The 226,970-nt window shown below is 66.9% G+C and carries 195 protein-coding genes, 1 tRNA gene, 3 pseudogenes and 1 riboswitch (2 of these 200 cut by a window edge); of the genes and pseudogenes, 108 read left to right on the top strand and 91 right to left on the bottom strand.

Annotation, left to right across the window (positions count from 1 at the left end; all coding sequences use genetic code 11):
- Positions 1-1,206 carry the end of a hybrid sensor histidine kinase/response regulator gene (locus ACZK3J_RS17120; protein ID WP_478476096.1) on the top strand. It extends 2,322 nt beyond the left edge of the window, so 1,206 of the gene's 3,528 nt are visible here — the last part of the coding sequence; its start codon lies off the left edge, out of view; the stop codon is at positions 1,204-1,206.
- A gap of 618 nt (positions 1,207-1,824) precedes the next feature.
- Here ACZK3J_RS17120 and mdtD read toward each other — a convergent pair.
- From mdtD to ACZK3J_RS17095, 5 genes are all read right to left on the bottom strand, one after another.
- The gene (mdtD, locus tag ACZK3J_RS17115; protein WP_010482759.1) at positions 1,825-3,234 is read right to left on the bottom strand and encodes a multidrug transporter subunit MdtD; all 1,410 of its coding nucleotides are present in this window, start codon (positions 3,232-3,234) and stop codon (positions 1,825-1,827) included.
- 92 nt (positions 3,235-3,326) lie between these two features.
- Positions 3,327-4,409 (bottom strand): uroporphyrinogen decarboxylase, encoded by a 1,083-nt coding sequence (hemE, locus tag ACZK3J_RS17110; RefSeq protein WP_478476095.1) that lies wholly within the window; start codon positions 4,407-4,409, stop codon positions 3,327-3,329.
- Positions 4,410-4,438: 29 nt separating this feature from the next.
- The gene (locus tag ACZK3J_RS17105; protein ID WP_478476094.1) at positions 4,439-4,678 is read right to left on the bottom strand and encodes a WGR domain-containing protein; all 240 of its coding nucleotides are present in this window, start codon (positions 4,676-4,678) and stop codon (positions 4,439-4,441) included.
- Positions 4,679-4,821: 143 nt separating this feature from the next.
- A complete protein-coding gene (gene aroB / locus ACZK3J_RS17100) occupies positions 4,822-5,934 on the bottom strand; it encodes a 3-dehydroquinate synthase (RefSeq protein WP_149909227.1) in 1,113 nt (370 codons plus the stop codon).
- Positions 5,931-6,473: a shikimate kinase gene (locus tag ACZK3J_RS17095; RefSeq protein ID WP_134951195.1), complete on the bottom strand. Its 543-nt coding sequence runs from the start codon at positions 6,471-6,473 to the stop codon at positions 5,931-5,933. The genes aroB and ACZK3J_RS17095 overlap by 4 nt, the downstream gene beginning before the upstream one ends.
- A gap of 99 nt (positions 6,474-6,572) precedes the next feature.
- On the opposite strand from ACZK3J_RS17095, the gene ACZK3J_RS17090 reads away from it, so the two are divergent.
- Positions 6,573-6,776, top strand: a complete 204-nt coding sequence (locus ACZK3J_RS17090) for a dodecin family protein (RefSeq protein WP_012511846.1) — start codon at positions 6,573-6,575, stop codon at positions 6,774-6,776.
- A 6-nt stretch (positions 6,777-6,782) separates the two neighbouring features.
- Here ACZK3J_RS17090 and ACZK3J_RS17085 read toward each other — a convergent pair whose 3' ends face one another.
- Positions 6,783-7,610 carry a kinase gene (locus tag ACZK3J_RS17085; protein WP_478476093.1) on the bottom strand — a complete coding sequence of 276 codons (828 nt, stop codon included), beginning with the start codon at positions 7,608-7,610 and terminating at the stop codon, positions 6,783-6,785.
- A gap of 40 nt (positions 7,611-7,650) precedes the next feature.
- On the opposite strand from ACZK3J_RS17085, the gene pdxH reads away from it, so the two are divergent.
- Both pdxH and ACZK3J_RS17075 read left to right on the top strand, forming a co-directional pair.
- A complete protein-coding gene (pdxH, locus tag ACZK3J_RS17080) occupies positions 7,651-8,250 on the top strand; it encodes a pyridoxamine 5'-phosphate oxidase (protein WP_478476092.1) in 600 nt (199 codons plus the stop codon).
- Between the two features lie 9 nt (positions 8,251-8,259).
- Positions 8,260-8,607, top strand: coding sequence for a YqfO family protein (locus tag ACZK3J_RS17075; RefSeq protein ID WP_478476091.1), 348 nt, complete (start codon positions 8,260-8,262; stop codon positions 8,605-8,607).
- 78 nt (positions 8,608-8,685) lie between these two features.
- Here the strand turns inward: ACZK3J_RS17075 and prpR are convergent, their stop codons facing one another.
- Positions 8,686-10,269 (bottom strand): propionate catabolism operon regulatory protein PrpR, encoded by a 1,584-nt coding sequence (prpR, locus tag ACZK3J_RS17070; protein WP_277778662.1) that lies wholly within the window; start codon positions 10,267-10,269, stop codon positions 8,686-8,688.
- Between the two features lie 153 nt (positions 10,270-10,422).
- Between prpR and prpB the strand changes: the two genes are divergently transcribed.
- The 7 genes from prpB to ACZK3J_RS17035 all read left to right on the top strand — a co-directional run bounded on the left by prpB (position 10,423) and on the right by ACZK3J_RS17035 (position 18,714).
- Positions 10,423-11,316 (top strand): methylisocitrate lyase, encoded by an 894-nt coding sequence (prpB, locus tag ACZK3J_RS17065; protein ID WP_049401429.1) that lies wholly within the window; start codon positions 10,423-10,425, stop codon positions 11,314-11,316.
- A gap of 36 nt (positions 11,317-11,352) precedes the next feature.
- Positions 11,353-12,510, top strand: coding sequence for a bifunctional 2-methylcitrate synthase/citrate synthase (gene prpC, locus ACZK3J_RS17060; RefSeq protein WP_014038133.1), 1,158 nt, complete (start codon positions 11,353-11,355; stop codon positions 12,508-12,510).
- 97 nt (positions 12,511-12,607) lie between these two features.
- Entirely contained in the window at positions 12,608-15,226 is a 2,619-nt protein-coding gene (acnD, locus tag ACZK3J_RS17055) for a Fe/S-dependent 2-methylisocitrate dehydratase AcnD (protein WP_478476090.1), read from the top strand.
- Between the two features lie 101 nt (positions 15,227-15,327).
- Positions 15,328-15,585 (top strand): type II toxin-antitoxin system ParD family antitoxin, encoded by a 258-nt coding sequence (locus ACZK3J_RS17050; RefSeq protein ID WP_019338677.1) that lies wholly within the window; start codon positions 15,328-15,330, stop codon positions 15,583-15,585.
- A 32-nt stretch (positions 15,586-15,617) separates the two neighbouring features.
- Positions 15,618-15,899, top strand: coding sequence for a type II toxin-antitoxin system RelE/ParE family toxin (locus ACZK3J_RS17045; RefSeq protein ID WP_414577081.1), 282 nt, complete (start codon positions 15,618-15,620; stop codon positions 15,897-15,899).
- 23 nt (positions 15,900-15,922) lie between these two features.
- On the top strand, positions 15,923-17,101 hold the full coding sequence (gene prpF / locus ACZK3J_RS17040) for a 2-methylaconitate cis-trans isomerase PrpF (RefSeq protein ID WP_478476089.1): 1,179 nt from the start codon (positions 15,923-15,925) through the stop codon (positions 17,099-17,101).
- 152 nt (positions 17,102-17,253) lie between these two features.
- Entirely contained in the window at positions 17,254-18,714 is a 1,461-nt protein-coding gene (locus ACZK3J_RS17035; RefSeq protein ID WP_414577085.1) for a bifunctional 2-methylcitrate dehydratase/aconitate hydratase, read from the top strand.
- Positions 18,715-18,910: 196 nt separating this feature from the next.
- On the opposite strand, the gene ACZK3J_RS17030 is transcribed toward ACZK3J_RS17035, so the two are convergent.
- On the bottom strand, positions 18,911-19,933 hold the full coding sequence (locus ACZK3J_RS17030; protein ID WP_049463112.1) for a WD40 repeat domain-containing protein: 1,023 nt from the start codon (positions 19,931-19,933) through the stop codon (positions 18,911-18,913).
- Positions 19,934-20,435: 502 nt separating this feature from the next.
- On the opposite strand from ACZK3J_RS17030, the gene ACZK3J_RS17025 reads away from it, so the two are divergent.
- On the top strand, positions 20,436-25,343 hold the full coding sequence (locus tag ACZK3J_RS17025; protein ID WP_478476088.1) for an alpha-2-macroglobulin family protein: 4,908 nt from the start codon (positions 20,436-20,438) through the stop codon (positions 25,341-25,343).
- A 64-nt stretch (positions 25,344-25,407) separates the two neighbouring features.
- On the top strand, positions 25,408-27,789 hold the full coding sequence (gene pbpC, locus ACZK3J_RS17020; RefSeq protein ID WP_414577089.1) for a penicillin-binding protein 1C: 2,382 nt from the start codon (positions 25,408-25,410) through the stop codon (positions 27,787-27,789).
- Positions 27,790-27,918: 129 nt separating this feature from the next.
- Here pbpC and ACZK3J_RS17015 read toward each other — a convergent pair whose 3' ends face one another.
- Both ACZK3J_RS17015 and ACZK3J_RS17010 read right to left on the bottom strand, forming a co-directional pair.
- Positions 27,919-28,494, bottom strand: a complete 576-nt coding sequence (locus ACZK3J_RS17015; RefSeq protein ID WP_414577091.1) for a ferritin-like domain-containing protein — start codon at positions 28,492-28,494, stop codon at positions 27,919-27,921.
- Positions 28,495-28,523: 29 nt separating this feature from the next.
- Entirely contained in the window at positions 28,524-29,006 is a 483-nt protein-coding gene (locus ACZK3J_RS17010; protein ID WP_414577093.1) for a peroxiredoxin, read from the bottom strand.
- A gap of 260 nt (positions 29,007-29,266) precedes the next feature.
- Between ACZK3J_RS17010 and ACZK3J_RS17005 the strand changes: the two genes are divergently transcribed.
- The gene (locus ACZK3J_RS17005; protein ID WP_032127817.1) at positions 29,267-30,160 is read left to right on the top strand and encodes a DnaJ C-terminal domain-containing protein; all 894 of its coding nucleotides are present in this window, start codon (positions 29,267-29,269) and stop codon (positions 30,158-30,160) included.
- 88 nt (positions 30,161-30,248) lie between these two features.
- On the opposite strand, the gene pilH is transcribed toward ACZK3J_RS17005, so the two are convergent.
- Both pilH and ACZK3J_RS16995 read right to left on the bottom strand, forming a co-directional pair.
- Complete coding sequence (gene pilH / locus ACZK3J_RS17000) at positions 30,249-30,620, bottom strand: twitching motility response regulator PilH (RefSeq protein WP_005410644.1); 372 nt, start codon at positions 30,618-30,620, stop codon at positions 30,249-30,251.
- An 88-nt stretch (positions 30,621-30,708) separates the two neighbouring features.
- Positions 30,709-31,704, bottom strand: a complete 996-nt coding sequence (locus ACZK3J_RS16995) for a YhdH/YhfP family quinone oxidoreductase (RefSeq protein ID WP_414577095.1) — start codon at positions 31,702-31,704, stop codon at positions 30,709-30,711.
- A 153-nt stretch (positions 31,705-31,857) separates the two neighbouring features.
- Between ACZK3J_RS16995 and hflK the strand changes: the two genes are divergently transcribed.
- The 5 genes from hflK to ACZK3J_RS16970 all read left to right on the top strand — a co-directional run bounded on the left by hflK (position 31,858) and on the right by ACZK3J_RS16970 (position 36,687).
- Positions 31,858-32,991 (top strand): FtsH protease activity modulator HflK, encoded by a 1,134-nt coding sequence (hflK, locus tag ACZK3J_RS16990; RefSeq protein WP_049401370.1) that lies wholly within the window; start codon positions 31,858-31,860, stop codon positions 32,989-32,991.
- On the top strand, positions 32,988-33,851 hold the full coding sequence (hflC, locus tag ACZK3J_RS16985) for a protease modulator HflC (protein WP_010482785.1): 864 nt from the start codon (positions 32,988-32,990) through the stop codon (positions 33,849-33,851). Before hflK ends, hflC begins: the two co-directional genes overlap by 4 nt.
- 67 nt (positions 33,852-33,918) lie before the next feature.
- Positions 33,919-34,104, top strand: coding sequence for a DUF2065 domain-containing protein (locus ACZK3J_RS16980; protein ID WP_005410640.1), 186 nt, complete (start codon positions 33,919-33,921; stop codon positions 34,102-34,104).
- Between the two features lie 504 nt (positions 34,105-34,608).
- A complete protein-coding gene (locus ACZK3J_RS16975; RefSeq protein WP_049421231.1) occupies positions 34,609-35,901 on the top strand; it encodes an adenylosuccinate synthase in 1,293 nt (430 codons plus the stop codon).
- A gap of 117 nt (positions 35,902-36,018) precedes the next feature.
- The gene (locus ACZK3J_RS16970; protein WP_180844196.1) at positions 36,019-36,687 is read left to right on the top strand and encodes a hypothetical protein; all 669 of its coding nucleotides are present in this window, start codon (positions 36,019-36,021) and stop codon (positions 36,685-36,687) included.
- On the opposite strand, the gene ACZK3J_RS16965 is transcribed toward ACZK3J_RS16970, so the two are convergent.
- Positions 36,623-37,300 carry a M23 family metallopeptidase gene (locus ACZK3J_RS16965; protein WP_071228117.1) on the bottom strand — a complete coding sequence of 226 codons (678 nt, stop codon included), beginning with the start codon at positions 37,298-37,300 and terminating at the stop codon, positions 36,623-36,625. The genes ACZK3J_RS16970 and ACZK3J_RS16965 overlap by 65 nt on opposite strands.
- Positions 37,301-37,304: 4 nt before the next feature.
- Positions 37,305-38,267 carry a L,D-transpeptidase family protein gene (locus ACZK3J_RS16960; RefSeq protein ID WP_032127822.1) on the bottom strand — a complete coding sequence of 321 codons (963 nt, stop codon included), beginning with the start codon at positions 38,265-38,267 and terminating at the stop codon, positions 37,305-37,307.
- 234 nt (positions 38,268-38,501) lie between these two features.
- Between ACZK3J_RS16960 and ACZK3J_RS16955 the strand changes: the two genes are divergently transcribed.
- Positions 38,502-40,628 (top strand): methyl-accepting chemotaxis protein, encoded by a 2,127-nt coding sequence (locus ACZK3J_RS16955; RefSeq protein WP_478476087.1) that lies wholly within the window; start codon positions 38,502-38,504, stop codon positions 40,626-40,628.
- Between the two features lie 90 nt (positions 40,629-40,718).
- Here the strand turns inward: ACZK3J_RS16955 and ACZK3J_RS16950 are convergent, their stop codons facing one another.
- A complete protein-coding gene (locus ACZK3J_RS16950) occupies positions 40,719-41,009 on the bottom strand; it encodes a hypothetical protein (protein WP_414577493.1) in 291 nt (96 codons plus the stop codon).
- 14 nt (positions 41,010-41,023) lie between these two features.
- The gene (locus ACZK3J_RS16945) at positions 41,024-41,572 is read right to left on the bottom strand and encodes a hypothetical protein (protein WP_049463122.1); all 549 of its coding nucleotides are present in this window, start codon (positions 41,570-41,572) and stop codon (positions 41,024-41,026) included.
- A 140-nt stretch (positions 41,573-41,712) separates the two neighbouring features.
- On the opposite strand from ACZK3J_RS16945, the gene ACZK3J_RS16940 reads away from it, so the two are divergent.
- Positions 41,713-42,453 (top strand): alpha/beta fold hydrolase, encoded by a 741-nt coding sequence (locus ACZK3J_RS16940; protein ID WP_134951364.1) that lies wholly within the window; start codon positions 41,713-41,715, stop codon positions 42,451-42,453.
- A 9-nt stretch (positions 42,454-42,462) separates the two neighbouring features.
- On the opposite strand, the gene ACZK3J_RS16935 is transcribed toward ACZK3J_RS16940, so the two are convergent.
- Positions 42,463-42,936: a hypothetical protein gene (locus ACZK3J_RS16935; RefSeq protein ID WP_049463124.1), complete on the bottom strand. Its 474-nt coding sequence runs from the start codon at positions 42,934-42,936 to the stop codon at positions 42,463-42,465.
- A gap of 22 nt (positions 42,937-42,958) precedes the next feature.
- Positions 42,959-45,049 (bottom strand): catalase, encoded by a 2,091-nt coding sequence (locus ACZK3J_RS16930; RefSeq protein WP_134951365.1) that lies wholly within the window; start codon positions 45,047-45,049, stop codon positions 42,959-42,961.
- A 116-nt stretch (positions 45,050-45,165) separates the two neighbouring features.
- On the opposite strand from ACZK3J_RS16930, the gene ACZK3J_RS16925 reads away from it, so the two are divergent.
- The 3 genes from ACZK3J_RS16925 (at position 45,166) to ACZK3J_RS16915 (ending at position 47,851) form a co-directional block, all read left to right on the top strand.
- A complete protein-coding gene (locus tag ACZK3J_RS16925; RefSeq protein WP_032127825.1) occupies positions 45,166-45,888 on the top strand; it encodes an AraC family transcriptional regulator in 723 nt (240 codons plus the stop codon).
- Between the two features lie 81 nt (positions 45,889-45,969).
- A complete protein-coding gene (locus tag ACZK3J_RS16920; protein ID WP_134951366.1) occupies positions 45,970-47,337 on the top strand; it encodes an amino acid permease in 1,368 nt (455 codons plus the stop codon).
- Positions 47,338-47,440: 103 nt separating this feature from the next.
- Positions 47,441-47,851 (top strand): VOC family protein, encoded by a 411-nt coding sequence (locus tag ACZK3J_RS16915; RefSeq protein ID WP_005410627.1) that lies wholly within the window; start codon positions 47,441-47,443, stop codon positions 47,849-47,851.
- 92 nt (positions 47,852-47,943) lie between these two features.
- On the opposite strand, the gene gcvP is transcribed toward ACZK3J_RS16915, so the two are convergent.
- On the bottom strand, positions 47,944-50,811 hold the full coding sequence (gene gcvP, locus ACZK3J_RS16910) for an aminomethyl-transferring glycine dehydrogenase (RefSeq protein WP_478476086.1): 2,868 nt from the start codon (positions 50,809-50,811) through the stop codon (positions 47,944-47,946).
- Positions 50,812-50,873: 62 nt separating this feature from the next.
- A riboswitch (glycine riboswitch) is annotated at positions 50,874-50,976 on the bottom strand.
- Positions 50,977-51,275: 299 nt separating this feature from the next.
- On the opposite strand from gcvP, the gene ACZK3J_RS16905 reads away from it, so the two are divergent.
- From ACZK3J_RS16905 to ACZK3J_RS16895, 3 genes are all read left to right on the top strand, one after another.
- Entirely contained in the window at positions 51,276-52,502 is a 1,227-nt protein-coding gene (locus ACZK3J_RS16905; protein ID WP_478476085.1) for a multidrug effflux MFS transporter, read from the top strand.
- Between the two features lie 140 nt (positions 52,503-52,642).
- On the top strand, positions 52,643-53,539 hold the full coding sequence (locus ACZK3J_RS16900) for a siderophore-interacting protein (RefSeq protein ID WP_134951369.1): 897 nt from the start codon (positions 52,643-52,645) through the stop codon (positions 53,537-53,539).
- A 67-nt stretch (positions 53,540-53,606) separates the two neighbouring features.
- Positions 53,607-53,999, top strand: a complete 393-nt coding sequence (locus ACZK3J_RS16895; protein ID WP_049463130.1) for a hypothetical protein — start codon at positions 53,607-53,609, stop codon at positions 53,997-53,999.
- Positions 54,000-54,461: 462 nt separating this feature from the next.
- Here ACZK3J_RS16895 and ACZK3J_RS16890 read toward each other — a convergent pair whose 3' ends face one another.
- The 4 genes from ACZK3J_RS16890 to ACZK3J_RS16875 form a co-directional block, all read right to left on the bottom strand.
- Complete coding sequence (locus tag ACZK3J_RS16890; protein WP_134951370.1) at positions 54,462-56,426, bottom strand: M2 family metallopeptidase; 1,965 nt, start codon at positions 56,424-56,426, stop codon at positions 54,462-54,464.
- A gap of 623 nt (positions 56,427-57,049) precedes the next feature.
- Complete coding sequence (locus ACZK3J_RS16885; protein WP_134950779.1) at positions 57,050-58,699, bottom strand: phosphoethanolamine transferase; 1,650 nt, start codon at positions 58,697-58,699, stop codon at positions 57,050-57,052.
- Positions 58,696-59,463 (bottom strand): phosphatase PAP2 family protein, encoded by a 768-nt coding sequence (locus tag ACZK3J_RS16880; RefSeq protein WP_149909212.1) that lies wholly within the window; start codon positions 59,461-59,463, stop codon positions 58,696-58,698. The genes ACZK3J_RS16885 and ACZK3J_RS16880 overlap by 4 nt, the downstream gene beginning before the upstream one ends.
- 111 nt (positions 59,464-59,574) lie before the next feature.
- On the bottom strand, positions 59,575-61,278 hold the full coding sequence (locus tag ACZK3J_RS16875; RefSeq protein ID WP_049461541.1) for an ArnT family glycosyltransferase: 1,704 nt from the start codon (positions 61,276-61,278) through the stop codon (positions 59,575-59,577).
- Positions 61,279-61,408: 130 nt separating this feature from the next.
- Between ACZK3J_RS16875 and ACZK3J_RS16870 the strand changes: the two genes are divergently transcribed.
- Complete coding sequence (locus ACZK3J_RS16870) at positions 61,409-62,122, top strand: response regulator transcription factor (RefSeq protein WP_032129861.1); 714 nt, start codon at positions 61,409-61,411, stop codon at positions 62,120-62,122.
- Positions 62,109-63,395 carry a sensor histidine kinase gene (locus ACZK3J_RS16865; protein ID WP_149909210.1) on the top strand — a complete coding sequence of 429 codons (1,287 nt, stop codon included), beginning with the start codon at positions 62,109-62,111 and terminating at the stop codon, positions 63,393-63,395. Before ACZK3J_RS16870 ends, ACZK3J_RS16865 begins: the two co-directional genes overlap by 14 nt.
- 266 nt (positions 63,396-63,661) lie before the next feature.
- Here the strand turns inward: ACZK3J_RS16865 and ACZK3J_RS16860 are convergent, their stop codons facing one another.
- Positions 63,662-64,051 carry a VOC family protein gene (locus ACZK3J_RS16860; RefSeq protein WP_049401346.1) on the bottom strand — a complete coding sequence of 130 codons (390 nt, stop codon included), beginning with the start codon at positions 64,049-64,051 and terminating at the stop codon, positions 63,662-63,664.
- 133 nt (positions 64,052-64,184) lie between these two features.
- Here ACZK3J_RS16860 and ACZK3J_RS16855 point away from each other — a divergent pair, with 133 nt between their 5' ends.
- On the top strand, positions 64,185-65,435 hold the full coding sequence (locus ACZK3J_RS16855; protein WP_049421249.1) for a DUF819 family protein: 1,251 nt from the start codon (positions 64,185-64,187) through the stop codon (positions 65,433-65,435).
- Between the two features lie 204 nt (positions 65,436-65,639).
- Here the strand turns inward: ACZK3J_RS16855 and ACZK3J_RS16850 are convergent, their stop codons facing one another.
- A complete protein-coding gene (locus tag ACZK3J_RS16850; RefSeq protein ID WP_005410613.1) occupies positions 65,640-65,864 on the bottom strand; it encodes a YbdD/YjiX family protein in 225 nt (74 codons plus the stop codon).
- Positions 65,864-67,945 (bottom strand): carbon starvation CstA family protein, encoded by a 2,082-nt coding sequence (locus ACZK3J_RS16845; protein ID WP_049401342.1) that lies wholly within the window; start codon positions 67,943-67,945, stop codon positions 65,864-65,866. Before ACZK3J_RS16845 ends, ACZK3J_RS16850 begins: the two co-directional genes overlap by 1 nt.
- A gap of 215 nt (positions 67,946-68,160) precedes the next feature.
- On the opposite strand from ACZK3J_RS16845, the gene ACZK3J_RS16840 reads away from it, so the two are divergent.
- Positions 68,161-69,012 (top strand): pirin family protein, encoded by an 852-nt coding sequence (locus ACZK3J_RS16840; RefSeq protein WP_032129856.1) that lies wholly within the window; start codon positions 68,161-68,163, stop codon positions 69,010-69,012.
- Positions 69,013-69,140: 128 nt separating this feature from the next.
- Here the strand turns inward: ACZK3J_RS16840 and ACZK3J_RS16835 are convergent, their stop codons facing one another.
- The 4 genes from ACZK3J_RS16835 to ACZK3J_RS16820 form a co-directional block, all read right to left on the bottom strand.
- On the bottom strand, positions 69,141-69,599 hold the full coding sequence (locus ACZK3J_RS16835) for a hypothetical protein (protein ID WP_032129855.1): 459 nt from the start codon (positions 69,597-69,599) through the stop codon (positions 69,141-69,143).
- 196 nt (positions 69,600-69,795) lie between these two features.
- A complete protein-coding gene (gene aqpZ, locus ACZK3J_RS16830; protein ID WP_032129854.1) occupies positions 69,796-70,515 on the bottom strand; it encodes an aquaporin Z in 720 nt (239 codons plus the stop codon).
- Positions 70,516-70,636: 121 nt separating this feature from the next.
- Positions 70,637-71,500, bottom strand: a complete 864-nt coding sequence (locus tag ACZK3J_RS16825) for a pirin family protein (protein ID WP_414577587.1) — start codon at positions 71,498-71,500, stop codon at positions 70,637-70,639.
- Between the two features lie 623 nt (positions 71,501-72,123).
- Positions 72,124-74,187: a 3-hydroxyacyl-CoA dehydrogenase NAD-binding domain-containing protein gene (locus ACZK3J_RS16820; protein WP_049463328.1), complete on the bottom strand. Its 2,064-nt coding sequence runs from the start codon at positions 74,185-74,187 to the stop codon at positions 72,124-72,126.
- A 235-nt stretch (positions 74,188-74,422) separates the two neighbouring features.
- On the opposite strand from ACZK3J_RS16820, the gene rpoE reads away from it, so the two are divergent.
- From rpoE to recO, 9 genes are all read left to right on the top strand, one after another.
- Positions 74,423-75,043 carry an RNA polymerase sigma factor RpoE gene (gene rpoE, locus ACZK3J_RS16815; protein WP_010482816.1) on the top strand — a complete coding sequence of 207 codons (621 nt, stop codon included), beginning with the start codon at positions 74,423-74,425 and terminating at the stop codon, positions 75,041-75,043.
- On the top strand, positions 75,040-75,921 hold the full coding sequence (locus ACZK3J_RS16810; protein ID WP_032129851.1) for a sigma-E factor negative regulatory protein: 882 nt from the start codon (positions 75,040-75,042) through the stop codon (positions 75,919-75,921). The genes rpoE and ACZK3J_RS16810 overlap by 4 nt, the downstream gene beginning before the upstream one ends.
- A gap of 74 nt (positions 75,922-75,995) precedes the next feature.
- Positions 75,996-77,531 carry a DegQ family serine endoprotease gene (locus tag ACZK3J_RS16805; RefSeq protein WP_032129850.1) on the top strand — a complete coding sequence of 512 codons (1,536 nt, stop codon included), beginning with the start codon at positions 75,996-75,998 and terminating at the stop codon, positions 77,529-77,531.
- Positions 77,532-77,710: 179 nt separating this feature from the next.
- Positions 77,711-79,504 (top strand): translation elongation factor 4, encoded by a 1,794-nt coding sequence (gene lepA, locus ACZK3J_RS16800; RefSeq protein ID WP_032129849.1) that lies wholly within the window; start codon positions 77,711-77,713, stop codon positions 79,502-79,504.
- A gap of 54 nt (positions 79,505-79,558) precedes the next feature.
- Entirely contained in the window at positions 79,559-80,353 is a 795-nt protein-coding gene (lepB, locus tag ACZK3J_RS16795) for a signal peptidase I (RefSeq protein ID WP_032129848.1), read from the top strand.
- Between the two features lie 52 nt (positions 80,354-80,405).
- Positions 80,406-80,789, top strand: a complete 384-nt coding sequence (locus ACZK3J_RS16790) for a DUF4845 domain-containing protein (RefSeq protein WP_010482821.1) — start codon at positions 80,406-80,408, stop codon at positions 80,787-80,789.
- Positions 80,779-81,459, top strand: a complete 681-nt coding sequence (rnc, locus tag ACZK3J_RS16785) for a ribonuclease III (protein WP_134951986.1) — start codon at positions 80,779-80,781, stop codon at positions 81,457-81,459. Before ACZK3J_RS16790 ends, rnc begins: the two co-directional genes overlap by 11 nt.
- Complete coding sequence (gene era / locus ACZK3J_RS16780; protein WP_010482823.1) at positions 81,456-82,352, top strand: GTPase Era; 897 nt, start codon at positions 81,456-81,458, stop codon at positions 82,350-82,352. Before rnc ends, era begins: the two co-directional genes overlap by 4 nt.
- Positions 82,353-82,370: 18 nt before the next feature.
- Complete coding sequence (recO, locus tag ACZK3J_RS16775) at positions 82,371-83,090, top strand: DNA repair protein RecO (RefSeq protein ID WP_032129846.1); 720 nt, start codon at positions 82,371-82,373, stop codon at positions 83,088-83,090.
- Between the two features lie 553 nt (positions 83,091-83,643).
- On the opposite strand, the gene ACZK3J_RS16770 is transcribed toward recO, so the two are convergent.
- On the bottom strand, positions 83,644-84,372 hold the full coding sequence (locus tag ACZK3J_RS16770; RefSeq protein WP_032129364.1) for a response regulator: 729 nt from the start codon (positions 84,370-84,372) through the stop codon (positions 83,644-83,646).
- A gap of 127 nt (positions 84,373-84,499) precedes the next feature.
- On the opposite strand from ACZK3J_RS16770, the gene rlmD reads away from it, so the two are divergent.
- From rlmD to ACZK3J_RS16725, 9 genes are all read left to right on the top strand, one after another.
- Positions 84,500-85,834, top strand: a complete 1,335-nt coding sequence (gene rlmD, locus ACZK3J_RS16765; RefSeq protein WP_414578205.1) for a 23S rRNA (uracil(1939)-C(5))-methyltransferase RlmD — start codon at positions 84,500-84,502, stop codon at positions 85,832-85,834.
- Positions 85,835-85,868: 34 nt separating this feature from the next.
- The gene (locus ACZK3J_RS16760) at positions 85,869-86,354 is read left to right on the top strand and encodes a CYTH domain-containing protein (RefSeq protein ID WP_049461630.1); all 486 of its coding nucleotides are present in this window, start codon (positions 85,869-85,871) and stop codon (positions 86,352-86,354) included.
- A gap of 113 nt (positions 86,355-86,467) precedes the next feature.
- Positions 86,468-87,163 (top strand): DsbA family oxidoreductase, encoded by a 696-nt coding sequence (locus ACZK3J_RS16755; protein WP_049398295.1) that lies wholly within the window; start codon positions 86,468-86,470, stop codon positions 87,161-87,163.
- Positions 87,164-87,326: 163 nt separating this feature from the next.
- A complete protein-coding gene (gene nagZ / locus ACZK3J_RS16750) occupies positions 87,327-88,334 on the top strand; it encodes a beta-N-acetylhexosaminidase (protein WP_032129343.1) in 1,008 nt (335 codons plus the stop codon).
- The gene (locus ACZK3J_RS16745; RefSeq protein WP_005410592.1) at positions 88,334-88,888 is read left to right on the top strand and encodes a hypoxanthine-guanine phosphoribosyltransferase; all 555 of its coding nucleotides are present in this window, start codon (positions 88,334-88,336) and stop codon (positions 88,886-88,888) included. The genes nagZ and ACZK3J_RS16745 overlap by 1 nt, the downstream gene beginning before the upstream one ends.
- Before the next feature lie 82 nt (positions 88,889-88,970).
- Positions 88,971-89,717 carry an S-methyl-5'-thioinosine phosphorylase gene (locus ACZK3J_RS16740; RefSeq protein ID WP_010482830.1) on the top strand — a complete coding sequence of 249 codons (747 nt, stop codon included), beginning with the start codon at positions 88,971-88,973 and terminating at the stop codon, positions 89,715-89,717.
- Positions 89,718-89,805: 88 nt separating this feature from the next.
- Positions 89,806-90,012, top strand: a complete 207-nt coding sequence (locus tag ACZK3J_RS16735) for a cold-shock protein (RefSeq protein ID WP_005410590.1) — start codon at positions 89,806-89,808, stop codon at positions 90,010-90,012.
- 102 nt (positions 90,013-90,114) lie between these two features.
- Positions 90,115-91,383, top strand: a complete 1,269-nt coding sequence (locus ACZK3J_RS16730; protein ID WP_032129344.1) for an FAD-dependent oxidoreductase — start codon at positions 90,115-90,117, stop codon at positions 91,381-91,383.
- 180 nt (positions 91,384-91,563) lie between these two features.
- Entirely contained in the window at positions 91,564-91,833 is a 270-nt protein-coding gene (locus tag ACZK3J_RS16725) for a hypothetical protein (RefSeq protein ID WP_478476084.1), read from the top strand.
- Position 91,834: 1 nt separating this feature from the next.
- On the opposite strand, the gene pdeM is transcribed toward ACZK3J_RS16725, so the two are convergent.
- From pdeM to ACZK3J_RS16705, 4 genes and pseudogenes are all read right to left on the bottom strand, one after another.
- Complete coding sequence (gene pdeM, locus ACZK3J_RS16720; RefSeq protein ID WP_032129346.1) at positions 91,835-92,476, bottom strand: ligase-associated DNA damage response endonuclease PdeM; 642 nt, start codon at positions 92,474-92,476, stop codon at positions 91,835-91,837.
- Positions 92,466-94,925, bottom strand: coding sequence for a ligase-associated DNA damage response DEXH box helicase (locus tag ACZK3J_RS16715; protein WP_478476083.1), 2,460 nt, complete (start codon positions 94,923-94,925; stop codon positions 92,466-92,468). The genes pdeM and ACZK3J_RS16715 overlap by 11 nt, the downstream gene beginning before the upstream one ends.
- Positions 94,922-96,528, bottom strand: a pseudogene (locus ACZK3J_RS16710) (ATP-dependent DNA ligase). The gene ACZK3J_RS16715 and the pseudogene ACZK3J_RS16710 overlap by 4 nt, the downstream one beginning before the upstream one ends.
- Complete coding sequence (locus ACZK3J_RS16705; protein WP_049461635.1) at positions 96,525-97,523, bottom strand: ligase-associated DNA damage response exonuclease; 999 nt, start codon at positions 97,521-97,523, stop codon at positions 96,525-96,527. Before ACZK3J_RS16705 ends, ACZK3J_RS16710 begins: the two are co-directional and overlap by 4 nt.
- Before the next feature lie 113 nt (positions 97,524-97,636).
- Between ACZK3J_RS16705 and ACZK3J_RS16700 the strand changes: the two genes are divergently transcribed.
- Positions 97,637-99,274, top strand: coding sequence for an acyl-CoA dehydrogenase family protein (locus tag ACZK3J_RS16700; RefSeq protein WP_478476082.1), 1,638 nt, complete (start codon positions 97,637-97,639; stop codon positions 99,272-99,274).
- Positions 99,275-99,556: 282 nt separating this feature from the next.
- On the opposite strand, the gene ACZK3J_RS16695 is transcribed toward ACZK3J_RS16700, so the two are convergent.
- From ACZK3J_RS16695 to ACZK3J_RS16685, 3 genes are all read right to left on the bottom strand, one after another.
- Entirely contained in the window at positions 99,557-99,967 is a 411-nt protein-coding gene (locus ACZK3J_RS16695) for a hypothetical protein (protein ID WP_014647982.1), read from the bottom strand.
- Positions 99,968-100,123: 156 nt separating this feature from the next.
- The gene (locus ACZK3J_RS16690) at positions 100,124-100,465 is read right to left on the bottom strand and encodes a hypothetical protein (RefSeq protein ID WP_004153024.1); all 342 of its coding nucleotides are present in this window, start codon (positions 100,463-100,465) and stop codon (positions 100,124-100,126) included.
- Positions 100,466-100,589: 124 nt separating this feature from the next.
- Positions 100,590-101,765 (bottom strand): thiolase family protein, encoded by a 1,176-nt coding sequence (locus ACZK3J_RS16685; RefSeq protein ID WP_010482849.1) that lies wholly within the window; start codon positions 101,763-101,765, stop codon positions 100,590-100,592.
- Positions 101,766-101,948: 183 nt separating this feature from the next.
- On the opposite strand from ACZK3J_RS16685, the gene ACZK3J_RS16680 reads away from it, so the two are divergent.
- Positions 101,949-104,789 (top strand): S8 family serine peptidase, encoded by a 2,841-nt coding sequence (locus ACZK3J_RS16680; protein ID WP_478476081.1) that lies wholly within the window; start codon positions 101,949-101,951, stop codon positions 104,787-104,789.
- Positions 104,790-104,833: 44 nt separating this feature from the next.
- On the opposite strand, the gene ACZK3J_RS16675 is transcribed toward ACZK3J_RS16680, so the two are convergent.
- Positions 104,834-105,931, bottom strand: a complete 1,098-nt coding sequence (locus tag ACZK3J_RS16675; protein ID WP_010482852.1) for a Glu/Leu/Phe/Val dehydrogenase dimerization domain-containing protein — start codon at positions 105,929-105,931, stop codon at positions 104,834-104,836.
- Positions 105,932-106,209: 278 nt separating this feature from the next.
- On the opposite strand from ACZK3J_RS16675, the gene ACZK3J_RS16670 reads away from it, so the two are divergent.
- Positions 106,210-107,286, top strand: a complete 1,077-nt coding sequence (locus ACZK3J_RS16670) for an HDOD domain-containing protein (RefSeq protein WP_032129353.1) — start codon at positions 106,210-106,212, stop codon at positions 107,284-107,286.
- A 3-nt stretch (positions 107,287-107,289) separates the two neighbouring features.
- Here ACZK3J_RS16670 and ACZK3J_RS16665 read toward each other — a convergent pair whose 3' ends face one another.
- From ACZK3J_RS16665 to ACZK3J_RS16655, 3 genes are all read right to left on the bottom strand, one after another.
- Positions 107,290-108,855: a phospholipase D family protein gene (locus ACZK3J_RS16665; protein ID WP_049461637.1), complete on the bottom strand. Its 1,566-nt coding sequence runs from the start codon at positions 108,853-108,855 to the stop codon at positions 107,290-107,292.
- 93 nt (positions 108,856-108,948) lie between these two features.
- Positions 108,949-109,647, bottom strand: a complete 699-nt coding sequence (locus tag ACZK3J_RS16660; RefSeq protein ID WP_032129355.1) for an RNA pseudouridine synthase — start codon at positions 109,645-109,647, stop codon at positions 108,949-108,951.
- Positions 109,648-109,694: 47 nt separating this feature from the next.
- Complete coding sequence (locus tag ACZK3J_RS16655) at positions 109,695-110,195, bottom strand: M48 metallopeptidase family protein (RefSeq protein WP_005414217.1); 501 nt, start codon at positions 110,193-110,195, stop codon at positions 109,695-109,697.
- 62 nt (positions 110,196-110,257) lie between these two features.
- Between ACZK3J_RS16655 and ACZK3J_RS16650 the strand changes: the two genes are divergently transcribed.
- Together ACZK3J_RS16650 and ACZK3J_RS16645 are read left to right on the top strand one after the other, a co-directional pair.
- Complete coding sequence (locus ACZK3J_RS16650) at positions 110,258-110,815, top strand: DUF2058 domain-containing protein (protein ID WP_478476080.1); 558 nt, start codon at positions 110,258-110,260, stop codon at positions 110,813-110,815.
- A gap of 160 nt (positions 110,816-110,975) precedes the next feature.
- Positions 110,976-111,242, top strand: a complete 267-nt coding sequence (locus ACZK3J_RS16645; RefSeq protein ID WP_032129365.1) for a DksA/TraR family C4-type zinc finger protein — start codon at positions 110,976-110,978, stop codon at positions 111,240-111,242.
- Positions 111,243-111,540: 298 nt separating this feature from the next.
- Here the strand turns inward: ACZK3J_RS16645 and ACZK3J_RS16640 are convergent, their stop codons facing one another.
- Together ACZK3J_RS16640 and ACZK3J_RS16635 are read right to left on the bottom strand one after the other, a co-directional pair.
- Positions 111,541-112,134 (bottom strand): mechanosensitive ion channel family protein, encoded by a 594-nt coding sequence (locus ACZK3J_RS16640; RefSeq protein WP_080291803.1) that lies wholly within the window; start codon positions 112,132-112,134, stop codon positions 111,541-111,543.
- 35 nt (positions 112,135-112,169) lie between these two features.
- Positions 112,170-112,349 (bottom strand): hypothetical protein, encoded by a 180-nt coding sequence (locus ACZK3J_RS16635; protein WP_049463330.1) that lies wholly within the window; start codon positions 112,347-112,349, stop codon positions 112,170-112,172.
- Between the two features lie 126 nt (positions 112,350-112,475).
- Between ACZK3J_RS16635 and ACZK3J_RS16630 the strand changes: the two genes are divergently transcribed.
- From ACZK3J_RS16630 to ACZK3J_RS16620, 3 genes are read left to right on the top strand one after another with little or no spacing between them, the layout of a single operon-like run.
- The gene (locus tag ACZK3J_RS16630) at positions 112,476-113,054 is read left to right on the top strand and encodes an RNA polymerase sigma factor (RefSeq protein ID WP_032129359.1); all 579 of its coding nucleotides are present in this window, start codon (positions 112,476-112,478) and stop codon (positions 113,052-113,054) included.
- A complete protein-coding gene (locus ACZK3J_RS16625; RefSeq protein ID WP_277779257.1) occupies positions 113,051-113,584 on the top strand; it encodes a hypothetical protein in 534 nt (177 codons plus the stop codon). Before ACZK3J_RS16630 ends, ACZK3J_RS16625 begins: the two co-directional genes overlap by 4 nt.
- A gap of 10 nt (positions 113,585-113,594) precedes the next feature.
- Positions 113,595-114,476, top strand: coding sequence for a DUF4097 family beta strand repeat-containing protein (locus tag ACZK3J_RS16620; RefSeq protein WP_032129361.1), 882 nt, complete (start codon positions 113,595-113,597; stop codon positions 114,474-114,476).
- A gap of 49 nt (positions 114,477-114,525) precedes the next feature.
- Here ACZK3J_RS16620 and ACZK3J_RS16615 read toward each other — a convergent pair whose 3' ends face one another.
- The 3 genes from ACZK3J_RS16615 to ACZK3J_RS16605 all read right to left on the bottom strand — a co-directional run bounded on the left by ACZK3J_RS16615 (position 114,526) and on the right by ACZK3J_RS16605 (position 116,604).
- Positions 114,526-114,708 carry a hypothetical protein gene (locus ACZK3J_RS16615; RefSeq protein ID WP_005410566.1) on the bottom strand — a complete coding sequence of 61 codons (183 nt, stop codon included), beginning with the start codon at positions 114,706-114,708 and terminating at the stop codon, positions 114,526-114,528.
- 11 nt (positions 114,709-114,719) lie between these two features.
- Positions 114,720-114,971 (bottom strand): YkgJ family cysteine cluster protein, encoded by a 252-nt coding sequence (locus ACZK3J_RS16610; RefSeq protein WP_005410565.1) that lies wholly within the window; start codon positions 114,969-114,971, stop codon positions 114,720-114,722.
- A gap of 271 nt (positions 114,972-115,242) precedes the next feature.
- On the bottom strand, positions 115,243-116,604 hold the full coding sequence (locus ACZK3J_RS16605; protein WP_478476079.1) for an Hsp70 family protein: 1,362 nt from the start codon (positions 116,602-116,604) through the stop codon (positions 115,243-115,245).
- A 191-nt stretch (positions 116,605-116,795) separates the two neighbouring features.
- On the opposite strand from ACZK3J_RS16605, the gene ACZK3J_RS16600 reads away from it, so the two are divergent.
- Positions 116,796-117,131, top strand: coding sequence for a zinc ribbon domain-containing protein YjdM (locus tag ACZK3J_RS16600; protein ID WP_010482882.1), 336 nt, complete (start codon positions 116,796-116,798; stop codon positions 117,129-117,131).
- Between the two features lie 6 nt (positions 117,132-117,137).
- On the opposite strand, the gene ACZK3J_RS16595 is transcribed toward ACZK3J_RS16600, so the two are convergent.
- Positions 117,138-118,292 (bottom strand): tetratricopeptide repeat protein, encoded by a 1,155-nt coding sequence (locus tag ACZK3J_RS16595; RefSeq protein WP_478476078.1) that lies wholly within the window; start codon positions 118,290-118,292, stop codon positions 117,138-117,140.
- A gap of 228 nt (positions 118,293-118,520) precedes the next feature.
- Between ACZK3J_RS16595 and ACZK3J_RS16590 the strand changes: the two genes are divergently transcribed.
- From ACZK3J_RS16590 to ACZK3J_RS16575, 4 genes are all read left to right on the top strand, one after another.
- Entirely contained in the window at positions 118,521-119,123 is a 603-nt protein-coding gene (locus ACZK3J_RS16590) for an HD domain-containing protein (protein WP_277779254.1), read from the top strand.
- 50 nt (positions 119,124-119,173) lie between these two features.
- Positions 119,174-119,347, top strand: a complete 174-nt coding sequence (locus ACZK3J_RS16585; protein WP_049398321.1) for an oxidoreductase-like domain-containing protein — start codon at positions 119,174-119,176, stop codon at positions 119,345-119,347.
- Complete coding sequence (locus ACZK3J_RS16580) at positions 119,344-119,961, top strand: DUF998 domain-containing protein (RefSeq protein WP_478476077.1); 618 nt, start codon at positions 119,344-119,346, stop codon at positions 119,959-119,961. Before ACZK3J_RS16585 ends, ACZK3J_RS16580 begins: the two co-directional genes overlap by 4 nt.
- A gap of 78 nt (positions 119,962-120,039) precedes the next feature.
- Positions 120,040-121,386, top strand: coding sequence for a virulence factor family protein (locus tag ACZK3J_RS16575; RefSeq protein WP_414578567.1), 1,347 nt, complete (start codon positions 120,040-120,042; stop codon positions 121,384-121,386).
- 238 nt (positions 121,387-121,624) lie between these two features.
- Here the strand turns inward: ACZK3J_RS16575 and mprF are convergent, their stop codons facing one another.
- A complete protein-coding gene (gene mprF, locus ACZK3J_RS16570) occupies positions 121,625-124,189 on the bottom strand; it encodes a bifunctional lysylphosphatidylglycerol flippase/synthetase MprF (RefSeq protein WP_478476076.1) in 2,565 nt (854 codons plus the stop codon).
- A 192-nt stretch (positions 124,190-124,381) separates the two neighbouring features.
- Here mprF and ACZK3J_RS16565 point away from each other — a divergent pair, with 192 nt between their 5' ends.
- Positions 124,382-124,729, top strand: a complete 348-nt coding sequence (locus tag ACZK3J_RS16565; protein WP_478476075.1) for a RidA family protein — start codon at positions 124,382-124,384, stop codon at positions 124,727-124,729.
- 151 nt (positions 124,730-124,880) lie between these two features.
- Here ACZK3J_RS16565 and rnfB read toward each other — a convergent pair whose 3' ends face one another.
- The 9 genes from rnfB to ACZK3J_RS16520 form a co-directional block, all read right to left on the bottom strand.
- Complete coding sequence (gene rnfB, locus ACZK3J_RS16560) at positions 124,881-125,294, bottom strand: Rnf electron transport complex subunit RnfB (RefSeq protein ID WP_080291848.1); 414 nt, start codon at positions 125,292-125,294, stop codon at positions 124,881-124,883.
- Between the two features lie 25 nt (positions 125,295-125,319).
- Complete coding sequence (locus ACZK3J_RS16555) at positions 125,320-125,910, bottom strand: HAD family hydrolase (protein ID WP_049463206.1); 591 nt, start codon at positions 125,908-125,910, stop codon at positions 125,320-125,322.
- Positions 125,911-125,986: 76 nt separating this feature from the next.
- On the bottom strand, positions 125,987-128,068 hold the full coding sequence (gene metG / locus ACZK3J_RS16550; RefSeq protein ID WP_049463207.1) for a methionine--tRNA ligase: 2,082 nt from the start codon (positions 128,066-128,068) through the stop codon (positions 125,987-125,989).
- Between the two features lie 101 nt (positions 128,069-128,169).
- Entirely contained in the window at positions 128,170-128,613 is a 444-nt protein-coding gene (locus ACZK3J_RS16545) for a DUF2147 domain-containing protein (RefSeq protein ID WP_032130402.1), read from the bottom strand.
- Positions 128,614-128,808: 195 nt separating this feature from the next.
- Positions 128,809-129,213 (bottom strand): SMU1112c/YaeR family gloxylase I-like metalloprotein, encoded by a 405-nt coding sequence (gene gloA2, locus ACZK3J_RS16540; RefSeq protein ID WP_049463208.1) that lies wholly within the window; start codon positions 129,211-129,213, stop codon positions 128,809-128,811.
- The gene (locus tag ACZK3J_RS16535; RefSeq protein WP_049463209.1) at positions 129,210-130,280 is read right to left on the bottom strand and encodes a serine hydrolase domain-containing protein; all 1,071 of its coding nucleotides are present in this window, start codon (positions 130,278-130,280) and stop codon (positions 129,210-129,212) included. Before ACZK3J_RS16535 ends, gloA2 begins: the two co-directional genes overlap by 4 nt.
- 16 nt (positions 130,281-130,296) lie before the next feature.
- Positions 130,297-132,237 carry a DUF885 domain-containing protein gene (locus tag ACZK3J_RS16530; RefSeq protein WP_032128975.1) on the bottom strand — a complete coding sequence of 647 codons (1,941 nt, stop codon included), beginning with the start codon at positions 132,235-132,237 and terminating at the stop codon, positions 130,297-130,299.
- 94 nt (positions 132,238-132,331) lie between these two features.
- A complete protein-coding gene (locus ACZK3J_RS16525; protein ID WP_049398695.1) occupies positions 132,332-133,117 on the bottom strand; it encodes a queuosine precursor transporter in 786 nt (261 codons plus the stop codon).
- Complete coding sequence (locus ACZK3J_RS16520; protein WP_049463210.1) at positions 133,114-133,809, bottom strand: DUF502 domain-containing protein; 696 nt, start codon at positions 133,807-133,809, stop codon at positions 133,114-133,116. The genes ACZK3J_RS16525 and ACZK3J_RS16520 overlap by 4 nt, the downstream gene beginning before the upstream one ends.
- Before the next feature lie 76 nt (positions 133,810-133,885).
- On the opposite strand from ACZK3J_RS16520, the gene ACZK3J_RS16515 reads away from it, so the two are divergent.
- Positions 133,886-135,202: a hypothetical protein gene (locus ACZK3J_RS16515; RefSeq protein ID WP_049463211.1), complete on the top strand. Its 1,317-nt coding sequence runs from the start codon at positions 133,886-133,888 to the stop codon at positions 135,200-135,202.
- A 7-nt stretch (positions 135,203-135,209) separates the two neighbouring features.
- On the opposite strand, the gene ACZK3J_RS16510 is transcribed toward ACZK3J_RS16515, so the two are convergent.
- Positions 135,210-135,662 (bottom strand): DUF4442 domain-containing protein, encoded by a 453-nt coding sequence (locus ACZK3J_RS16510; RefSeq protein WP_032128978.1) that lies wholly within the window; start codon positions 135,660-135,662, stop codon positions 135,210-135,212.
- Positions 135,663-135,849: 187 nt separating this feature from the next.
- On the opposite strand from ACZK3J_RS16510, the gene ACZK3J_RS16505 reads away from it, so the two are divergent.
- Positions 135,850-136,338 carry an REP-associated tyrosine transposase gene (locus tag ACZK3J_RS16505; protein ID WP_343124719.1) on the top strand — a complete coding sequence of 163 codons (489 nt, stop codon included), beginning with the start codon at positions 135,850-135,852 and terminating at the stop codon, positions 136,336-136,338.
- A 52-nt stretch (positions 136,339-136,390) separates the two neighbouring features.
- Here ACZK3J_RS16505 and ACZK3J_RS16500 read toward each other — a convergent pair whose 3' ends face one another.
- The 3 genes from ACZK3J_RS16500 to trxA form a co-directional block, all read right to left on the bottom strand.
- Positions 136,391-138,013 carry a CHASE2 domain-containing protein gene (locus tag ACZK3J_RS16500; RefSeq protein ID WP_100437647.1) on the bottom strand — a complete coding sequence of 541 codons (1,623 nt, stop codon included), beginning with the start codon at positions 138,011-138,013 and terminating at the stop codon, positions 136,391-136,393.
- The gene (locus ACZK3J_RS16495; RefSeq protein WP_049463214.1) at positions 138,010-139,710 is read right to left on the bottom strand and encodes a FecR family protein; all 1,701 of its coding nucleotides are present in this window, start codon (positions 139,708-139,710) and stop codon (positions 138,010-138,012) included. Before ACZK3J_RS16495 ends, ACZK3J_RS16500 begins: the two co-directional genes overlap by 4 nt.
- A 107-nt stretch (positions 139,711-139,817) precedes the next feature.
- Positions 139,818-140,675, bottom strand: a complete 858-nt coding sequence (gene trxA, locus ACZK3J_RS16490) for a thioredoxin (protein ID WP_049463215.1) — start codon at positions 140,673-140,675, stop codon at positions 139,818-139,820.
- 125 nt (positions 140,676-140,800) lie between these two features.
- Between trxA and ACZK3J_RS16485 the strand changes: the two genes are divergently transcribed.
- The 8 genes from ACZK3J_RS16485 (at position 140,801) to ACZK3J_RS16450 (ending at position 147,691) form a co-directional block, all read left to right on the top strand.
- Entirely contained in the window at positions 140,801-141,403 is a 603-nt protein-coding gene (locus ACZK3J_RS16485; RefSeq protein WP_049463216.1) for a DUF998 domain-containing protein, read from the top strand.
- 105 nt (positions 141,404-141,508) lie between these two features.
- Positions 141,509-144,151, top strand: a complete 2,643-nt coding sequence (gene leuS, locus ACZK3J_RS16480) for a leucine--tRNA ligase (protein ID WP_032128983.1) — start codon at positions 141,509-141,511, stop codon at positions 144,149-144,151.
- Between the two features lie 136 nt (positions 144,152-144,287).
- Complete coding sequence (locus ACZK3J_RS16475; protein ID WP_032128984.1) at positions 144,288-144,872, top strand: LPS-assembly lipoprotein LptE; 585 nt, start codon at positions 144,288-144,290, stop codon at positions 144,870-144,872.
- 9 nt (positions 144,873-144,881) lie between these two features.
- Positions 144,882-145,919 (top strand): DNA polymerase III subunit delta, encoded by a 1,038-nt coding sequence (gene holA, locus ACZK3J_RS16470; RefSeq protein ID WP_032128985.1) that lies wholly within the window; start codon positions 144,882-144,884, stop codon positions 145,917-145,919.
- A gap of 3 nt (positions 145,920-145,922) precedes the next feature.
- Positions 145,923-146,588 (top strand): nicotinate-nucleotide adenylyltransferase, encoded by a 666-nt coding sequence (nadD, locus tag ACZK3J_RS16465; protein ID WP_049463217.1) that lies wholly within the window; start codon positions 145,923-145,925, stop codon positions 146,586-146,588.
- Positions 146,589-146,646: 58 nt separating this feature from the next.
- Complete coding sequence (rsfS, locus tag ACZK3J_RS16460; RefSeq protein ID WP_005418109.1) at positions 146,647-147,057, top strand: ribosome silencing factor; 411 nt, start codon at positions 146,647-146,649, stop codon at positions 147,055-147,057.
- Positions 147,058-147,121: 64 nt separating this feature from the next.
- Entirely contained in the window at positions 147,122-147,592 is a 471-nt protein-coding gene (gene rlmH / locus ACZK3J_RS16455; protein ID WP_005418108.1) for a 23S rRNA (pseudouridine(1915)-N(3))-methyltransferase RlmH, read from the top strand.
- Between the two features lie 22 nt (positions 147,593-147,614).
- Positions 147,615-147,691 (top strand) — tRNA-Asn (locus ACZK3J_RS16450).
- A 133-nt stretch (positions 147,692-147,824) separates the two neighbouring features.
- Here ACZK3J_RS16450 and ACZK3J_RS16445 read toward each other — a convergent pair.
- The 4 genes from ACZK3J_RS16445 to ACZK3J_RS16430 all read right to left on the bottom strand — a co-directional run bounded on the left by ACZK3J_RS16445 (position 147,825) and on the right by ACZK3J_RS16430 (position 154,015).
- Entirely contained in the window at positions 147,825-149,246 is a 1,422-nt protein-coding gene (locus ACZK3J_RS16445; RefSeq protein WP_149909443.1) for a basic amino acid/polyamine antiporter, read from the bottom strand.
- A 138-nt stretch (positions 149,247-149,384) separates the two neighbouring features.
- Positions 149,385-152,219, bottom strand: coding sequence for a TonB-dependent receptor (locus ACZK3J_RS16440; protein WP_032128988.1), 2,835 nt, complete (start codon positions 152,217-152,219; stop codon positions 149,385-149,387).
- Between the two features lie 191 nt (positions 152,220-152,410).
- Entirely contained in the window at positions 152,411-153,061 is a 651-nt protein-coding gene (locus ACZK3J_RS16435; RefSeq protein ID WP_164080899.1) for an energy transducer TonB, read from the bottom strand.
- 216 nt (positions 153,062-153,277) lie between these two features.
- A complete protein-coding gene (locus tag ACZK3J_RS16430) occupies positions 153,278-154,015 on the bottom strand; it encodes an SIMPL domain-containing protein (RefSeq protein ID WP_006382138.1) in 738 nt (245 codons plus the stop codon).
- 131 nt (positions 154,016-154,146) lie between these two features.
- Between ACZK3J_RS16430 and ACZK3J_RS16425 the strand changes: the two genes are divergently transcribed.
- From ACZK3J_RS16425 to tldD, 4 genes and pseudogenes are all read left to right on the top strand, one after another.
- On the top strand, positions 154,147-154,755 hold the full coding sequence (locus tag ACZK3J_RS16425; protein ID WP_032128990.1) for a Maf family nucleotide pyrophosphatase: 609 nt from the start codon (positions 154,147-154,149) through the stop codon (positions 154,753-154,755).
- Positions 154,748-156,235 (top strand): ribonuclease G, encoded by a 1,488-nt coding sequence (gene rng, locus ACZK3J_RS16420; RefSeq protein ID WP_010482960.1) that lies wholly within the window; start codon positions 154,748-154,750, stop codon positions 156,233-156,235. The genes ACZK3J_RS16425 and rng overlap by 8 nt, the downstream gene beginning before the upstream one ends.
- Before the next feature lie 30 nt (positions 156,236-156,265).
- A pseudogene (locus ACZK3J_RS16415) lies at positions 156,266-160,121 on the top strand (YhdP family protein).
- A 60-nt stretch (positions 160,122-160,181) separates the two neighbouring features.
- Positions 160,182-161,627 (top strand): metalloprotease TldD, encoded by a 1,446-nt coding sequence (gene tldD, locus ACZK3J_RS16410; RefSeq protein WP_121504582.1) that lies wholly within the window; start codon positions 160,182-160,184, stop codon positions 161,625-161,627.
- Between the two features lie 41 nt (positions 161,628-161,668).
- On the opposite strand, the gene yjgA is transcribed toward tldD, so the two are convergent.
- The gene (yjgA, locus tag ACZK3J_RS16405) at positions 161,669-162,256 is read right to left on the bottom strand and encodes a ribosome biogenesis factor YjgA (RefSeq protein WP_049462721.1); all 588 of its coding nucleotides are present in this window, start codon (positions 162,254-162,256) and stop codon (positions 161,669-161,671) included.
- Between the two features lie 68 nt (positions 162,257-162,324).
- Between yjgA and pmbA the strand changes: the two genes are divergently transcribed.
- Together pmbA and ACZK3J_RS16395 are read left to right on the top strand one after the other, a co-directional pair.
- Positions 162,325-163,692, top strand: coding sequence for a metalloprotease PmbA (gene pmbA, locus ACZK3J_RS16400; RefSeq protein WP_277779227.1), 1,368 nt, complete (start codon positions 162,325-162,327; stop codon positions 163,690-163,692).
- An 87-nt stretch (positions 163,693-163,779) separates the two neighbouring features.
- Positions 163,780-164,151 carry a DUF4870 domain-containing protein gene (locus ACZK3J_RS16395; protein WP_345782078.1) on the top strand — a complete coding sequence of 124 codons (372 nt, stop codon included), beginning with the start codon at positions 163,780-163,782 and terminating at the stop codon, positions 164,149-164,151.
- 85 nt (positions 164,152-164,236) lie between these two features.
- On the opposite strand, the gene ACZK3J_RS16390 is transcribed toward ACZK3J_RS16395, so the two are convergent.
- The 5 genes from ACZK3J_RS16390 to ACZK3J_RS16370 form a co-directional block, all read right to left on the bottom strand.
- On the bottom strand, positions 164,237-165,115 hold the full coding sequence (locus ACZK3J_RS16390; RefSeq protein ID WP_121504580.1) for a polyprenyl synthetase family protein: 879 nt from the start codon (positions 165,113-165,115) through the stop codon (positions 164,237-164,239).
- Positions 165,105-165,365, bottom strand: a complete 261-nt coding sequence (locus ACZK3J_RS16385) for an exodeoxyribonuclease VII small subunit (RefSeq protein WP_005410522.1) — start codon at positions 165,363-165,365, stop codon at positions 165,105-165,107. Before ACZK3J_RS16385 ends, ACZK3J_RS16390 begins: the two co-directional genes overlap by 11 nt.
- Before the next feature lie 36 nt (positions 165,366-165,401).
- Positions 165,402-166,688: a tRNA lysidine(34) synthetase TilS gene (gene tilS, locus ACZK3J_RS16380; RefSeq protein WP_478476074.1), complete on the bottom strand. Its 1,287-nt coding sequence runs from the start codon at positions 166,686-166,688 to the stop codon at positions 165,402-165,404.
- A gap of 711 nt (positions 166,689-167,399) precedes the next feature.
- Complete coding sequence (locus tag ACZK3J_RS16375; protein WP_049460724.1) at positions 167,400-167,945, bottom strand: WG repeat-containing protein; 546 nt, start codon at positions 167,943-167,945, stop codon at positions 167,400-167,402.
- A complete protein-coding gene (locus ACZK3J_RS16370; RefSeq protein ID WP_032128997.1) occupies positions 167,942-169,648 on the bottom strand; it encodes an alkaline phosphatase in 1,707 nt (568 codons plus the stop codon). Before ACZK3J_RS16370 ends, ACZK3J_RS16375 begins: the two co-directional genes overlap by 4 nt.
- 154 nt (positions 169,649-169,802) lie before the next feature.
- Here ACZK3J_RS16370 and ACZK3J_RS16365 point away from each other — a divergent pair, with 154 nt between their 5' ends.
- On the top strand, positions 169,803-171,137 hold the full coding sequence (locus tag ACZK3J_RS16365; RefSeq protein WP_006381938.1) for a dicarboxylate/amino acid:cation symporter: 1,335 nt from the start codon (positions 169,803-169,805) through the stop codon (positions 171,135-171,137).
- Between the two features lie 290 nt (positions 171,138-171,427).
- On the opposite strand, the gene ACZK3J_RS16360 is transcribed toward ACZK3J_RS16365, so the two are convergent.
- Positions 171,428-172,201, bottom strand: coding sequence for a C40 family peptidase (locus ACZK3J_RS16360; RefSeq protein ID WP_005414115.1), 774 nt, complete (start codon positions 172,199-172,201; stop codon positions 171,428-171,430).
- Between the two features lie 131 nt (positions 172,202-172,332).
- On the bottom strand, positions 172,333-172,911 hold the full coding sequence (locus ACZK3J_RS16355; protein ID WP_180862759.1) for a C40 family peptidase: 579 nt from the start codon (positions 172,909-172,911) through the stop codon (positions 172,333-172,335).
- Between the two features lie 73 nt (positions 172,912-172,984).
- Here ACZK3J_RS16355 and ACZK3J_RS16350 point away from each other — a divergent pair, with 73 nt between their 5' ends.
- The 4 genes from ACZK3J_RS16350 to gorA all read left to right on the top strand — a co-directional run bounded on the left by ACZK3J_RS16350 (position 172,985) and on the right by gorA (position 177,420).
- The gene (locus ACZK3J_RS16350; RefSeq protein WP_049398704.1) at positions 172,985-173,467 is read left to right on the top strand and encodes an FKBP-type peptidyl-prolyl cis-trans isomerase; all 483 of its coding nucleotides are present in this window, start codon (positions 172,985-172,987) and stop codon (positions 173,465-173,467) included.
- Positions 173,468-173,566: 99 nt separating this feature from the next.
- Positions 173,567-174,811, top strand: coding sequence for a DUF418 domain-containing protein (locus tag ACZK3J_RS16345; protein ID WP_049398730.1), 1,245 nt, complete (start codon positions 173,567-173,569; stop codon positions 174,809-174,811).
- A 3-nt stretch (positions 174,812-174,814) separates the two neighbouring features.
- On the top strand, positions 174,815-176,065 hold the full coding sequence (locus tag ACZK3J_RS16340) for an NAD(P)/FAD-dependent oxidoreductase (RefSeq protein WP_414578561.1): 1,251 nt from the start codon (positions 174,815-174,817) through the stop codon (positions 176,063-176,065).
- Positions 176,062-177,420, top strand: coding sequence for a glutathione-disulfide reductase (gene gorA / locus ACZK3J_RS16335; RefSeq protein ID WP_478476073.1), 1,359 nt, complete (start codon positions 176,062-176,064; stop codon positions 177,418-177,420). The genes ACZK3J_RS16340 and gorA overlap by 4 nt, the downstream gene beginning before the upstream one ends.
- A 72-nt stretch (positions 177,421-177,492) precedes the next feature.
- Here the strand turns inward: gorA and ACZK3J_RS16330 are convergent, their stop codons facing one another.
- Positions 177,493-178,398, bottom strand: coding sequence for an IS110 family transposase (locus ACZK3J_RS16330; protein ID WP_478476072.1), 906 nt, complete (start codon positions 178,396-178,398; stop codon positions 177,493-177,495).
- Positions 178,399-178,812: 414 nt separating this feature from the next.
- Here ACZK3J_RS16330 and ACZK3J_RS16325 point away from each other — a divergent pair, with 414 nt between their 5' ends.
- The 3 genes from ACZK3J_RS16325 to ACZK3J_RS16315 all read left to right on the top strand — a co-directional run bounded on the left by ACZK3J_RS16325 (position 178,813) and on the right by ACZK3J_RS16315 (position 180,836).
- On the top strand, positions 178,813-179,733 hold the full coding sequence (locus ACZK3J_RS16325) for a DMT family transporter (protein WP_164080550.1): 921 nt from the start codon (positions 178,813-178,815) through the stop codon (positions 179,731-179,733).
- Positions 179,640-180,068, top strand: coding sequence for an MGMT family protein (locus tag ACZK3J_RS16320; protein ID WP_414578300.1), 429 nt, complete (start codon positions 179,640-179,642; stop codon positions 180,066-180,068). The genes ACZK3J_RS16325 and ACZK3J_RS16320 overlap by 94 nt, the downstream gene beginning before the upstream one ends.
- Before the next feature lie 93 nt (positions 180,069-180,161).
- Positions 180,162-180,836 (top strand): rhomboid family intramembrane serine protease, encoded by a 675-nt coding sequence (locus ACZK3J_RS16315; RefSeq protein WP_005410509.1) that lies wholly within the window; start codon positions 180,162-180,164, stop codon positions 180,834-180,836.
- Positions 180,837-181,027: 191 nt separating this feature from the next.
- On the opposite strand, the gene ACZK3J_RS16310 is transcribed toward ACZK3J_RS16315, so the two are convergent.
- The 8 genes and pseudogenes from ACZK3J_RS16310 to ACZK3J_RS16275 form a co-directional block, all read right to left on the bottom strand.
- The gene (locus ACZK3J_RS16310) at positions 181,028-182,611 is read right to left on the bottom strand and encodes a phytoene desaturase family protein (RefSeq protein ID WP_049460726.1); all 1,584 of its coding nucleotides are present in this window, start codon (positions 182,609-182,611) and stop codon (positions 181,028-181,030) included.
- Between the two features lie 77 nt (positions 182,612-182,688).
- Positions 182,689-183,183 (bottom strand): VOC family protein, encoded by a 495-nt coding sequence (locus ACZK3J_RS16305; RefSeq protein ID WP_478476071.1) that lies wholly within the window; start codon positions 183,181-183,183, stop codon positions 182,689-182,691.
- Positions 183,184-183,310: 127 nt separating this feature from the next.
- Positions 183,311-185,317 (bottom strand): M13 family metallopeptidase, encoded by a 2,007-nt coding sequence (locus ACZK3J_RS16300; RefSeq protein ID WP_478476070.1) that lies wholly within the window; start codon positions 185,315-185,317, stop codon positions 183,311-183,313.
- Positions 185,318-185,558: 241 nt separating this feature from the next.
- A complete protein-coding gene (locus tag ACZK3J_RS16295; RefSeq protein ID WP_478476069.1) occupies positions 185,559-187,661 on the bottom strand; it encodes a M13 family metallopeptidase in 2,103 nt (700 codons plus the stop codon).
- Positions 187,662-187,851: 190 nt separating this feature from the next.
- Positions 187,852-190,704 carry a TonB-dependent receptor plug domain-containing protein gene (locus tag ACZK3J_RS16290; RefSeq protein WP_149909470.1) on the bottom strand — a complete coding sequence of 951 codons (2,853 nt, stop codon included), beginning with the start codon at positions 190,702-190,704 and terminating at the stop codon, positions 187,852-187,854.
- A 186-nt stretch (positions 190,705-190,890) separates the two neighbouring features.
- On the bottom strand, positions 190,891-192,918 hold the full coding sequence (locus tag ACZK3J_RS16285) for an alpha/beta hydrolase family protein (protein ID WP_049398711.1): 2,028 nt from the start codon (positions 192,916-192,918) through the stop codon (positions 190,891-190,893).
- A 169-nt stretch (positions 192,919-193,087) separates the two neighbouring features.
- A complete protein-coding gene (locus ACZK3J_RS16280; protein ID WP_049460709.1) occupies positions 193,088-195,895 on the bottom strand; it encodes a TonB-dependent receptor domain-containing protein in 2,808 nt (935 codons plus the stop codon).
- A 342-nt stretch (positions 195,896-196,237) separates the two neighbouring features.
- Positions 196,238-199,028, bottom strand: a pseudogene (locus tag ACZK3J_RS16275) (TonB-dependent receptor plug domain-containing protein).
- A 214-nt stretch (positions 199,029-199,242) separates the two neighbouring features.
- Here ACZK3J_RS16275 and apbC point away from each other — a divergent pair.
- Together apbC and dcd are read left to right on the top strand one after the other, a co-directional pair.
- Positions 199,243-200,097, top strand: a complete 855-nt coding sequence (gene apbC / locus ACZK3J_RS16270) for an iron-sulfur cluster carrier protein ApbC (RefSeq protein WP_026347084.1) — start codon at positions 199,243-199,245, stop codon at positions 200,095-200,097.
- A gap of 77 nt (positions 200,098-200,174) precedes the next feature.
- Positions 200,175-200,747, top strand: coding sequence for a dCTP deaminase (dcd, locus tag ACZK3J_RS16265; RefSeq protein WP_010483020.1), 573 nt, complete (start codon positions 200,175-200,177; stop codon positions 200,745-200,747).
- A gap of 96 nt (positions 200,748-200,843) precedes the next feature.
- Here the strand turns inward: dcd and ACZK3J_RS16260 are convergent, their stop codons facing one another.
- The 3 genes from ACZK3J_RS16260 to ACZK3J_RS16250 are packed head-to-tail and all read right to left on the bottom strand — an operon-like array spanning position 200,844 to position 202,117.
- Positions 200,844-201,011, bottom strand: coding sequence for a LiaI-LiaF-like domain-containing protein (locus ACZK3J_RS16260; RefSeq protein ID WP_005418011.1), 168 nt, complete (start codon positions 201,009-201,011; stop codon positions 200,844-200,846).
- 15 nt (positions 201,012-201,026) lie between these two features.
- The gene (locus ACZK3J_RS16255; protein WP_414578294.1) at positions 201,027-201,449 is read right to left on the bottom strand and encodes an HIT domain-containing protein; all 423 of its coding nucleotides are present in this window, start codon (positions 201,447-201,449) and stop codon (positions 201,027-201,029) included.
- Positions 201,446-202,117, bottom strand: a complete 672-nt coding sequence (locus tag ACZK3J_RS16250) for a dienelactone hydrolase family protein (RefSeq protein ID WP_414578292.1) — start codon at positions 202,115-202,117, stop codon at positions 201,446-201,448. Before ACZK3J_RS16250 ends, ACZK3J_RS16255 begins: the two co-directional genes overlap by 4 nt.
- A 205-nt stretch (positions 202,118-202,322) precedes the next feature.
- On the opposite strand from ACZK3J_RS16250, the gene rimO reads away from it, so the two are divergent.
- A complete protein-coding gene (rimO, locus tag ACZK3J_RS16245; RefSeq protein WP_049398716.1) occupies positions 202,323-203,684 on the top strand; it encodes a 30S ribosomal protein S12 methylthiotransferase RimO in 1,362 nt (453 codons plus the stop codon).
- A complete protein-coding gene (locus ACZK3J_RS16240; protein WP_478476068.1) occupies positions 203,681-204,517 on the top strand; it encodes a DUF3025 domain-containing protein in 837 nt (278 codons plus the stop codon). Before rimO ends, ACZK3J_RS16240 begins: the two co-directional genes overlap by 4 nt.
- Before the next feature lie 158 nt (positions 204,518-204,675).
- On the opposite strand, the gene greB is transcribed toward ACZK3J_RS16240, so the two are convergent.
- A complete protein-coding gene (gene greB / locus ACZK3J_RS16235; RefSeq protein ID WP_032128239.1) occupies positions 204,676-205,182 on the bottom strand; it encodes a transcription elongation factor GreB in 507 nt (168 codons plus the stop codon).
- Between the two features lie 78 nt (positions 205,183-205,260).
- Entirely contained in the window at positions 205,261-206,766 is a 1,506-nt protein-coding gene (locus ACZK3J_RS16230) for a helicase HerA-like domain-containing protein (protein WP_478476067.1), read from the bottom strand.
- Between the two features lie 122 nt (positions 206,767-206,888).
- Here ACZK3J_RS16230 and ACZK3J_RS16225 point away from each other — a divergent pair, with 122 nt between their 5' ends.
- Together ACZK3J_RS16225 and ACZK3J_RS16220 are read left to right on the top strand one after the other, a co-directional pair.
- Positions 206,889-208,493, top strand: a complete 1,605-nt coding sequence (locus ACZK3J_RS16225; RefSeq protein ID WP_414578595.1) for a transglycosylase SLT domain-containing protein — start codon at positions 206,889-206,891, stop codon at positions 208,491-208,493.
- A 22-nt stretch (positions 208,494-208,515) separates the two neighbouring features.
- On the top strand, positions 208,516-208,863 hold the full coding sequence (locus ACZK3J_RS16220) for a ribonuclease E inhibitor RraB (protein ID WP_107433337.1): 348 nt from the start codon (positions 208,516-208,518) through the stop codon (positions 208,861-208,863).
- 112 nt (positions 208,864-208,975) lie between these two features.
- On the opposite strand, the gene asd is transcribed toward ACZK3J_RS16220, so the two are convergent.
- On the bottom strand, positions 208,976-209,818 hold the full coding sequence (asd, locus tag ACZK3J_RS16215) for an archaetidylserine decarboxylase (RefSeq protein ID WP_189720818.1): 843 nt from the start codon (positions 209,816-209,818) through the stop codon (positions 208,976-208,978).
- On the bottom strand, positions 209,815-210,465 hold the full coding sequence (locus ACZK3J_RS16210; RefSeq protein WP_423163316.1) for an SCO family protein: 651 nt from the start codon (positions 210,463-210,465) through the stop codon (positions 209,815-209,817). The genes asd and ACZK3J_RS16210 overlap by 4 nt, the downstream gene beginning before the upstream one ends.
- A gap of 122 nt (positions 210,466-210,587) precedes the next feature.
- On the opposite strand from ACZK3J_RS16210, the gene prmB reads away from it, so the two are divergent.
- From prmB to ACZK3J_RS16160, 10 genes are all read left to right on the top strand, one after another.
- Positions 210,588-211,517 (top strand): 50S ribosomal protein L3 N(5)-glutamine methyltransferase, encoded by a 930-nt coding sequence (gene prmB / locus ACZK3J_RS16205; RefSeq protein ID WP_032128243.1) that lies wholly within the window; start codon positions 210,588-210,590, stop codon positions 211,515-211,517.
- Positions 211,514-212,617, top strand: coding sequence for a chorismate synthase (gene aroC, locus ACZK3J_RS16200; RefSeq protein WP_134951826.1), 1,104 nt, complete (start codon positions 211,514-211,516; stop codon positions 212,615-212,617). Before prmB ends, aroC begins: the two co-directional genes overlap by 4 nt.
- Complete coding sequence (locus ACZK3J_RS16195; protein ID WP_478476066.1) at positions 212,610-213,647, top strand: 2-hydroxyacid dehydrogenase; 1,038 nt, start codon at positions 212,610-212,612, stop codon at positions 213,645-213,647. The genes aroC and ACZK3J_RS16195 overlap by 8 nt, the downstream gene beginning before the upstream one ends.
- A gap of 93 nt (positions 213,648-213,740) precedes the next feature.
- The gene (locus ACZK3J_RS16190; RefSeq protein ID WP_012511725.1) at positions 213,741-214,769 is read left to right on the top strand and encodes an aspartate-semialdehyde dehydrogenase; all 1,029 of its coding nucleotides are present in this window, start codon (positions 213,741-213,743) and stop codon (positions 214,767-214,769) included.
- A gap of 148 nt (positions 214,770-214,917) precedes the next feature.
- On the top strand, positions 214,918-216,972 hold the full coding sequence (locus tag ACZK3J_RS16185) for a FimV/HubP family polar landmark protein (protein ID WP_414578080.1): 2,055 nt from the start codon (positions 214,918-214,920) through the stop codon (positions 216,970-216,972).
- Positions 216,973-216,998: 26 nt separating this feature from the next.
- Positions 216,999-217,361, top strand: coding sequence for a VOC family protein (locus tag ACZK3J_RS16180; protein WP_032128247.1), 363 nt, complete (start codon positions 216,999-217,001; stop codon positions 217,359-217,361).
- Positions 217,362-217,393: 32 nt separating this feature from the next.
- Positions 217,394-218,164 carry a tRNA pseudouridine(38-40) synthase TruA gene (truA, locus tag ACZK3J_RS16175; protein WP_049398724.1) on the top strand — a complete coding sequence of 257 codons (771 nt, stop codon included), beginning with the start codon at positions 217,394-217,396 and terminating at the stop codon, positions 218,162-218,164.
- Positions 218,161-218,817 carry a phosphoribosylanthranilate isomerase gene (locus ACZK3J_RS16170; RefSeq protein WP_019660598.1) on the top strand — a complete coding sequence of 219 codons (657 nt, stop codon included), beginning with the start codon at positions 218,161-218,163 and terminating at the stop codon, positions 218,815-218,817. Before truA ends, ACZK3J_RS16170 begins: the two co-directional genes overlap by 4 nt.
- A 253-nt stretch (positions 218,818-219,070) precedes the next feature.
- On the top strand, positions 219,071-219,736 hold the full coding sequence (locus ACZK3J_RS16165) for a hypothetical protein (RefSeq protein ID WP_478476065.1): 666 nt from the start codon (positions 219,071-219,073) through the stop codon (positions 219,734-219,736).
- Positions 219,737-219,784: 48 nt separating this feature from the next.
- Positions 219,785-221,641 carry a C40 family peptidase gene (locus ACZK3J_RS16160; protein ID WP_080356591.1) on the top strand — a complete coding sequence of 619 codons (1,857 nt, stop codon included), beginning with the start codon at positions 219,785-219,787 and terminating at the stop codon, positions 221,639-221,641.
- Between the two features lie 48 nt (positions 221,642-221,689).
- On the opposite strand, the gene ACZK3J_RS16155 is transcribed toward ACZK3J_RS16160, so the two are convergent.
- Positions 221,690-222,577, bottom strand: coding sequence for a LysR family transcriptional regulator (locus ACZK3J_RS16155; RefSeq protein WP_032128249.1), 888 nt, complete (start codon positions 222,575-222,577; stop codon positions 221,690-221,692).
- A gap of 97 nt (positions 222,578-222,674) precedes the next feature.
- On the opposite strand from ACZK3J_RS16155, the gene trpB reads away from it, so the two are divergent.
- The 5 genes from trpB to glmM all read left to right on the top strand — a co-directional run.
- Positions 222,675-223,892, top strand: a complete 1,218-nt coding sequence (gene trpB, locus ACZK3J_RS16150) for a tryptophan synthase subunit beta (protein WP_032128250.1) — start codon at positions 222,675-222,677, stop codon at positions 223,890-223,892.
- Complete coding sequence (locus ACZK3J_RS16145) at positions 223,889-224,566, top strand: hypothetical protein (RefSeq protein WP_049463482.1); 678 nt, start codon at positions 223,889-223,891, stop codon at positions 224,564-224,566. The genes trpB and ACZK3J_RS16145 overlap by 4 nt, the downstream gene beginning before the upstream one ends.
- 1 nt (position 224,567) lies before the next feature.
- On the top strand, positions 224,568-225,377 hold the full coding sequence (trpA, locus tag ACZK3J_RS16140; RefSeq protein ID WP_478476064.1) for a tryptophan synthase subunit alpha: 810 nt from the start codon (positions 224,568-224,570) through the stop codon (positions 225,375-225,377).
- Between the two features lie 218 nt (positions 225,378-225,595).
- Complete coding sequence (gene accD / locus ACZK3J_RS16135) at positions 225,596-226,471, top strand: acetyl-CoA carboxylase, carboxyltransferase subunit beta (RefSeq protein ID WP_005410473.1); 876 nt, start codon at positions 225,596-225,598, stop codon at positions 226,469-226,471.
- Positions 226,471-226,970, top strand: partial view of a phosphoglucosamine mutase gene (gene glmM, locus ACZK3J_RS16130; protein ID WP_414578582.1) — the start only. 862 nt of this gene lie beyond the right edge of the window; 500 of the gene's 1,362 nt are visible here — the first part of the coding sequence; the start codon lies at positions 226,471-226,473; the stop codon falls past the right edge of the window. Before accD ends, glmM begins: the two co-directional genes overlap by 1 nt.

Below are 226,970 nucleotides of genomic sequence, written 5' to 3'. Positions count from 1 at the left end.
CTGACCAGCTGGTTCGCCTGGCTGTACCGTCGCCGCCTGCAGCGTCGCCACGCCTATCAGCTGGCGCTGCACAAGCAGGAGCTGGCCGAGCAGGCGTCGGCGGCCAAGACCCGCTTCCTGGCCAACCTTGGTCATGAGATCCGCACGCCGATGACCGGTGTGCTCGGCATGAGCGAGCTGCTGCTGTCCTCACCGCTGGATCCGCAGCAGCGCGGCTATACACAATCAATCCGCCACGCCGGCGAGCACCTGCTGCATCTGGTCAACGATGCGCTGGACCTGGCGCGGATCGAATCGGGCCGTCTGGAGTTGCAGTCCAAGCCGTTCGCGCTGAGCTGCCTGCTGCAGGACCTGGCGGCGCTGATGGGCCCGTTGGCTGCACAGAAGGGCCTGCGCTTCACCCTCGACAACCAGTTGCCGCCCGGCCTGCAGGCCACCGGCGACGCGATGCGGGTACGGCAGATCCTGCTGAACCTGCTTTCGAATGCGGTCAAGTTCACCAGCCGCGGCACCATCACCCTGCACGCGCGCAGCGACGCCGAGCTGCGATCGCTGCATTTCGAAGTGCGCGACACCGGCCCCGGCATCAGCCAGGAGCAACAGCAACGCCTGTTCCGCCGCTTCGAGCAGGCCGATGGTGCACGTACCGCGGCGCAGTACGGCGGCAGTGGCCTGGGCCTGGCGATCTGCCGCGAACTGGCGCATGCGATGCAGGGGCGGATCCAGGTGGAGAGCCAGCTCGGTCGCGGCACCTGCTTCGGCGTGACGTTGCCGTTGCCGATGGTGGTCGATGCCGATGCCGAAGCAGATGGTGAAACGCACCGCGAGGACGCGGCCAACATGCCGCCATTGCGGGTACTGCTGGTGGAGGACGACGCGACTGTGGCCGATGTGGTACGCGGGCTGCTGAGTGCGCGCGGGCACGAGGTGGTACATGCGGGCCATGCGCTGGCGGCACTGCGTGAGATCAGTGCCGGTGATTTCGACGTCGGCCTGCTGGATCTCGACCTGCCGGGCCTGAGCGGCTTCGAGCTGGCCCAGCATCTGCGCAACCAGGGCTACATGCTGCCACTGCTGGCGGTGACCGCACGTACCGACCCGGACCTGCAGCAGCAGGTGGAGGCGGCCGGCATCGGTGGCTTCCTGCGCAAGCCGGTGACCGGGGAACTGCTGGTGGAAGCGATTGCCAGGGTGATGGGAAGGTAGGGATTACTGCAGGGCTTGCAGCCCTGCACCTGCAGAAGCAACGTCAACGTCAAAAGCGTGCAATCCGTGGGATGGCGGGGTGGGTCCGGTTGCGGGGGACGCTGCAAGTACGTCCATGTAAGCTCGGTCGCCGCTTGCTCGTGTGCGCTGTCCTGCGCACACGGCAAGACCGGGGTTGGGCCTCCTGCCCAACTCGCCCGAGGCATGCCTCGGGCCCATGCGGCTCACGCCCCCACAACCGAACCCACCCCGCCTTCGACAGTTTTCCGCGATCTGTCGGAGCACGGGGTCGGATCCCGTTGGCGCGCAACGGGCTCTGACCCCAATCTGGAATTCGATATCTGACAGATGTGTCGACCAAGGTCGACACCTACCAACAACCGCGCGTTCCAACAGTCGCCGTTACCCACAGCCGCGTGAACCTGTCAGAGGTGGGGCGGTGTGGGCTTGCAGGACCGTTGGCGCCATGGATGGCGCCATCGAGCCCCCATGGACGGGTTTACGGCGTGTCCTGCAAGCCCACACTGCCCCGCCATCCCACGGAATGCTCGCTGTTGCTGTTGCTGTTGCTTCGGGTTGGGCCTCTGCGGGTGCAGGGTGCAACCCTGCCGAACCCCCTCACTCCGCGACGTGCTCGACCTGCCGTGGCTCCGGCTTGGTGTCCGGCAGCTGCCAGAAGATCATCGTCGAGGTCAGGGTGATCGCGCCCACGCACAGGAACGTCGCATGCAGTGCCGCGGTGGCGCTGTTGCTGTCCAGGTGATTGCCGAACGCGGCCAGCAGGCTGCCGGCCGCCGCGGCACCGAAACCGGCGGCGAGCATCATCACCATTGACAGCAGGCTGTTGCCGGAACTGGCGAACTCGCGATCCAGATCACGCAGCGTCACGGTGTTCATCACGGTGAACTGCAGGGAATTGACCGCGCCGAAGAACGCCAGCTGCAGCAGGCGCCAGGCCAGGTGCTGGCCGGGTGTCATCAGGATGAAGCTGGCCATCGCCAGGCCCACCAGCACGGTGTTGACCATCAGCACGCGGCGGTAGCCGTAGCGCTCGACCAGCTTCACCGCCAGCTTCTTCGACACCATGCCGGCCGCCGCCACCGGCACCATCATCAGGCCGGCGTTCATCGGGCCCAGGCCCAGGCCGACCTGCAGCAGCAACGGGATCAGCATCGGCATGGCGCTGCTGCCGATGCGCGAGAACAGGTTGCCAAGGATGCCGATGCGGTAGCTGGGCACGCGGAACAGGGCCAGCGAGAACAAGGGCGCGGTGGAGTTGGCGGCATGCAGCCAGTAACCGACCAGTGCGGCCAGGCCGGCCACGGTCATCAGCATCACCAGCGCATGTGGCGTACCGAGCCCGGAGATGCCGTCCAGCGCCAGCGACAGCACCACCATCGCAAAGGCCAGCATGATGTAGCCGCGCAGGTCGAAACGGGTGCGATGGCTGGCGTAGTGGTCGGGCATGATCTTCATCGCGGCGATGAAGCCGATCACGCCGATTGGCAGGTTGATCAGGAACACCCAGTGCCACGATGCGATCTCGACCAGCCAGCCACCCAACGTGGGGCCGATCAACGGGCCGACCAGTGCCGGAATGGCGATGAAGCTCATCGCGCGCAGGAAATCCTCACGCGGCACCGAACGCATCACTGCCAGGCGTCCGACCGGCAGCAGCATCGCACCGCCGATACCCTGCAGCACACGTGCCCCAACCAGCTGGTGCAGGTGCTGGGCCAGCGCGCAGGCCAGCGAGCCGAGGGTGAACAGGATGATCGCTACCAGGAAGGTACGACGCGTGCCGTAGCGGTCGGCAATCCAGCCGGAGGCAGGGATGAAAGTGGCCACCGCCAGCGCGTAGCTGAACACCACCGACTGCATCTGCAGCGGGCTTTCGCCCAGGCTGGCCGCCATCGCCGGCAAGGCCGTGTTGACGATGGTCGAGTCCAGCATCTGCATGAAGATCGCCAACGAAACCAGCCACAGCAGGGGGCGCTGGCGGTTGTAGGTCGATGGCGATGTGGACATGGGGTGCGGCCGGTGCAGCGTGGGGGACGCCATGATCGCGCACTGCGGGTCACGGCGCGATCAACATCGCGCCGCAACCGCATGGGCATTGTTCAGCGCTGGCTGTGCGCGTGCACCGCGTCGACCAGCACCTGCACGTGCGCCGGGTCCATGTCCGGCGACATGCCGTGGCCGAGGTTGAACACATGGCCCTCGCGCGAACCACCGTTGCCGGCGGCATAGGTGTCGAGCACGCGTGCTGCAGCGGCGGCGATCGCATCCGGCGAGGCGTACAGGGTGGTCGGGTCGAGGTTGCCCTGCAGGGCGACGCGGCCGCCGGTGCGGCGCATCGCCTCGTCCAGATCCAGCGTCCAGTCCAGGCCCAGCGCATCGGCACCGGTCTGCGACAGCGCTTCCAGATGCAGGCCGGTGCCCTTGCCGAACAGGATCAGCGGGGTGCGCTCGTTGCCTTCGCCGCGCTCCAGGCCCTCGGCAATCCGCTGCAGGTAGCGCAGCGAGAACTCGCGGTACATCGACGGCGACAGCACGCCACCCCAGGTATCGAATACCTGCAGCGCCTGTGCACCGGCCGCGCGCTGCGCGCCGAGATAGGCGATCACCGCCTCGGTGGTGACCTCCAGCAGGCGGTGCAGGGCCTGCGGATGGTTCAGTGCCATCGCCTTGATCCGCGCGAAGTCCTTGCTGCCGCCGCCTTCCACCATGTAGCAGGCCAGCGTCCACGGGCTGCCGGAGAAACCGATCAGCGGCACCTGGCCGTCCAGCTCATGGCGGATCAGGCGCACCGCGTCCATCACGTAGCCCAGGTCCTGTTCCATGTCCGGCACCGCCAGCCTGGCGATGGCCGCTTCATCACGCACCGGGTGGCGGAACTTCGGGCCTTCGCCTTCGACGAAGTACAGCTCCAGGCCCATCGCATCGGGAATGGTGAGGATGTCCGAGAACAGGATGGCCGCATCCAGCGGGAAGCGGCGCAGCGGCTGCAGGGTAACCTCGCAGGCAATCTCCGGATTCTTGGCCATGGCCAGGAAGCTGCCGGCCTTGGCCCGGGTCGCGCGGTATTCCGGCAGGTAGCGTCCGGCCTGGCGCATCAGCCAGACGGGGGTGCAGTCCACCGGTTCGCGGCGCAGGGCGCGCAGCAGGCGATCGTTGCGGAGAGGGCTGGTCACGATGAGCATTCCTTGGACGAAAGTGGGCAGCGGCGCAGTCAGTCGCCGTGCGGAAGAATCTGGAAGCCGCGATGCAGTTCGGCATCACGGGCCTTCTCGAAGGCATGGCGGGCTTCGTCGGCCTGCAGGAACAGCTCGCGCCGCAGCTGCGAGCGGCTGCCGACGCGGCCGCTCTCGCGCAGCAGTTCCCAGCCGCCGAACAGATCCGGCTGCAGGCTCAGGCGCAGGAAGCGCGGTGCCTGCGCACCGGCGTCGGGATGTTGCAGGTAGACGTGCATGGCGCCGATTGTAGCGGGGCCAGGGTGACCCCGGCCGCAACGCGGTCGTACCGGCCGTTGGCCGGCAACGTCATGAGCGGGGAAGCCGGCCAGCGGCCGGCACTACCAGGCTGCGCGGCAGGATTGCCGGCCAGCGGCCGGCACTACCGGACCGACAGCACCTTCAGCACCGCCGCCTCATCCACGTCCGGCACCACTTCGGCGCGGCCCATGCCACGCCACAGCACCAGGCGCAGGCGGCCGGCCACGTTCTTCTTGTCCAGCCGCATGCGGCCGAGCAGGGCCTGCGGGTCCAGCCCCGCCGGGATCGCCACCGGCAGGCCGAGGCGTTCCAGCAGTGCCTGCAGGCGCACGCGGTCGGCATCGTCGGCCAGGCCCAGGTCGGTGGACAGCGTTGCCGCCAGCACCATGCCCACCGCCACCGCTTCGCCGTGGTTCAGCGCATCGCGGCCCGGGGCCGAGTAGCCCTGTTCGGTCTCGATGGCATGGCCGAAGGTATGGCCGAGGTTGAGCAGGGCACGCTCGCCCTTCTCGAACGGATCACGCTCGACGATGGCGGCCTTGTGCCGGCAGCTGCGCGCGATGGCTTCGGACAGTACCGCATCCTCGCCGGCCAGCAGTGCATCGGCATGCTGCTGCAGCCATTCGAAGAACACTGCATCGCCCAGCGCGCCGTACTTCACCACTTCGGCCAGGCCGGCGCGCAGCTCGCGCGGCGGCAGGGTGGTCAGTACGCGGGTATCGGCGATCACCGCGCGCGGCGGATGGAACGCGCCGACCAGGTTCTTGCCGGCCGGAATGTCGACCGCGGTCTTGCCGCCCACCGATGAATCAACCATCGCCAACAGGGTGGTCGGCAGCTGCACGCAGTCCACGCCGCGCATCCAGCAGGCGGCGGCGAAACCGGCGAGGTCACCGACCACGCCGCCGCCGAGGGCGAACACGCAGGCGTCGCGGGTGGCGCCGAGCGCGGCCAGCGCTTCGATCGCACGACCGAATTCGGCCAGGGTCTTGGAGGCTTCGCCGGCGGCCAGCACGTGCTCGCCGACGATCAGGTCGGGGCGTGCGGCCAGCAGCGTCTGCTTCACGGCTGCCAGGTAGCGCGGAGCCACTTCGCTGTCGCTGAGCAGCAGCACGTGGCGGCCGCGCACATGCGAGGCCAGCGCGGTGCCGTCGGCCTGGGCACCAGCGCCGATGGTGATGGAGTAGGGGCGGTCGCCGCCAACGGCGACCTGCAGCAGGGCGGGGGAAGTCATGCGGTCAGGTCCTGGCGCTGCCATTGCGTGGCCAGCTTGACCACCAGGTGGGCGGTCGCGTCGGCAGCGGTATACGGGTCGGTATCAAGGGTGAGGTCGGCCAGTTCGCGGTACAGCGGGTCGCGGTGAGCAGCCAGATCGTGCAGCACCTGCTCGCGGTCCGGGCGCTGCAGCAGTGGCCTGCCTTTGTCGCGGGCCAGGCGTTCCAGCTGCGCGGCCACGCTGACCCGCAGGTAGACCACGAAGCCGCGCCGGGCGATCAGCGCACGGTTGTCCGGATCCAGTACGGCGCCGCCACCGGTGGAGACCAGCTGGCCGCGGCCTTCCAGCACACGGGCCAAGGCTTCGCGCTCATGGCTGCGGAAGCCGGTTTCACCCGAGTGCTCGAAGATGGTCGGGATGCTGGCGCCGGCGGCATCGACGATGGCCTGGTCGACATCGACGAAGTCCAGCGTGAAGCGCTCGGCCAGGCGGCGGCCGATGCAAGTTTTACCGGCGCCCATCGGGCCGATCAGGATCAGGTTCGGAGCAGGATTCATGCCCCTCTGATCCTAACACCTCCGTGCCTTGGCCTTTACGTTCTTCACGTCACGGTGTGGGTTCCTGCGGGGTTTCCCGCGCCTGACGGAGCAGCAGCCATGACGGTCGCCAAGGTCATCGAAATCAATGCGTCCTCGCCCAAGAGCGTGGAGGATGCCGTGCGCAGTGGCTTGAAGAAGGTGTCCGGGACGGTCAAGGGCATCCAGGGCGCCTGGATCAACGAAACCAAGGTGGTGACCGATGGCAACGGCGAAATCACCGAATGGCGGGTCAATCTGCGGGTGACCTTCCTGGTGGAATAGGCGTGCTCAGCGTACGTCCTGCACCTGGCGCTGGCCGTCCAGCACCACCACGTGGTCGGCCAGGGCGGGCAGGGCGCGCAGTGCCTGCCGGCTGACCCGCTCGTAGTACTGCACAAAGCGCTCCAGCTGTGGCCGGCTCATGCCGTGCCGGCCCGGCTGCGCGGCCTGCAGGTTCTGCTCCTGCTGCCAGCGCCAGCGTGGTACCACCGAGAAATCCGGCGGCTGCAGGAACCACAGGCGGTCGCAGCGCTGCCACAACGCCGGGTAGTCGCGGGCCAGCGCCTGGTTGCACCAGCGGCGCCAACGGCCATCGGCGTCGGCCTCGCGCTCCAGTGCGTTCAGCGGGCTGTCCAGTGCGTTGTCATCCTGCGCCGGTGTGCCGAGGAACCAGCCTTCGAACACCAGCAGGTCCAATGGCTGCTGCAGCTGCGGCCACTGAGCCTCGGGCAGGCGTTCATCGGCCAGCTTGTCGAATCGTGGCATCGCGAAGGGCTGGAGTGCGGCCACCGCGTCCAGCACGGCGTGGGCCAGCGGCAGGTCGTGGGTGCCGGGCGGCCCGCGGGTGATCAGCAGCGGATGCACCTGGCGGGCCAGTCGCTGGCGCTGCGCACGGGTGAGGTAGACGTCATCGATCGACAGCGTGGCCGCGTTCAGGCCGCGTGCCTGGGCGCGCGCCACCACCTGCGCGGCCAGCGTCGATTTGCCGCTCCCCTGCAGGCCGCTGATCGCCAATACTGGAATCGCTGCACCGCTGCCCAGCGCATCATCCAGCGCCTGTTCGGCCAATGTTTCGGGGAATCCTTTCACCTGGAGCATATACGCAGCAGCGGCCATGAAGCCACAATAGCCCAATCCGTGTGAGAAGAACGCAATCATGAGCGACCTGTACACCGAAGCCCTGTCCACGTTTGCCGGCCTGTTCGACGAGGCCAAGCAGAGCCGCGAGGTCGAGCCGAATGCGATGACCGTGGCCACCGCCGATACGCAGGGCCGTCCCTCGGCGCGTACCGTGCTGCTGAAGGCCTTCGACGAGCGTGGCTTCGTCTTCTATACCCACCTGGACAGCCACAAGGGCCAGGAGCTGCAGGCCAATCCGCAGGCCGCGCTGCTGTTCCTGTGGCGCAGCCTGCGCGAGGCCGGCATCCAGGTGCGCATCGAAGGCCGTGTCGAGCAGGTTGCCGATGCCGAGGCCGACGCCTATTTCGCCAGCCGCCCGCGCATGAGCCAGATCGGCGCCTGGGCCTCGCAGCAGTCGAAGACGCTGGCGACGCGCGAGGAATTCGACGCGCGCGTGGCCGAGATCGAAGCCCGCTTCGAGGGCAAGGACGTGCCGCGCCCGGACGGCTGGAGTGGCCTGCGGGTGGTGCCCGATCGCATCGAGTTCTGGTACGGCGCGCAGTTCCGCCTGCACGAACGCTGGTGCTATGAAGCCGGTGCCGAAGGGCGCTGGAGCAAGCGCCTGCTGTACCCGTAAGGCAACCTGATGCAACGCCTGCCGCTGTACCGTGTGGTGGTGTTCGTGCCGTCGGCAGCACTGGATGCAGTGAAGCAGGGCATCCTCGCGGTGGACGCGCTGGCGGCCGGCGACTACGAGCACGGGATGTGGTGGTCGGCGCCGGGGTTCGAGCAGTTCCGCCCGCGCGTGGGTGCGTCGCCCGTGCAGGGTGAGGCGGGTCGCACCGAAGTGGTCGACAGCGTGCGCCTGGAATTCTGCCTGCCACGCGACGCGCAGCGGCTGCAGCGCGTCTTCGAACAGGGCATCGTGTCGCATCACCCGTGGCAGGTGCCGGTGGTGCAGGTGGAGGAAATCGAGCTGCTGCTGGCCAGGTAGATCCACGCCATGCGTGGATGAGATGCTTGACGGAAGAGCGGTGCGAACCAAGGTTCGCACCCACCAGGCAACGAGTGGTTACAACCCCTCCGCGCGCAGCCAGCGCCATAGCGTGGTGCGTGAGACGCCCAGCGCCTGCGCCATCCCCTCGCGATCATTGCGGTGTTCCTGCAACAGCGTTTCCAACTGCGCACGCGGTGGGCGCTTGCCGTTGCTTTCCACCGGCAATGCTGCAATGCCCTCATTCACAAGTTCGGGCGCCAGCTGCAGCAGGCGCGCCGCATCGATCAGCCCTTCGCCCGGCTGCCAGTGGATGCGCAGACGATCCACCAGATTGCGCAGTTCGCGCACGTTGCCTGGCCACCTGGCGGCGGTCAGTATCGCCAGCGCATCCTCATCCAGGGGGGCATCGATGCCGCGCAGCTGGCGGAAGAAGTGCTGTGCCAGCAAGGGGATATCCGCGCGCCGCGCACGCAGCGGCGGAAGGGCGATGCGCAGCGCGGCCAGGCGGTAATACAGGTCGCGCCGGAAGCTGCCGGCTGCCGCGCGCTGTTCCAGCGACTGCAGGGTGGCGGCCACCACGCGCAGGTCCACCGGGGTCGGTTCGGTGGCGCCGACACGCAGTACCTCGCGTTCTTCCAGCACGCGCAGCAGGCGGGTCTGCAGCGGTAGCGGCAGTTCGCCGATCTCATCCAGGAACAGCGTACCGCCGTCTGCGGCTTCGACCAGGCCGACACGGCCGCCACGGCGTGCGCCGGTGAAGGCGCCGTCGCTGTAACCGAACAGTTCCGCCTCCAGCAGCGATTCGCTGATCGCGCCGCAGTTCAGTGCCACGAAGCGTCCACGGCGGCCGCTGGCGGCGTGCAGCTGCCGCGCGACCAGTTCCTTGCCGGTGCCGGTTTCGCCGCTGACCAGCACGGTGCTGTCATGTGGGGCGTAGAGCGCGATCTGCGCGCGCACCCGCGCCATCGCGTCGCTGTCGCCGAGCAGTTCATGCGCATCGGCACGCGCTGCCGGGCGCCGGCGTGGGCTAGGCCGATTGCCACTGGAACGTGCCAGGGTCTGGGTCAGTTCCAGCGCATGTTCGAACGCCTGCCGCACCGAGTCGGCCGAATACAGCAGCACGCCGGGCAGGCCGGCCTGTTCGGCGTGGTCGATGGCCATCCCGGTGCCGACGATCACTTCGATGCCGTTGGCGCGCAGATCGGCGATGCAGTCGCGCGCATCCTCGCGGGTTACGAAACGGCGATGCTCGATATCCAGGCCGAAACTCTGCTGGAAGTTGCTGAACACCGGCACGTCGCTGGCGTGGGTGACCAGGCCGATGCGGCTGGCGATGCGGCGGGCACGGGCCAGTGCTTCCATCAGGTCGAAGCCGTTGGCCTGGATCGGCACCAGTGGCAGCTCCAACCGGCCGCGCAGCCAGGCGGCGTTGGAGCCGCCGGCAATCACCACATCGCAATGCTCGCGGCGCAGGCGCTGGCCGATCACCTCCACCGCTTCCTCGAAGCCGAGGTTGATCTGTTCGATGCGCGCGCGGCGGTCGAACTCGGGAATGACGTCGCCGAGCAGGCCGGTCAGCCGCGAGACGCTGACCGTCCAGATCACCGGGCGGCCGGGGTCGGCATCGGCATGGCGCAGGGGCGAGCGGGGCAGGTACATGGCGGCGGGTTCAGACGGGGTATTTCATGATACATCTGTTTCAATGTTTCATTTGTTTCGCGGTTGCGTGTCGGTCATCCCCGTGAAATCAATCGCTTGCAGCTTGGCATGGTGCTTGCGCCTACCCATCCGTTCTTCAACCTGGATTGCCGCATGACCGCTTCCGCCCCTTTCTCCGCCGGTGCCCGCTTCCGTGAGGCGCTGGCTGCCGAATCGCCGCTGCAGGTGATCGGCGCGATCAACGCCAACCACGCCCTGCTGGCCAAGCGCGCCGGCTTCCGTGCCATCTACCTGTCGGGCGGCGGCGTTGCCGCAGGCTCGCTGGGCCTGCCGGACCTGGGCATCAATACCCTGGAAGACGTGCTGGTGGACGTGCGCCGCATCACCGATGTCTGCGATCTGCCGCTGATGGTCGACATCGACACCGGCTTTGGCCCGAGCGCGTTCAACATCGCGCGCACCGTGAAATCGCTGATCAAGGCCGGCGCGGCCGCCTGCCACATCGAGGACCAGGTCGGCGCCAAGCGTTGCGGTCACCGCCCGGGCAAGGAGATCGTCTCGCAGGGTGAAATGGTCGACCGGGTGAAGGCGGCCGCCGATGCCAAGACCGATCCGGACTTCTTCCTGATCGCGCGCACCGACGCCATCCAGGTGGACGGCGTGGACAAGGCTATCGAGCGCGCCATCGCCTGTGTCGAGGCCGGTGCCGATGGCATCTTCGCCGAGGCTGCCTACGACCTGGACACCTACCGCCGCTTCGTCGACGCGGTGAAGGTGCCGGTGCTGGCCAACATCACCGAATTCGGCGCCACCCCGCTGTTCAGCCGCGATGAACTGGCCTCGGCAGGCGTCGCGATCCAGCTGTTCCCGCTGTCGGCGTTCCGTGCCGCCAACAAGGCCGCCGAGAACGTCTACCAGGCGGTGCGCCGCGATGGCCACCAGCGCAACGTGGTGGACACCATGCAGACCCGCGAAGAACTCTACGACCGCATCGGCTACCACGCGTTCGAGCAACAGCTCGATGCACTGTTCGCCGCCAAGAAATAAGCAGTACCCTGCACCATCAAGTTTTCGGAGGGAAACATGAACGATACGACCGCAACCCCGACCTTCAAGCCGAAGAAGTCCGTCGCCCTGTCCGGCACCGCCGCCGGCAACACCGCGCTGTGCAGCGTGGGCCGTAGTGGCAACGATCTGCACTACCGTGGCTACGACATCCTGGACCTGGCCAACACCAGCGAGTTCGAGGAAATCGCCTACCTGCTGGTGCACGGCAAGCTGCCGACCCGCGCCGAGCTGGTTTCGTACAAGGCCAAGCTGAAGTCGCTGCGCGGCATTCCGGCAGCAGTGAAGGCGGCGCTGGAAGAACTGCCGCCGTCGGCACACCCGATGGACGTGATGCGCACCGGCGTGTCCGTGCTCGGCTGCGTGGCGCCGGAGAAGGACGACCACAACCATCCGGGCGCGCGCGACATCGCCGACAAGCTGATGGCCTGCCTCGGTTCGATGCTGCTGTACTGGTACCACTGGAGCCACAACGGCCGCGCCATCGACGTGGAAACCGACGATGACTCGATCGGTGGCCACTTCCTGCACCTGCTGCACGGCGAGAAGCCGCAGGAATCGTGGGTGAAGGCGATGCACACCTCGCTGATCCTGTACGCCGAGCACGAGTTCAACGCCTCGACCTTCACCTGCCGCGTCATCGCCGGTACCGGCAGCGACATGTACAGCGCGATCTGCGGTGGCATCGGCGCGCTGCGCGGCCCGAAGCACGGCGGCGCCAACGAAGTGGCGTTCGAAGTGCAGAAGCGCTACGACAACCCGGATGAAGCTGAGGAAGACATCAAGGCTCGCGTCGAGCGCAAGGAAGTGGTGATCGGTTTCGGCCACCCGGTCTACACCGTCTCCGATCCGCGCAACAAGGTGATCAAGGACGTGGCCCGCGAGCTGTCCGAAGAACAGTCCAGCATGAAGATGTACGACATCGCCGAGCGCCTGGAATCGGTGATGTGGGACATCAAGAAGATGTTCCCGAACCTGGACTGGTTCAGTGCCGTCAGCTACCACATGATGGGCGTGCCGACCGCGATGTTCACCCCGCTGTTCGTGATCGCCCGCACCGCCGGCTGGAGCGCGCACATCGTCGAGCAGCGCATCGACGGCAAGATCATCCGCCCGAGCGCCAACTACATCGGTCCGGAAGACCGCGACTTCGTCGCCATCGACAAGCGCGTCTGATCCCCCTGCTGTACCCATCCGGCCGGCCCCGTGCCGGCCGGATGCTTTCGCCGCCGCACCGCCGGCACCCGGCCCGCCTCAAGCACTCCGCCAGCCCATGAATACCGATTACCGCAAGAACCTCCCCGGCAGCACGCTGGACTATTTCGACGCGCGCGCCGCTGTCGATGCGATCCAGCCTGGCGCCTATGCCACCCTGCCGTACACCTCGCGCGTGCTGGCCGAGAACCTGGTGCGTCGCTGCGATCCGGCTACGCTTGGCGATTCGCTGAAGCAGCTGATCGAGCGCCGCCGCGACCTCGACTTCCCGTGGTTCCCGGCACGCGTGGTCTGCCACGACATCCTCGGCCAGACCGCACTGGTCGACCTGGCTGGCCTGCGTGATGCGATCGCCGACAAGGGCGGTGACCCGGCCAAGGTCAATCCGGTGGTGCCGGTGCAGCTGATCGTCGATCACTCGCTGGCGGTGGAGTGCGGTGGTTTCGATCCGCAGGCGTTCGAGAAGAACCGCGCCATCGAAGATCGCCGCAACGAAGACCGTTTCCACTTCATCGATTGGACCAAGCTGGCGTTCGAGAACGTGGACGTGATTCCGCCGGGCAACGGCATCATGCACCAGATCAACCTGGAGAAGATGTCGCCGGTGGTCTACGTGCAGGACGGCGTGGCCTTCCCGGATACCTGCGTGGGTACCGACAGCCATACCCCGCACGTGGATGCACTGGGCGTGATCGCGATTGGTGTTGGCGGCCTGGAAGCAGAGAACGTGATGCTGGGCCGCGCCTCGTGGATGCGCCTGCCGGACATCATCGGCGTCGAGCTGACCGGCAAGCCGCAGCCCGGCATCACTGCGACCGACGTGGTGCTGGCATTGACCGAGTTCCTGCGCAAGGAACGCGTGGTGGGCGCCTGGCTTGAATTCTTCGGCGAGGGTGCCGCGGCACTGACCATCGGTGACCGCGCCACCATTTCCAACATGTGCCCGGAGTACGGCGCGACCGCCGCGATGTTCTACATCGACGGGCAGACCATCGATTACCTGCGCCTGACCGGCCGCGAGGAATCGCAGGTGGCGCTGGTGGAGAACTACGCCCGTACCACCGGCCTCTGGGCCGATGACCTGGCCACCGCACAATACGAGCGCGTGCTGCGCTTCGATCTGTCGACCGTGGTGCGCAACATGGCCGGGCCGAGCAATCCGCATCGCCGCCTGCCGGTGGCCGAACTGGCCGAGCGCGGCATCGCCGACGAAGCCAAGCTGGAAGCGGGCAAGGCCGAGCAGGCGCAGGGGCTGATGCCCGACGGCGCGGTGATCATCGCCGCCATCACCAGCTGCACCAATACGTCCAATCCGCGCAACGTGATCGCCGCCGCACTGCTGGCGCGCAAGGCCAACGAGCGTGGCCTGCTGCGCAAGCCGTGGGTGAAGTCGTCGCTGGCGCCGGGTTCGAAGGCGGTGCAGCTGTACCTGGAAGAGGCCGGCCTGCTGCCGGACTTGGAAAAGCTCGGCTTCGGCATCGTCGCCTTCGCCTGCACCACCTGCAACGGCATGAGTGGCGCGCTGGACCCGAAGATCCAGCAGGAAATCATCGACCGCGACCTGTATTCCACCGCCGTGTTGTCGGGCAACCGCAACTTCGATGGCCGCATCCACCCGTATGCGAAGCAGGCCTTCCTGGCTTCGCCGCCGCTGGTGATCGCCTATGCCATCGCCGGCACCGTGCGCTTCGATATCGAGAAGGACGTGCTGGGCGTGGACACCGACGGCAACGAGGTGCGCCTGAAGGACATCTGGCCGAGCGACGCCGAGATCGACGCGGTGGTGAAGGCCTCGGTGAAGCCGGAGCAGTTCCGCCGCGTCTACAACCCGATGTTCAACGTGCGCGTGGAGCACGGTGCGGCGGGCAGCCCGCTGTACGACTGGCGCCCGCAGAGCACCTACATCCGTCGTCCGCCGTACTGGGAAGGCGCGCTGGCCGGTGAGCGTACGCTGTCTGGCATGCGCGCATTGGCGGTGCTGCCGGACAACATCACCACCGACCACCTGTCGCCGTCCAACGCGATCCTGGCGTCCAGTGCCGCCGGTGAGTACCTGGCGAAGATGGGCCTGCCGGAAGAGGACTTCAATTCCTACGCGACCCACCGCGGTGACCACCTGACCGCGCAGCGCGCTACGTTCGCCAATCCGAAGCTGTTCAACGAGATGGTGCGCAACGACGATGGCAGCGTGAAGCAGGGCTCGCTGGCGCGCGTGGAGCCGGAAGGCAAGGTGATGCGCATGTGGGAAGCGATCGAGACCTACATGGACCGCAAGCAGCCGCTGATCATCATCGCCGGTGCCGACTACGGCCAGGGCAGCTCGCGTGACTGGGCCGCCAAGGGCGTGCGCCTGGCCGGCGTGGAAGCGATCGCGGCCGAAGGCTTCGAACGGATTCACCGTACCAACCTGATCGGCATGGGCGTGCTGCCGCTGGAGTTCAAGCCGGGCACCACCCGCCTGACCCTGGGTATCGATGGCACCGAGACCTTCGACGTGATCGGTGAGCGCACCCCGCGTGCCGAGCTGACCCTGGTCATCCATCGCCGCGACGGCCAGGACGTCACGGTGCCGGTTACCTGCCGCTTGGACAGCGATGAGGAAGTGGCGATCTACGAAGCCGGCGGCGTGCTGCAGCGCTTCGCCCAGGACTTCCTGGAAGGCGCCAGGGTGGCGTGATAGCCGACTGAATGCCTGCCCCCGGAGGCCCGGGGGCGGGCTTGTCCGACTCGAGGGTGGGGCGCACACTGACTTGGCAAAAACTGCCAATGGAGAGTCTCATGGCCACCATGAACATTTCGCTGACCGACCCGCTCAAGCAGTTCGTGGACGAGGAAGTGCGCGAAGGCGGCTACTCCAGCACGTCGGATTATGTGCGTGATCTGATCCGCCAGCGCCAGCGCAGCAAGGCCGAAGAACTGCTCAAGCAGCTGATTGCCGAAGGGCTGGCTTCCGGGCCTGGCGTCCCGGTGACAGCCGACACATTTGAGCGTATGCGTCGCGAACTGACCGAAAGGATGGAGCGTGAAGGCGATTGAATGGAGGCCCAGGGCCGAAGCCGACGCAGCCGATGCCGCGCTATGGTTCGCACGGCAGGGGGGGGCTGGTGCTGGGTCGGCGCTTTCTCGCCGAGTTGGAGGCCACGCTTCAACGTATTGCGATGTTCCCTGCGTCAGGTTCCGTCCGCCATGCCGACCTCGCCGCACAGTTGCCGGCACTCTTGCGCTTCATGCAGGTTCCGGGCGTTGAACGCTATCTCGTCTACTACCTCGATCTGCCGGACCGCGTGGACGTCATGCGGGTGTGGTGCGTTGATCGTGGCCTTGACGCACTGATGCAAGACATTTCCTGAAATCCAAACGCTTGGATCCGACGATGAATTTTCTTCCGCAACTCCGAATTCCCGCCACCTACATGCGCGGCGGCACCAGCAAGGGCGTGTTCTTCCGCCTGCAGGACCTGCCCGAGGCCGCGCAGGTGCCGGGCGCCGCGCGTGACGCGCTGCTGATGCGCGTGATCGGTTCGCCCGATCCGTATGGCAAGCAGACCGATGGCATGGGGGGCGCCACCTCCAGCACCAGCAAGTGCGTGATCATCTCCACTGCCTCTGTGCCGGATCACGATGTCAACTATCTGTACGGTCAGGTGGCGATCGACACCGCCTTCGTCGATTGGAGCGGCAACTGCGGCAATCTCAGCACTGCGGTGGGTCCGTTCGCAATCGCCAACGGACTGATCGATCCGGCCCGGGTACCGCGTGACGGCCTGTGCACCGTACGCATCTGGCAGGCCAACATCGGCAAGACCATCATCGCCCACGTGCCGATGCGCGATGGCGAAGTGCAGGAGATCGGCGATTTCGAGCTGGACGGCGTGACCTTCCCGGCGGCCGAGATCCAGCTGGAATTCATCGATCCGTCCGATGACGGCGATGCGGGCGCGATGTTCCCGACCGGCAATCTGGTCGATACCCTGGAAGTGCCCGGCGTGGGTAGCTTCGAGGTGACGATGATCACCGCCGGCATCCCGACCATCTTTCTCAACGCCGTCGACCTGGGCTACAGCGGCACCGAGCTGCAGCCGGCGATCAACGAAGACAAGGCCGCGCTGCAGAAGTTCGAGGCCATCCGCGCCTACGGCGCCTTGCGCATGGGGCTGATCAAGAGCCTGGAAGACGCGGCGACCCGCCAGCACACGCCGAAGGTGGCCTTCGTGGCGCCGGCACAGGACTACGTTTCGTCCAGCGGCAAGGCCATTCCGGCGTCGGCGATCGACCTGCATGCGCGTGCGCTGTCGATGGGCAAGCTGCACCACGCGATGATGGGAACTGCCGCCGTGGCGATCGGCACCGCAGCAGCGATTCCAGGCACCCTGGTCAATCGTGCGGCGGGTGGTGGCGAGCGGGAGGCGGTGACCTTCGGTCATCCCTCCGGCACGCTGCGCGTGGGCGCGCAGGCCGGCCTCGTTGACGGCCAGTGGACGGTGACCAAGGCCATCATGAGCCGCAGCGCCCGTGTGCTGATGGAAGGCAAGGTGCGGGTGCCGGCCGAGTAACCAGCCGGTCGGCGCTGGCATCACATGCTTCGGTAGATGCCAACCTTGGTTGGCATGGCATTGGCACCGCCCGGGCAATGTCCAGCGCCAACCAAGGTTGGCGACTACCGGGATGCGCGGCCTGACCTGCTTTTCTGAAGAGGAGATCGACGATGTCCGACAGCCACACCCCATCCAACGAGCGTGCAGCGTGGGATGCGCTGCTGGTGGACATCGTCGATTACGTGCGCGACGCACGCATCGACTCACCGCTGGCGTTCCAGACCGCGCACCACTGCCTGCTCGATACGCTTGGGTGCGGACTGGAGGCACTTTCTTTCCCGGCCTGCAGCAAGCTGCTCGGTCCACTGGTGCCGGGCATCAGCGTGGTCAACGGCGCGCGCGTGCCGGGCACGCACTACGTGCTGGACCCGGTGCAGGCCGCCTTCAACCTCGGCGCAATGGTGCGTTGGCTGGATTTCAACGACACCTGGCTGGCGGCCGAATGGGGCCATCCGTCGGACAACCTGGGCGGCATCCTTGCCGTCTGCGATTGGCTGGGGCGCAACGCGCAGGCCCTGCGTCGTCCGCCGCCGACCGTGCACGATGTGCTGCTGGCGATGATCAAGGCGCACGAGATCCAGGGCGTGCTGGCGCTGCAGAACTCCTTCAACCGGGTGGGGCTCGACCACGTGGTGCTGGTCAAGGTGGCCACCACTGCCGTGGTCGCCCAACTTCTCGGGCTGGACCGCGAGCGCATGCTCAATGCGCTGTCGCTGGTCTGGGTCGATGGCCAAGCGCTGCGCACCTACCGGCACGCTCCCAACACCGGCACGCGCAAGAGCTGGGCGGCCGGCGATGCGACCAGTCGTGGCGTGCGCCTGGCCTTGATGGCGGCCAGTGGTGAGATGGGCTATCCCAGCGTGCTCAGCGCGCCAACCTGGGGCTTCGAGGCCGTGTCCATGCGCGGTCAGGCACTGACGCTGGGGCGACCGTTGGGCAGCTATGTGATGGAGAACGTGCTGTTCAAGATCAGCTACCCGGCCGAGTTCCACGGCCAGACCGCAGTGGAGGCCGCGGTCATGCTGCACCAGCAGTTGCGTGCGATGGGGCGGCGGGTCGAGGACATCGCGCACATTGCGATCCGGACCCAGGAAGCCTGCATCCGCATCATCGACAAGCAGGGCCCACTGCATAACCCGGCCGACCGCGACCACTGCGTGCAGTACATGGTCGCCATCGCGCTGCTGCACGGGCGGTTGACGGCCGAGGATTACGAGGACGACGTTGCCGCCGACCCGCGAATCGACGCACTGCGCGCGAAGATGACCTGCCATGAAGACCCGCAGCTCAGCGCCGATTACCTGGACCCGGAAAAGCGCAGCATCGCCAACGGCCTGAGCGTGCGCTTCACCGATGGCACCGAGCTGCCCGAGGTACTGGTGGAATACCCGCTGGGCCACGCGCGCCGACGTGAGGAGGGCATTCCACTGCTGATGGACAAATTCCGCCGGCACCTGGCCCACCGCTTCCCGACCAGCCAGCAGCAGCGCATCCTGGCCGCATCGCTGGACCCGGTGGCCCTGGCGGCAATGCCGGTGACCGACTACGTGGACCTGTACCTGCCGGTGTAGCAACGCTTTGGTGGATCTGACACCACGCCTGCTCGCCGGGCACGTGGCTGCACCTGCTTTGGTAGGTGCCAACCTTGGTTGGCACGGCCGACGCCAACCAGGGTTGGCATCTACCGGGATGCTTTGGTCCACGCTGCAGTCTGCAGAGGTTCCTCAGAGATAGTGTAATCCCGCGATAGCGATAGACTAAGCCGGATCAGATCGCATATGTGGAAAGGCATCCATAGTCGGTGCGTACCGAAATGGCATTGTCTCCCGTCCATGCAATATGCGCGGTACGCACCACATGATCGACGGGAAAGCGTCGAATTTCCCTCATATCCGTGAAGTCATGAAGGGCAATATGTCCACGGTGCAGGATGGCGAGTCGCTTGCTATCGCTATCCAGTGCAAAGTCAGTTCGTGTCATGTCAGCGAACTCCGGCCACCCGGGGCGGGATTCGCCTGTTGCCGCGTCCAGGCACAGCAGGCGCCACCGTCCATACTCTTCCAACGCCAACAACCAGCGCCCATCCGCGCTCCACTCCATCTTGACGATCATTTCAAAATCAGCCTGATGTCGGCGCACGGTCTTGGCCTGGGCGACATCGATGTACTCGATCTCACCCGGATTGGCACAGCAGGCAAGCATCGTGGCATCCGCTGAGAGCGTGCCCATCATCTGCTCGGAATGCCCGCCAACCATCGCAGGGGAGCGCGCCAGCTGCATGATGTGCCTTCCATCGTCGAGTCTCATTACCGTTACCTGCTCACCGTCATGCCATGCGGCATGCCCGTTGGACCTTGTCAGGAAGGGCGATGACAGTACGGATGCATCGCTGATCCGCTGGGGAGGACTGCCATCTGAAGTCCAAAGGTAGATTCCAGAGTCGAATCGAATCAGGAATCCTGTCCGGTCATCCGTAGGTAGTGCCGACCAGGCAAGGTCCGTCTTGCTTGATCGCCAACCATGGATGATCTCAGCGTCTTCACCAATGAGCAGCAACATGTCGGTTGCCGCACCATGCGTGTCTTCGTCCTGGTGCTGATTGGTCGCCAGCTTCCCATTGCAACCCGCAATCATCAGGGCTCCCGTGTACCCCCCGCCAATGTAACGATGCATGCAGGGTTCGCCTGCGGCAGCAGCAGGGTTCACGAGTACGAAGCCCTTTTTCAGCCGCGACCACTCCTGTTTGATGGCCCATTTCAGTGCCTCGTCGGGACTCGGGAAGTCTTTCAACTGTGACTTCAGCTTCCCGGGGCTTCCGGAGGTGACTTCGACAGTACCTCGGTCACATCGCGTACCCCAGACCTTACCGGTCGCTGGATCCTGAATCATGCGTACTCGTGTCATTGCAATGTTCACTGCTGTTCAGAAGGCCTGATGCCGATGCTACAGCGGCGACTGAAGGCCGATTGGGAAGTCGCTCAATCGAGGGTTGAACCCGTCACTTTGGGGCGACTTCGGCCTTCTCTCCGCCGGGACATTGCGCGCCACGATTGGGGGAGCGCCCGATCCCAAGCCAGACAGGTTGCCGGCATCGGCCTGTGCCTGGCGCGGCGGGGGAGGGGCACTTGGGTAGGTGCCAACCTTGGTTGCCACGGCTATCGCCAACCGAGGTTGGCGGCTACCGGTTCCGCCGGCCAGCGGCCGGCACTACCCGCCCGGGCAATTGCCGAATTCGCGTCAACACCTTGACGCGGCCTGCCTATAATGGCCGCCTCGATCAAGGAGTGACGACATGAGCGGTCCGGCACGGCGGAAGCGGTGGGGATGGGCGGCGGCGGTACTGGCAGGAGGCCTGTTGCTGGGCCTGGCCGGCTGCCGCAACGACGGCGGGCAGCTGCCCAAGGCCAGTGGTGAGGCGATCACCACCAAAGCCGAGCAGGTGAAGGAATTCACCCTGCTGCGCGCCTACCCGGACCAGAAGAATGACGGCCTGTCGCTGGCGCTGGAGTTCTCGCGCCCACTGGTCGGCACCCAGGATTTCGACAAGCTGGTGCGCTTCGAAGAGAAGGTCGGCACCGACGACAGCAGCTGGACGCTGTCCGATGACGGCCTGACCCTGCGTTACCCGTTCGTCGAGGCCGGCAAGGAGTTCAGCCTGGTGGTCTCGCCGGACCTGCTGGCCGCCGATGGCAGCCGGCTGGGCAAGGAACTGAAGCAGAAGGTGTTCAGCGGCGAGCTGAGGCCGGTGGTTGGCTTCGCCTCGCAGGGCAGCGTGCTGCCGGCCAAGGACAGCCGTGGCCTGCCGGTGGTCTCGGTGAACGTGCCGGAGGTCGACGTCGAGTTCCTGCGCGTGCGCGAGAAGGACCTGCCGACCTTCTTCAGCCAGTACCAGCGCGGCGGCCGCCGTGGCAGCTGGGAGCTGAGCAGCGACTACGAGCGCAGCCCGATCAACAAGCTGGCCGAGCCGGTCTACGTCAACCGTTTCATCCTGGGGGGCAAGAAGAACGAGCGGGTGCTGACCTACCTGCCGACCCAGGACATCAAGGAACTGCAGGAGCCGGGCCTGTACTTTGCCCTGCTCAAGCGCACCGGTGACTACGAAGGCGAGTTCGATACCGCGTTCTTCTCGGTCAGCGACATCGGCCTGCATACCCGTGCCTACAAGGACAAGCTGTTCGTGCACACCGCCGGCCTCAAGGACGGCGCGCCGCTGAAGGGCACCGACCTGCGCGTGCTGGATGCCAAGGGCGAAGTGGTGCTGAAGGGCAGCACCGACGGCAACGGCAATGCGCTGCTGAACTACACGCTGGATGCCACTCACGTGCTGGTCGCCAGCACGGGCAAGGACACCAGCTTCCTGCCGTTCAACCAGCCGGCGCTGGACCTGAGCGAATTCGCCGTGGCCGGCCGTGACAATGCCTGGTTCGACGTCTATGCCTGGTCCGGGCGCGACCTGTATCGCCCGGGCGAAACCGTGCGCCTGTCCGCACTGCTGCGCGACAACGATGGCAAGCCGGTCAAGGCTCAGCCGGTGTTCCTGCGCCTGAAGCAGCCCGACGGCAAGACCTTCCGCGAGACCCGCCTGCAGCCGGGCGAGCAGGGCTACATCAACTTCGAGCAGGTGATCCCCGCCGAGGCGCCGACCGGGCGCTGGCAGGTCGAATTCCGCACCGACCCGGCCAGCAAGGAAGCGATCCAGGGCATGACCCTGCGCATCGAGGAGTTCCTGCCGGAACGCATGAAGCTGGACCTGGACAGCGCGCAGAAGACGCTGAAGCCGGGTGAGGACCTGCGTCTGCAGGCCAATGGTGCCTATCTGTATGGCGCGCCGGCCGATGGCAACCGCTTCACGGCACGTATGGCGGTGGCCGCCGAACAGAAGCCGGTGGAGGGCCTGCCGGGCTATTTCTTCGGTGACCCGACCCTGCAGCTGCCGCGCGAGGCCAAGGACGTGATCGATACCACGCTGCCGGGCAACGGCCAGCTGCGTGAGGACGTCGCGTTGCCGGAAGAGGCAGCCAAGGCCAAGGCGCCGATTGCCGTAGTGCTGTCCGGCAGCCTGTATGAAACCGGTGGCCGCACGGTCACCCGTACCCTGAAGCGGGTGATGTGGCCGGCCAACGCCCTGGTCGGTGTACGCCCGCTGTTCAACCCGGAGGACGGTGCCGATTCCAACGGCAACGCGCGCTTCGAATTGATGCGCGTGGATGCTGCTGGTACGCCGCAGCCGGCCAAGGGCCTGAAGATCACCCTGGTGCGCGAGCTGCGCGACTACCACTGGACCTTCAACGACAACCGCTGGGACTACGATTTCACCCGCCGTTTCGAGAACAAGGAAACCCGCACCGTCGATGCCGGCAGCAGTGCGGTCGCCTTCGATTTCCCGGTGGAGTGGGGCGAGTACCGGGTGGACGTGTTCGACCCGTCCACCGGCCTGACCAGCCGTTACCCGTTCCGCGCCGGCTGGAGCTGGGGTGATGACAACCGCGGCCTGGACGCGCGCCCTGACAAGATCAAGCTGGGCCTGGACAAGACCGGCTACAAGGCAGGCGACACGCTAGAGGTGACGGTGACCCCGCCGCACGCCGGCAAGGGCATCCTGATGGTCGAGACCGACCGCATGCTGTACGTGCAGGACATCGACGCCAAGCCGGGTTCGACCTTCAAGATTCCGGTCACCGCTGACTGGGAGCGCCACGACGTCTACATCACCGCGCTGGTGTTCCGCGGCGGCAGTGCGCCGAGCAAGATCACCCCGGCCCGTGCGGTGGGCGTGGTGCACGTACCGATGGACCGCAAGGGGCGCACCGTGGCCGTCGGCCTGGCAGCGCCCAAGCAGATGCGACCGGAACAGGACCTGCCGGTGACGGTCAGCGCACCGCAGCTGGCCGGCAAAATGGCGCACGTCACGGTCTCGGCGGTGGACGTGGGCATCCTCAACATCACCCGCTTCCCGGTGCCCGATGCCGGTGCGCACTTCTTCGCCCAGCGTCGTCTCGGCATTGATGCCTATGACATCTACAGCCGGGTGATCGAGAGCTTTGACGGCGGTGCCGGCAAGCTGAAGTTCGGTGGCGACATGGCGCTGCAGGCATTGCCGCAGGCCAAGCGCCCGACTGCGCGCGTGCAGACCGTGGACCTGTTCTCCGGCCCGGTGCAGCTCGATGCCAAGGGCATCGCCCGCATCCGCCTGAAGGTGCCGGACTTCAACGGCACCCTGCGGGTGTCGGCACTGGTCTACAGCGATGACCAGTACGGCAAGCGCGATGTGGAAACCGTGGTGCGCGCGCCGATCCTGGCCGAAGCCAGCATGCCGCGCGTGCTCGCCCCGGGCGACCGCAGCACCGTGACCCTGGACGTGCAGAACTTCACCGGCAAGCCGGGCCAGTTCAACGTGAAGGTGGAAAGCGAAGGCCCGCTGAACCTGGGCGAGGGCAGCCGCAGCGTGCAGTTGAATGCCGATGCCAAGACAACGCTGAGTTTCCCGCTGTCCGCGCGTGAGGGCCACAGCGTGGCCAAGGTGCGCGTACGTGTGGACGGCAATGGCTTCAAGGCCGATCGCCGCTACGAGCTGCCGGTGCGTGCGGCGTGGCCGCAGGTGCTGCGTTCGCAGGTACGTACGCTTGATCCGCTGGCGGCGGTCAGCCTCGACAACAGCCTGACCGATGGCCTGATGTCCGAGTCGGTGAATGCCCGCCTGCTGGTCAGCCCGCTGCCGCCGATCCCGTTCGCCAGTGCGCTGCAGGGGGCGTTGAACTACCCGTATGGCTGTGCCGAGCAGACCACCAGCAAGGGCTACGCCGCGCTGATCCTGGACCAGGCGACGTCGTCGATGCTCGGCGCCGACGGCCTGGATGCCAAGACCCGCCGCGAGCGCATGGAAGGTGCGTTCGGTCGCCTGGCGTCGATGCAGGTGGCCAATGGCAACTTCTCGATGTGGGGTGACGACGGCTACGTGAACCCGTGGCTGACGCCTTACATCACCGAGTTCCTGCTCGATGCCAAGGACGCCGGTTTCGCGGTGCCGGACAACGTGCTGCAGAAGGCACTGAACCGGCTCAGCGAGGATCTGCTGTCCGGTGGCAATCAGTTCTACGGCCAGGACGACCGCGAGAAGCTGAAGTTCGCCAATCAGGCGTATTCGGGCTACGTGCTGGCCAGGGTCAACCGTGCGCCGCTGGGTACCCTGCGCACGCTGTATGACAACGAGCGCAGCAAGGCGGTCGGCGGCCTGTCGCTGGTCCATCTGGGCGTGGCGCTGTCGCTGCAGGGCGATGCCAAGCGTGGCCAGGCGGCATTGTCCGCCGCCTTCGCCAAGTCCAGCAGCGAACGCCCGTCGTACTTCGGCGACTACGGCAGCGCGATCCGTGATGACGCGCTGATGATCGCGCTGACCCACGAAAACAAGCTGGCCAAGCCGGCCTGGGATGCCCGTGCGGTGGATCTGGGCCGTGGCCTGGATGCGCGCCGCAATGCCGGCTGGATGTGGCTGAGCACGCAGGAACAGGTAGCGATCGCCCGCCTTGGCAAGGCACTGGCCGCCAATCAGAAGGCGCTGGTGGCCGGTGAGCTGGTGATCGGTGGCAACACCGAAGCCATCGGCGAGCGCAAGCTGTTCGGCCGCAATTTCAGCGCCAGCGAGCTGGCCAGCGGCGTGCGCTTCACTCCGCAGGGGCAGCCGCCGATGTTCGCCAGCATCGACGTTGCCGGTATCCCGCGCAGTGCGCCGGCACCGGACAACAGCGTGCTGGGCATTGAGCGCAGCTACTTCGGCACCGATGGCAAGCCGTGGTCGCCGCGCCCGCTGAAGGAAGGCGAAGCACTGATCGTGCGCGTCACCGTTACCGCCGACACCACGATGCCCGATGCACTGCTGACCGACCTGCTGCCGGCCGGCCTGGAGATCGAGAACTTCAACCTGGGCGATGCCAAGCAGTGGGCCGACGTGGTGGTCGATGGCATCACCATCAGCGACCGGGGTGAAGCCGCCGATACCAAGCACGAGGAATTCCGCGACGACCGCTACGTGGCCGCGCTGAAGCTCTCGCGTGGCAGCAAGGCCAACGTGTTCTACCTGGTGCGTGCGGTGACCCCGGGTACCTACTCGGTGCCGCCGCCGCTGGTGGAGGACATGTACCGGCCGCAGCTGCGTGGCGTTGGCCGCAGCAACCCGACCACGATCACGGTGGTACAGCCTTGATCCCACGGATGGGCCGCGACGGCGCGGCCCGTCCAGCTGGCAAGCTCCAATGCGGCACGCTGCAATGACGAACACGATGACGACCCGGCGGGCGGCCCTGCGCCGCCGGCTGCAGCCACTGTGGCCGTGGCTGCGCTGGGGTACGGCGGCCACGCTGGCACTGCTGCTGGTGCTGGATTTCGCCTTCCCGCCGCCGCTGCCGAAGCAACGCGATACCAGCACCCTGGTGGTGGCTGCCGACGGCACGCCATTGCGCGCGTTTGCCGATGCCGAGGGCGTGTGGCGCTATCCGGCCTCGATCGACAGCGTCTCACCGCTGTACTTGCAGGCGTTGCTGACCTATGAAGACCGCTGGTTCTGGCGCCATCCGGGCATCAACCCGCTGGCGATCCTGCGGGCCAGCGGCCAGCTGCTGCGCGGTGGTCGCATCGTGTCCGGTGGCTCGACCCTGACCATGCAGGTCGCACGCATCCTCGATCCGCATACGCGCACGCCCTGGGGAAAGCTCAAGCAGATGCTGCGCGCGGTGCAGCTGGAAGTTCACCTGAGCAAGCGGCAGATCCTGGCCCTGTATCTGGAGCGCGCGCCCTACGGTGGCACCATCGAGGGCGTGGAAGCGGCCAGCTGGGCCTATCTGGGCAAGCCGGCGGCGCAGCTGTCACATGCCGAGGCCGCCTTGCTGGCGGTACTGCCACAGGCACCGAGCCGGCTGCGCCCGGACCGCCACCCGGAAGCCGCGCAGAAAGCGCGTGACAAGGTGCTGTCACGCATGGCCGAACTGGGCGCGTGGACGCCGGAGGAAGTGCAGGATGCGCGCATCGAGAACGTGGTGGCACGCTCGCTGCGACCTCCGTTGCACGCCGCGCTGCTGGCGCAGCGCCTGCATTCGGCGCATCCGGGCCAGGCGCGCATCCAGAGCAGCATCGACATCGGCCTGCAGCGCACGCTGGAAGAACGCGTGGCGAGCTATTTCTCGACACTGCCCGAGCGTACTTCGGCGGCCTTGCTGGTGGTCGACAACCAGACTCTGCAGGCGCGTGCCTACGTCGGTACGTTGTCCTTTGGTGACCGCCAGCGGCTCGGCCACGTCGACATGGTGCAGGCCTGGCGCTCGCCGGGCTCCACGCTCAAGCCGTTCCTGTATGCGATGGCGCTGGACGATGGCCTGATCCATTCGGAAAGCCTGCTGGTCGATGCGCCGCAGAGTTTCGGTAGCTACCGGCCCGGCAACTTCGACATGGCCTTCAATGGGCCGATTGGTGCCTCCAGTGCATTGCGGCTGTCACTCAATGTGCCCTCGGTGGACCTGCTGCAGCGGGTCGGGGCCGCGCGCTTCGCCGCGCGCCTGTCGCACTCCGGCATCCAGCTGCGTTTCCCGCCGGGCAGCACGCCCAACCTGTCTTTGATTCTGGGCGGCACCGGTGCGCGGCTGGAAGATCTGGTCGGTGCGTTCGCCGCGCTCAACCGCAACGGCATTGCCGGACGCGTGCGCTACACCGATGACGAACCGATGATCGAGCGGCGCCTGGCCTCGCCGGGCGCAAGCTGGATCGTGCGCGAGATGCTGGAATCGAACCCTCGCCCGGGCTACAGCGTCGGCACCTTCGATGTCGGTGGCCGCCCGCGCGTGGCGTGGAAGACCGGCACCAGTTACGGGTACCGCGATGCGTGGGCGATCGGCAGCACGCGCCACTACACCGTGGGCGTGTGGGTGGGCCGGCCGGACGGCACACCGCTACCGGGCCAGTACGGCGCGGTGACCGCGCTGCCGCTGATGTTCGAAGTGGTGGACAGCCTGCCGCGCCAGCGCGGGGATTCGGCTGCTGCACCGATGCCGGCAAGTGTCAGCCAGGAAGATATCTGCTGGCCCACCGGCGAACGCGCCGAAGGCCTGCCGACGGCACTGTGCCAGCGGCGGATGTCGGCCTATCTGCTGGACGGCGCGGCACCACCGACCTTCCCCGAGCGCGAGGCGCGGCGCTGGCAGCCGGGGCGGCAGCGTTACTTGGCAGACGCGCGGACCGGACTGCGTGTGTCGGCCGATTGCCGTGCGTCACACGAGGAGGTGACACGCGAGATCGCGCGCTGGCCGGCGTTGTTGTCACCGTGGTTGCCCAAGGCCACGCGCGCTGCCTCGCAGTTGCCGGCGTTGTCGCCGGATTGCCGCGACGACGGGCGTGAGGCCAGCGTGGCCCTGCACATCGATGGCCTCAATGATGGCGCTGCACTGGCGCGTGCACCCAATGCCGAACATGGCGTGCGCCTGCAGCTGCGCGCGCTGGGCAGCGAGCAGGCGGTGGACTGGCTGCTGGATGGCCGTTGGATCGCGCAGACCCGTGGCGCGCAGTTGATGCAGCGCGAGTTCGCCGAGCCGGGCGCACACACCCTGACCGCGCTGGCGGCCGATGGCGCGTGGACGCAGGTGCGGTTCAACGTTCTCCGCTAGATGCCGACCTTGGTCGGCGCGCGGTCCAACGCCAACGACACCGCAGTGCTCTGGTAGGTGCCAACCTTGGTTGGCACGCGATAAATGCGCCCACCAAGGTGGGCATCTACCAAGGCGTATGCGGGGCCGCTATTCCCCGATCCACCCATCCAGCAGGTCGGCGAATTCGTCGGCGTGTTCCTCTTCCTGCGCCAGTATCTCTTCAAGGATGCGCTTGGTGGTGGTATCGCGGTCGCCGATGAAGTTGATCATCTCGCGGTAGCTGTCGATGGCGATGCGTTCGGCCACCAGGTTCTCGCGCACCATGTCGCGCAGGTCGCTGCCTTCCTTGTACTCGGCATGCGAGCGCGCGGTCAGCGTGTCGGGGTTGAAGTCCGGCTCGCCGCCGAGCTGGACGATGCGCTCGGCCAGCTTGCCGGCGTGCGCCTGTTCCTGCTGTGCATGTTCGAGGAATTCGCCTTTCACCGCGTCGGCCAGCATGCCCTTGGCCATGAAGTAGTGCCGGTAGTAGCGCAGCACGCATACGTACTCGGTGGCCAGTGCATCGTTGAGCAGCTTGATCACGACCTTGCGGTCGGCGCTGTAGCTGTCGGTGATCGCACCGTCTTCGATGTTGCGCCGGGCGCGTTCGCGCAGGGTCTTGCGGTCGCTGATGCCGGGAACCCTGGCGGCGGGCTTTGCGGCTTTGGCTGGCTTGGTGGACATGGCTGGCCGTTTCCTCTTGCGGTGGGGAATCAGGTAGGCAGGTGCTCCAGCACGTATTCGGCCGAAGACACCTCGAACTGGCCCGGCTGCTCGATCCAGGCCGCACGCACCACGCCATCGACCACGTACAGCGCGAAGCGCCGCGAGCGGATGCCCATGCCCGAGGCGCTGGCGTCGAGCTCCAGGCCGAGCGCGCGGGTCAGTTCGGCATTGCCGTCGGACAGCATCAGCAGGCCCTCGGGCACGCTCTGGTCGGCGGCCCATGCCTTCATCACGAACGGGTCGTTGACGGCCATGCAGTAGACGTCGATGCCGCGCTGGCGGAACGCCTGGAACTTCTCGACGTAGCCGGGCAGGTGGCGCGCCGAGCAGGTCGGGGTGAACGCGCCGGGCACGGCGAACAGCACCACCTTGCGTGCGTCGAACAGCGAATGCGTATCGAGCGTTTCGATGCCCTCGCGGATGCGCTTGAGGGTCACTTCCGGAATGCGGTCGCCGACATGGATGGTCATGGGGAACTCCTTGCTGGGGCAGGCTAGTGGGCCGGATGGGACAGGGGCGTCAAGACATTGGAAAACCCGTGTGCAGGCCCCATCTTCAGGCTTTGCGGCGGGGGCTTCCAGCCACAGCGTGGCGCATGGGGATGGCAGTCGCATTGCGCAGGATCAGTCGGCCTCACCGTGGCCGCACGAGGGGCGGCGTAGCATGCCGGCGCGTAGAATGAACCCGGGGCGGCGCCACCGGCGCGGCCGAAGCAGATCGAGGTAGCTGGATGGAATTCAAGGATTACTACGCCACCCTGGGGGTGGAACCGAGCGCGGGCGAGGCGGAGATCAAGACCGCCTACCGCCGGCTGGCACGCAAGTACCACCCGGACGTCAGCAAGGAGGCCGGGGCCGAAGACAAGTTCAAAGCGGTCAACGAGGCCTACGAGGCGCTGCGCGATCCGGAAAAGCGCGCGGCCTACGACCAGCTGCGCGCGCAGGGCTATCGCCCGGGCGAGGAGTTCAACGTGCCGCCGAACTATGGTGGTGCTGGCGGTTTCAATTTCGAGGAAGTATTCGGCGGTGGCGGCCCCAATGGCGGCTTCAGCGACTTCTTCGAGAGCCTGTTCGCGCGCCAGCGTGGCGGTGGTGGCGCTGGTCCGGGGCCGGGCTTCAGCAGCCAGGGCCACGCGCCCAACCGCGACACCCGCGCCAAGCTGTCGGTTCCGCTGGAAGCGGCCTACAGCGGCGACAGCCTGCGCATCACCGTCAACGGCAAGCAGCTGGACGTGCGCGTGCCCAAGGGCATCCGCCCAGGCCAGGTGATCCGGCTGGCCGGGCAGGGCAACCATGGCGGCAACCTCCTGCTGGAAGTGGAATACGCCGCCCACCCGCAGTTCGAGGTCGATGGCCGCAACATCCTCTACACGCTGCCGGTCACGCCGTGGCAGGCCGCGCTGGGTACGAGCATCAGCGTGCCGACCCTGGGTGGAGCGGTGGAATTGAAGATTCCGGCCGATTCCGATGCTGGCCGCAAGCTGCGCCTGCGTGGCCGTGGGCTGCCAGGCAATCCGGAGGGCGACCAGATCGTCGAGATCGAGATCGTGGCCCCGGCCGCGACTGACGAGGCGCAGAAGAAGGCGTACCGGAACCTGGCCAAGGCCTTCGGCGAGACCATTTGAAGGTAGTGCCGGCCGCTGGCCGGCAACTTCATTGCCCGGGACGGTGATGCGTGGTTGCCGGCCAGCGGCCGGCACTACCGCGCGTGTCTCAGCCCTGCCCGGCGAACACCCGTTCCAGCACCTCGGACAGCTCGTCTTCCGAGAACGGCTTGGTGATGTAGGCCTTGGCGCCCTGGCGCATGCCCCACATGCGGTCGGTGTCCTGGTCCTTGGTGGTCACCAGGATCACCGGAATATGCCGGGTCGCCTCGTCGCGGGCGAGGGTGCGCGTGGCCTGGAAACCGTTGAGGTTCGGCATCACCACGTCCATCAGGACCAGGTCGGGCAGCTCGGCCTTGGCGGTTTCGACCCCGGCGGCGCCATCGGTGGCGGTCAGGATCTGGTGCCCGAGCTTCTCGACGATGCGCTGTATCCCCAACAGCTGCGACGGTGAGTCGTCGACGATCAGAATGCGTGCCATGTTGTTCCCCATGTAATGCCCGCAGTGTAGTGCGGGCCCATTACTGGCGGGAGGGGCGCATCTGCCGTCCGTCGCCTGCCTGCGACGTTCAGTCGATCCGCACCACGGTGCGGCCCAGCGAATCGCCGGCCAGCATCCGTTCGAACACGGCAGGAAGGCCATCGAGGCCGACTTCGGCGGTGCAGATGCGGTCCAGCTGCTGCGGCTTCCAGTCACTGCCCAGCCGCGACCACACTTCTTCGCGCAGCCCGCGCGGTGCATTGGCCGAGGACACGCCCAGCAGTGACACGCCGCGCAGGATGAACGGCATCACCGTCATGTCCAGCGTCGGACTGGCGGCCAGGCCGGCACTGACCACGCTGCCGTAGGGCACGGTCTGCGCCAGCAGGCTGGCAAGCATGTCGCCTCCGGCATTGTCGAGGCCCCCGCCGAAGCGGGCCGACTGCAGTGGGCCGGTATCGGCCAACGCCGAGCGTGGCAGCACCTCGGCGGCACCGATGCCGTGCAGGAAGTCGGACTGCTCCGGCTTGCCACTGACCGCGTGCACGGTATAGCCGGCACGGCTGAAGATGGACAGCGCCAGCGCGCCCACACCGCCGCTGGCGCCGGTGACCGCCAGCGGGCCGAGCTCCGGGGTCTGCCGGTTGTCCTGCAGGCGCAGCAGCGCCAGCGCCGCCGTGAAGCCGGCGGTGCCCAGCACCATTGCCTCGCGGGCACTCAGCCCGGCCGGCAGCGCGATCACCGCGCTCGACTCCAGCCGCACATACTGGCTGTAGCCGCCATCGCGGGTCTCGCTGAGGCCGCAGCCGGTGGCCAGTACCGCATCGCCTTCACGCCAGGCCGGGTCGGTGCTGGCGACCACGGTACCGGCTACGTCGATGCCGCCGACCAGCGGGAAGCGGCGCAGGATCCTGCCCTTGCCGGTGCCCGCCAGCGCGTCCTTGTAGTTGACTGAAGACCACTGGGCGCGGATCAGCACCTGGCCGGGGTTGAGGTCGTCGACAGTGAGCTGGGCCAGGCCGCTGCGGTAGCCGGCGTCGTCGTTTTCGATGCGGAAGGCGGTGAACGGGGTGGTGGGGGCCATCGGCGTTGCCTGACTTCGAGGAAAACGCCACCTTACCCCGTTGCCCCCCTTTCGATCCTGCCGATCCGCCCCATCTTGTATGATCGGTGATGGTTTCACGGCTGGTGGTGCGGGAAGGGCCCGCGCCGCAGCCCAAATCTTGATGGAGCGTGCATGGCCTGGAATACACCCGGCGGCAACAAGGGCGGACAAGGCCCCGAGGACAATCGACGCGGGCCCTTCGGGTCGCGCGGCGGTGGCAATGGTGGTGGCTGGGGCGGACTGCCCGGGCCGCTGAAGGACCTGTTCGACGGTGGCATCATGCGTTGGGTGGTTGCAGCCGTGGTGTTGCTGGTGCTGTTCTCCAGCTTCCAGCTGATCGGCGAACAGCAGCGTGGCGTGGTGCTGCGCTTCGGCCAGTTCTCGCGCATCCTGCAGCCCGGCCCGAACTTCAAGCTGCCGTGGCCGATCGAATCGGTCACCAAGGTCAATGCCACCGAGATCAAGACCTTCTCGATCCAGGTGCCGGTACTGACCCGTGACGAGAACATTGTCAACGTCTCGCTGAACGTCCAGTACCGCATCGACGACCCGCAGCAGTACCTGTTCGGCACGGTCGATGCCAACCAGGTGCTGGAGCAGTCGGCGCAGAGCGCGGTGCGCGAGGAAGTCGGCCGTGCCGACCTCAACGCGGTACTGAACAACCGTGGCCCGCTGGCCGTGGCCGCCGAGGAGCGCCTGCAGGCGCTGCTGAAGGCGTTCAAGACCGGCCTGACCGTGACCGGCCTGACCCTGCAGGACGCCCGTCCGCCGGAAGAAGTGAAGCCGGCCTTCGACGAGGTCAACGGTGCGCAGCAGGTCAAGGAACGCCTGATCAACGAAGCCCAGGCTTATGCCGCCAAGGTCGTGCCGGAAGCCCGAGGCCAGGCCTCGCGCGCCCGTACCACCGCCGAAGGCTACAAGCAGGCCGTGGTCTCCAAGGCCGAGGGTGACGCGCAGCGCTTCAGCCTGTTGCAGGCCCAGTACAAGGACGCCCCGGAAGTGACCCGCAAGCGCCTGTGGCTGGAGACCGTGCAGCAGGTGCTGAGCGAGAACCGCAAGGTGATCGGTGGCGATGGCCGCCAGCTGATCTACGTGCCGATGACCGGCGATACCCGTCCCACCACCTCGGCCCCGCCGGGAGTGACCAATCCGGAGGTGGTGATGCCGTCGCTGCCGGGTGCAGCGGCGGAAGCTTCCCGTGATCCGGGCCGGCCGGTGGGCCGCCCGACCGGGCGACCGAGCGGCCGTGAGGAGGGCAGCCGATGAAGAGTCCTATCTGGATCGCCGTGATCGTGGCGGTGGTGCTGGGCCTGCTTGGCTCGGTGTACGTGGTCCGTGAGGACCAGACCGCCATGGTGCTGAACCTGGGCAAGGTGGTGCGTTCGGACATCAAGCCGGGCCTGCACTTCAAGGTGCCGGTGGTGGAAACGGTGAAGGTCTTCGACCGCCGCTTCCAGGTGCTCGACACCGCCCCGGCGCGTTACTTCACCGCCGAGCAGAAGGACGTCAGCGTCGACTTCTTCGCCATCGGCTACATCTCCAACGTGGGTGACTACTTCCGTGCCACCGGTGGCGATCCGCGCATCGCCAATGCCCGCCTGGCACCGATCATCACCGACTCGCTGCGCAACCAGATCAACTCGCGCACCCTGCAGCAGCTGGTCTCCGGCGACCGCAGCGAGCTGATCGCCGAGCAGCTGAAGGGGATCAACGAAGCGGTGGCCGGCCTCGGCATGCAGATGATCGACCTGCGCATCAAGCAGGTGGACCTGCCCACCGACAGCCAGGTGATCAATGACGTGTACGAGCGCATGCGCGCCCAGCGCAAGCAGGAAGCGGCCAAGCTGCGTGCGGAGGGCGAGGAGCAGTCGTTGACCATCCGCGCCCAGGCCGACCGTGACAGCACCGTGCTGATCGCTGAGGCAGAGCGTGATGCACAGCGCCTGCGCGGTGAAGGCGACGCCGATGCGGCGCGCATCTATGGCAAGGCCGGCTCGGCCGACCCGTCGTTCTATGCGTTCTACCGCAGCCTGGAGGCCTACCGTGGCTCCATGACCGACGGCAACGGCGTGATCGTGCTCGACAAGAACGACCCGTTCCTGCAGTACCTGAAGAACGACCGCTGAGGTCGCAGGGCAGTACCCCACGGGGCCCGGCCAGATGCCGGGCCCCGTGCTTTTTCCGGAGTCCCCCATGAAAGATCTGTTCGCCGCCGTCTGCCTGGTGGCGGTGCTGGAAGGCCTGTTCCTGTTCGTCGCCCCGTTCGCCTGGAAGCGCATGGCCGAGCGCCTGCTGGACCTGCCCAGCCCGGCCCTGCGCAGCTTCGGCGGGCTGGTGCTGCTGGCCGGCCTGAGCCTGCTGTGGTGGGCGCGGCATTGAAAGGGTAGTGCCTGACCGGCCGGTACATGCGTGGCCCGGCTCTGGTAGCTGCCAACCTTGGTTGGCATTGCCGGCCAGCGGCCGGCACTACCGGGAGGCACCTGACCGGCCGGTACATGCGTGACCCGGCTCTGGTAGATGCCAACCTTGGTTGGCATTGCCGGCCAGCGGCCGGCACGACCGGGAAGCGCCTGACCGGCCGGTGCATGCGTGGCCCGGCTCTGGTAGATGCCAACCTTGGTTGGCATTGCCGGCCAACGGCCGACACGACCGGGCGGGGCGGCTGACCGGCCGGTGAAGCCGTCCGTCGGAAAGGTGGCACCCGACCCCGGAAACCCGGATAATGCACAAAAGCCGGACGGGCCTCCCCGTTCGGCTTTTTCCGTGTCTGGGCCTTCCATCGCCGGCTGCTCCCCGTTTGGAGCCGCCCTCCAGGTGCTGGCCAGCCCCGCCACGGTTCAACCGTCCGCGGCCCCGATGGCCGCAACATATGAGGAGCCCGTCATGGGTCAGTCTGTCGTAGTGTTGGGTGCCCAGTGGGGCGATGAAGGCAAGGGCAAGATCGTCGATCTGCTCACTGAGGAAATCGGCGCCGTCGTGCGCTTCCAGGGCGGCCACAATGCCGGCCACACCCTGGTCATCAACGGTAAGAAGACCGTCCTGCACCTGATCCCGTCGGGCATCCTGCGTGACGATGCGCTGTGCCTGATCGGCAACGGCGTGGTGATCTCGCCGGCCGCGCTGCAGAAGGAAATCGCCGAGCTGGAAGCCTCCGGCGTGGAAGTGCGTTCGCGCCTGAAGATCTCCCCGGCCGCGCCGCTGATCATGCCGTACCACATCGCCCTGGACCAGGCGCGCGAGCGCGCTGCCGGCGGCAAGGCGATCGGCACCACCGGCCGTGGCATCGGCCCGGCCTACGAAGACAAGGTGGCGCGTCGCGGCATCCGCATCGCCGACCTGCATTACCCGAAGCAGCTGGAAGAACTGCTGCGCACCGCGCTGGATTACCACAACTTCGTGCTGACCAAGTATCTGAACACCGATGCGGTCGATTTCCAGAAGACCTTCGACGAAGCGCTGGCCTTCGGCGAATACGTGCAGCCGATGAAGTCCGACGTGGCCGGCATCCTGCACGACCTGCGCAAGCAGGGTAAGCGCGTGCTGTTCGAAGGCGCGCAGGGTGCGCTGCTGGACATCGACCACGGCACCTACCCGTACGTCACCAGCTCCAACACCACCGTCGGTGGTGCACTGGCCGGTTCCGGCGTCGGCGCCGATTCGATCGACTACGTGCTGGGCATCGCCAAGGCCTACGCCACCCGCGTTGGCGGCGGCCCGTTCCCGACCGAACTGGACGACGAAGTCGGCCAGGGCATCCGTGACCGCGGCGCCGAGTACGGTGCCTCGACCGGCCGTCCGCGTCGCTGCGGCTGGATGGACATCGTCGCGCTGAAGCGCGCCGTGGCCATCAACGGCATCAGCGGCCTGTGCATCACCAAGCTGGACGTGCTGGATGGCATGGAAAAGCTGAAGGTCTGCATCGCCTACGAATACAACGGCAAGCGCACCGAGTACGCGCCGCTGGACGCGCAGGGCTGGGAAGACTGCACCCCGGTGTACCTGGAGTTCCCGGGCTGGAGCGAGAACACCCACGGCATCACCCAGTGGGACGAGCTGCCGCCGGCGGCACGCGCCTACCTGCGTTCGCTGGAAGAGCTGGCCGGCTGCCCGATCAGCATCGTCTCCACCGGCCCGGACCGCGACCACACCATGGTCCTGCAGGATCCGTTCGCCTGAGGTAGCGCCGGGCGCTGCCCGGCGTAGGTGACAGTAAGAGCCCCGCGAAAGCGGGGCTTTTTCGTTACTGTGTCGGCACGGCCAGCAGGGAAATGACGTGATGACCCGGATGTCAGCGTGAAGGGCGTAACGGTGGTGCGGATCACCCTGTGGGTGATGTGGAGCCTGTGGGCGCTTGCCTGCGCGGTGCTGGTGCTGGGCGCGATCGCCAACCACATGGCCTCACGCACGCAGGTGCTGCCTCTGGTGCTGAGCCCGGGCGCGACGGCCGAGGTCACGGTCTACCGCTTCATCGATGACCAATTGCGGCTGCGCCTGCGTTACGCGGATGACGGTACTTCCACGGCGATCGATCCTGAGGTGCGCCTGCGCGTGGAAACCCCGACAGATCAGACCGACTTCCGCGCCGAAACGCGTTCGGGCGTGCCGGGTTCCGGCATCACCCGCGCGCTGGAATCGGTTGAGCCTGCTGGATTTGCCGCCTCGTACTTCGGTTATGGCCGGGGGGATGCGCTGCCGCGCGGGCGCTCGTGGCTGCGGCTGACTGTGCTGGAGGTCGACCCGGCGCTGGCCGGTCGCACGGCCTCGGTGGAACTGCTGCCACCGATGGACGTACTGAAGCTGACCGACCTGGACTACGCGTGGCTGTGGCCGTTCTTCTTCTGGAAGGTGGCGGCGTTGTTCCTGCTGATTCCGGGCGCTGCGCTGGTGGCATTCACCATCACCTTGCGGCACTGGCAGCGTCAGGCGTCGAAGCCGCCTGTTTCAACAGCGGATACGGATTGATCGACTCTCCCTTCCACCACTGTCTTTCCGGGCCCAGCATGTGCACTTCAAAGTGCAGGTGCGGGGCCTCGGCGCTGGCGTTACCGGTGCTGCCCACGTAACCGATCACCTCTCCGCGCTTGATCACCTGCTTCTCCGCCAGGCCATCGGCGTAGCGCTGCAGATGCGCGTAGTAGTAGCACCAGCGCCCGCTGGGCTCGAACTGGTAAATCGTCAAGCCGCCGCGCTCGCTGTCGAACAGTTTTTCAACCGTTCCATCGGCCACCGCCAGCACCGGCGTACCGGTATCGGCCATGATGTCGATGGCATCGTGCACGCGACCCTCGCTGCGCGCATCGGTGAACGTGTCGCGCAGCTGGGAGGCCAGGACGCCCTGTACCGGCAGCAGCAGACCCGACGGCGCATCCGCAGTCCGCGCGGCTGACGGTGCGGTGGCGGCGGGGGCAGGGGCCGTGTCGAGCGGCGCTACGGATCCCTTGGCCGGCGCCACAGCTGCTGCCGGTTGTGCTTCCGGCAGCGAGGCGGCTACCGGCTCGCCTGCATCGCGGCGCAGCCACCAGCCTGCACCCAGCCCCAGCAGAACGCCCAGCACGATCAGTTGCGAAAGGCGCATCGGCTCACTCCTGCATCACCACGGGTACCGAGGTATCCACGGCATCGGCCACGCGCAGCGCATCCCAGTTGGTCATGCGCACGCAGCCATGCGATTCGGTCTTGCCCACATGGCCGGGTTCGGGCGTGCCATGCAGGCCGTAATGCGGCTTGGACAGATCGATCCAGACCCGCCCGACCGGATTGTTCGGGCCCGGTGGCAGGGTGGCCTTCTTTTCGCCCTTGCGGGCATCCCAGAACAGTTTCGGGTTGTAGTGGAACGGCGGGTCGCGGTAAACGCCCAGGATCTTCCATTCGCCGATCGGTAACGGGTCGTGCTGGCTGCCCGACGACACCGGCACCTGTGCGATCACCTTGCCCTGCGCATCCAGCAGCTGCAGCGTGGAGTCGGATTTGTCGACCACGATCTTCGCCGCCTTTGGCAATGCGGCCAGTGCGATGTTGGGTACCTGGATGCGGCTGCCAGCCTTGGTCAGGTCCACGCCGGGATTGAGCGCCTTCATCAGCTCAGGGGAGGCATGGAAGCGCTCGCCGAGGGCTTCTTCCACACTGCCGTAGCCCAGCGATGTGAGCTTGGCCTGGGCGGCGGGCCCTTTCGGAGTGGCCTGGAACGGACCGGCGACATCCTCAGCAGTCAGCGTGTAGCTGGCCAGCGGCCCAACGGTATCGGCCTGCAGGGCCTTCCAGGTGGTGTCGTCCAGTTCGCCCGTTACGTCCAGCCCATGCGCTGCCTGGAAACCCGACACCGCGCGTCGCTGGTTGCTGCCCACTTCGCCGTCGATCTGGCCAGGGGAGAAGTTCGCGCGATCCAGCAGCACCTGGGCGTGCAGCGCGGAGTGGGGTGCGGTGTCCGGTCCGGCCGTTTCGGCAATGGGCGCGGGCAGGTGGGGCGGCGGCGCCTGCGCGAAGGCTGGCGACGCCAGCAGCGAGAGAGCGAGCAGGGTGGATCGGGACACGGGCAAGGGCATTGGGATCTCCAGCAGGTCACGCCACCACCTTGCCCGCAGCAGCCGCCGAGCCACCGTGAAAGGGATCTGACGTCCGCATGAGCAGTCGCGCCCACCGCAGTCAATTCCCGTGTCCAGAAGCGGCCGGGCCGGGGCTCACCAAGGTGAACGGTGGCCGACGCTATCGACGGACGGCGATCAAGATTGCCTGCCGGGCCGCCGATAAGGGCGCATCCCCCCGTTTTGGATACCCCCATGAACTACTTGAGGAACGTCAGGGTTGCCTGGCGTCTTGGGCTGGGCTTTGGCCTGTTGCTGCTGTTGGTTGCGGCCGTGGTGGCCACCGGCGCCACCGCCAGTGTCGTGCAGAAGCGCGCGATGCAGCAGGTGGTCGATGTCAGCGTGGCCAAGGTGCGCCTGCTCTCGCAGATGCTCGATGCCAACAACCAGATGATGGTCGTTCGCCGCGAGATGCTGATCCGCCAGGGCGATGACCGTGGCCATGATGAGCAGCGCATCGCCGATCTGGTCAAGCGCTATGAGGCCAGTTGGACGGCCTACCAGGCGCTGCCCAGCGACGCCGAGGGCAAGGCCATTGCCGAAACCATCGCCGCCAAGCGTGCCATCGCGCGTCCGCTCAACAAGCAGACCAGCGAACTGATGGAGCAGGGCGACTACCCGGGCGCCGTGGCGCTGACCCTGGGCCCCGTGCAGGAAGCGGCAAACGGCTGGAACAAGGCGCTGTCCGATGGCGTGGACTTCGAAGAGAAGGAAAGCCGTGATGCCGCCGCCGAGGCGATCCGCCTGGGTGAGCGCAGCCTGCTGCAGCTGCTGGTGCTGGGCGGCGTCGCGCTGCTGGTGGGCATTGGTGCCTCGGTGATGATCGGCCGCAGCCTGACCGGTCCGCTGGCCCGCGCGGTGAACCTGGCCGAACGCCTGTCCAAGGGCCAGCTGGACCAGGAGTTCCGCCTCGGCGGCCGTGACGAACTGACCCAGTTGGGCGAGGCGATGGCCAGCGTGCGGCAGAGCGTGCAGGCGGCGATCGGCGCACAGCTGCAGATGGCTGAGCAGCATGAGGCGGGCGCGATCCGCTATCGCATGGACGCCACGGCGTTCCCCGGTGACTTCGGCCGCATGGTGCAGGCCACCAACAGCCTGGTCGAATCGCACGTGCAGGTGGAGCTGCTGATGGCCGAAGTGATGCAGCGCTACGCCATCGGCGACCTCAGCCGCGACCTGCCCGACTACCCGGGCGAGAAGGGCACGCTGACCCGTACGTTGGCCGCGGTGAAGCAGAGCCTGATGGCGATCAACGCGCAGATCGATGAACTGGCCCGCGCCGCACGCGCTGGTGATTTCAGCATGCGTGGTGATGCCGCTGCGTTCCAGTACCAGTTCAAGGCGATGGTCGAACATCTCAACGGCATGATGGCCAGTTCGCAGGCCAGCATTGCCGATGTCTCCGACGTGCTGCGCGCGATCTCGCACGGCGACCTGACCGCACGCATGGACGGCGAGTACGACGGCGTGTTCGCACGCATGCGCGACGATGCCAACACCACCACCGCACAGCTGACCGGCATCGTGCGTGGTATCCAGGTGGCTGCCGACAGCATCAACAACGCGGCGCAGGAACTGGCCGCCGGCAACAACGACCTGTCGCGCCGCACCGAGCAGCAGGCAGCCAATCTGGAAGAGGCTGCTGCATCGATGGAGGAACTGACCTCCACCGTGCGCCAGAACGCCGAGCTGGCGCGTCAGGCCGACAGTGAAGCGCATGCCGCGGGTGCCGCCGTACGCGAGACCGAGCAGGCGATGGCACAGATGGCATCGGTGATGGGCGAGATCGATCAGTCATCAGCACGCATCTCGGAGATCTCCACGGTGATCGACGGCATCGCGTTCCAGACCAACATCCTGGCGCTGAATGCTGCGGTTGAAGCGGCCCGTGCAGGTGAGCAGGGGCGTGGTTTCGCCGTGGTCGCCAGCGAAGTACGCACGCTCGCACAGCGTGCCGGTGTCGCCGCCAAGGAGATCAAGGAACTGATCGAAGATGCCGCTGCGAAGGTGAAGAGCGGCCTGGCAGTGACGGTCGAATCGGAAGCCGCGATCGCGCGCGTAGCCCAGGCAAGTTCGCGCACCACCCAGCTGATGAGCGACATCGCAGCGGCCAGCAAGGAACAGGCCGCCGGTATCGAGCAGGTCAACCAGGTGGTGGTGCAGATGGACCAGGTGACCCAGCAGAACGCTGCGCTGGTGGAAGAAGCCACTGCCGCCAGCCGCGCGCTGGAAGAACAGGCGCATGCGCTGACCACGTCGGTGGCGGTGTTCAAGGTGGAGCAGGGCGCGCGCATGCCCATCGTGCCTGCGCAGGCGGCGTAAGCAACCTGCGACTGGATGTTGGATGACGCCCTGCATCGCGATGCCCCGCATGCAGGGCACCGCATGCACGCAACCGGTCGGTGCCGCTGGCTAGCGGCCGCCCGCGGCGCGTTCGATCAACCAGCCAGCTGCGTACAGCAACAGCAGTGTTGGCGGAACCAGTACTGCATACGCGGTCGACCAGGGTTTGCCGTACAGCAGGCTGCCTGCGCCGATGGCATCGAATGCAGCAGACTGCAGGGTGATGGGGAGCGACATCAGGATATAGGCCCCCTTCGGGTCCGCATCCGACTGCGCGCCGTGAACCAGCCATGCGGTCAACAGCAGGTAGACCACGCAAAGCGCAAGACCGGTCCAGCTCAGTAATCGCCGCATCTTCATCCGCATGCCTCCGTTCAACGGACGTCGAAGTGAGCCTGCAGAGGCAGGCTCACATTCCGCAGCAGATCCCTGACCACCACCTGCGCAGTCCACGTGCCTTTCGGATCACTGGCCTCGGCCACGAACTTCAGGTGCAGGTTGGTCATGTACAACAGGGTTGGCGGGCCGGGCAGGGCAGCGGTGAAACAGGGAACATCGCGTTCGTCGATGCTGGTACTGCCGTCCGGGCGCAGCATGCGCAGATCGCAGTGCACCTTGGGTACGCGGTTCTCATCCAGTTGTGGGTTGGACAGGAATGTCAGCAGGAACAATTCACCGCCCGGGTGGACTTCGTCGGCCTGGGTAAAACCGGGAGTGGTCTCCGGTGGGGTTTCCCACTTGGCCCGCCAGTCGGCATCGGAGGTGACCAGCAGCGATGCCGCAAAGCCACCGCTGGATTTCATGGCATCGGTCTCCGGCATCGCCTTGCCTGCCCCGTTTATCCAGCCATCGTTGGCGGAACTGTTCAGTGGCAGCATCATGACCATCATGACCATCATGGCCAGCGCGTAGGTCCATCGCATCAGAGGCTCTCCTTGGCAGCCGCGTTCCGCGGCAGAGCGGGCAGTATTGCTCAACCTTGCCCGGCAAAGCAGCCGGAGAGCCGGAGCAGAGTTTCCGTTGCCTGCCGATGTGGGCGATGCTTGCCAGCAAAGGAGGTGACATGGGAATCGGGAGCGAGGAAAAGCCGGGCGGTGATTCAGCATCACCCACGCCGCAGCACGTGCTGATGCTGCCCGGCCTGGATGGCTCCGGCAGGCTGTCGTTCCCGTTTCTGTCAACACTCCAGGCTCATGGGCTGACGACGCAGGCGATTACGCTGCCTGCGCAGGGAGGGCAGGATCACGCCACGCTGGCCCAACGGCTGTGGTCGCAGCTGCCCGGCCATCCCTTCATCCTGCTTGCCGAGTCCTTCTCGGGCCCGTTGGCGGTTGAACTGGCCACGCGACAGCCCGCCGGGCTGCGCGGACTGGTGCTTGCCGCGACCTTTGCGCGTCGGCCGGTGCCATTGCCGGCAGCCAGCGCAGTCCTGCTGACGCCGGCCTGGCCTCTGCCTCCCGTGGCGTTGCTTGCGCGCCTGTTGCTGGGGCGGTGGCGCACCCGCGAGCACCTGTCGATGCTGCGCGATGCGCTGGCCCGGATTCCGGCGGCCACATTGCGGCAACGCGCCGCAGCGACCCTGCGCGTCGACGTACGCGCATTGCTGCCGGCAATCGACGTGCCGACGCTGTGCCTGCACGCGTGCCATGACCGCCTGCTGTGGCCGCCCAGCGTGGCAGAACTGCAGGCCCTTTTGCCGGATGCCCGGCATGTTTCGCTGGAAGGACCGCATCTGCTGCTGCAGGCACGCGCTGACGCAGCCGCAGCCGAAGTTGCCGCGTGGATGAGGACGCTGCCGTCCTGATGGAGGGGCTCAGCCCCGCGCGCGGGTACGTGCTGCCTTCTTCGCCGCCACCTTGCGCACGGTCTTCTTTGCCGCACGGGTCTTCGCTGCCTTCTTCGCCGCAGCGCTACGCGAGGCGGGAGTGCTGGACTTCTTGGCCACCGTCTTCTTTGTCGCCTTCTTTGTGGCTGTCTTGCGAGCCGGTGCCTTCTTTGCCGCCGCCTTCTTCGCAGGTGCCTTCTTCGCTGCCGTCTTGGGTGTGGCCTTCTTTGTAGCGGACTTCCTGGCAGGCGCCTTCTTCGCAGCCGTCTTGCGGGTCGCCTTTTTCGTACCCTTGCGTGCGCTGCCGCTACGCTTGCCGCCGCCATCCTGCTTGTTCACGGTAGCCCAGGCAATACGCTCGGCCGTGCCTTCGCTGGCACCGCGCTCGCGCTCGCTTTCCTCGATGTGCTCGGCCTGACGCTTCTGTTTATCGGAATATGCGGATTTGTCACCACGGGGCATGACAGTTCTCCTGTTGTTGTAGTCAGGCCAGCAGGCGCAGCTTGGGTTCGCGCGCCCACTGGCGGGTGGCGGTCGCTGCCAGGAATGCCTTGGCGTCTTCCGCTTCGACGATGCCGGCGTCGTTGCCGACCCTTGCCGCCTTCAGCAGCGCCTGGCCGCCCGCGTCGCTGGCGATGGCCTTCAGGTGCGCCCACGCCTGGCTGACGAACTCAAGGGCAGCGCTCTCTTTCGACAACGCCTTTGATGCCTCTACGCTCAGCACCACGGCCACCGCATCGAACACGGCCGATGGCGTGCCGGCCAGTTGCCCATCGGCGGCCTGTACGCTGCCGTCACTGAGCGTGGCGCCTCCCACTTTTGGTGCGACCAGCTTCACGTTTGCACCTGCCTTCCGGGCCGCTTTGCTCAGGCTGGCAATCAAGCGCGCGTCGGAGCCTTCGTCGAACAGGATGCCGATGCAGCGCCCTTGCAGGGTGGGTTTGTTGCGACCAATCACCCGCACTTCGGGGGCGGGGGGCATGTCCCGCACTGGAGTAGCGGTCGGCGCCGGGTCGGGCAGTGCAGGCAACGCCAACCCGTCGGCCACTCGCTGTGCCAGTGAGTCGTCGATATTGCGCAGGTGGCTGACGGTACGCACCCGCACCTTCAACGTTTCCACCTTGGACAACTCGAACACCAGCGCCGATGCCAGATGGGCCTGTTCCGGCTTTTCAAGGCTGCGGAAGAACATGCGCGCCTGGCTGTAGTGGTCGGCGAAGCTCTCCGCGCGGGTCCGCCCCTTGCGACCGTCGTCCGCAGTGGCGTGGCTACGGAAGCCGCTCGGGGTCTCGCGTGGTGTGTCGTCCTGCAGCGAGCTGGGATCGTAGGCCACCCGGCCCTTGGGCACCTGCATCTGCATGTGCCCGTCGCGCTGATGATTGGAAAACGGGCACTTCGGAGCATTCACCGGGATCTGGTGGAAGTTGGGGCCGCCCAGGCGCAGCAGCTGGGTGTCCAGATAGGAGAACAGGCGCCCCTGCAGCAGCGGATCGTTGCTGAAGTCAATGCCGGGCGGCACGTTGGCCGGGCAGAACGCCACCTGCTCGGTCTCGGCGAAGAAGTTGTCCGGCCAGCGGTCCAGCACCATGCGGCCGATGACCTGCAACGGCACCAGTGATTCGGGAATGATCTTGGTCGGGTCCAGATGATCGAACGGGAATGCGTCGGCCTCTTCTTCCGTAAACAGCTGCACTGCCAGCTCCCATTCCGGGAAGTCACCGCGCTGGATGGCCTCGAACAGGTCACGGCGATGGAAGTCATTGTCGGCCGACTGCAGCTTCAGCGCTTCGTCCCAGACCGTTGACTGGATGCCCAGCTTCGGCCGCCAGTGGAACTTGACGAAGGTCGACTCACCTGCCTCGTTCAGCAGGCGGAAGCTGTGCACGCCGAAGCCTTCGATCATGCGGAGCGAACGCGGAATGGCACGGTCGCTCATTGCCCACATGATCATGTGCATCGACTCGGGCATGAGCGAGATGAAATCCCAGAAGGTGTCGTGGGCCGTGGCCGCCTGCGGGAAGGCACGGTCCGGTTCCATCTTCACCGCGTGCACCAGGTCCGGGAATTTCATGGCGTCCTGGATGAAGAACACCGGGATGTTGTTGCCGACCAGGTCCCAGTTGCCCTCCTTGGTATAGAACTTGACCGCGAAGCCGCGCACGTCGCGCGGGGTGTCCACCGAGCCTGCGCCACCGGCTACCGTCGAGAAGCGGGTGAACACGGGTGTCTTCACGCCTACTTCGGTCAGGACGCGCGCGCGGGTATGCGCTTTCAGCGATCGGGTCAATTCGAAGTAGCCATGTGCTGCGCTGCCACGTGCGTGCACGATGCGCTCGGGAATGCGTTCGTGATCGAAGTGGGTGATCTTCTCGCGCAGGATGAAGTCCTCCAGCAGCGTGGGCCCCCGGGTTCCCTGCCGCAGGGAGTTCTGGTTGTCCGCCACCGGGATGCCCTGATCGGTGGTCATCACCGGATGGCTGCCCCCGGCCTGCTGGTGCAGTTCATCACCGTTGCCCCGGTGTTGGTTTTCAGCGTGGGTGGTTGCGCGCTTGCCGGTCGGCTTGCTGGCGGCCATTGACGTTGGCTCCGGATGATCTGAAAGAGAACCACGACACTGGAACCGAGCCCGTTAAACCGAGGTCCGGCAAAGGTGAACGTACAGGCAAAAGCAGGCTCGGGTATGCTTGCCCCATGCGAGTCGAGCCCGCCGACATCGAAGCCCTGTTCGACGCCATCCCGGATGTGCTGTTCTTCATCAAGGACCTTCAGGGGCGTTACACCCACGTCAACCAGACCATGCTGCGGCGGCTGGGCCTGCGCGCGCGCAAGGACGTGATCGGGCGTACCGCGGCTGAAATCTACCCGACCGGCCTCAGCGCGGACTACGTCGACCAGGACGCCCGCGTGCTGTCCGGTGAGGTGATCGAGAACCTGATGGAGCTGCACCTGTTCGCCAACCGCGAACCGGGCTGGTGCCTGACCTGCAAGCGCCCGCTGGTGGTCGATGGGGCCATCGAGGGCCTGATCGGCATATCCCGCGACCTCGGCCAGAAGGACAGCCTGGGCACCCAATACGAGCAGCTGCGGCTGGCCCTGGCCCACCTCAATGCGCACTACGCCGAGAACGTGCGCATGCAGACCCTGCTGGACATCACCGGCTTCTCGCTGTCGAAGCTGGAGCGCAGCTTCCGCAAGGTGTTCCAGATGACCCCGCAGCAGGTGCTGACCCGACTGCGGATCCAGATGGCCATGCACCTGCTGCACGGTGACGACAGCATCGCCTGCATCGGCCAGGCCTGCGGTTTCAGCGACCAGAGCGCCTTTACCCGCAAGTTCAAGGCTGAAACCGGTTTCTCGCCGCGCGCCTACCGGGCCCGTATTGGTGGCAACGTCGGCGAGCCGGCGCTGGCCTGAGCCGCCTGCTGCGCTGTGCCTATCCCCGTGGGCACGGGACAGGGTAAGGTGTCGCCCCTGTAGCCGCCGCCAGCCCTGCCGATGCCCAACTCGATTCCGACCGCTTCGCCGTCCCGCCTCGGGCACTCGCTCAAGCCCCGCCAGCTGATCATGATGGGCCTGGGCAGCGCCATCGGCGCCGGCCTCTTCCTCGGCTCGGGCGTGGGTGTGCAGGCGGCCGGTCCGGCGGTCCTGGTGTCGTATCTGGTCGCTGGTGCGCTGGTGATCATCGTGATGAACGCACTGGGCGAGATGGCGGCGGCCAAGCCGACCAGTGGCGCGTTCTCGGTCTATGCCGCTGATGCCATGGGAGCCACCGCCGGCGCCACCGTGGGCTGGCTGTGGTGGGTGCAGCTGGTGATCGTGATCGCCGCCGAGGCGGTAGGCGCGGCCGGGCTTCTTGCCACGGTCTGGCCGGCGATACCGGTACCAATGGCGGCGCTGGCCTTCATGCTGTTCTTCACCGCGATCAACCTGCTGGGAGTGAAGAACTTCGGCGAGTTCGAATTCTGGTTCGCCATCCTCAAGGTGGTGGCGATCCTGGCCTTCATCGCCATCGGCGTGGCGCTGCTGATGGGCTGGCTGCCGCAGGTGACCTCGCCGGGCCTGAGCAACTTCACCGAGCATGGCGGCTTCGCGCCGAAGGGGCTGGCCGGTATTGGCGCGGCACTGCTGGTTGTCGTTTTTGCCTTTGGCGGGACCGAGATCGTAGCCGTCGCTGCGGCCGAAACCGAAGATCCCGAGCGCAGCATTGCCCGTGCCATCCGCACCGTGGCCTGGCGCATCCTGGTGTTCTACATCGGCTCGCTGAGCGTGATCATCGCCGTGGTGCCGTGGACCAGCGAGGCGCTGAAGTCGCCGTTCGCTGCGGTGCTGGATATCGCCCGCATCCCGGGCGCGGGTACGGCCATCACCCTGATCGCCGTGATCGCACTGCTGTCGGCACTCAATGCCAACCTCTATGGCGCCTCGCGCATGATGTACTCGCTGGCGCAGCGCCGCGAAGCCCCGGCCGTGTTGGGCTGGACCGACCCGCGCCAGGTACCGGTGATCGCCGTGCTGGCCAGCGTGCTGTTCGGCTTTGCCGCCACGGTGATGGAACTGCTGTTCCCGGACCGGGTACTGCCGGTGCTGCTGAACATCGTCGGTTCCACCTGCCTGCTGGTGTGGACGCTGTCGCTGGTGTCGCAGCTGGTGCTGCGCCGCCGGGCCGACCGCCTCGGCACCCGCCTGCCGTTCCGCATGGCCGGATTCCCGTGGCTGACCGTCTGTGCGCTGGCGATCCTGGCACTGATCTTCGGCCTGCTGCTGAGCGAGTCGCACACCCGCCTGCAGTTCCTGTCGATGGTGGCACTGACTGCCACGATCGCCGCCAGCAGCGCCATCGCCCGGCGCATGCGCGAGGCGTGACTGAAGCTGCCGGCCAGCGGCCGGCACTACCACGGGGGCTGTACATCTGCCGTGCCATCCTGATCGTGTGGGCCGTCCGCGGCCCGTCGACCAGGAGTACCGCATGCTGCGCAGCCGCCCCTTCCTGATGTTCACCGGCCAGGCCGAAGCGGCCCTGGCTCTGTATGCCGAGGCCTTCGCCGATTTCCGCCTGCTGGCAATGCAGCGCCATCCGGACGGCGCCGGTGCCGGCGTGCCCGGGCAGGTCCGCCAGGCCATCTTCCTGCTCGGTGGAACCCACTACCTGTGCTTCGACAGCCTGGACGTGCACGATTTCACCTTCTCACCGTCGATCTCGCTGTTCGTGGAGTGCTCCGGCGCCGAGCAGTTCGAGCGTGCCGCACGCGTGCTGGGCGAAGGCGGTCATTGGTTGATGCCGGTGGGTGACTACGATTTCAGCAACCGCTACGGCTGGGTGCAGGACCGCTTCGGTGTCTCGTGGCAGTTGAGCCTGGGGCAGATGCCGGATCCGTGATCGGATGTTTGTGGGTGTGGACCTTGGTCCACACGCGCTTATGAAAACGGCCCGCTTGCGCGGGCCGTTCTGTTTACCGATGCAGCGAGGAATCAAGCCTCGACTTCATCATCCTTGTAGGCATCGACCGGGATGCAGGCGCACATCACGTTCTTGTCGCCGTACACATTGTCGACACGGGCCACCGGCGGCCAGTACTTGCTCTGCTTCAGGCTGGCCAGCGGGAAGGCGGCCAGTTCGCGCGGGTAGGCGTGGGTCCACTCGCTCGCGGTCACCGCGGTGGCGGTGTGCGGCGCGTTCTTCAGCGGGTTGTCCTCGCGGTCCAGGCGGCCGTCTTCGATCGCGGTGATCTCCTCGCGGATCTGGATCATCGCGTCGATGAAGCGATCCAGCTCGTGCAGCGACTCGCTCTCGGTCGGCTCGACCATCAGCGTGCCGGCCACCGGGAAGCTCAGGGTCGGGGCGTGGAAGCCGAAGTCGATCAGGCGCTTGGCCACGTCCTCGGCGCCGATGCCGCTGGTCTTCTCCAGCGGGCGCACGTCCAGGATGCACTCGTGTGCCACCAGGCCGTTGCGGCCGGTGTAGAGGGTCTTGAAGTGCGGGGCCAGGCGCTTGGCGATGTAGTTGGCGTTGAGCTGCGCGACCTGGGTGGCCTTGCGCAGGCCGTCGCGGCCCATCATCGCGATGTACATCCAGCTGATCGGCAGAATCGAGGCGCTGCCGAAGCTGGCAGCGCTGACCATGCCGACCGGGCCGTTGTCACCCAGCTTGCCCGGCAGGAACGGGGCCAGGTGCTCCTTGACCGCGCACGGGCCGACGCCCGGGCCGCCACCACCGTGCGGGATGCAGAAGGTCTTGTGCAGGTTCAGGTGCGAAACATCCGAACCCCACTTGCCCGGCTTGGCCACGCCGACCAGGGCGTTCATGTTGGCACCGTCGGTGTACACCTGGCCGCCGTGCTTGTGGATGATCTCGCAGATCTCCACCACCTCTTCCTCGAACACGCCGTGCGTGGACGGGTAGGTCATCATGATCGCGGCCAGGCGGTCGCTGTACTTCTCGGCGTTGAGGCGGATGTCCTCGACGTCGACGTTGCCGTTGGCATCGGTCTTGGTCACCACCACCTTCATGCCGCACATCTGTGCCGAGGCCGGGTTGGTGCCGTGCGCCGAGTCCGGAATCAGGCAGATATCGCGATGTTCCTCACCGCGCGAGCGGTGGTAGGCGCGGATCGCCAGCAGGCCGGCGTACTCGCCCTGCGCGCCGGAGTTCGGCTGCAGGCTGACCGCGTCGTAGCCGGTGCATTCCACCAGCATCGCTTCCAGCGTGTCGATCAGTTCCTTGTAGCCCAGCGCCTGGTCGGCCGGCACCAGCGGGTGGATCTGCGAGAACTCCGGCCAAGTCATCGGGATCATCTCGGCGGTGGCGTTGAGCTTCATGGTGCACGAGCCCAGCGGGATCATCGTGCGGTCCATTGCCAGGTCCTTGTCGGCCAGCGAACGCAGGTAGCGCAGCAGCTCGTGCTCGCTATGGTGGGTGTTGAACACCGGGTGGGTCAGGAACGCGGACTGGCGCAGCAGGCCGGCCGGCAGCGCATCGGCGGTGCTGGCATCCAGCGCATCGACGTCGGCCTGCGCACCGAACACGGCGGCCAGCGCGACCACGTCGGCGCGGGTAGCGGTCTCGTCCAGGCTGATGCCGACCGAGTCGCTGTCGATCGCGCGCAGGTTGTAACCGGCGGCGCGTGCCTTGGCGTGGATCTCATCGGCATGCACGCCGGTGACATGCAGGGTGTCGAAGAAGTCACCACCGACCTGCACGCCGGCGTTGCGCAGCGCGGCGGCCAGGATCGAGGCCAGGCGATGGGTGCGGCGGGCGATGCGGGTCAGGCCGTCCGGGCCGTGGTAAACGGCGTACATCGAGGCCATCACCGCCAGCAGCACCTGTGCGGTGCAGATGTTGGAGGTGGCCTTCTCGCGGCGGATGTGCTGCTCGCGGGTCTGCAGGGTCAGGCGGTAGGCCGGGTTGCCCTGCGCGTCGATCGAGACGCCGATCAGGCGGCCCGGCATCGAGCGCTTGTAGGCGTCACGGCAGGCCATGAAGGCGGCGTGCGGGCCACCGAAGCCGAACGGCACGCCGAAACGCTGGCTGTTGCCGACCACGATGTCCGCGCCCCATTCGCCCGGAGCGGCCAGCAGGGTCAGGGCCAGCAGGTCGGTGGCCACGGCCACCAGGCCGCCGCGCGCGTGCACGGCATCGACCAGTGCCTTGTAGTCGCCGACCTGGCCGAAGGTATCCGGATACTGCAGCAGCAGGCCGAAGGCTTCCGCTTCCAGCGCTTCGGCCGGAGTGCCCACGCGCAGCACGATGCCCATGGGCTCGGCGCGGGTGCGCAGCAGTTCGAGGGTCTGCGGGTGCACGGCGTCGTGCACGAAGAAGGTGTCCGACTTCGACTTGGCCGAACGCTTGGCCAGGGTCATCGCTTCGGCGGCGGCTGTGGCTTCGTCCAGCAGCGAGGCGTTGGCGATTTCCATGCCGGTGAGGTCGGCGCACAGGGTCTGGAAGTTGATCAGCGCTTCCATGCGGCCCTGCGAGATTTCCGCCTGGTACGGGGTGTAGGCGGTGTACCACGCCGGGTTTTCCAGGATGTTGCGCAGGATCACGTTCGGCGTGTGGGTACCGTAGTAACCCTGGCCGATGAAGCTGCGCAGCACGGTGTTCTTGTCGGCGATCGCACGGATCTTCGCCAGTGCCTGCACTTCGGTCATCGACTCCGGCAGTGCCAGCGGTGCCGGCGACTTGATCTTGGCCGGCACGATGGCGTCGGTCATCGCATCCAGCGACGCGTGGCCGACGACGTCGAGCATCTGCGCGATCTCGGCGTCGTTGGGGCCGATGTGGCGCTCGACGAACGCGTTGTGGTGCTCGAGCTCACGCAGGGAAGGGGTGTTCTGGGACATGGCGAAGGATCCGTCAGGAAAGGGCACACGCACGGGCACAAGCCGCCGGTCGGCGGTCTGCGGGGCGCCCCTCTGTCCTTTTGCCTGAGAGTTTAAAAGCGCGGCGGACCGCAGCTTCGTGCCCCTTCGGCGCCGGATCGAACCGGTCTCTCCAGAGTTGTGTTACAGGTGGTATCGGGCCTGAGCGATTACGGGCGTTGCGCCTTCGGCAGCGGTGTTCCGCTTCTCCCACCGTGTTGCCCGCTGATTATAGCCCGTTGCGGGCCCGCCGGCCGCCTCCAGGCATGGCCGCCGCGCCTGAATGGCCGATGGCCCGGCCGTGCGATTTGTGCACCGCTGCATGGCATCGGGCGCAATCCCCACCTATGATGGGTGGATACCCGAATTCATCTGGCGCCGTCCCTGCAGAAGGGGACCGGCGCCCGCCGTGCGTGCCGCGCATGGCCCTGCCGGACGCCTTCCCCATGACCGCCGCTGTTGCTCCCTCCACCCGCCGCATGGCCCTGCTGCTCGCCGGCCTGGCCATGTTCGGTCCGTTTTCAATCGACACCATCTTCCCCGCGTTCCCGCAGCTGGCCCAGCGCCTGGCGGTGGACGAAGTGGCGGTGCAGCAGACCATCAGCGTGTACCTGCTGTTCTACGGCCTGATGAGCCTGGCGCACGGCCCGCTGTCCGATGCCTGGGGCCGCAAGCGGGTGATCCTCGGTGGCCTGGTGGTGTTCGTCGGCGCTTCGGTCGGCTGCGCGCTGTCCACCGACCTGACCACGCTGCTGGCGTTCCGTGCGCTGCAGGGCCTGTCAGCAGGCGTCGGCATGATCGTCGGCCGCGCGGTGATCCGCGACCTGTACCACGGCCACGACGCGCAGCGCCTGATGAGCCAGGTATCGATGCTGTTCGGCATCGCTCCGGCCATCGCACCGATCATTGGCGGCTGGATCCTGCTCAGTGGCGCCGGCTGGCCACTGATTTTCTGGTTCCTGGTGGTGTTTGCGCTGCTCCTGCTGGCGGCCACTGCACGCTACCTGCCGGAAACCCATCCGGTGGAGGCACGGGTGCCATTGTCGCCGCGCGTGCTGCTGCGTGATTACGTGCGCATTGGTTTCAACCCGCGGTTCCTGCGCCTGGCGCTGGCCGGCAGCATCGGTTTCGGCGGCATTTTCCTGTACATCTCCTCGGCGCCGGTGTTCGTGATGCAGCACCTGCATCTGGGCGAGGGTGGTTTTGCCTGGCTGTTCATCCCCACCATCGGCGGCATGACCACCGGCTCGTTCCTGTCCGGGCGCATGGCCGGGCACACCACGCCCACCCGCCAGGTCGCCATCGGTTTCGGCCTGTGCGCGCTGTCGGTGCTGTTGAACGTCGGCTACGTGGCGCTGGCCCCGCAGTTCGTGCTGCCGTGGGCGGTGCTGCCGATCTTCCTGGGCGGCATGGGCATGGCATTGATCTTCCCGATCCTGGCGCTGGCGGTGCTGGACATGTACCCGCACCAGCGCGGCCTGGCTTCGTCTCTGCAGGCCTTCGTGCAGCTGATGATCAGCACGGTGGTGGCCGGCGTGGTGTCGCCGCTGCTCAGCGCCAGCCCGCTGTACCTGGCGCTGGGGCAGGCCGCGTTCTTCGCCGCCGGCTTCGTGTTCTGGTACTGGGAACACCAGCGTGAACGCGCGGCACAGGCGGCCTGCACGGGCCATTGAGCAGCGCGCAGGGGTAGGGCCGGCCGCTTTGCCCGCAACGCTTGCGAAGAGGAACGACCGGACTAGGCTGGGCACTCCAGCCAGCCGGTGCGTGGATGCACGACAGCCAGCCAATCCGATGTCGTTGCATGAGGTTCCCCATGGCTGCGCAGCAGACCTACCGCCTGTTCGAGGTGGCGCTGAAGGAGCGCCGCGTTCTTTCCCCTTCCCTGGACCGCATGGTGTTCACCGGTGCCGACGTGGCGCGGATGAAGACCGAAGGCCCTGACCAGCGCATCAAGGTGTTCTTCCCCTTGCCCGGCCAGGAGGTGCCGCAGGTCCCCAGCGGTGAAGACTGGTACCCACGCTACCGGGCCCTGCCGGATGACAAGCGCCCGCCGATGCGTACCTACACCATCCGCCAGTTGCGCGCCGAGCAGGGCGAGGTCGACGTCGATTTCGTCATCCATGGCGAAACCGGCCCCGCCTCGCGCTGGGCCATGCACGCCCGCCCAGGCGACCGCGTGGTGCTGCTGGCCCCGGACGCCGACTGTGCCGGGAGCAGCGAGGGCTGGGAGTGGAAGCCACCGGCCGGTGTCGGCCAGGTGCTGCTGGTGGCCGATGAAACCGCGTTGCCTGCGGTGGCCGGCATCCTCGAGGAGCTGGCGGCCATGGTCGACCCACCGCGCACGCTGGCGCTGCTGGAGGTGGCGCAGGCCGGTGATGCGGTGCACCTGAAGGCGCCCTCCAGCGCCGAGCTGGTCTGGCTGCCGCGCGGGCAGGCCGCCTACGGACAGCGGTTGCTGCAGGCGGTCCAGGCGCGGTTGGCAGCGACCTCGGGCGTGACCGCCGGCGATGCGCTGGAGGAGATCGACGTCGATACGCAGATCCTCTGGGAGCAGGCCGAAACCGGTGTGGCCGGGCCGCTGTATGCCTGGGTGGCGGGCGAGGCGGGGGCCGTGATGGCGATCCGTCGCCATCTGGTGCGCGACTGCGGGCTGGACCGCCGCGCGATCACCTTCATGGGCTACTGGCGGCACGGCAAAGTGCTGGACTGAGGGGTGTGAAGCGGTGCTGCGGGCGGGGTGCGCTATCCTTGCGCCCCCTTCGCAGCGGTACCGCACCATGTCCACCAGCTCCAAGACCCGCCGCGACCAGCGCCGTCGCCAGGAAAAGCAGGCCGCCAACAAGGCCGCCGCGCAGGCCTCGCCGGTGGAGCCGCATGCGGAACTGCGCGATGCACAGCGCACCCTGCTGGCCGGTGTCGTGCGCCGCGACGGCGAATGGGTGCTGGGCATGGACGGCCGCATCGCGGGCCACAGCGAGAGCGCTGCGCAGGTGCTGGCGCTGATCATGCAGGCCGGTGAACTGCACGAGCGCAACGGCACGCCGGTGCGCCTGATGTACTCCGATGCGCTGCGCGATGCCGCACAGGCCGAAGCCAGGGACAAGGGCCAGACCTTCGAGGAATTCAAGGCCGAGCTGGCCGCAGCGATGGCCGCGAAGAAGAACAGCTGACCGCTGTTGCGGTAGAGCCGGCCGCTGGCCGGCTGCCAGACGGATTTCCACCGTGCAGTTGCCGGCCAGCGGCCGGCACTACCGGAAAGGGGCGGATCCTTTCGGATCCGCCCCTTTTTCATTTCGCCGCCGGGGCCGCGTTGGCCTGCCAGCCGCACATCTGGCCTTTGACTGCTGTTTCGGTAGAGCCGGCCGCCGGCCGGCTGCCCGTTGGGTCTTCATCGCGTAGTTGCCGGCCGGCAGCCGGCACTACCGGAAAGGGACGGATCCTCGCGGACCCGCCCCTTTCTTCATTTTGCCGCCGGGGCCGCGTTGGCCTGCCAGCCGCACATCTGGCCTTTGACTGCTGTTTCGGTAGAGCCGGCCGCTGGCCGGCTGCCCGTTGGGTCTTCATCGCGTAGTTGCCGGCCAGCGGCCGGCATTACCGGAAAGGGGCGGATCCTTTCGGATCCGCCCCTTTTTTCATTTCGCCGCCGGGGCCGCGTTGGCCTGCCAGCCGCACATCTGGCCTTCGTTCTGCTGCTTCAGCCACTCGTTGACCGGGGTGAAGTACTCGATCATCGGGCCGGCATCGAGCTTGTCGGTGCCGGTCAGCTCCTTCAGCGTGGCCTGCCACGGCTGGCTGGCACCCTTGCTCAGCATCGCCCAGTACTTCTGGCCGGCTTCCTTGTTGCCGTAGAAGGTGCACTCATGCAGCGGGCCCTTGTAGCCGGACGCGTCGCACAGGCCCTTGTAGAACTGGAACTGCAGGATGCGCGCCAGGAAGTAGCGGGTGTACGGGGTGTTGCCCGGCACGTGGTACTTCGCGCCCGGATCGAAGAACTCCTCGCCACGGGTGCTGGCCGGAGCCACGCCCTGGTACTTGGCCTTCAGGTCCCACCACGCCTTGTTGTAGTTGTCGGCGGTGATCGATCCATCGAACACGCCCCAGCGCCAGCGGTCGATCATCAGCCCGAACGGCAGGAACGACACGCCCGACAGCGCCATGCGCATCTGGTTGTTGATGACCGCTTCGCGGCTTTCGGTCGGCGCATCAACCAGGCCGATCGAGCTGAGGTACTTGGGCGTCATCGCCAGCACGATGGTGTCGCCGATCGCTTCATGGAAGCCATCGTTGGCACCGCCCTGGAACAGCGGCGGCAGCGGGTTGTAGGCCAGGTCGTAATAGATGTGGCCCAGCTCGTGGTAGATGGTGGTGAAGTTTTCTTCGTTCGGCTTGATGCACATCTTGGTGCGCACATCGCCTTCCATGTTCATGTCCCAGGCACTGGCGTGGCAGACCACGTCGCGGTCATCGGGCTTGATGAACTGGGTCTTTTCCCAATACGACTGCGGCAGCGACGGCATGCCCAGCGACACGTAGAAGTCCTGGGCGCGCTCGGTCATCTGCTTGGCGGTACGCAGTTCGGCCTCGCGCTGTGCCTTATACTGCGCCGCTACGTTGGCATCCTTGCCGGCCTTGGCCAGCGCCGCGCTCAGGTTGGTCTGGTACTGCTTTTCAAGCGCTGCAGTGATGTCCAGGCTGCCGGCACCCGGATACGGCTCCAGCTGGTCCCACAGATTCGACCAGTCCTGCTGCCACATGTTGCCCAGCAGGTGTGCGGCGATCAGGCCATTGCCCACTTCCGCCTTGTCCTTGCCGTAGGTCTTGTCCAGCTTGCCGCGTGCGTAGCAGTGCAGCTGCTCGTACATCGGCTTGACCTGTTCCCACAGGCGATCGGTTTCCGGGCCGATCTGCTCCGGCGGCATGTCGTAGCCGCTGCGCCACATCTGGCCGGCATCGGTGAAGCCCATGCCCTTGGCACCTTCGTTCACCAGACCGACAAATTTCTGGTAGTCGCCGCGCATGCTCTTGGTGGTGCTGTGCCAGCCCTGCCAGGCGTCGAGCTGCTTGTCGTAGTCGCGGCTGCGTGCCAGCACCTGCTCCAGCTCGCCCAGCTGGCGGCAGGAGTTGGGATCGTTGGCATCGGTGCAGTACTTGCCGGCGCCGTAACTGCCTTCCATGCGGGTGGCGATCTGGGTCAGCTCGGCCAGCTTGGCCGGGTCACGCGGTGCCGGCATCGAGGACATCAGCTTCAGCAGGTGGATCGCGCGCTTGCTGTCCTCGCTCATCGGCTTGCCATCGAACTTGGCGGCCTGTTCGATCCAGCTGTTGAGCTGGGTCAGCGAGCGCTCGTTGGCCTTGGCCGCGATACGTTCCGAATCACTGTTGATGTAGGTGGAGGACAGCCACTGCGCCGAGGTCATCTCCGGGTAGGCGGCCTTGAATTCGGCATTGATGCGGGCCACGAACTGGTCGGCGGTTTCGCCGGCCGGGGCGCTGCTGCTGGCGGTATCGGTGCCTGGCGCAGCTTCCTTCTTGCAGGCGGCCAGGGCCAGCGTGGCGACGGCGATTGCCGAGGCCAGCAGGAGATGACGGTGTTTCACGGGCGGTCCTTGGGTGGTGAACGACGGCCGAAGGCTAGTGGGCCGTCGCCGCCACCGCAAGTGGCGGAAGTCGGTTGGGTTCGGCAGGGCTGCGCCCTTCACCTGCCGAAGCCTTCAAGCAACGTCAACGTCAGAAGCGGGTATTCCGTGGTTTGGCGGGGCGGTGTCGGAGTGCGGGGACGCCGCAAGTACGTCCCTGTAGGCTTGGCAGCCGCATCCATGCGGCTGACACCCCGCACTCCGACACCGCCCCACCTCCGACAGATTCCGTGTGCTGTGGGTAGGTGTCGACCTTGGTCGACACATCTGTCAGATATCGAAATGAATCTGGGGTCAGATCCGGTTTCCTCCGGAAAACGGATCTGACCCCAAGGCCGTTCCATCAGATCGCGGAAAACTGTCGAAGGCGGGGTGGGTCCGGTTGCGGGGGCGTGAGCGCCATGGATGGCGCGACCGAGCCTACAGGCATGTATTTACGGCGTCCCCCGCAACCGGACCCACCCCGCCAACCCACGGATAGCCAGCTTCTGCTGTTGCTGTTGCTGTTGCTGTCGCTGTCGAGGCTGCCGGCCAGCGGCCGGCACTACCGCGGGTGCAGGGCTGCAAGCCCTGCCGAACAACCCTCAACCCTCGCAGTTGGCGAACACGTCGCGGTCACGCTCGTACAGCGAGGTCTTTACCTGCATCAGGCCCAGTACCGACGGGAACAGGTTGTCGTGGTCGGTGTAGGCCGCCGAACGCTTGCGCACGCACTGCAGGTCCAGCCCGCGGCTGCTGGCGAAGCCCTGCGAGAACCACATCGTCATCGGTACCCGGGTCTGCTCGGCCGGGGCGATGGCGTAGGGCACGCCATGCAGGAACAGGCCCTTCTCGCCCAGCGACTCGCCGTGGTCGGACAGGTAGATCATCGCCGTGTCGTAGTCCTGCATGCCCTGCAGCGTACCGATGGTCTTGGTCAGGAAGTGATCGGTGTACAGCACGGCATTGTCGTAACTGTTGGTGATCTCTTCGCGCGAGCAGCGGCCGATGTCGCGGGTATCGCAGGTGGGGGTGAAGCGGCGGAACGCGGGCGGGTAGCGCTCGAAGTAGGCCGGGCCGTGGTTGCCCAGCTGATGCAGCACCACCACCCGGTCGCCCGGCTTTGCACGTACCTGGGTGGCCAGGTCCTGCAGCAGGATTTCGTCCATGCAGCGGCCGTCAGCGCACAGGCCCGGGGTGGTCGCATCGGACAATGACTGGAAGTCCAGGCCTTCGCACACGCCCTTGCAGCCGGACTGGTTGTCACGCCACAGCGGCGCGATACCGGCACGGTTCAATACGTGCAGCAGCGACTGGTGCGCGCGGATCTTCTTCTCGTCGTAGTCGTGCCGGCCCCATGGCGAGAACAGGCACGGCAGTGAAACCTCGGTGCTGGTGCCGCACGAGTGCATGTCCGGGAAATTGATCACGCTGGCCTGCGCCAGTTCCGGGGTGGTGTTGCGGCCACCGTTGAGCCCCCAGTTCTGCGCGCGCACGGTCTCGCCCATGACGATCACCAGCAGGCGCGGTTTGCTGGCAGGGGCACGCGGGGTGGCCTTGGCATCGGTACCGATCGGCAACTTCGGTGCGCGCTGTACCGGGTTGTCGCCACGCAGTGCACGCGGCATGCCCAGCAGCACATTGGCCGGGGTGGCGAGGTAACGCACTTCGCGCTGGTTGCGCATCAGTGCCGAGACGTCCTGGAACGAGATCAACGCGCCGCCGACCGCAGTCACCGCCGCCACCACCAGGAAGCCGAGGCGCCACAGCAGGCTGCGGCCCCAGCTGCGGCGGCGCAGCTGCACGCGCCACAGCACCGCCATCGGCAGCACTGCCAGCAACAACACCGGCCACAGCAGCGACACGGTCATCAGCTCACGGCTTTCCTTGGGATCGGTCGCCAGCACGTTGCGCAGCATGTCCGCATCCAGGTAGATGTGGTAACGGCTCATGTAATGCGCAGCGAATGCGGTCACCAGCAGCAACAGGCTGATCACCACCTTGGCGTTCCAGCGCCAGACCAGGATACCCAGCAGCACGCCGTGCGCACCCAGCAGCAACAGCAGCAGCGACAGCGCGTAGCGCAGGCTGCCCGGATGGCTGGCCATCGCGCTGTGCCAGAACAGGCCGTTGCCGGCCACTGCGAAGAACAGGCTGGTCAGTGCGATCAGTGCTTCGGTGGACAGCTGCGGCCGCCAGCGGCGAAGGTTCGCCAACGCGGGAAGGCGGGCGGGGCGTTGGACCGATGCACTCATGCGTTTGCCTCCTGGCGGTGGGGACGGTCCAGCTGACGGCGGGCCAGGACGCGTTTGACGATCAGATACAGGCCCAGCGAAAGCAGCCAGCAGATCAACGCAGTAGCAACGTCATGCGAAAGGAAATGCGCGCCCCGCAGTTGCTGGCTCACGCCGAATACCAGGCCGGTGCCAAGGCCGATCCACAACCCGGCCCAGCGCCATGAAGGGCGCCACAGCAAGGCGAAAAAGTACAGGGACAACCATGCATAGCCCGCGCTGGCGTGGCCGGCCGGGAAGCAGGCCTGTGCGGCCATGCCTGCGGGGCGTGCCGTGAAAAGCCCGATGAACGGCTGGTGGCCACCGTAGCGCAGCAGGTCCCAGGGGCATTCCATCGGCACCAGCGACTTCAGCAGGGAGATCACACCTGTGCCCAAGGCCATGGCAATCACGACATAAAGCAGCGCCCACCGCAGGGTGCGATCGCGACCCTTTCGCCAGTGGTGGAAGCACAGCAGGATCGCCACGAGCGCAGCAGCTGTGCTCAGCCACTTGCCGGCCTTGTGCACCACCGTGCGGGTGACCCAGGCGTCCTGTAGCGCCCAATGGCCACCCTCAAGGTGGAACAGGTGATCGGCCACCCATTGGTCGCCGCCGAAACCCATCAGCAGCGTAAACACGGGCAGACCGAGTGCGACAGGCAGCCAGAGGTGAGTTACGGCGAATTTTGACGCCAGTGGCGATGTCGCAAGCGGCGCTACCGAATCAAGGGGACGGACGGGCATGCTGGGAACGGGCGGGTCGGGAATCCGCGGCCATGCTCGTCACCTGGATGTCGGAGAAGGGTCGGACGCTCGTTCGTGCCGGGTTAATGCTTGCCCGGCACGTGTCAGCGTTCAGTCTTCTTCAGCGGTCGCGCCGGCCCGTTCGGCGTGGCATTCCGCGTCCCACGCGGTACCGGGAAGCAGTTGCCAGCGATTCCTGTTGGCAATACCGATATCGATCACCTTGCTCGGGTCCACGCACGGGCTCATCGCATCGTCCAGCACCAGCAGCCAGCGCTTGCCCGGTGCCTCGGCCAGCCACGGGCCGGCGTCGTGCCACTGCTCGGCCCAGGGCCGCTTGAAGCCGAACTCGCGCACCGGCCGGTCGGCCTGCAACAGGTTCTGCTCGCGCCAGGCCACCAGCGCCAGTTCGGCGTCGGGTCCGATCCGCGCGCCCACCCGGCGCATGAGTGCCGACGCCGAAGCGAAGGGGTCCAGTGCAGGCATCAGCACCAGGCCGTAGAGCATCCACAGCATGCCGTGGGTCAGCAGTACCAGCGTCGCGGCACGGCGTACCCGCAGCCACACGATCAGCGTGGCCAGGGCAATGGCGAAGGTCAGCAGGCCATCGCCCAGCACCGGCAGCAACGTCTCGGGCATGGCGCGGCGTTGCAGTTGCGCCAACGCCCATGGGTGCTCGGTCATCAGCATCACGCCGAGTACGCCGGTGGCCAGCATCAGCACCACGCTGTAGCCGAACAGGTAGCGGCGCACGCACACGCGGCGCAGCAGGCCGGGCAGCAGCGGCGCCACGGCCAGTGCCATCGCCGGCAGCATCGGCAGCAGGTACACCTCGCGCTTGCCCGGGCTGGCACTGAAGAACACCAGTACCAGTACGGCCCAGCCCAGCAGCAGCCACTGGCGGCGATCGCCACGACGGATGCGGCGCCACCAGGGCTTGAACAGCATCGGCAGCAGCAGGCTGCCCGGCAGCCACAGGGTCAGGATCACCTGCAGGTAGTACCAGGCCGGCTGCCGGTGGTGCCAGGCATTGGCGTAGCGGGTGCCGGTCTGCTTGAACAACAGCTCGTGCGCGTAGGCCTGCAGTTCGGCGCTGGGCGTATGCAGCAGGGCCCAGCCCAGCGGCGCCAGCCACACGCCCACGCCCAGCAGGAACGCCGGGATCAACCACAGCAGCGTTGCCGGGTGCGGACCCTCCACACGGTGCCCGCGACGGCGTTGGTACAGCCACCAGCCGAACCAGGGCAGCACCAGCAGCAGCGGCAGGAAACCCACGCCCTTGGTCACCGTGCCGACACCGGCGGCGAAACCGGCCAGCCACAACGCGGGCAGGTTGCGACGTTCGCACAGGTGCCGCATCAAGCCCCACAGGGCGACGGTGGTCATCCCCACCAGCACCATGTCGATCTGCGCACGCTTGGCCATCAGCCCGAACTGCAGGGTGCAGAACAGCGCCGCGAGGGCATAGATGGAATGCCGCGGCGACCACAGCCGCCGTGCCAGATCCGACACCAGCCACAGACTCAGCAGGGCGCCCAGCAATGACGGCAGCAGGAACGACCATTGCCAGCTGCCGACCACCTCGTAGGCGGCCGCCTGCAGCCACATGAACACCGGTGGTTTCTCGGCATACAGCTCGCTGCCACGATGCGGCAGCAGCCATTGCCCGCTCTCGACCATGGTCCGTGCGGCCAGCACGAAGCGCGGCTCGTCCGGTGGCTGCGGCTGCCGAAGGCCGATGCCCGCTGCCAATGCAGCAATGATCAGCAGCCATAACAGGGGCAGGCGCCAACGGCGGGGCAGGGCTACGGGCACGGCAGGCTCCGGGAGCAAAACGGCCATTCTGAGGTGGCAGGGGTGGGAAAAGCGTCAGAAGGGGGCGGGACGACCGCATTCCGACATGGGCGGCGCTACCATGGTACGAACTTCCGTGGATGTTTCGTGCATGCGTCTGTTGGTGATCGAGGACAACCGCCAGCTGGTGGCCAACCTGTTCGACTATTTCGAGTCGCGCGGGCATGTGCTGGACGTGGCCCCGGATGGCATCACCGGCCTGCACCTGGCCGGCAGCCACCCCTACGATGCGGTGATCCTGGACTGGATGCTGCCGCGCATGGAGGGACCGGAAGTGCTGCGCCGGCTGCGTGCCGAACACGCGTCGGAGGTGCCGGTGATCATGCTGACCGCGCGCGATGAACTGCCGGACAAGATCGCCGGTTTCCGCGCCGGTGCCGACGACTACCTGACCAAGCCGTTCGCCCTGCCCGAGCTGGAGGTGCGGCTGGAAGCGCTGCTGCTGCGTGCGCAGGGCCGCAACCCGCGCAAGCGCCTGCAGGTGGGCGACCTGGTGCTGGACCTGGCGACGCTGGAGGCCCAGCGTGAGGGCCAGGTGCTGCACCTGTACCCGGCCTGCCGCAAACTGCTGGAAGTGCTGATGCGGGCCAGCCCGGGTGCGGTGACGCGACAGCAGCTGGAGTTCGCCCTGTGGGGCGACGAGCCGCCGGATGGCGACCTGCTGCGTTCGCATGTCTACGAGTTGCGTCGCAGCGTTGACGGTCCGTTTGCCGAGAAGCTGATCCACACCCTGCCGCGTGTGGGTTACCGGTTGGCGGTAGTGGAGGGTGCCGACGCCGGCAGGAATGCTGATGAGGGCGCGTAAGCCGGGGCCGTTGTACCGGCGCGTGGTGTGGTGGTTGCTGGGCTATCTGGCGCTGCTGTCGATCGCGGTGTTCAGCGTCGGCAACTACGTGCACGAGCACGCCGAGCATGCTGCCTGGCGCGCGCTGCTCAACTCCGAGCTCGACAGCATCGTCGAGCATGTCGAGCACGAACCGCACTATCGCTGGCAGGATTCGGACACGCTGAGCCTGTACCGCTTCGACGCGGTCAACCTTCCCGATAGCCTGCGTACCCTGCATCCAGGGCTGCACGACGGCGTAATGGTCAAGGGCCGCGAGACGGCGGTGATGGTGCGTGAAACCCAGTCGATGGGACGGGTCGCGCTGGTACTGGACATCTCCGACTTCCATGACCTGGAACAGTTCGCCACGCGCTGGGTGATGCTGGCCGGGGTGATCATGATCTTCGTTACCGTGCTGATGGCTTCGTTCGGCATGGAGCGGATGGTGCGTCCGCTGAGCCTGCTGGCACAACACATCGCCGCGCTCAGGCCGGGCGTGCAGGGGCAGCGCATCGAGGTCGACCCGCGCGGCAGCTCAGAGCTGCACACCATTGCCAATGCGCTGAACGATTACCTGGACCGCAACGAGCAGTTCGTCGAACGCGAGCGGGTCTTCATCAGCACCGCCAGCCACGAATTGCGCACGCCGATCGCGGTGATGACCGGTGCCGCCGAACTGGCGCTGGAGCAACCGGGCCTGCCCGAGCGCGCGCGCCAGCAGATGCAGCGGGTACTGCGCACCGCGCAGAGCGTGGAGCAGCTGATCGAACTGCTGCTGGTGCTGGCGCGTGATCCGGCGCGACTGGCGGCGCGTGCCGAGCGCATCGCGCTGGACCAGCTGCTGCCGGAGATCGTCGACGACCATCGCCACCTGCTGGGCGACAAGGACCTGAGCATCGGCATCCAGGCCGCACCGGTGGACATCGTCGCGCCGCTGGCGGTGGTGCAGGCAGCGATCGGCAACCTGCTGCGCAACGCCATCGAGAACAGTGGCCGTGGCCACATCGAATTGGGCCTGAGTTCATCGGCGGTGCTGACCCTGCAGGACCCGGGACATGGCATGAGCCCGGAGGAGATCGCGGCGATCCATGCGCGGATGGCCCGTGGCGAACGCGCCGATCGTGGCGGCGGCATCGGACTGGATCTGATCGCGCGGCTGTGCGAGCACCTCGGATGGACCCTGCAGTTGCAGCCCTGCGAGCCGCGTGGCACGCGTGTCACGCTCGATTTCAGTGCCTCGCGACCGCGCTGATCCGGCCGTTCGTGTAAATGCCAACCTTGGTTGGCATGCCGTTCGTCGACCAAGGTCGACGCCTACCCAGGCGGTGGCTGTCCGTGTTCTGGTAGGTGCCAGCCCTGGTTGGCATGCCTCGGCGGTGGCTGGGCGTGCTCTGGTAGATGCCAACCTTGGTTGGCATGCCCCGGCGGTGGCTGGGCGTGCTCTGGTAGATGCCAACCTTGGTTGGCATGCCGTTCGTCGACCAAGGTCGACGCCCACCCAGGCAATGGCTGTCCGCTTCAACGCCCGTTCGGTCGCGCCACGTGCTGGTCGATCAGGATCACGTTGCCGTCGGGATCGGCCAACTGCAGATAGCCCGTACCCTGGCCATCAGGATCGGTGCGGACCGCCAGTTCGATGCCCCTGGTATCCAGCTCTGCCTGCAGCTCACGCACATCCTGGAAGTGGGGGAGTTCCTGCTTGTGCTGGTCCCAGCCGGGGTTGAAGGTCAGCAGGTTGCCCTCGAACATGCCCTGGAACAGCCCGATCACCGTGCCGTTGCTGCGCATCACCAGCCAGTTCTGTGCCGGATCGCCGCCGGTGACCGAGAAGCCCAGGGCTTCGTAGAAGGCACGGGAGGCCGCGAGATCCTTCACCGAGAGGCTGACCGAAAAGGCACCAAGCTGCATGAGTGGGCTCCCTGACGGGATGGGGGGTGTCGGCACTGCAGCATGACCGGGCGTGAAGACAATGTTAATCTCGATCTGCGCCGCCTTATGCGGCGCTTTTTTTTCTCCGCTCTTTCGATCGACAGAGGATCCCATGCCGACCGAACCCGCTACTGCCCTGATCAGCAACGACATCGTTGGACTGGGCCTGATTGCCGCCACCCTGGCCCTGATCTTCTGGGCCGCCAGTGGTCCAACCCCGCTGCTGAAGAAGATCTTCGCCTGGGTGCCGGCCCTGCTGCTGTGCTATTTCATCCCCGCCGTCTACAACACCGCCGGTGTCATCGATGGCCACAACACCTCGCTGTACAACCCGGTCGCGCGTGACGTGCTGCTGCCGGCCGCGCTGGTCCTGCTGACCCTGTCGATCGACCTGAAAGGCGTCATCAAGCTCGGCCCGAAACTGCTGATCGTGTTCTGTGCCGGTACCGCCGGCATCATGCTCGGCGCCATCGTTTCGTTCCAGCTGATGAAGCTGATCCATCCGGAAACCGTGGCCGGTGATACCTGGGCCGGCATGGCGGCGCTGGCCGGCAGCTGGATCGGTGGCGGCGCCAACATGGTCGCCATGCGCGAGGTGTTCGGCACCGATGCCACCACCTTCGGCCAGTTCGCGGTGGTTGACGTGGCCTGTGCCAGCCTGTGGATGGCGATCCTGCTGTTCCTGGCCAACCGCGCACAGCAGATCGACACCCGCAATGGTGCCGACACCCGTGCCATCGACGAGATGAAGGCGCGCATCAGTGCCTACGAGGCGCAGAACGCGCGCATTCCCAGCATGACCGACCTGATGGTGATCGTTGGCGTGGCACTGGGCGGCGTTGGCCTGGCCCATGCCATCGCCGCGCCGCTGGCAGGCTGGTTCAAGGCCAATGTCAGCTGGGCCAGCCAGTTCAGCCTCGACAGCCAGTTCGTCTGGGTGATCCTGCTGTCCACGGCGATGGGCCTGGGCCTGAGCTTCACCCGTGCGCGCCGGCTGGAAGCGGCAGGCGCTTCGCGGCTGGGCACGGTGTTCCTGTACTTCCTGATCGCCTGCATCGGCATGCAGATGAACCTGCTGTCGCTGCTGGATCGGCCGTGGCTGTTCCTGCTCGGCGCGATCTGGATGGCCACGCACGTGCTGGTGCTGTGGGTGGTGGCCAAGCTGCTGCGCGCGCCGCTGTTCTTCTTCGCCATTGGTTCGCAGGGCAACATCGGCGCAGCCGCTTCGGCCCCTGTGGTGGCGGCGGCGTTCCATCCGACGCTGGCGCCGGTGGGCGTGCTGCTGGGTACGGTGGGTTATGCCACCGGCACGGGCCTGGCCTACGTCACCGGCCTGATCCTGAAGTGGATGGCCACCGGCTGAGTTCGGACCGCCCTGGCGTCATGCTTCCGTAGATCCACGCCATGCGTGGATGCATTTCATGGGTATCCATGAACAAGGAAGGGGTCAGATCCGTTTCCCGGAGGAAACGGATCCGACCCCGGACTCAACTCGATATCTGCCAGGCTTCATCCACGCATGGCGTGGATCCACTCAACGTCATTCGAGCGCTGTTGAACCGGACCCTCAACAGCAGCGGCCACCGTTGCGTCCGCCATAACGCGCTTCCTGGCGCTCGCGGAAGAACGTCTTGTAGTCCATCGGCTCCTGGTCCGGATGTTTTTCCAGCATGTGCCGGACGTAGTTGTCGTAATCAGGAATGCCACAGCACAGTCGTGCGGTCTGCACCAGGCGCCGCCAGATGCGGCGGTGCGCCTGGTACTGGCCGGCGGGAACCAGTTGGGTACTCATCACAGATCCACCATTTCATGCGGCTTCAGCGCCACGTACGGGGTCTCGCGGTCAGTGCGCTGCGGATTGCGGCGGGCCGCCAGGATGGTCTTGATCGAATACACCAGCACCGCGCCCACCACCAGCAGGAACAGCGCGGTCAGGCCGGTGTTGACGTAGGCGTTGACCACGATCTGCTTCATCTGCGCCACCGACTTGGCCGGTGCAGTGATGGTGTCGCTGGCGAGCGCGGCCTGGAACTTGTGTGCCTGTGCCAGGAAGCCCTGTGCCGGATTGCTGTCGAAGATCTTGATGAAGCCGGCGTAGGTGGTGCAGATCAGCAGCCACACCGCCGGTACCGCAGTCACCCATGCATAGCGGTCACGCTTCATCTTGAACAGCACCACCGTGCCCAGCATCAATGCGATGCCGGCCAGCATCTGGTTCGAGATGCCGAACAGCGGCCACAGCGTCTGGATGCCGCCGAACGGATCGACCACGCCGGTGTAGAGCAGGTAGCCCCACAGCGCCACGCAGCCGGCGGTACCGATGATGTTGGCGGTCCACGATTCGGTCTTCTTCAGGGCCGGCACGAAGTTGCCCAGCAGGTCCTGCAGCATGAAGCGGCCCGCACGGGTACCGGCGTCCACCGCGGTGAGGATGAACAGCGCTTCGAACAGGATCGCGAAGTGGTACCAGAACGCCATCATCGCGTCGCTGCCACTGGGAATCGCTTCGTGCAGGATCTGCGCGATGCCTACCGCAAGTGTTGGCGCGCCACCTGCACGATGCAGGATGGTCGGTTCACCGATCGCCGCCGCAGTCGCGGTCAGCTGCTCGGGGGTGATGGTGAAGCCCCAGGTGTTGGTGATGTAGTGCGCGGCCGAGGCCGCATCGGCACCGATCACCGCCGCCGGGCTGTTCATCGCGAAATAGATGCCCGGATCGATGATCGAGGCCGCCACCAGCGCCATCACCGCGACGAACGATTCCATCAGCATGCCGCCGTAGCCGATGTAGCGCATGTGCGCTTCATTGGCCAGCAGCTTCGGCGTGGTGCCGGAGGAAATCAGTGCATGGAAACCGGAGACCGCGCCACAGGCGATGGTGATGAACAGGAACGGGAACATGCCGCCCTTCCACACCGGGCCGTCGCCGCTGGCGGCGAACTGGGTCAGCGCCGGCATCTTCAGTTCCGGCATCACCACCAGGATGCCGATGGCCAGCGCGATGATGGTGCCGATCTTGAGGAAGGTCGACAGGTAATCACGCGGGGCCAGCAGCAGCCACACCGGCAGCACCGAGGCGACGAAGCCGTAGCCGATCAGCATCCAGGTGATCTGGGTGCCGGTGAAGGTGAAGGCCGGGCCCCAGACCGGATCGGCGGCGACCTTGCCGCCGTACCAGATCGCGGCCAGCAGCAGGATCAGGCCAACCACCGAGATCTCGCCGATCTTGCCGGGGCGGATGTAGCGCATGTACACGCCCATCAGGATCGCGATGGGCATCGTCGCGATCACCGTGAACATGCCCCACGGGCTTTCGGCCAGCGCCTTGACCACCACCATCGCCAGCACTGCCAGGATGATGATCATGATCAGGAACGCACCGAACAGCGCGATGGTGCCGGGCACCTGGCCCATCTCTTCTCTTACCAGGTCACCCAGCGAGCGGCCATTGCGGCGGCTGGACAGGAACAGGACCATGAAGTCCTGCACCGCACCGGCCAACACCACGCCCACCACCAGCCACAGCAGGCCGGGCAGGTAGCCCATCTGCGCGGCCAGCACCGGGCCGACCAGCGGGCCGGCGCCGGCAATGGCGGCGAAGTGGTGGCCGAACAGCACGTGCTTGTTGGTCGGAACGTAGTCCAGGCCATCGTTGTTGATCACCGCCGGGGTGGCCCGGGTCGGATCCAGCTGCATCACCTTGTTGGCGATGAACAGGCTGTAGAAGCGATAGGCGACGAGGTACAGCGACACCGCCGCGACGACGATCCACAGGGCATTGATGTGTTCGCCGCGGCGCAGCGCCACGGTGCCCAGACAGAACGCGCCGAGCAGAGCGAGTACCGCCCAGCCCAGTTTGGAAAACCCTTTCATGAGGTGCTCTCTCCCGGAAAGACAGACAAAGAGTCCTGCTTGCCCACGACAGGGTCAATTGGCACAGGACGAATCGGCGGTAGTACTTTGGTCGTACGGCGGCTGCGCTGACGTGCAGCGAACATCAGGGATGGAACAATCGGTTGCGGAGCCATCCATTGGCCTACGGCCGTGTGGCGTCCATCTTCAGTGGCACCCATCCAACAGGAGTCGCCATGAGCTTTCCCGAACCGGTCCGCGTACTGCGCACCATCCGTGGCATGCCCACCTCCGACGGTGCCGGCGTGCGCCTGACCCGCGTCATCGGCGGCCCGACGCTGCCCGACCTGGATCCGTTCCTGCTGCTTGATGAGTTCGGTACCGACCGCGCCGAGGACTACATCGCCGGCTTCCCGGAACACCCGCACCGTGGTTTCGAGACCGTCACCTACATGCTCGACGGGCGCATGCGGCATCGCGACAACCATGGCAACGAAGGCCTGCTCACCCCGGGCAGCGTGCAGTGGATGACCGCTGGCCGTGGCCTGGTGCATTCGGAGATGCCCGAGCAGGAAAGCGGGCAGATGCGCGGGTTCCAGCTGTGGGTGAACCTGCCGGCGAAGGAGAAGATGACCGAGCCGAAGTATCAGGAATTCGCACCCGAGCGCATTCCCGTGGTGCACCCGGAGCCGGGCGTGGAGGTGAAGGTGATTGCCGGCAGCGTGGACGGCACCGATGGCCCGATCGTGCAGCCGGCCACCGATCCGCTCTACCTCGACATCACGCTGGCGCCCGACCGGGCCTGGACCTATGCGCTGCCGGAGGGGCACAACGCGTTCGCCTACGTGTTCGAAGGTGCGATGACCGTGGGTGAGCAGGACGCCGCGCGCGACGTTGCACGCCAGGAACTGGCGGTGCTGGGCGGTGGCGAGCAGTTGCACCTCTCGGCCGGCAGCGAAGGTGCGCGGTTGATCCTGGTGGCCGGCCGTCCGCTGCGCGAACCGGTGATGCGCCACGGGCCGTTCGTGATGAACACGCGGCAGGAACTGATGCAGGCCTTCGTCGATTTCCAGGAAGGCAAGTTCTGAGGGAGTGCCGGCCGCTGGCCGGCAGCAGCCTCGGACAAAGGCGGATCGGGGTGCCGGCCAGCGGCCGGCACTACCGTCGGATCGGCTCGCATTGCGGGGATGCTGCCAGGCAGTCATCCCCGTCACCTTCAGCGCCCCGCGGCCACGGCCGACGGGGTCAGGCTCATGCCCTGCGCCAGCTGCTGCAGCGAGCCCAGTTCCTGCGCGCTGTCCGGATACAGCGAAATCTGCGCGTAACGCCCTTTGTCGAGCTTGACCACACTGATGCGACGCTCGGCATAGCCGGGCGGCTGCTGGCCACCCAGATCGGGCTGGTACCAGTACAGCGATTCACCGCCGAAGCTGCCCTTTTCCTGGCGCAGCGAGCGGTTCAATGGAAGGTTGGGATCGCGCGCACTGAGCATCAGGCTCAGTACCTCGCGGCCATCGCCGGTGCTGGCGCGGCAGACCAGGAAATCGGCCTGTGCCTGCTGTTGCCACTGCAGGCCGCTGCTGGCCGGCAATGAAGGACATTCGGTGGGAGCCTGCGCGGCGGCCTGGGCCACCGCGAACAGCAGGCTCGACAACACTACAGGCGCGAACTTCATGCATCCCCCAAGGTGGTGTGTCGTTGGCTCCGCCGGATGGACCGGCAGCCTTGGCATCCCATCCCCGGATGCCGCCCCGGCCGGCATGTGCACGGACGGTCAACTCAACCTTAACGGAACGTGAGCGATCGCACAAATCGCGGTTACACGCGTAACCATTGCGGCCGATGGTCGGCCGCAATGGTCCGCACAGGCCTCAGCGGTCGTTGCCGATCCACTTGTAGATGATGCCGCCGATCGCGCCGCCCAGCAGCGGGGCGACCCAGAACAGCCACAGCTGGCTGACCGCGCCGCTGCCGGCGAAGAAGGCCACCGCCGTGGAACGGGCCGGGTTCACCGAGGTGTTGGTGACCGGGATGCTGATCAGGTGGATCAGGGTCAGCGACAGGCCGATCGCCAGCGGGGCGAACCCGGCCGGTGCCTTGCCGTGGGTGGCGCCCATGATCACGATCAGGAACACGGCGGTCAGCACCACTTCGCACAGGAAGGCCGCGGCCACGCTGTAGCCGCCGGGGGACAGCGCGCCGTAGCCGTTGCTGGCGAATGCACCGGCCTGGCTGCCATCAATGGCGAAGCCGCTGGCGCCCGATGCGATCTGCAGCAGGATGAAGCCGGCCAGCAGGCCGCCGGCGACCTGGGCGATGATGTACGGAATCAGGTCCTTGGTCGGGAAACGACCGCCGGCCCACAGGCCGACACTGACCGCCGGATTGAAGTGCGCGCCGGAGATATGGCCGAACGCATAGGCGCCGGTCACCACGGTCAGGCCGAAGGCCAGCGCAACGCCGAGGAAACCGATACCCAGCGGATTGCCGTCACCGCCGAACTTGGCGGCCAGCACGGCACTGCCACAGCCACCCAGAACCAGCCAGAACGTGCCGAGGAACTCGGCGGACAAGCGTTTACCCATGCTCATGTGTTGCACTCCTTTGACGGTCGAAAGTGTGATTTATGTCACATTTCAATGATCAGCGGGTGACTGTAGTGTCAACGCCGGGTGCAGGGATACACCTTCGGATGTGTGCAACACGCGATGTTCAGTACTGCGGCAGCGGGATGAATTCCTTGTCGTCGCCCGGAATGGTGCCGAAGCGGCCGGCCTCCCAGTCGTGCTTGGCCTGTTCGATACGTTCCTTCGAGCTGGACACGAAGTTCCACCACAGGTGACGCGGGCCATCCAGCGGCTCGCCACCGAACAACATCGCCTTCACCGGCGTCTTTGCGCGCAGGCGGCCACGCGCACCAGCCTCGGGGATCACCAGGTGCTGGGCAGGGATGTCCACGCCATCCAGCTGCGCGTCGCCTTCGAGGATGTACAGCGCGCGCTCGCGGTGGCCGTCGTCGATATCGATTTCCGCATCCGGGTCGAGGTCGATCGCCACGTTGAGGGTATCGGCGAATACTTTGACCGGCGATTCCTCGCCATAGGCGCGGCCGGCGATTACCCGCAGCCAGACACCATTGCGGCGCTGCTCGGGCAGGGTGGCGGCGGCATGGTGGTAGAACGCCGGCTCGATTTCCTCATGCGATTTCGGCAGCGCCACCCAGGTCTGCATGCCGTGGATCGGGTTGTCGTGATCGCGGTCAGGTTGCGGCGTGCGCTCGGAATGGGCGATGCCGCGGCCGGCGGTCATCCAGTTGACGTCACCGGGACGGATCACCTGGTCCGAACCCAGCGTGTCGCGGTGGCCGATCGCGCCCGACCACAGATAGGTGACGGTAGCCAGGCCGATATGCGGATGCGGGCGCACGTCGATGGCGGTGCCGGGGTGCATGAGTGCGGGTCCCATCTGGTCGACGAACACGAACGAGCCGATGCTGCGGGCCTGCAGGGTCGGGACGGCCCGGCGGACTTCTAGGCCGCCGATGTCGTGCACGCGCGGGGCGATGATGGTGGTCATGCGGGCGTTCTCGCTGGCAGGGATCAGGTGATCAGCATCGCATGCAGCTGTGACGGGGACATGCCCCGTATGGGTAACAGGTTGTTCCAGCCAACGGCGCAGCCCCTCGTGGCTGTGGGGTTGGTCGCGTAAAGCAAAAGCCGCGCTTGGCCGGGCGGGGTGGGGTCGCGGGGGACGCCGTGAATCCGTCCTTGGAGGCTTGGCCGCGGCATCCATGCCGCGGACACCCCCGCGAACCCACCCCGCCCGGCCTCTGACAGTTTCCGTGTGCGTCCAGCCACGGAGAAGAAAAAAAGAAAATCAAAATCAAACGCCGGTCGCTTCGCTCGCATCCACGCATGGCGTGGACCAAGCGTGTCGACCAAGGTCGACACCTACCAGCTCCCGAAGGTCACTGACCGTCACCGGGAAACTGTCAGGGGTGGGGCGGTGTGGGCTTGCAGGACCGTTGGCGCCATGGATGGCGCCATCGAGCCCCCATGGACGGGTTTACGGCGTGTCCTGCAAGCCCACACCACCCCGCCCAACAAACAGAAAAGCCAGAGCCGGCTGTTGCTCCGGCTCTGGCTTCGGCTGTTGCTGTTGCCTCTGCGGGTGCCGGGCCGCAGGCCCGGCCGATAAATTCACACCACCGGTTCGCGCAGGGCGGGGTTGTCCCAGCCCGGGCGCGGGGCGAAACGGTCACCATGGCGCTGCTGCAGCGCCTTCAATCGCTCGACGATCGCGTCGGCACCCACCGCGCGGATGTGCTGGATCGGACCACCGCGGAACGGTGCGAAGCCGGTGCCGAAGATCACGCCGGCATCCAGCAGGTCCGCATCGGCCACCACGCCTTCGTGCAGGCAGGCCACCGCTTCGTTCAACAGCGGCAGAATCAGGCGGTCCTCCAGATCGGCCGGTGCCTGGTAATCGCTGGCCACGTCCGGCTTCTTCGCACGGCCGTTTTCCCAGGTATAGATGCCCTGGCCATCCTTCTTACCGCGCTTGTCCGGTTCCACCGTCTGCAGCGCGGCCGGAATCTGCAGGCCGAGGAACGGTGCTAGTTCGCGGCCAACGCCAGCGGCCACGTCCAGGCCCACGGTGTCGATCAGTTCGATCGGGCCCATCGGCATGCCGAACTTCACAGCGGCCTTGTCGATCACCGGGCCCGGGATGCCTTCGGCATAGGCGGTGGCGGCTTCCAGCATGTACGGGAACAGCACGCGGTTGACCAGGAAACCCGGGCTGCCGGCCACCGGCACCGGGAACTTGCCCAGTGCCTTGCAGAACGCGGCCAGGCGACGTTCGGTCTCAGGCGCCATGCCGTCGTGATGGATGATTTCCACCAGCGGCATCTGCGCGACCGGGTTGAAGTAGTGCAGGCCAGCGAACTGTGCCGGGCGCTGGATGTGGTCGCGCAGCTCCACCAGCGGAATCGACGAGGTGTTGGTGGTCAGCAGCGCGTCCAGCTTCATCTTCGGTTCGAGCGTCTGGTACAGCGCACGCTTGGCCTCGGGGTTCTCGATGATCGCCTCGATCACCAGGTCGGCCTCGGCCACGCCGTTGCCTTCCAGATCGGCACGCAGGCGCGCGGCCACTGCAGGACGCTTGCTCTCGTCGCGTACCTTCTTGGCGAACAGCGCCTGCGCGCGCTCCATGGCCGGGTCGATGAAGCGCTGCTCGCGGTCCTGCAGGGTCACGTCGAAGCCCTTGTAGGCGGCCCACGCGGCGATGTCGCCGCCCATCACGCCGGCGCCGACCACGTGCACGTGGCGGATGCCGGAATCACCACCGCCGAGGCCCTTCAGGCGCTCGGTCAGGAAGAAAATGCGGATCAGGTTACGCGCGGTCGGCGTGCTGGCCAGCTTCACCACGGCACGCCGCTCGGCATCCAGGCGTGCCTGGATCGGCTTGCCGCCGCTGCGCTGCCAGGTGCTGATCAGCGCGTAGGGCGCCGGGTACTGGTCCTTCTTGGCCTTGCGTGCGACCTGCTTGACCATCTGCGGTGCCAGCAGGGTGCGTGCCAGCCAGGTGTTGGTGGCCCAGGCCGTCGCGCGCTGCTTGAACGGGCGGGTGGTGCCGGACAGCGCCAGCGCTACGGCCGTGTCGAGCACCACCGCCGGTGCCACCACCTTGTCGACCAGGCCGATGCCACGCGCAGCCGAGGCTGACAGGGTGCGGCCGGTCAGCATCATGTCCATCGCCGCCGGTGCGCCCACCAGCTGCGGCAGGCGCGCGCTGCCGCCCCAGCCCGGGAAAATGCCCAGCTGGGTTTCCGGCAGGCCGATGCGGGTCGAACTGTCATTCGAAGCCACACGGTAGCGGCAGGCCAGCGCCAGCTCGGTGCCGCCGCCCAGGCAGTGGCCATGGATCGCCGCCACGGTCGGGCAGGGCAGCTCGGCCAGCTTCTGGTAGGTGGACTGGCCACGGCGGATGGCATCGTTCACGGTGCCGCGGCGGTCGAATTCCTGGAATTCCTTCAGGTCGGCACCGGCGATGAAGCCGGCCTTCTTCAGCGACTGGATCACCACGCCCTTGGGCGGGTCCATGGCGATGCGCTCAAGCAGGTCGCCCAGTTCCAGCAGCACGTCCTGCGACATGGCGTTGACGCTGCTGTCCTGACGATCCAGGGAGAGAACCACCACGCCGTCGTCGCGGATCTCGGGGTGCCAGTGGCTGAAGCGGAGACCATCGAAGCCTGAGAGCATGGACGTTCCATCCGGTTGTGTATGGAGAAGCGGCTATGATCCAGAGGTTGTTTCCCCCGCGTCAAATCCCAATAGCAGGGGAGTGGCGACCCCGGATCCATGGCCGTGGACCGGGACGCTAACGGAACGGTGGTTAAAAGCTGGTGCGGCGCCAGGTGATCGGCGACTGAACTTTTCCCGGGATTGGCAGTCTCATTGCCCAACGTCGGTTGGGCTGACAGGAGTGCGGCCCCTCATGGCCGATGTTGATACACCTCAGGAGCTGGATCTGGAACTGGTCCGGCGCGTGCAGCACGGCGAGAGCGCCGCGTTCGATGTCCTGGTGCGCAAGTACCAGCATCGCGTGGTGGCCCTGGTCGGTCGCTACATCGCCGACTGGAGCGAATGTCAGGACGTCGCCCAGGACACTTTCATCCGTGCGTACCGCGCGATCGGAAGTTTCCGCGGCGATGCCCAGTTCTCAACCTGGTTGCATCGAATCGCCGTGAATACCGCCAAAAACTACCTGGCTTCACACAATCGCCGGCCGCCGACCGATGACATCGACATCGGTGACGCCGAACAGTTCGACAGCGGGACGCGCCTGCGCGACACGGATACGCCCGAACGCGAGTTGATGCGCCAGGAACTGGAACAGACGGTGATGAAGGCCGTCAATGCGCTGCCGGAAGAACTCCGGTTGGCGATCACCCTGCGCGAGGTGGAAGGCCTGAGTTACGAAGATATCGCGCAGAAAATGGGGTGCCCGATCGGCACCGTGCGTTCACGGATCTTCCGGGCGCGCGAGGCGATCGACACCGAACTCCGGCCGCTGTTGGACATCGGCAGCGCCACCCGTGAGAAGAGCCGCGTATGACCAGTAATCCGTTCAACGAATCGCAGAACCACCAATCGCCCGCCGGGCAGCGCCTGGACCAGCGCCATCGCGAGCAGCTGTCGGCCCTGGTCGATGGCGAGCTGGGCGCCGACGAAGCGCGCTTCCTGCTGCGCCGGATGGAGCACGACCCCGAGCTGGCCGGCTGCCAGGAACGCTGGCAGCTGCTGGGTGACGTGATGCGCGGGCAGGCCTCGGCGCTGGCGCCGGCCGGCTTCAGCGCGGCCGTGGCCGCCGCCATCGCTGCCGAACCGGCGCCGCAGGCCGAGCCGCGCCGCGAGGTGCGCCGCAGCGGTTGGCGGGCCTGGGGCGGTGGCGCCGCACTGGCCGCCTCGGTGGCGGCGGTGGCGCTGTTCATGGGCGGCGAGAAGCTGAAGGAAGCCACCCCGGGCGAGCCGTTGGCACCGCAGGTGATCGCCAGCCAGGCCGAACTTGCGCCCGCGCCGACGACGCCGGCTCCGGTAACCGAAGCCTCGGTGGATACCGCCGCAATGGCCGTGGCCGGTGTACCGGCAGTGGCCATGGCCGCGGCCAGCCGACGCCAGGACACCCGTCGCGCCAGCGCTACCCGCAGCCAGCAGGCTGCGCGTGCCGCCCAGCGCGAGGACATGCCGCAACGCGCCGTGGCCGCCGCACAGGCGCCGCTGACCCCGACCGTGCCGGCCAATGCCAGCCGCAACATGCCGTTCGGTGAGGTTGGTGGCCTGCAGGCGCGACCGTGGCCGCGCTCCAGCCTGGCGCCCGCTGCCGGTGGCGCGCTCAATGCGAGCTTCCCGGCCCACGCCGGGGGCGCCGCGTTCTACCCGTTCGAGCCGCGCCTGCAGGACGACCTGCCGGTGCCGCCGCGCCCGCGCGACTGAGCCGGGCGCTTTCACGCCCCGCCGTCGGCGGGGCCCGTATTCCTCTTTCCATCCGATCCGGAGGTTGCCGTCCGATGACTCCCCGACTCCGCACGCAGGCCATGGGCCTGCTGGCCCTGACCCTGCCGTTGGTGGCCTGCGCGCAGGCCCCGGCTCCGGCCGCCCAGACCCAGGCCGCGCCGGCCGCCGCGCCGCGGGCCCCGGCCCAGCCGCTGGTCACGGGCCTGCCTGACTTCACCAATCTGGTCGAACAGGTCGGGCCTGGCGTGGTCAACGTCGACACCACCATCGTCCGCAACAACCGCCAGGCCTCGCGGGGCCCGATGGGCGGCGACGATGACATGCCGGAGTTCTTCCGCCGCTTCTTCGGCCCGGATTTCCCGATGCCGGGGCAGGGCCCGGGCGGTCCGGACGGTGGCCCCAGCATCAAGGGCCGCGGCATGGGCTCGGGCTTCATCATCTCGCCCGATGGCTATGTGCTGACCAACTACCACGTGGTGGCCGATGCCAGCGAGGTGAAGGTCAAGCTGGGTGACCGCCGTGAGTTCACCGCGAAAGTGGTGGGCAGCGACCAGCAGTACGACGTGGCACTGCTGAAAATCGACGGCAAGAACCTGCCGACCGTGCGCGTTGGCGACTCCAACTCCCTCAAGCCGGGTCAGTGGGTGGTCGCGATCGGTTCGCCGTTCGGCCTCGACCACTCGGTCACTGCCGGCGTGGTCAGCGCCCTCGGCCGCAGCACAGGTGGTCCGGACCAGCGCTACGTGCCCTTCATCCAGACCGACGTGGCGATCAACCAGGGCAACTCCGGTGGCCCGCTGCTGAACACCCGTGGCGAAGTGGTCGGCATCAACTCGCAGATCTTCTCCGCCTCGGGCGGCTACATGGGCATCAGCTTCGCGATCCCCATCGACCTGGCGATGAGCGCGGTCGAGCAGATCAAGAAGACCGGCAAGGTCACCCGTGGCCAGCTCGGCGCGGTGGTGCAGGAAATCGACGGGCTGAAGGCGCAGGCGATGGGCCTGCCGGACAGCCGCGGCGCCCTGGTCAACCAGATCGTGCCGGACTCGGCTGCAGCCCGGGCCGGGGTGAAGATCGGTGATGTGATCCGTTCGGTGAACGGCGCGCCGGTCAACAGCTGGTCCGACCTGCCGCCGCTGATCGGCGCGATGGCACCGGGCAGCCGGGTCACCCTGGGCGTTATCCGTGATGGCAAGCCGCGCGACCTCAGTGCCACCCTGACCGCACTGACTGAAGACGGGCAGGCCGGTTCGCGTGGCCCGGCCACCGGCGACAGCGATGCGGCTCCGCAGGCCGGCGCCAATGCCCTGCTGGGGCTGGACGTCAGTGACCTGACCGCACCGCAGCGCAAGCAGCTGGGCCTGGAATCGGGCGAAGGCGTGCGCATCACCGGGGTCAAGGGCCAGGGAGCGCGTGATGCGGGCCTGTCTCCGGGCATGGTGATCCTGCAGGTGGCCAGCACCCAGGTCGGCAGCGTGGACGCGCTGAACCGTGCGCTTTCCAGCTACAAGAAGGGCGACGTGGTGATGCTGCTGGTGCGCACCGGCAGCGGCAACAGCGCGTTCGTCGCGGTCAAGGCTGGCCAGTAAGGCCTGCCGGGGCCGCTTCGGCGGCCCCGGCTTTTCCCCGAAGCCCCGCCCTGGCGGGGCTTCGGCCATTCCGGGCCCGGTCCGATGAGGCCGTTTTCGCGGGCGGGCGCCGGGCATGCGATAATCGACCGTTACCCTGACGACGCCGCGCGCCGCCGCCACCTATGTCTTCTGATTCGATGCGGAACATCCGCAACTTCTCCATCATCGCCCATGTCGACCACGGCAAGTCCACGCTGGCCGACCGCATCATCCAGCTCTGTGGTGGCCTGCAGGCCCGCGAGATGGAAGCGCAGGTGCTCGACTCCAACCCGATCGAGCGCGAGCGTGGCATCACGATCAAGGCGCAGTCGGTGTCGCTGCCGTACCTGGCCAAGGACGGGCAGACCTACCATCTGAACTTCATCGACACCCCCGGCCACGTCGACTTCTCCTATGAAGTCAGCCGCTCGCTGGCCGCCTGCGAAGGCGCGCTGCTGGTGGTCGATGCGGCCCAGGGCGTGGAAGCGCAGTCGGTGGCCAACTGCTACACCGCCGTGGAGCAGGGCCTGGAAGTGGTGCCGGTGATCAACAAGATCGACCTGCCCACCGCCGACATCGAGCGTGCCAAGGCCGAGATCGAGGCCGTGATCGGCATCGACGCCTCCGACGCCGTGCCGGTCAGTGCCAAGACCGGCCTGAACGTGCAGGACGTGCTGGAAGCGATCGTGCATCGCATCCCGCCGCCGAAGCCGCGCGACACCGACAAGCTGCAGGCGCTGATCATCGACTCCTGGTTCGACAACTACCTGGGTGTGGTCTCGCTGGTGCGCGTGATGCAGGGCGAGATCAAGGCAGGTGACAAGCTGCAGGTGATGTCCACCGGCCGCAACCACCAGGTCGACAACGTCGGCGTGTTCACCCCGAAGCGCAAGGTGCTGCCGGCGCTGCGTGCAGGTGAAGTGGGTTGGGTCACCGCCAGCATCAAGGACGTGCACGGTGCGCCGGTCGGCGACACCCTGACCCTGGCCGGCGACCCGGCACCGAAGCCGCTGCCGGGCTTCCAGGAAATGCAGCCGCGTGTGTTCGCCGGCCTGTTCCCGGTCGATGCCGAGGACTACCCGGACCTGCGCGAAGCGCTGGACAAGCTGCGCCTGAACGATGCCGCGCTGCGTTTCGAGCCGGAAAGCTCCGAGGCGATGGGCTTCGGCTTCCGCTGCGGCTTCCTCGGCATGCTGCACATGGAAATCGTGCAGGAGCGCCTGGAGCGCGAATACAACCTGGACCTGATCAGCACCGCGCCGACGGTGGTGTATGAAGTCCTGAAGACCGATGGCTCGATCATCAACATGGACAACCCGGCCAAGCTGCCGCCGGTGAACCAGGTCGAGGAGATCCGCGAGCCGATCATCCGTGCCAACGTGCTCACCCCCGAGGAGTACATCGGCAACATCATCAAGCTGTGCGAAGAGAAGCGCGGCAGCCAGATCGGCATCAACTACCTGGGCAGCCAGGTGCAGATCAGCTACGAGCTGCCGATGGCCGAGGTGGTGCTGGACTTCTTCGACAAGCTGAAGTCGGTCAGCCGTGGCTATGCCTCGCTGGACTACCACTTCGTGCGCTTCGACGCAGGCCCGTTCGTGCGCGTGGACGTACTGATCAACGGTGACAAGGTCGATGCACTGTCGCTGATCGTGCACCGCAGCCATGCCGACCGTCGCGGCCGCGAACTGTGCGAAAAGATGAAGGACCTGATCCCGCGCCAGATGTTCGACGTGGCCATCCAGGCCGCCGTTGGCTCGCAGATCATCGCCCGTACCACGGTCAAGGCCATGCGCAAGAACGTGCTGGCCAAGTGCTATGGTGGCGACGTTTCGCGCAAGAAGAAGCTTCTGGAAAAGCAGAAGGAAGGCAAGAAGCGCATGAAGCAGGTCGGCCGCGTGGAGATCCCGCAGGAAGCGTTCCTGGCCGTGCTGCAGATGGACAACAAGTAAGCCCGCACCGGCCCTGCGGGGCCGGTCGTCTGGTGACGTTGCAAAGGACCCTGAATGAAACTGTTTGAGATCCTCCTGGTCGTGCTGACCCTGGCCTCGGGCCTGATCCTGCTCGCGGACAAGCTGTACCTCGCCAAGCGTCGCGCCCAGCGCGCGGGCCTGCTCGATTCCGAGCCGGTGCTGGTGGACTACTCGCGTGCGTTCTTCCCGGTGCTGGCGATCGTGCTGATCGTGCGCAGCTTCATTGCCGAGCCGTACAAGATCCCGTCCAGCTCGATGATGCCGAACCTGCTGATCGGCGATTTCATCCTGGTCAACAAGTTCTCCTACGGCCTGCGCCTGCCGATCAGCAACACCAAGTTCGTGCCGGTGGGTGAGCCCTCGCGTGGTGACGTGGTGGTGTTCCACTTCCCCGGCCATGGCGAGAACGATCCGGCCAAGGGCGAGAACTTCATCAAGCGCGTGATCGGCGTGCCGGGTGACACCGTGGTCTTCGAAGGCGATGGCGTGATCCTCAACGGCGAGCCGCTGAAGTACGACAACAAGGGGATCTACGCCGGCCACAAGGGCCAGGGCGAGGGCGCCAACCTGCTGGTCGAGCACCTGCCGGGCCGCACCCACACGGTGCTGGAGACCGACTATCCGCGTGGCCAGGGCCAGTGGACCGTGCCGGCCGGCAAGTACCTGGTGATGGGCGACAACCGCGACAACAGCGATGATGGCCGTTTCTGGGGCCTGCTGCCGGAAGAGAACCTGCGTGGCAAGGCGTTCCTGATCTGGCTGAACTGCCAGGGCTGGTTCTGCAAGGATGGCTTCGAGCCGTCGCGGATCGGCTCGAGCATCAACTGAGCGGGCACCAACTGAGTATTTTCACATCCAACGCGTATCTGGGGAGAACGCAATGAAGACGATGAACACGCAGCGTGGCATGACCCTGACCTCGTTCCTGACGGTCCTGATCGTGGTTGGCTTCTTCCTCTACATCGGCATGAAGCTGTTCCCGATGTACCAGGAGTACTACGCGGTGCGCTCGGCGATGAAGAGCCTGGCCAACGAGCCGGGCGTGGGCAGCATGGAGCCGGCGCGCATCCAGGACCTGTTCTTCAAGCGCCTGTACATCAACTATTCGGACAACGTGAAGCCGGCCAACGTGAAGTTCGACCGTCGCGACAATGGCTGGACCCTCAAGGTCAACTACGAAGTGCGCCGTCAGCTGATCGGCAACCTCGATGTGGTTGGCAAATTCGATTCTTCCCAGGACCTGACACGAAGCGGTGCCCAGTAAATTCATCCAACGTGGCGACCTGATCGGTCATGCCTTCAGCGACCCGACCCTGCTCAAGCAGGCGCTGACGCATCGCAGTGCCGGTGCGCCGCACAACGAGCGCCTGGAGTTCCTCGGCGACAGCATCGTCAACATGATGGCGGCCGAGGCGTTGTACCGACGCTGGCCCAAGGCTGACGAAGGCGCGATGACCCGTGCCCGTGCCGAGCTGGTGCGTGAAGGCGCGCTGGCGGTGATCGGGCGCACCCTGGAACTGGGCGAGCGGCTGACCCTGGGCCCCGGCGAAATGAAGTCCGGTGGTCATCGCCGCGACTCGATCCTGGCCGACGCGGTGGAAGCCGTGGTGGCCGCGATCTACCTGGATGCCGGCTTCGAGGCCTGCCGGGCGGTGGTACTGCCCTGGTTCAGCGCTTCGATCGAGGCACTGCCGGCTTCCGGTCGGCCCGAGAAGGACCCCAAGACCCGCCTGCAGGAATGGCTGCAGGCCCGACAGAAGGCGTTGCCGCAGTATGAACTGGTGTCAGAATCCGGTGACGACCACGCCAAGCACTTCCGGGTACGCTGCAACGTAGCCGACCCGGCCGCCAGCACCGAGGGCGAAGGCGCCTCGCGGCGGCTTGCCGAACAACAGGCGGCTGCAGCCGTCCTAGAACAACTGGATTCCAAGTGAGCGAACAAACTTCCCATCATTGCGGCAGCGTGGCCGTCATCGGCCGCCCGAACGTGGGCAAATCGACCCTGACCAATGCCCTGGTCGGGGCCAAGGTCAGCATCGTTTCCAACCGCCCGCAGACCACGCGCCATCGCCTGCTGGGCATCGCCACCTATCCGGAAGGCCAGCTGGTGCTGGTCGACACCCCCGGCCTGCACAAGGTGCAGAAGCGGGCGATGAACCGGGTGATGAACCGCGCCGCGCGCGGTTCGCTGGAAGGCGTCGATGCCGGCCTGCTGGTGATCGAAGCTGGTCGCTGGGACGAGGAAGACAGCCTGGCCTTCAATGTTCTGCGCGACGCCGGTATCCCGGTGGTGCTGGTGGTCAACAAGATCGACCGGCTGAAGGACAAGGGCGCGTTGCTGCCGTTCCTGCAGGAAGTCACGGCCGGCCGCGATTTCTCGTCGGTGCATCCGATCTCGGCGCAGAAGCGCAACGGCCTGGAGGCACTGGTACGCGACGTACTGGCGCTGCTGCCGGAAGCGCCGCCGATGTTCGGCGAAGACGAGATCACCGACCGCAGCCAGCGCTTCCTGGCCGGCGAACTGGTACGTGAACAGCTGATGCGCCAGCTCGGCGAAGAGCTGCCGTATGCCACCACCGTGGAAATCGAGCGCTTCACCGAAGATGGCAACCTGCTGCGCATCGGTGCGGTGATCTGGGTCGAGCGCGAGGGCCAGAAGGCGATCGTGATCGGCAAGGGTGGTACCCGCCTGAAGGAGATCGGGGCCAAGTCCCGCCTGCAGATGGAGCGCCTGTTCGGTGCCAAGGTGTTCCTGGAGACCTGGGTGCGCGTGCGTGAAGGCTGGTCCGACGACGAGGCCGCACTGAAGGCCTTCGGTTACGAGTAAGCCGTTGCAGTCGCTTCGATGATGATCGAGGACGACACCGGCTTCGTGCTGCATGCACGGGCCTATCGCGAGACCAGCCTGCTGGTCGAAGTGCTGAGCGCGCAGCATGGCCGGATCGGCCTGCTCGCGCGTGGCGTATCCACCGCCAAGGGACAGGTGCTGCGCGCGGCCCTGCAGCCGCTGCAGTGGATCCGCTTCAGTGCCCAGCAGCGGGGCGAATTGGCCCAGCTGCGGGGTGCCGAGGCACTGGATGCTGCCCCGCGCCTGGTCGGCCAGGCGATGCTGGCCGGCTTCTATCTGAGTGAATTGACCCTGCGCCTGGCCCCGCGCCAGGACCCGCTGCCGGAGTTGTACCTGGCCTACGGCGAGGCACGCGCGCGGCTGGCCGTGGGCGCCGGCCTGGCCTGGACCCTGCGCCGGTTTGAGCGCGAGCTGCTGTCTGCGCTGGGCCTGGGTTTCGATCTGGACAGCGCCAGCGACGGCCAGCCGATCGACCCGGCCGCGCGCTACGAACTGGACCCACAGGAAGGCGCGCAGCGCCTGCTCAGTGAGCGCGGTGGGGAACGCCGGGCGGCCGCGACGGGTTCTGCGCTGCTGGCGCTGGCCGCCGATGAAGAGCCCGATGCCGCCGACCTGGCCAGCCTGCGCCTGCCGATGCGGCGGGTGCTGGCCCATCACCTCGGGCCACGCGGCCTGAAGTCCTGGGAAATGCTCGAGCAGCTCGCGCCTCGCAGGTAGGGGGTGTTCGGCAGGGCTTGCAGCCCTGCACCTGCCGAGGCCAAAGCAACAGCAACAACAGCATGCATTCCGTGGGATGGCGGGGTGGGTCCGGTTGCGGGGGGGGGGGCGCCGTAAACCCGTCCATGGGGGCTTGGCCGCGGCATCCATGCCGCGGACACTCCCGCAACCGGACCCACCTCGCCTTGGACAGTTTCTCGCGAGCTGTCGGAATGGCACTCTGCTCTGGTGGGTGTCGACCTTGGTCGACACAGTAGAGCCACGCCCTGCGTGGATGCGTTTCGATTTCAATTCGAAATATTTGATTCCGATTGAGATTCATCCGCGCAGGGCGTGGATCTACTGGCCACAGGCCAACTGTCGAAGGCGGGGCACTGTGGGTTTGCGGGGTGTGAGCCGCATGGATGCGGCGACCAAGGCTACATGGACGTACTTGCGCCGTCCCCGCAAACCCACAGTGCCCCGCCATCTCACGGAATGCTGCTTTGGCCTTTGACGTTGCCACTGCCTGAAGGCTTCAGCAGGTGCAGGGCGCAGCCCTGCCGACCAACCCTCAATGCAGCAGGGCCGCCACCGCGTCGCGGAACCCCGCCTGGGCCTGCCCGGACTCCGGCGCATGATGCAACTGGCGCACCGCCCGGCCCAACCGCGCCGCGCCCACGAAGCCACAGCTCGCCTGAAGCCGATGCAACTGGCTGCGCAGCTGGCGCTCGTCATGCTGGTCCACCGCCTGCTCGACCGCATCGCGTACGCCTGGCAGCTCGGCCAGGAACAGCTCGCGCAGCGCGATCAGGTGGTTGCGCTGGCCATTAAGCGCGGCCAGTGCCGCAGTCTCGTCCCAGTCCTGTACCTGCAGCTCGACCGCGGCCGGCGCCTGGGCCATGACGATCCCGGCCGGACTGTTGACCAGGGCGCGGCGCACCGCCTTCAGCAGCTGGTCGCGGCCCAGCGGCTTGACCAGCGTGTCGCTGAAACCGGCCTCGCGCAGGCGCGCATGGATCGAGGTATCACCGTCGGCGGTATGCGCCAACGCCGGGGTGTCGGGATGTGAACGTCGCAGTTCGCGCAGCAGCTGCGCGCCGTTGCCGTCAGGCAGGTTGACGTCGATCAGCCACAGGTCATGCGCGCCGGGCTCGGCGCTGGCCAGGGCACTGGCCAATGAGTCTGCGGTGTCCACGTCCGCCGGTAACGTTTCCAACGCCGCCTTGAAAAAACCGCGGCTGATGATGTCGTCCTCGACAAGCAGGAAGCGGGGCCGGCTGGCCCGCGGGGTCATCTGCATCAGGGCTGCCTCCATGTCAGCTGTTGCAATCATCAAGCACAGCGGCGGCGGGCGCAAGCGGGTCCGGACCCTGCCGGTCAGGATCTGCGACAATACGCCCCCATTTTTGCCCGCAGCCTGTTGCCACGTGGCCCGATCCCGCTCCCGCATCGACCGTACCCCGTTCCAGACCGAGATCCTCGACCTCAGCCATGATGGTCGCGGTGTCGCCCGCCGTGAAGGCGAGGGCGGCAAGGTCACCTTCGTCAGCGGCGCCCTGCCGGGTGAGGTGGTCATGGCCGAACAGACCGCCCGCAGCCGCCATTTCGACGAAGCGCGTACGGTGGAAGTGCTGCAGGCCTCGCCGCAGCGCGTCACCCCGAAGTGCCCGCACTTCGGCACCTGCGCCGGCTGCGTGCTGCAGCACCTGGACGAAGACCAGCAGATTGTCGCCAAGCAGCGCGTGCTGATGGACAACCTGGAGCGCATCGGCCACGTGAAGCCGGGCACCGTGCTGGCGCCGCTGGTCGGCGAGAGCTGGGGCTACCGGCGCAAGGGCCGCTTCTCGGTGCGCCGGGTCGAAAAGAAGGACAAGACCCTGGTCGGCTTCCGTGAACAGGATCCGCGATTCGTCGCCGACCTCAGCCAGTGCCTGACCGTGATCCCGGAAATCGGCACCAAGGTCGAGGCGCTTTCCAGCTTCATCGAATCGCTCGATGGCAAGCGCGATATCCCGCAGATCGAATTCATTGCCGGCGACCAGGCCGTGGTCCTGACCGTGCGTCACCTGCAGCCGCTCAGCGATGCCGACCGCGTGGCCTGGGCCGCCTTCGGCCAGCAGCATGGCTTCGTGATCTACCTGCAGTCCGGTGGCGTGGATACCGTGCAGCCGCTGGACGGGCAGGGCGTGCCGCTGTCGTTCCGGCTGGCGCCGTGGGACGTGGAACTGGCGTTCCGCCCGCTGGACTTCATCCAGGTCAACGCCAAGCTCAACGAAAAGATGATCGCCCACGCCCTGGACCTGCTTGAGCCGGGCGAGGACGAACGCGTGCTTGACCTGTTCTGCGGCCTGGGCAACTTCACCCTGCCGCTGGCGCGCCGCGTGCGCGAGGTGGTGGGTGTGGAGGGCGATGCCGGCCTGGTCGCGCGTGCCCGTGAGAATGCCGTGCGCAACGGCCTGGCCAACGCCCAGTTCTTCAGCGCCGACCTGACCCAGGACCAGCGCAGCACGCCGTGGATGCGCCAGGGCTTCGACAAGCTGCTGCTGGACCCGCCGCGCTCGGGTGCGATCGAAGTGCTGCAGCAGCTGCCGCTGAAGCAGTTCAAGCGCATTGTCTACGTCAGCTGCCACCCGGGCTCGCTGGCGCGCGATGCCGGCTATCTGGTCAACGAACAGGGCTTCACCCTGGTCAGCGCCGGTGCCATGGACATGTTCCCGCACACCGCGCACGTGGAAAGCATCGCGGTGTTCGAGAAGCGCTGAGCGGCTGTCATCACCCATGGCGCATAATCGCGCCATGGGCATTGAAATCGAACGCAAATTCCTGGTCATCAACGATGGCTGGCGATCCGCTGCGCACCGGGTGATCCCCATGGCGCAGGGCTACATCAACGACATGGGCGCGCTGGATCGCGGTACCCAGAACGCCTCGGTGCGCGTGCGTATCGAGGGCGACCATGCTGCGCTGAACCTGAAGTCGCGCACCATCGGCCACACCCGGCAGGAATTCGATTACCCGATTCCGGTGGAGGACGCGCGCGCGCTGCTGGCGCTGTGCGTGGGTGGCCTGATCGACAAGCGCCGCCATCTGGTCGAGCACGCCGGCCTGACCTGGGAAGTGGACGAGTTCCTCGGCGACAACGCCGGCCTGGTGGTGGCCGAGGTGGAACTGGACAGCGCCGACCGGGCCATCGAGCTGCCGGACTGGGCCGGCGCGGAAGTCACCGACGACGCCCGCTACTACAACGTCGCGCTCGCCAGTCATCCCTATTCACAGTGGTGAAACCCTGAAAAGGGGACGGAGGGGATTAAGTCGTCTTTACCCCGCCTGTGCGGAAAGCGACTTAATCCCCTCCGTCCCCTTTTTTCGGCGGGGGCGGGCCCCATGTCGGGGGGATGAGAATCGACATCTACTCCGACGTGGTCTGCCCCTGGTGCTGGATCGGCAAGCATCGTTTCCAGCAGGGCGTGCAGTTGCTGGGCGCCAACGCGCCTGAACTCGATATCCACTGGCAGCCGTTCCAGCTCGACCCGGATGCTGACGCCACCCCGGTGCCGCTGCGCGAGGCTTATGTGCGCAAGTTCGGCGGCGTTGAGCGTACCGAACAGATCCTCGGCCAGACCCAGACCACCGCGCGGGCCGAGGGCCTGCCGATGGACTTCAGCCAGGGCCAGGTGCGGGTGACCACGCTGCCGGCGCACCGGGTGTTGTGGCTGGCGGGCGAGCACGGCGTGCAGGATGCGGTGGGCGAAGCACTGTTCCGCGCCCACTTCGAGCACGGTCAGAACCTGGCGGACCCCTCGGTGCTGATCAAGGCGGGCGCGGCAGGCGGCCTCGACGCGGGTGAAATCACGCAGATGCTGGCCTCCGACCGCGGCTTGGCCGAGGTCGAAGCCAAGCTGGCGCAGGCTCATGCATTGGGCGTTTCTTCGGTGCCGACCTTCGTCATCGATGGGAAGTGGGCCATTTCCGGGGCGCAGCCCCCCGAGGCCTTCGCCAACGCCCTGCGCCAGATCGCCGCCGAGCAGGGCGCGCCTGCGGCCCCGGCTGACGGCGACGAGGCCTGCGGCCCGGACGGCTGCAAGGTCTGACCGGATCCGAAAAGGGGACGGAGGGAATTAAGACGTATCCAGCCCGTAGGGGTCGATTGCGGCTTAATCCCCTCCGTCCCCTTTTTCTGACCACTGCGCCTGTCGGCCGGTTCTGCGACAATGCGGCACTGCGCCATGCGGGCGCGCGTTGTGGAGATCGACCATGCTGCTGATCGGCGTTGCCGGCACCGAACTGACCGCCCAGGAACGTGACTGGCTGCAGCACGATGCCGTGGCCGGAGTGGTGCTGTTCAAGCGCAACTTCGCCTCGCGCCAGCAGGTGACCGATCTGAGCGCGGCGATCCGCGCTGCCGCGCCGCGCCCGCAGCTGATCTGCGTGGACCAGGAAGGTGGCCGCGTGCAGCGTTTCCGCGAGGGCTACAGCGAGTTGCCGCCACTGCAGGACATCGGGGCGATGTACGCCACCGACCCGCAGCAGGCGCTGGCCCTGGCCGAGCAGCACGCTTGGCTGATGGCCAGCGAAGTGCGCGCCAGCGGCCTGGACCTGAGCTTCGCGCCGGTGGTCGATCTGGGCCGTGGCAACCGCGCCATCGGCAACCGCGCCTTCAGTGAAGATCCGCAGGTGGTGGCCGCGTTCACCGCCGCCTACGTGCGCGGCATGCATGCGGTCGGCATGGCCGCCACGCTCAAGCATTTCCCCGGCCACGGCACCGTGCTGGAAGATACCCACGTGGATACCGCGATCGACCCGCGCGCGCTGGACGAGCTGCGCGCCCAGGATCTGGTCCCGTTCCAGGCCGGCATCGCCGCCGGTGCCGACGCGGTGATGATGGCGCACGTGATCTATCCGCAGGTGGCACCGGAACCGGCCGGCTATTCGCCGCGCTGGATCCAGGACATCCTGCGCGGCGAGCTCGGGTTCCGCGGCGTGGTGTTCTCCGATGACATCGGCATGGCTGCCTCGCACAGTGCCGGCGGCGTGCCGGCGCGCGTGCACGCGCATCTGGATGCCGGCTGCGACGTGGTGCTGGTCTGCCACCCGGAACTGGTCGATGAAGCCCTGCACGCGGTGCAGGGACGCTCCCTCAATACTGCTGCGCTGCTGGGCCTGCTGGGCCGCGGCGCGCTCGGCTGGGACGGCCTGCTGGCCGATGCCCGCCATGGCGACACCCAATCCCGTCTGCTTGAAACCCTTGGAAGAACCGTCTGATGCCCAACCTCACCATTTCCCAGGCCCTGGCCCAGGCTGACCTGCTGGTCGACCGCCCCACCATCGACAAGGCCATCGCTGGTATCGCCGACGCCATCGCGCGCGATTACAAGGGCGAGGTGCCGCTGTTCCTGTCCATCATGCACGGTGCGCTGCCGTTCGCCGGCCAGCTGGCGCTGGAACTGGGCGCGCGCGGCCAGGACGTGCAGTTCGATTACCTGCACGCCACCCGTTACCGCGGTGAAACCACCGGCGGCGACCTGGTCTGGAAGCACAAGCCGGCCACCTCGCTGTTCGGTCGCCGCGTGCTGCTGGTCGACGATATCCTCGACGAGGGTTACACCCTGCAGGGCGTGCGCACCTGGTGCCTGGAACAAGGCGCGACCGACGTGCGCATCGCCGCGATGACGGTGAAGAAGCACGACCGCGCGCTGCCGGACGTGACTGCCGACTACGCCGGCATCGAACTGCCGGACCGTTACGTGTTCGGCTTCGGCATGGACGTCAACGAAACCCTGCGCTGCGTGCCGGCCATCTACGCGATGAAGGAATAACGGCGCAGCCGCCCGCGGCGCGTCTTCTTCTGCCGCCGGCATCCTCGGGTGCCGGCGTTCGTCTTTTCATGGAGTGCTTCGAATGCAACAGATCGCCCTGGCCGTGATCGGCGGTACCGGTGTCTATAACCTGGCCAAGCTTGACGACGTGCAGACCCACGAGGTCGACACCCGCTTCGGCCGTCCGTCGGGCCCGGTGCGCGTTGGTACGCTGCTCGGCCATCGCGTGGCGTTCCTGGCGCGGCATGGCGAAGGCCATTCGCTGCCGCCGCACAAGATCAACTACCGCGCCAACCTGGCCGCGCTGCAGCAGCTGGGCGCGCAGCGCGTGCTGGCGTTGAACACGGTGGGGGGCATCACCGAACACTTTGGTCCGCGCGTGCTGGCCTGCCCGGACCAGATCATCGACTACACCTGGGGCCGCATCAGCACGATCTGTGAGGAAGAAGGCACCGACGTGGTCCACGTTGATTTCGGCCACCCGTACACGCCAATGCTGCGCAGCAAGATCCTGGCTGCGGCCAAAGTGACCGGCGTCACGGTCCATGACGGTGGCTGCTACGGCGCAACACAGGGCCCGCGCCTGGAAACCATCGCTGAAATCGCCCGTATGCGCCGCGACGGCTGCGATCTGGTGGGCATGACCGGCATGCCGGAAGCCGCGCTGGCACGCGAGCTGGGGCTGGATTACGCCTGCCTGGCGATCATCGCCAACTGGGCTGCCGGCTGTGGTGATGGCGAGGAGATCACGATGGCCGAAGTGCTGGCCAACGTGCAGGCGGCCGGCAACGGACTTCCGGAACTGGTGGGCGAATTGGCACGGGGGTGATTGTCTTCCCCGAGCAAGCTTTGCATACTCAGCTTGTGCGCGGGTTCAGCGTACACCACCCATTCATTGCATAAGGTCTCGCATCACCATGCCGAACGGTACCGTCAAGTGGTTCAACGACGCCAAGGGATTTGGCTTCATCTCGCCGGAGGATGGCAGCGCCGACGTGTTCGCGCACTTCTCCGCCATCAACTCCAAGGGCTTCCGCAGCCTGCAGGAAGGCCAGCGTGTCACCTATGACGTGACCCAGGGCCCGAAGGGTGCCCAGGCTTCGAACATCACGCCGGCCGAGTGATCCACTCGACAGTGCGTTGAAAACCCCGCTTCGGCGGGGTTTTTTTTGCGCGGATTGCCCGCGACCCGCTCGCGATCCACCCGCCTCGGGCACAATGCGGCCATGACGGAACGACTGCGCATCGCCGTGATCGGCTACGGCACCGCTGGACAGGCAGTGTCCATCCTGCTCACCCGTGACGGCCACGAGGTGGAGATCTTCGAACGCGTGCCCACGCCGGGGCCGGTGGGTGCCGGTTTCCTGCTGCAGCCCAGCGGCCTGCAGGTACTGTGGCAGATGGGCCTGCTTGATTCCGTGCGCGCACATGCCGCGCCGGTGCACCGCCTGTATGGCGACACGCCGTGCGAGCGCGCGGTGATGGACATGCGCTACGAGGGACTGGATGCGCGCCTGCACGGCCTGGGCATGCAGCGCGGGGCCTTGTTCTCGCTGTTGGACGAGGCGCGCGCAGGCGAGGGCCAGCTGCATGCCGGTACCACCATTACCGAGGTGGATGCCGAACACGGCCGTCTGCGCGACAGCGACGGGCGCACGCATGGCCCGTTCGACCTGGTAGTGGTCGCCGATGGCGCCGCGTCGACGCTGCGCGGCACGATCGCCGGCGGTGCCGGGCTGGACCGCGTGTATCCGTGGGGGGCGCTGTGGTGCCTGCTGCCGGCCGAGGACTGGCCGCACGTGCAGGAGCTGCGGCAGCGTTACGTGGCCGCGCGCAAGATGATCGGACTGCTGCCGGTCGGCACGCGCCCCGGTGATGACACGCCGCGCCTGAGTTTCTTCTGGAGCCTGCCACGCGCTGACTTCGAACGCTGGCAGGCCGATGGCATGACGCCCTGGCTGGATGAACTGCATGCACTGTGGCCGCAGGCCAGTGCGCGCTTCGCCCATCTGCGTGATGCCGGCCAGTTGGCGCGCGCGGTCTACCGTGATGCGGTGATGACGCGCTGGCACCACGGCCGCATGGTGCTGGCCGGTGATGCCGCGCATGCGATGAGCCCGCAGCTGGGGCAGGGCGTGAACATGGCGCTGTTGGACGCGCTGGCGCTGCGCGATGCGGTGCGCACCTACGGCGGCAGCACGGTCGCGCTGCAGGCCTACCAGGCGCAACGCAGGGCACACGTTGCGGTGTACCAGCGCTGGAGTCGTTGGCTGACGCCGCTGTTCCAGTCCGACCGCGACGCCTGGGCGAAGGCGCGTGACGTGCTGCTGGGCCCGATGGGGCGCCTGCCCGGTGGCCGTGGCCACATGCTGCGCGTGCTCAGTGGCACCCAGCACGGCTGGTTCGGTGCACTTGCACTGGATCCGGCGTTCGTCGACGCACTGGCCACTGCAGCGGAAATGCCTCGAATCAACGCGATTTCGGCCAATGCGTGAAGCGCGTCGTCACCTGAATTAACGGTTGCCTCACCGCCGATATGCGAGAAGTAGGTTGCACGCGATTGCGCGTCGCCCGTTTTCCTTTCCGTGATCAACATCGCGCGTGGCCCGGGCGGCGCTGCCGTTGCGGCCTGTTGCGGCCCGGACGTGCCGCCTGTTGTTGAAGAGGAGGACGCCATGTTGTTCGCGGTCGAGGAGCTGGAATCGGAAATCTGCAAGCTGCGCGGATTGCTGCAGATGCTGCACGAGGACCAGCCCGACGTACTGGAGGACGTGTTCGAGTTCCATGTCGGCAGCCTGATCAGTCATGCATCAGCGGAGCACCACGCGCGCATCCGCACCTGCGCGCAGGAAATGCTGGCGGCGATCCAGGCGTTGCCGCGACGACGTGAGGGTGACAAGCCTGATTTCCAGTTGATGCCGCAGCTGGGCATTCGTCCGGCCTGATTCAAGCCACCGGCAGTTGCACCAGGCCGTTTTCCACGCAGGCGACCCTTTGCTCGCCGCGGGCGGGCACGGGCACGATGCCGGCAGTGAACGCGGAGAAGGCCGGCAGCACCGTCATCCGCTCACGCAGCCAGAACGCGGGGAAGCGCCGTCGCAATGGCGGCAAGGCGACCTGCGGATGCAGATGCCCGGCGATCACATGCAGCTCTGCATCGGGCATCGGCTCATGGCGAAGCAGGAACGGCTGCAGCCGTACTTCATCGTGGATCTGTACCTGCAACTGAGCATGCGGCAGCTGGCGGTCGTGATTGCCACGCAGGACATGCACGTCCAGCGAAGCATTGCGTTCGCGCCATGCCAGCCATTGCTGGTACCACGCAGCGCGATGCGCCGGTCCATGCAGGATGTCACCCAGAATCCACAGCTCGCGACAGGCATGCCTGTCCAGCAGCCCCTGCAGGCGTTGCAGGTCTTCGCCGGTGCCGCCGCTGGGCAATGCGATGCCGGCGCGGCGGAATACATCGGCTTTGCCCAGGTGCAGGTCGGCGATCAACAGCGCCTGCCGCGCGGGCCAGTACAGCGCACGCGCGCCAAGCAGAATCAGCGATTCGCCGGCGCGCAGCAGCGGCAGTTCATCGGCCATGGCGGCGCTCCAGCTGCTGGGCCGCGCGTTGCACGCGGGTGCGCCAGTCCTCGTTGCTGAACTGCCCGCGCAGGCGTTCGGCCCATAACGGGAAGCCCAGTGGCGTGAGTGATGTCGGGTGCTGCACCGAGAGGGACTGCATGCCGATCCTTGCCAGGACCTGCTGTAGTCCCGGCAGATCCAGGCTGTCGTGCAGCACTTCGCGTTCGGCCAATGCCAATAGCAGGTGGCCGGGGTCATGCTCGCGCAGTACGTCGTAGAGCAGGCCTGCCGAGGCCTGCAGCTGGCGCAGCGATCGCGGCATACCGCCGGGCAGGCTGGGGACCAGCAGGCCCGCTACGCGTGCGATGCCACGGAACTGGCGGCGCGCCAGCTCGCCCAGGTTCACCGCGGCACGTAGATCGTCCAGCAGCTGATCGGCGGTGAACAATGCTCGCCATTGCGCCGCATCCAGTTCGATCGCCTGCGCCGGTGCCAGCACCAGGCCATGATCGTTCACCGCGTAGCCGATGCTGTTGCGCTGCCGGCGGGTACAGCGCAGTGCCAGCAAGGCGGCCAGCGCCTCGTGCACGTGACGGCCGGCAAAAGGGTAGACGAACAGGAACTGGCCGTCGCGGCGCCGCACCTCTTCCACCAGCAGATGCTCTGGTCCGGGAAGCGTCGACAACTGCTGCTGCAGTGCCAGCAAGGGGGACAACCAGCGTGATTCGGCACTGTCGTCGGCGCCGGACAGTACCCACTCCAGCTCGCGGCCGAGCGGCATCGACAGTGGCAACTGGCCTCCCTGCCAGCGCGGCACCACACCATCACCGCGCCCTCGTGCCAGCCGCACGAAGGCGGTCATGTCGCGCAGCTGCACCAGTTCCAGCAGGCGCCCGGCGAACTGGAAACGGTCGCCGCGACGCAGGCGGCTGGCGAACTGTTCCTCCACGGCGCCCAGGCCACCACCGCGCAGGAACTGCACGCGCACGCTGCCATCGCTGCTGATGGTGCCGATCGACAGCCGATGGCGCAGTACCTGGCGGCGATCGTGCATGCGGTAGTAGCCGTCGGCATCACGCACGACCTTGTGGAAATCGGGGTACTGGGCCAGGGCCTGGCCACCCTGCACGATGAACGTCAGCACGGCCTGCCATGCGTCGTCGCCGAGAGATGCGAAGGCATGGGTACGCCGTACCTGCGCCAGCAGCGCATCGCTGTCGAAGCCACCGGCCAGGGCGCGGCTGACCGCATGCTGGGCCAGCACATCCAGCGACAGCGTCGGCGGCCTGCGCGCTTCGACCACGCCTTGGGCCAATGCACGGCGCACCGCGGCGTATTCGGCCAGCTCCAGTGCATGGCTGGGCACGCACAGGATGGAACCGCTGGCACCCGGGCGGTGACGCGCACGTCCCGCGCGTTGGCGCAGGCGGGCCACGCCCTTCGGGCTGCCCAGCTGCAGTACCTGCTCAACCTCGGGGAAGTCCACGCCGAGGTCGAGGCTGGAGGTGGCAACCACGCAGCGCAGCGCGCCCGCGCGCAGGCCATCCTCGACCTGCTGGCGCAGCGCTGGATCCAGCGAGCCGTGGTGCAGCGCAAGCGTGTCCGGGGCTTCCGGCCAGACCGCGGCCAGTGCCTGATGCCACAGTTCTGCCTGCGCACGGGTGTTGGTGAACAACAGGCTGCTGCGTGCCCGCATCAACGCGTCCAGCACCCGCGGCAGCTGCGCCAGGCCCAGATGCCCGGCCCACGGAAAACGTTCGCCGGGTTCCGGCAGCAGGCTGCGCACGCTGATCGCGCGCGGGCGCACGCCCTGCACGATCGGCGCGTCGGGCTGTCCGGGCAGCAGCACGTCGCGCGCCTCATCCAGGTTGCCCAGCGTGGCCGAAAGCCCCCACAGCTGCGCTGCAGGCGCAGCTTCGCGCAACACCGCCAGGTTCAACTGCAGCAGCACACCGCGCTTGTTGCCCATCAGCTCATGCCATTCGTCCACCACCACGCAGCGCAGCTGGCGCATGCGCGGCAACGTATCCGGATAGCTCAGCAGCAGCGCCAGTGATTCGGGCGTGGTTACCAGTACGTCGATGCGGCCTTCGCGGGCCTGGCGCCGCTCGCGGTTGCTGGCGTCACCGCTGCGCAGGCCGACACGCCATCCCAGTCCCAAGCCGTCGACGACGGCCTGGAGCGCGCGTGCGGTATCACTGGCCAACGCGCGCAAGGGCGTTACCCACAGCACCTGCAATGGGCGCACCGCACTGGCGCGGCGGGGCGAGGGCGGTGGATCGATAAGCGCCTGCAGCAACGGCCCGCCGAACATCGCCAGTGTCTTGCCGCTGCCCGTGGGCGTATGCAGCAACCCGGATTCGCCGGCCAGGTAGTGGCGCCACATCGCGCGCTGGAAGGGCAGTGAGCGCCAGCCGCGTGCCGCGAACCAGTCTTCCAGCCGGCGCAGTGCCTGGCTGCGGGTCATCGCGCCAGCGCCTGCAGGCTGGCCAGCTGATCGGCCTCGCTGGCAGGCTTGTCGTGGCGCCAGCGCAGGATGCGCGGAAAGCGCACGGCGATCCCTGATTTGTGCCGGCTGCTGCGGTTGACCGCTTCGAAACCCAGCTCGAACACCTGTTCGGCGCGTACGCTGCGCACCGGCCCGAAACGCTCGCGGGTGTTGGCGCGGATCCAGCGGTCAAGCGCGAGGATCTCCTTGTCGTCCAAGCCCGAATACGCCTTGGCCACCGGCACCAGCGTGTCGCCGTCCCAGACGCCGAAGGTGTAGTCGGTGTACAGCGTGCTGCGCCGCCCATGGCCAGCCTGTGCGTACAGGAGCACCGCATCGATGGTGAGCGGATCGACCTTCCATTTCCACCAGTCACCGCGGCGTCGCCCAGCCAGGTAGGGCGAGCCGCGTCGTTTCAGCATCAGCCCTTCCACGCCACGTTCGCGTGCCACATCGCGCATCGCCGCCGCCTGCGCCCAGTCGACGGCGGCAACGTCGGGCGACAGCTGGATCCGCACATCGTCCAATGCGCCGATGACCGCGGCAAGCCGCGTACGCCGTTCCTGCAACGGCAGCTCACGCAGATCCGCGCCATCGTGCTCCAGCAGGTCATAGGCGAGCACGCGTACCGGCGTGTTGCGCAGAGTCGCTGCTCCTGGCTTGCGACGCTGGATGCGGGTCTGCAGGGCGGTGAATGCGCGCGGCAGGTTGGCGGTCTCGTCCCAGGCCAGCAGCTCTCCGTCCAGCACGCAGCCCTCCGGCAACGCCATCGCGGCGTGCTCGATCTCGGGGAAGCGGCCATCCAGTCGTTCCTCGCCACGGGACCACAGCGCGACTTCGCCACGCCGGCGCAGCAGCTGCAGGCGTATGCCATCCCATTTCCATTCCAGCAGCCAGTCGTCGATCGCGCCGAGGCGTTCGGCAGGATCGCCTTCCAGAGGGGAGGCGAGGAAGAAGGGGTAGGGCTGCTGGCGGTCGGACGGCAGCTCGTCCGGTGACAGCAGTTGAGCCAGCAGCCCGGGCGAGGGGACCCACTCGCCGAGCATGCGCTGGGCGATGCGTGCGATGTCCAGGCCGGACCATTCCGCCAGTGCCTGCTGTACCAGTCGCTGCGAAACGCCAACGCGCAGGGCGCCGGTCAGCAGCTTGTTGAACACCAGGCGTTCGCTGCTGCACAGCTGCCGCCACCCGGCGACGACCGCAGCGCGGCGTACTGCCTCGGGTTGGTTGGCCACGGCCAGCAGATGCTGTTCGATCCAATCAGCCAACGGGTGGTCGGCGGCTGGCTGCGATGGATCATCCAGCAGCAGGGTCAGCGTTTCGGCCAGGTCACCCACCTGCGCATAGCTGTCTTCCACCAACCAGGGGGGAAGCCGGATTCATCAGCAATCCAGCCGCGCAGTTCGCCGCTGGCGGCGATCTTCCGGCGTGCGCCGCCCACCTTGCCACCGCTGAGCAGGTACATCGCCCATGCCGCATCGTGCGCGCGCGCCTGGCGGAAGTAGTCGACCAGGGCTGCACGCTTGTCCAGCGTAGCCGTGCTGCGGTCCAGGCGCTGGTAGAGCGCAGCGAAGGCCTTCATTCCTCGCTCCCGAAATCGGTGCGGAAGGCTTCGGCAGCCACGCCGCGTTCGCGCAGGAACGGAATCAACGCATCGGTATTGCCATGGGTAGCGATCACCCGCTGCGCGCCTGTCTGTTCGATGGTCTGCAGCAGTGCTGGCCAATCGGCGTGATCGGAAATGACGAAACCGCGATCGACATTGCGGCGCCGCCGATTGCCGCGCAGCTGCATCCAGCCGGATGCGAAGCCCAGCTGGTGGCGGCCGAAGCGGCGCGTCCACGGTGTGCCGGCGGCCGAGGGTGGTGCGAGGATCAGCTGGCCGGCGGCATCGGGCTGACGGCCCTGTTCGGCCACGGCGAGCGTCTCCAGCATCGGCACGCCGGCCTGCCGGTACACCGCGACGCCATTGGCGATGGCGCCGTGCAGCCAGGCCGGGCGATCATCCTGCGGCAGCAGCTCGGCCAGCACCCGCTGTGCCTTGCCCAATGCGTAGCACAGTAGGATCGCGGCTTCGCCACGTTGTTCGCATTCGCGGCGCCACGCCACGATCTCTGCAGCCACCGCCGGTGTGTCCGGCCAGCGGTAGATCGGCAGTGCGAACGTAGCTTCAGTGATGAAGGTATCGCAGGGCACCACTTCGAACGGTGTGCAGGTCGGATCAGGCTGTCGCTTGTAGTCGCCGGAGGCTACCCATACCTGCTGCCCGTCGTCGATGCGTACCTGTGACGAACCGAGTACGTGGCCGGCCGGATGCAGCGATACCTGCACCTGCCCCAGGCGGAACGGCACACCCTCGGCATGCGCCTGCACCGGCACGTCACCCAGGCGCCAGCGCAGGATCGGCAGGCTGCCTTCGCTGCAGTGGTACTCCCCCATGCCCGGGCGGGCATGGTCGCCGTGGCCATGGGTGATGACCGCGCGCGCTACCGGTCGCCACGGGTCGATATGGAAATCGCCGGCGGCGCAGTACAGCCCCTCCGGGCGCAGCACCACCAGATCGTCGTTGCCTGCCATGCGGTCACTGTGGCCTGCGTCTCGTGCAGAGGGTGAGAACCGGCCTGAACACGGGCTTGGCAGGCGATGCGGCACAATCGGGCCGCAGACCTCTTGCCGCCAGGATGGACCGGATGAGTGGACCCAGCTTCAGCAGCAACGCACCGTATGAAACCCATGTGGTGTTGAACCAGCCGCCGCCGTTCGCAGGGCGACAGTTGTGGACCGACGACGTGGCGCTGATGGAGGCCGTACAGCGCGAAGGCGCCGCCAGCTTCGCGCCGCGACTGGGTGTCTATGGTGCACTCGCCGGTGATGAACTGTACCGGCTGGGCTTCGATGCCAACCGTGATCGTCCGCGGCTGCGCACGCATGATGCACAGGGCCATCGCATCGACACCGTGGAGTTCCATCCGGCCTATCACCAGTTGATGGACACGGCAAAATCGAACGGTGTCGCTGGATTGTCCTGGCATGAGCCGCAGCCTGGCGCGCACGTGGCACGTGCGGTGTTGAGCTACCTGCATCACCAGGCCGAGGCGGGCACCAGCTGCCCGTTGACCATGACCCATGCGGCAGTGGCGGTACTGCATTCGCAGCCGCATCTGGCCGAGTGGGCGCGCAAGGCCGCTGCGCCGGTCTATGACCCGCGCGACGTGCCGGTGGCGGACAAGGCCGGCATCACCCTGGGCATGGGCATGACCGAGAAGCAGGGCGGCTCGGATGTCCGTGCCAACAGTACGCGCGCCGAACCGATCGATGGCGAGCGTTACCGTCTGGTCGGCCACAAGTGGTTCTTTTCCGCACCGATGTGCGATGGCTTCCTGGTGCTGGCGCAGGCGCCGGGAGGCCTGACCTGCCTGCTGATGCCGCGCCGGCTGGCCGATGGTGACCGCAATGCGTTCCGGTTGATGCGGCTGAAGGACAAGCTCGGCGATTGGGCCAACGCTTCCAGTGAGGTCGAGTTCTGCGGCGCACAGGCATGGCGCGTGGGCGAAGAGGGGCGCGGCGTGGCCACCATCATCGGCATGGTGATGATGACCCGCCTGGACTGCATGCTGGGTGCAGCGGCGGAGATGCGCATGGCGCTGGCGCAGGCGCTGCACCACGCACGTCATCGACGTACCTTCGGCAAGCTGCTGGTCGAGCACCCGCTGATGACCAACGTGCTGGCTGATCTGGCGCTGGAGTCGGAAGCGGCCACGGTGTTGGCGATGCGGATCGCGCGCGCGGTGGATCGCGCCGGTGTGGATGCCAATGAAGCCGCGATGGCGCGGTTGGGGACGGCGCTGGGCAAGTACTGGCTGTGCAAGCGCGCGCCGGCCTTCGTCAATGAAGCGCAGGAATGCCTGGGCGGTGCGGGCTACGTGGAGGAGTCGATGCTGCCGCGCCTGTACCGGCAGGCACCGTTGAATTCGATCTGGGAGGGCAGCGGCAACATCCAGTGCCTGGATGTGCTGCGTGCGCTGGCGCGCGAACCGGAGGCGATGGCGGCGCTGCGCGGTGAGCTGGCATCGGTGGCTGACCGTGATGGGCGCTATGCAGCGGCATTGCAGCGTTGGGCAGCGGCACCGCCACCGGAGGAAGCGCAGGCGCGGCTGTTCTGCGAGCGCACTGCGCTGCTGCTGCAGGCGGCGCTGTTGCTGCGTGCGCGCAGCCCGATGGCGGAGGCGTTCGTGCGTAGCAGGCTGGAAGGGGAGCACGGGCTGGCGTTCGGGACGCTGCCGGCGGGGGTGGAGCTGACGGCGATGCTGGCGCGCGCGCTGCCGTAGGAGGCGGCCAACGGCGGAGCCCCTCGTGGTGGGCGCTGATACTGATGGGTGGGCCGCGCGGGTAGGTCGCGCAGGGGGCGCTGCAAGTACGTCCATGTAAGCTCGGGCGCGCCATCCATGGCGCTTACGCCCCTGCGCAACCTACCCGCGCGTCCGTGGACACTTTCCGTACGCGTCCACCACGGAATCAACAGAAAGAGCAGAGAGCGAAAAGCAGAAAAGCCGCGGCAGTGCCGCGGCTTTTCCTGTAGCGCCGAGGCCATGCTCGGCTGCCGGTAGGGCTTAGTGCTTGGCTTCTTCCTTGGCGGCGTTGGCCTTGGCGTCATTGGCGACATCGCGAGCCTTGTCGGCGACCTTCTGTGCGGCGTTCGCAGTGGCGTCGCTGGCATGTGCGGCGGCATCGGTTGCGGCGTCCTTGGCCTTGTCGGCGGCGTTGGCGGTGGCGTCTGCAGCCTTGTCCAGCGCCTGCTGGGTATCGGCGGCGGCCTGCTCGGACGCGGCAGCGGTCTTGTCGGCGGCGTCGCGGGTGGCTTCGGCGGCCTTGTCCACGGCGTCACGGGCGGCAGCGCCTGCGCTGTCAGCAGCCTGCTGTGCGTCCTGCTTGGCCTGTTCGGCTTCCGGGCCCTTGCAGGCGGCCAGGGCCAGCAGCAGGGAGGCGGCCAGCAGGGTGGTGGTGATCGGACGAATCTTCATGGCGGTCTCCGGTACTGCAATGGATGGGGACGCCAGCCTATTCATGCCGTTGTGAAGACGGGGTCGCGATGCAGCGGCTCAGTCGCGCGCATTCGAAAAAGAAAAAGCCGCTGGGGAACCAGCGGCTTTTCCAGAACAGCGTGAAGAAAGAAGTTATTACTTCTTGGCTTCTTCAGCAGCGTCCTTGGCCTTCTCAGCGGTGCCTTCAGCAGCCTTGGCAGCGTCAGCAGCGGCGCCGGCAGCGGCGTCGGTGGCAGCAGCGCCAGCCTGGGCAGCAGCGTCAACCGAAGCGTCAGCAGCGGTGGCGGCGGTGTCAGCGGCCTGCTGGGCAGCGTCGGCGGTCTGGGCGCCAGCAGCGGCGGCCTGGTCGGCAGCAGCCTGGGCTTCGGTGGCGGCTTCGTTGGCCGAAGCAGCGGCGTCCTGGGCAGCTTCCTGCTTCGAGCAGGCGGCCAGGGCCAGAGCCAGGGACATCGCGACCAGCAGCTTGTTGATGCTCATTGTGTGAATCCTCGTCGTTAGAATTAGGCAACGCGCATGCTGCGCGCCGACAACATGATGACAAGCCAAGATTGGGTGTCAAGCGATCCCGCATTCATTTTTGCGAAATCATCGTTAAACCCATTTAAATCAATTCGATGGCGATAGCCGTTGCTTCGCCACCGCCGATGCACAGGGTGGCAATGCCGCGCTTGCCACCGCGCGTGCGCAGGGCGTTGACCAAGGTCACCACCAGGCGTGCACCGGAGGCACCGATCGGATGGCCCAGTGCGCAGGCGCCGCCATTCACGTTGAGCTTGTCGTGCGGAATGCCCAGTTCGCGCATCGGCGCCATCGCCACCACGGCGAAGGCTTCATTGATCTCGAACAGATCGACCTGGTCCAGCGACCAGCCGGTCTTGTCCAGCAGTTTGTGCAGCGCGCCGATCGGGGCGGTGGTGAACCACTCCGGTTCCTGCGAATGGGTCGCGTGGCCGACGATGCGGGCCAGCGGGGTGATGCCGCGAGCGGCTGCATCTTCCTCGGTCAGCAGGACCACTGCAGCAGCGCCGTCGGAGATGCTGGAGGAACTGGCGGCGGTGACGCTGCCGTCCTTCTTGAAGGCCGGGCGCAGGGTCGGGATCTTGGCGATGTCCGAGCGGCCCGGCTGCTCGTCGGTGGTGACCTCGACCTCGCCCTTGCGGGTGGCGACCTTCACCGCGACGATTTCATCGGCGAACGCACCGTTGGCCTGCGCCGCCTGCGCGCGCTTGACCGATTCGATGGCGTAGGCGTCCTGCTCTTCGCGGCTGAACTGGTATTTGTCCACGGCGCATTCGGCGAATTCACCCATCGCCTTGCCGTCATAAGCGTTGACCAGGCCATCGTGGGCCATGTGATCGACCGCCTGGAAGTTGCCGAAGCGGTTGCCGGTGCGCGAGTTCGGCAGCATGTGCGGCGCGTTGGACATCGATTCCATGCCGCCGGCGACAACGATGCTGGCCGAACCGGCCTTGATCAGGTCATGACCGAGCATGATGGTCTTCATGCCCGAGCCGCACACCTTGTTCAGCGTGGTGGCACCGGTCGACAGCGGGATGCCGGCAGCGATCGCCGCCTGGCGGGCGGGCGCCTGGCCGAGGTTGGCCGGCAGCACGCAGCCCATGAGGACTTCGGAAACGTCGCTGGCCGGGATGCCCGACTGTTCCAGGGCGGCAGCGATGGCGGCCGCGCCGAGGGTCGGGGTCGGCACGCCGTTGAACTGGCCGAGGAAGGAGCCGATGGCGGTGCGCTTGGCGGCGGCGATGACGATGTTGGACATGGCAATCTCGTTGATGCGTAAGCAATGTTCGGAAAGGAGACCGGGGGCCGTTGGATGTGCCCCGGTTTCCCGGCAGACTGCGTGGGGGTCGACCCAAGTATAGAGGGTCGGGGAGGGCCGCCGCTGGGCGCGGCCGCACGCCTGCCGGGATGAAGGCAGGACAACGTTCATGGGAAGGAATCGATGGAACGCACGATGATGGTGAGGTCTGCCCTGGGAACCGCGCTGGTGGTAGCGCTGACGGCCTGTGGTGGAGGTGGCGGGGGCGGCAACGTGCGCATTGATACCCCGCCACCACCGCCGCCACCGACTACCCCGCCACCGACGACGCCGCCCCCGGTCAAACCGCAGGAGCCGGCCTTCGACGTGCATCTGTCAGTCACCAATGCGCGCGCCGCACAGGCTGCCGGCCTGACCGGCCAGAACGTGCGCATCGGCATCGTCGACTCCGGCGTGCAGCGCAATGCGGTGGCGTTGAATGGCCGGGTGCTGGCCAACCTCAACTACATCGATCCGGCCAGGAACAATCTGGGTGTCGATGATGTGGTCGGCCACGGCACCGCCGTGGCCAGCCTCGCCGCCGGCGCGGCAACGGGCTCCTGGCCGGGTGGCATCGCGCCAAAGGCGCAGATCGTGTCGGCACGGATCATTGCCGACAAGCCGCCCGTCGATGACGGCAGCGGCAAGGGCAATTCCTTCAGCGGCCCGCTGGGCGTGGCGCAGGTCCACCAGGACCTGATCAGCTACAACGTGAAGGTGATGAACAATTCGTGGGGCGGCCTTTACTGGACCGACCTGCCGACCACCGCGCAGGTGGCCGCCGAATATCGCCCCTTCGTGATCAACCATGGCGGGCTGGTGGTGTTCGCCGCGGGCAATGATGGCCGCAGCGAGCCGAGCAGCCTGGCCGCACTGCCCAGCCAGCAGGGCGTGGCCGGCACGCTGCCGGCTGCCGACCTGGAGCGCGGCTGGCTGGTGGCCACCGCCGTGGATCCGTATGCGCCCGGTACGCTGGCCAGCTATGCCAATGCCTGTGGCCAGGCGGCCCGCTACTGCCTGGCGGCGCCCGGCAGCGCGGTCTACCCCGATGCCAACGGTGGCAGCTACTACTGGAACTACGGCACGTCATTCGCGGCGCCCTTGATTTCCGGTGCGGCGGCGCTGGTCTGGGAGCGCTTCCCGTACTTCAGCAACGATCTGGTGCGGCAGACCCTGCTGGGTACCGCCAAGGACATCGGTGCGCCGGGCGTGGATCCGGTGTTCGGCTACGGCCTGCTCGACATCGGTCGTGCGATCAACGGTCCGGGTCGTTTCGACTGGGGTGATGTGGTCGCCAACGTGGATCTGGCCTCGACCGGCTCGGCGTGGCGCAACGATATCGTCGGCAGCGGCGGGCTGGTCAAGCAGGGCGGGGGCACCCTGGTGCTGGCCGGCAACAACAGCTACACCGGTGCCACCCGCATCGAACGCGGCATCCTGTCGCTGCAGAACGGCGGCGTGATCCGTTCCAACGTGACCATCCTCGGCCAGTCAGATCCGGATTCGACCGGCCTGCAGTTCAATGGCGGCACGCCCCGCGTGATCGGCAATGTGGTCAACGGCAGCAGCGTATTCCTCACTACCGGCAACACCACCGGCACCATCGAGGGCAACTACACCCAGCAGGCCGGCGCACAGTTGATGATCGCACTGGGCGCCAATGCGCTGCAGGTCACCGGCAATGCCACGATCGACGGTGGCGTGCGCGTGCATGGCTTCGTTTCCGGCTACGTGCCACAGAACGGCAGCCGGCAGGACCTGATCCATGCGGCAGGCGGACTCAGCGGCACCTTCAGTACGCCGGCTACCTCCAGCGGCCTGCAGGGCCTGTCACTGCTGCAGAGCAGCTATGGCTATGACAGCAACAATGCGTGGTTGAACCTGACCCAGGTCAGCGTCACTGCAGCGGCCAGCGGGCTGGGGGCGTCCGCCCAGGCGGCAGCACAGCGCCTGGAGGGTGCATTCGCAGCGCTGGACAAAAACGCAGGCCTGCAGGGATCGGCCTTTGGTGCAGCGGCCGGTGCCCTGCAGTGGACCGGCGGTGGCCCGCAGGGCCTGGCCGCCAGCCTGCAGAGCCTGTCCGGTCAAGCGCATGCCCGCGCCGAGGCTGCCACCTTCGACAGCATCGACATGTCGCGGCGTGCGATTGCCGAGCGCTTTGATCGTGTACAGGCCGCACCGCGCCTGCGCGGGAGCTGGCAGAGCGCGCTGGGTGAGGCGGGGCAGGGCAGCTTCGCCGGCAACGCTGCCGACAGCCGGGGCTGGATGGCCGGCCAGGATCTGCCACTGGGCAGCAACGGCCTGATGGGCGTGGCGTTTGGTGAGACCCGCAGCACTGGTGGCAGCAGTTTCGGCGGTGATCGTGGGCGTGATCGCCAGGCGCAGGCACAGTTGTATGCCGGCTGGAATCTGGGACGTGGCTACGCGCTGGCCCAGGTGGGGAGCGGACAGTTCACCCGCGCGCTGGATCGTCAGCTGCTGCTCGGTGCGGGTGCCTATGGTGTCTCCGCGCGGTACGGCGGCCGTTTCAGCAGTGCCAGCGTGGAGGGCGGGTACCGGCTGGGGCGTGCGGGCGCATCGATGACGCCCTACGTCGGTGCCAGCACCACGCGTGTGGAGACCGACGCCTTCAATGAACTCGGCGGCTTTGGTTTCGGCCTGCGGGGCGATGCCAACCGCGTGCAGCGCAGCCAGATGCTGGCCGGTATCCGCGGCGAGCGCGGCTGGGGGCGTTGGACGCTGCGTGGGCATGCCGAATGGCAGCAACGGCTTGATGGTGCGGATGCGGACTGGCAGGCCAGCTTCGTCGGCGTCGATGCCTGGGCGCCGTTGGCGGGCTGGAACGCGCCGCGCGGCAGTGCGCTGATCGGTGTGGCGCTGGAATCGTGGTGGGGCCGCAATGGCCGCCTGAGCCTGGGCTTCGACCAGCGTGTTGGTGGCGAAGGTGCGCGGCAGGCCGCCTTGCGCTACAGCACCGGCTTCTGAAGGACGGCTCGCGCCGGGTCATGCCCGGCGCGACATCGGCAGGTTCAACCGCCGCGCAGGTTGCCCAGGCGCGGGGTGCTGCGGCCCAGCGGCATCTTCAGCTTGCCGATCGACAGGATGCGGCTTTCGGCGATGCGGTCGGCGGCACGCTGCGGCGCGATGTTCTCGCGCTGCGACAGTTCGAAGATGCGGGTGAGGTTGTGGTAGATGCTGCGGATCAGGCGCATTGCGCGTTCGCGGTTGTAACCGTCGATCTCCAGCGACACGTTCATCACGCCACCGGCGTTGACTGCATAGTCCGGCGCATACAGGATGCCGCGCGCATGCAGCTCGTCGCCGATTTCCAGGCTCGACAGCTGGTTGTTGGCGGTGCCGCAGATGATCTTCGCCTTGATCCGCGGCAGCGTGTCGGCGTTGATCGCACCTTCCAGCGCGCACGGTGCGAACACGTCGGCGTTCACCTCGTGGATCTCATCCGGCTTGACTGCTTCGGCGCCGAAATCGCTGACCGCGCGATCAACCAGCGCGCTGTCCAGGTCGGTGACGTACAGCTTGGCACCGCGGTCGCGCAGCAGTTTCACCAGTTCCATGCCGATGTGGCCCAGGCCCTGCACGGCGATGCTGGTCTTGCCCACTTCCTCATGGCCGAACTTGAAGCGCATCGACGCCATCAGTGCCTGCAGCGCACCGTAGGCGGTGAACGGGGCGGGATCGCCGGAGCCACCATGGACCTGGTGCACGCCGGTCACGAACTGGCTTTCCAGGTAGATGTTCTCCATGTCGTTGACGTCGGTTCCGACGTCCTCGGCGGTGATGTAGCGCCCGCCCAGCGAATCGACATAGCGGCCGAAGGCACGGAACAGCACCTCGGTCTTGTCCACTTTGGGGTCGCCGATGATCACCGCCTTGCCGCCACCCACGTTGAGGCCGGCCAGTGCATTCTTGTAGGTCATCGTCCGGCTCAGCCGCAGCGCATCGGCCAGCGCCTCGTCGGTGCTGGCGTAGGGGCGCATGCGCACGCCGCCCAGGGCCGGGCCGAGGGTGGTGTTGTGGATGGCGATGATCGCCTTCAGGCCGGCGTCGTGGTTGTGGCAGAACACCACCTGTTCGTGGCCGGTGGTGGCGAGGGTTTCGAATAGCATGGCGTCTCCGATGGCGCGATCAGCGGCGAACTGCAGCGAACGGCCAGTGAACGGTAGGGTCCCAAAACAAAAAAAGCGACGTCGTCGGTGCAGGGGGACGGGTCGCGCGGCGCCATTCTAGTCCATTCCCCCGGCCGGTGCCGTCGACATCGGTGGCCTTCCGGTTAAAGAAGATGAAAGTTCGGCCGATGCTGCGACGACGGCGGGTGGCCGGATTCGCGTGAAGAGGCAGGGCGGTCAGTGACGGCAAGGGCACCACAACGACAGGGCGGGCGGCGATGACGCCGGCCTGGTGGCGATCACTGCGTGGCTGGCTGGCGCGCTCGACCGGGACGGCACCGTCCCGGTTGGCGGCGGCGTCGCGGCAGGCGGTGGCGGCGGCTGCGGCCAGCCTGCAGGGCGAGGCTCTGCCCTCGGCCGAGATCGCTGCACATCTGCAGCGTGGCCTGCATGCACTGGCCCTGTACCCGCGCCTGGCCGGTGAATCCACGGCGGTGCAGGCCGCGGGGTTGGGCGAGGCGGTGGCGCGCGCGCTGCAGGACCGGGACTGGGCGGCCCGTCAGCTGCCGCGCCGCCCGCAACTGCTGCCGCAGCTGATCCAGACGGTCAACGACGATGCTGCGTCGGCGCGGGTGATGGCGGCGATCATCGGCCAGGACCCGGTGCTGACCGGCAACCTGCTGCGCATCGCCAACAGCCCGGCCTACAAGGTGCACGAGCGCCCGGTGGAAAGCCTGCAGCGGGCGGTGACGCTGGTCGGTACCGAAGGCGTGCGACAGATCATCAGCGCAGTTCTGGTGCAGCCGGTGATGCAGGTGCAGTGCGAGGTGTTTCCGCAGTTCAGCACGATCATCTGGGAGCACGCACTGCTGGCCTCGCGCGCAGCCGCTGACCACGCGCGCACGGTCACTTTCGGCGATGCCTTCGCCGCCCAGTGGCTGGGCCTGGTACAGGGGCTGGGGGCCGCGCTGGTGATGCGCCAGCTGCTGCAGGAAGCGCAGGCACGAGATGAAACGGTGGAGCCGGCGCTGGCGCTGCAGCTGCTCCAGCAGTGGTCACTGCCGTTGGCGCAACGCGTGGCCGCGGCCTGGGAGCTGCCCGAGCCGGTGCACCAGGCGCTGGCGCCCGAGGCGGATGGCCCGCTGGCCGACAGCCTGCGCCTGGCCAGCGCGGCCGCAGCGGCCAGCCTGCTGTGCCGGCACGGACATGCCAGCCAGAGTCGCATGCTGGCCCTGCTTGAACAGTTGCCTTCGGCGCCGCCGCATGCGCTGCGCTGGATCTGGCGGCGCCTGCATGGGCGCAGCGTGGAAACACGGGATGACGCCGGACAGGAAGAGGCGGGTCCTGCGCCCTGAGCGCTACAGCTGCGATTCCACCGGCAGCCAGCTGATCACCCGCGCGGTCCAGCGCTTGCCCAGGCTGGCCCCGGGTTCGGCCTCCACCCAGTGCGGCGGTGGCTGCCGCTCCAGCCAGCGCAGGTCATCATCGCGCCCCAGCGCCAGCCACCAGCTGTGCTCCGGGCCGGCCAGGCGCAGGTACTCGTCGCGCAGCTGTGCACCGAGCACCGGGTCATCGAACAGCACGCCCATTTCGGTATTGAGGTAGGCCGAACGCGGGTCGAGGTTGAACGAACCGACGAAACCGCGGCGGTCATCGACCACGAATGCCTTGGTGTGCAGGCTGGCGCCGCTGCTGCCGAACAGGCTGGCATCCAGCTGGCCGTGTGCCTTCAGTTCGTACAGCTGCACGCCGGCCCTCAGCAGCGGCACCCGGTAGCCCATGTAGCCGCCGTGTACCGCTGCCACATCGTTGGCGGCCAGTGAGTTGGTCACCACCCCCACCTGCGCGCCGCGTGCGGCCAGCGCCGACAGCGCCTCGACCCCATCGTTGCCGGGCACGAAGTAGGGCGAGATCAACAGCGCACTGCGCCGCGTGCTGCGCAACTCGTCGCTGAGACGGCTGACCAGCCAGCCGCGGCGATCGTCATCGCGGTGCTTCATCGGCGGATCGGAAGCGATGTGCACGTTCGCGCTCCAGTGCAGCGGTTCCGGGCTGGGCCGCTGCAGCGCGCGCGACTCGGCCACGCGTTGCAGGTAGGGCTGTGCCTTGGCATGCATGGCATCCAGGTCCGACTGCCGTACCAGCTGCTGCAACTGTGCATCGGTATACGAGGCCAGCGCGGAAATCGGGATCGCCGTGCTGCTGTTCCAGTAGTCGTCGAAGATCTGGTTGGCCTGCTGCACGGCGGGGCCGGCCACCACCAGATCCAGGTCCTGGAAGTTCACATCGTCGCGCGCGCTGAAGTATTCCTCGCCGATGTTGCGGCCACCGACGATCGCGATGCGGCCGTCGGCGATCCAGCTCTTGTTGTGCATGCGGTGGTTGACGCTGAAAGCGCGTTGCACCAGTTCCAGCGTGCGCGCGATGCCGCTGCGGTTGCGGAACGGGTTGTACAGGCAGATCTCGATGTTCGGATGCGCATCGAGTGCCATCATCAACGCGTCCTTGTCCTTGGCGTTCATGTCGTCAAGCAGGATGCGCACGCGCACGCCGCGCTCGGCGGCGTCGTACAGCGCCTTGGCCATCAGATGGCCGATCAGGTCGTCGTGCCAGATGTAGTACTGCAGGTCCAGGCTGCGGCCTGCATGAGCGGTGATCATCGCGCGTGCGGCGAAGGCATCCATGCCATCACTGAGGAACGCCACGCCGGACTGCCCGGGGCGTGCGTCCTGCAGCGGCACGATCTGCTGGTCGATGCGGGTCTGCGCCGGCTGCAGTGGCAGCACATGCGAGGGTGCGCCCTGTGCCCGCGGGGTGAGGTGGTCGGCCAGCAGCAGCCCGGACAGGACCAGCAGCAACAGCGCGGCGAGGATGATCGCAGCGACGCGCAGCAGACGTCGCCACAAAGGCTTGGGCAGGCTCATGCCCCGATGGTAGAGCCACGCCGTGCGTGGATGAAAGCCAACAGACCTATCGCCGTAGATCCACGCCATGCGTGGATGGCAGGGACTTCGCGGTCAGAAGCGCTCGTCGCTGCCCAGGTAACGCCACTGCCCCGCAGGCAGCGGTCCCAGTGCCACGCGGCCAATCCGCAGCCGACGCACGGCCGCGACCTGCAGGCCGGCAGCGGTGACCGCCACGCGCAGGCCCTTGGCCGTCAGGCCCTTGCCGGCGAAGCGCAGGCGCTGCTCGCTCTGCCAGCTGACCTTGGCGCCGCCCGATTCCTGCTGCAGCCGCGCCATCAGCCACGGGCCGCGCTCGGGACCGCCTTCGGCCACTTCGATCAGGTATTCCTGTTCGGTGCGGCCCAGATTGCGCTGCAGATGGGCCAGCGTGGCCGGGTCCTGGCTGACCACCACCAGGCCGCTGTCGCTGGCCGGAAGCGAGGCGGCCAGCTGCAGGCCGTGGAAGTGACGCTGAAGCGGACGGATGTCGCTGGCATCAAGTTCGCTGCGGCTGTCACTGCTGACCAGCGCACACAGGGTTTCAGCGGCAACGCCTGCCGGCTTGTGCAGCAGCATGCTGACCCGCTCGGCCTTTTCATCGCTGGCCTGCTCGGCCACGACGATCACCGCGCTGTCATCGACCGGGCGCTGCGGCTGCTCGACCACCTCGCCATTGACGCTGACCCAGCCGCCTTCGATGTAGCGCCGCGCTTCACCGCGCGGGATGCCGAGCAGGGCGGACAGGCGTTTGTCGAGACGGATCGGTTCCATGGCGGAAAGGTCAGGCAGGGGGCGCGCAGTGTAGCCGCTGCGGCCGGTCAGCGCTGGCCGCGGTTGGCCAGCTCGGTCAGGTACAGGCGGGTATCGAACTCCAGCTGCAGGTACTCCGGCTCCATGTGCTGGCACAGCTGGTAGAAGGCCTTGTTGTGATCGGCTTCCTTCAGGTGGGCCAGTTCATGCACCACGATCATGCGCAGGAACGCCGCTGGTGCCTGGCGGAACACGGTGGCGATGCGGATCTCGCGGCTGGCCTTGAGGCGACCGCCATGCACGCGGGAGATGGCGGTATGGGTGCCCAGCGCATGCTTGATCACTTCCAGCGTGTTGTCGTAGCAGACCTTGTTGAGCGGCACCGACTTGCGCAGGTAGCGGTCCTTCAGCTCCTGCGTGTAGTCGTACAGCTGGCGGTCGCTGCGCACCTCGTGCGGATCGGGATAGCGCTGCTGCAGCCAGGGGCCGAGCTTGCCCTGCGCCAGTAGTTCACTGACCTGGGCGACCAGGGGTTCGGGATAGCCGGTGAGGTACTTCAGGACTGCCATGCAGGGGCGGCGGGGCGTCGGTAGAATGGGGCATCCAAGATTACACGCGGTACGCATCGACCATGGCAAAGCCCAACGCGCTGCAGGAACAATTGCTCAAGGCCGGCCTGGCCAAGAAGTCGCAGGCCAGCGCTGCCGCGAGCGCGCAGGCCAAGGCCCGGCAGGGCAAGGCCGAATCGACCTCGGCCGATGTCCAGCGCGAGGCTGAACGGGCCCGCGCCGAGAAGGTCGAGCGCGACCGCGCACTGGCCGCCGAGCGCAATGCCCAGGCCAGGCAGGCTGAACAGAAGGCCCAGGGCCGGCAGATCATCACGGCCCATGCCGTGCCTCACAAGGGCGACGACGAGTACCGCTTCAGCGATGGCGCGGCGATCCGCACCCTGCTGATCGACCCCAAGCTGCGCAAGGCGCTGTCGGTGGGCGTGCTGGTCATCGTTGCCCACGGCGAGGGCTACGCCCTGCTGCCGCGCGCCGCTGCCGAAAAAGTGCGTGAACGCGCCCCGGAGGCGATCATCGTCGACCACTGCCAGCCGGGCTCGACCGCCGAGATCTCCACCGGCAATGCCGAGGACGACGCCTACTACGCGCAGTTCCAGGTGCCGGACGACCTGGTCTGGTAAGCCAAAAAGGGGACGGAGGGGATTAAGCCGCAAATGGCCTGCTCCGGCCCGTCTGCCTTCTGCTCAGCTTGCTGAAGGCCTGCCGGTCATGGCTCGGCGCTACCGTTTACTGCGCGGTGTATCGTCCCCATATCAGGCGACACACCTGCGGAGGATGGCCATGGCCACCGGTTGGGCGGGAGACGGCGCGGTCCAGGACCAGATCGACGCCACCGTCGACGATGCGATCGCCCGCGCGCGGCGCCAGCTGCGCGAGGGGCCTGGTCTGGAACATTGTGAGGAATGCGACGCGCCGATCCCGTTGGCGCGGCGCCAGGCCGTGCCCGGGGTACGGCTGTGCGTGGCGTGCCAGCAGGCGCATGACGACGAAGCGCAGGCGCATGCCGGCTACAACCGGCGTGGCAGCAAGGACAGCCAGTTGAGGTAAAGGTTGTTCGGCAGGGCTTGCAGCCCTGCACCTGCCGAAGCCTTCAAGCCAAGGCAACTTCAACGTCAAAAGCGGGCATTCCGCAGGTAGGCGGGACGGTGTGGGTAGGCAGGACACGCCGTAAACCCCCCTCCGGGGCCCGGCACAGCCGCCAGCGGCTGGGCCGGGCCCCGGAGGGGGACTTGCAGCGTCCCCCTCAACCGGATCCACACCGCCAACCCACGAAATGCCGGCTGTTGCTGGTGCTGTTGCTCCCGCTCGTAGCAGGTGCAGGGCGCAGCCCTGCCGAAAACCACCCTCAACCGTCGCCCTGGATGCCGCCGGGGGCCTGCGCCGGGTCGCGCCAGCGGCGCACCGTGCGCTGGAAGAACAGGTTGTTCGGCAGCTGCAGCACCGTGCCCTCGTGGCCGTCGCCGGTTTCCTGCAGCGTGGTGTAGATCAGGTTCACGTCGATCACCCGGCCCTTCAGGCCCGGCTTCTCGCCGTTTTCCAGCACCTCGATGTAGTCGTGCAGGCGGAACGGGCGGGTGGTGAAGATCAGCAGCGTGCAGAAGATGTTGGACAGCACGCTCCACGCCGCGAAGAAGGCCACCGCGCCCACGGCTGCAAAGCCGGTGAACGCGGTCCACAGCACCGACGGCTTCGCGCCGAGCAGGCTGAGGATGTACAGCAGGGCACTGAAATAGACCACGAAACTGGTGATCCGGCGCGCACCCATCACCATCTCTGGCGGCAGCGTGTAGTGCTCGGCGAAGCGGCGGATCAGGCGACGGGCGAGCACGCGCAGGAGCCATGCGACCAGCAGCACCAGTACGATCTGCAGGGCGACGCCGGCGTAGTTCAACCACGGGTGGGTCCAGGCGGGCAGGTGATCCTTCAACGACAACATCATGGGGCGAAAACAGGCGGCGGGAACGGCCCCTGATGTTACCCGGCGCGTGCGGGGGATTCGACCGCCGGGTTCCAGGCCACGCACACCAGTTCCTGGCGGTTCTGCTGCAGGCAGGCGCGGCCATTGTCGGGACGCAGCTGCAGTGACAGGCCCAGCGCCTGCAGCAGGACACAGGCGGTGATCACCAGCAGGGCGGCGCAGGATGGGCTGGACATGGCAGGACTCCTGGACGGCAATTTCGCGAAGGACCTTTCATGGATGCAGCAGCCACCCAAAAGGTTGCATGCCATCGATCATCGATCGGCTCTAAACCTTTTCCCGGGTCGCCGCATCCAAGCGATATGCTCGACACCACCATGCCCGCGCCGCCTGCCGCCAACGACGCCGTCGATGAACCCGCCCTGGTGCGGGCGGCGGCCGCCGGTGATACCGCTGCCTATGAACTGCTGTACCGGCGCCACGCGCCCCGTGTATTCGCTGTGCTGTGGCGGCTGTGTGGCGGCCAGCAGGCACGCGCCGAGGACGCGCTGCAGGAAGCGTTCCTGCAGGCGTGGAAGGCGCTGCCGGGCTTCCGTTTCGAGAGCAGCCTGTCGACCTGGCTGCACCGGCTGGGCGTCAACGCGGCACTGATGGAGCTGCGCGGACGTGCGGGCGGGCAGGATCACGACAGCCTCGACGAAGTGGACGGAGGGTTGCAGGAGCTGGCAGTGCACGATCGTTGCGCCGGCACCGAACGCGACCTCGAACGGGCACTGTCGACACTGCCGCCACGGGCACGTGCGGTACTGGTACTGCACGACATCGAAGGCTGGAAACACCAGGAAATCGCCGAACAGCTGCAGATGGCCGTCGGCAGTTCCAAGGCACAGTTGCATCGTGCGCGCGGCCTGTTGCGCGCACGGCTGGGAGACATGACATGAGTACACACGACCACGATTCCGACCACGATCTGCTGGCCCGGCTGCGCGCGCTGCCGACCGAACGCGGCGTACCCACCGATGGCTGGGTACGACTGTCGGCGCAGCTGCCGCCGCGTGAACCGCAGGCGGCACCTGCGCCGGGCGACAACGTGGTGGCCCTGCCAGCGCGCTCGCGGCGTCGCTGGTGGCTGCCGGTCGGTGCGGCATTGGCGGCCAGCCTGGTGCTCTACGCGGTGGCGCCGTGGCGCCATGCGCAGCCGGACGCGCCGGTGCCGTCTACCCTGCAGCTGCAGGCGGCGGTGATGACCGAGCAGTACCAGCAGGCCGTCGCTTCGCTGCCCGATGGGCGGGCGCCGGAATGGCAGCCGGCGCTGCACGAACTGGATGAAAGCGCAGCGCAGATCCGTGCCGCCTTGGCGCAGGACCCGCGTGCGCCGCACCTGCTTGGCCAGCTCAAGCGCACCTACGCGCTGCGGCTGGAATTGACCCGGCAGGCGGCCTATGCCGCCGAGTCCGGCTTGACGACCTGAGGAGACCCCCATGACCCGAACCCTGATTTCCTGCTGTGTCGCGCTGCTGCTGGCCCCTGCCGTGGCGCTGGCCGACACCCGCATCGACGAGCGCCACACCCTGGCCGCGGGCGGTCGCATCGAGCTGAGCAATGTGGCCGGCAAGGTGACCGTGCGTGGCTGGGACCGCAATGACGTGCAGCTCACCGGCACGCTCAGCGACGGCCTGCAGCTGCGTCAGGAGAAAAGTGCCAACCGTGTGCGCTGGGAGATCGAATACCCGCGCCGCAGCAGCAATGGTGGCGCGACGCTGGTACTGAACGTGCCGCGCTCGGTGGAGCTGCTGCTGAGCACGGTCAGCGCCAGCCAGGACATCAGTGGCATCGATGTGCGACGGCTGCAGGCCGACACGGTCAGCGGCAGCCTGAGCGCGGCTGGCCGCAGTGGCGACAGCAAGCTCAACACGGTCAGTGGCAGCGTCAGCGCACGCCTGCAGACGCCGAAGCTGGACGTGAACACGGTCAGTGGCCGGATCGAGGCCGGCGGCGGCGTGTCCGGTGATATCGGTGCGCAGACGGTGTCCGGCCGGGTCGAGGTGGACGCCGGGCGCGTGCAGCGGCTGGCGGTGGAGACCGTCTCGGGCAGCATCGATCTGGCAGCGGCCGGGTTGGCTCCCGGCGGCCGCATCAACGTCGAATCGGTCAGTGCCTCGGTTACGCTGAGCCTGCCGCGCACGGTGTCGGCACAGCTGTCGGTGAACAGCTTCAGTGGTTCGATCAACAGTGACGCCGGGCAGGTGGAGCGGCCGCGCTATGGGCCGGGCAGCCACCTCGATACGCGTCTGGGCGGCGGTGATGGTGACATCCGCATCCAGTCGCATTCGGGCAGTGTGCGGGTACGCCTGGACCGCTGAACGCGATCCGGCAGGCCGCGGCGGCAGCGCCGCCGCGGTCGATACTGGGTCAGCTGGCTTTCTTCAGTGCCCAGGTGGTGCCGAGGACTTCGATCTTGCCACCGGCCTTGCGGAACGCTGCCAGGTCCGAAGCGATCGAATCGCTGCTGACCACTGTGCTGGCGGCCGCGCCCTTGCGTTCGCTGCGGATGCTGTTGCTGGCCTTCGCGGGGGTCTTTGCCTTGCGGGGCATGGTTGCTCCTGTCAGGTGGAAGGGGAGGAAAGCGCCCAGGCATCGGCCTGGCGCAGGTAGTCCTGCCGCTCGCGGCGGCAGTCATCGCCGCCCATCGAAAACTGGCGGCAGATCGCCGGGCGCTGCGAATAGATCGTGCAGCGCAGGTGATAGGGATCGATCGCTGCGCACCAGCCTTCCTCGTTGCGCGCCATCACGGCACGGCCGTGGGTGTCGCGTGACAGGAACTGGCCGGGCACGTGGTCGCCGGGCTGCAGCAGCACGGGCAGCCGGCAACAGACCGCGTCACAACGGCGGCAGTCGATGGGTGCAGGTGCTGCGTCAGGTTGTAAGGCCACAGGGGCCTGGCGGGTGCCCAAAGCGGGTCTCGATGGCGGCTCAGGTGCTGCGCGGACCATGAACGAGCCAGGAAGGCATGGCCGCTAGGCCCGCGGGGCGGGCCAGGCTGCACTGTGGACACACACCGGCGTGGCCGGCGGAAGGTGCAGCGTGGTTCTAGCCGACCAAGAGTAACTTAGACCGCGTAACGTTTTGTTAATCCTGGCTGGCTGCCGCCAGCGCAAGGCCCTGGACCACGCCCAGCGAGGGCTCGCCGTGGACCATGCGGGCCTCCGGGAAGGCCTCGGCCACGGCCTGGCGCAGGTAGCCGGCACGGGACATGCCGCCGGTCAGGAACACCGCATCCGGGTCGCCGCCGATGTCGCTGCGGACCTGGGCCAGCAGCTCGCGGATCTGCTCCAGGTAGCCATGGGCGGCGGCGGCCAGGCCGTCGGCGCTGCTGTCGGCATGCAGGTCGCGGGCGATGTAGTCCAGCGTGCTGCGGTGTTCGCTGGCGGCGCTGAGGGCAATCTTGGCGCGTTCGACATCGCGGTACAGGCGGGCGGTGTTGCCGGTGTCCTGCAGGGCCTGCAGGCGCGCGCCCCACGGTTCGTCGACATGGTCGTATTTGTGCTGGCGGAAGTCGCGCTGGCGGGTCATGTCCTGCACGGTGGCCGCTTCCACGTAGTGGTGGGCGGGCACGCGGGTGATGCCGCGGCCGAACAGCGGCATGTAGCTGGACAGGCTCAGCGCCAGGTCGATATCGGTACCGCCGCGGGCGATACCCCAGGCGCGGTGGATGCGCGGGGCGTCGTCGCCGCCGACTTCGGCATGCGCGATGTCGGTGGTACCGCCGCCGATGTCAACGATCACCGCCTGGTGCCGCTCGCGGCTTTCGGCGTGGTAATGCATGGCCGCCGCGGCCGGTTCCTCGAGGAAATCGATCTGGTCGAAACCGGCCTGGGTGGCGGCTTCGCGCAGGATGTCCAGTGCCTGATCGTTGCCGGCCGCGCCGATCGAGCTGCGGAACTGCACCGGGCGGCCGAGCAGGGCGGCACGCAGCGGCTGGCCAAGCTGGGCGCTGGCGGTCAGGCGGATGTGCTCGAGGATGTGCGCGGCGATGCCGGTGATGGTCTGCTTCGCGCGCGGGTGCAGGTTGTAGCCCAGCATCGACTTCGGGCTCTGCACCAGGTTGCCTTCGTGTTCCTCGAAATAGGCTTCCAGCGCGTCGTCGCCGTAGACCGCGTTCTGCAGCAGGTCGCTGGCGCTGCGCTCCTTGCCGGCGCGGGCTTCCATCCATTCCCGGCGCAGTGCGCGCAGGGCTTCGCGGCGCAGCGCCTGCGGCGTGCGTTCCTGGCCGGCGGCGCGGGCCGCGCGCGCGGCGCTGTCGATCATCTGCTGCAGCTCGTGTTCCTGGCCGGCGTCGAGCTGGAAGTCATCCGGGTCGGGCACCACGCCGGGGAAGTACACGCTGGTACGGAACTGCTCGGCGTCGCCGAAGCGGATCGGCAGCAGTTTCCCCTCATGCACGATGGCGGCGGCGGAGTTGCTGGTACCGAAGTCGATGCCGAGGCGCATGGGGAGTTCCGGGGGCGATCAGGGGCCGCGCACTCTGCTGCAGTTCGTCGCCGACTGCAAGTTCCTGCGGCCTTCTGTTCTGGATGGGGGTTCCGGATCGGGTCATGCGAGCCGCCGGGCGCTGGCCGGAAAAGGGCAGCGAGCCAGGCGGTTACAATGGCGGCTGTTGATTCACTTTGAGGTACTTGCTGATGTCTTCTGCCCCCGCCTGCCCGCAGTGCACCCTGGAAAACACCTACGCCGATGGTGCGCTGTGGATCTGCGCCGACTGCGGTTTCGAATGGACCGCCGAGGAAAGCGCCGGTTCCACCCTGGTCGTGCGTGACAGCAACGGCAACACCCTGCAGGCCGGCGACACCGTCACCGTGATCAAGGACCTGAAGGTCAAGGGCTCCTCGATCCCGCTCAAGCAGGGCACCGTGATCCGCAACATCCGCCTGGTCGAGGATGACGCCGAGCACATCGAAGGCAACTCGGACAAGATCAAGGGCCTGGTCCTGAAGACCTGCTTCCTCAAGAAGGCCTGATCACCTTCAGCGCTTGGCCTGCTGCTGCGCGCGCCAGCGGGCCAGGCTGTCCAGCTTGGCCTGGTAGCGCGCCTGCTCCGGCGCGCCCCCCAGTTCCTGTGCACGCAGCAGTTCGCGATCGGCGCGCTTGAGCTGGCCAGCCAGGAAATAGACGCGTGCCAGCCCGAAGTGGAACTGATGCGCGGTGTCATACAGGCGAACGGCCTGCCGGTAATAGCGGATCGCCTGGTCCAGCTGGCCGGCACGTTCGGCCTTGGCGCCGAACATGTACTGCGCGAACGGGTCTTCGCGCTGCACCGACTTCAACCGGTGCTCAAGTGACTGCGCCTGCGCGGTCAAGCCCAGGCTGCGGAACAGCGCGGAGGCATTGGTCAGTGCGGCATCCTGGCGGCCTTCCAGCTGCAGCGATCGGTCCAGCGCCTGCCGCGCCGCCTCGTTGTTGCCTTCGCGGTGGTCGAGCACGCCGAGGTTGTTCCACACCGGAGCGAACCCGCTGTCCTGAGCCAGGGACGCGTCGAAGAATGCACGCGCGCCGACGAAATCACCGTCGGCGAGGCGCTCCGCACCCCGGTTGTTGTAGAAGTGCGCCAACGCCCGCGCACGGCTGACGGGAACCGGGCCGCGGCGGTCATAGAGCACATTGCGATCCAGATCGACGGTACCGAAACGCCCACCGACGTCGACACCGGCGTTGACGTGGCCGACGCTGTAGACCACGCCCGCGTCCTGGTCCTGGTACCAGGACACCACCTGCCCGACTTCCTGCACGCGGGCCTGGATGCCAGCCTCCCGCGCAAGCGTCACGAACAGCAGGGTGAAGGCCAGGCAGTTGGCGCGGCGGTGCTGCCAGATATCGCTGACGGTGTAGGTCGCATTGGCGTCGTACTGCAGGTCCAGCCCGTGCTGGTCGAAGATCATCTCCACGAGCGCCTGCAGCCGCTGGTCGCGGGAGTAGCTGCGCTGGATCACCTGCTTCTGGAGCATCGCGCGCAGGTCCGCGGGAATGGCGAACACTTCTTCCGGGGTCGGCACACGTGCGGCCGACACGGTGATGGTCGGGGTCGTCACCACATCGGCGGGCGGTGCCTGGCCTGCGCCGAAGGCAGGAGCACAGAAGGCCAGCAGCGAAAGAGTGAGGCAATGGGCGGCAGAACGGTACATGACGGTTCCCGGCAGCGGCGGGCGCTCCCGCCTGTGGCGAGTGTATGCCCATGGATGTCCGGCTGCAGCGACCGTTGGTCGGCGCCGCGTTCATCCACAACCGGTGTGGACCAGCGCTCGACAAAGCTGTGGACAACTGGCTCCGGGCCCCGCCCGGCAAGCGTTGTGAGTGCGTGGTGAAAAAACCGCCAGCTTGCCCGGCGCCGGCGCAGGCGGGATGATCCGGTCATGGACTTCTCACCGCTGACGCTTGCCCCGGCGCAGTGGCAGGCGCTGCAGGACAGCTATGCAACGCCGCCACGGGCCTACCACCACTTCGGCCATGTGCGCGCGGTGCTGCAGCACTGCCAGGAGGTCGCCGACGGCCCCGGCTGGAAGCAGCCGGCCGAGATCTATCTGGCCGTGCTCTATCACGATGCGATCTACCAGGCGGGGCGCAAGGACAACGAGGCGCGTTCGGCGCAGCTGGCTTTGCAGGCGATCACACAGGCGCCAGAGCTTGCCACTGTCGACGCCGCTCGCGTGCAGCAATTGATCCTGCTGACCGCCCGCCACGGCGCGCTTGGTCCGGAGGATGTGGATGCCGAGGCGGCGCTGTTCCTGGACTGCGACATGGCGATCCTGGCCGCGCCGGAACCGGTGTTCGCTGCCTATGACCGTGGCGTGGCCGAAGAATACAAAGGGGTGGTGCCGGGCTTCCTGTACCGTGCCGGCCGTCGCCGCTTCCTGCAGGGCCTGCTGCGCGCTCCGCGGATCTTCCTCAGCGGGTTCTTCCACCAGCGCCTGGACGCGGCCGCCCGTGACAACCTGCGACGTCAGCTGGGCGTTTGAGCCGGCCCGGTACACTGGTGACCTGTTTCCAATGATTGCCGTTTCCGACCGTGTCCGTCCCTGATCCCGATCCCCGCCCGCTGCCACCGGAAGAACCCGGCCCCAACGAATGCTGCGGCAGTGGTTGCCCGCTGTGTGTGCTGGACCTGTATTCCGATGAGCTGCAGCGCTACCGCAAGGCGCTGGCCGAGTGGAAGACGCGGCATCCAGAGGCCGCACCATGAGCCGTGCACGCCCGGCGGCGGTGCTGGCGCTGGTGGCACTGGTGCTGTTCGTGGCCACCGCGCTGTGGACCCAGGTTGCGCGCAGTGATCTGGACTGGGTGCGGGCGACCTTGAGCCTGTACCTGCACGGGCCGTGGGGGCTGGCATTGCGCGCTGCCTACTGCCTGCTGGCGCTGGCCATTGCGGCGCTTGGCATTGCGCTGTATCGCGGCAGCATCGGCCCGCGGCGCAGTGCGGCCGCACCATTGCTGTTCACGGTTTCCGCGCTGGGCCTGGCGACGGTCGCCATCGGCGACAGCTGGCTGCCTGAAGCAACACCGCTGCTGGCACGGTTCATCCATGGGCTGGCAGCCAACACGGCGTTCCTGTGTGCCAGCGTCGGCATGCTGCTGCAGGCCTGGTATCTGCGCCGCGAACCGGGTTGGCAGTCCGCTGCGGGCCTGCTCTGGGGCTGGGCATGGCTGGCCTTTGTGCTGCTGTGGCTGCATGTGCTGTGGCGTGGTGGTCCACCGCGTGGGCTGGGACAGAAAGTGGTGATCGCGGTGATCGTTGGCTGGCTGCTGTATCTGGCGATGGCCCTGTACCGTCGCAGCCGTCGGGCCGCAGCCCACTGAATCCCCAACGGCCTGCGCCGGTACGTGCCGTGCACGCGGCGGCGGCGTATCGTGTGCGCATTCCATCGGGGATGCGATATGAAGCGTGCAGGGCTGGGCAGGGCAATGGGTGTGGTACTGGCGCTGGCCGCGCTGCCGGCAACGGCGGCCGTGACCCCGCAGCAGTTCAGCCATGGGCGGTTCGAGCAGATTCCGGTGCACATGCCATCCGGCACGCCGCAACGGGTGGTGATCTGGTTCCACGAACCCACGGCCGGTGGTGACACCAGCCGCCTGCCGATCGAGGCCCTGCGTGCCGATGGCGCGCTGGTCGCGGCAGTGGACATTGCGCACCTGCGCGGTGTGCTCAAGCGCGAGGGGGACCTGACCTGTTCGTTCGGTTCCGGTGACGTCGAGAATTTCTCACGTTGGCTGCAGGCCTCGCTGCATCTGCCCGGCTACCACCTGCCGCTGGTCGGCGGTGATGGCGAAGGTGCCGAGATGGCCTATTCGCTGGCAGCGCAGGCCGATACCCAGGTGTTTGCCGGTGTACTGACCACCGGCTTCTGCCCGGACCACAACCACCAGCGCATGGTCTGCGGCGATGGTGTGAAGCACGACAGGCTGCAGCCGGCCGAACTGAATTTTCCGTGGTTGAGCGCGGCCGGTGACCGCGGCTGCAAGGTCGGCCAGGCCAGCGCGTTCGTGCAGCAGGTCGCGATGGCACGCGAGTTCAAGCGCACCGCGCGCGGTGATGCGTCACCGGGCCTGGTGGCTGCGGCACGGGTGATCGGCGCGCAGGCCGGCGTCAGCCTGGCACCGCCGCCTGCTGCACTGAAGGGCCTGCCCGTGGTGGAAATGCCGGCGACCGGCAGCGGCGATACGCTGGCGGTGTTCGTCTCCGGTGACGGTGGCTGGGCTGGCCTGGACAAGAACGTGGCGTCGTCACTCAACGAGCATGGCGTGGCGGTCGTCGGCATCGATTCGCTGCGCTACTTCTGGAGCAAGCGCACACCGAAGGGCTTTGCGGGCGACCTGCAGAAGATCATCGACCACTACCGCCAGCAATGGCACCGCGACAAGGTGATGTTGATCGGTTTCTCGCAGGGCGCCGACGTGCTGCCGGCCACCATCAACCAGCTCGACGTCGGCACCCGTGAGGCGCTGGAGCGCATCGTGCTGCTGTCGGTGGGCAGGAAGGCCGACTTCGAATTCCATGTCAGCAACTGGCTGGGCGGTGGCGGTGACGGCCTGCCGATTGCACCGGAAGTGGCCAGGCTGCCGGCGGAAAAAACGCTGTGCGTGTACGGCGACAAGGATGAGGACGCGCTGTGCCCGGATCTGCCGGCCAATGACGGCGTGAGGAAGGTGAAGCTGCCGGGCGATCACCATTTCGGTGGCGATTACGACCGCCTCGCCGAAGTGATCCTGAAGGGCGGGGTGTAGCGTTTGGTAGACGCCGATCTTGGTCGGCGCTGGGGCTGAAGGTGCCGTGGAATGAGCGTGTCGACCAAGGTCGACACCTACCAGGCGCATGTAGCGTCGAGCCACGCTCGACGGCTGTTGGTAGACGCCGACCTTGGTCGGCGCCGGGGCTGAAGGTGCCGTGGAATGAGCGTGTCCACCAAGGTCGACACCTGCCGGGTGGCAGGTAGCGCCGGGTCATGCCTGGCGGATCGCGGCTTCAATTCCGCCGCGGATCCAGCGAGATCAGGCGCGTGGCATCCAGCAGCGCGGCCGGCAGATGCATGCCGCCGGGCGCGGCGAGATAGCGCGGCCGCCACTGCGGATCGAACTTCGATTTGAAGCGGCGCAGGCCACTGAACCCGTAGAAGCGTTCGCCGTGCCGCGCCAGCAGACCGGCCAGTCGGTTCCAGCGACCGGCCAGCCGATGCTGTGCCAGCCCGGACAACGGTGCCATGCCCAGCGAGAAACGCGCATAGCCCTGCGCGCGGCCCCACAGGAACAGTTCGATGAAGAGGAAGTCCATCGTGCCCTTCGGTGCTTCGTTGACGTGGCGCATCAGGTCGACCGACAGCTCGGCGCCAGCCGGTGCCTGCCACAGGTTGGCGAACGCCACGATCTGGCCCTCGGCTTCGACCAGCGCCACCGGGAAGCGCACCAGGTAGTCCGGGTCGTAGCTGCCCAGCGAGAAGCCCTTCTCATCGCCGGCCTTGTCTTCCAGCCACGCGTTGGAAATTGCGTGCAGGCGCGGCAGCAGGCTGGGAATTTCCTCCACCGGTGCCACGCGGAAGGACAGGCCACCGCGCTTGCCCCGGTTCCAGGCTTGGCGCAGATCGGCGCGTTCGCGGCCTTCCAGGCCGAAGTCGTGCAGCGGCACCATCGCTTCCTCGCCCAGCTTGACCAGGCCCAGGCCCAGGTCGAGGTAGGTCTGCCAGTAGGTCTCGCCCACCTGGTAGAACACCGGGCGCAGGCCCAGCCGGTCGGCTTCCTCGCGGAAGCGCCAGATCAACGCGCGCGCCACGTCAGGCGGGCCGACCGGATCGCCCATCGCGATCAGCGAACCGCCGTAGCGTTGCATCATCACGAAGCCCTGTTTCGCGTCATCGCGCAGCACCGCCTTGTCGGCGGTCAGTACCAGGCAGGCCTGGGTATCGGTGGCACCGGCCAGTACCGGCGCCAGGGACTGCAGCGTGGCCTCGTCGGCGGCTGGCAGCGGGCTGCGCGTGCTGTGCAGCAGCCGCGCCAGGCCGAACATCACCAGCGCGATGGCGACCACCAGCAACGCACGCAGTGCGCGCGGTGCATTGCCCGACACCGCGAACTGCCACCACAGCTCGTTCTGGTATTCGACATGACTGTAGGTGAAGAACAGCAGCCAGGTGACCGCAACCAGCACCAGGCCGAGATTGCGCAGCCACGGCCACGACCAGGCTTCGTCCAGCAGGGCACCCTGGCGGTAGAACTCGCGGCGTGCGGCCCACAGTGCCATCGCCACCAGCACTGCCGAGACCGCGATCAACAGCTGGCCACCACGCAGCCACAGCGGCAGCGGGGTGATCACGCACACTGCCATCGCCAGCACCCACGCCGCATGGCTGCGCCGGGCCAGGCCCTGGCCGATCAGCAGCAGTGCAACGCCGCTGAGGCTGCCAATCAGATGGGATGTCTCCAGGATCGGCAGCGAGGCATTGACCAGGTGACGGCGAGGCGTCGGCAGCGTGCCGTCGATGACCAGCGCGGCGCCGATGCTGAACACCGCCAGCGCGATGATCTGCGGAAGCCACGGGCGCAGCGCGTTCCAGCCGGCACGCGTTGCTCCGGCGCTGGCCTGCAGCGGCTGCCGCAGGGCAGGCGCAAGGGCGAGCAGGGTGGCCAGCACCAGCGGCAGCACGTAGTAGGTGACGCGATAGATCAGCGCCGCCGCCAGCACCGCAGCCGGTGCCACCTGTGGCAACAGCTTCAACAGGCTCCATTCGAATACGCCCAGGCCCGCGGGAACCGTCGAGACCAAGCCGGCCAGCACTGCCACCAGGTACAGGCCGACGAAGCCCGGCAGGCCGGTCGGCGTGGAGTCCGGCAGCAGCACGTAGAACGCGGCACTGGCCAGCACCAGTTCGATCACGCTGAGTACGGTGACACCCAGCATGGTGCGGCGGTCGGGCAACCAGAGTGCATGGCCGAACACGCTGAACTGCCGTCCCTCGCGGCCGACCAGCAACACGGTGCCCACAAATGCGAGCAGGGCGGCCACGCCGACCACGCGCACCGCGTCTGGATTCAACGGCAACGCCAATGCCGCCGCTGCCGGTTCCATGCACAGCGCCACACTGATCAGCAGCCATGCACCGAACACGAAACCGAGCGTGCTCATCAGCACCACCTGCCCGATCTGCGCCAGGTCCAGGCCGGCGCTGCGGTAGCCACGCAGGCGCACCGCGCCGCCGGTCAACGCGGCAAAACCCACGGTCTGGCCCAGCGTGTGCGCAAGGAAGGCGGTGATGCCGACGCGCGCGGGGTGCACGCGGATGCCGCTGCGACGCAGGCCGATGGCATCGAAACCGATCAGGCAGGCGTAACTGGCCAGGCCGAGTACCACGGTGAGCGCGATCTGCGTGCCGCTGAGCTGCCGGAACGCCTGGCGGATGGCGCGATAGCCGTGCTCGTCGAACTCGTTGGCCAGGCCGTGCAGGGCCAGGGCGAGGATCAGCAGGGGGATGACGATGGTGGCAACCCGCTTCCAGGTTGGCGTGGAAGAGGCAGTGGTGGAATCGACGGGGGCGGTCATCGGCGCAAGGGTGCGGCAGGAGGGGCGAGGGCGGTGTCAACGCGGGCGTGGCGCATCGTGCGCCTGTCATCGTCATTTGACCAGTGGGACCGTCGGAGCCCGGTAGTGACGTGTCGCGGAGGATGCCCGTGCACCCACCGTCGACCGGTTTGGAGGACAATGCAGGCCTGATCAACCGCAGGAGCCACGCCCATGATGGAGCGTTACGACGTCGGACCGCGCATGTCCGAAATGACCGTATACAACAAGGTCGCCTATCTCTCCGGCCAGATTCCGGAAGACACCAGCCAGGACATCACCGGCCAGACCCGGCAGGTGCTGGCAGAAATCGACAAGCTGCTGGCGTTGGTCGCCAGTGACCGCCAGCACGTGCTGCGCGCCGAGGTGTTCCTGGCCGACATGGTTGACTTCGACGGCATGAACAAGGCGTGGGATGAGTGGGTGGTCGAGGGTGCGACCCCGGCGCGTGCCACGGTCGAGGCCAAGCTGGCCCACGCTGACTGGAAGGTCGAGATCGTAGTGACGGCGGCGGTACCGTAACGGCAGGCAAGGTCAGGTCCCACCAGCGGAGGGTAGAGTCGACGGTTAGTCGACTATCGCGCGCAGCGCGGGGTTTTGCGCCGCCGGAACGAAGAGCAGTCGACAAACAGTCGACTCTACCCCGCCGCTCCACTGCCGGTTGGTCTGATGGCTACGTTGGCACCAGCTCGATGCAGTCCACCGGGCACGGTGGAATGCACAGCTCGCAACCGGTGCACAGATCGGCAATGACCGTGTGCATGTACTTGGCGCCACCGACGATGGCATCCACCGGGCAGGCCTGGATGCACTTGGTGCAGCCGATGCAGTCGGCTTCCACGATCAATGCCACCTGCGGCGCCTTGTGCTCGCCGCGCGAACGATCAAACGGAATGGCGGGTACGTCCAGTACCTGCGCCAGTGCGCGCGCGCCAGCGTCGCCGCCCGGCGGGCAGCGGTCCACGCCTGCCTCGCCGCGCGCCATGGCCTGCGCATACGGGCGGCAGCCGTCGTAGCCGCATTGCCCGCATTGGGTCTGCGGCAGCAGGCGGTCGAGGCGTTCGGTCAGGGGAGGAATCAGGCTCATGCGTGGCGAAGGCTGCGCGTTGGGGTTACTTCAAGGGTTTGCCACGGAACCAGCGCTCGTGGGCCAGCGCCAGCATCGGCTTGTCCTCGGAACTGTCACCGTAGGCATGGATGCGCACGTAACGCGACAGATCGAACTGGCGGCGGATGTGCTCGACCTTGCGCGGGCCACAGTCGCCACCGGCGTAACGGCCGGTCAGGCGTCCGTCCTGGCTCTCCAGCCGGTTGCAGATCAACTGCAGGCCCAGCTGCTCGCACCACGGCCGCAGGTACAGGTCCAGCGAGCCGGACACGATCACCACGGTGTGCTGCTGTTCCTTGTGCCAGCGGATCTGCTCCAGCATTTCCGGGCGCACCACGTCGGGCAGGAACTCACGCGAGAAGCCGGCGGCCAGCGTGGCGATGTCATCGCTGTGGCGGTCGCTGAAGGTCAAACGGGTGACGCGCGCGCGGATGCGCTCGGCCGAGATCAGTTTCAGCTTGTATGCGGCCAGCCACGGGCCGACCTTCCACCACGCCTGTGCCAGCTGTTCGGCCGTGGCCACGCGGCGCAGGAAACGGCCATAGGTATCGCAGGTGGTCACGGTGTGGTCGAAGTCGAACAGCGCCAGTTCCATTCCGTTGCCTCCCATCGCGTTGCCCCGAGGCCGGTGCTGCCGGCGGGCGTGGCCGCAACCACGCCCGCTGCGGGCATCAGCGGACCGGCATGCCCGGCTGCGCGCCGCTGTCGGCGTCCAGCAGCGCCAGCGCGCCGCCGTCGAAACCGGCCGACAGGATCATGCCTTCGCTCAGGCCGAAGCGCATCTTGCGCGGGGCCAGGTTGGCGATGAACACCACACTGCGGCCGACCAGCTTCTCCGGCTCGCCGTAGCTGGCGCGGATGCCGGAGAAGATCTGGCGCTTGCCCAGCTCGCCGGCGTCCAGTTCGAAGCGCAGCAGCTTGTCAGAACCTTCCACGAACTCGCAGACCAGCACCTTGCCGATGCGCAGGTCGAGCTTGGCGAAATCGTCGATGCCGATGTAGGCCGGAGCATCGGCACCCTTGGCTTCGTCCTTGGCCGGTGCCGGTGCGGCCGGCTTGGCGGCGTCGGTCTTGGCGGCGGGGGCGGCAGCGGCGGCCGGCTGCAGGGTGTCCTTGGAGGCGTCGATCATGGTGTCAATCTTCTTCGGGTCGATACGGGTGAACAGCGGGGTGTACTCGGTGATGCGATGGCCCAGCAGCGGCTGCGCCAGTTCGGTCCAGTCGGTCACCGGCGCGGCCAGGAAGGCCTCGGCCTGCGCAGCGGTGGCCGGCAGCACCGGCTTCAGGGCGGTGACCAGCACGCGGAACAGGTTCAGGCCCTGGCTGCACACGGCCTGCAGCTGCGCGTCGGCGCCATCCTGCTTGGCGATCACCCACGGCTTGACGTCGTCGATGTAGCGGTTGGCTTCGTCGGCCAGGGTCATGGTCAGGCGGATCGCCGCGGCCGGATCGTTGCGCTCGTAGGCTTCACGGATCGGCGCCAGGCCGTCGACGAAGCGCTGGTACTGCGCCGCATCGGGCAGCTGTGCGGCCAGCTGGCCGTCGAAACGCTTGCTGATGAAGCCGGCGCAGCGGCTGGCCAGGTTGACGAACTTGCCGACCAGGTCGGCGTTGACGCGGGCGATGAAGTCACCCAGGTTCAGGTCGAGATCGTCGACGCCACCGCCGGACTTGGCGGCGTAGTAGTAGCGCAGCGCTTCCGGCTCCAGGCCGGCGTCGAGGAAGGTACGCGCCATCACGAAGGTGCCGCGCGATTTGCTCATCTTGGCGCCGTCTACGGTCAGGTAGCCGTTGACGTGCAGGCGGGTTGGCGCGCGGTGGCCGGTGCCATGCAGCACCGCCGGCCAGAACAGGCCGTGGAAGTTGACGATGTCCTTGCCGATGAAGTGGTGCAGCTCGGTGGCGGTGCCGGCGCGCAGATGCGCTTCGAAGTCTTCGCCGAGCTTGCCGCACAGGGTCTGGAAGCTGGACAGGTAGCCGATCGGCGCATCCAGCCAGACGTAGAAGTACTTGCCCGGCTGGCCCGGAATCTGGAAACCGAAGTACGGTGCGTCGCGCGAGATGTCCCACGCGCGCAGGCCACCTTCGGCATTGAGCCACTCACCCAGCTTGGCCTTCACGCCCGGCAGGGCGACATCGCCGGCCAGCCATTCGCGCAGGAATGCATCGAAGTGGCCCACCTCGAAGAAGAAGTGCTCCGAATCGCGCATTTCCGGCGTGGCACCGGAGATGACCGAACGCGGCTCCTTCAGGTCGGTCGGCGCATAGGTGGCGCCGCAGACTTCGCAGTTGTCGCCGTACTGGTCGGGGCTGCCGCAGTTCGGGCAGATGCCCTTGACGTAGCGGTCGGGCAGGAACATGCCCTTGGCCGGGTCGTAGAACTGCGCCACCGAGCGGCGGCTGATGTGGCCGGCCGCTTCCAGCTTCAGGTAGAACTGCTCGGTCAGCGCCTTGTTGGCCGCCGAATTGGTCGAGTCGTAGTGATCGAAGGCCACGCCGAAGGCGGCGAAGTCACGTTCGTGACTGGCCTGGATGTTGGCGATGAAGGTTTCCGGGGTGACCCCGGCCTTTTCCGCGGCCAGCATGATCGGCGTGCCGTGGGTGTCGTCGGCGCAGACGAACCAGGCCTTGCCGCCACTCATTCGCCGCGCACGCACCCAGATGTCGGCCTGGATGTAGCCGACCAGGTGGCCCAGATGCAGCGGGCCGTTGGCGTAGGGCAGGGCGGTGGTGACGAGCGCGGTACGGGTCATGGTCGCGGGGTGAAGCCGAGGGGAACCGCAGAGTATCGCATGCCCGCAACGACGTGACCCGGCCGAAGCCGGGTCACGGGGATGAAGCGGGGCCTGGGGGCTTATTCGCGCTGCCAGGTCTGCGCGCGGCAGATGAAGGCAATGCAGCCGGACACGTCCAGCTTGGTGCCGCCGGGCTGCAGTTCCATCTTCGACTTGTAGGTCTTGCCGTTGGCCGGGTCGAGGATGGTGCCGCCGGACCACTTGTTGGCGCCGTCGGCCTTCAGGTTCCAGAGAATGGTCATGCCCTTCACCGGCTTGTTCTTGTTGGCGCCTTCACAGCCGTCGCAGACCGGGTTCGGGCCCTTGTCCGAGTGCAGGATGTCGACCACCTTGCCGGTCAGCGTGCCGTTGGCGGCCTGGCTGATCTCGACGATCGACTTCACCTTGCCGGTTTTGTCGTCGATGGTCTTCCAGCGGCCGGCGGCGCCGTCGGCGGCCTGTGCCGACAGGGCGGCCAGGCACAGCGGCAGTGCCAGCAGCAGGGTCTTGAAGGTGTTGCGCATGGTCCCCTCCCAGGGTTCATTCCGGCACGGTGCCGGTATGGTTCGACTGTATACCCATTCGGCGGGGTATGGGGAAGGGGGCTTTGCAGGGCTGCGCCCCGCCTCTGACAGATTTCTGCGGCTGTTGGTAGGTGTCGACCTTGGTCGACACGGTAGATCAACGCCATGCGTGGATGAATCTCGATTGAAGAACGCTCAACCGACTTCGTACAGCTCCAGCGGCAGGTCGTCGGGGTCGGCGAAGAAGGTGAAGCGGCGGCCGGTGTATTCGTCCACGCGGATCGGTTCGCACACCACGCCATGCGCGGCCAGACGCTGGATGAAGGGTTCCAGCCGGGCGACGCGGAACGCGAGGTGGCGCAGGCCCTGGGCTTCCGGGCGGCTGGGACGGGGCGGCGGCGAGGGGAAGGAGAACAGTTCCAGCTGGCCACCGTCGGGCAGGGCCAGGTCCAGCTTCCAGGAATCGCGCGCGGCACGGTGGTTCTCGGCCAGCACGCGCAGGCCGAGGATGCGCACGTAGAAGTCCTTTGAGCGTGCGTAGTCGCTGCAGATCAGTGCGGCGTGGTGGATGCCCAGCAGGGCGTCGGCATCGCGGGTCATTGCAGGGTGTCCAGCCAGCGCTGGGCGATCTTCAGCGCCAGCGGATAGGGTTCGGGGTCGTTGCGGTTGGTCAGCACGATCACGGTCAGGTGCTTGTCCGCATGGCGCACGATCACGTTGCGGAAGCCGATGCTTTCGCCACTGTGCCATTGCACCGGCCCGTTCAGGCGCCAGCCGAAGCCGTAGTGCGGCACGTCGGCTTCAGGCGTCGACGTGGCCGGGCTGAACATCGCGCGGCGCGAGGCTTTCGACAGCAGGCGGTCGTCATACAGCGCCGCATCCCAGCGGGCCAGGTCGTCCAGCGAGGAATAGATGCCGCCATCGCCGAGCACGGCGCTGGTGGTGCTCTGGTCGGTGCGTTGCCAACGGCCATCGATCCAGCTGTAGCCATAGGCGCGTGCAGCGACCGTGTCCTCGCCGTCCTGGTGGGCCACGGTATGCGCCATCCCCAGCGGGCGGAAGATGCGCTGCTGCAGGAAAGTGGCGAAATCCTGTCCGGAGGCGCGGCCGACGATCATTGCCAGCAGTGCATAGCCGCTGTTGCTGTAGCGATACTGCGTGCCGGGTGCGAAATTCAGCCGGTCCTGGCGCGACAGCAGGGTCAGCACGTCGGCATCATGCACCTGCCGAGGGTCAGCCGGGTCCATCAGGTCTTCGTAGTCGAGCAGGCCACCGGTGTGCGAGAGCAGTTGGCGGATCGTGATGGCCGCTGCAGCCGGCGGCAACTCGGGCAGCCACTGCCGGGCCGGCTGGTCGAGCCCAAGCCGGCCATCCTCCACCAGCAGCAGTACCGCCGCAGCGGTGAACTGCTTGCTGACCGAGGCCAGCCGGAAGTTGCTGGCTGCGGTGATCGTGGTGCCGTCCTCCAGCACCGCCAGGCCGTAGCCGCGGCGGAATACCGGTTGCCCGTCGTGCAGTACCAGCACGGCGGCGCCGGGTACCTGGCCATCGTAGGCCTGCATCAGGCCGTCGATGCCCGCATCCGGTGGGGTCAGCACCGGTGCGGCGGAGGTGGCCAGCGGCAGCAGGCCCAGTACGACGGCGAACAGGGCGACGGCAGGGCGCATGGCGGCTCCGGAGGGGTCAGGGTGAAGGCGCGGGCGTGGCGCTGGCCGGCTGGGCCATCCAGCGCTCCATCTTGCGGTCCAGCACGTCCAGCGGCATTGAGCCATCCTTCAGCAGTTCGGCGTGGAAGCGGCGCAGGTCGAAGGCGGCACCCTGGCGTGCCTTGGCCTTGTCGCGCAGGGCGACAATGGTGGTCAGGCCGGCCACGTTGGACAGCGCCTGGCCGGGCTGGGCCATGATCCGCTCGACTTCGGCGTTGGCGTCATCGCTGCTCATGTCCACGGTCTTCTGCAGGTAGGCCACGGCCTGCTGCTTGCTCCAGCCCTGGGCGTTCACGCCGGTGTCGGCCACCACGCGGGCAGCGCGCAGCAGGCGCGAATACAGGTAGCCGATGCGGTCGTAGGGATCGGTGTAGATGCCCAGGTTCTCACCCAGTGTTTCGGCATACAGGCCCCAGCCTTCGACGAAGGCGAGATCGCCACCCAGGCGGCGGAAGCGCGGCAGCTTGGCCAGCTCCTGCTGCAGGCCCAGTTGCACGTGGTGGCCGGGGATCGCTTCATGCAGGTACTGCACCGGCACATTCCAGCGCTTGCGGCTGGGCAGGTCGCGGGTGTTCACGTACAGCACGCCCGGTTGCCCGGCCGCAGACGGCTGGTAGGCCGCTGCTGCGGCGGTCAGTGCACGCTCCGGTTCCACCGCGCGCACGTCCAGCGCGGACTTGGGCAGGGTATCGAGCACCTGCGGCAGGCGTGCGTTGACCTGCTGCTGCACCTGGCGATAGCGGTTGATCAACGCATTGGCGTCGCCGTACTGGAACTGGCGGTCGTTACGCATGCTGCGCAGCAGCTTGGCCGGCGTGCCGCGCAGCTTGGCGTCCTTCATCACCGTGGCGATCTGCGCCTGCAGTTCCTGCACGCGCTGTTCGCCCAGCGCGTGCAGCTGCGCGGCGGTCTGGTCGCTGGCCGTGGTCTGCACGATCAGGTTGGCGTACCAGGCCTGGCCATCGGGCAGTGCGCCCAGGCCACTGCTGGTGCGCGAGGCGGGCAGGTATTCGGTGGCGATGAAACCGCGCAGGGCACGATAGGCCGGCATGATGCGCAGTTCGATCATGCGCTTGTATTCGGCGCTGATGCGGGCCTTGTCCTCGGCCGCGATGGTGTTGGGCATGGTGCGGATCGGCGACCAGAAGATGCTCTCTTCAGCAGTCGGCTTGATCACTGCATCCAGCTGCGGCAGTACCTTTTCCATCAGGTCGCGTGGCTGCACCACGCCGGCCTTCATGCCCTGGCGCATGTTGTCGATGGCCTGGTCGAACAGCTCGGGAATGCCGAGCGAACGGCGCGACCAGGTGTCGTAGTCCTGCACTGTGTTGAACGGCTGCGCGCCGGCACCTGCACCGAGGATCGCCATGATGCTGCCGACGTTGTAGTACTGGCTGATCGGCATCATCCAGCTCGGGTAGCGCTCGGCGGCCAGCGAAGCGCGCGCGTCGCGCACGAAGATCTCGTAGCTGAGCAGGTCCTGGCCCTGCAGGCCGTCGCTGCCGAGTTTCTCGACCTTGCCCAGCCACTCGGTGGTGAAGTCGTGCGATTGCTGGCGCCACGCGGCGGACAGGATGTTGGGCAGCTGGTCGTTGTAGCGGGCCTCGCCCTGGAAGGTTGCCTGCAGCGGATTCAACCGCATCGAGGCATCCCAGTATTCGTCATACAGGCGCTCCAGCTGCACCTGCTTGGGTACGGCGCGGGCCGGTGCGACCGGACGCGGCGTGGCACGGCGCGCCGAACTGCCACGGGCCGGCGCGGTAGCGCGGGCAGGCCGGGCCTTGGGCTTGGCGGCCTGGCGGGTCTGCGCGGCGGCAGGGCGGCTGGCCTTCTTTTTCGCTGCTTCGGCCGACGGCACGGCGCTGAACAGGAACAACGCGGCGATGGCGGCGGCCAGGGCGCGGGTGGGATGCGGCATCAGGAGCTTCCGTGGAACACAGACCGTGGAGCTTGCACGATCCGGCCGCGTACGGCCAGCGTGAAGGCGCAGTCAGCTTTTTGTTGCTGGGGCTTCAGTCAGCCGCAGCGGCGGCGCGCAACGATGCGGCTCGCTCGGCACCCAGATAGCGGGTGATGGCACGCCGCATCAGGTACAGCAACGGAATCAGGGCGATCGCAAAGCCCATCTTGTAGATGTAGTTGACGCTGCTGACGGCCAGGAACAGCGAGGTCGGCCAGTGCTGCGGTCCGAGCACGAAGGCGATCCAGATCACCACGAAGCTGTCGACTACCTGCGAGACCGCCGTCGATCCGGTCGCGCGCAGCCACACGTGGCGTTCTCCGGTGGCCTGGCGGATGCGATGGAACACCGCCACGTCGATCAGCTGGCCGAGCAGGAAGGCCACCAGCGAGCCGGCGATGGTCCACATGCCCTGGCCGAACACCGCTGCGAATGCCGCCTGGTAGTCGGGCACGCCGTGGCCATCCATCGACGTGACCCACCAACTGGCCGGCGCCAGCGAAATGGCCGCGAAGGCGAACAGGAAGCCGTAGCCGATCAGCACCACCGCCAGCCACGAGATGAAGCGCACGCCGCGCTTGCCGAAGAACTCGTTGATGGTGTCGGTCATGATGAACACCACCGGCCACAACAGGGTGCCGGCGGTGAAGCTGAGCGAGCCGGTCTGGCCGAACAGGTTCCAGTTCAGCGGAGCGATGCCCAGGGTGTCTTCCAGCGCGAAGATCTTCACCCCGATCAGCTCGGCCAGCACCGCATTGCCGCAGAAGAACGCGGCCAGCACGATGAACAGCAGGACCGCGCGGTCCTGCAGCGGGCGCTCGATCGGCGCCGGGGTCATTCTGTGCGTTCGCCGGTGCGATCGCCGGCACGGGTGAACGGCACGCTGGACGGCGCCACGGCACCGCCGGAAATGATGAAGCTCATGGCCTGGTCGACGGTCCAGTCGGTCGGCGTCAGCAGTTCCACCGGCACGATTTCCAGGTAGCCCGAGGTCGGGTTCGGCGTGGTTGGCACATACACCGCGGCCAGCTCACGGTCGGTGCCGTGTTCCTTGATCACGCGGGTGACCAGGCCGACCGATTTCATGTCGCGGTGCGGGAAGTCGATCAGCACCACGCGCTGGGTGCTGCCCGGCTCGGTCTGCAGCATGTCCAGCAGCTTCTTGGCGCTGTCGTAGATGATGCTGGCCAGCGGAATGCGCTTGATGACCGCGCCCACCCAGCGCAGCAGGCGCTGGCCGAGCACGCGGCGGCTGGCCACGCCCACCGCCAGGATCACCAGCAGGGTGGCCAGCAGGGCGATGGTGTCCTGGATCCATTCGGCGCGGACCCAGCCGAGGTAGTGCGGAAAGCTTGTCGCGATCTGCTCGGACAGCGGTACCACCAAGGGGCTGGAAATGCCCGACAGCAGCACGAACACGAACTTGACCACGACCCAGGTCAGCCAGATCGGCAGCAGGGTGAGCAGGCCGGTCAGGAACAGGCGCTGCAGGGAGGGGCGGGGGACCAGGGCGGGGGCTTCGAGCGACATGCGCGCATTGTAGCGGTCACTGCCGGTCGATTACGCTGGGGAATCGACTGCGGCAACGGCACATGGAAGGGAAGCTGTGTTGAAGATTCTGCGCGGACTGGGCTGGACCCTGGCAGGCCTGCTGGTGCTGGCCATCGTGGTGTGGTGCGCCTCGCGCATGTGGCCGGTGCCCGAATCGCGGCTGCAGGCGCAGCAGCGACTGGAAGCACGCCTGCCGGCGACTGGCCACAACGGTTATGCCCTGTTGTGGACGCTGCCGTTCGACGATCTGGATGCCCGCCAGCGCGAGCAGGCATTGGCCGAGGACGTGCGCCGTTGGGAGGCCGACCTGCGGGGCAGCAGCGGCGGCCAGACACACCTGGTGGCCAACCATGCCGAGCTGCGTTCGCGTCCCGGTGCCAGTTGCGGGCCGGCCGCTAGCGGCTGCCTCGCCCAGGTCCGCGCGGACCCGCAACGCTTCGTGGAGGCCCACGCCGGCCACCAGCAGTTGCATGCGCGGCTGGATCAGCTGGCCGAAGCGGACTACTTCATGTCGCCGTTCCCGCCGAAGGGCGAGGGCATTCTGGTTCCATTGCCGACCTATGGCGTGGTGATGGACGCCACCAGTGCACGCGCGCTGGCGTACGTGCAGGGCGATATCGACGGTGCCCTGCGAGGTGCCTGCCGTGGCTTGCAACTGGGCCGGCGGCTGTTGCCCGGCAGCAGCTATCTGGTCGAGAGCATCATCGGTGCCAGCCTGGTGCAGGCCAATGCCCAGCTGCTGGCCGACATGCTGGTCGAACTGCCGGCCGACCACCCCTTGCCGGCGGAGTGCGAACAGGCCATGCAGCCGCTGCGGGCCGAGGAACAGAGCCTGTGCCGTGCCATGCAGGGTGAGTACGCGATGAGCCGGGCGGCGATCGAGACATCGGCGCGGGAGTTCGGCGGCGTGCTGGTGCTGGATCGCAGCAGCACCCTGGCCCGCGTGGCCGGCAATCTTGGCTGGGCCTGTGGCGCGGTAGCCACATCGGCGCTGGAAGCGGATCGCCCGTTGCCAGTGCCGGCGCCACCGCAGCATGACTTCGGCTGCCTGTCGAACGTCATGGGCTGCGTGCTGACCGATATCGCCGCGCCGATCTATCCTGCCTATTCGTCACGGCCACAGGATGCCGCGGCGATGGTGCGGCTGCTGGGGGCGCAGCGTTGGCTGCGGCAGCAGACGGATGATCCGGTGGACGCACTGCAGCGGCTGCCGGTGCAGTTCCGCTCGCCGGTGCGGGCGCCGCAGCTGTCGGCCGACGGCCGCCACCTGCAGGTGCCGCGTCGCTCTCCAGCGCGCAGCGCTGAAGAGAACCCGTGGCTGTCGGTGCCGTTGCAGAAGGAATCGGCTTCGACTGCTGCGGGACGCGACTGATGCGCGCTCAGCGTGCGTGTGGCTTCAACCGCAGGTAGACCTGCTTGCGCACCTGGGCGACCACCTCGCCGCTTTCATCGACGACATCATTGCTGAACCATCTCAGCACTTTGTCACCAGCGGCGGCTTCGGCGCGCAGTTCGTCCAGCAGTGCGTCATCGATGCGGAACGACGTACGTACGGTGCCTCTGCCGGGCTTGAGGAAATCGATGGCACCGGCACGGTCCCACACGTAGTAGTCGCGGCCGAGGATGTGCAGCAGGCCAAGCATCCAGAACGGATCGGTCATCGCAAACAGGCTGCCGCCGAAATGCGTGCCGACGTAGTTGCGGTTCCAGGGCCGCATGCGCAGTTCGACGTCGATCTGCCGGTAGTCCGGCGAGACCCGGGTGACGTGGATGCCGGTGAACAGGAACGGCGGCCAGAGATTGATACCGAAGCGGAACAGGCGGGCGTTCATGCGGGTCCGGGGGCGCAGGGCGAGGCGCCCAGTCTAACCATTCGCATGCGTATGTTGCACCCCGGGCGAGCGTCCGCACAATTCGGGCGTGGTCCGGCGAATTGTAGAGTCGAGCTTGCTCGACTGCTTTCAGGGGCAGCAGCGAATACGCTCGACGCCATCCGATAGCTATTTCAGGGTTTTCCCGATGGGTACGGCTCGGTCCCCGGTCCATGCTGTTTACATGCCCAGCCCTGCCTTGTTGCGCGGTCGATTTTCCGCAATCGGATGCTTCTACGTAGTCACCACTGTCACTGCGGGTCGTCGACGCATCTTTGCAGATACGCGACACGCGGCGACCCTGATGGACGGTCTTCGTGACAGTGACCGCAGTGGACTCACGCGATCATTTGCCTGGGTGGTAATGCCCGATCATCTGCACTGGGTCATGCAGCTGCGTCAAGGAACCCTGGGGCGATGCATGCAGTCACTGAAGTCCAGAGTGGCCATTGCAGTCAATGCGCACTCCGATGAAGAACTGCCGGTGTGGCAGCGGGGCTACTACGATCATCTGATCCGGAATGAGGAGGATGTTCGGCAACAGTCACTGTATGTACTGGCCAACCCCGTGCGCGCGGGCCTGACATCGCGGCTGGGAGACTATCCGCTTGCGTGGTGTCGCTGGCCGCTGGAATGAGGCGGAGGCAGTCGAGCAAGCTCGACTCTACAGGTGGTTTGCATGTCCTGCTTCATGCGCCGTCGATGACATACCCGTCGCGGCCGTTGGCCTTGGCCTGGTACAACGCGGTGTCGGCGCCTTCGACGAAATGGTGTGGTTGCAGCGTGCCGTCGGGTACGCGGGTGAACACGCCGATGGTGAGAGTGACGCCTGCTTCGCTGCCGTCACCGGGCGCCGGCAGTGCACGCACGCAGGCGATCAGGTCCTCGATGACCTGGCGCGCGCCCTCGGTCGGGGTATCGGGCAGCACCAGTGCGAACTCGTCGCCACCGTAGCGCGCGGCCATGTCGCGAGGGCGTCGCGCATGCGCACCGATCAGGCGTGCAACATCGCGCAGCACGCGGTCGCCGACCTGATGGCCGTGGCGGTCGTTGTGGCGCTTGAAATGGTCAACGTCGATCAGTGCGAGGCTCAAGGACTTGCCACTGCGTCGCGCGGCATCGCATTCCTGTTGCAGCGACTGCTCGAAACGCAGGCGATTGCCGAGACCGGTCAGCGCATCGCGGTTGGCCAGGCGGTGCCAGGCCGAGACGCGCCAGGTCGCCCAGGCCAGCAGCACCAGCAGGATGCCCAGCATGGCGCTGGCCGGAGCCCACCACAGGTCACCGGCGCGCAACAGCAACCAGCTCAGCAGCGGTGGAAGCGGCAGCGAGCACAGCGCCGCGAGCCATGGCAGGCGCAGGCCGAGCAGGATCACGCACAGTGCCACCAGTACGCCACTGATGGCGTGCTGCCAGAGGCGGGGCAGCAGGTCGATCTGCTTGTGCTGCAGCAGCATCGAAGCGATGTTGGCCTGGTACTCACTGCCGCTCATCCAGAACTCGCGGGTGGTCGGGGTCAGCAGCCGCGGTGCGATGCCGCTGGCGGTCATGCCCACCACGATGCGGCGGCCGTGCAGCATCGCCATGTCCACGTGACCATCCAGCACATCGGCATAGGACACCTGCGGCAGGCGTTCGGGCGGTCCGGCATAACGCACCCGCACGTAGTCGTTGCGCCGCCATTGATAGGGCGAACCGATCTCCGGGTCGGGGTCGGGCAGGCCGTGCACCGCGCCCGCGGGCAGGTCGGCCAGCGCCAGGCCCAGTGCTGGCCAGTGGGCCTGGCCGATGCCGGCACGCAGGTACACGCCGCGCGCGACACCATCGCCATCCACTTCCACATCGGTGTGGCCGATCGCTGCGGCACTGGCCGCGATCTGCGGAATCGGCAGCATTTCCTCGGCCATGCGGTCGCCGGCGGCCGGTGCCGCGAGTACCGGCAGCACCACCCGGCCGTTGCGGCGTATCGCGGCGGCCAGTTCATCGTCCTGGCGGCTGTCGCGACGATCAGGTTCGGACAGCATCAGGTCCAGTGCGACGCGCTCGGCACCGGCATCGGTCAGCCGGTCGAGCAGGCGGGCATGGATCGAGCGGGGCCAGGGCCATTGGCCGATGCGCTGCAGGCTGCCCTCGTCGATGGCCACGATCAGCACGCTGGGGTCGGGGCGGTAGTCCCAGTTGCCGACCATGGCGTCGTAGGCCGCTTCGTCCTGTCGCCACAGCCACTGGCCCTGGCTGGCGATCACCGTCAGCACCCCGGCCAGCAGTGCCAGCAGGATCCGCTTCGGCCACGGCAGCGGCGAGCGCCTCATAACAACAGCAACAGCAGCAGGGCACCACCACCGGCGCCGTAGCACAGGCGGCAGGGCAGCTTGATCTGCTGGGCCGGTGAGTACTCACCCGCATGACCATCGTCGTCGATGTACTGCACACGCACATGCAGGGTGCCGCTCCACGGCCGCTTGAAGCTGACCTGCGGCTCGCTCACGGTCTGGTCGACCAGGGGCGCCCTGAAGTCGCCACGACGGTCCACCTGCACCCGGTACTGCTGGCCTTCGCTGCCGGCCTGCCAACGCAGGGTCAGTTCGCCATGCGCGGCCTCAGGCGGCTGCAGGGCAGGGTCGACCGGTTCATTGCTCAGTTGCAGGGGCAGGGCCTGGCCGTAGCGGCCCTGATGGCCGTTGCCGTCGCGCGACGCCACCCGCCAGAAGTACTTGCCGGGCGGCAGCGGCTGCGCCAGGCGCAGGTCGGTACCTGGGGTGCTCTGTTCCTGTAGTGGCTGCACGAAGCTCGGCTCGGTGGCGATCTGCAGCACGCTGCTGCGCGCGCCCGGCGCCTGGCTCCAACGGAAGCGCGGGCGGTCACTGTTGACGGTCTGCCCATGCAGGGGGGCCACGGTGAGCGGCGGCGGGGGCTGGTCGCTGAGTTCGAAATCGGCGCTGGCGTCGAGGCCTTCCACGCCCTGTGCATCCTCCGCGCGCAACAGGATGCGCAGCTGGCCGGGGGGCAGGTCACCGATCGCCAGCCGGGTGTCGGCGGTGGTGGCGGCAAACAGCAGGATTTCCGGCGTCGCTGCCTGTACAACTTCCACGCGGTAGCGCGCGGCGCCGTCGACGGGGTCCCAGGCAAGCAGGGTCGGCAGGGGCGCCAGGCGCACCTCGTCGCTACGCAGCTGCGGCGCTGGAAGAAGGGCGGAGACAGCGTCCGGTGCGGCATCGGCGCTGCTGCTGCGGCTGGCCTGTCCAGGCTGGACCAGGCGCTTGCCGTGGGTGTTGCCGACCTGCACCTTGCCCTGTAGTACTTCGGTGGCAGCCACCTGGCCGGTGTCACCGGCGCTGACCCGGAAGACGGTGCCGCGCACGCTGCTGGTCGCCGTAGGTGCATCGATGATGTAGCGCGAGGCCGGGCCACGGGCAGGTGTCACCCGATTGCTGGCGCGGCCCTGCTGCAGGCGCAGGCGGGTATCGACCATGCCGGTGTGGCCGTAGCGGCTGAGCTGGTCCAGGCGCAGCCGGGAGTACTCGCGCAGCTGCAGGCGCGAGGCGTCAGCGAATTCAAGCGTGACGCTGGAGTCGCCTTCGGTCTGCACGGTGTCACCGATGCGAAGTTGTTCCCCGGCGAGTATCGCGCGCGAGGCACTGCCATCGGCGCCTGACAGTTCGACCTTGCCGCGCACCGACAGCACGCGGGCAGGTGCCGGTTCGATGCGCAGCCAGCTGATCGGGAAGCGCAGCAGCTGCCCCGGCGGCAGCTGGTAGGGGTTGTCGATGCGGTTGTGCTGTTGCAGCTGCTGCCAGCGCACCGAGGGCTTGAGGTACAGGCCTCCCAGATCCCACAGGGTATCGCCGGGACGGACCCGGTAGTTCCAGTCCTGGGCGGCGGCCATGGCCGGCAGGAAGAGAAGAGCGCAGAGCAGCGCGCCCTGGAAGCGCATGGCGAACGACAGCGAGCGGACGAAGGTCACAGTTTGCAATCCCGGCAATGCGGGGGCGCAGCTGCAAGACCCCATGGCCCCGACCTCATCCCCCCGAACGGATCGTGGCGACCGTACGGCCGCCATCCCGCGCATTATTGCCCGCGTTCAGTGCAGGGATTCTGAACGAAGTGGGTTCCCGTTCAGAACAGCAGGGAGGCCATCCGGCGGCGGTACTGGCCGACCAGGTCCTCGTCGGAGATCACATTGAAGGCGTCGATCAGGGCCTTGCGCGGCAGTCCGTCCTCGAACGTGCGGTCGATCCGCAGCATTTCCAGGAACTGGGCCAGCGCGGCTTCGTCGTGGCCACCGAGCAGCAGCTGTACGCCACGCAGGTGGCGTGCCTTGAGGTCCTTGCCATCGGCGGCGATGCGCGCGTCCAGCACTTCGGCGGCCGGGGCGTCCTTCAGGGCCGAGGCGAAGGCCAGCCGGGCGCGTGCACGCACGGCACGGTCGTCGGTGGCCAGGTTGGCGGGCAGGCCATCGATCAGCAGACCGGCTTCATCCACGCCACCGATCTGCAGCAGGGCCAGCGCCAGGTCGAGCTTCAGCTCGTCCTTGTCCGGCTCGGCGGCGATCTGCGCGCGCAGCACGTCCACCTGCGCCTGCGGGTCCAGCGGCGCTTCGTCTTCGGCGACGGCGTCGCCGATGTCGGCCGGCACGATGCCGTGCTGGGCCAGGAATTCACGCAGCTGGCCTTCCGGGATGGCCCCCGGGAAGCCGTCCACCAGCTGGCCGCCCTTGACCAGGAACACGGTCGGCACCGAGCGGATCTGGAAGGCGGCGGCGATCTGCTGTTCCTTGTCGACGTCGACCTTGGCCAGTTCGAAGGCGCCGTTGTACTCGGCAGCCAGCTTTTCCAGCATCGGCCCGAGGGTCTTGCACGGCCCGCACCAGGTGGCCCAGAAGTCGACCAGCACCGGCGTCTGCAGCGACTTCTGCAGGACTTCGGCCTCGAAGGTCGCAGTGGTGGCGTCGAATACGTAGGTCGTCTCGGTCATGGGGGAAAGCATCGTTTGGCGTCTGGAGACTGATTCTATGGTGACGATCGATGCCGGTCTCAACCCGGGTTGTAGTAAATGCCTGACAATGCCGCCTTCCTGTCGCCGTCCTTTCCGGAGCCTGCATGTCGTCCCTGTCCCCGTTGCTGCGCCTGTCCGGTCTGGTCGCCGCACTGCTGTTCGTGCTGGCGGTGCTCGGTTTCGGCGCCGGCCTGGAAGGCTACGCACAGGCTCGCCACCCGGTGGCGCTGCTGGGAGCACAGGGGGTGCCGCATGCGCTGGCCTTCAATCTGCTGGGCTTCGTGCTGCCGGGCCTGCTGGCGGTGGTTGTGGCCGAGTGCCTGCGCCGTGGGCTGCCGGCAACCGCCGGCTGGGCGCCCCGGGTGGGCAGCCAGATGCTGCTGCTGGCCGGGTTGGCGTTCGCCGCGATGGGGCTGCTGCCGCTGGATGTGGATGACCTGCACGGGCCGGCCAGCCAGCTGCATGCCAGCGCCTGGATGATCTGGGTGCTGGGTTTCGTTGCTGGGACCCTGTTGCTGGGCACGTCGCAGTTGCGCCAGGCGCATGGCCGCGCGCTGGGCGCAGTGGCGCTCGCCTGTGGCGTACTGGCCGCGCTGGCGGCGTTTGCCCTGCAGGGCGTGTTGGCGGCGCCGCTGGCACAACGGCTTGCGTTCGCCTGCTGGACGGCCTGGCTGGCCCTGGCCCTGCCGTTGTCGCGGCCGCGCTGAGACCGGCCTCGGGCGCTCGCGGAGCCGGCCTTCAGCGGGCGGGATTGGAGACGTTTGCCGCACTGCGGTACGCTGTACCGCTTTGCCGCCGCATCCGCGTGTTCCATGACCAGCGCTGAAACCAACGCCTACGACCCGCAGCAGGTTGAATCCGCCGCCCAGCAGTACTGGGACGCCACCCGTGCCTTCGAAGTCGACGAGACTTCGGACAAGCCGAAGTACTACTGCCTGTCGATGCTTCCGTACCCGTCCGGTGCGCTGCACATGGGCCACGTGCGCAATTACACGATCGGCGACGTGATCAGCCGCTACAAGCGCATGACCGGCCACAACGTGCTGCAGCCGATGGGCTGGGACGCGTTCGGCCTGCCGGCGGAAAACGCCGCGATCAAGAACAAGACCGCACCGGCGGCCTGGACCTACAAGAACATCGAGCACATGCGTGGCCAGTTCAAGGCCATGGGCTATGCCGTTGACTGGTCGCGCGAGTTCGCCACCTGCCGCCCGGACTACTACGTCCACGAGCAGCGCATGTTCACCCGCCTGATGCGCAAGGGCCTGGCCTACCGCCGCAATGCGGTGGTGAACTGGGACCCGGTCGACCAGACCGTGCTGGCCAACGAGCAGGTGATTGACGGCCGCGGCTGGCGCTCCGGCGCCCTGGTCGAGAAGCGCGAGATTCCGCAGTGGTTCCTGCGTATCACCGATTACGCCCAGGAACTGCTGGACGGCCTGGACGAGCTGGACGGCTGGCCGGATTCGGTCAAGACCATGCAGCGCAACTGGATCGGCCGCTCCGAGGGCCTGGAAATCCAGTTCGACGTACGTGACGTTGACGGCGGCGTACTGGATCCGCTGCGCGTGTTCACCACCCGTCCGGATACCGTGATGGGCGTGACCTTCGTGTCGATCGCTGCCGAACATCCGCTGGCGCTGCATGCGGCGAAGAACAACCCGGAACTGGCCGCGATGCTGGCCGACCTGAAGCAGGGTGGCGTGTCCGAGGCGGAACTGGAAACCCAGGAAAAGCGCGGCATGGACACCGGCCTGCGTGCGCTGCATCCGGTCACCGGCGAGCCGGTGCCGGTGTGGGTCGCCAACTTCGTGCTGATGGGCTACGGCACCGGTGCGGTGATGGCTGTGCCGGGTCATGACCAGCGCGACAACGAAGTGGCCAACAAGTACGGCCTGCCGATCAAGCAGGTGATCGCACTGAAGGATGCGCGCACCGAAGAAGAGCGCACCTGGGATGGCAGCCGCTGGCAGGACTGGTACAGCGACAAGAGCCGTGCCTTCGAGCTGGTCAACTCGGCCGAGTTCGATGGCCTGGATTTCCAGGGTGCCTTCGAAGCCCTGGCCGAACGATTCGAGCGCAAGGCGCAGGGCCAGCGCCGCGTCAACTACCGCCTGCGCGACTGGGGCGTGAGCCGCCAGCGCTACTGGGGCTGCCCGATTCCGGTGATCTACTGCGCCAAGTGCGGTGCGGTGCCGGTGCCGGAAGAACAGCTGCCGGTGGTGCTGCCGGAGGACGTGGCATTCTCGGGTACCGGTTCGCCGATCAAGACCGATCCGGAATGGCGCAAGACCACCTGCCCGGACTGCGGCGGCGCGGCCGAGCGCGAGACCGACACCTTCGACACCTTCATGGAGTCGAGCTGGTACTACGCCCGCTACACCTCGCCGGGTGCCCGTGATGCCGTCGACAAGCGCGGCAACTACTGGCTGCCGGTGGACCAGTACATCGGTGGCATCGAGCACGCGATCCTGCACCTGATGTATTTCCGCTTCTACCACAAGCTGCTGCGCGACGCGCGGATGGTGGACAGCAACGAACCGGCGCGCAATCTGCTGTGCCAGGGCATGGTGATTGCCGAGACCTACTACCGCCCGAACCCGGATGGCTCGAAGGACTGGATCAACCCGGCCGATGTGGAAGTGCAGCGCGACGAGCGCGGCCGCATTACCGGCGCGACCCTGATCGCCGACGGCCAGCCGGTGGTGGTCGGTGGCACCGAGAAGATGTCCAAGTCGAAGAACAACGGCGTGGACCCGCAGGCGATGGTCGACAAGTACGGCGCCGACACCGTGCGCCTGTTCTCGATGTTCGCCGCGCCGCCGGAACAGTCGCTGGAGTGGAACGAAGCCGGTGTGGATGGCATGGCCCGCTTCCTGCGCCGCCTGTGGGCCCAGGTGCAGAAGCATGCCGCCGATGGCGCCGCTCCGGCGCTGGATGTTGCAGCACTGGATGCCAACCAGAAGGCACTGCGCCGCAAGACCCACGAGACCATCGGCAAGGTCGGTGACGACTATGGCCGCCGCCACAGCTTCAACACCGCCATTGCCGCGGTGATGGAACTGATGAACGCGCTGGCCAAGTTCGAGGACGGCAGTGCGCAGGGGCGCGCGGTGCGCCAGGAAGCGCTGCAGGCCATCGTGCTGCTGCTCAACCCGATCACCCCGCACGCCAGCCATGCCCTGTGGCAGGTGCTGGGCCATGGCGAGACCCTGCTGGAAGACCAGCCGTTCCCGCAGGCCGATGCCGGTGCGCTGGTGCGCGACGCGCTGACCCTGGCCGTGCAGGTCAACGGCAAGCTGCGTGGCACCATCGACGTGGCGGCCGACGCCGCGCGCGAGCAGGTCGAGGCACTGGCCCTGGCCGAGCCCAACGCGGCCAAGTTCATGGAAGGACTGACGGTGCGCAAGATCATCATCGTGCCGGGCAAGATCGTGAACATCGTCGCCGCCTGATGTACCCCGTACCGGCCACCCGCGTGGTGGCCGGTACCATTCCGGTGCAGGGCCCGGCGTTTGATGGCCCTGCATTCACGCGGCTTCGGGCACGCTGTGTGTTGCCGTGATCGCCCGGCTCCGCCAGACTGTCTCCATGACCCGAATCCTGCTTGCCCTCGTTCTTGTCCTCGGCCTTGCCGGCTGCGGTTTCCATCTGCGCAACAAGCTGATGCTGCCGACCGACACGGCACCGGTGAAGGTGGTTTCCACTGCGCCGTACAGCGAACTGGTCAAGCTGCTCAACCGCAGCCTGCTGGCCTCCGGCGCCAGGCTGGCCGATGAGGACAGCAAGGAGCCCAGCGCCCAGCTGCAGGTACTGTCCGAGCGCTGGGGCGACCTGCCGATCGCCATCGACTCGCAGGGCCGTGCGCAGGAATACAGCCTGCGCTACGCGGTGATCTTCATCTTCCGTCGCGAAGACGGCAGCGAACTGGTGCCGCAGCAGGTGATCGAGCTGTCGCGCGACTACGTGTCGCCGCCGACCGACGCCACCGGTACCACCACCGAACGTGAAATCCTGGCCAATGAACTGCGCCGGGAAATGTCCGCCTCGATCATCCGCCGCATCGACAGCGTGGTGCGTGCCGAGATCGAGAAGGGCGGCAGCCTGTCGGCGCCGAAGGACAAGCCGATCGAAGGCGCGGTACCGGCCGAGCCGGTCCCCGCAGCCAAGCACTGAGCCGCGCGCATGGAACTGCGTCCGGAGCAGCTGGCCAGCCAGGGCGCTGATACCGCGCTGGCGCCGGTCTACCTGATTGCCGGCCCGGAAACGCTGCGCGTGCTGGAGGCGGCCGACGCCATCCGCGCGCGTGCACGCGCCTCGGGCATTGGCGAACGTGAAGTGTTCGACGCCGATGGGCGTGATTTTGACTGGAACCAGCTCGACGCCAGTTTCAATGCCCCCAGCCTGTTCAGCGCCCGTCGCCTGGTCGAGGTGCGCCTGCCCAGCGGCAAGCCGGGCAAGGACGGTGCCGAGGTGATCAGCCAGTTCTGCGCCAATCCGGCGCCGGACGTGGTGTTGATGATCACCGCCAACGAATGGAGCAAGGCGCACCAGGGCAAGTGGGCCGAAGCGGTCAACCGCATCGGCGTGCTGTCGGTGGCGTGGGCGATCAAGCCGCACGAACTGCCGGACTGGATCGAGCGCCGCCTGCGTGGCAAGGGCCTGCGCGCGGACCCGGCCGCCGTGCAGCGCCTGGCCGAGCGGGTGGAAGGCAACCTGCTGGCTGCCGCCCAGGAAATCGACAAGCTGGCGCTGTTGGCCGATGGCCAGCCGCTGGATGTGGAGCGCATGGAGTCGCTGGTGGCCGACGCCGCCCGCTATGACGTGTTCCGGCTGGTGGAGGCGACATTCTCCGGGCAACCGCCGGCGGTGCTGCGCATGCTGGCCGGCCTGCGAGGCGAGGGTGAGGCGGTGGCTGCGTTGATGCCGATGGTGATCCGCGAGCTGCTGGCCGGTGCTGGCCTGGCCCGGGTGCAGGCCCGTGGTGGCAACCTGGCCGCCGAAATGAAATCGCGCGGCATCTGGGAATCGCGGCAGGCGCCGTACAAGCGCGCGCTGCAGCGGCATCCGGAAAGCAAGCGCTGGGAGCGCTTCGTGGCTGAAGCGGGACTGGTCGACCGTATCGCCAAGGGGCGCGCCGACGGCGACGCCTGGCTGGCGCTGGAGCGCCTGCTGGTGGCTGTGGCCGAACCGCGTGCCGTGCGCCTGCTGGCGCGGGCCTGAGCAATGAGCCTGCGGATCTACTACGGGGGCACCTTTGATCCGGTGCACCTCGGGCACCTGGCGATCGCGCGGGCTGCCCGTGACGAACTGCAGGTTGCCGTGCGCATGCTGCCGGCGGCCGATCCGCCGCACCGTGCCGTGCCCGGCGCCACGGCCGAGCAGCGCTGCACCATGCTGTCGCTGGCCATCGGCGACGAACCGGGCCTGCTGCTGGACCGGCGCGAGCTGGATCGCGCGGTGCGTTTCCCCGGTCGGCCGTCCTACACCGTGGACACCCTGCGCGAGCTGCGCGGCGAGCTGGGGCCGAGCCGGCCGCTGGCCTGGCTGGTCGGCGCCGACAGCCTGCTTGGCCTGTCCCGCTGGCACGAATGGGAGGCGTTGTTCGGGCTGGCTCATTTCGTGGTGGCGGAGCGCCCGGGTAGTCCGTTGCAGGCCGCGGTGGATGGCGAGCTGGGCCGGGCGCTGGAAGGGCGTTGGGCCGACACCGAGCAGGCCCTGTTCGCCAGCCCGGCCGGGCGCATCCTGCGCCTGCACCACCCGCTGCGCGAGGAATCGGCCAGCGCCGTGCGCTCGCAGATCGCCGCCGGCGGCCCCTGGCGCGCCCTGCTGCCACCCAGCGTGGCGGACTATGTGGCTGCACACGGGCTGTACCGCCCGGCCAGGCCGTGAATGGCGCAGCGGCGCCATCCCCGTATAATCGCCCCCACGTTTATCGAGTCGATCCACTTTGAGCAACCAGACCCAGCCCCAGACCATCAAGGTCGATCTGCCCAGCCCGCCGCCGTCCGTGCCGGAACTGCTGGCCAGCGTCCGCCAAGCCACCGAAGACCTGAAGGCCAAGGACCTGGTCGAGATCGACGTGCGCGGCCGGTCCAGCGTTGCCGACTACATGATCGTCGTTTCGGGCACCTCGACCCGCCACGTCAAGTCGATTGCCGACGAAGTCGTGCGCTTCGCCAAGAACATCGACGTGATGCCGCTGGGCGTGGAAGGCGAGCGCGAAGCCGAGTGGGTGCTGGTCGATCTGGGCGACGTGATCGTCCATGTGATGCTGCCGCGCGTGCGTGAGTTCTACGCTCTCGAGCGCCTGTGGACCGTCGGCGACCAGCCGCCGTCCAGCGACGACGAAGTGGCCTGAGCCACGCGTTGATGCATCCCTTCGACGGCGCCGATGGCGCCGTCGACGTTTTGGAGGACCGTTGATGAAAGCCCGCCTGATCGCCACCGGTGAACGCGCCCCCAGCTGGGTGGCGCAGGGCTTCGCCGAGTACCAGAAGCGGCTGTCGCACTGGCTGCCGTTCGAGCTGGTGGAAATCGAGCCCGGCCTGCGTGGCAAGGGGCGCGATCCGCGTCGCGCCACCGAAGATGAAGGCAAGCGGGTCATCGCTGCGCTGCCGAAGAATGCCTATGTGGTGGCGCTGGACGTGCCGGGCCGCCAGCTCAGTTCCGAACAGCTGGCGCAGCGCCTGGAACACTGGCGCGGGCAGGGAAGGGACCTGGCGTTCCTGATCGGTGGCCCGGAAGGGCATTCGCCGGAGGTGTCCGCGCTGGCCGATGAGAAGTGGTCGATCGGCCCGCTGACGCTGCCGCACATGCTGGTGCGCCTGGTGGTGGCCGAGCAGCTGTATCGGGCTGCCGCAATGATTGCCAATCACCCCTACCATCGCGCGTGAAGAGTGGTTATACTAGTCGTCTGCCCGAATAGCTCAGCCGGTTAGAGCACTTGACTGTTAATCAGGGGGTCGTTGGTTCGAGTCCAACTTCGGGCGCCACCTTGAAAAACCTGCATCGCGAGATGCAGGTTTTTTTTTTGCGTCTTTGTAGCGTCGAGGTTGCGCGACTGCTGTTGTGGAGCCGAGCCATGCTCGGCTGCTGCGGATGAACCAGCCGAGCGTGGGCTCGGGTCTACAGCGCGAGATTGCCTCGCCAGAACGCCACCAGCGTGGCGATCGCCACGATCAGGATCGCAGCGAACAGCACCCCCTCCCAACGCGTGAATACCTGTTCGCCGCGTTGGCGCCTGGTCAGCGCGAACAGCACCACACCGGGCACGTACAGCAGCACCGACAGCAGCAGGTTGTCCAGGCCACCGGCATACACCAGCCACAGCGCATAGGCGCTGGCCAGCAGTGCGACCACGAAATCGCGCCAGCGCACGCCTGGTTCACCGGCATAGGCCTGCCCACGCCAGGCCAGCTGCACACCGAACGCGGTGGACAGGAAGTAGGGCACCAGGCTCATCGACGCGGCCAGCAGCACCAGCCCGGTATAGCTGCCGGAATTGACCAGCACCAGCAGCAGGAACAACTGGATCAGCCCGTTGCTCAACCACAGTGCATTGGCCGGCACGCCGCGCGCGTTCTCACACCCCAGGAAGGCCGGCATGGTGCCGTCACCCGCGGCGGCATAGAGCACTTCGGCGCACAGCAGCACCCAGGCCAGCAATGCACCGAGAACGGAGATGATCGAACCGATGATGATCACCGTCGCGCCCCATTCGCCGACAATGGCTTGCAGCACATAGGCCATCGACGGATTGGGCAGTCCGGCCAGTTCCGCCTGCGACAGCACGCCCATCGACAACAGGCTGACCAGCACCAGCAGCAGCCACACGCCGAGGAAGCCGATCACCGTGGCGCGACCCACGTCGGCACGGCGTGCGGCGCGCCGCGAGTAGATGCTGGCGCCTTCGATGCCGATGAACACCCATACGGTCACCAGCATCATGCCGCGCAGCTGCTGGCCGAGATCGCCGAGTGCGGGCGTGCCCAGGAAATCGGCACCGAACACGTCCATGCGGAACGCGCCGGCGGCCAGGATGAGGAACAACGCAATGGGCAGCAGCTTGGCCACGGTCACCAGGCCATTGACGATGGCTGCAGTGCGCAGGCCACGCAGCACCAACAGGTGCACGGTCCACAACAGCAATGACGATGCGGCCACGGCGGCCGGGGTATTGCCTTCGCCGAACACGGGCATGAAGTGGCCCAGGCCACTGAAGATCAGCACGAAGAAGCTGGCGTTACCGAGCACCGAGGCAACCCAGTAGCCCCACGCAGCGGAGAAGCCGATGTAGTTGCCGAAGCCTTCGCGTGCGTATGCGTAGATGCCGGTATCGAGATCAGGCCGGCGGTTGGCCAGCGCCTGGAATACGAAGGCCAGCATCAGCATGCCCGCGCCGCTCAGGGCCCAGCCGATCAGCGCGGCGGCAGGCCCGGCGCTGCGCGCCACGTTCTGCGGCAATGAAAAGATGCCGGCGCCGACCATCGAGCCGACCACCAGTGCAGTCAACGCGGGCAGGCCCAGGCGTTGCGAAGTTGCGGCCATGCAGATCCCCTGCGGCGGTGATGCCGCGTGCACACGGTAGCCATGTGCCCGTGAACATGCCTGCAAGGGGCGGAACGACGAAGGCCCGGGCAGCTGCCCGGGCCTTCGAAGTTGCTGCGTTGAAGTGTATTGCCTGTATTACTTGAAGGTGTACTTGGCACCGACGGTGAAGTAGCGACCGATGGCACCACTGAAGTGCAGCGGGTTGTAGTTGACACCGCCGTAGGTGGACGGATCCAGCGGCGCGATGCGATCGAACACGTTCTGCACCGAGGCGTTCAACTCGAAGGCTTCAGTGATGTTCCAGCGGCCCGACAGGTCGAAGGTGGTGAACGAGGAGATCTTCTTGACGTCCGTTCCGTCTGCATACGCGAACAGATAGGAGCCGTTCGGACCACGGAAGTCCTTGTTGTCCATCTTCGAGATGTAGTTGGCAACGCCGCTGACGCTCCACGGACCCTGCCTCCAGGTGGTGCCGAAGTTGATGCGGTCCTTCGGGGTGCCGATGCAGTTGGTCACGTCGCAGTTGCCGTGAGTACCCGCGTAGTCAACCGTCACGTCGGCATCGGTGCGCTCGAACTTGAGCACATGGCTCCACTGCAGGTCCATCTCCAGCTGGCCCGGGCCGATGTCGAAGGTCTGGCGGATATCGGTATCGATACCCCGGACCCGGGTCGATGCGGCATTGATGTACTGCGTGTTGACTGCCAGGATGCTGCCGGTGCCGGGCACGCCGTTGAGCAGGTTGCTGTCACGCAACACGTTGCCGGCGGCAATGGCTTCGGAGGTGCTGCCCTGGGCAATTTCGTTGGTGCGCTTGATCTGCCAGGCATCGATGGTCAGCGAGGTCGTGGACGTCGGCTGCAGGACGATACCCACCGAGTAGCTCTTGGACTCTTCCGGCTTCAGATCCTTGTTCGGGCGGGTGATGATGGCCACCGGCAGGGCACCGCAGTCATCCCCGGTGGCACCCGGTGCAGGGTTGCCGTTCGGGCAACGTACCGGATCGGACGCGTTGGAGAACGCTGCCAGGCCACCATCGCCGTTCTCGGCCGGGTTGGGTGCCCGGAAGCCTTCGGCGTAGCTGCCACGCAGTGCGATCCAGTCGGCCGGGGTCCACTTGATGCCGATCTTCGGCGTGGCCTTGCCTTCACCGCTCTCGTACTTGTCGTAGCGAACCGCACCGGACAGTTCCAGGGTTTCCAGCACGGGCGCAGACAGCTCAACGTAGCCTGCGTACACGTTCTGGGTGCCGTCGTAGGCCGAGTAGCCCAGGCCGATGATCTGGCCCTTGTCGGTGTAGGTCTGCGGGGTCAGGCTGTTGCTGGTCTTGCGCCATTCGGTACCCAATGCCAGGCCCAGCGGGCCACCCTTCAGGTCCATCAGGCTGCGCGACACGGTGAAGTCGAACATGTCCAGGCTGGACTTGGCGCGGGCGCTGATATCCGGCGAGATGAAGTCGTACAACGCCTGCGAGTTCATGCCCGCGTTGTCACCGATGCGCCAAACACCACCGGCGCAGTTCGGGTTGGCCAATGCGCAACGTACGTTGTCGTAGTTGAGGAAGCCGGTGCGCTTGTTGACCAGATCAGTGCCCGAGTGCAGATAGGCGGTGTCGTAGCTCCAGTCGCCCCAGTTGCCCTTGACGCCGACCAGGAAGCGGGTGAACTCATTGGTGTTGTTGGTCACGCGGGGACCGACATCCCACGCCGAATAACGCAGGCGCGAGGCCTGGCCGGGAATGGGATTGTCAGGATGATTCGGGCCCAGCACCACTGCGCCCGGGCCACTGTTGCCGTTGACCGGGCCTTCGGGGAAGCCCCAGCTGCCGGATACGCCGGACGGGGTGTTGCTGAAGGTGGTCTCTTTCTTCGAGTAGCCGATTTCGGTGTAGATCTCGCCACCTTCACCAAACGCGAAGCTGGCACGGCCAAACACGTTGACGTACTTCTCTTCCGGGGTCAGATCGCGATACAGCTGGTTCGGATCCCACAGGCAGCCCTGCGCCTGTGCAGTAGCCTCGGTCTGGCCGGGAATGGTGGTCAGGCCAGCACAGCCCGGCAATGCGACCAGGAAGGCAGGATTGTCCTTGGTCACATTGCGATCGTCATACACCGAACCGTTCGGACCAACACCGCCGCGGGTCTTGCCGCTGAGGAAGGCGCCGCCGAGGAACTGGGCGTTGTTGCCATAGCCCCACGGGCGGGTATCGCCGGTACCGATCCACTTGCGGTTCTTGCGATCACTGATCTTGATCGCGTCGGTCTTTGCCACATCCAGGCTGAAGAAGGCATTCCAGCCGTCGGTGGCCAGATCGCCGGTACCGGCGGTCAGGGTCGCCTTCTTCGCGTCGCCATCGCTGTCGCCAGACAGGCCGTAGGAGCCCCGGAGGATCGCGCCCTGGAAGTCGCTGCGCAGGATGATGTTGACCACGCCGGCGATGGCGTCGGAACCATAGATCGCCGAGGCGCCGTCCTTCAGCACTTCCACGCGTTCGACGGCGTCGAGCGGGATGGTGCTCAGGTCGGTGAAGACCTTCTGGCCGTCATCGGCCAGGCCGTAGGTGGCCATGCGGCGACCATTCAACAGGACAAGGGTCGAACCCGCGCCCAAGCCGCGCAGCGAGATGCCGGCACCACCGCCGGCAAAGCCGTTGCCGAAGGTCTTGGGAATGGAGCCGGAACCGTCGGCGGTCAGTGTCTGCAGGTACTCGGCAACCGTGGTCTTGCCCGTACGGTCGATTTCCTGGCGGGTCACCACCTGCACCGGGGACGGTGTTTCAGTGTTGGTGCGCGGGATGTTCGAACCGGTGACCGTGATGCGGTCCAGGTTGGTGGCCTTTTCCTGCGCGAAAGCGGAGGTGGAAGCCACGGCGCCAACCAGCAGCAGCGTGCCGCCGGTAAGGATATGGGTGATGGACGATGCCAGGGTGGTGCGGCGGCGGCTGGCGGGCCGTTGGATCAGGTGTTTCACAGCTTCTCTCCTAACTGGAAAACCGTAGCGTTGAGGGCTGTCTCCGGAAGATTCCGGGACGGACCAATCTAGGTTTCCGACAGGTGACGAAGTCGTGAATTTTTGCTTAATCAATAACAGTTGATCCTGTTCCGTCCGTACCCGCCCGGACGGAAGCGCCGGCCCGGCAAGCAGCCGGGCCGGCGATCACCTCAGTCCGGCAGCGAGAACTGCACCGGCACCATGCCGATGGCCGGCACGGCCACGCCATCACGCTGGGCCGGCTCGAAGCGCCAGTGCCTGAGCACCTGCTGGCGTGCGGCCTGGTCCAGGCTGCGCGAGCCACTGCTGCGCTCGATGCTGACCACCGCCGGCTGCCCGTGGGAGTCCACCTCTACCCGCAACAGCACCGTCCCCTGCTCGCGGTTGCGCAGTGCCGCCAGCGGGTAGGCCGGCGGCGGGGCGCTGCGGTACTGCAGCTGGGCGCCGGCCAGAGGCGTGGAGGTATCGATGCTCGGTGCCAGCTGGGGCGGGGCCGGTTCGGCGGCCGGCAGTGCGATGCCCTGGGTCTCCTCCACGGTCGCGGTGGGTGCAGGCAGTGGCGGTGCTACCGGCTGCGTCCGGGGTTTCGGCACCACCTGGACGATCTCTTTCGGCAGGATCGGAACCGGCGGCGTGGGCGGTGGCGGGATCTTCTCGATCAGCCTGACCGCAGTCTTGTCACGTGGGACCTGCACGGCCTGGTAGGTCGCCGGGATCAGCAGCAACAGGAAGGCCAGCAGATGCAGGGCGATGGCCGCGCTCCAGGCGGCAACGCGGGCGGGGTCGAAGTGCGGGGATGCAACGGGATACGTACGAACCATGGTCCACCTCCATGCCAGTGACGAAGTCCTCAACGCACCAGGGCCCGTGGCGGGGTTGCCGCACGCGGCTGGCAGTCCATCAGTAGCGCGACAGGGCAGCCACTGCCTAGAGGCAGGGGGGCGATCGTTGGGCTGGCCTTCAGCCAACGCCGGCTATGGGCATGAAAAAGGCGGATCCCCTGCGGGATCCGCCTTTGTCGGCAATGGCGAACGGGATCAGCGACCCAGTTCGAACACCACGTCCAGGTTGACCGAGACGGTCGATTCACCCGGTGCGACCGGGGTGGCCTTGTCCATCGCCGCGCCGGCCGACATGGCCCGCATCATCGGCATCGGGCGGTAGCCGCCGCCGGCGTTCTCGGAAATGCTGACGATGCGGCGCACCTGCAGGCCCAGCGACTTCGCATAGGTCTGGGCGCGGGCCTGGGCCTTCTTCAATGCAGCCAGGCGGGCTTCGTCGTAGACCGGTTCCGGCTGGTCGATCTCGAAGCTGGGGCCGTTGATCTGGTTGGCGCCCTGCGCAGCCAGTGCATCCAGCACCTTGCCCAGCTTGGCGATGTCACGCACCTTCAGGCTGACCGTGTTGCTGGCCTGGTAGCCGGTGATCTTCGGTGCTTCGTTGTCGGCATAGCGGTACTGCGGATTGAGGCTGACGCCACTGGTCTGCACGTCGCGCTCGGCGATGCCGGCGGCCTTGATCGCGGCCAGTACCTTGTCCATCTGCTGGGCGTTCTGGCGCATGGCGCTGTTGCCATCGGCGGCCTGGGTGACCACACCGGCCGACAGGGTGGCCACGTCCGGCACGCGGGTCGCCTCGGCATTGGCCGAGATGTTCAGCAGGGTGCCTTCGGCCGGGGCGGCGATCGACGGCGACGACGGGGCAGCATGGGCGGTCATCGAGGTTCCAAGGGCGAGGGACAGGGCGAGCAGCAGCGGGGTGGCGGTCAGGCGCATGGAGAACTCCTTGTTGTGCCGTTGAGGGTGGTGTCGTAGCGATGAACGCGCTGTGAGCCCGTTCGGGGTTGCGCACGTTCCGGGACGGGTTGCCGACGATTCAGGTGGCGGCCTCAGGTTATGCTGTGCCGATGCTCTATCTTGCTTCCCGCTCCCCCCGACGCAACCAGCTGCTGGCCCGACTCGGACGCCCCTTCCAGGCCCTGGACCTGGAGGTCGTCGAGCAGCGCGCGCCCGCTGAAAGCGCCGAACAGTATGTCTGCCGGGTCGCCGCCGACAAGGCGCGCGCCGGGTTGGCCCGGGTGCTGGCCGATGACCCGCAGGCGCGCGTGCTCGGCTCGGACACCGAGGTGGTGCTGGATGGCGACGTGTTCGGAAAGCCCACTGACGCCGCCGATGCGCGGGCGATGCTGGCGCGCCTTGCCGGGCGTACCCATCAGGTGATGACCGCCGTGGTGGTGGTCGGCGCGGACGGGCTGGACAGCGAACTGGTCATTTCCGAAGTGACCTTCGCCCCGATCGACGCTGCCGACATCGCCGCCTACGTGGCCACCGGCGAGCCGTTGGACAAGGCCGGGGCCTACGCCATCCAGGGCGGGGCCGAGCGCTGGATCGAACATCTTTCCGGCAGCTACTCCGGCGTCATGGGGCTGCCATTGCTGCATACCGATCGTCTGCTGGCGCGCTGCGGCGTGCCGGCCACAACTGCCGATGCCGCCAGGGAGGCTGCCGATGTCTGAGGAAATCCTGGTCAATGTGACCCCGCGCGAAACCCGGGTCGCGGTGATCGAGAACGGCATGCTGCAGGAACTGCACATCGAGCGCGGTTGGCGCCGGGGTGTGGTCGGCAACATCTACAAGGGCAAGGTGCAGCGGGTGATGCCCGGCATGCAGGCCGCCTTCGTCGAAGTCGGGCTGGAGCGTGCCGCGTTCCTGCATGCCAACGATGTGGTGCGGCCGGCGCCGGTGGCCAGTGCCGATACCGAGAACACCACGCTGCCGCCGCCATCCAGCGTGCCGATCGTCGAGCTGCTGCGCGACGGCCAGGACATCGTGGTGCAGGTGGTGAAGGACCCGATCGGGACCAAGGGCGCACGCCTGACCACCCAGATCAGCATTCCCTCGCGCTACATGGTGCTGCTGCCGCAATCCAAGGTCGTGGGCGTTTCCGCACGCATCGAGGATGAAACCGAGCGCGCCCGCCTGAAGGCGCTGGTGACCGAACTGTCGGCGCAGCACGGGGGCTACGGCTACATCGTGCGTACCAATGCCGAGGGCCAGCCGGCAGAGGCCATCGCCGAGGACATCGCCTACCTGTCGCGCGTTTGGAACGTGGTCGAGCGTCGTGGCCGCGAAGCGGCCTCGTGCAGCAACATCTATGAAGACCTGAGCCTGCCGCTGCGATCGGTACGCGACCTGATCCGCAAGGACGTTGACAAGGTGAAGGTGGACTCCAAGGAGACCTTCGCGCAGTTGCAGGCCTTTGTTGCCAAGTACATGCCGGTGCTGGCCGAGAAGATCGAGCTGTACAGCGGTGATCGCCCGATCTTCGACATGTTCGGGGTGGAGGACGAGATCGGCCGCGCGCTGGACAAGCAGGTGCCGCTGAAATCCGGTGGCTACCTGGTGATCGACCAGACCGAGGCGATGACCACCATCGACGTCAACACCGGTTCGTTCCTCGGCCAGCGCAACCTGGAAGAGACGGTGTTCCGCACCAACCTGGAAGCGGCACAGGCGGTGGCACGGCAGCTGCGGCTGCGCAACCTGGGCGGCATCATCATCATCGATTTCATCGACATGGACGATGCCGAGCATCGCCGCCAGGTGCTGCGCACCCTGGAAAAGGCGTTGGCCCGCGACCATGCCAAGACCACGGTGTACGACTTCTCGCCACTGGGCCTGGTGGAGATGACCCGCAAGCGCACGGTGGAAAGCCTGGAGCGCCAGCTGTCGGAGACCTGCCCGCAGTGCAGCGGCCGCGGCAGCATCAAGACCACCGAGACGGTGACCTACGAGATCTTCCGCGAGATCACCCGTGCCGTGCGCCAGTTCGATGCCGCGCGCCTGCTGGTGATCGCGTCGACCAAGGTGGTCGCGCGCATCACCGACGAGGAATCCGCGGCGGTGGCCGAGCTGGAGGAATTCCTCGGCAAGAGCATCCGCTTCCAGGCGGACGAGCAGTACCTGCAGGAGCAATTCGATGTCGTTCTGCTCTGATCCTCGCCGGCCGCAGGCCGGCGGTGGCCGATGAGCGCGCCGCCGCGCCTGCGACTGCGAAGGATCCGCCGTCATTTCATTGCCGCCTGCGCGGTGGGCCTGGTCGGGCTTGCACTGCTGGTGGGCACCTTCAGCCAGCTGCTGCCGCTGGCCGAGCGCCATCCCGACAGGATTGCCGCCTGGCTGAGTGAACGCGCTGGCCAGCCGGTGCGTTTCGACCAGCTGCAGACCGCCTGGACCCGGCGCGGCCCGCTGCTGCAGCTCAAGGGCCTGCGCATCGGCGCCGGCCAGGGCCTGGCGATCGGCGAGGCCGAAGTGCTGGTATCGATGTACAGCGGCCTGTTGCCTGGCCGGTCGCTGACCGAGCTGCGCCTGCGTGGCCTGGCGCTCGACCTGCAGCAGGGCGAGGACGGTCGCTGGTCGGTACGCGGCCTGCCGCAGGCCGCCAATGGCGGGGACCCGCTGGATGCGCTGCGCCGGCTGGGCGAACTGCAGGTGATCGGAGGCCGCCTGGGCGTGCATGCGCCGGGGCTGGGAATCGACACCACGCTGCCACGCATCGACGTGCGCCTGCGGGTCAATGGCGACCGCCTGCGTGTAGGCGTGCGTGCCTGGGCCCAGACCGAAGCGCTGCCGTTGACGGCGGTGCTGGACGTGGACCGCGTGCGCGGCAATGGCCAGGCCTGGCTGGGCGCCGATCCGGTCGATTTCCATGCCTGGTCGCCGCTGCTGGCGGCCGGCGGTGTGCGCCTGCGCGAAGGCAAGGGCGAACTCAACCTGTGGCTGACCCTGCGCGATTTCGCACCGGTGGCGGTGACCACCGATTCGGACCTGCGTGATGTCCGCATCGATGGCGCACCGATGCCCTCGATGGCGGCTCCGCAGCTGCAGCTGCAGCGGTTGCAGGCACGCCTGCGCTGGCAGCGCCAGGCTGATGGCTGGGCGTTGCAGGTGCCGCGCCTGCGCCTGAAAACCGAAGAGGGCGAGCAGCAGCTCGATGGCCTGCAGCTGCAGCTTGGCAAGCAGCTGCGGGTCCGTTCTGGCGAAGTGCAGGCCGGCACCGCGCTGCGTGCGCTGGCCCTGAGCGATCGTCTCGAACCGGGCCTGCGTCGCTGGCTGTTCCTGTCCAGGCCGCAGCTGGATGTGCGCGAGTTGCAGTTGGCGGGCGATCGCGATGGCCCACTGTGGGCGCAGGGCGAACTGCAGTCGCTGGGCTTCGCCAGCGTGGGCAATTCGCCCGGCCTGCGCGGCCTGGGCGGGCGCTTCGAAGGCGACGCGGATGGCTTCAGCCTGCAGTTGCAGCCGCAACGGCAGCTGCAGTTCGATTGGCCGACCGGCTTTGGTGTGCGTCATGACCTGCATCTGGCGGGACAGGTGGTGGGCTGGCGCGACGAGGGCGGTGGTTGGCGTATCGGTACTGCGGCGATGCGCGTGGAAGGCACCGACTATGCGGCCGACGTGCGCGGCGGGGTCTGGTTCCAGGGGGACGGTACGCGGCCGTGGCTGCAGCTGGCGGCCAAGCTGGACGACGTGCCGATGACCGCGGCCAAGCGCTTCTGGATCCACTCCAAGATGAGCAAGGGCGCCACCGACTGGCTGGACATGGCGCTGGCCGGCGGCCAGGTGCGCAATGGCATCGGCCTGGTCAGTGGCGACCTGGACGACTGGCCGTTCGACAACAACGATGGCCGCTTCGAGGCCACCGGCCATATCACCAACGGTGACATCCGTTTCCAGCACGATTGGCCGTTGATGAGCCAGGTCGACGCCGATATCGCCTTCATCGGCCCCGGCTTCGACATGCATGGGCGCGGCGATCTGGCCGGTGTGGCGGTGCAGAAGTTCGAGGCGGGCATTCCGGATTTCGGGCAGCAGCCGCTGTATGTGCGCGCCGATGCGCAGAGCGAGGCGGGCAAGCTGCTGGCGATGCTGCGGCAGAGCCCGCTGCACAAGGATTATGGCGACACCCTGGACAACCTCACCGCTGCCGGCCCGGCGCATGTGACCTTCGATCTGCTGCAGCCACTGCACCACGATGATGGTGGCGGCCACCTGCAGGGGACGGTCGATCTGGCCGGCGTGAAGCTGGTCGACAAGCGCTTCCAGCTCGCCTTCGACAACATGCAGGGGCAGGCGCGCTACAGCAATGGCGGTTTCGATGCCGAGACACTGTCGGTGCGCCACCTTGGCCAGGACGGTCGCCTGAGCCTGCGTGCCGGTGGCTACGTGCACGACAGCAGACTGGCCTTCGAATCGCAGCTGTCGGCCACGCTGGATGCTGGCGTGCTGATCGACCGCGCGCCGGAGATGGCCTGGCTCAAGCCCTACATCACCGGAACCTCGCCGTGGACCATCGCGGTCAGCCTGCCCAAGGTCGCTCCAGGGGCGCCTGCGCCGCCCAGCGAGCTGCGGTTGAGCTCCGATCTGGTCGGGACCCGGCTGGACCTGCCGGCGCCGCTGGACAAACCGGCTGCCGAGCCGCTGGCGACCACCGTGGCTGCACAGCTGCCGATGGGGGCCGGCCGCATCGACGTGGCGTTCGGCCAGCGCCTGGCGCTGGCCGCACGCAGCCACAACAACCAGACGGGTGTGCAGGTGACGCTGGGCAGCGACCATGTCGACCGCGAGCCGCCGCCGAGCGGATTGACCGTCAATGGCCGCAGCCCGACCCTGGACGCCCTGGAATGGATCAGCCTGGCGCGGGGTGGCAGTGATGACGACGCCATGCCGCTGCGTGCGGTGGACGTGCAGGTCGGCCAGTTGAAGCTGATCGGTGGCGTGTTCGAGCAGACCCGGTTGCAGCTGCGCCCGGGCGCGCAGGCACTGGATGTGCGCCTGGACGGCCCGTCGCTGGCCGGGCGCCTGACCGTCCCCAATGCAGATGGCGGCACCATCAGTGGCCAGCTCGACCGCGTGCACTGGCAATCCCTGCCGGCGGCTCCGGGTGCATCGGCCGCACCGGCACGGGTACAGGCCGGCGCCAACGACATGGACCCGGCCAAGCTGCCGCCGTTCGCGCTGGACATCGCCGACCTGAAGTTCGGCAAGGTGATGCTGGGCCAGGCGGTACTGCGTACGCGGCCGCTGGCCAATGGCCTGAACGTGGACGAGCTGCGCTTCCGTGCGCCCGACCAGGAGATCGACATCAGCGGTCGCTGGCTGGGCCGCACCGGTGGTGGCCGCACCGAGCTGACCGCACAGGTGCGCAGCGAGGACCTGGGCGGATTGATGCAGAACCTCGACTACGGCGGCCAGCTGCGTGGCGGTTCCGGCCAGGCGCAGCTGCAGGCCACGTGGAGTGGGGGGGCCGTCGGACTTCCAGCTGGGCAACCTGCAGGGCCGCCTGGACCTGCACGCGCGCAACGGCCAGCTGCTGGAGCTGGAACCGGGCGCCGGCCGGGTGCTGGGCCTGCTCAGTGTCACCCAGCTGCCGCGGCGCCTGATGTTCGACTTCCGCGACTTCTTCTCCAAGGGCTTCGCGTTCAACCAGATCGACGGCAGCATGCAGTTTGGCCAGGGCATGGCACGCACCGACAAAGTGCTGATCGAAGGCCCGGCAGCCAACATCACCATCCGCGGCCAGGCCGACCTGCGCAACCAGCAGTTTGACCAGACCATCGACGTCAACCCGCGTGCAGGCAATCTGCTGACCGTGGTGGGTGCGGTCGCCGGTGGCCCGGTGGGGGCGGCGCTGGGCGCGGCCACCAATGCGGTATTGTCAAAGCCATTGGGCGAGATTGGCGCCCGTACCTACAAGGTGACCGGTCCATGGAAGGAACCGAAGGTGGAAGTGATCGAGCGCAGCCGCGACAAGGCTCCGCCACCCGTACCGACACCGGCGCCGGCCATTCCGCCGACCGTCACCGGCCTGCCGCGCTCGCGTTGAGCGCGGCTTTCCTGTTCACGGGGCTTGCCTGAGCGCCCCCGCATCCCCAGATCGAGAACCATGACTGATATCGCCCTGACGCTTGCCCAAGACCGCCTGCTGCGCCCCGGCGGCCTGGATACCGCTGGCCTGGAGCGCACCTTCGGCCAGCTGCTCGGCCCCGGTGTGGACTTCGGCGACCTTTATTTCCAGCATGCCCGCCGCGAGAGCTGGAGCGTGGAAGACGGCATCGTCAAGGACGGCGCCCATTCCATCGAGCAGGGCGTGGGCGTGCGGGCGATTTCCGGCGAGAAGACCGGCTTCGCCTACTCCGACGACATCCATGCCGATGCGCTGCTGACGGCGGCGCAGTCGGCGCGTGCGATCTCGCGTGAAGGTGGCGCCCAGTCCGGGCGGTCGCTGCTGCGCGGCAACGCGCGCGCGCTGTACCCGGCGCTGGACCCGATCGATGGCATCGGCAACGAGGCCAAGGTCGAGGTGCTCAAGCGCCTGGATGGCTACCTGCGCGCCGCCGACCCGCGCGTGAAGCAGGTGATGGTGAGCCTGTCCGGCGGCGTCGATACGGTACTGATCGCCCGCAGCGACGGTGTGCTGGGCGCTGACGTGCGCCCGTTGGTGCGCCTGAACGTGCAGGTGATCGTCGAGCACAACGGTCGCCGCGAGTCCGGCTATGCCGGCGGTGGTGGCCGCTACGGGTATGAGGAGCTGTTCGCGGACGGTCGCCCCGAGGCCTTTGCCCGCGAGGCGCTGCGCCAGGCGCTGGTGAACCTGGACGCCGTTCCGGCACCGGCCGGCGTGATGCCGGTGGTACTGGGCCCGGGCTGGCCCGGCGTGCTGCTGCATGAAGCGGTCGGCCACGGCCTGGAAGGCGACTTCAACCGCAAGGGCACCAGCGTCTACGCGGGCCGCATCGGCGAGCGCGTTGCCGCCCCGGGCGTGACCATCGTCGATGACGGCACGCTGGACGGACGCCGTGGTTCGTTGAACATCGACGACGAGGGCCATCCGACCCAGTGCACCACCCTGATCGAGGACGGCATTCTGGTGGGATACATGCAGGACAGCCTCAACGCACGGCTGATGGGCATGGCGCCGACCGGCAACGGCCGCCGCGAATCGTTCGCGCACCTGACCATGCCGCGCATGACCAACACCTACATGCGCGCCGGCCAGCACGACCCACAGGAAATGATCCGTTCGGTGAAGAAGGGCCTGTACGCAGTCAACTTTGGTGGCGGCCAGGTCGACATCACCAGCGGCAAGTACGTGTTCTCGGCCACCGAGGCCTACCTGATCGAGGATGGCCGCATCACCGCGCCGGTGAAGGGTGCGACGCTGATCGGCAACGGTCCGGAAACCATGCAGAAGGTGCGCATGGTCGGCAACGATCTGGCCCTGGACGAGGGCGTGGGCATCTGTGGCAAGGACGGGCAGAGCGTGCCCGTGGGTGTCGGCCAGCCCTCGCTGCTGATCGAGGGCATCACGGTCGGCGGTACCCAGGCCTGAGCCGGGCGATGGCCAGCGCCACCGCCCAGGCCGGCGCGGACTCAGTCCTCGTCGGCTTCGTCGCTGTCGACGGGGGCGGCGTCTTCGGCGCTGGCCTTCAGGCCCAGCGCGGCCGGCAGCATCAGGGCGCGCAGCACCTGGAAGATTTCGCGGTAGGCGCGCGGCGGCTTGTTCCTGGCCTTCTCGGCCTGCGCATTGCGCACCAGCGTGCGCAGCTGCTGGCGGTCGGCCTGCGGGTAGTCGTCCAGCAGTGCAGCCAGCGCCTTGTCACCCTCGGCCAGCAGGCGCTCGCGCCAGTCTTCCGCGCGGTGCATCATCGCCACTTCACGGCGACCGGTTTCGCTGTTGGCGTCCAGCGCATCGCGGATCGCATCCAGCGTGGCGTCTTCTTCGCGGCGCATGTGCTTGGCCAGGAACGCCAGCTGGCGCTTGTGGGCGATGTGGGCGGTGATGCGCTTGCACTCGGCGATATGCGGCAGCAGGTCTTCCGGGATCGGCAGGCGTGCCAGCTGGGCCGGGGTCAACGACACCAGCTTCTCGCCCAGGGCCAGGACGTCGAGCGCGTCGCGCCGGTTCTGGCTGCGGCTCTTGTCGTGGAATTCACCGGTTTCTTCGTCGCGTCCGCGCATCGTTCCTACCTGATCTCAAAAAAAGTCGCCCGGCGTGATGCCGGGCCCAACCCGTACAGGATAAAGCATTGAACGTGATCGCCCCTGAAGTCGCTGTCGGCGACGACAGCCTGGCCCGGCTGGAACGGCTGGCCGACCTCTCCCAGCAGCTGCTCGACCGCGCCCGTGCGCTGGGCGCCAGCCAGGCCGAGGTCAGCTGCAGCGAGGATCGTGGCCTGGAGGTCAATGTCCGCCTTGGCGAGGTGGAGACCGTGCAGTCCACCCGTGACCGCGGTATCGCCGTCACCGTCTATTTCGGCCAACGCAAGGGCAGCGCCAGCACCGGCGACCTGAACGAGGCCAGCCTTGCCGCCACGGTCGAGCAGGCCTGTGCGATCGCCCGGCACACCGAAGATGACCCGGCTGCCGGCCTGGCCGATGCCGCACTGATGGCCACCGATTTCCCGGATCTGGATGCCTGGCACCCCTGGGCGCTGCAGGCCGACGAGGCGGTGGACCTGGCCCTGGCCTGCGAGAACGCAGGCCGTGAGGCCGATGCGCAGATCCGCAATTCCGACGGCGCCTCGGTGTCGAGCATGCAGAGCCTGTCGGTGTACGCCAATTCGCATGGCTTTTTCGGCCGTGAGCGTGGCACCCATCATTCGGTGGGCTGTGCGCTGATCGCCGGCCAGGGCGATGGCATGCAGCGCGATGGCTGGTACACCAGCGCGCTGGCCCGGGAGGATCTGGAAGAGGTGGGCCTGGTCGGTCGTCGTGCTGCCGAGCGCACCGTCGCCCGCCTGCAGCCTCGTTCGATGGCCACCGGCAGCATGCCGGTGCTGTTCGCCCCGGAAGTAGCGCGCAGCCTGGTTGGCCACCTGCTGTCGGCGGTATCGGGCGGTGCCCTGTACCGCCAGGCCAGCTTCCTGCTGGACAGCGTTGGCCAGCAGCTGTTCCCGGACTGGATGCAGATCGAGGAACTGCCCCACCTGCGCCGTGGCCTGCGCTCGGCCGCCTTCGACGGTGACGGGGTGGCCACGCGTGCTTCGGCCCTGGTCCGTGACGGCGTGCTGCAGCGCTATGTGCTGGGCAGCTACTCGGCACGCAAGCTGGGGCTGCAGACCACCGCCAATGCCGGTGGCGTGCACAACCTGCAGCTGGCCGCCAACGCGGGCTCCCTGCAGGACATCGCCCGGCAGATGGGCGATGGCCTGCTGGTGACCGAACTGATGGGGCAGGGCGTGAACGGCGTGACCGGCGACTACTCGCGCGGTGCCGGCGGCTTCCGCGTCGAGAATGGTGAGATCCAGTACCCGGTGGATGGCATCACCATCGCCGGCAACCTGCGCGAGATGTTCAGCAGCATCGAAGCGGTCGGCAGCGACGTCGACCCGCGCTCGCACATCCGGACCGGTTCGATCCTGCTGGGGCGGATGACCATCGCCGGTAATGATTGATGGCGTCGATGGCGTAAGCTATGCCCGCCTGACGCAACCAGCTTGGTGCTGGTGGGTCAAGACCACCCAATGAAAAGGAGTTTTGTCGTGAGCGAATTCGATAACGTCCCGCCGCCGCCGGCCATCACCGACGTGCCGGCCGACCAGCGCACCATGGCCCTGGCCGCGCACCTGCTGGGCATCTTCACCGGCTTCATCGGCGCGCTGATCATCTGGCTGATCAACAAGGATGACGCGGGCAAGGCCTTCGTGACCGACCAGGCCAAGGAAGCCCTGAACTTCCAGATCACCGTGACCATCGCCATGGTCATCAGCATGATCCTGACCATCGTGATCATCGGCGTGTTCCTGGCCCCGATCGTGGGCATCATCAGCCTGGTGTTCAGCATCATCGCAGCGGTCAAGGCCAACAACGGCGAAGCCTACCGCTACCCGTTCGCACTGCGCCTGATCAAGTAATACCGGCGGCATGCGGAATTGAGAACGCCCGGCATTGCCGGGCGTTTTCATGTGCGGGGAGCGACGGGCGGTGCCCGGCGAGCGATCAATGATCGCGTTCGACCGCCAGCGTCGCCAGTGCACGCAGTGCATCGGCCTCTTCGCCATACCCGGCCAGGATCGACTGCATGCGTGCGGCCAGTTCGTGCAGCTGAGCCTTGGCACCGTCCATACCGAGCAGGGCAGGGAAGGTGCTCTTGTCCTGCGCCTGGTCCTTGCCGGCGGTCTTGCCCAGCTGCTCGGAACTGGCCTCGACATCGAGGATGTCATCGCGTACCTGGAAGGCCAGGCCGAGTGCGTCGGCGAAGCTGTCCAGCTGGGCCAGCTGAGGTTCGTGGGCCTGGCCGCACAGCGCGCCCATGCGCACCGCCGCACGGATCAGCGCGCCGGTCTTCAGGGCATGCATGCGGGTCAATGCCGCCAGCGTCTGCTGCTGGCCGGTGGCATCGATATCCAGCGCCTGGCCGCCGCACATGCCAGCGGCGCCGGACGCGTGGGCCAGGGTCTGCAGGCAGGCCACGCGTAGCGTGGCCGGCAGCGGTGCATCGGCCAGCAGGCCGAAGGCACGGGTCTGCAGCGCGTCGCCTGCCAGAATCGCGGTGGCTTCATCGAAGGCGATGTGGGTGGTCGGCTTGCCGCGACGCAGCGCGTCGTCATCCATCGCCGGCAGGTCGTCATGCACCAGCGAGTAGGCGTGAATGAGTTCGACGGACATGGCGGCCGCATCCAGGCTTTCCGGCTGCGCACCGAACAGGTGGCCACTAGCGTAGACCAGCAGCGGGCGCATGCGTTTGCCACCGCCCAGCACCGAATAGCGCATGGCCTGGTGCAGGCGCTGCGGCGCTTCGGCAGGCGAGGGCAGCGCGGCGTCGAGCTGGCTTTCGATACGGTCGCGCCAGCGCGCGAACAGAACCTCAGCCGTCATGGCTGGGCGGATCGAAAGGCTCGGATGCTTCCGGCTGCGCCGGATCGCTGAGCAGGCGCACGCGCAGCTCGGCCTGCTCCAGCGCCTGCTGGCACTGGCGATACAGACCGACGCCACGTTCGTAAGCACTGAGCGAAGCTTCCAGGCTCAGCTCGCCGGTTTCCATCTGCTCCACCAGCTGCTCCAGCGATTCGAGCGACTGCTCGAACTGGGCGACCGGGGAGGCGTTTTCGGGGGACTTCTTGGCCATGCGGCAAGTGTGGACGGGCCGCGCGCGGGGGTCAATTCACCAGCCGCCCGGGCGCCACTGCAACTGTGCGCCATGCGCCTGCAGCCAGGCCTGCAGCGGTGCGGAGATGACCACGTCGGCGGCGGCCAGCAACTGCGGGCCATCAAAGATCAGCGGCAGCTGCGCGCGTCGCCAGGGGGCGAGGTGTTCGCGTTGCAGGCAGTCCTTCAACGCGTGCGAATGCTGGCGACCGGGCAGCAGAATGCGCTCACCGCCCACGCGTGCACGGACCTGCAGCGGGCGATCGAAGGCCGGGGTGCCCTGCAGGCGCAGCTGTCCGCCATCGGGCAGTGCCAGCGGTGCGCGTCCATCCCATTCGGCCTGCCACTCGTGGGGAAGCGCAGGCAGCCGGGCCGGCAGCAGGTAGGCGTGGTCGCGCCACTGTTGGATCGCGTGATCGTGCCAGCGCACCCGCGCCTGGCGATCGTTGTCGGCCGGCAGCAGCTCGTCCAGCGCCTGCTGCAGCACGGTGGCCGGCAGCGGTGCCGCGTCGTGGCCGGCCACCCAGGCACGCAGCACGCGTGCGGCACGGCCCGTTGAGACCTGGCGAAGCAGCTGCAGCGACAGCACGCGTGGAGCGACTTCCAGGTGTGCGATCAGCTCGGCGTCTTCCTCGTCAAGCAGTTCGCGGGTCTGCCCGCAGTGCGTTGCGCTGCCCGCCATCGCCGCAGCGGCATGCGGCCAGCGCTGGCGCAACAGCGGCAGCACCTGCAGGCGCAGGAAGTTGCGATCGGCGTGGTCGTCGGCGTTGCTGGGGTCTTCGATCCAGTGCAGTGCATGCTGGCGGGCGTAGTCGAGGAGTGCACTGCGTGGCACTGCCAGCAGCGGTCGCCATAGAGGCATTTCGCCAAGGCGGCTGTGCGTGGACATCGCCGCCAGGCCATCGACGCCGGAAGCGCGCAGGGCGCGCAACAGGAAGGTCTCGGCCTGGTCGTCCTGGTGCTGTGCCAGCGCCAAGGTTTCGCCGTCGCGCAGTTCGGCCGCGAACGCGGCGCGTCGTGCCAGTCGCGCGGCACCCTCGGTGCCCAGGCCTGTGCCGTTCTCGACCTGCACGCGGTGCACGGCCAGTTCGATGCCCCAGGCGTCGCATTGCTGCTGGCAGTGCAGCACCCAGTCATCTGCATCGGGCTGCAGCCCATGGTGCACGTGCACCGCGCGCAGCGCCGTGCCGGAAGCTTGCGCGCAGCACCACAGCCAATGCAGCAGCACGGTGGAGTCGACACCACCGCTGTAGCCCACCAGCAGCGGCGCATCCAGCGGAACGAGGGCAGGGAATTCACTCACGGCGGCAAGTATAGGGTTGGTCGGCAGGGCTGCGCCCTGCACCCGCAGACGCGCAAGCAACGGCAACGGCCGAAGCAACAGCAGAAGCGGGTTTCCTGAGGGTTGGCGGGGTGGGGCCGGTTGCGGGGGCCGCTGCAAGTCCCCCTCCGGGGCCCGGCCCAGCCGCTGGCGGCTGTGCGTTCGGGCGCTTGCGAAGCCGTGCTTCGCAAGCAAAGCGCCCTCACCCATGTAAGCTCGGTCGCCGCTTGCTCGTGTGCGCAGTCCTGCGCACACGGCAAGACCGGGGTTGGGCGTCCTGCCCAACCCGCCCGAGGCATGCCTCGGGCCCATGCGGCTCACGCCCCCGCAACCGGACCCACCCCGGCTTCGACAGAATGCCGCGATCTGCCAGAACGGCGTCGTGCACCGCTTTGGTAGGTGTCGACCTTGGTCGACACAGTAGATCCACGCCATGCGTGGATGACTCATTCGATATCTGACAGATGTGTCGACCAAGGTCGACACCTACCAACAGCCGCGGAGATCTGTCAGAGGCGGGGCACTGTGGGTTTGCGGGGTGTGAGCCGCATGGATGCGGCGATCAAGGCTACATGGACGTACTTGCGCCGTCCCCGCAAACCCACAGTGCCCCGCCATCCCACGGAATGCACGCTGTTGCTTCGGCCGTTGCCGTTGCGTCTGCAGGTGCAGGGCGCAGCCCTGCCGAAAAACCTACTTTATCCGACGGCCCGAGCGGTCGATCCGGAACCGCTCTCCGCCTTCCATCGGAGTGTGGCCATCGGCATCCGGCGTACCACGACGGCAACCATTGCAGACCTCGGCCACGCCATCCTGGAACGGCCACCCGAAATCGAACGTGCCGGGCACCACCTGGCGGAACTTCAGATCGAAGTAGGCCACGCGGTTGCCGACGCGGGCGCGCAGCAGGCCTTCCTGTGGTGTTTCCGGACCGTTGTCCCAGGTCAGTACCGGCAGGCTGCGGCCCTTGCGGTTGACGTAGTGGAAGCCCTGGTCGGCGTACACCACGGCCAGGCCGTGGTCGTCGTAGTTCAGGTCCTTCAGCGTGTCGGCGCTGATCTTCGGCCGGTGATCGACCACCTCGCAGTTGGGCAGCGGCCACAACCCGTGTTCGTCGGTCAGCAGCTTGCAGGCCGGTGCCTGCGCCAGCGCGCTGGAACTGGCCAGCACACCGAACAAGGCCAGCGACCGTGCGAAACGGCCGCGGGCGGGGGCAGGGCGGGCCTGCCGCACGATCACTTGGCCTCGGCCTTGCGTTCGAAGGCCGTCGGTGCCGGCAGCTGTACCGGCACGCCCTTGTCGTCGCAGGTGCCGGCCTGGCACAGGCGCTCGCGCAGGGCCGGGGTGGCCTGCACGATCATGTGGTAGATCGCGTTCTGTTCCAGCGTGCCGCGGATCGCCTTGCTGCCCGGGCCGCGTGCCCAGATACCGACGTCTTCGCCGCCGTGCGACTCGGACTTCATCGGCACCAGTGCTTCCTGCATGTAGTCCGGATGCTCGGTGTCGACCTCGCGCAGGTTCGGGCGGCCGTTGGCCGGTTCGAAGCTGCTCGGGTTGTGCGGGTAACGCTTCGGACCGGCCGGCTGCTGGTTGCTGCTGCCGGTATGGCCCGGGCCATTGGCGTAGCTCAGGGTGGTGTACGGCTGGCCGGTGCCGTCCAGCGCGTAGTCCAGCTTGCCGGCGCCGTCTTCGCCGCCCTTGTCCTTCACCTTGCCCAGGATCGGGTTGCCGCGCGCCGGGTAGCCGACGAAGTTCAGGGTGTGCGAGTGGTCGGCGGTGACGATGATCAGGGTATCGTCGGCCGAGGTCAGTTCGTTGGCCACGCGCACCGCGTCGGACAGGGCCACGGTCTCGGTCAGCGCACGGTAGGCGTTGCCGCTGTGGTTGGCGTGGTCGATGCGCGCGCCTTCGATCATCAGCACGTAGCCTTCCTGGTGCTTGGCCAGATTCTTGATCGCGGCGGCAGTCAGTTCGGCCAGGCTCGGCTCACCGCCCGGATCCTGCGGGCGCTCGTACTCGTAGCGCATGTGGTCCGGCTCGAACAGGCCAAGGATAGCCGGCGCATTCGCGGCGGCGGCCAGCTGCTTGCTGTTCCACACGTAGGCACCCTGCGGATGCGCCTGCTGCCATTCCTGCACCAGGCTACGGCCGTCCAGGCGCTGGCCGACCTTGTCGTCGTATTCCGGATCGCGCTCTTCCACAGTGGTGAATTCACCGCGACCGCCGCCGAGGGCGACCAGCGGGCCGCGCCCATAGCGCGAGGTCGACAGCAGCTGCTGGGCGATGTCCTTGCAGCCGGCAGCCTTGGCGGCTTCAGTCAGGTCGGTATCGTTTTCCCAGTTGCGCTCGGGCGAGTGCGCATAGGTGGCGGCCGGGGTGGCATGGGTCAGGCGCGCGGTGGAGACCACGCCGGTGGCCAGGCCGGCGCTGTCGGCCAGCTGCAGCCAGGTCAGCAGGCCCTTGGACAGGCTGTCGGCGCAGTCGGTGCGGCTGCCGGCGCTGACGCCGATTGCGCCCATGTGGGTCTTCACGCCGGTGGTGATGGCGGTCATGGTGCCGGCCGAATCCGGGGTCTGCGAATCGGTGTTGTAGGTCTTGCTGAACGCCGTGGCCGGGAAGCGCTCCCAGGACAGCAGGTTCTCTTCACCCGAGCCGCCCTTCTGCTGGCCTTCGTAGATGCGCGAGGCGGCCACGGTGGTCAGGCTCATGCCGTCGCCGAGGAACAGAATGACGTTCTTGGCCTTACCGGACATCGCACCGTTGGCGGCGGCCTGGGCGGCGCCGCTGCGGTACCACCACTGCGGGGTCTCGCCGGCCGGGTGGGCAACGGGATCGACGGCGACCTTCAGGCCGGCCGGGGCGGACGCGGGGGTGGTGCTGGCGCAGGCGCCCAGCAGCAGGGTGGTGGCGCAGGCGGCCAACAGGGAGACGGAACGGCGCATGGACGCTGGGATCTCACAAACTGTAACGGGACGTTCATTATGCCCGCCCTCGCAAGGCACGCCGATGACACACTGATTTGCCGGCCGGGCGGTCGTTCTGCGGGCCGCCTTGGGCTATCGTGCCAGCATCCCTTCCTTCCCCTCTGGATTGCCTATGAAGCTGGTCTCTGCCTGGCTGCGGATTCCATTCTGGCAGCGCGTGGTCGGTGGCTTCGTGCTCGGCGCGCTGGCCGGCTGGGCGCTCGGCCCGGCCGCGGAAACGTGGTTCGGCCCGCTCGGCGAGCTGTACGTCACCCTGATCAAGATGATCGCCGTGCCGCTGGTGTTCTTCGCGGTCATCAACGCAATCTCGTCGCTGCACGGCCAGAAGTCGGTCGCCGCGCTCAGTGGCCGCACCTTCCTGTGGTTCGTGATCACCGCCGCGTTGGCGGTGTGCGTCGGCCTGGGCGTGGGTACCGTGCTGCAGCCCGGCGCCGGTGGCCTGCAGCTGTCGATGGCCAGCAACTACGTGCCGCGCGAAGTGCCCAGTGTGGTGCAGGTGCTGCTGGACGTGGTGCCGGCCAATGTCTTCTACGCGCTGTCCGGCATCGGCACCAAGGTCAATGCGGCCGGTGAAACCGTGCTGGCTGCCGGTCGCGGCTCGATCCTGCCAGTCATCTTCTTCGCCGGCCTGGTGGGCTTTGCGATCGTCAAGCTGGGCGAGAAGGTGACCGAGGCGCGCAAGCTGGTCGGGCAGATGAGCGACATCATGATCCAGGTGACCCGCTTCGTGCTGGAAGTCACCCCGATCGGCACCTTCGGCCTGATCGCCGGCCTGGTCGGCAGCTACGGCTTCGAGAAGCTGCTGCCGCTGGGCCACTTCGTGCTGGCGCTGTACGTGGCCTGCGCACTGCACATCGTGGTGGTCTACAGCGCACTGCTGCTGGCGCACGGCCTGAACCCGTTGAAGTTCTTCCGTGGCGCGGCGCCGGGCATGCAGGTCGCCTTCGTCAGCTCGTCCAGCTTCGCCGCGATGCCGGTGGCGTTGCGCTCGATCACCCACAACCTGGGCGTGAACAAGGACTACGGTTCGTTCGCGGTGCCGCTGGGCGCCAGCATCAAGATGGATGGCTGCGGCGCGATCTACCCGGCGCTGTGCGCGGTGTTCATCGCGCAGTACAGCGGTGTGCCGCTGACCCCGGAGCAGTACGTGGTGGTGCTGATCGCCTCGGTGCTGGGCAGCTTCGGTACCGCCGGCGTGCCGGGTACCGCGGTGATCATGGCCACGGTGGTGCTGAGCGCAGCCAACCTGCCGCTGGAGACCATCGGCTACCTGTATGCCATCGACCGCATCCTGGACATGATGCGCACGATGACGAATGTGACGGGCCAGATGCTGGTGCCGGTGATCGTGGCCAAGGAAACCGGGCTGCTCGACCAGGCGGTGTATGACAACCCGTCCAGCAATGTCGGCGTGGACGATCCGGACCCGACACCGCCACGCGCCTGAGGTTGCGTGGAGATGAAAGGCCCGCCCTGACCGGCGGGCTTTTTGTTTTGGAGCTGACTGACGCGGTGCCGATCAGGGTAGGTCCCTGGTAGATCCACGCCATGCGTGGATGGCCGCAGTGCCGACCAACGGTCGGCACCCACCAGAGGTCAGTAGGTCCACGCCATGCGTGGATGAAGGCGGTACCGACCAAGGTCGGCAGCTACCCACCATTACGGGCCCAACAAAAAAGCCGCTGCAGGGCAGCGGCTTTCTCGTGTCAGGCGGCGCGGTAGCGCCAACCGGTCAGATCAGAGATCGACCCGGCGGGCCTGCATGAACTTGTTGCCCCAGTAGCCGCTGAGCAGGGTGTCCACGCGGACGTCCTTGCCGGAGCTCGGTGCATGCAGGAAGCGGCCATCGCCAACATAGATGCCGACGTGGTCGACGCGGCCCTTGCGGCCGAAGAACACCAGGTCACCGGCAGCCAGTGCGGTGCGATCATTGATCAGTTCGGCGTTGTCGTCGTGTGCCATCTCGCGCGACACGCGCGGCAGCTCGATGCCCAGGGCCGAGCGGAACACGTAACCGACCAGGCCGCTGCAGTCGAAACCGCTGTCCGGGTTGCTGCCACCCCAACGGTACGGGGTGCCCAGCAGGGTCATCGCGCGGCGCAGCAGCGATTGCACCTTGCCGTTGTCGGCGGCGGTGCCGACAACGCTGCCATTGGCGGCGCTGCTGGTGTCGTAGTTGGCGAGCAGGCGGCTGAGATCACCGGCTACCACGGCCGAGCGGTCCATCAGCGGAATGGTGTCATTGGCGGCCAGGTGCGGCAGCAGGGCGGCCAGCGTGGCGCTGGCGGCGGCATCGACGCGGCTGCGCTGCGGAGCGGCAGCCTCGGCCTTGGCGGCCGGTCGGGCGGTGCTCTCGGCCACCGGGGCCGGGGTCACATCGGAACGGTTCGGAGCAGTCTGCGACCAGGCCGGAAGGCTGGTCAGACACAGTGCCAAGCCAAGCAACAGCGGGCGGGCACTACGTGAAGATACGGAAGTCTGGCCTTCGCTTTTCAGGTCGTCAGTCGTCACGCGTCGGTCACAGGAAAAAAACGATGGGGCATCATGCCCTGTAAAAGCGGCAATAAGTTAAAAATTCCGTTAGTAAATCGTTAGCTGCACGGTGATGTGCGTCACAATTTTGAACATATCGCCTGTTCATCTTAGCGAAGGACGCGTTTCGCCCCGGTGTAGTGGTCCTTCCAGTACGGACCGCTGAGCGAGTCCAGCCGGACCGTGCCACCGGTGCTCGGCGCGTGCACGAAGCGCCCTTCACCCACATAAATGCCGACATGGGTGACGCTGCCGCGGCTGCCGAAGAACACCAGGTCGCCGGTGGCCAGGCGCTGCGGGTCGATCTTCGGGCCCTGTACCGCCGCCAGGTCGCGCGAGGTGCGCGGCAGTTTCAGGTCCAGCATCTCGCGGTAGACGTAGGCCACCAGGCCGCTGCAGTCGAAGCCGGAGTCGGGGGTATTGCCGCCATAGCGATAGGGGGTGCCGACCAGGCTGATGGCTCGCATCAGCACCGAGTTGGCCGCCTCGGGATTGTCCGGCACGGTCTTCGGCCAGTTCGCGGTCGGCGGGGGCGGGTCGGGTCGGGTGGCCTTGCCGCCGCCGCAGGCGGTCATCAGCACGGGCAGGGCCAGCAGCAGGGCCGGGGCGAGGAGCCGGCGCAGGCCGGACGAAACTGGCGTGATGTGCATGATCTCCGGATAATGCGCCACCTTAGGATTGGCCGTCATGATGGCGGCGTCCCCGCCGGGCGACAACCCGCCCCAACCCGCCTGCCTCCGGCAGATCCAGACAGAGTTGCGCATGAAGATCGAAAAAGACCGCGTTGTCCGCTTCCACTACACCGTTTCCGAAGTCGGCCAGGAGCCGATCGAATCGTCCAAGGACCGCGGCGAGCCGCTGGCGATCCTGATCGGCCACGGCAACATCATCCCGGGCCTGGAAAACGCCATGATGGACAAGGAAGCCGGCGCGACCTTCAGCGTCGACGTCAACGCTGCCGATGCCTACGGCGAGCGTCGTGAGGGCCTGTCCCAGCGCGTGCCGAAGAAGCACTTCGGCAACACCAAGCTGGCTCCGGGCCAGCAGGTCGTGCTGCAGACCAACTTCGGCCCGCGTGCGGTGACCGTGCAGAAGGTCGGCATGAGCGTCGTCGACGTCGACCTGAACCATCCGATGGCCGGCAAGGACCTGCACTTCGACGTGGAAATCGTCGATGTGCGCGAAGCCGGCAAGGAAGAAATCGACCACGGCCACGTCCACGGCGACGGCGGTCACCAGCACTGATCGCAGCGCGATCGTGATGGCAGCAACGGCCCGCTTCGGCGGGCCGTTGCGTTTGTGGAACACGGCGCGGCCATCCATGGCGCGCAGGCCGGCGGCATAATGGCGGACCTGCCCGACGGACGCCCTGTGAACGCCGCTTCTCCTTCCCTGCAGCCGGTGGCTTCCGGCGAACGCATCGCCGTGCTTGACGTGCTGCGCGGTGCTGCGCTGCTGGGCATCCTGCTGATGAACATCGAGGCCTTCAGCGGGCCGCTGGACCTGGCGTTCACCGGCATCGACGTGCATTGGCAGGGCATCGACTACTGGGCCGATGCCTTTGTCTACGTGTTCGTGCAGGGCAAGTTCTTCACCCTGTTCTCGTTGCTGTTCGGTGCCGGCTTCGCGGTGATGGCGCAGCGCGCTGAGGCCGCCGGGCGCGACTTCACCCCGTTCTACCTGCGCCGCAGCGCTGGCTTGCTGCTGATCGGTCTGTGCCATGCACTGCTGGTCTGGTCCGGCGACATTCTGGTGATGTATGCACTGATCTCGTTGCCGCTGCTGGCCTGCCGCGAGGCGCCACGCAGCTGGCTGCCGTGGATGGGGCTGATGGTCTACCTCGGCGGTGTGGCGATGATGCTGCTGGTCGGCGCGATGGTGTCGATGGCTTCGGCCGAAGATGTGCAAGGCATGCTTGCCGAGGCGCAGCGGAGCATTGAGCTGCAGCGGCAGGTGTACGGGCAGGGCAGCTGGGCGCAGGCCAATGTGCAGCGCCTGAGTGAGTTCGGTACGTCGATGGGGGCGCTGCTGATCACCGGCCCGGAAGTGCTGGGCATGTTCCTGATCGGCAGCTGGTTCGCCGGCAGTGGCGCGCTGGCGGCGCCGGAGCGCTTCCCGCGGCTGTACGCGTCGCTGCGCTGGGTCGCGTTGCCGCTGGGCCTGCTGGTCACGTTGATCGGCGTTGCCTGGAAACCCTACCTGGCACCGGGCGCCTACAACCTTCCGGTGACGGCGGCGATGGGCCTGGTGACCATAGGCGGCCTGCCGATGTGCCTGGGCTATCTGGCGTGGATCGTGCACTGGCGCACGCGGCTGGCCTGGCTGGCGCCGGTGGGGCGCATGGCGCTGACCCATTACCTGGCGCAGTCGCTGGTCTGCACGCTGCTTTTCTATCACTACGGACTGGGATGGTTCGAGGTGATGCCGCGCAGCGTGCAGCTGCTGTTCGCACTACTGCTGTTCGCTGTGCAGGTGGGCATTTCGCACGCGTGGTTGCGCCGCTTCCGTTTCGGGCCGATGGAATGGCTGTGGCGTGCGATGACCTACCGGCAGTGGCCGCCGATGCGGCGCGGGGCCGGGCAGGGCTGATCGATGCAGGGCGCGCGCGAGGATGTGATCGTGGTCGGCGCCGGTGCCATTGGACTGGCCGTCGCGCTCGCGCTGCGCGCACAGGGCCGGCAGGTACGCGTGATCGACCGTGGGCGTGTCGGCGGCGCGACCTCGCATGGCAACTGCGGCACCATCACCCCCAGCCACGCGCCGCCGCTGCCTGCGCCTGGCGTACCGTTGCGCGCGCTGCGCTGGATGCTCGATCCGCGTGCGCCGTTGTACGTGCGTACGCGGCTGGATCCGACGCTGTGGCGTTGGTTGCTGCAGTTCGGGGCGCGCTGCAATGCGCGCGACTGGCTGCAGGCCACGCGCGCCCGCGCTGCGCTGCTGAATGATTCCCGGCTGCGCCTGGCACAGTGGGTGCAGGTGCATGCGCTGGACTGCGAATTCGATACCCGCGGTCTGGACTACGTGTTTTGCGATGCCCGCAATTTCGATCACCACGCCGCTGAGTGTGAGGCACTGAACGCGCAGGGCATCGCCACGGCGCGCATCGATGGCGCCGACTATGCGCGCGACAATCCAGCTTTCCATGATCGCATTGCCGGCGCGATCCACTTCCCCGGCGATGCGCAGCTGCGTCCGGACCGCTACACCGCCGAACTGGCGCGCGTGCTGCGTGCACAGGGCGTGGTGATCGAGGAGCAGGCGGACATGCAGGATTTCAGTACCGACGCGCAGGGTGTGCGCGTGCACGTCGGCGAACGCACGCTGCACGCACGCGAGCTGGTACTGGCCACCGGACCGTGGTCGCCGCGCTGGGCACGGCAACTGGATCTGCGCGTGCCGATCCAGCCCGGCAAGGGCTATTCGCTGACCTGGTCGCGACCGGTGCAGGTGCCGCAGCGCCCGGTGGTGCTGAAGGACCATTCCGTGTTCGTGATTGCCTGGCGCGAGGCGTTGCGACTGGGCGGCACCATGGAATTCGCCGGTGCCGACCCGCAGCTGCGCACGGCCCGCCTGCAGGCCCTGCATCAGGCCGCCGACCACTACCTGCGTGCGCCACGCGGTGCGCAGCTGCAGGAGCAGTGGTGCGGGTGGCGCCCCATGAGCGTGGACGACGTGCCATTGATCGGCCGCGCGCCCGCACATCCTCACGTCTGGCTTGCAGCGGGGCATGGCATGCTCGGCATCAGCATGAGCGCCGGCACCGGCCAGCTGATCGCCGATCTCGTCTGCGGCCGCACGCCAGCGATCGATCCTGCCCCTTACCGACCCGAGCGATTCCGATGAGCACTGCACCCTATGATTACGACCTGATCGTCCTTGGCGGCGGCTCCGCCGGCCTGGCTGGTGCGATCCGTGCCGCGCAGCATGGCAAGCGCGTGGCAATGCTGGAGCCCGGTGAGCTGGGCGGGACCTGCGTCAATGTCGGCTGCGTGCCGAAGAAGGCGATGTGGCTGGCGGCCGACCTGCACGAGCGCATCGGCCTGGCCAGTGCGATGGGCTTCGATGTTCAGGCGCGCCCGGCGCTGTCGTGGAAGGAACTGGTGATCCATCGCCAGGCCTACATCAGCAACATCCACACCAGCTACCACAAACGCCTGGATGAGACCAGCGTGGTGCGCATTCCGGCGCGCGGCCATCTGCTCGATGCGCATACCGTGGCCTGCAGTGATGGCGTGCGTTACAGCGCCGAGCACATCCTGATCGCCACCGGCGCGCACCCGCTGCGTCCAGATATCCCCGGCGCGGAACTGGGCCTGGTCTCCGATGATTTCTTCGATCTGCGTGCGGCACCGGCCGAGGTGGCGATCATCGGTGGCGGTTACATCGCGGTGGAGCTGGCCGGCCTGCTGCAGGCACTGGGCAGCAAGGTGAGCCTGCTGGTGCGTGGCCAGCGGCTGCTGGATCGCTTCGATTACGAGCTGACTGATCAGCTGGCCGAGAACCTGAAGCAGCAGGGCGTGCGCATCCATTTCGGCTATCGCCTGCGCGAACTGCAGCGCGATGGCGAACGCGTACGTGCGTTCGGCCATGACGGCCCGCTCGACAGCGTGTTCGACGCGGTGTTCTTCGCCACCGGCCGCCGCGGCAACAGTCGTGATCTGGGCCTGGAAGCGCTCGGCATCGGCATTGGCGAACACCAGCAGGTGCAGGTGGACGAATGGCAGACCACCAGCGTGCCGAGCGTGCACGCGGTGGGTGATATCGCCGGCAAGGTTGGCCTGACTCCGGTGGCGGTGGCGGCGTCGCGGCGCCTGATGGATCGCCTGTTCGGTGGCCGCCCGCAGTCGAAGATGGATTACGAGAACGTGGCCAGCGTGGTGTTCTCGCACCCGCCGCTGGGTGCGGTGGGCATGAGCGAGGAAGAAGCGCGCGCGCGTTTCGACCAGGTGAGCGTTTACCACAGCCGTTTCCGACCGATGCTGCAGGCGCTGGCCAACGGTACCCAGCGCAGCCTGTTCAAGATGGTCTGCGCCGGCCCGGAAGAACGCGTGGTAGGTATCCACCTGCTGGGCGAAGCGGCCGACGAGATCCTGCAGGGTTTCGCGGTGGCGGTGAAGATGGGCGCGACCAAGGCCCAGTTCGATGACACCGTGGCGATCCACCCGACCTCGGCCGAGGAAGTGGTGCTGATGCGCTGACCTGCGGTTGCTGCAGAGCCGAGCCCATGCTCGGCCGTCGCTCTTTGTAGAGTCGAGATCCTATGTTCGTGGTCAAGCCTGCTGGAAGCAGGCTTGACCCACCTTCAGCATCGCCGGATCGAAGTCCCGGCCGCTTTTGAAGACACCCCAGGCGATCCTGGCCAGCTTTCTGGCCAGGATGTTGAAGACGGCGGTGCTGGGGTGACCGCGTTTTGACAGCTCGTCGTAGAGCGGTTGCCCCCGACGACACCGCTTGAGCCCCATGGCGGCCATGTAGAGCATCTGGCGCAGCACTGGCGCGCCCTGTTTGGACAGCCGACGCCGTCCCGTTCTTCCGCCAGACTCGTTAGGCCGGGGATCCAGGCCGGTGCAGGCGATCCACACGTTGGCGTTGGCCAACGGCCAGCGCGTCATGTAGTAAATCAGGTGAGCGGCGACGGCAGGGCCGACACCAGGGATGGTCAACAGGCGCTTGTAGAGCGTGCCATGCTCTCCATCGCGACCCAAGCGCTGCAGTTCGCTTTCCAGCTCGGACAGCGTCCCAGCCAGAGCGCAGAACAGATCTGACAGCTCCCCGGGGGCACTTTTGCTTACCCCGAAGGATTGCTCCAGGCGCGCGCGTGTCTTTACCAGCGTCTGCCGCTTGCGCAGCAAATCGTGCATCTGCTGCTGCTCGTCGGTACGCGGTACGTATTCACGCAGGCGATCGTTCTCCTTCTTCACGTACCGGGCGATCGCTTCGGCGTCCATGGCGTCCGTCTTGCCACGCGAGCCCGTCGCCCGGCCGTAGTGCTTGATCAGACGTGGATTGATCACATAGACAACGTGGCCTGCCTGGCCAGCCATCCGAGCCAACAACTCGTAGTACCGCCCCGTCGCCTCCATGCCAATCCGGCATCGCTGGGGCAAGGTGTTGAGCCACTGGGCTATGCCGGCCCGGGTGTTGGCGATCCTGTCGCCGGCCTTGCGGTCGGCCACTGCCGGTACGAACTCCTTGGAGTCCACGTCCACGCCAATATCGAGAGAATCAGACATTTGTACGGCTCCCAGCTATCTTTAAGGGGCTGGGGTGGTACCGCACCGACGTTAGCTTGCCTACATCGACGATCCCCTTTGGGGGCCGTACGATCCTTTATCGACGTTCGTGTGCGGGATGGGGATCGCTCGACTCGTCTGTCGGCTAGTATCCGCAGATGCATGCTTGACGGTCCCTCCACCCTGGCTCCTACATACCGCGTAGGAGCCGGGAGGAACATACAAGCCATGCTCGACTGCGGTGGAAAGACAGTCGAGCATGGCTCGACTCTACAAGGCGGGCACCGGACGCCCCCGTGCGACAATGGGCGCCCCCACGCTTTCCCGGGCCGCTCCGAGCGGCCCGCCGTCGTCCTGATGTCCAATCCCGCTTCCCGTATCGCCACCGCCTCCCCACGCATTGCGCTGGGGGGGATCGGCCTGGCCGCGATCGGCGCCATCGCTGCTTCCGGCAAGGCGATCATTGTCAAGCTCGGCCTGCGTCACGGCGTGGATGCCACCACGCTGCTTGCCCTGCGCATGCTGATGGCGCTGCCGCTGTTCGTACTGATGGCGCTGTGGGCCGCGCGCCGGGCCGAACCACTGTCCTGGGCCGACCGTGCCCGCGTGCTGTGGCTGGGTTTCACCGGCTACTACCTGTCCAGCCTGCTCGACTTCCAGGGCCTGCAGTACATCAGCGTGACGCTGGAACGGCTGATCCTGTACTTGAACCCGACCCTGGTGCTGCTGATCAACGTGCTGCTGGCGCGCCAGCGGCCGGGCCGATGGCAGATCGGCGCGCTGGTGCTGAGTTATCTGGGCGTGCTGCTGGCGTTCGGCCATGACCTGCAGCGCGAGGGTGGGCAGATCATCGTTGGCAGCCTGCTGGTGCTGGGCAGTGCGCTCAGCTATGCGCTGTACCTGTTCGGCAGCGGGCAGGTGGTCGCGCGTATCGGAGCGGTGCGGCTGACCGCTTACGCCAGCTGCGTGGCCAGCGTGCTGGTGCTGCTGCATTTCGCGGTGACCCATCCGCTGCCGTTGTTGTGGCAGGCGCCTGCGGCGGTGCAGTGGTTGTCGCTGGTCAATGCCACCGTGTGCACGGTGCTGCCAGTGCTGGCGATCATGCTGGCGGTGCAGCGCGTGGGTTCGTCGCTGGCCGCGCAGGTCGGTATGCTGGGCCCTGTTTCCACCATCGTGATGAGCCTATGGCTGCTCGACGAACCGATGGGGCCGGCGCAGATCGCCGGCACCGTGCTGGTGCTGATCGGCGTTCTGCTGGTAACCCGCCTGCGGCGCTGACGCCTGAGCAGGCGCGCGCGCGCATCCTGGCGGTGATCCGCGCGATCCCGGCGGGGCAGGTGATGGGCTATGGGCAGGTGGCGCTGCGCGCGGGCCTGCCCGGGCGTGCGCGCCTGACCGCGCGCATCCTGGGCCAGAACGACGACCCGGACCTGCCCTGGCATCGCGTGCTGCGCTCGGATGGGCGCATTGCCATGGAGGAAGGTTCGGCTGGTTGGCGCGAGCAGTCACAGCGGTTGCGCGCGGAGGGCGTGGTGGTGGAGAACGGCCGGGTGCGGATGACGGCGACTGATCCGGCGGCAGCACTGGATGCCGCTGTGTGGGGTCCGGGCTGAGCACCGCTGGCGACTGAACAGGCCGCGCCTGCCGGTCGCCAACAAGACACGGTGCTGCGGCTATGATGGAGGCCGTTCCATGCCGGTGCTCCCATGTTCCCGCGACTGCCAACCGTCACCAAGGCCCTGCTGATCGCCAACGCGATCCTGTTCCTGCTGCAGCAGCCGTTCCTGCTCGGCATGCAGACCTTCGAGCCGTTCATGCTGCAACCCCTTCAGCAGGGCTTCGACGCATTCTCGCCGGGCGGCAACTTCCAGCCCTGGCAGCTGCTGACCTACGGCTTCCTGCATGGCAGCTTCGGCCATCTGTTCTTCAACATGCTGGCGGTCTTCATGTTCGGCGCGCCGCTGGAGCAGACCTGGGGCGAGAAGCGCTTCCTGCTGTATTACCTGGTGTGCGTGGCCGGTGCCGGTGTCTGCCAGCTGCTGGTGGGTACGCTGCTGGAAAACCCGGCCACGGTGCTGGGTGCTTCCGGTGGCGTGTTCGGCCTGCTGCTGGCCTACGGCATGCTGTTCCCCAACCAGCGGGTGATGCTGCTGTTCCCGCCGATCCCGATGAAGGCGCGTACCTTCGTGATCCTGTTCGGTGTGGGCGAGCTGGTGCTGGGCATGACCGGCTGGCAGCCCGGCGTGGCCCACTTCGCGCACCTCGGTGGCATGCTGTTCGGCTGGTTGCTGATCCGCTACTGGCGCGGGCAGCCGCCGTTCAACAAGCGCCGCCCGCCTGGCCCGCCGAAGCGCCCCAACCATCTGCGCAGCGTGAAGTGAGGCGCGATGCGCCTCGCTTCACGCGGGTAGGTGCCAACCTTGGTTGGCACGCTTTGAATGGGATCATTTGACGCTGTAGGTGCCGACCGTTGGTCGGCACGCTTTGCTGCCTCGTGCCAACCAAGGTTGGCACCTACCAACAGCAGATGATGCAGGCGACGGGGTACACGCGCCTCCACGATGGCGAGGCTCTACATATCCTGCAACACCACCTGCGCGGCATTGTGCCCGGGCGCACCGGTCACACCGCCACCGGGATGGGTACCCGACCCACACAGATACAACCCCGGAAGGGCGCCGCGGTAGCCGGCCTGGCCGACCATCGGTCGAGCCGAGAACAGCTGGTTGGCACTGAGCGCGCCATGGAAAATGTCGCCGCCGACCAGGCCGAAGGTGCGTTCCAGATCCAGCGGCGACAGCACCTGCCGACCGAGCACGCTGCCGGCAAAGCCGGGCGCATACCGTTCGACGGTGGCAATCATCAGGTCCGCCACAGTCTCACGGTGATCATCCCAGTGGCGCCCGTCGGGCAGTACCGGCGCCACGTGCTGGCAGAACAGGCTGGCCACATGCTGCCCGCGCGGCGCCAGTGAATCATCCAGCGTGCTCGGAATCAGCATCTCTACGATCGGTTCGCGCGACCAGCCTTCGCGGCGCGCATCCAGCCAGGCGCGGTCCATGTAGTCCAGGCTGGGGGCCATGATGATGCCGGCGCTGAGGTGATCGCCGGGGCCGGGCAGGGCACGGAAGTCCGGCAACCGCGACAGCGCCACGTTCATCCGGAAGGTGCCGGAACCGCAGCGCCAGTTCGTCATGCGTTCGCGTGTGGCAGCGGGTACCTGCGTCGGCTCCAGCAGCTGTTCGTACAGCAGCTTCGGATTGACGTTGGCCACCACCGCGCGTGCGCGTAGGGTTTCGCCGTTGGGCAGTTCCACCCCCACGACGCGGCCTTGTTCGGTCAGTACCTGTTGCACACCGGCATCCACGCGCAGTTCGGCCCCGGCCTCGCGCGCCGCACTGGCGATGGCCTGGCTGATCGCGCCCATGCCGCCGATCGCGTGGCCCCACGCACCCTTTACGCCATTGCACTGGCCGAATACGTGGTGCAGCAGCACGTAGGCACTGCCCGCTGTATACGGGCTTGCGTAGTTGCCGACGATGCCATCAAAGCCGAACAGCGCCTTGATCGGCTCGCTCTCGAACCAACGGTCCAGGTACTCCGCCGCCGACAGCGTGAACAGGTCCAGCAGTTCCTGCCGCAGTGGCGCATCCAGCGCCGCCAGTTCGCGGCCGAGTTTCCCCATCTGCCATAGTGCGGGCAGCGCACGCCAACCGCCTGCTACACCCAGGTCGGGCGGCGCGCGCAGAGCCCATGCGCGCAGTACGTCGGCGAAGATTTCCAGGCGTTCCTCGTACGCGGGCAAGCGCTGCGCATCCCGCTCGGAGAACTTCGCCACTTCGGCCTGAGTGCGGCCAGGTGCCGACAACAGATAGCGGTCGTCGGGCAATGGCAGGAAGTTGTTGGCCGGGCGCGCGACGATGCGCAGCCCATACGCATGCAGCTGCAGGTCGTCGATCACCTTCGGCTGCAGCAGCGAGACCGTGTACGAGGCGACTGAATTGCGGAAGCCGGGATGGAATTCCTCGGTGACCGCAGCGCCGCCAAGAACGCCGCGACGTTCCAGCACCAGCACCTTCTTTCCGGCACGCGCCAGATAGGCCGCGCAGACCAGGCCGTTGTGGCCACCGCCAACGATGATCGCATCCCAGGTCATCTGCACCTCGCGAAAAAGGGGACGGAGGGGATTAAGTCGCAATTCGCATGGGGTCACCGGCAATGGGGAAAAACGACTTAATCCCCTCCGTCCCCTTTTTTGATCGCTGCTTCGATGGTGGCGATGTCGATCTTCTTCATCGGCATCATCGCGTTGAATGCGCGCTTGGCCAGTGCCTTGTCCTGGCTGGTCACCGCTTCGATGAGCGTGCGCGGGCTGATCTGCCAGGAAATGCCCCAGCGGTCCTTGCACCAGCCGCATTGGCTCTCCTGGCCACCGTTGCCGACGATCGCATTCCACAGGCGGTCGGTCTCGGCCTGGTCCTCGGTCTGGATCTGGAAGGAAAACGCTTCGCTGTGCTTGAACGCGGTGCCGCCGTTGAGGCCGACGCAGGGGATGCCGCAGACCGTGAATTCAACGGTCAGTACGTTGCCTTCCTTGCCGTCCGGATAGTCACCGGGGGCGTGATGCACGGCGGTCACCGCGCTGTCGGGCAGGATACTGGCGTAGAAGGTGGCGGCCTCGAGTGCGCCGTTGTCATACCAGACACAGATCGTGTTCTTGTGTGCCATGTCGGGGCTCCACGTTGGACGAAGCCGCAGCGATAGCATGCGCGGTGTTAATCCGGGATCGTGCTGCACCTGCAGCAAAAGGAGGGCGCCCGAAGGCGCCCTCTGCATTACCCGTGTGGCAGCTGGATCAGCGCCAGACCTTGATCTGCTCGGCTTCACTTCGCTGCATCGGCTGGCCGGCCTTGCAGCTGAAGGTGGCGCCGAAGGCCGGCAGGTTGGCCAGCGTGCCGTTGCTGCGCCACAGGCCCGGTGCACGGATGTCGGCGGTCAGGCGGCGCACGGCTTCGTTCGGCGCCAGCTGCTGCGCCCACAGCGCAGACCAGGCGCGGAAGAAGCCCTGCTGCTGGGCCTGCTTGGCCTTCGGCTCCTGCGCGACATACGCCGCCCAGGCCAGTTCCAGACCGGCGATGTCGGCCAGGTTCTCTTCCTGGGTGAGCGTGCCGTTGACCTTGGCACCCTTCACGCCCGGGAAGTCGTAGGCGCTGTACTGCGCGGCCACGCGGTTACCGAGCAGGGTCCAGGCGGTCTTGTCGGCCGGGGTCCACCAGCTGCGCAGCTCGCCCTTGGCGTCGACCAGCGCGCCCTTGGCATCGATCGCGCGGGTCAGCTCATGGCCGACCAGGCCACCGAAGCTGCCGAACTTGTCGGCAGCGTCGGCCTTGGCGTTGAACACCGGGCCCTGCAGGATCGCGGCGGTGACGATCAGGCGGTTCTGGGCCAGATCGTAGGCCAGCGAAGGCTGCTGCGGCAGCACGTCCCAGCGACGGTCGGCGTTGCCCTTGCCGATGCGCTTCATTTCCTCGCGATGGCGCCAGGTCGAAGCAATCAGCATGTTGCCACCGAACGAACCGCGGCCCATCGGCTGCACGCTGTAGTCGAGGTCGCGCAGCGGGGTGCCGATCTCGATCTTCAGCGCAGCCAGCTTGGCCTGCGCTTCGGCCTTGGCTTCGGTGCTCATCCAGCTGCTGTTCTTGACCGCTTCAATCTGCACTTCGCGCACCTTGTCGACGATCCATGCCGCCTGGCGACGATCTTCGGCGGACAGATAACGTGCGGCGTATTCGCGACCGACCATCGGGCCAGCGGCCACGTTGATCGCCTCCAGCACGTCTTCCCAGCGCTGCGGCGGCAGGGTTTCGCCACGCAGCACGCGGCCGCGGAATTCGAACTCGGCGTCGCGGTAGGCCTTGGACAGGTACGGCGCCATCGAGTCGCCCACGCGCCAGCGCAGGTAGGCCTTCCACTGGTCCGGCTTGAGCTTGGTGACCATGCCGTCGAGCTGCTTGAACAGGCCCGGGTCGGCCAGCGAGGCCAGGTCGTCATCCACGCCCTGTGCCTTCAGGAAGGCATCCAGCTGCAGGTTGCGGTAGCGGCTGTTGAGCTCCTTGGTGGAGATCGGCGCGTAGTTGTTGAACGGGTTGTTGATGCCGGCCAGCGACTGTGCATTGCGTGCCAGCTCGGTTTCCAGCGCGATCACTGCCTGCGACTCGGCATCCAGCTTGGCCGCCGGGGTGCCGGTCAGCGCCAGGATCTGCTTGACGTAGTTGCGGTAGCGGCCCATCAGCGCCACGGTGTCGGCGTCGGTGCGGGTATAGAACGCCGGATCCGGCAGGCCCATGCCGCCCTGCATGAAGTAGCCGATGTGACGGTCCAGCGCTTTCAGATCGACGTCGGGGCCGAAATTGAATGCCACCGGGATGCCGACCTGGTGCAGTGCGGCGATCGAGGCCGGCACATCCTTGGCCTTCTTGATGGCGTTGATGCGGGTCAGCAGCGGGGCGATCGGGTTGGAGCCGTCTGCTTCCACGGCCGCTTCGTCCAGGCCACTGGCCCAGAAGTCACCCAGCAGCTTCTGAACGTTGCCCTGCGGCGCCTTCATCGCTGCGTCGAGCAGTTCACGCTGCTGCTGGCGGCTGCGGTCGACCAGCTGGCCCAGCGCGGTGGTGGCGCCGGTCTGCGGCACCGGGTTGGCCTTCAGCCAGCCTGCATTGGTGGCGTCGTAGAAGTCGCTGCACTGGGCACTGACAGCCGGGGCACGCGCGGCCTTTTTCTTGGCGGCGAAGGCATCGTGGGTCGGGACCAGAGTCGCCAGGCTGATGCCCAGGGCGATGGCAAGCGGACGGAAATTGGGCATGTGGAACGAATCCGTGATGGATTGAGGGCGCGCGCACTATAGCAAGCCGCGCATGGGCGCGGCATGCACGCATCACGGCGCATCCGCCGTGCCGTGCGCCGACCAAGGTCGGCATCTGCCAATGGCGTGGGCCTGCACAGGCGCAGCAGATCCACGCCATGCGTGGATGACGGGCGCCGCAAAAAACAAAGGCCCGGGAGTTCCCGGGCCTCTGCAGGTCTACCTTGGCATCAGCCAGGGCTTACCAGATCACCACCTGCTGCTCGCCGGCGCGGGCCATCGGCGAACCGGCCTTGCACTGGAAGGCCGCGGCAAAGGTCGGCAGGTTCGACGGCGCACCCATGGCGCGGAACTGCGCCGGCGCGTGCGGGTCAGTGGCCAGGCGGACCTTGGCGTTTTCCGGGGTGTACTTGGTGCGCCACACGGTGGCCCAGTTGAAGAAGAAGCGCTGGTCGCGGGTGAAGCCATCGACCTTTGCATCTTCCTTGCCGGCGGAGGCCTTCTGCAGGGCGTCGTAGGCGGTAGCCAGGCCGCCCAGGTCGGCGATGTTCTCGCCCAGGGTCAGGTGACCGTTCACGGCCTGGCCGTCGACCTTGTACTGGTCGAACTGCTTGACCAGCTTGCCGGTCAAGCCTTCGAAGTTCTTCTTGTCAGCGGCAGTCCACCAGTCTTCCATGTTGCCGGTCGGCCCGAAGCGTGCACCCTGGTCGTCGTAACCGTGGGTCATTTCGTGGCCGATCACCGCACCGATGCCGCCATAGTTCAGTGCGTCGTCGGCCTTCGGATCGAAGAACGGCGGCTGCAGGATGGCGGCCGGGAACACGATCTCGTTCTGCAGCGGGTTGTAGTAGGCGTTGACCGTCTGCGGGGTCATGCCCCACTCGGTCTTGTCCACCGGCTTGCCAATCTTGGACAGGTTGAACTTGTAGTTGAACTCACTGGCTGCGCGCACATTGCCCAGGTAGCTGTCGCGCTGGGTCTGCAGGCCCGCCCAGTCACGCCACTTGTCCGGGTAACCGATCTTCGGGGTGAAGGTTTCCCACTTGGCGATGGCCTTGGCCTTGGTTTCATCGCTCATCCAGCTCAGGCCCTGGATGCGTTCCTTCAGCGAAGCGGCCAGGTTCTTCACCAGCTCTTCCATCTTCGCCTTGGCTTCCGGCGAGAAGGCAACCTTCACGTACAGCTGGCCGAAGGCTTCACCGGCGTCGTTCTCGATGGTGCCCAGCACGCGCTTCCAGCGCGGCTTCTGTTCCTTCTGGCCATTGAGGGTCTTGCCGTAGAACTCGTAGTTCTCCTGCACGAAGGCATCGGCCAGGTACGGCGAGGCGCTGTCCACGGTGTGGAAGCGCAGGTAGGCGCGCCACACCGACGGATCGGTATCACCCAGCGCCTTGCTCACTTCCTCATGGAAGGCCGGCATGGCCAGCGAGAACTTCTCCGGCGCGGCTACGCCCTGCGACTTGAAGAACTCGGTCCAGCTGAAGTTCGGGGTCAGCTTGTCCGCGTCGGCCAGGGTGACCGGGTTGTAGTACAGCTCGACGTTGCGCGACAGCTCCACGCGCGACTTGGAGGCCTTGGCCAGGCGGGTCTCGAACTTGACCACGTCCTCGGCCTGCTTGGCAGCGTCGGCAGCGGCGACGCCGGACAGCTCCAGCACCTTGGCGACGTGCGCCTGGTAGGCCTTCAGCTTGTCGGCGTTCTTGGCATCGGTGTAGTAGGTGCTGTCCGGCAGGCCCAGGCCGCCCTGGCTGGCGTAGGCCAGGTTGACGGCCGAGTTCTTGAAGTCGGCTTCGGCGCCGAAGCCGAACAGGACGTTGTCACCCTTGGCCGCGTTGCTGCGCAGGTAGTCGGCGATGGCCGCCTTGTCCTGCAGGCCGTCGATCGCGGTCAGGTCGGCCTTCAGCGGCTCGATGCCCTGGGCATTGATCTTGGCTTCGTCCATGCCGGTGGCCCACAGGTCGCCGACGATCTTCTCGATATGGTTCGGGTTCTTGACCTGCGCGACCTGTTCAGCCAGCTGGTGCTGCACGGCCACCGAACGCTCGTCGAGGATGGTGAACGCGCCCCAGCTGGTGCGGTCGCCCGGAATTTCATTGGCGGCCAGCCACTTGCTGTTCACGTAGTCGCCGAAGGCGCCACAGGCGTCCTTGCTGGCATCCAGATCGCTGGGCTGGAAGGCGTTGTAGGCCGGCAGCTTGCTCTCGTCCAGCGTGTAGTTGGTGGCTTCGGCCGCAGCCGGCGTGGAGGCGGTGGCATCCTTGGCCGGGGTTTCGTTCTTGCCGCAGCCGACCAGCGCGGCCGAAACGGCCAGGGTCAGCAGCACGATCTTGGGAGTACGGGTCACTTTGATGGCCTCCAGGCCGAGTGAGTCAGGGAAGGGCCGCGGGGACGGCCGTGGGCCGAACAATACGCCGCCGGCCTGCCCTGCAAGGGTGTCGAAGGTCATGGCCGGGCGCAAGGGGGCCGCTTCGTGGGCCGGAAAAGACAGACCCGGCAAAAGCCGGGTCTGTCGGGGTACTGCGGTCACGCGTGGATCAGAACTTGTACTTCAGACGCACGAACGGGGTGCGGCCGTAGTAGTCGTACTGGGTGGCGAAGGCCGGTACGTTGCCGTAGCGGGAATCGGCGACACCGATGGAAACCAACGGCGGGGTCTTGTTGAAGATGTTGCTGACGCCCACCAGGATTTCCCAATCGGCCTGCGCGTAGCTGACCGAAGCGGTGTGGTAGATGCGCGAGTCGGCCACGATGTCACGATAGGAGTTCGGACGACCCTGGTAGGTGAACACCGGGCTCAGATCGATGTCTTCGGTCTTGTGGATGTAGGTGGTCAGCCAGTTGTACGACCAGTCACCACGGGTCAGGCTCAGCGCCAGGTTGCCCACCACCTTCGGACGGCCGATGTCACCCAGCAGCTCCGAGGATTCCAGGCCGCTTGCAGCTGCGCTGGAGAACACTTCCTGGGTGTCTTCGATCGTGTAGGTGACCTGGGTCTCGGCCGAGAACTTGCCGAACGAGAAATCGTGGTCGAAGTTTGCGGTCAGGTCGTAGCCACGGGTGCGCTGCTTGTTGATGTTGATGAACTTGTTCTGGATCTGGGTCACCGCATACGGCTGGGTAGCACTGGCCGGATTGCGGGTCAGCAGATCGCAGTAGCTGTTCGGGTACACCGTGCCGCCGTAGCAGCCACGCATGACGTTGGTGCTGCCCAGCTGCGCGATTTCATTGCTCACTTCGTAGTCGAAGTAATCGATGGCCACGCTCAGGTTGGCGAAGGTCGGGGTGAACACGATACCGGCGGTCTTCGCACGCGAAGTTTCCGGAATCAGCGAATTACCACCGCCCTGGCGGTACACCGTGCCGCTGCTGCCGCCGCCGGCATAGTCGGCCGGGATACCTGCGGCCGCACAGTTGGCCTGGTAATTGGTATTGGAGCTTTCACCCCAGCGTACGCACGGATCGTTCGCCTGCTGGAAGAAACCAGTCTCGTTGCCAAGGTACAGCTCATACAGGCCCGGCGCGCGGTAGGAGGTGCCGATCGAACCGCGCAGACGCAGCGACGGAATGACCTGCCAGTTCAAGCCGACCTTCCAGACATTGTCCGAATCGGCAACGTTGTCGTACTTGAACACGCGACCCGAGGCGTTCAGGCTCAGCGATTCCACCGCCGGCAGGCCCTTCAGCAGTGGCACGTCGAACTCGACGAAGGCTTCCTTGACCTTGTCGTTGCCCTTGGTCACATCAGCCGAGGACGAGCCCCAGATGTCGCCAGTGCGGGACAGTTCGCTCGGCTGGTCGTTGAGCGAGTAATAGCGGTATTCCAGGCCGCCCGCAAAACCGACCGCACCGGCCGGCATCTCGAACAGGTCGCCGCTGACGACGGCGTTGATGGTAGCCTGCTTGTAAGTGGTCTTGCCCCAGTCCCACGCACCGAGCTTGTCGACCAGCTCGTCGACCTTGCGGCCGCTCAGGTAGTCCGGGTCGAAGTAGTTCACCGCCGGCGGCGCGTCGGTGTAGTCCAGGTCGCCGCTCTTGGAGGCCTGGATGGCCAGATTGCCGTACTTGCCACTGGAGTGGCTGAAGTTCGCGTTGACTTCCCACGCCCAGGTGTCGGTGCCCTTGAACAGGCCGTCAAGCTTGGTGGCGGCGTAGAAGTAATCGACGGTGACATCCTGCTGGGACTTGAACAGCATCACCGGGTTGGCGACGATCTCGGTACCCGGGATGTAGGCATACGGGAAGAACTGGCGCCAGGAGAACGTCTCGGTTTCGCGACGGTTGAACAGGAACTGGGTCTTCCAGTTGACCGAATCGAAGCCGAAGTCGGTGGCCACGTAGGCGGTCTTCCGCTCCTGCTTGTTGATGATGTGGCCCTGGCCCCAGCGCGCGAAGTTCACCGGCTCATCGAAGAAGGCCTGGCCGCGCGCGTAGCTCTGGGTCTTGCGCGGGCGGTAGCCCGGCAGCGGGCCGACAGTGGTGCCATCACCCGACGGCACATAGCGGGTGCTGCCGATGTCGACCACGTTGTGCAGCATGTTGACGCAGTTGGCCAGCGGCGTACCGGCATTGAGCGAACGATCTTCGCGGTCGATGCGGTTGCCGTCGGCGTCCTTGACCAGGTCGTTGCTGCAGTTGAGGAAGTCGCGGTCGCCGCGGGTCAGCTCGTTGTGCTGATACCACTCGACGGCAGCGATGATGCTGCCCTTCTCGAAGTTCCAGCCATTGGCCAGCGACGCCGAGAACACTTCACCGCCGCCTTCGGTCGGGACGCGGCCGGTAACGGTCAGCTCCGGGCGCTCGATGTTCTTCTTGGTGATCAGGTTGACCACACCGGCCACGGCGTCGGAACCATAGATCGAGGACGAACCGTCCTTCACGATCTCGGCACGCTGCAGGATGGCGGTGGGAATGACGTTCAGGTCGAAGGCGCCGACGGCGCCACGGGTACCGGCCGGGCCGGGGCGCTGGCCATCGAGCAGCACCAGGGTGCGGTTGGCGCCCAGGCCGCGAAGCGACACGGTCTGTACGCCGGTGCCGCCGTCCACGACGAAGCCGCCGAACTGGTGGGTGATCTGGGTTTCGGCCGAACCGATGGCCGACTTCTGCAGGAACTCGGCCACGTTGACCTGGCCCTGCTTCGCGTTGGTTTCGGCGTTGATGGTGAACACCGGCGAAGTGGTCTCGTAGTCCGCACGGCGGATCAGGGAGCCGGTGACTGTGACCTTGTCAAGATCGGTTGCGCGGGTGGAAGTGCTTGAGCTGCTTGACGCCTTTGCTTCCTGCTGGGTGGATTCCTGGGCCAGAGCCGGTGCGACCTGCAGGCAGGCCAGCACAGCAAGAGTCAACGGGACGCGGCTTGGCTTATATTGGCGGTTGGCGTTGCGCATTTCGGTTTGATCCCCACTTGTTATGCTTCGGTTAATGGAGTGTATGAGTCGCGTAAAGTAAATGCAACATGAATATTAAAATCTCTTAACTTGCTGTTGTTATAGGGAAATTCAGCATTTGGGGCATGAAAAAGCCCCTGCCTGGCCGGCAGGGGCTTGGTGAAAGCGAGGGTGCCCGGGGAGGGATCAGAGGCCGCCGGGGCCGCAATCCTTGCTCAGGTAGTCGGCCATGAGCGTCAATGTCGTCCGGAAGTGCACGGGGTACCACGGCATGCTGTGCGGCATGTCGGGGATCAGCTCGAACCGGGCCGGCACCTTGCCCTGTACGCCGTTGTAGAAGTTCCTCGCATGGAAGGACGGCGTGCGTACGTCACGGTCGCCGACGAAGGTCAGCAGAGGAATCGTGGCCTTCGCGGTGTTCTGCATCGGGTCCATGCCCTTCACCGTGCGCCCCTGCAGAATGCGTTGCAGGCGGTTCTGGCTCCAGGAGGTGCCCAGCCGGCCAAGATCGGTGACCGGGGCGCCCGCGATGGCGCACTGGTAGGGGGAGGGGCTGCGCACTGTCGCAGCGGCCGCCGCGAAGCCGCCGTAGGAATAGCCGAAGATCGCGATACGGTCCTTGGCGGCGATGCCCTGTGAGACGAGCCAGGCGGCGCCGTCATCCTTGTCGTCCTGCATCTTCTGGCCCCACTCGGCGTCACCTGCCAGCCAGAGCTTGCGGCCAAGGCCGGCGCTGCCGCGGTACTGAGGGCGCAACACGGCGTAGCCGCGCGAAGTGAAGAACGGCACCCAGCCTGATGCATCCCAGCCGGTGTAGTCGCGTGCCCACGGCCCGCCGTGCGGATGAACGAGTGCCGGCAGCGGGCCGTCGCCCTGCTTCCAGCCCGGCGGGAGATCCAGAATCGCTGGAATCTGCAGCCCATCGCGTGCGGTGTAGGTCACCCAGCGTTGTTCACCGATCTGCTTGCTGTCCACCCAGGGGCGCTCATTGCCGAGTGGCACGACATCCTTGCGATCGGCCAGGATGAAGTAGCTCTTCGGGTTGCGGTTGCTTTCCGTGGTGAACAGGACGCGCGAAAGGTCGTCGTTGTAGCCGGTGATGTAGATGCTCAGGCCGGGATAGGCTTTCTGCAGGCCCTCCTGCAGGGCCTTCATCTGCGGATCCACGTACACGGCCTGTCGTTGCGGACCGTCGATATAGAAGCCGAGGACCTGGTTGAAGTTGCTCTTGCGCGTGCCCAGGATCAGTGAACTGATCGAGAAGGATGGATGGGCGGCCAGAGGCTCCTTGTCGAACTCCTTTTTGGCAGGATCGTACAGTCGCGCCTGCACCAGATCCGAGAACTGGTCGGTCAGCACGTACAGCTTGCCGCTGTCATCGTCTATGCCGACGACTTCCACCGTATAGCGTTCGCTCAGTCGGGTGGTCAGGGGGGCGTGCACTTCGAACTGGCCGGCGCTGTTCTTGATCAGAATGCGTTGTTCGAAATCGTCGGAGCCGGCGGATTCGACCTGGGTCTGGGTAAGGACTTCACCTGTGCGGGGATGGAACAGGCCGGGTGACGTGCGGGAGCTGCCCTTGAACAGCAGTTCGGTCTGGCCTGTGCGCAGGTTGAAGCGATAGTAGTTGGCCTGCAGCGTGGCCTCATTGAGCTGGCTGATGATGACCCTGTCTGCATCCAGCGGCAGCCCATGGACGAGCGAGGCGGTACCCGCAAGTTCGAGGCAGCGAAGGGTCTCTGGGCTGACCCCGAGCGTGCGGGTGTTGTTGGCGAAAGCCTCGTCGAACTTGGTCTGGGTGGCGTCGGTGAGGTAGGCCTTGGTCAGGAAGGTCTTGGTGGCTCCCGTACTGTTGCCTTCACCGCAGCCGCCGAGTTTGCCTGTCCATTCCTGGCGCCCGATGACGAGGTTGCGTCCCGCCTTCAGTGCGCTTGCCGCGATGAACTTCATCCGGTCACCGGATGGCGTGATGGCGACCGGGCCGGCGCCGAGGTTATCCAGGTTCCAGTTGGCCAGGGCGGTATCGCTGTTGTCGCTGCCGGGCGCGGCGACGATCGCGACCAGCTGCTTGCCGTCGGCGCTCATGGTGACCGACTGGATGGTGGGGATCTTGGCGAAATCCTCGGCTGGCAGAGGGCTTGCGAGGGCAGGGGCAATGCACAGCGCCGCCAGTGCGGCGGCGCCAAGGCGGGCGGGGGACAAGCGCAGTTCCATGGTCGGCAGGGTCCTTGTGGCGGGCACATCAATATGACCTGAAGATGAACGAAGACGTGAATCCAGTCAACTTGGCGTGAATGCCCGGGCGCGCGTCACGCCCTGGAGGGGCGACCAGCAAAAAAAGACCCCGCCGGGGGCGGGGTCTTTGGTGCGGCAAGGGCCTGGATCAGTGATCGCCGAACTCGTACTTGGCCTGCACATAGATGGCACGCCCGTAGGCGTTGTACAGGTAATTGTTGTACGGCTGGCCGCTGGTGCCGGCGAAGCTGAAGCGCTGGTTGTCCGGCATCTTGTTGAACACGTTGTTGACCATCAGCGACAGGGTCAGGTTGTCCAATGCACGGTAGTTCACGCTCAGGTTGTAAGTGGTGTAGGAGCCCCACTTGCCTGCCTTGTAGCCGGAGCTGTGGACGTAGTCGTAGCCATTGCCCACGTACGCCATGTAGTTCGGCGTCTTGCCAATGTAGTTGGCGTACAGGGTGGTGGTCCACTTGTCCTTGGCCCAGCCGACCGAACCATCGGCGCGCACCTTGGCGTACGAGTCGTATACCCACATCGCGTATGGGTCACGCAGCAGGTCCAGGAACTCATCGCCCGGCTGCGGCTGCAGTTCGCGCTTGAGCATGTCGGTGTAGTTGCCCGAGAACTGAAGCGAACCGAAGCGGCCCATGTCGTGCACGTACTTGAAGCTGGCGGTCAGCGCTTCCAGGTTCTGGCGGGCGACGTTCATCTTCGGGGTGTAGATCTCGTCCAGCACGCCGGACGCATCGCGGGTGATCCAGTCGTTGACGTTCTGGCAGCTGGCCGAGGTGTTGTTGGCCTGGCCGCCACGGCAGTAGTACTCGGCCAGCAGCAGCTGGTCGGAGCTGAGCGTATCGACCTCGTTCTTGATCTTCCAGTTGTAGTAGTCCACCGACAGCGACAGGTTGTTGATCGGTGCCCACACAACACCTGCATTCCAGACGTCGGCGGTGATCGGTTCCAGGTCCGGGTTGCCGGCGCGGGTGCCGAACACCGAGACGCTGTCATACGGGCAGCCGGTGGTGTTGGCCGGGTCGTAGCCCAACTGGCCGCAACGGTAGTAGTCGGTGGAGCCGTTGGCGTAGTAGCCGCTACGGCCCTGGAACGCGTCGGACAGCGTCGGAGCGCGGAACGCCGTACCGTACTTGCCGCGGAACAGCAGGCTTTCGATCGGACGGAACTCGACGCCGATGCTGTAGGTGGACTTGTCGACGGTGTTGCTGCCGATCTTGAAGGCGTCGTAGCGACCGGAACCGGTCACCGTCAGCATGTCATGCAGGGGCAGGCGCAGTTCGCCGGTCACCGCATAGTTGCTACGGTGGCCAGCACCGGAGACCGCCGTGGTGCCCCAGACGCTGCCATCCATCAGGCCCGGATCGGGGCTGTAGTCCCAGCCTTCGCTTCCACCTTCAACGACCACGGCCAGGCCGGCGTCGCCACCGGGCAGCTTGAACAGTGATCCATTGGTGACCTGTGCACGGGCCAGGTTCTGCCAGGTGCGGCTCTGGCTGTAGCTGTAGCCGGTGAAGGTCTGGAAGTCACCGGCCGGCAGCGGCGCGTAGAACGCTTCCCAGTTCGGGCTGTAGATGTCGTAGCCGGTGCTGGTGGTTCCCAGCACCGGGCCGAGCACGCGCTGTTCGAAGTAATCGTTGATCGGGTCATTCCAGCGCACGAAGTTGCGCTCGGTCAGCTTGTACTCGCCGCGGGTGAAGCTGAGGCTGTAGTCCCAGTTGCCGGCCGTGCCGCGGCCGCCCAGCGTCACCTGATAGGCCTTGTTGCGGTCGGTGTTCATGATGTCGCGGTAGCCGGCGCCGCCGATGTCTTCCGGGGCGAACACGCGCTGCAGGTTCATGTACTGGCCGCTGGCCTGGTCGTAGAAGCGGCCCCAACCGGAAGAGGTGCCCCACCAGGTGTAGCCGGAACCCGTCGCGTACTTGACCTCTTCCAGGCTGTACAGCGCATCGCCGAACAGCTGGAAATTGTCATTCACGTCGAAGGTGGCAGAGCTGTAGATCTGCGCGCTTTCCTTGCCGTTCTTGATGGTCTTGTAGCCGGTGCCATAGGTCGAGCCGCATGCCTGGCCGGTGGGGCGGGTGCCGAGCACGGTGGTGCCATCGAACTGCCCGGCGACGTTGGCGCACAGGTTCGGGTCCATCATTGCGTAACGGTTGTTGTTGGCCGGCAGCAGCACCAGGAAATCGTTGGAAACGTACTGCGGGCTGTAGCCGTCGGGGTTGTTGACCTTGGTCAGATCGCGTTGGTAGCCCCAGATCGGGCTGGTCTTTTCGTACTGCACGTTGACCAGCGCGTGGAAGCGGTCATCGACACCATTGAAGCCGCGGGCGCCGCTGAAGCGGAAGCTGTTGCCGCCGCCTTCGCTGTAGGCGCCGCCACGGACGTTGAGGACGCCACCATCCATGCGTTCCTTGAGGATGATGTTGACCACGCCAGCGATCGCATCGGAGCCATACAGTGAGGACTGGCCGCCCGGCAGGATCTCGATGCGCTCGACGATGTCGATCGGAATGCCGCTGATGTTGTTGAACGTATCGCCGCCGTTGTACAGCGCCGGATATGAAAGCATCGGGCGGCCGTTGATGAGGTACTTGGTGTAACCCGGGCTGAGGCCGAACATGCCGGCGGCTTCGGCGCCCTGGGTGAACGAGGCCGAGGTCTGGCCACCCTGCAGGCCGCCAGTGGACAGCGAGGACTGCTGCAGGACATCGGCAACGCTGGTGAAGCCGCGGGTCTGGATGTCCTCGGCGGTCACGGTCAGGACCGGTGTGTGGTTCTCGATCTCGGTCTGCGGAATCAGCGAACCGGTGACCGTCACGCGGTCAAGCTGGGTCGGTGCGTTGCCGCTTTGCGCCAGGGCCGTGCCGGAGGCGAGCAGTGTGCCGAGCAGGGCGAGCGTCAGTGGGTGGCGCGAGAGTGTGGAACGATGGCGAGACATGGAAAATCCCCGTAGTGAGCGATGTCTTGGCTACCGGCTTCCGTGTCGGCTTAACGATCTGTTCAGTTGCATTCCATTCAGCCGGACCGTAACACGCACTTAACGCAGGGAACACACGATCGTCATTTCGTCAATCGGGCTTTTGCCTGAAAAATGGCGGTATATCAATGACTAACGCCAATTGTTTTGGAGTGTTTCAAAAGATGGCGATATGAAGGGCATTCTTTCGTAGTGCATTTGCTGCTTCTGCATCAATGCTTTACCGAAGGCTTCCTGGAACCAAAAAAAAGGCCCCGCCGAAGCGGGGCCTGGTCCAGACACGAAGTCCGGAAAACGACGGGATCAGAAGTTGTACTTGACCTGGGCCGAGATCTGGCGGCCGTAGACGCTGTAGAAGCCGTCATTGAACGGGGTCGATTCGTTGCCCGGGTAGTTGTAGCGCTGGCCTTCCGGCAGCTTGTTGAACACGTTGTTGACCATCAGCGACAGGACCAGATCTTCCTGTGCCTGGTAGTTCATGCTCAGGTTGTACGTGGTGTACGAACCCCACTTGCCGGCCTTGGCGCCGGAGGAGTGGACGTAGCCGTAGCTGCGGCCGGTGTAGGCCAGGTAGTTCGGGGTGCTGCCGACGTAGTTGGCGTACACGGTGGTGGTGAACTTGGCGATGTTCCAGGCCACAGACAGATCGCCGCGGACCTTGGCGAAGTTGTCGTAGTACCACATGTTGTACGGATCGCTCAGCAGATCCAGCTTGGCGGCACCCGGCATCGGCTGCACTTCACGCTTCAGCATGTTGGTGTAGTTGCCGGAGAACATCAGCGAGCCGAAGCGGCCGATATCCTGCTGGTACTTGGCCGCCACGGTCACCGCTTCCAGGTTCTGGCTGGCAACGTTGAGCTTCGGCGTGTACACGCGGGTCAGGTTGCCACCGGCATCGCGGGACACCCAGTTGGTCACGTCACCGCAGCTGGCCGAGGTGTTGTTCGGCAGGCCGTTGTGGCACTGGTACTCGGCCAGCAGCAGCTGGTCGCTGCTGAGGGTCTTGACCTCGTTCTTGATCTTCCAGTTGTAGTAGTCGGCCGACAGCGAGAAGTTGCTGACCGGGGCCCACACCACGCCTGCGCTCCAGACGTCGGCGGTGATCGGCTTCAGGTCCGGGTTGCCGGACTTTTCGCTGTACACCGAGGTGTTCTTGTAGAACGAGCAGGCCTCGTCACGCAGGCCGTAGCCCAGCTGGCTGCAGCGGTAGTAGTCGTTCTGGCCGGACGAGTACGAACCGCTCATGCCCTGGAAGGCATCGGACAGGGTCGGCGCGCGGAAGGCGGTACCGTACTTGCCGCGCAGCAGCAGGCTCTCGATCGGACGGAATTCCAGACCGATGCTGTAGGTGGCCTTGTCGACGGTCTTGTCGGCGATCTTGAAGGCGTCATAGCGGCCCGACGCGCTGACGGTCAGCTTGTCGTGCAGCGGCATGCGCAGCTCGCTGGTGACCGCGTAGTTGCTGCGGTGGCCGGCGCCGGCGACGGCGGTGGTGCCCCACACGTTGCCCTTGACGAACGCCTGGTCCGGCGAGTAGTCCCAACCTTCGCTGCCACCTTCCAGCACAACGGCCAGGCCGGCGTCACCTGCCCGGCAGGCTGAACAGCGAGCCGTTGGTCACCTGCACGCGGCCCAGGTTCTGCCAGGTCTTGCTGCGGTGGGTACCGTAGCCGGTGAAGCTGGCGAACTGGTCCGGAGTGATCGGCGAGTAGAAGGCCGCGTAGTCCGGGTTGTAGATGTCGAAGCCATCAGCGGTGGTGCCCAGCTTGGGGCCCAGCACGTTGTCGCCGAAGAAGCCATCGATCTTGTCCTTCCAGCGCACGAAGCGGTTCTGGTCCAGGCGGTACTCACCACGGGTGAAGCTGGCGCTGTAGTCCCAGTCGCCGACCATGCCCTTGCCGCCCAGGGTGACCTGGTAGGCACGGCTTTCGTCGGAGTTCATGATGTTGTTGTAGTGGCCCGGGCCGATTTCTTCCGGCGCGAAGGCGCGCTGCAGGTTCACGACCTTGCCCAGGCCCTGGTCGTAGAAGCTGCCCAGGCTCGACTTGGTGCCCCACCACAGGGCGTTGGAGCCGGAGGTGAACTCGGTCTTTTCCTTGCTGTACAGCACATCGGCGAACAGCTGGAAGTTGTCGTTCACGTCGAAGGTCATCGACGAGTAGAACTGGCCGCTGTTCTTGCCGTTCTTCAGGGTCTTGTAGCCGGCGCTGTACACCGAACCGCAGGACTCGCCCGACGGGCGCTGGCCGACCACAGTGGTGCCGTCATACAGCCCAGCGACGTTCGCGCAACGGCTCGGGTCCATCATCAGCAGCTTGTTGTCAGCGTTGGTGATGACGGCGAAGTCGTTCGACGGAACCTGGGCGGTGTAGCCGACCGGGTTGTTCTGGCGGGTGATGTCGCGCTGGTAGCCCCAGATCGGGCTGCCGTTCTCGATCTGCACGTTGAACAGTGCATGGAAGCGGTCGTCGAAGGCGTTGATGCCCTTGGCGGCGCTGAAGCGGATGTTGCTGCCACCGCCTTCGGTGTAGGTGCCGCCACGGAGGGTCATGGTGCCGCCGTCCATGCGCTCCTTCAGGATGATGTTGACCACACCGGCGATTGCGTCCGAGCCGTACAGCGAGGACTGGCCGCCCGGCAGCACTTCGATGCGCTCGACGATGTCGATCGGAATGCCGCTGATGTTGTTGAAGGTTTCGCTGCCGTTGTACAGCGCCGGATACGAGAGCATCGGGCGGCCGTTGATCAGGTACTTGGTGTAGCCCGGGTTCAGGCCGAACATGCCGGCAGCTTCGGCGCCCTGGGTGAACGAACCCGAGGTCTGGCCACCCTGCAGGCCGCCGGTGGTCAGCGACGACTGCTGCAGCACTTCAGCAACACTGCTGAAGCCGCGGGTCTGGATGTCTTGGGCGGTGATGGACATCACCGGGGTCTGGGTTTCAACCTGGGTCTGCGGGATCAGCGAACCGGTGACGGTGATCTTGTCCAGGTTGGTCGCCTTGTCCTGGGCCATTGCCGGGGCGGCGGCCATCAGAGCGGAAATCAGGGCGACGGCGAGCGTGTTGCGACGTGCGGTGTTGCTTACGTAGTTCATGTAGTTCCATTGGAGAGCAAAAACAAAAACGGCACTGCGCATGCGCCATCGCGCGGGCTGGAAATGCCAGCTCCGCAGCCCAAAACAGTGCGGGTCGAACGTAACATGAACTTAACAATCTGTGCACGAATCTGTAGCAATCCTGAATTTCAGTCAGGTTACGTCCAGCTTGTATGATGCTCGGTTATTCCCCCTGACCCCGCCGGTGCTCGTTGTGAACAGTTCTCCCCGCCGTCCCCATGCAAGCCAGGTCCAGAAGGGACTTACGCCGCATGCCCGCATCCGCAACGTGATCGCGGTTGGTTCGGGCAAGGGCGGCGTCGGCAAGTCGACCACTGCGGTCAATCTGGCCGTGGCCCTGCAGCAGCTCGGCGCACGCGTGGGCGTGCTTGATGCGGACATCTACGGGCCGAGCGTGCCGGCCATGCTGGGCCTGTCCGGTCGCCCGGAAAGCCCCGACAACAAGAGCATCGAGCCGCTGCGTGCGTTCGGCGTGGACACCATGTCGATCGGCTACCTGATCGAAGAAGACACGCCGATGATCTGGCGTGGGCCGATGGCCACCTCGGCGATGACCCAGCTGTTCAATGACACCCTGTGGGATGACCTGGACTACCTGCTGATCGACCTGCCGCCGGGCACCGGTGACATCCAGCTGACCCTGACCCAGAAGATCCCGCTGGCCGGCGCGGTGATCGTCACCACCCCGCAGGACATCGCCACGCTGGATGCGAAGAAGGCGCTGAAGATGTTCGAGAAGGTCGAGGTGCCGGTGCTCGGCATCGTCGAGAACATGGCGGTGCATACCTGCAGCAGCTGCGGGCATGTCGAGCACCTGTTCGGCGAGGGCGGCGGCGAGCGCATGGCCGCGCAGTACGGCGTGCCGTTGCTGGGTTCGTTGCCGCTGCAGATCGGCATCCGCGAGCAGGGCGATTCCGGTACCCCGATCACCGTGGCCCAGCCGGATTCGGTCCCGGCCCAGGCCTACCGCCATGCCGCCCAGCGCCTGATCGAGGAGGTTGGCAAGCGTCCGCGTGCCTCGATCCCGATCCTGTCGTCGCTGCTGTAAGTGCCAGGGCAGGGGCCGCCGGCGACGCCCGGCCCCCTGCTAGAATCCTCGCGCCCCCTCGTACCCCAGGACAAAGCATGAGCATCAAGAGTGACCGTTGGATCCGCCGCATGTCCGAGCAGCACGGCATGATCGAGCCGTTCGAGGCCGGGCAGGTCAAGCAGGCCAACGGCGAGCGCATCGTCAGCTATGGCACCTCCAGCTACGGCTACGACGTGCGCTGCTCGCGCGAGTTCAAGGTGTTCACCAACATCAACTCGACCATCGTCGATCCCAAGCACTTCGATCCGGGCAGCTTCGTGGATATCGTCGGCGATGAATGCATCATCCCGCCCAACAGCTTCGCGTTGGCGCGCACCGTGGAGTACTTCCGCATCCCGCGCGACACCCTGGTGGTGTGCCTGGGCAAGAGCACCTACGCGCGCTGCGGCATCATCGTCAACGTGACCCCGCTGGAGCCGGAGTGGGAAGGCCACGTCACCCTGGAATTCAGCAACACCACGCCGCTGCCGGCACGCATCTACGCCAATGAAGGCGTGGCGCAGATGCTGTTCTTCCAGGCGGCCGCCGATGACATCTGCGAGACGTCGTACCGCGATCGTGGTGGCAAGTACCAGGGCCAGACCGGCGTGACCCTGCCGCGGACCTGAGCGGCGCGCCATCGCATGACGAAAACGCCGGGCATGCCCGGCGTTTTCATGGGTGCGGCCACACGCTGCGCTCGCCGGGCATGGCCCGGCGCCAGCTTATTTCCCGCGACCGAACAGCATCGCGATGCCCACGCCCACCAGTGCCACCGGCCACCAGGTCAACAGCAGCTTGGACAGGTTCAGGTGCGTCCAGCCGAGATTGCTGGCGAGCATGAACAGGCCGATCAGGATCAGCAGGACGGCGGCAACGAGGTTGAATCGCATCGGGTCGGCAAACGCTCAGGACTGGGCTGGATATCCTAGCCGTTCCTTCCAGTAGGCGACATGCTGGTCCAGCGCACCCGGCTCGTAGCGGTGCGCCTGGCCGCTGCCCCAGACCGGGCCCGGCCAGGCCGGATCACCGTCATGGCGGCCGATCACATGGAAGTGCAGCTGGCGCACGATGTTGCCCAACGCCCCGATGTTGATCTTTTCCACCCCGTCGGCGCCCTTCAGGGCCTTGCAGGCGCGGTTGAGCTCGGTGCGCAGCTTGTCCTGCTGCTCGCCGTCCAGCTCGATCCACTCGGTCACCCCGGCCAGGCGCGGTACCAGTACCAGCCAGGGGAATCGTTCGTCGTTCATCAGCCGCACTTGCGACAACGGTCCTTCCGCCACCAGCACGCTATCGGTGGCCAGGCGTGAATCGAGTTCGAATTCGCTCATCCAAGATGCTCCGAGAAGAAGTCCAGGGTGCGTTGCAGCGCCAGGGTGGCGCTGTCTGGATCATACGCATGTCCGACCTCCCGGTTGAAGGCGTGATCGGCCGGATAGACATAGGTGGCCATCTGCGGCAGCTTCTCACGGTGGGCCTGGACCGCTTCCGACGGGATGCTGCGGTCCTGGGCACCGAAGTGGAAGATCACCGGGGCCTTGGGCATTTCGTCGAGGAACTGCACGTTGCGCGCACCGTAGTAGCTGACCGACGGCAGCCCCAGGCGCACTGCGGACAGCATCGCCACCGTGCCGCCCCAGCAGTAGCCGACGGTGCCGACCTTGCCCTGCGGTGCCAGCCGGGTTGCCGCGGCCCGCACCACCTCCAGCGCCCGTTCCATGCCCAGCGCGCCAACCCGTTCCAGGCCCTGTTTCACGCCTTCGGCGTCGTAGGGCAGCGCGTCCGGATCGGCGTCGGGGCCGTCGAGCAGGTCGAAGAACGAGGGCGCCAGCACCGCATAGCCTTCAGCCGCGAAGCGCTCGGCCACGCTGCGGATGTGCGGATTGGCGCCGAAAATTTCCTGCACCACCACCAGGCCGCCGCGCGCGGTGCCTTCCGGCAGGGCCTGCCAGGCCCGTACCGGGCCGTGATGCGTATCCAGGGTGATCCACTCGGCCATCGTCATCTTCCTCGTTGCTGGGAACAGAGCTGCATTGTCGGTGCTGCGCCGGTTAGCGCGGCGTCAGCGGTTGTGCGTGATCGGGCGGCTGGCCGTTCAGAGCGTGGCCGCCAACCCCGGTATACTGGCGCCCTTTCAGGCCCCCGGCCCCCAGGAACCCCTGCCATGCCGGCAGGGGCCCAGGCCCCCAGAGTCCCGCGATTCCATGTCCCAGCTGAACCCCAAAGTCGGCTTCGTCAGCCTTGGCTGCCCGAAGGCCCTCGTCGATTCCGAGCGCATCCTCACCCAGCTCCGCTCGGAAGGCTACGACATCGTCCCGTCCTACGATTCGGCCGACGTGGTGGTGGTCAACACCTGTGGCTTCATCGATTCGGCGGTGACTGAGTCGCTGGATGCCATTGGCGAAGCGATGAACCAGAACGGCAAGGTGATCGTCACCGGTTGCCTGGGCAAGCGCCCGGAGCAGATCCGCGAGGCGTACCCCAACGTGCTGGCGGTATCCGGCCCGCAGGATTACCAGAGCGTGATGGAAGCGGTGCATGAAGCACTGCCGCCCAAGCACGATCCGTTCGTGGACCTGGTGCCCGACTACGGCATCAAGCTGACCCCGCGCCACTACGCCTACCTGAAAATTTCCGAAGGCTGCAACCACAAGTGCAGCTTCTGCATCATTCCGTCGATGCGCGGCAAGCTGGTCTCGCGCCCGGTTGACGAGGTGTTGCGTGAAGCCGAGCGCCTGGTGCGTGGTGGCGTGCGTGAACTGCTGGTGGTTTCGCAGGACACCTCGGCCTACGGCGTGGACGTGAAGTACGCCGAGAAGATGTGGCGCGACAAGGCCTACCAGACCCGTTTGAAGGCGCTGTGCGAAGGCCTGTCCGAGCTGGATGCGTGGGTGCGCATGCACTACGTCTACCCGTACCCGCACGTGGACGAGGTGGTGCCGCTGATGGCCGAAAACCGCATCCTGCCGTACCTGGACATCCCGTTCCAGCACGCCAGCCCACGCATCCTGCGCCTGATGAAGCGCCCCGGCGCGGTCGAGAAGACCCTGGAGCGCGTGCAGAACTGGCGCCGTATCGCGCCGGACATCACCGTGCGTTCCACCTTCATCGTCGGCTTCCCCGGCGAGACCGAGGCCGAATTTGAAGAGCTGCTGTCGTTCCTCGACGAAGCGCAGCTGGACCGCGTCGGCGCGTTCGCCTATTCGCCGGTCGAGGGTGCCACCGCCAACGACCTGCCGGATGCGGTTCCGGAGGAAGTGAAGCAGGAGCGCCTGGCCCGTTTCATGGAAAAGCAGGCGCAGATTTCCGCTGCGCGCCTGGAGGCCAAGATCGGCACCGTGCAGCAGTGCCTGGTCGACGCCATCGAAGGCGATATCGCGGTGGCCCGTTCCAAGGCCGATGCCCCGGAGATCGATGGCCTGGTGCACATCCAGAATGCCGACCAGGTGCCGCTGCGCGTGGGTGAGTTCGTCGACGTGGACATCACCGAGAGCGACGAGCACGACCTGTACGGTGACGCGCTGCCGGCCGCCACCCGCCCGGCATTCGATCTCAAGATGCTGTGACCGCGGCGACGGCCGCCGCCGGTGACGGCAGCGGCGCCCGCCGCTTCGTGCCGCCGCCGCGTGCGGCGGTCGATCCACAGGTGTTCGGGCACCCGGTGTTTGCCGGATTGCGCGACGTTCGTGATCTGTTGGAAGGCCCGGAGTGGCCGGCCGTCGCCGTGCTCGATGCGCGCCTGCCACTGCCCGGCAAGCACTTGATCGAGCAGGATGCCACGCTGCTGGCCGACGGCCTGCACTACGAAGCCCGCATCGCACAGGGCCGCATCGCCACCCGCGCCGACAACTGGCATGACCTGTTCAACGCACTGGTGTGGGCCCACTACCCGCAGCTCAAGCAGGCGCTCAATGCGCAGCAGTGCCGGCATATCGAGGCGATGCCGCCGGGTCAGCGCAACCGCGCGCAGGCGGCACTGACCCAGTTCGACGAAACCGGCGTGATCGTGCGTGTGCGCGATCACACGCTGCTGGCTGCCTGGGATGTGCACGACTGGTGTGCGCTGTTCGAATCGAGACACTGGCTGAGCGGTGACATCGCCATCGCTGCGGTATTCGGGCACGCGCTGATGGAGCAGGCGCTGCTGCCGGGCCGCCGGCTGGTGGGCAAGTGCGTGGTGGTGCACGGCAAAGCCGATGACACCTGTGTTGACGCGGTGACCGCGGCCATTGCCGAAGGCAGGGCAGTGACCGATCCCCTGCAGTTGCGTCCGCTGCCGTTGGCTGGAGTTCCGGGCTGGCACGAGAGACAGGACGCCGACTTCTATGCAGATGCCGCGTACTTCCGCCCGTTGCGTGCCGGCCGCCAGTATCCGCCGCCGTTGCACGGGGCTATGTAGAGTCGACTGTCAGTCGACTGCTCTTCGTTCCGAGGCCGTGAACGCCTGACAGATGGCTTCGGCGAGTCATCAACCGCGATTGAGGATCGCGGTGCGTTTGCCGTCCGGCTGCGGAGGTTTGTGCCGCGCTTCGCGCGGTAGTCGACTGACAGTCGACTCTACAACGGCTCGTATTCCACCCCGATTACCGCAAAGGTGAACTGGCCGCCGGGCAGCTCCACCGAGAATTCATCATCCAGCCGCTTCTTCAGCAGTGCACGTGCCAGCGGCGAATCGATGCTGATCCAACCCAGGCCTGCGTCGGTCTCATCCGGGCCGACAATGCGATAGCGGCTGGTGTCGCCACTGTCCACGTTCTCCAGTTCCACCCACGCACCGAAGAACACCGCCTGCGGATCGGTCGGCGTGGTGTCGACCACGCGCAGCGATTCCAGCCGCTTGGTCAGGTAGCGCACGCGGCGGTCGATTTCACCCAGCTGCTTCTTGCGATAGGTGTACTCGGCGTTTTCCGAACGATCGCCTTCCGCTGCAGCAGCGGCCAGCGCCTTCACCACCTCCGGGCGGCGCACGCGCCACAGCTCATCCAGTTCGGCCTTCAACCGGGCGTGGCCGGAGGCGGTGATCAGGGCGGTACTCTTTTCTGCAGGGGGGCGCCAACGCGACATGTGGTGCGACTTCTTTTCAGGGGAACGATGGGGCCGGGTCCTTTCCACAGGAAAGGCCTCCGACCCCGGGAGGGCAGGTCAGCGTTTGCCGCCGAAGATGCCGCCCAGCAGGCCGCGCACGATCTGGTTGCCCAGCTTGGTGCCAACGGTACGCGTGGTCTGCTTGGCCATGGTCTCGATCATGCCCTGGCGGCGCTTGGTGCCGAAGATCGCATCCTTGATCGCCTGGCCGAAACCGCCTTCCTGCGCTTCGTCCTGCTCGCGGCTGCGGGCGGCGGGAGCCTGCGCCTGCTCGACTGTTTTCTGCGCACGCTGGGCCAGCAGCTCGGCGGCCGATTCGCGGTTGATCGCGGTGTCGTAGCGGCTGCCGACCGGGCTGCCGGCACGCACCTGGGCGCGTTCGGCCTCGGTGATCGGCCCCATCCGGCAGCGCGGCGGTGCGATCATCGTCTGCTGCACCGGCATCGGCACGCCCTTGTCCTGCAGCGTGGAGACCAGTGCTTCGCCGGTACCGAGCTGACTGAGCACCTTGGCCACGTCCAGCTTCGGATTCGGCACGAAGGTCTCGGCAGCGGTCTTCACCGCCTTCTGGTCGCGCGGGGTGAACGCACGCAGTGCGTGCTGCACGCGGTTGCCGAGCTGGCCGAGGATGTTGCCCGGTACGTCGTCGGGGAACTGCGAGCAGAAATACACGCCCACGCCCTTGGAGCGGATCAGGCGCACCACCTGCTCGATGCGCTGCACCAGCGAGGCCGGTGCGTCGTCGAACAGCAGGTGGGCCTCGTCGAAGATGAAGACCAGCTTCGGCTTGTCCAGGTCGCCCACCTCCGGCAGCTGCTCGAACAGCTCCGACAGCAGCCACAGCAGGAAGGTGGAATACAACTTGGGCTTGAGCACCAGCTGGTCGGCGGCGAGGATGCCGATCACGCCGCAGCCGTCGTGATTGACCCGCATGATGTCGGCCAGTTCCAAGGCCGGTTCGCCGAAGAAGTTCTCGCCGCCATCCTGTGCCAGGCGCAACACCGAGCGCTGGATCGCAGCGATGGACTGCGCGTTGACCAGACCGTACTCGGTGGAGATGTCCTTGCGTTCCTCGGCAACCAGGCCGAGCAGGGCGCGCAGATCGTCCATGTCCAGCAGCAGCAGGCCACGGTCGTCGGCCAGCTTGAACACGATGTCGAGCACGCCGGCCTGGGTGTCGTTCAACTCGAGGATGCGCGACAGCAGGGTCGGGCCCATTTCGCTGACCGTGGTGCGCACCGGGTGGCCGAGCTTGCCGTACAGGTCCCAGAAAATGGTCGGGCTGGCGGCCGGCGCGTAGTCGGCCACGCCGATCTCGGCGGCGCGCTTGAGCAGGTTCTCGGCACCGGTGCCGGGCACGGCCAGGCCGGACACATCGCCCTTCACATCGGCCAGGAACACCGGCACGCCCAGCCGCGAGAAGCCCTCGGCCAGGGTCATCAGGGTCACGGTCTTGCCGGTACCGGTGGCGCCGGCCACCAGGCCGTGGCGGTTGCCGAGTTTCGGCAGCAGGGTGACGGCAATATCGTCGGTGATGCCTTTGCCGAGCAGAATCGGATCCATGGTCCAGCCCTTGTGGTGAATAGCCCAATGTTAACCGCCGGCGGTGACGGGCCGAAGGTCGGCTTGCCCGGACCTTGGCGGCGCCGCTACTCTGCCTGCCTGTTTCGCACACAGTGCCATCAATGCCCGTTCCTGTCCTGATTTCCCGCGGTTGGCCGCTGCTGGCCCTGGCCGGCCTGGTTTCCCTGGCGCCCGACGCCCATGCGCAGCGGGTTTCGGCCCGGGACAAGGTGAAGGTGGATGCGCTGCAGCAGCGCATGACCGCCGCCGAGAAGCGCTACAGCGATGCGCTGCTGCTGGTCGCCAATGCCGACCCCAAGGGCAGCAACGAGGCGGACGCCGCGCTGGAGGACATGGAAGATGTCCTCAACGACTGCGTGAAGCAGAAGGGCTGCCAGATGGGCACCCTGCTGGCCAGCTACAAGCGCCTGCTCAAGCATGATGCTGATGCCGCTGCCAGCGATGACGTGGCCGATGAGGGTGGTGACCGCCTGGAAGCCGACCCCGACCATATCGGCCCGCTTACCGCCGACGTGCCGGAGGCCGCGCGCGCTGCAGCGCTGCTCAACGACAAGCGACATGCCTTCGACACCATGGTCGAGTACAACCCCGCCGTGCAGGCCGGCATCCGCCGCTGGTTGACCGACATGCGCCCGGCGCTGCTGACCAGCTACGAGAACTACCAGAACCTGCGCGCGGTGATGTGGCCGGAGTGGGAAAAGCGTGGTCTGCCGGAGGCGCTGCTGTTCGGCATCATGGCCAAGGAGTCCAACGGCCGTGTGCATGCCTCCTCGCGTGCCGGCGCCGCCGGGCTGATGCAGTTCATGCCGGCCACCGGCCGCCGCTTCGGCCTGGGCCCGGACGGCACCGGCTTCGACACGCGCTTTGACGCACGCAGCGCCGCCGAAGCCAGCGCCAGTTATCTCAACGAGCGCCTGCGCGAACTGAACAACAACGTGGAAATGTCGGTGGCCGCCTACAACGGTGGCGAAGGCCGCGCCGCGCGCGTGTTCAAGCAGAGCGGTGGCCAGAGTTTCTGGACCGACAGCGTCTACAACCAGTTCCCCGGTGAAACCAAGGATTACGTGCCGATGGTGATCGCCGCGGCCTGGATCTTCCTGCACCCGCAGCAGTACGGCGTGGAGCTGCCGAAGATCAGTGCGCAGCCGGCCACGCTGCGCCTGGCCAAGTCCACCACCATCTACGAACTGACCATCTGCCTGGGCAGCCACGGCACCCGTGATGGCTACATGCGCGCGCTGCGCAATCTCAACCCGCGCTATGAGGCCGATGGCTGGATTCCGGCCGGCACGCTGATCAACGCCACCACCCGCATTGCCAGCCTGTACCAGCGCAACTGCGTCAGTGGCCCGCGTGCCGACCTGGCCCGCACGCTGATCACCGCCGATCTGAACGCAGCAATCAAGCGCCCGGCCGCGACCAGCTACACCGGGAGCGTGGCCGTGGGCGGCGTGGTGCCGGTGGCCGATGCGGCCGCGTCCACCAGCGTGCCGACCACGCCGGTTGCTCCGGTGGCCACGCCGCGCCCGGCGGCGCGCCCGAAGCCGGTGCGCAGCCACAAGGTGGGCCGCGGTGAAACCCTGGGTGCCATCGCGGCCAAGTTCCAGTGCGACGTGCCCACCCTGGCCCGCGCCAATGGCCTGAAGGCCCCGGCCTACAGCCTGCGCCACGGCCAGACGCTGAAGCTGCAGGGCTGCGACAAGTAATCCCCCCGACCCTGGAATCCGCATGGACCTCGAAGACACCCGCAACCTGTTCGCCAACCTCCGCGAAAACACCGACTGGGACATCACCGGCCCGTTGCTGTGGGGGTACTTCTTCGTGCACTCCACTGCCGAGCCGTTGCAGGCACTGGCGCAGCACCTGCAGGCGCAGGGTTACACCTTCGTGGAATTGTTCGAACAGGATCCGGAAGAGGGCGACGCGCCGTTCCACGTGCTGCATGTGGAGCGCGTGGAGATCCACGACGAAGCCTCGCTGGACCGCCGCAACCAGGAATTCGCTGCCCTGGCCGCGGAAAAGGGCGTGGAAGACTACGACGGCATGGACGTCGGCCCGGCTCCGGCCCTGCAGTAACGCGCGTACCGGTAGTGCCGGCCGCTGGCCGGCATTCCGTTGTGGAAAAAGGGGACGGAGGGGATTAAGTCGTTTATGCATAAACGACTTAATCCCCTCCGTCCCCTTTTTGTCAGCGCAGCTTCGCCAGCGCCTGGCCCAGCTGCACCGGGCTTTCAGCGCCCAGCTGCGGGGCGAAGTCAGCCACGCCCGGCGGCAGCAGCACGATCACGGTGGAGCCGTAGTTGAAGCGCGCCATCTCGGCGAAGCGCTCCAGCTGGATGCCCTGGCCGCGGTAGTCCTTGCGGGTGATGCGGTCACCGTAGGCCGGAATTTCTTCGCCGCTCCACACGGTTTCCACGCCGGACACCAGCAGCGCACCGACCATCACGCTGACCATCGGGCCGAAGCTGGTGTCGAAATGGCAGACCAGGCGTTCGTTGCGCGCGAACAGGCGCGGCACGCCGTTGACGGCGGCCGGGCCGACGCTGAACAGGCGGCCCGGCACGTGCACGGTTTCGCGCAGGGTGCCGGTCCACGGCATGTGCACGCGATGGTAGTCGCGCGGCGACAGGTACACGGTGGCGTACAGGCCGTCGTTGTACGGCTTGGCGTCCTCGTCACTGCCCAGCAGTTCGGCGGCGGTGAACGACTGGCCCTTGGCCTGGAAGATGCGGCCGGCCTCGATCCTGCCGAGCTGGCTGATGCGGCCGTCGGCCGGCATCACCAGGCTGCGCGGATCGGCATCGGCCACGCGCGCGCCCGGCTTCAGCGCACGGGTGAAGAACTGGTTGAAGGTGGCATAGCTGCGCGGGTCCGGGTTGGCCGCTTCGTCCAGATTGACGTTGAACTTGCGGGTGACCGTGTCGATCAGCCAACGCGACACGCGCGGATCGTCCGAGTACGCCAGCGAACGCGCCATCGAGGACAGCAGGCGGTGGGGCAGGGCGTACGTCAGGGCGGTGGTGAGGCTCATGGGGCGGTTTTCTCGGTCAGCTTCTGCAGGTCGCGGGCAATGGCCGGCGCGTTGAACGGGGGCCGCACCAGGCCGGCAAGGCGGCCCTGCGGGTCGAGCACGGCCAGGCTGGCCGAATGCTCGACGGTGTAATCCTCGGGGTTCTCGTCGAAATGCTTGCCTGGCACCTTCTGGAACACGAAGCCCAACGAGGTGGCGAAGCGCTCCAGCGAGGGCACATCGGCGGTGGCGGCCAGGGTGTCCTTGTGGAAGCCGTGCACGTACTCGCCGAGGCGGGTGGCGCTGTCACGGTCCGGGTCGACCGAGATGAACAGCACGCGCGGGCGCAGGCTGTCGGGCAGGGCCTCCCACTGGTTCTGCGCGCCGGCCAGCTCGGCCAGGGTGGTCGGGCAGACGTCCGGGCAGAAGGTGAAGCCCAGGAACACCAGGGTCCAGTGACCCTTCAGTTCGCCCGGGATCAGGCGGGTGCCGTCGGACTGGGCCAGATTGAAGTCGGGCAGTTCGCGCGGCTGCGGGTACAGCGTGATCGCTTCGGTGGCCGGGGCATCGGCCGGCGGCTTCGGCGCGAACACCTGCTGGGCGGCCAGCAGGCCGAGACCCGCCGCCAGGGCGATCAGCAGGATGATGCCGGCGTTGCGATTGAACATGGGAGCCCCCGCGCGAAGTGGGCTCCATCATACCGGCTGCGGCCCGATCGTTTCTGCCGCAACGGATGCCGCCGCGGGCGCCAGCCCCTATAATCGAGGGCCACTTTGCCCGCAGTACCGCCATGACCGCTGAAACGGCCGCCGAACTCCACACGATCATCGATCTGATCCGCTACGGCACCAGCCGTTTCAACGAAGCCGGGCTGACCTTCGGGCACAGCTACGACAATGCGCTGGATGAGGCCACCCAGCTGGTGCTGCACAGCCTGCACCTGCCGCACGATCTGGGCCCGGCCTACGGCCAGGCGCGTCTGCTGCAGGAAGAGAAGGTGCGTGTGCTGGAACTGTTCCAGCGTCGCATCGACGAACGCATCCCGGCCGCCTACCTGACCGGTGAGGCCTGGTTCGCCGGTCTGAGCTTCAAGAGCGACAAGCGCGCCCTGGTGCCGCGCTCGCCGATCGCTGAACTGATCGAGTGCGGCTTCGAGCCGTGGTTGGCCGGCCGCGATGTCAGCCGTGCGCTGGACCTGTGCACCGGTTCGGGCTGCATCGCCATCGCCATGGGCCACTATTACCCGAACTGGGAAGTGGACGGTGTCGACCTGAGCGACGACGCGCTGTCGCTGGCCGAAGAAAACAAGGAACGCCTGCAGGCGCACAACGTGACCCTGCTCAAGTCGGACCTGTTCAACGGCCTGACCGGTCGCCACTACGACCTGATCGTCACCAACCCCCCGTACGTCACCAACGACGAGACCGATGCCCTGCCGCAGGAATACTCCTACGAGCCGGAGATGGGCCTGCGTGCCGGCGACGACGGCCTGGACCTGGTGCTGAAGATCCTGCGCGATGCGCCGCTGCACCTGAGCGAAGACGGTCTGCTGATCTGTGAAGTGGGCGAGTCCGAGCAGCACCTGATCAAGCTGCTGCCGGAAGTCGACTTCGCCTGGATCGAATTCAAGGTCGGCCAGATGGGCATCTTCGCGGTCGAATGCCGCGAGCTGATCGCCCACAGCGCGCGCATCACCGAGCTGGCGGCGCAGCGCCCGTGAGCTCCAATTCGTTCGGCAAGCTGTTCACCGTCACCACGTTCGGCGAGTCGCACGGGCCGGCCATCGGCTGCGTGATCGATGGCTGCCCTCCGGGGCTGGCGCTGGACGCGGCCGAATTCGCTCACGACCTGCAGCGTCGCGCTACCGGCAAGAGCCGCCACACCTCGGCGCGCCGCGAGGCGGACGAGGTCGAGATCCTGTCCGGCGTGTACGAGGGCCTGACCACCGGCACGCCGATCGCCCTGCTGATCCGCAACACCGACCAGCGCAGCAAGGACTACGCCAACATCGGCCAGCAGTTCCGGCCGGGCCATGCCGACTACAGCTACTGGCACAAGTACGGCATCCGCGACCCGCGCGGTGGCGGCCGTTCTTCCGCGCGCGAGACCACCATGCGCGTGGCCGCCGGCGTGGTCGCCAAGAAGTGGTTGGCCGAGCGCTTCGGCGTCACCGTGCGTGGCTACCTGTCGCAGCTGGGCGAGATCACCCCGGCCGGTTTCGACTGGTCGGCGGTGGAAGACAACCCGTTCTTCTGGCCGCATGCCGCACAGGTGCCGGAGCTGGAGGCGTACATGGATGCGCTGCGCAAGTCCGGTGATTCGGTCGGTGCGCGCGTGGACGTGGTGGCCGACAACGTGCCGCCAGGCTGGGGCGAGCCGATCTACGGCAAGCTCGATGGCGAACTGGCCGCCGCGCTGATGAGCATCAACGCGGTGAAGGGCGTTGAGATCGGCGACGGTTTCGCCAGCGCCGCGCAGAAGGGCACCGAACACCGCGACCTGCTTACCCCGCAGGGCTTCGCCAGCAACCATGCCGGCGGCATCCTCGGTGGCATTTCCACCGGTCAGCCGGTGGTCGCGTCGATCGCGTTGAAGCCGACCTCCAGCCTGCGCCTGCCGGGCCCATCGCTGGACACGGCCGGCAACGTGGTGGAGGTCGTCACCACCGGTCGCCACGATCCCTGCGTCGGTATCCGCGCCACCCCGATCGCCGAGGCGATGGTGGCGATGGTGCTGATGGACCAGGCGTTGCGTCATCGCGCGCAGTGCGGCGATGTCGGCACGATCACCCCGCGTATTCCCGGGCAGATCGATGGCTGACACGCGGCCGACCGTGTGGGTGAGCCAGCCGCTGATCGACGCGGCCATCGCGCCGCTGCGCGATCGCGTGCAGCTGCGCAGCACCGACACCGTCACCGCGTGGTCGCCCGACCAGATCGCCGAACAGCTGGCCAGCGCCGACGGCGCCATCATCACCCTCAACGAGCGCATCGGCGCAGCACAGGTGGCCGATGCCGCGCAGCTGCAGGTGATCGCCAATGTCGGGGTGGGCTACAACAACCTGGACGTCGACGCGCTCAGCGCGGCCGGCATCCTCGCCAGCAATACCCCGGACGTCCTGACTGAAACCACCGCCGATCTCGGTTTCGCTCTGTTGATGGCCACCGCACGCCGCATCACTGAATCCGAGCGCTGGCTGCGCGAAGGCCAGTGGCAGCAGTGGTCGTTCCAGACCATGCTCGGTGCCGACATCCACGGCAGCACGCTGAGTATCCTCGGCATGGGCCGCATCGGCCAGGGTATCGCCCGCCGCGGCGCGCATGGTTTCGGCATGAAGGTGCTGTACCACAACCGTTCGCAGCTTCCGGCCGCGATCGAAGCGGAGGTGGGGGCCCGTTACGTTGACCTGGACACGCTGCTGGCGCAGGCCGATCACCTGCTGCTGGTGCTGCCGTATACCCCGGCCTCGCATCACCTGATCGATGCCGCCGCGCTGGCGAAGATGAAGCCGTCGGCGACGCTGGTGAACATCGCCCGCGGCGGCCTGGTCGATGAGATCGCGCTGGCCGATGCACTGGCCAGCGGCCGATTGGCTGCCGCCGGCCTGGATGTGTACGAAGGCGAGCCAAAGGTACGCCCCGAACTGCTGGCGCTGCGCAACGTCGTGCTCACTCCGCACATCGGCAGCGCCTCGCTGGCCACGCGCACGGCGATGGTACAGCTGGCCGTGGATAATCTGGTTGCCGGGCTCGGCCTGGACGGCGGCCCGTCGCGCATGCCGAGCGCGATCAACGCTGACGCGGCGATGGCCGCGCGCGTGACTCTGGGCAAAAAAACCGGGAAACGATAGGGAACCTCCGCGCGCCCCGCTTGAGGAGGTTCCCCGAACCCAGCTGTCGTGCGTGTTTTTTTCCCCATCCCCGTTTTCGTGAGAGTTTCCCCCATGAGCAATGCACAGCGCAGTTTCCACGTCGCCGTCGTCGGTGCCACCGGTGCGGTCGGCGAGACCATGTTGTCGATCCTGGCCGAGCGTGATTTCCCGGTCGGCACCCTGAGCGTTCTCGCTTCCGAGCGTTCGGCCGGCGGCGAGATCGAGTTCAACGGCCAGAAGGTCAAGGTCCAGGACCTGGCCACCTTCGATCCGAGCGGCGTCGAGATCGCCCTGTTCTCGGCCGGCGGCAGCGTGTCGAAGGAATACGCACCGAAGTTCGCCGCAGCGGGTGCAGTGGTGATCGACAACTCCTCGGCCTTCCGTTACGACGATGACGTGCCGCTGGTGGTGTCCGAGGTCAACCCGGAGCAGGTCGCCAACCGTCCGCGCGGCATCATCGCCAACCCGAACTGCTCGACCATGCAGATGCTGGTGGCGTTGGCGCCGCTGCACCGCAAGTACGGCATCGAGCGTATCAACGTCTCCACCTACCAGTCGGTGTCCGGCGGCGGCCGTTCGGCTACCGAGGAACTGGGCAAGCAGACCGGCCAGCTGCTGAGCTTCCAGGAAATCGATCCGCAGCGCTTCCCGGTGCAGATCGCCTTCAACCTGATCCCGCACATCGACGACTTCCAGGACAACGGCTTCACCAAGGAAGAGATGAAGCTGATCTGGGAGACCCGCAAGATCCTCGGCGACGACAGCATCCTGGTGAACCCGACTGCGGTGCGCGTGCCGGTGTTCTACGGCCACTCCGAGTCGGTCGCGATCGAGACCCGCGATAAGGTCACCGTGGCCGAAGCACGCGCGCTGCTGGAGCAGTCGCCGGGCATCGAAGTGGTCGATCGTCACGAAGCCGGTGGTTACCCGACCCCGGTCACGCATGCGTCGGGCACCGACGCGGTATACGTCGGCCGCATCCGTGAGGACCTGTCGCACCCGCGCGGCCTGAACCTGTGGATCGTGTCGGATAACGTGCGCAAGGGCGCGGCGTTGAATGCCGTGCAGCTGGCCGAGCTGGTCGCCGCCGAGCAGCGCTGATCACAGCGGTTGCCTCACCGGTAGTGCCGGCCGCTGGCCGGTATTGCCGTGATGGGGGCGTGCGTGTATGCCGGCCAGCGGCCGGCACTACCGAAGGTCTCCCATCGGTGGGTGCGGACCCCGGTCCGCACGCTTTATAGTGTCGCCCATGAATAAACGGGCCAAGGGCGCAAAGCGCCCGCTCACCTATCTGTCCGCCGCACTGCTCGCCCTGGCCAGCAGTTCGGCGCTTGCCCTGGGGTTGGGCGACATCCGGGTCCTGTCCAAGCCGGGCCAGCCCCTGCTGGCCGAAATCCCGGTGGTCTCGGCGGACCCGTCCGAACTGGAAAACCTGCGCGTGGCGCTGGCCTCACCGGTCACCTTCGAACGTGTCGGCCTGCAGCGGCCAACCGGACTGGTCAGTGAACTGCAGTTCGAACTGACCCGCGACACGCAGGGCAGGGCGGTGGTGCGCGTCACCTCGCAGGCGCCGGTGGAGACGCCGTCGCTCAGCTTCCTGATCGAAGCCGACTGGGGCCAGGGCCGCCTGGTGCGTGAGTACTCGGCACTGGTCGATGCGCCGCCCAGTGCGTTGGCCGTGGCCGAGCCGGAAATCGTCGCGCCGGCCGGTACGCTCTCCAATACCATCGTGCGTGAACCTGCACCGGCTTCGGTGCCAGCAGCAGAGACGCCCACGACGCCGCCACCACCGGTGGCGCCAGCACCGGCACGCCCGCGTGCGGCCTCCGCGCCAGTTGCTGCACCGGCGGCCGATGGCAGCATCACCGTGCAGCGCGGGCAGACCCTGTCGGAGATCGCCAGTGCGGTGGCACGTGGCAACCAGGTCAGTCGCGACCGCGCGATGATCGCCCTGCTGCGTGCCAATCCCGAAGCCTTCATCCGCGGCAACGTCAACCTGCTCAAGCAGGGTGCGGTGCTGCGCATGCCCGGCAGTGATGCGCTTGCTGCGGTCGACGCTGCCGAAGCGGCGACGCTCGTGCGCGAGCATGCCGCGCAATGGCGGCAGGCACGTACCGTGCCGCAACCGGTGGGCATGGCCGCACCGGTTGCCAAGGCGGCAGCCACGAACGCTTCTTCCCCGGCTGCGGCCAATGGGGCACGACTTGAGATCGCTCCGGCGCTGGCGTCCGACGCCGCGCACGCGGGCACAACCACCGGCACCGCTGCCGGCAGCGAGGGTGACATGCTGGGCAACGAACAACTGCGCCAGGCGCGTGAGGACATCGCCACCCGCGATGCCGAGATCGGCGAGCTGAAGCAGCGCGTGGCCGACCTGGAAAAGCTCAAGGAACAGCAGCAGTCGCTGATCGCGATGAAGGACAACGACCTGGCCGCCGCGCAGCAGCGCCTGGCGCAGGCACCGGATGCCCGCGATGCGGCAACGCCGTGGTACTGGCTGGGGCTGCCGGTGCTGCTGCTGGCGGCGGGCGCCGCCTGGCTGCTGCGTCGTCGCAAGCCGTCGCCGCTGCCGCCGCTGCGTGAGGAAGACGATGCCGCCGGCCTGGCCGCAGCGGTGCCGGCGGGTGCGGCGCTGGATACGCTGGCCGAGCAGTCCTCGTGGTCATCGGCTGTTGCCGGCAACGGCCGCCAGGAACCGGCGATGCCCGACTGGGCGACCGAAACCGAAGTGCACGACGTAGTGGTCGCCGAACCTGTCGCCGAGCACGCGGTACGGGCCGACTGGCAGGCCGACACGCTGCGCGACGAGGACGCAGTGGCCTTGCCCGAAGCGGTGACCGATCTGCCGCGCTGGGACGATTCCGCAACCACCGCCGACGAGGCTGTCGTCGCCGTGCCGCTGCAGGACGAACGCGTTGTACCGCAGGCGCCGGCCGACGTGGCGGTGCCGGATTACGCACTGCATGCCGAACAGCAGCCGCAGTTCCGCGGCGTGTTCGATCTGCCGGCCGACGCGCATGACAACGAGGCGCCGGCGGATGCCGCTCATCCCGAAGCCATCGACGGCATCGACCATGGCAGCATCGAGGCCTCTCATTCCGACGACATCGCGTCGAGCGCGGCCGCGCCTGCCGGCGACGCCGGCTGGTCGCCACGTGCCGGCCAGGAGCGCCTGGAACTGGCCATTGCCTACCTCGATCTGGGCGACGCGCAGACGGCGCGTACCCTGTTGCTGGAAGTCGCCGAAGGCGGTGACCTGCACAGCCAGGCCCAGGCCCGTGAACTGCTGGCGCGCCTGCCGTGACCGAACCTGCCGACAAGGACCTTGCCATGAGCCGCGAACGCCGCATCGACTACGTTGAATTCGCGTCCAGCGACCCGGCTGCCAGCCGTGCCTTCTTCGAGAAGGTGTTCGGCTGGTCGTTCGTCGACTACGGCAGCGACTACACGGCGTTCGACGATGGCCGCCTGCAGGGCGGCTTCTTCCGTGGCCAGCCGCAGCGGGCCAGCGACAGCGGTGCACCGCTGCTGGTGCTGTATGCCGACGCACTGGCACCGGTCGAGGCCGCCGTGCGCGACGCCGGCGGCGAGATCGTGCGCGCGGTGTTTTCTTTCCCCGGTGGCAGCCGCTTCCAGTTCGTCGAGCCCGGTGGCAACGAACTGGCGGTCTGGTCCGAACGCGATCCGGCCTGAGCGCCGCCCCATCCGCAACATCGAGGTAGCACATGCGTTATGCGCTTGGCGTCGAGTACGACGGCAGCGATTTCAGGGGCTGGCAGAACCTGGGCGAGGGTGGTCCCAGCGTGCAGGCCAGCCTCGAGCAGGCCCTGTCATCGGTGGCTGATGCGCCGCTGCAGGTGGTCTGCGCCGGCCGCACCGATGCCGGCGTGCATGGCCAGTGCCAGGTCGTGCATTTCGATACCGACGTGGTGCGCGATCCGCGCGCCTGGATGCTCGGCACCACCACCCGCCTGCCGCGCTCGATCGCGGTGCGCTGGTGCGTGCCGGTAGCCGATGATTTCCACGCCCGCTTCTCCGCGCGTGCGCGCCGCTATCGCTATCGGCTGCTCAACCGCGAGGTACGGCCGGCGCTGGACCGGCAGACCCTGAGCTGGGAGCGCCGTGCGCTGGACGAGACCCTGATGCATGCCGCCGGCCAGGCATTGCTTGGTGAGAACGACTTCAGCGCGTTCCGTTCGGTGCAGTGCCAGGCGCTGCATGCGCGGCGTGAACTGCAGTCGCTGCAGGTCAGCCGTCATGGCGAAGTGATCGAAGTCGCAGTACGTGGCAATGCATTTCTTCATCACATGGTCCGCAATATCGTCGGATCGTTGATCCTGGTGGGCAGCGGCGAAAAACCGGTGGAATGGATCGCCGAACTGCTGGCCGGGCGCGACCGCACCGTAGCTGGTCCCACCGCACCGCCGCAGGGCCTGGTGTTCCTTGGGCCCCTGTACCCCGACAACTGGCATCTGCCCGCCGAGGTCACGCTATGAGCCGTTCCTACTACCGTACGCGCATCAAGTTCTGTGGAATGACCCGTGCCGGCGACGTCCGCCTGGCCGGTGAGCTGGGCGTGGACGCAGTGGGTTTCATCTTTGCCCGCGAGAGCAGCCGCCGGGTTGCACCGGCCGAGGCCCGCGCGATGCGCCAGGCGATCGCGCCGATGGTCGACGTGGTGGCGCTGTTCCGCAACAACAGCAAGGAGGAAGTGCGCGAGGTGCTGCGTACGGTACGTCCGACCCTGCTGCAGTTCCATGGTGAGGAAGACGAAAGCTTCTGCCGCAGCTTCAACATGCCGTACCTGAAGGCGATCGCCATGGGCGGCCGTGAAGAGGTCAACGCCCGCACCCTGCAGCTGCGCTACCCCAGCGCTGCCGGCTTCCTGTTCGACAGCCACGCCCCGGGTGGCGGTGGCGGCACCGGCGTGGCGTTCGACTGGGGCCGCGTTCCGACCGGGTTGCACCGGCCGTTCCTGCTGGCCGGTGGCCTGAACCCTGAGAACGTCTACGATGCCGTGCTGGCGACGCTGCCGTGGGGCGTGGACGTCTCCAGCGGTATCGAGCTGGAGCCGGGCATCAAGGACGGCTACAAGATGCGCACCTTTGTCGAAGAAGTGCGTCGCGCGGATTGCACCGTTCTGGAGTGATCCGCGTCACCTGAGGGGTCACCCGGAATGTCATCGTCGACGGTGCATTCCGCCGTGCCGTGAAGGCGGGCGAATCCTGAATGCGATGAGTATCACGCTTTCGGGTAATTCAGGTTCCAGCGCCAAAAAGTCGACACCCCCCGAACATCTGATCGGACACAATGCGCCCAGCCTGTCTTGGCTGGGTGCGATGCCGTGTGCGTGTCGCTGGCCGCGCCCTTGAGATACGCCTTACCTTTCGAACGAGGACGCAATGGATATGCCCCATCTCTCTTTCCCCCGTATCCGCCTGGCCCGCCTGACGCTCGTGCCCGGTCTGCTGCTTGCCTTGGGCGCGTGTGCGGCTGGTGACTCATCCGCCCCGACCGCATCGGCACCGGCCGCTGCCGCACCGGCAGATGCACCTACCACAGCACCGGCCACCGACGGCCTGGCTGCGCTGATCCAGGCCAGTGGCGTGAAATGCAGCAACGCCAGTACAGGCAGCGGCTGCACGGCGGGCGATGTGGACAGCGGTGATTTCTACGATGTCGAACTGTCGCCGGACTGTGGCGACCAGGGTTTCTTCGCTGGCGTAGCCGATGCCAAGGGCGTGGAGACGTTGAGTGCGGTGCCATCCACCGGCAGCAAGGTCAGCGTGACCGCGAAGCTGTCGAAGGGGCAGCTGGTCTGCGTGCAGGGCATCGGACGCACCGGACAGAATCCGCTGTTCTATTACGTCGTTGCGGTTCCCGCTGCGACGGTCGGCAAGTGCAAGGGCAACACGTTGTGTGACACCTATGGCGACAGGCCGATCACTGGCCTGGCGACCACGGGGGGCGAGGCCTGCCATGCGGCGGCGCCGGGACGTTACGCCGGGAACTGCGCACAGGGCTGGGTCAGTGCGGACGTGCTCGACGTGTTTTCCAACGGAATGTAATCACCGCCAGGGGAGCGGTCCAATCAACCACTGGCAAAGGAACAGCTCATGTCGGATCCGAAAATCACCCGGCTGGTCAGCAGCGTAGGTACCACACGCACGCTGGAAATGGACGATGGCAGTGTCGTCGAACGATCAGGCGGCAGCGTCTCGTGGCGCAACAACAATCCTGGCAATCTCAAGTTTGAATTTGCCGGCAGCGCGGACAAGACGGTGACCAATCCGCGTACCCGCGAGCAGGCGCTGGAATCGGCGCAGGGGCGCTACAAGGGCGTGGTCGATCTCGACCAATGGGGCAACGCGATTTTCGAAAGCTATGAAGCCGGCCGGGTAGCGAAGATCCAGCTGCTCGAACGCCGGTTCGGCGACAAGACCGTGGAGGAAATGCTGCCGAGCTACTCCACCAAGGATTACAGCGGCACCACCCACCACAAGGAGCAGGCGGCCACCATCTATGCCGAAGGCGATCGCCAGGGGGTCGACCTGCGCTCGAAGACCGTCGGCCAGATGAGCGTGCGCGAGCGTGAAGTGCTGGCCGACGGCATCCGCCGTTTCGAGGGCTGGCAGCCGGGTGAGGTTGCCACGCAGCAGCCACCCACGCGCACTCCGGCGGCCGCGCCCGTGCAGACCCAGACCCAACCGCAGGTACAGACGCCTTCAGCGGCGGCGCCCGCTGCGGCACAGGCTTCGGCTGCAGTCGGCAGTGCCGCGCTCTACAACGAGGCCTATCAGCATTTCATGGCCTCAGGCCGCCAGTACGAATACGGGCGCCCGGACCATCCGCGCCCGGGTCGCGACAGCAGCCGGCTGGAGCGTGACCTCGATGGTGACGGACGCTTCGGCGTGGATTGCTCGGCGTTCGTATGGCGCGGCCTGAAGAACGCGGGTTACGACGTGCGGGGCGAGAACGCTGCGGGGTTCACTACGTCGACGCTGTTCAATGGTGCGAACACCACGGCTTACGCACGCGAGCATTTCGATGTGACCTCGGCTGCCGAAGCACGCAAACCGAACGGATCGCTGAAGCAGGGCGACATCCTGATGTTCTCCTCGTCGCAGGGCCAGCATGTCGGCATTTTCAAAGGCTACGACGCGCAGGGAAACATCCAGTTCATCGGTTCACAGGGAAGCACCGGGCCGGCCGAAGTCACCATCCGGCCGGGCGGGTACTGGGATGGCGGAAGCACCCGCATCGTTGGTGCGCTGACACCGAAGCCGGAATTCCAGGTGCGCGCGCCGCTGCACGGCAATGGCGAACCTGCGCTGTCCCGGCCAACCGCCACCGTGCAGCCGGCTGCATCACACGCGGCCGCCAGCGAGGTGATGAAGCAGGGGCAGCGTGGCGCGGACGTGCAGGCGTTGCAGCAGACTCTCAACCAGCTCGGTGTGCGTGATGCGCAGGGCCATCGGTTGTCAGAGGATGGTCGTTTTGGTGATCACACCCGCGAAGCGGTGATCGCGCTGCAGAAACAGCAGGGGCTGGTGGCCGATGGAATTGTCGGTCGCCAGACCGCTGCCGCGCTGGCGGCGGGCCGTGCGCAGGGCCATGAACCTGCAGCGGCTGTACCGAAGGGGCCGTCGCTGAACGATGCATCGCATCCGGACCACGCACTGCACAACGCCGTCCGCAGCAAGCTTCCCAGCGTGTTTTCCGAAGAGGCTGCCGCCAATATCACCCTGCATGCAAAGCAGAACGGAATCGACGCGGCCGACAAGCTGCAGAGCATCACGGTGCAGGATGGCAAGGCGTTCGTGATGGGCACGACGCCGGGCTTCCGCACCGCGGTGGACCTGGCCCAGGCGCCGCCGTCGCTGGAGCAGACCAGTGCCAAGCTGCTGGCAGATCCTTCGCACCAGCAGCAGGTGCATGAGGAGCAGCAGCGGGTCGCGATGGGCGGTCGCTGAGGCCTGTGTTGCCGGCTCCGGGCGGTGAACGCCGCCCGGGGCCTCGTCTCATTGCAGTTGCGCTGCTGCCCAGTCGGCCAGGGCGTCCACCCGTGCATCGGCCGGGCCATCCGGCCGCGCCAGCACCCAGAAGCCGCCGGTGGCGGTAAACCCCCACGGTGCGACCAGCCGGCCTGCTGCCAGATCTTCGGCCACCAGTGGCTCCGGTGCGATCGCCGGGCCCAGCCCGGCCACGGCTGCTTCCAGCAGGTAGTACAGATGTTCGAAAGCGGTGCCCAGCTGCAGCTTCGCGGTGTCCAGATCGTGCGCCTGCGCCCACGCCGGCCACGCCTGCGGCCGTGAGCTGGTGTGCAGCAGCGTTTCCTGCAGCAGCGCCGAGGGCGGTACCTGCCGCAGGCGCTGCGCGGCCGGATGCGAGGGTGCCACCACCACGCCGACCCGTTCCGGCGCCAGCTCACGCACCTGCCAGCCCCGTGGCCACGGCCCCTGCGCCAGCAGCAGCACGGCATCCAGCGCCGCCTGTGCTTCGGTGAAACTGCCATCCAGCGCCGACCACTGCAGGCGCACGCCGGGCAGGGCGGCCTGCAGCACGGGCAGGCGCGGGATCATCCAGCGCGCCAGTACGCTGCCGCTGCAGCCCAGCACCAGTGCTGGGGCCGCCGTCGGCCGGCGCAGCTCGCGCACGCAGTCTTCGATGCCGCTGAACGCCTCGCTGCACGCGGCCTGCAGTCGCGTGCCCGCAGCGGTCAGGCGCAGCCCGCGGCCGGCACGCTGGAACAATGCCAGGCCGAGATGATCCTCCAGCAGCTTCAGTTGCCGGCTGACCGCGCCGTGGGTGACATGCAGGTCCTGCGCGGCGCGCCCAACCCCGCCCAGACGGGCGGTGGCCTCGAACGCACGCAGCGCATTGAGGGGAGGCAGCAGGGAACGACTCATGTGAGATTTCCTGACGATATGCGCCAGATAATATCCATTTTCCGGTCACGACCCGTGCGCTAGAGTATCCACCTGTCTCGAACCAGCGGTCGCTTCCATGTCTGCCTCCCCCATTGCCGACTACCACGCCTTCCCGGATGCCCAGGGCCACTTCGGCCGCTACGGTGGCAGCTTCGTCGCCGAAACCCTGGTCGGCCCGCTGCAGGAACTGGCCCAGGCCTATGACCAGGCCCGCCAGGACCCCGAATTCCAGCTGGCCTATGACCGCGACCTGGCCCATTACGTGGGCCGGCCGAGCCCGATCTACCACGCCCAGCGCCTGAGCGACCATGTCGGCGGTGCGCAGATCCTGCTCAAGCGCGAGGACCTGAACCACACCGGTGCGCACAAGATCAACAACACCATCGGCCAGGCGCTGCTGGCCGCGCGGATGGGCAAGAAGCGCATCATCGCCGAGACCGGTGCCGGGCAGCATGGCGTGGCCAGTGCCACCGTTGCCGCGCGCTTGGGCCTGGAATGCGTGGTGTACATGGGCGCCACCGACATCGAGCGGCAGAAGATCAACGTCTACCGAATGAAGCTGCTCGGTGCGACGGTGGTGCCGGTCACCTCCGGCTCGGCCACCCTGAAGGACGCGCTCAACGAAGCGATGCGCGATTGGGTGACCAACGTGCAGGACACCTTCTACATCATCGGCACCGTGGCCGGCCCGGATCCGTACCCGCGCATGGTGCGCGATTTCAACGCCATCGTCGGCCGTGAAGCACGCGAGCAGATGCTGGCCGAGTACGGCCGCCTGCCGGATGCGATCACCGCTTGCGTCGGCGGCGGCAGCAATGCCATCGGCCTGTTTCATGCCTTCCTCAATGATCGCCAGGTCGAGATCGTCGGCGCCGAAGCTGCCGGTGATGGCATCAGCACCGGGCGCCACGCTGCATCGATCGCGGCGGGTCGGCCGGGCGTGCTGCACGGCAACCGCACCTATGTGCTGTGCGACGACGACGGCCAGATCATCGAGACCCACTCGGTGTCAGCCGGCCTGGACTACCCGGGTGTCGGGCCGGAGCACGCGTTCCTGGCCGATACCGGCCGCGCACGCTACCTCGGCATCACCGATGAGGAAGCGCTGCAGGCCTTCCACCTGCTGGCGCACACCGAAGGCATCCTGCCGGCGCTGGAGTCCAGCCATGCGCTGGCACAGGCGATCAAGCTGGCGCGTGAGCGACCGCGTGACCAGATCGTGCTGTGCAACCTGTCCGGCCGTGGCGACAAGGACGTGCACACCATCGCCGCGCGCGAAGGGCTGGTGCTGTGAGCGCGCGGCTGCGGAACAGCGGCGTGCTGCTGCTGGCGCTGGGCTTGGCCGCGTGCCAGCCGCCGGAGCCGCCGGTGCTGGCACCGGCCGCCAAGGCCACCACGCAGCCTGTGCAGCAGGCCGCCAACGATGATATTGACCCGATGGCGCGTACGCCCATTGTCGATGCCCCCTCCGAAGAAGGGACGAGCGGCGATGACGCGCCCGCGGTGGCTTCGGTGGCGCTGGATCATGCTGGTGACGTGCTGGTTGGCCAGCACATGAGTGACCTGAAGGCACTGGGTCCCTGGAAGGCGCAGGGCGCGAAGGAATTCTTCGAAGGCGACTGCGAGTACTACGACGGCAAGGGACTGCCGCCGGGCGTGTCGATGATGACCGACGACGACCGCGTGGTCCGTTTTGATCTGAAGCCGGGCGACGAGCCGGAACTGCCGGTTGAACAGCCGGGACCGTTCGGCCTGCGCATCGGCATGACCCGTGCCCAGGCCATGGCCCAGTTCCCGAAACCGCCGGTGTCCAGCCCGCATGCCTACGACGGTGACCAGGGCGAGTACCTCACCTGGCAGGACCCGGGTTCGGACCTGGGCATCCGCCTGGAACTGTTTGAAGGGAAGGTCACCCGGATGTACTGGGGGACCAGCGATGCGATTGAACTGATTGAAGGATGTGCCTGAGATGTCTGTATCCCGACTCGATGCTTGTTTCCTGCGTCTGCGCGAACAGCAGCGCAAGGCGCTGATTCCCTTCGTCACCGCCGGTGATCCCTCGCTGGAGGCCACCGTGCCGGTCATGCACGCGCTGGTCGATGCCGGTGCCGATGTGATCGAACTGGGCGTGCCGTTCTCCGACCCGATGGCCGACGGCCCGACCATCCAGCGCAGCTCCGAGCGCGCGCTGGCGCGTGGTGCTGGCAGCCGCTACGTGCTGCAGGCCGTTGCGCAGTTCCGCGAGCGTGACGCTCAGACGCCGGTGGTGCTGATGGGCTACCTGAATCCGGTGGAGATCCATGGCTACGCGGCCTTCGCAACGGCAGCCGTGGAGGCCGGTGTGGACGGCGTTCTGCTGGTCGACCTGCCGCCGGAAGAAGCCGACGAAGCGCAGCAGGCCTTCGATGCAGCGGGCCTGGCACTGGTCCTGCTGGCGTCGCCGACTACCAGCGAGGCTCGCGCGGACAAGCTGCTGGCGCTGGCCCGTGGCTACCTCTACTACGTCAGCTTTGCCGGTGTCACCGGCGCGTCCGAGCGCCTGGACAGCGATGCCGCCAGTGCCCGCCTGCAGGCCCTGCGCGCGCGCGCTTCGGTGCCGGTGGTGGCCGGCTTCGGCATCAAGGATGCCGACAGTGCTGCGGCGATGGCCCGCCAGGCCGACGGCGTGGTGGTCGGCAGCGCGCTGGTGGCGGCGCTGGCCGAAGCGGGCTCGGCTGAAGAGGCCGCACAGCGCGCTCGAACCTTCCTGGCTCCGCTGCGGCAGGCGCTGGACGCCTGAGAGGTAGTGCCGGCCGCTGGCCGGCACACGCCTGGGCCGCGTGTGCGACAAGGGTTGCCGGCCAGCGGCTGGCACTTTCCCGCACCTAAACGTACGTCCCAGCATGGTTTTTTCCGGCGGCCCCGTGTCCGGCAAGGGGGTGCACGGGCGGGGAAAGCGGAGCTAGACTGTCCGCCTTTGCGGCCCTTGGGCCGCCCTGAACGGAAGTGTCCTCCCGCATGAGTTGGCTCAGCAAGTTGATGCCGTCCGGCATCCGCACCGACAACACCCCCAGCAAGAAGCGCAGTGTCCCCGAGGGCCTGTGGGAAAAGTGCAGCAACTGCGGCAGCGCGTTGTACCGTCCGGAACTGGAAGAGAACCTGGAGGTCTGCCCGAAGTGCGGCCACCACATGGCGATCCGCGCACGTGCGCGCCTGGCCGCCCTGTTCGACGCCGACAGCACCACCGAGATCGGTGCGCGCCTGGGCCCGACTGACCTGCTCAAGTTCAAGGACCAGAAGAAGTACAGCGAGCGCATCAAGATCGCGCAGAAGAACACCGGCGAATATGACGCGCTGATCGCCATGCGCGGTCTGCTCAAGGGCCGTGCACTGGTGGCCTCGTCCTTCGACTTCGCCTTCATGGGTGGCTCGATGGGCTCGGTGGTGGGTGAGCGTTTCGCGCTGGCCGCCGAAACCGCGGTCGAGATCGGCGCCCCGTACGTGTGCTTCTCGCAGAGTGGCGGTGCGCGCATGCAGGAAGGCCTGTTCTCGCTGATGCAGATGGCCAAGACCTCGGCCGCGCTGGGCAAACTGCGTGAAGCGGGCCTGCCGTACATCTCGGTGCTGACCCACCCGACCACCGGTGGTGTGTCGGCCTCGTTCGCGATGCTGGGCGACATCAACATCGCCGAACCGCAGGCGCTGATCGGCTTCGCCGGCCCGCGCGTGATCGAGCAGACCGTGCGCGAGAAGCTGCCGGAAGGCTTCCAGCGCTCGGAGTTCCTGTTGGAGCACGGTGCCATCGACCAGATCTGCGACCGCCGCGAAATGCGCGACCGCCTGTCCGATCTGCTGGCAATGCTGGGCCGTCAGCCGGCGCCGGAGGTGGCTTGATGGGAGGCCGCAAGTACTTCGGTACTGATGGCATCCGTGGGCGGGTCGGCCAGGGCGTGATCTCGGCCGACTTCGTGCTGCGCCTGGGCAATGCCCTGGGCCGTGTCCTGGTCGCCCAGCGCGGCCAGGACGGGCGCCGGCCGATCGTGGTGATCGGCAAGGACACCCGCATTTCCGGTTACATGTTCGAAGCGGCACTGGAAGCCGGCCTGGTCGCCGCCGGCGCCGACGTACAGCTGCTGGGGCCGATGCCGACCCCGGCGGTGGCGTTCCTGACCCGCACGCTGGGCGTGGACGCCGGCATCGTCATCAGCGCCTCGCACAACCCGCATTACGACAACGGCATCAAGTTCTTCTCGGCCCAGGGCGAGAAGCTCGACGATGCCACCGAACTTGCCCTGGAAGCGGCGCTGGACGTTCCGTTCACCACCGCCGAATCGGAGAAGCTGGGCAAGGCATCGCGTGCGCGTGAAGCGGTCGGCCGCTACATCGAGTTCTG

The organism is Stenotrophomonas sp. 86428_Sma (genome assembly GCF_056481585.1).
Note: the sequence above shows the minus strand (reverse complement) of the source record. Positions and strands in the feature narration are given on the sequence as shown.

Excerpts from the sequence above, each read along its gene's own strand:
- mdtD (WP_010482759.1), bottom strand. The coding sequence starts at position 3,234 with ATGTCCACATCGCCATCGACCTACAACCGCCAGCGCCCCCTGCTGTGG.
- hemE (WP_478476095.1), bottom strand. The coding sequence starts at position 4,409 with ATGCTCATCGTGACCAGCCCTCTCCGCAACGATCGCCTGCTGCGCGCC.
- ACZK3J_RS17105 (WP_478476094.1), bottom strand. The coding sequence starts at position 4,678 with ATGCACGTCTACCTGCAACATCCCGACGCCGGTGCGCAGGCACCGCGC.
- aroB (WP_149909227.1), bottom strand. The coding sequence starts at position 5,934 with ATGACTTCCCCCGCCCTGCTGCAGGTCGCCGTTGGCGGCGACCGCCCC.
- ACZK3J_RS17095 (WP_134951195.1), bottom strand. The coding sequence starts at position 6,473 with ATGAATCCTGCTCCGAACCTGATCCTGATCGGCCCGATGGGCGCCGGT.
- ACZK3J_RS17090 (WP_012511846.1), top strand. The coding sequence starts at position 6,573 with ATGACGGTCGCCAAGGTCATCGAAATCAATGCGTCCTCGCCCAAGAGC.
- ACZK3J_RS17085 (WP_478476093.1), bottom strand. The coding sequence starts at position 7,610 with ATGGCCGCTGCTGCGTATATGCTCCAGGTGAAAGGATTCCCCGAAACA.
- pdxH (WP_478476092.1), top strand. The coding sequence starts at position 7,651 with ATGAGCGACCTGTACACCGAAGCCCTGTCCACGTTTGCCGGCCTGTTC.
- ACZK3J_RS17075 (WP_478476091.1), top strand. The coding sequence starts at position 8,260 with ATGCAACGCCTGCCGCTGTACCGTGTGGTGGTGTTCGTGCCGTCGGCA.
- prpR (WP_277778662.1), bottom strand. The coding sequence starts at position 10,269 with ATGTACCTGCCCCGCTCGCCCCTGCGCCATGCCGATGCCGACCCCGGC.
- prpB (WP_049401429.1), top strand. The coding sequence starts at position 10,423 with ATGACCGCTTCCGCCCCTTTCTCCGCCGGTGCCCGCTTCCGTGAGGCG.
- prpC (WP_014038133.1), top strand. The coding sequence starts at position 11,353 with ATGAACGATACGACCGCAACCCCGACCTTCAAGCCGAAGAAGTCCGTC.
- acnD (WP_478476090.1), top strand. The coding sequence starts at position 12,608 with ATGAATACCGATTACCGCAAGAACCTCCCCGGCAGCACGCTGGACTAT.
- ACZK3J_RS17050 (WP_019338677.1), top strand. The coding sequence starts at position 15,328 with ATGGCCACCATGAACATTTCGCTGACCGACCCGCTCAAGCAGTTCGTG.
- ACZK3J_RS17045 (WP_414577081.1), top strand. The coding sequence starts at position 15,618 with ATGCCGCGCTATGGTTCGCACGGCAGGGGGGGGCTGGTGCTGGGTCGG.
- prpF (WP_478476089.1), top strand. The coding sequence starts at position 15,923 with ATGAATTTTCTTCCGCAACTCCGAATTCCCGCCACCTACATGCGCGGC.
- ACZK3J_RS17035 (WP_414577085.1), top strand. The coding sequence starts at position 17,254 with ATGTCCGACAGCCACACCCCATCCAACGAGCGTGCAGCGTGGGATGCG.
- ACZK3J_RS17025 (WP_478476088.1), top strand. The coding sequence starts at position 20,436 with ATGAGCGGTCCGGCACGGCGGAAGCGGTGGGGATGGGCGGCGGCGGTA.
- pbpC (WP_414577089.1), top strand. The coding sequence starts at position 25,408 with ATGACGAACACGATGACGACCCGGCGGGCGGCCCTGCGCCGCCGGCTG.
- ACZK3J_RS17015 (WP_414577091.1), bottom strand. The coding sequence starts at position 28,494 with ATGTCCACCAAGCCAGCCAAAGCCGCAAAGCCCGCCGCCAGGGTTCCC.
- ACZK3J_RS17010 (WP_414577093.1), bottom strand. The coding sequence starts at position 29,006 with ATGACCATCCATGTCGGCGACCGCATTCCGGAAGTGACCCTCAAGCGC.
- ACZK3J_RS17005 (WP_032127817.1), top strand. The coding sequence starts at position 29,267 with ATGGAATTCAAGGATTACTACGCCACCCTGGGGGTGGAACCGAGCGCG.
- pilH (WP_005410644.1), bottom strand. The coding sequence starts at position 30,620 with ATGGCACGCATTCTGATCGTCGACGACTCACCGTCGCAGCTGTTGGGG.
- ACZK3J_RS16995 (WP_414577095.1), bottom strand. The coding sequence starts at position 31,704 with ATGGCCCCCACCACCCCGTTCACCGCCTTCCGCATCGAAAACGACGAC.
- hflK (WP_049401370.1), top strand. The coding sequence starts at position 31,858 with ATGGCCTGGAATACACCCGGCGGCAACAAGGGCGGACAAGGCCCCGAG.
- hflC (WP_010482785.1), top strand. The coding sequence starts at position 32,988 with ATGAAGAGTCCTATCTGGATCGCCGTGATCGTGGCGGTGGTGCTGGGC.
- ACZK3J_RS16980 (WP_005410640.1), top strand. The coding sequence starts at position 33,919 with ATGAAAGATCTGTTCGCCGCCGTCTGCCTGGTGGCGGTGCTGGAAGGC.
- ACZK3J_RS16975 (WP_049421231.1), top strand. The coding sequence starts at position 34,609 with ATGGGTCAGTCTGTCGTAGTGTTGGGTGCCCAGTGGGGCGATGAAGGC.
- ACZK3J_RS16965 (WP_071228117.1), bottom strand. The coding sequence starts at position 37,300 with ATGCGCCTTTCGCAACTGATCGTGCTGGGCGTTCTGCTGGGGCTGGGT.
- ACZK3J_RS16960 (WP_032127822.1), bottom strand. The coding sequence starts at position 38,267 with ATGCCCTTGCCCGTGTCCCGATCCACCCTGCTCGCTCTCTCGCTGCTG.
- ACZK3J_RS16955 (WP_478476087.1), top strand. The coding sequence starts at position 38,502 with ATGAACTACTTGAGGAACGTCAGGGTTGCCTGGCGTCTTGGGCTGGGC.
- ACZK3J_RS16950 (WP_414577493.1), bottom strand. The coding sequence starts at position 41,009 with ATGAAGATGCGGCGATTACTGAGCTGGACCGGTCTTGCGCTTTGCGTG.
- ACZK3J_RS16945 (WP_049463122.1), bottom strand. The coding sequence starts at position 41,572 with ATGCGATGGACCTACGCGCTGGCCATGATGGTCATGATGGTCATGATG.
- ACZK3J_RS16940 (WP_134951364.1), top strand. The coding sequence starts at position 41,713 with ATGGGAATCGGGAGCGAGGAAAAGCCGGGCGGTGATTCAGCATCACCC.
- ACZK3J_RS16935 (WP_049463124.1), bottom strand. The coding sequence starts at position 42,936 with ATGCCCCGTGGTGACAAATCCGCATATTCCGATAAACAGAAGCGTCAG.
- ACZK3J_RS16930 (WP_134951365.1), bottom strand. The coding sequence starts at position 45,049 with ATGGCCGCCAGCAAGCCGACCGGCAAGCGCGCAACCACCCACGCTGAA.
- ACZK3J_RS16925 (WP_032127825.1), top strand. The coding sequence starts at position 45,166 with ATGCGAGTCGAGCCCGCCGACATCGAAGCCCTGTTCGACGCCATCCCG.
- ACZK3J_RS16920 (WP_134951366.1), top strand. The coding sequence starts at position 45,970 with ATGCCCAACTCGATTCCGACCGCTTCGCCGTCCCGCCTCGGGCACTCG.
- ACZK3J_RS16915 (WP_005410627.1), top strand. The coding sequence starts at position 47,441 with ATGCTGCGCAGCCGCCCCTTCCTGATGTTCACCGGCCAGGCCGAAGCG.
- gcvP (WP_478476086.1), bottom strand. The coding sequence starts at position 50,811 with ATGTCCCAGAACACCCCTTCCCTGCGTGAGCTCGAGCACCACAACGCG.
- ACZK3J_RS16905 (WP_478476085.1), top strand. The coding sequence starts at position 51,276 with ATGACCGCCGCTGTTGCTCCCTCCACCCGCCGCATGGCCCTGCTGCTC.
- ACZK3J_RS16900 (WP_134951369.1), top strand. The coding sequence starts at position 52,643 with ATGGCTGCGCAGCAGACCTACCGCCTGTTCGAGGTGGCGCTGAAGGAG.
- ACZK3J_RS16895 (WP_049463130.1), top strand. The coding sequence starts at position 53,607 with ATGTCCACCAGCTCCAAGACCCGCCGCGACCAGCGCCGTCGCCAGGAA.
- ACZK3J_RS16885 (WP_134950779.1), bottom strand. The coding sequence starts at position 58,699 with ATGAGTGCATCGGTCCAACGCCCCGCCCGCCTTCCCGCGTTGGCGAAC.
- ACZK3J_RS16880 (WP_149909212.1), bottom strand. The coding sequence starts at position 59,463 with ATGCCCGTCCGTCCCCTTGATTCGGTAGCGCCGCTTGCGACATCGCCA.
- ACZK3J_RS16870 (WP_032129861.1), top strand. The coding sequence starts at position 61,409 with ATGCGTCTGTTGGTGATCGAGGACAACCGCCAGCTGGTGGCCAACCTG.
- ACZK3J_RS16865 (WP_149909210.1), top strand. The coding sequence starts at position 62,109 with ATGAGGGCGCGTAAGCCGGGGCCGTTGTACCGGCGCGTGGTGTGGTGG.
- ACZK3J_RS16860 (WP_049401346.1), bottom strand. The coding sequence starts at position 64,051 with ATGCAGCTTGGTGCCTTTTCGGTCAGCCTCTCGGTGAAGGATCTCGCG.
- ACZK3J_RS16855 (WP_049421249.1), top strand. The coding sequence starts at position 64,185 with ATGCCGACCGAACCCGCTACTGCCCTGATCAGCAACGACATCGTTGGA.
- ACZK3J_RS16850 (WP_005410613.1), bottom strand. The coding sequence starts at position 65,864 with ATGAGTACCCAACTGGTTCCCGCCGGCCAGTACCAGGCGCACCGCCGC.
- ACZK3J_RS16845 (WP_049401342.1), bottom strand. The coding sequence starts at position 67,945 with ATGAAAGGGTTTTCCAAACTGGGCTGGGCGGTACTCGCTCTGCTCGGC.
- ACZK3J_RS16840 (WP_032129856.1), top strand. The coding sequence starts at position 68,161 with ATGAGCTTTCCCGAACCGGTCCGCGTACTGCGCACCATCCGTGGCATG.
- ACZK3J_RS16835 (WP_032129855.1), bottom strand. The coding sequence starts at position 69,599 with ATGAAGTTCGCGCCTGTAGTGTTGTCGAGCCTGCTGTTCGCGGTGGCC.
- aqpZ (WP_032129854.1), bottom strand. The coding sequence starts at position 70,515 with ATGAGCATGGGTAAACGCTTGTCCGCCGAGTTCCTCGGCACGTTCTGG.
- ACZK3J_RS16825 (WP_414577587.1), bottom strand. The coding sequence starts at position 71,500 with ATGACCACCATCATCGCCCCGCGCGTGCACGACATCGGCGGCCTAGAA.
- ACZK3J_RS16820 (WP_049463328.1), bottom strand. The coding sequence starts at position 74,187 with ATGCTCTCAGGCTTCGATGGTCTCCGCTTCAGCCACTGGCACCCCGAG.
- rpoE (WP_010482816.1), top strand. The coding sequence starts at position 74,423 with ATGGCCGATGTTGATACACCTCAGGAGCTGGATCTGGAACTGGTCCGG.
- ACZK3J_RS16810 (WP_032129851.1), top strand. The coding sequence starts at position 75,040 with ATGACCAGTAATCCGTTCAACGAATCGCAGAACCACCAATCGCCCGCC.
- ACZK3J_RS16805 (WP_032129850.1), top strand. The coding sequence starts at position 75,996 with ATGACTCCCCGACTCCGCACGCAGGCCATGGGCCTGCTGGCCCTGACC.
- lepA (WP_032129849.1), top strand. The coding sequence starts at position 77,711 with ATGCGGAACATCCGCAACTTCTCCATCATCGCCCATGTCGACCACGGC.
- lepB (WP_032129848.1), top strand. The coding sequence starts at position 79,559 with ATGAAACTGTTTGAGATCCTCCTGGTCGTGCTGACCCTGGCCTCGGGC.
- ACZK3J_RS16790 (WP_010482821.1), top strand. The coding sequence starts at position 80,406 with ATGAAGACGATGAACACGCAGCGTGGCATGACCCTGACCTCGTTCCTG.
- recO (WP_032129846.1), top strand. The coding sequence starts at position 82,371 with ATGATGATCGAGGACGACACCGGCTTCGTGCTGCATGCACGGGCCTAT.
- ACZK3J_RS16770 (WP_032129364.1), bottom strand. The coding sequence starts at position 84,372 with ATGCAGATGACCCCGCGGGCCAGCCGGCCCCGCTTCCTGCTTGTCGAG.
- ACZK3J_RS16760 (WP_049461630.1), top strand. The coding sequence starts at position 85,869 with ATGGGCATTGAAATCGAACGCAAATTCCTGGTCATCAACGATGGCTGG.
- ACZK3J_RS16755 (WP_049398295.1), top strand. The coding sequence starts at position 86,468 with ATGAGAATCGACATCTACTCCGACGTGGTCTGCCCCTGGTGCTGGATC.
- nagZ (WP_032129343.1), top strand. The coding sequence starts at position 87,327 with ATGCTGCTGATCGGCGTTGCCGGCACCGAACTGACCGCCCAGGAACGT.
- ACZK3J_RS16745 (WP_005410592.1), top strand. The coding sequence starts at position 88,334 with ATGCCCAACCTCACCATTTCCCAGGCCCTGGCCCAGGCTGACCTGCTG.
- ACZK3J_RS16740 (WP_010482830.1), top strand. The coding sequence starts at position 88,971 with ATGCAACAGATCGCCCTGGCCGTGATCGGCGGTACCGGTGTCTATAAC.
- ACZK3J_RS16735 (WP_005410590.1), top strand. The coding sequence starts at position 89,806 with ATGCCGAACGGTACCGTCAAGTGGTTCAACGACGCCAAGGGATTTGGC.
- ACZK3J_RS16730 (WP_032129344.1), top strand. The coding sequence starts at position 90,115 with ATGACGGAACGACTGCGCATCGCCGTGATCGGCTACGGCACCGCTGGA.
- ACZK3J_RS16725 (WP_478476084.1), top strand. The coding sequence starts at position 91,564 with ATGTTGTTCGCGGTCGAGGAGCTGGAATCGGAAATCTGCAAGCTGCGC.
- pdeM (WP_032129346.1), bottom strand. The coding sequence starts at position 92,476 with ATGGCCGATGAACTGCCGCTGCTGCGCGCCGGCGAATCGCTGATTCTG.
- ACZK3J_RS16715 (WP_478476083.1), bottom strand. The coding sequence starts at position 94,925 with ATGACCCGCAGCCAGGCACTGCGCCGGCTGGAAGACTGGTTCGCGGCA.
- ACZK3J_RS16705 (WP_049461635.1), bottom strand. The coding sequence starts at position 97,523 with ATGGCAGGCAACGACGATCTGGTGGTGCTGCGCCCGGAGGGGCTGTAC.
- ACZK3J_RS16700 (WP_478476082.1), top strand. The coding sequence starts at position 97,637 with ATGAGTGGACCCAGCTTCAGCAGCAACGCACCGTATGAAACCCATGTG.
- ACZK3J_RS16695 (WP_014647982.1), bottom strand. The coding sequence starts at position 99,967 with ATGAAGATTCGTCCGATCACCACCACCCTGCTGGCCGCCTCCCTGCTG.
- ACZK3J_RS16690 (WP_004153024.1), bottom strand. The coding sequence starts at position 100,465 with ATGAGCATCAACAAGCTGCTGGTCGCGATGTCCCTGGCTCTGGCCCTG.
- ACZK3J_RS16685 (WP_010482849.1), bottom strand. The coding sequence starts at position 101,765 with ATGTCCAACATCGTCATCGCCGCCGCCAAGCGCACCGCCATCGGCTCC.
- ACZK3J_RS16680 (WP_478476081.1), top strand. The coding sequence starts at position 101,949 with ATGGAACGCACGATGATGGTGAGGTCTGCCCTGGGAACCGCGCTGGTG.
- ACZK3J_RS16675 (WP_010482852.1), bottom strand. The coding sequence starts at position 105,931 with ATGCTATTCGAAACCCTCGCCACCACCGGCCACGAACAGGTGGTGTTC.
- ACZK3J_RS16670 (WP_032129353.1), top strand. The coding sequence starts at position 106,210 with ATGACGCCGGCCTGGTGGCGATCACTGCGTGGCTGGCTGGCGCGCTCG.
- ACZK3J_RS16665 (WP_049461637.1), bottom strand. The coding sequence starts at position 108,855 with ATGAGCCTGCCCAAGCCTTTGTGGCGACGTCTGCTGCGCGTCGCTGCG.
- ACZK3J_RS16660 (WP_032129355.1), bottom strand. The coding sequence starts at position 109,647 with ATGGAACCGATCCGTCTCGACAAACGCCTGTCCGCCCTGCTCGGCATC.
- ACZK3J_RS16655 (WP_005414217.1), bottom strand. The coding sequence starts at position 110,195 with ATGGCAGTCCTGAAGTACCTCACCGGCTATCCCGAACCCCTGGTCGCC.
- ACZK3J_RS16650 (WP_478476080.1), top strand. The coding sequence starts at position 110,258 with ATGGCAAAGCCCAACGCGCTGCAGGAACAATTGCTCAAGGCCGGCCTG.
- ACZK3J_RS16645 (WP_032129365.1), top strand. The coding sequence starts at position 110,976 with ATGGCCACCGGTTGGGCGGGAGACGGCGCGGTCCAGGACCAGATCGAC.
- ACZK3J_RS16640 (WP_080291803.1), bottom strand. The coding sequence starts at position 112,134 with ATGATGTTGTCGTTGAAGGATCACCTGCCCGCCTGGACCCACCCGTGG.
- ACZK3J_RS16635 (WP_049463330.1), bottom strand. The coding sequence starts at position 112,349 with ATGTCCAGCCCATCCTGCGCCGCCCTGCTGGTGATCACCGCCTGTGTC.
- ACZK3J_RS16630 (WP_032129359.1), top strand. The coding sequence starts at position 112,476 with ATGCTCGACACCACCATGCCCGCGCCGCCTGCCGCCAACGACGCCGTC.
- ACZK3J_RS16625 (WP_277779257.1), top strand. The coding sequence starts at position 113,051 with ATGAGTACACACGACCACGATTCCGACCACGATCTGCTGGCCCGGCTG.
- ACZK3J_RS16620 (WP_032129361.1), top strand. The coding sequence starts at position 113,595 with ATGACCCGAACCCTGATTTCCTGCTGTGTCGCGCTGCTGCTGGCCCCT.
- ACZK3J_RS16615 (WP_005410566.1), bottom strand. The coding sequence starts at position 114,708 with ATGCCCCGCAAGGCAAAGACCCCCGCGAAGGCCAGCAACAGCATCCGC.
- ACZK3J_RS16605 (WP_478476079.1), bottom strand. The coding sequence starts at position 116,604 with ATGCGCCTCGGCATCGACTTCGGTACCAGCAACTCCGCCGCCGCCATC.
- ACZK3J_RS16600 (WP_010482882.1), top strand. The coding sequence starts at position 116,796 with ATGTCTTCTGCCCCCGCCTGCCCGCAGTGCACCCTGGAAAACACCTAC.
- ACZK3J_RS16595 (WP_478476078.1), bottom strand. The coding sequence starts at position 118,292 with ATGTACCGTTCTGCCGCCCATTGCCTCACTCTTTCGCTGCTGGCCTTC.
- ACZK3J_RS16590 (WP_277779254.1), top strand. The coding sequence starts at position 118,521 with ATGGACTTCTCACCGCTGACGCTTGCCCCGGCGCAGTGGCAGGCGCTG.
- ACZK3J_RS16580 (WP_478476077.1), top strand. The coding sequence starts at position 119,344 with ATGAGCCGTGCACGCCCGGCGGCGGTGCTGGCGCTGGTGGCACTGGTG.
- ACZK3J_RS16575 (WP_414578567.1), top strand. The coding sequence starts at position 120,040 with ATGAAGCGTGCAGGGCTGGGCAGGGCAATGGGTGTGGTACTGGCGCTG.
- mprF (WP_478476076.1), bottom strand. The coding sequence starts at position 124,189 with ATGACCGCCCCCGTCGATTCCACCACTGCCTCTTCCACGCCAACCTGG.
- ACZK3J_RS16565 (WP_478476075.1), top strand. The coding sequence starts at position 124,382 with ATGATGGAGCGTTACGACGTCGGACCGCGCATGTCCGAAATGACCGTA.
- rnfB (WP_080291848.1), bottom strand. The coding sequence starts at position 125,294 with ATGAGCCTGATTCCTCCCCTGACCGAACGCCTCGACCGCCTGCTGCCG.
- ACZK3J_RS16555 (WP_049463206.1), bottom strand. The coding sequence starts at position 125,910 with ATGGAACTGGCGCTGTTCGACTTCGACCACACCGTGACCACCTGCGAT.
- metG (WP_049463207.1), bottom strand. The coding sequence starts at position 128,068 with ATGACCCGTACCGCGCTCGTCACCACCGCCCTGCCCTACGCCAACGGC.
- ACZK3J_RS16545 (WP_032130402.1), bottom strand. The coding sequence starts at position 128,613 with ATGCGCAACACCTTCAAGACCCTGCTGCTGGCACTGCCGCTGTGCCTG.
- gloA2 (WP_049463208.1), bottom strand. The coding sequence starts at position 129,213 with ATGACCCGCGATGCCGACGCCCTGCTGGGCATCCACCACGCCGCACTG.
- ACZK3J_RS16535 (WP_049463209.1), bottom strand. The coding sequence starts at position 130,280 with ATGCGCCCTGCCGTCGCCCTGTTCGCCGTCGTACTGGGCCTGCTGCCG.
- ACZK3J_RS16530 (WP_032128975.1), bottom strand. The coding sequence starts at position 132,237 with ATGCCGCATCCCACCCGCGCCCTGGCCGCCGCCATCGCCGCGTTGTTC.
- ACZK3J_RS16525 (WP_049398695.1), bottom strand. The coding sequence starts at position 133,117 with ATGACCCCGGCGCCGATCGAGCGCCCGCTGCAGGACCGCGCGGTCCTG.
- ACZK3J_RS16520 (WP_049463210.1), bottom strand. The coding sequence starts at position 133,809 with ATGTCGCTCGAAGCCCCCGCCCTGGTCCCCCGCCCCTCCCTGCAGCGC.
- ACZK3J_RS16510 (WP_032128978.1), bottom strand. The coding sequence starts at position 135,662 with ATGAACGCCCGCCTGTTCCGCTTCGGTATCAATCTCTGGCCGCCGTTC.
- ACZK3J_RS16505 (WP_343124719.1), top strand. The coding sequence starts at position 135,850 with ATGGGTACGGCTCGGTCCCCGGTCCATGCTGTTTACATGCCCAGCCCT.
- ACZK3J_RS16500 (WP_100437647.1), bottom strand. The coding sequence starts at position 138,013 with ATGAGGCGCTCGCCGCTGCCGTGGCCGAAGCGGATCCTGCTGGCACTG.
- ACZK3J_RS16495 (WP_049463214.1), bottom strand. The coding sequence starts at position 139,710 with ATGGGGTCTTGCAGCTGCGCCCCCGCATTGCCGGGATTGCAAACTGTG.
- trxA (WP_049463215.1), bottom strand. The coding sequence starts at position 140,675 with ATGACCGAGACGACCTACGTATTCGACGCCACCACTGCGACCTTCGAG.
- ACZK3J_RS16485 (WP_049463216.1), top strand. The coding sequence starts at position 140,801 with ATGTCGTCCCTGTCCCCGTTGCTGCGCCTGTCCGGTCTGGTCGCCGCA.
- leuS (WP_032128983.1), top strand. The coding sequence starts at position 141,509 with ATGACCAGCGCTGAAACCAACGCCTACGACCCGCAGCAGGTTGAATCC.
- ACZK3J_RS16475 (WP_032128984.1), top strand. The coding sequence starts at position 144,288 with ATGACCCGAATCCTGCTTGCCCTCGTTCTTGTCCTCGGCCTTGCCGGC.
- holA (WP_032128985.1), top strand. The coding sequence starts at position 144,882 with ATGGAACTGCGTCCGGAGCAGCTGGCCAGCCAGGGCGCTGATACCGCG.
- nadD (WP_049463217.1), top strand. The coding sequence starts at position 145,923 with ATGAGCCTGCGGATCTACTACGGGGGCACCTTTGATCCGGTGCACCTC.
- rlmH (WP_005418108.1), top strand. The coding sequence starts at position 147,122 with ATGAAAGCCCGCCTGATCGCCACCGGTGAACGCGCCCCCAGCTGGGTG.
- ACZK3J_RS16445 (WP_149909443.1), bottom strand. The coding sequence starts at position 149,246 with ATGGCCGCAACTTCGCAACGCCTGGGCCTGCCCGCGTTGACTGCACTG.
- ACZK3J_RS16435 (WP_164080899.1), bottom strand. The coding sequence starts at position 153,061 with ATGGTTCGTACGTATCCCGTTGCATCCCCGCACTTCGACCCCGCCCGC.
- ACZK3J_RS16430 (WP_006382138.1), bottom strand. The coding sequence starts at position 154,015 with ATGCGCCTGACCGCCACCCCGCTGCTGCTCGCCCTGTCCCTCGCCCTT.
- ACZK3J_RS16425 (WP_032128990.1), top strand. The coding sequence starts at position 154,147 with ATGCTCTATCTTGCTTCCCGCTCCCCCCGACGCAACCAGCTGCTGGCC.
- rng (WP_010482960.1), top strand. The coding sequence starts at position 154,748 with ATGTCTGAGGAAATCCTGGTCAATGTGACCCCGCGCGAAACCCGGGTC.
- tldD (WP_121504582.1), top strand. The coding sequence starts at position 160,182 with ATGACTGATATCGCCCTGACGCTTGCCCAAGACCGCCTGCTGCGCCCC.
- yjgA (WP_049462721.1), bottom strand. The coding sequence starts at position 162,256 with ATGCGCGGACGCGACGAAGAAACCGGTGAATTCCACGACAAGAGCCGC.
- ACZK3J_RS16390 (WP_121504580.1), bottom strand. The coding sequence starts at position 165,115 with ATGACGGCTGAGGTTCTGTTCGCGCGCTGGCGCGACCGTATCGAAAGC.
- ACZK3J_RS16385 (WP_005410522.1), bottom strand. The coding sequence starts at position 165,365 with ATGGCCAAGAAGTCCCCCGAAAACGCCTCCCCGGTCGCCCAGTTCGAG.
- ACZK3J_RS16370 (WP_032128997.1), bottom strand. The coding sequence starts at position 169,648 with ATGCGCCGTTCCGTCTCCCTGTTGGCCGCCTGCGCCACCACCCTGCTG.
- ACZK3J_RS16365 (WP_006381938.1), top strand. The coding sequence starts at position 169,803 with ATGAAGCTGGTCTCTGCCTGGCTGCGGATTCCATTCTGGCAGCGCGTG.
- ACZK3J_RS16355 (WP_180862759.1), bottom strand. The coding sequence starts at position 172,911 with ATGACGGCCAATCCTAAGGTGGCGCATTATCCGGAGATCATGCACATC.
- ACZK3J_RS16350 (WP_049398704.1), top strand. The coding sequence starts at position 172,985 with ATGAAGATCGAAAAAGACCGCGTTGTCCGCTTCCACTACACCGTTTCC.
- ACZK3J_RS16345 (WP_049398730.1), top strand. The coding sequence starts at position 173,567 with ATGGCGGACCTGCCCGACGGACGCCCTGTGAACGCCGCTTCTCCTTCC.
- ACZK3J_RS16340 (WP_414578561.1), top strand. The coding sequence starts at position 174,815 with ATGCAGGGCGCGCGCGAGGATGTGATCGTGGTCGGCGCCGGTGCCATT.
- gorA (WP_478476073.1), top strand. The coding sequence starts at position 176,062 with ATGAGCACTGCACCCTATGATTACGACCTGATCGTCCTTGGCGGCGGC.
- ACZK3J_RS16325 (WP_164080550.1), top strand. The coding sequence starts at position 178,813 with ATGTCCAATCCCGCTTCCCGTATCGCCACCGCCTCCCCACGCATTGCG.
- ACZK3J_RS16320 (WP_414578300.1), top strand. The coding sequence starts at position 179,640 with ATGGCTGCTCGACGAACCGATGGGGCCGGCGCAGATCGCCGGCACCGT.
- ACZK3J_RS16315 (WP_005410509.1), top strand. The coding sequence starts at position 180,162 with ATGTTCCCGCGACTGCCAACCGTCACCAAGGCCCTGCTGATCGCCAAC.
- ACZK3J_RS16310 (WP_049460726.1), bottom strand. The coding sequence starts at position 182,611 with ATGACCTGGGATGCGATCATCGTTGGCGGTGGCCACAACGGCCTGGTC.
- ACZK3J_RS16305 (WP_478476071.1), bottom strand. The coding sequence starts at position 183,183 with ATGGCACACAAGAACACGATCTGTGTCTGGTATGACAACGGCGCACTC.
- ACZK3J_RS16300 (WP_478476070.1), bottom strand. The coding sequence starts at position 185,317 with ATGCCCAATTTCCGTCCGCTTGCCATCGCCCTGGGCATCAGCCTGGCG.
- ACZK3J_RS16290 (WP_149909470.1), bottom strand. The coding sequence starts at position 190,704 with ATGCGCAACGCCAACCGCCAATATAAGCCAAGCCGCGTCCCGTTGACT.
- ACZK3J_RS16285 (WP_049398711.1), bottom strand. The coding sequence starts at position 192,918 with ATGGAACTGCGCTTGTCCCCCGCCCGCCTTGGCGCCGCCGCACTGGCG.
- ACZK3J_RS16280 (WP_049460709.1), bottom strand. The coding sequence starts at position 195,895 with ATGTCTCGCCATCGTTCCACACTCTCGCGCCACCCACTGACGCTCGCC.
- dcd (WP_010483020.1), top strand. The coding sequence starts at position 200,175 with ATGAGCATCAAGAGTGACCGTTGGATCCGCCGCATGTCCGAGCAGCAC.
- ACZK3J_RS16260 (WP_005418011.1), bottom strand. The coding sequence starts at position 201,011 with ATGCGATTCAACCTCGTTGCCGCCGTCCTGCTGATCCTGATCGGCCTG.
- ACZK3J_RS16255 (WP_414578294.1), bottom strand. The coding sequence starts at position 201,449 with ATGAGCGAATTCGAACTCGATTCACGCCTGGCCACCGATAGCGTGCTG.
- ACZK3J_RS16250 (WP_414578292.1), bottom strand. The coding sequence starts at position 202,117 with ATGGCCGAGTGGATCACCCTGGATACGCATCACGGCCCGGTACGGGCC.
- rimO (WP_049398716.1), top strand. The coding sequence starts at position 202,323 with ATGTCCCAGCTGAACCCCAAAGTCGGCTTCGTCAGCCTTGGCTGCCCG.
- greB (WP_032128239.1), bottom strand. The coding sequence starts at position 205,182 with ATGTCGCGTTGGCGCCCCCCTGCAGAAAAGAGTACCGCCCTGATCACC.
- ACZK3J_RS16230 (WP_478476067.1), bottom strand. The coding sequence starts at position 206,766 with ATGGATCCGATTCTGCTCGGCAAAGGCATCACCGACGATATTGCCGTC.
- ACZK3J_RS16225 (WP_414578595.1), top strand. The coding sequence starts at position 206,889 with ATGCCCGTTCCTGTCCTGATTTCCCGCGGTTGGCCGCTGCTGGCCCTG.
- ACZK3J_RS16220 (WP_107433337.1), top strand. The coding sequence starts at position 208,516 with ATGGACCTCGAAGACACCCGCAACCTGTTCGCCAACCTCCGCGAAAAC.
- asd (WP_189720818.1), bottom strand. The coding sequence starts at position 209,818 with ATGAGCCTCACCACCGCCCTGACGTACGCCCTGCCCCACCGCCTGCTG.
- ACZK3J_RS16210 (WP_423163316.1), bottom strand. The coding sequence starts at position 210,465 with ATGTTCAATCGCAACGCCGGCATCATCCTGCTGATCGCCCTGGCGGCG.
- prmB (WP_032128243.1), top strand. The coding sequence starts at position 210,588 with ATGACCGCTGAAACGGCCGCCGAACTCCACACGATCATCGATCTGATC.
- ACZK3J_RS16195 (WP_478476066.1), top strand. The coding sequence starts at position 212,610 with ATGGCTGACACGCGGCCGACCGTGTGGGTGAGCCAGCCGCTGATCGAC.
- ACZK3J_RS16190 (WP_012511725.1), top strand. The coding sequence starts at position 213,741 with ATGAGCAATGCACAGCGCAGTTTCCACGTCGCCGTCGTCGGTGCCACC.
- ACZK3J_RS16185 (WP_414578080.1), top strand. The coding sequence starts at position 214,918 with ATGAATAAACGGGCCAAGGGCGCAAAGCGCCCGCTCACCTATCTGTCC.
- ACZK3J_RS16180 (WP_032128247.1), top strand. The coding sequence starts at position 216,999 with ATGAGCCGCGAACGCCGCATCGACTACGTTGAATTCGCGTCCAGCGAC.
- truA (WP_049398724.1), top strand. The coding sequence starts at position 217,394 with ATGCGTTATGCGCTTGGCGTCGAGTACGACGGCAGCGATTTCAGGGGC.
- ACZK3J_RS16170 (WP_019660598.1), top strand. The coding sequence starts at position 218,161 with ATGAGCCGTTCCTACTACCGTACGCGCATCAAGTTCTGTGGAATGACC.
- ACZK3J_RS16165 (WP_478476065.1), top strand. The coding sequence starts at position 219,071 with ATGGATATGCCCCATCTCTCTTTCCCCCGTATCCGCCTGGCCCGCCTG.
- ACZK3J_RS16160 (WP_080356591.1), top strand. The coding sequence starts at position 219,785 with ATGTCGGATCCGAAAATCACCCGGCTGGTCAGCAGCGTAGGTACCACA.
- ACZK3J_RS16155 (WP_032128249.1), bottom strand. The coding sequence starts at position 222,577 with ATGAGTCGTTCCCTGCTGCCTCCCCTCAATGCGCTGCGTGCGTTCGAG.
- trpB (WP_032128250.1), top strand. The coding sequence starts at position 222,675 with ATGTCTGCCTCCCCCATTGCCGACTACCACGCCTTCCCGGATGCCCAG.
- trpA (WP_478476064.1), top strand. The coding sequence starts at position 224,568 with ATGTCTGTATCCCGACTCGATGCTTGTTTCCTGCGTCTGCGCGAACAG.
- accD (WP_005410473.1), top strand. The coding sequence starts at position 225,596 with ATGAGTTGGCTCAGCAAGTTGATGCCGTCCGGCATCCGCACCGACAAC.